Consider the following 167,654-nt stretch of genomic DNA (forward strand, 5'->3'; position numbering starts at 1 on the left):
TCAGCTCCGGCGTGTCGTCGCACGCGTAACCGAACATCAGGCCCTGGTCGCCCGCGCCCTGCCGGTCCAGCTCGTCCTCGACGTCGCCTTCGACCCGGTGCTCGTGCGCGGTGTCCACACCCTGCGCGATGTCCGGCGACTGCGCGCCGATCGACACCGACACACCGCACGAGGCCCCGTCGAAGCCCTTCTTCGACGAGTCGTAGCCGATCTCCAGGATCTTCTCCCGGACCAGCTGCGCGATCGGCGCGTACGCCTTCGTGGTCACCTCGCCGGCGATGTGCACCAGACCCGTGGTGATCAGGGTCTCCACGGCCACGCGCGAGGTCGGGTCGTCCTTCAGGAGGGCGTCCAGGATGGTGTCGCTGATCTGGTCAGCGATCTTGTCGGGGTGTCCCTCGGTCACGGACTCCGAGGTGAACAGGCGGCGAGACACAGCGCTCCCTGGGGTTGCAGCGGCTGCTGACTGAATGCGCTCGGAAGTCCCGAGGCATCCGGAAAGACTTGATTCCTGGAGTGGAGTGTAACGGTCGGCTACCGATCGCGGGGCACTCCTGACGAAGGTCCGTCGTGTCCGGGACACGGATCACACCGGTGGATCTTCGCCGGTCAGGGCGGGTCGCGGCCGAACCGGCGGCTCCGCAAGATCCAACTACCGGGACAACTCGGGGCGTTGCGTCGGTTAACGCTCCGCCTCGGCGCCGTCGCGGGGCAGCCGGGCGGCGACCTGGTCCCAGATCGCGTCCGCCAGGATCTCCTTCGGCCCGTCCGCGATGTGGACTTCCGAGCCGTCCGCGCCGAGCAGCACGGCGCTGTTGGTGTCCTGGCCGAACGCCTTGCCGTCGCCGACCTCGTTGACCACCAGCAGGTCGCAGCCCTTGCGGGCGAGCTTGGCCCGGCCGTTGGCCAGCACGTCGTCGGTCTCGGCGGCGAAGCCGACCACCAGCTGCCCCGGACGGGGGCGGTCGGCGGCGACCTCGGCCAGCACGTCGGGGTTGCGGACCAGCACGATCGGCGCGGGCTCGACCCCGTCCACCTTCTTGATCTTGCCGCTGGCGTACTCGGCGGGTCGGAAGTCGGCCACCGCGGCGGCCATCACCACCGCGTCGGCGTCCCCGGCGGCCTTCAGCACCGCCTCGCGCAACTGCAGCGCGGTGCCGACCCGGACCACGTCCACCCCGGCCGGGTCGGGCAGCGCGGTGTTCGCGGCCACCAGGGTGACCCGGGCCCCGCGGGCCACCGCGGTGGCGGCCAGCGCGTAGCCCTGCTTGCCGGAGGAGCGGTTGCCGAGGAAGCGCACCGGGTCGAGCGGCTCGCGGGTGCCGCCCGCCGAGACCACCACGTGACGGCCGGTCAGGTCGCGCTCCAGCGGGCCGCGCTCCAGCAGCCGGCGGCAGACGGCGAAGATCTCGGCCGGGTCGGGCAGCCGGCCCTTGCCGGTGTCGACGCCGGTGAGCCGGCCCACGGCCGGCTCGATGACGACCGCGCCGCGCCGCCGCAGCGTGGCGACGTTCTCCCGGGTGGCGGGGTGCTCCCACATCTCGGTGTGCATGGCGGGCGCGAACACCACCGGGCAGCGGGCGGTCAGCAGGGTGTTGGTCAGCAGGTCGTCGGCCAGGCCGTGGGCGGCCTTCGCCAGCAGGTCGGCGGTGGCCGGGGCGACCACCACCAGGTCCGCCCGCTGCCCGATCCGCACGTGCGGGACCTCGTGCACCCGCTCCCAGGTCTCGGTCGCCGCCGGCCGCCCGGACAGCGCCGCCCAGGTCGCCTCCCCGACGAAGTGCAGCGCCGCCGCGGTCGGCACCACCGTCACCTCGTGCCCGGACTCGCTGAACCTCCGCAGCAGCTCACAGGCCTTGTAGGCGGCGATCCCGCCGCTCACGCCGAGGACCACACGGGACGCGTTCATGACGGTCGGCTCTCCTTGCTGCGACGCTGCGACGGGCTCGCGCCCACCTTACGGCCCCTCAGCGCGCGGCTGCGACGTGTCACCGCGCACACCCCGCGGGCCCCCGCGGGCCTACGGCCCCACGGCCCCGGGAACGACGGAGGGCCCGCCCGACGCGCGGTGGCGTCGGGCGGGCCCTCCGGGGAGCGCGGGGCTCAGGCGCCCTCGACCGCCTCGGCGGTGAGCAGGCCGGCGTTGATCTCGCGGAGCGCGATCGACAGCGGCTTCTCGTGCACGTGGGTGTCGACCAGCGGGCCGACGTACTCCAGCAGGCCCTCGCCCAGCTGGGAGTAGTACGCGTTGATCTGGCGGGCCCGCTTGGCCGCGTAGATCACCAGGCTGTACTTGGAGTCGGTGGCCTCGAGCAGCTCGTCGATCGGCGGGTTGATGATGCCCTCGGGCGCGGTCATCGAAGAGGACACGCTGAACCTTCCGAAGTGGTTTTGTCAGACCGGCTGGGTGCAGCCGATCCGGTCAGGCTACACCGAGCAAGGCTAGCAGTTCGGCCGCTACCTGCTCGACGGAGGTGTTGACAAGGGTCGTGTCGAACTCCGACTCCGCCGCCAGCTCGACCTTCGCCACCGCGAGCCGCTCGTCGATCACGTCCTGCGGCTCGGTGCCCCGGCCGGTGAGCCGGCGGACCAGCTCCTCCCAGCTCGGCGGGGCCAGGAAGACCAGCTGCGCCTCGGGCATCGACTCCTTGACCTGCCGGGCGCCCTGGAGGTCGATCTCCAGCAGCACCGGCTCGCCCTTGTCGAGCTTGTCGAGCACCGCCTGGCGCGGCGTCCCGTACCGGTTCCCGGCGAAGACCGCCCACTCCAGCAGCTCGCCGTTGGCCACCAGCTTGTCGAACTGCTCGTGGTCGACGAAGTGGTACTGCACGCCGTCGCGCTCACCGGGGCGCGGGTGCCGGGTCGTCGCCGACACCGACAGCCAGACCTCGGGGAACTGCTTCCTCATATGAGCGACGACCGTGCTCTTGCCGACCCCGGAGGGGCCGGAGAGCACGGTCAGCCGCGGACGCTCACTCATGCACCGATTATCCCGGATCGCGGAGGTTCCGCCGACACCGGCCTCCGGTCAGGAGGCGGCACCGCCGAACTCGCGCTCCAGGGAAGCGATCTGGTTCGTACCGAGGCCGCGCACGCGACGGCTCTCGGAGATGCCCAGGCGCTCCATGATCTGCTTGGCGCGCACCTTGCCGACGCCCGGCAGGGACTCCAGCAGGGCGGAGACCTTCATCTTGCCGATGACCTCGTCGTCGGACTTGCCGGCCTTGATGACGTCGTGCAGCGAGGCGCCCGAGTGCTTCAGCCGGTTCTTGACGTCGGCACGCTTCCGGCGAGCCTCGGCGGCCTTGGCGAGCGCGGCGGTGCGCTGTTCGGGAGTAAGGGGCGGAAGAGCCACGCCGTTCACCTCAGGTGTGGATGGAAGGGATGAGCCATGACTTGGTGGTGCCCGGACGCCACAGGCTCTGACCTGCGGAGGTGGCCGTGACCACCGCCAACTGGCGTCCTACCGCCGGACACTACCCAACTTGGGCCGCCGCGTCAGGAAAAGAACACGAAAAGTCCAGGTCAGCAGGGGCCGACCTGGGAGTTTTCCGGTCAAATCAACCGAGTTGGCGGCCGATTGCTCAGGCGTTTGTGACGCCCCTCACATCGTCGACGAACACCTGCGCGGCCTGCCGGAGCGCCGCCACCGACGGTCCGTGCCTGAGCACGTCCCGGCTGACCGAGGGCACCACGTTGCGCACCTGGTCGCCGAAGACCCGCGGCAGGTCGGCCGCGGTGGCGCCCTGCGCGCCCACGCCGGGGGCCAGCAGCGGGCCGTTGATCGCCAGGTCCACGCCGGCGTCCGCGAGGGTCGCGCCGACCACCGCGCCGAACGACCCGAGCGGCTCGGCGCCCGCGTTCTCCGCCGCCAGCCGGTCCAGCACCGCCTGCGCCACGCTCCGCCCGTCCGCGCCGACCGCGCGCTGCACCTCGTGCCCCTCCGGGTTGGAGGTCAGCGCCAGCGCGAACAGGCCGCAGCCGTTGGCGTGCGCCAGGTCCACGGCCGGCTGGAGCGAGCCGAAGCCCAGGTAGGGGCTGACGGTGAGCGCGTCGGAGAACAGCGGGCTGTCCGGCGCCAGGAAGGTCTCGGCGTACGCGGCCATGGTCGAGCCGATGTCGCCGCGCTTGGCGTCCATCAGCACCAGCGCCCCGGCCGCCCGGGCCTCGGCCACCGCGCGCTCCAGCACGGCGGTGCCGCGGCTGCCGAAGCGCTCGAAGAACGCGGACTGCGGCTTGAGCACCGCGACCCGGTCGGCCAGCGCCTCGACCACCGTGCGGGAGAAGGTCTCCAGCCCGGCCAGGTCGTCGTTCAGGCCCCAGGCGGTGAGCAGCGAGGCGTGCGGGTCGATGCCGACGCAGAGCTGGCCCCGGGTGTCGAGGGCGGCGCGCAGGCGGGTGCCGAAGGGCGTGGTGTCAGTCATCGCGGTCTCTCGTCGTCGTGGTCGTGGTGGTGCGGTGGGCGGGGCGGGTCTCAGCGGTTGCCCCGGCCGACCGCCTCGCCGATGGTGGCGTACCCGGCGGCGCGCAGCCGGGCCGACAGGCCCCTGTGCACCTTGCGCATCCAGAACGGGCCCTGGTAGATGAACGCGGAGTAGCCCTGGACCAGGTCGGCGCCGGCCAGGATGCGCTGCCAGGCGTCCTCGGCGGTCTCGATCCCGCCGACCGAGACGAGGGCGAGCCGGCCGTCGGTGCGCTTGCGCAGCCGCTCCAGCACCTCCAGCGAGCGCTCCTTGAGCGGGGCGCCGGAGAGGCCGCCCATGCCGATCTCGGCGACCCGCTCGGCGGGGGTGCGCAGGCCCTCGCGGCCGATGGTGGTGTTGGTGGCGATGATGCCGTCCAGGCCGAGGTGCAGGGCCATGTCGGCGATCTCGTCGATGTCCTCGTCGGCGAGGTCGGGGGCGATCTTCACCAGCAGCGGCACGTGGTGGCGGGTGACCTCGTCGGCGGCCTTGCGGACGTCCCACAGCAGCGGCCCGAGCACCTGGACGGCCTGGAGGTTGCGCAGCCCGGGGGTGTTCGGCGAGGAGACGTTGACGACCAGGTAGTCGGCGTAGGGGGCGAGCGCCCGGGCGCTCTTCAGGTAGTCGGCCGTCGCCTCGTCCTCCGGCACGGCCTTGGTCTTGCCGATGTTGACGCCGATGACGGGGGTGCTGGTGGTGTGCGGGCGGGCGGCGAGGCGGGCGGCGACCCGGGCCGAGCCCTGGTTGTTGAAGCCCATCCGGTTGATCAGCGCCCGGTCCTCGACCAGCCGGAACAGCCGGGGCGCGGGGTTGCCGGGCTGCGGCTCGCCGGTGACGGTGCCGATCTCGACGTAGTCGAAGCCGAGCATGGACAGGCCGTCGATGCCGATGCCGTCCTTGTCGAAGCCCGCGCCGAGGCCGAACGGGCCGGGCAGGTCGAGGCCGAGCGCGGTGGTGCGCAGCCGGGGGTCGCGCGGGGCGAGCAGGGCCCGCACCAGCGTGCGCAGGCCGGGCACCGAGCGGGCCAGCCGGATCCAGAAGAAGGCCAGGTGGTGGGCCTTCTCCGGGTCCATCTTCTTGAACACCAGGTGGAACAGGAGCTTGTACATCGCGGGGGTGACCTCCGTCAGCCGAGCCGGACCGGGACATGGACGTGGGGGGCACCCGGTGACCGGACCGGCGTGCCCCCCACGGGTTCGGCCTAGCTGCGGCCGGAGTTGATCAGGGCGGCGTGCTCCTGCAGCGACATCACGCCGATCTCGCCGCGCCGCAGCTCGGCGATGCCCTGGACGGCCGCGCCCATCGCCTGCACGGTGGTCAGGCAGGGCACGCCCCGGGAGACCGCGGCGGTGCGGATCTCGTAGCCGTCGAGGCGGCCGCCGGTGCCGTACGGGGTGTTGATGATCAGGTCGACCTCGCCCTCGTGGATCAGCTGGACGATGGTCTTCTCGCCGTCCGGGCCCACGCCGTCGGAGTGCTTGCGCACCACGGTGGCGGGGATGCCGCCGCGCTGGAGCACCTCGGCGGTGCCGGTGGTGGCGAGCAGTTCGAAGCCGAGCTCGACCAGCGCGCGGGCCGGGAAGACCAGGTTGCGCTTGTCGCGGTTGGCGACCGAGACGAACACCTTGCCCTTGGTGGGCAGGGCGCCGTACGCGCCGGCCTGGGACTTGGCGTACGCGGTGCCGAAGACCCGGTCGATGCCCATGACCTCGCCGGTGGAGCGCATCTCGGGGCCGAGCACGGTGTCCACGCCGCGGCCGTGCACGTCGCGGAAGCGCGACCACGGCATCACGGCCTCCTTGACCGAGATCGGCGCGTCGGCGGGCAGCGTGCCGCCGTCGCCCTCCCGGGGCAGCAGGCCCTCGGCGCGCAGTTCGGCGACGGTGGCGCCGAGCGAGATCCGGGCGGCGGCCTTGGCCAGCGGGACGGCGGTGGCCTTGGAGGTGAACGGCACGGTGCGGGAGGCGCGCGGGTTGGCCTCCAGCACGTACAGGATGTCGCCGGAGAGCGCGAACTGGATGTTGATCAGGCCGCGCACGCCGACGCCCTCGGCGATGCCCTCGGTGGCCGAGCGCAGCCGCTTGATGTCGTACCCGCCGAGGGTGATCGGGGGCAGCGCGCAGGCGGAGTCGCCGGAGTGGATGCCGGCCTCCTCGATGTGCTCCATGACGCCGCCGAGGTACAGCTCGTGGCCGTCGTAGAGGGCGTCGACGTCGATCTCGACCGCGTCGTCGAGGAAGCGGTCGATCAGCACGGGGTGCTCGGAGATCAGGCCGGCGTGCCGCTCCAGGTAGGAGGCGAGCGAGGGCTCGTCGTAGACGATCTCCATGCCGCGGCCGCCGAGCACGTAGGACGGGCGGGCCAGCACGGGGTAGCCGATCTCGTCGGCGATCGCCTTGGCCTCCTCGAAGGAGAACGCGGTGCCGTGCTTGGGCGCGGGCAGGCCCGCGTCGCGCAGCACCCGGCCGAACGCGCCGCGCTCCTCGGCGAGGTGGATCGCCTCCGGCGGGGTGCCGACGATCGGCACGCCGTTGTCCTTGAGCGCCTGCGCCAGGCCCAGCGGGGTCTGGCCGCCGAGCTGCACGATCACGCCGGCCAGCGGTCCGGCCTGCTGCTCGGCGTGCACGATCTCCAGCACGTCCTCCAGGGTGAGCGGCTCGAAGTAGAGCCGGTCGGAGGTGTCGTAGTCGGTGGAGACGGTCTCCGGGTTGCAGTTGACCATCACGGTCTCGTACCCGGCGTCGGCGAGCGCGAAGGAGGCGTGCACGCAGGAGTAGTCGAACTCGATGCCCTGGCCGATCCGGTTCGGGCCGGAGCCCAGGATGATCACGGCGGGCTTGGTGCGCGGGGCGACCTCGCTCTCCTCGTCGTAGGACGAGTAGAAGTACGGGGTCTTCGCGGCGAACTCGGCGGCGCAGGTGTCGACCGTCTTGAACACCGGGCGGATGCCCAGCGCGTGCCGCACCTCGCGGACCACGTCGGCCCGCAGGCCGCGGATCTCGCCGATCTGCTGGTCGGAGAAGCCGTGCCGCTTGGCGTGCCGCAGCAGCTCCGGGTCGAGCTTGTCGCCCTCGGCGAGCTCGGCGGCGATCTCGTTGACCAGGAAGAGCTGGTCGACGAACCACGGGTCGATCTTCGTGGACTCGAAGACCTCCTCGGGGGTGGCGCCGGCCCGGATCGCCTGCATGACGGTGTTGATCCGGCCGTCGGTCGGGACCTGGGCCTTGACCAGCAGCTCGGCCTTATCACCCGGCTCGCCGACCCAGCTGAACTGGGAGTCCTTCTTCTCCAGCGAGCGCAGCGCCTTGTTCAGCGCCTCGGGGAAGTTGCGGCCCATCGCCATGGCCTCGCCGACCGACTTCATGGTGGTGGTCAGCGTGGCGTCGGCGGACGGGAACTTCTCGAACGCGAAGCGCGGCACCTTGACGACGACGTAGTCGAGGGACGGCTCGAAGGAGGCCGGGGTCTGCTCGGTGATGTCGTTGGGGATCTCGTCCAGCGTGTAGCCGACGGCGAGCTTCGCGGCGATCTTGGCGATCGGGAAGCCGGTCGCCTTGGAGGCCAGCGCGGAGGAGCGCGAGACGCGCGGGTTCATCTCGATGACGATGACCCGGCCGTCGGCGGGGTTGACCGCGAACTGGATGTTGCAGCCGCCGGTGTCGACGCCGACCTCGCGGATCACCGCGATGCCGATGTCGCGCAGGATCTGGTACTCGCGGTCGGTGAGCGTCATCGCCGGGGCGACGGTGATCGAGTCGCCGGTGTGCACGCCCATCGGGTCGAAGTTCTCGATGGAGCAGACCACCACGACGTTGTCGTGCTTGTCGCGCATCAGCTCCAGCTCGTACTCCTTCCAGCCGAGGATGGACTCCTCCAGGAGCACCTCGGTGGTCGGCGAGAGGGTCAGGCCCTGGCCGGCGATCCGGCGCAGGTCCTCCTCGTCGTGCGCGAAGCCGGAGCCGGCGCCGCCCATGGTGAAGGAGGGGCGGACCACGACCGGGTAGCCGCCGAGGGTGTCGACGCCGGCGAGGACGTCCTCCATCGAGTGGCAGATCACCGAGCGGGCGGACTCGCCGTGGCCGATCTTGGCGCGGACGGCCTCGACCACGCCCTTGAACAGCTCGCGGTCCTCGCCCTTGTTGATCGCCTCGACGTCGGCGCCGATCAGCTCGACGTCGTACTTCTCCAGCGTGCCGGCCTTGTGCAGCGAGATCGCGGTGTTCAGCGCGGTCTGGCCGCCCAGGGTCGGCAGCAGCGCGTCGGGGCGCTCCTTGGCGATGATCTTCTCGACGAAGTCCGGGGTGATCGGCTCGACGTAGGTCGCGTCGGCGATCTCCGGGTCGGTCATGATGGTCGCCGGGTTGGAGTTGACCAGGATGACCCGCAGCCCCTCCGCCTTGAGCACCCGGCAGGCCTGCGTACCCGAGTAGTCGAACTCCGCCGCCTGGCCGATGACGATCGGACCGGAGCCGATCACCAGGACGGACTTGATGTCGGTGCGCTTAGGCACGCTGGCCCTCCATAAGGCTCACGAAGCGGTCGAAGAGGTAGGCGGCGTCGTGCGGGCCGGCTGCCGCTTCGGGGTGGTACTGCACGCTGAAGGCGGGGGTGTCGAGTGCCCGGAGGCCCTCGACCACGTCGTCGTTGAGGCAGACGTGGGAGACCTCGACCCGCCCGAAGGGGGTGTCGCTCACCCGGTCCAGCGGCGCGTCCACGGCGAAGCCGTGGTTGTGGGCGGTCACCTCGACCTTGCCGGTGGCGCGGTCCTGCACCGGCTGGTTGATGCCGCGGTGGCCGTACTTGAGCTTGTAGGTGCCGAACCCGAGGGCCCGGCCCAGGAGCTGGTTGCCGAAGCAGATGCCGAAGAACGGGGTCTTCTTGGCCAGCACGCCGCGCAGCACCTCGACCTGCCGGTCGGCGGTGGCCGGGTCGCCGGGGCCGTTGGAGAAGAACACGCCGTCGGGCCGCACGGCGTAGATGTCCTCCACCGAGCTGTTCGCGGGCAGCACGTGCACCTCGATGCCGCGCTCGGCCATCCGCTGCGGGGTCATGCCCTTGATCCCGAGGTCGAGGGCGGCGACGGTGAACTTCTTCTCGCCGATCGCCGGGACGACGTAGGTCTCCTTGGTGGCGACCTCGGCGCACAGGTCGGCGCCCTTCATCTCCGGGGCCTGCTGCACCTTGGCCAGCAGCTCGGCCCGGTCGGCGACGGCCGGGCCGGAGAAGATGCCGACCCGCATCGCGCCGCGCTCGCGCAGGTGGCGGGTGAGCGCGCGGGTGTCGATCCCGCTGATGCCGACGACGCCCTGGCGCTCCAGCTCCTCGTCCAGCGAGCGCTTCGAGCGCCAGTTGGAGGCGACCCGGGCGGGGTCGCGGACCACGTAGCCGGAGACCCAGATCCGCTGCGACTCGTCGTCCTCGTCGTTCCAGCCGGTGTTGCCGATCTGCGGGGCGGTCATCACGACCACCTGGCGGTGGTAGGACGGGTCGGTCAGGGTCTCCTGGTAGCCGGACATGCCGGTGTTGAAGACCGCCTCGCCGAAGGTCTCGCCGACCGCGCCGTACGCCTGGCCGCGGAAGGTCCGGCCGTCCTCCAGGACGAGCACGGCAGGCACGCGCTCCCGCCTGGTGCGCTGCGTGGTGGGGGCAGGTGCGGTCATGTGGCGGCCTCTTCCGTCTTCATCGTCTTCGTACGTGTCACTAGTGCCTGCACGGCCTCGACCCAGTCGTCGTGCGCGGCGGCGGCGTCCAGGCGGAAGCCGCTCTCCAGCTCGCTCCCGCCGAGCCGCCAGCCGACCACCAGCAGTCCGCTCGGCACGACCTTCCCGGCGAGGCCGGAGTCGGTGCGGGCGCCGGTGAGCGCGGCGGCCGGGATCCACAGGTCGTCCTCGCCGGGGCGGCGGGCCAGCAGGCCCCGCTCGGTGAGCGTGAGTTCGGCCAGGCTGCGCTTGCCCAGGCCGTGCGCGACGACCCGGTCCAGCCAGTTCCCGGCGGTGGTGGAGCCGTGGTAGCGGCCGGGCGCCGCCAGCAGCGCCGGGCCGGGGTCCTGCGGTGCGGGCTCCGGCGCGGGCAGGTCGGACTGGAGCGTGCGCCGCCAGTTCCAGCCCTGCCGCATCAGCCAGTACACCAGCGCGATCAGGATCAACAGGCCGACCGTGGCGCCGATGTACCCGGGCCAGTCGGTGACGCGGCCCTTCTCGGTGGCGAGCAGCATCAGCGCTCGACCAGCTCTCCGGCCAGCACGGTCGCCTCACCGCGGAGGAAGGTGGCGTGCACCCGGCCGGGCAGGTCCATCCCCTGGTACGGGCTGTTGCGGGAGCGGGTGGCGAAGGTGTCGGGGTTCACCACTCCACGGTACGCGGGATCGAACAGCACCAGGTTGGCGGGCTCGCCCACCGAGACCGACCGTCCGTGGCCGCTCAGCCGACCGATCCGGGCCGGGCGGTGCGACATCCGGTCCGCGACGCCCTCCCAGTTCAGCAGGCCGGTGTCGACCATGGTCTGCTGCACGACCGACAGCGCGGTCTCCAGGCCGACCATGCCCATCGCGGCGACCGTCCAGGCGCAGTCCTTGTCCGCCGCGGGGTGCGGGGCGTGGTCGGTGGCGACGGCATCGATGGTGCCGTCGGCCAGCGCCTCGCGCAGCGCCTCGACGTCGGCGGCGGTGCGCAGCGGCGGGTTGACCTTGTACACCGGGTCGTTGCTGCGCACCGTCTCGTCGGTGAGCAGCAGGTGGTGCGGGGTGACCTCGGCGGTGACGTCCCAGCCGCGGCCCTTGGCCCAGCGGACGATCTCGACCGACCCGGCGGTGGACAGGTGGCAGATGTGCACCCGGGCGCCGAGGTGCGCGGCGAGCAGCACGTCCCGGGCGATGATCGACTCCTCGGCGACGGCGGGCCAGCCGGGCAGGCCCAACTCGCCGGAGACGGTGCCCTCGTTCATCTGGGCGCCGGCGGTCAGCCGGGGCTCCTGGGCGTGCTGGGCGATCACGCCGTCGACGGTCCTCACGTACTCCAGGGCGCGGCGCATGAGCACCGGGTCGTCCACGCACTTGCCGTCGTCGGAGAACACCCGGACCGCGGCGGCGGAGTCGTGCATCGCGCCGAGTCCGGCGAGCTCCTTGCCCTCCAGGCCGACGGTGACGGCGCCGACCGGCTGCACGTCGCAGTAGCCGGAGGCCCGGCCGAGCCGCCAGACCTGCTCGACCACCTCGGCGCTGTCGGCGACCGGGAAGGTGTTGGCCATCGCGTGCACCGCGGTGTAGCCGCCCATGGCGGCGGCCCGGGTGCCGGTGAGCACGGTCTCGGCGTCCTCCCGGCCGGGCTCGCGCAGGTGGGTGTGCAGGTCGACCAGGCCGGGCAGGGCGACCAGGCCGCGCGCGTCGAGGTCGATGTCGGCCGTGACGTCCAGGTCCTCGCCGATCGCGGCGAAGACGCCGTCGGCGATGTGGATGTCCCGGGGGGCGCCGCCGAGGATCTGGGCGTTGCGGATCAGGTAGGTGGTCACTGGGCGGCCTCCTGGGGGTCGGGGGTGCGGGGAGCGTCGGTGTCGGTCGCCGGGCCGGGGGCGCGGCGCGGGGCGGCCGCGGCGCCGTCGGGGCCGGGGTCGGGGTGGAGCTTCACGCGGCGCTACTGCGCGGGTTCGGGATCGGCGGCGAGGGCCTGGGAGGAGCGGGCCGCGTAGTCGCGGTCGCCCAGCAGGACGGCGTCCAGCCCGTCGGACTCGGCCAGCCGGACCTGCACGGCCTCGCGCAGCGAGGTGGGCAGGTTCTTGCCCACGTAGTCGGCGCGGATGGGCAGTTCGCGGTGGCCGCGGTCGACCAGGACGGCCAGCCGGACGGCGCGCGGGCGGCCGATGTCGTTGAGCGCGTCGAGCGCGGCGCGGATCGTCCGGCCGGAGAACAGCACGTCGTCGACCATGACCACCAGCTTGCCGTCGATGCCGCCGGGCGGGATCTCGGTGTGCTCCTGGGCCCGGGCGGGCTTCAGCCGCAGGTCGTCCCGGTACATGGTGATGTCCAGCGTCCCGAGCGGGATCTCCCGGCCGGTGATCTGGGCCAGCTTGCCCTGGAGCCGACGGGCCAGGTGGACGCCGCGGGTGTGGATGCCGAGCAGCACGACGTCCTCGGCGCCCTTGGCGCGTTCGACGATCTCGTGCGCGATCCGGGTGACGACCCGGGCGATGTCGGTGGCGTCCAGCACCTGGTGCGGGGCGCGGGGGGTGGAACTGGGTGTGGTCATGCCGGAGCGGACCTCCTTCCCCGCCTCACGGGACGGGTCTTAAAGGATGTCTGGAATGGTTTCCGACCGCAGCCGGAGCCTCGCCCATGGTAGCAGCGTGCTGATCGCGGCCCGTTCGCCGCCCGTTCGCACGAGTGCCCCATTCGGCTTGACGCGCCACCCTCACTCTACGTAACCTCACAGTGAGTTACGAAGGTGCGCCGCAGTGGCCCTCGTCGCTCACATTTCAGCGCACGCGAAGCAATCTCGTCCGGGGAGATCCATTGTCCAGCGACTACGCGAAGCAGCTCGGAGCCAAGCTCCGGGCGATCCGCACTCAGCAGGGGCTCTCCCTGCACGGCGTCGAGGAGAAGTCCCAGGGTCGCTGGAAGGCTGTGGTCGTCGGCTCCTACGAGCGCGGTGACCGCGCGGTCACCGTGCAGCGCCTCGCCGAGCTGGCCGAGTTCTACGGCGTGCCGGTGCAGGAGCTGCTGCCCGGCGGCACCCCGGGCGGGGCCGCCGAGCCGCCGCCGCGCCTGGTCCTCGACCTGGAGCGGCTGACCCAGGTCCCGTCCGAGAAGGCCGGCCCGCTGCAGCGCTACGCCGCGACCATCCAGTCGCAGCGCGGCGACTACAACGGCAAGGTGCTCTCGATCCGCCAGGACGACCTGCGCACCCTGGCCGTCATCTACGACCAGTCCCCCTCGATCCTCACCGAGCAGCTGATCAGCTGGGGCGTGCTGAACCCGGACGCGCGCCGCGCGGTCCGCGAGGAGGACGCGAGCTGACCTCGGTCGGCCGCTCGTCCGTTTGAAGAAACGTCACAGCGGGGCGGGACACCGGAAGCAACCGGTCTCCCGCCCCGCTGTCTCGCGCTTCCCCGCCCGCCGTTCCGGGCCCGCCGGGCCGCGCCGGCCGGGCGGCTCAGACCACCGTGCCCAGACTGAACCCGGGGACCGCCGCCACCCCGGCCACCGCCAGCTCGGCCGGCGACCACTCCTGGCCGGTGCTCCGCCAGGCCCAGGCCACCTGCCGGTACTCCCCGCACAGCGCGCCCGAGCCCTGCGTCCCGTGCAGCACCGCGGCGCCCGGCAGTTCGCGGTAGAGCCCGGCGCACAGCACCGCGGTGACCAGGTCCAGGTCCTCGTCGTTGATCCGCACCGCGCCGTCCTCCCAGTGCAGCACCCGGGCCCGGGCCTCCAGCGGCCCGGACGGCGCGTCCACCACCACCCGGAACTCGTACGCCCCGCAGCCCGCCCCGACCAGCACCCGCCGGAACACCTCGGACGCCTGCTGGTACGTCCAGCGCGCCCGCGGCTCGGCCACCGCGCCCGCCGTCCCGCACAGCGCCCCGTCCATCAGCAGGTCCGCGTACCGGAGCGTCAGCCCGCCCTCGCGGGCCCGGACCAGCCGCGGCAGGAAGTCCGGCAGGTCCTCGCCGCGGTACGTCACCAGCTGGGTCTGCAGCGGCGGGTTGACCAGGTAGCCGTCCCGCGCGGCCTGCTCCCGCACGTCCAGCCCGTGCAGCAGGCAGTAGTCGGCGAAGTCCTCCGGGTGGAACATCCGGGCCCGGACGGTGCCGTACTCCTCGACCGCCCCGGCCAGCAGCTCCCCGGCCTCCCGCAGGTACGTGGCGTAGTCCGGCGCGTCCGTCACCTGCCAGGCCCGCACCCGCTCGAAGTCCGCCTCGCCGGTCAGGATGCCCGTCACGAAGACCTCCCCGCCCCGGTGCGAGGGCTCTGCACTGCAACGGCGCGGCCGGCGGCTGTTCCTGGACATCGGTGGCTCCCGGGGTTCTCGGTCGAGCAACTGCTGTCCCACTCCTCCCCTCCCACACCCGCCCCACACACACGGCCTGTCACAAGTCTGCAACCGACCGTCGCCGGAGCGGGTCCGGGCCGGGGGGCTCAGCGCGGCGTCTTCGCCAACTGGCGGGACTGGGCGACCAGTCGGCCGTTCTCGTCCCAGATCTCGCAGTCCTCCTCGAAGTACCCGCCGGCCACGTTGCGGGTGGCGTGGGAGACCCGGAGCCAGCCGTCGGCGGGCAGCGCCCGGACGTGCACGGTGAGTTCGATGGTGGGGGCCCAGCCGGGGCGGCCGAGGTCGAAGGTGACCGGCGGGAGGGCGTCGGCGGCGAGCAGCAGGGAGAGCGGGTCGGCGGGGCGCTTGTCGGCGAGCCGGAACCAGCCCTGGATCCGCCCCCGCTTGGACGGCTGCCCCATCGCCCAGCCGATGGCGGCCGGGTCGAGCCGCAGGTCGAGGCGCTGCAACAGGGCGGCCTGGGCGATGAGTTCGCGCGGGGCGTGCTCGACGCCTATGCACTGCTCGGGCCCGGGCAGCTCCGGCGGCAGCGCGGTGGTGGCGACCTCCGCGTCGAGCCCGGCGAGGTCGGTGAAGGAGGCGGTCAGGCGCAGCCGCTCCTCGCCGCCCTGGGAGAGGACGGCGCTGCCGGTGGCCAGGCTGCGCCCGCGCCGGACGATCTCGGTGCGGACGGTGGCCGGGCCGGGCCGGGAGGCGGAGACGTAGGTGCCGCTGACGGTGAGCGGGTGCGGGTGCGCCGGTCCGGCCTCCCGGGCGAGGGCGTGCGCGGCGAAGGCGAGCAGCAGGCCGCCGTTGACGCCGCCGCCGATCTGCCAGCCGTCGCCGAGTTCGCCGTCGTAGCGGCCGGGTTCGCCGGGGTGCGGGGTGAGCGCGATGCCCTGGTCGAACTCGAAGGCGGGGGTGGTCTCCGGCATGGCTTCGCGGCCCTTCTGCGCGGCGGGCAAGAACATTACTTGCCGGTAGCTTACGCGCGAAGGCCGCCGGACCAACAGGTCCGGCGGCCTTCGGGAGGTGCGGGGCTCAGCGCCGGATGCTCGGCTTGAGCTCCATGAACCGGGCGAGCAGGCCGTTGACGAAGGCCGGCGACTCGTCCGTGGAGAACTCCTTGGCGATCTCCACCGACTCGTCCAGGACCACCGCGTCGGGCGTCCCGTCCTCCCAGATCAGCTCGTACGCACCGAGCCGGAGCACGTTGCGGTCGGCGATCGGCATCCGGTCCAGCGTCCAGCCCACCGCGTAGGTGGAGATCAGGTCGTCGATGGTGCGCGCGTGCTGCGCGTAGCCCTCGACCAGCTGCATGGTGTACTCCGCGACCTGCGGGATGCCCTCGTCCGGACGGGGGTCGCGGGCCCGCGCGATCCAGTCGGCGAGCACCCGTTCGGGGGACACGCCGCGGTGGTCCGCCTCGAACAGGATCTGGAAGGCCCGGGTGCGGGCCTTGCTACGAGCAGCCGCCACGGTTACTTGACCCGGCCGAGGTAGCTGCCGTCGCGGGTGTCGACCTTGACCTTCTCGCCCGTGGTGACGAACAGCGGCACCTGGATCTCGGCGCCGGTCTCCAGGGTGGCGGGCTTGGTGCCGCCGGTGGAGCGGTCGCCCTGGACGCCCGGCTCGGTCTCGGCGATGACCAGCTCGACCGCGGCGGGGAGCTCGACGTACAGCGGGACGCCCTCGTTCTGCGCGACCAGGGCCTCGAAGCCCTCCAGCAGGTACTTGGCGGCGTCGCCGACGGTGGCGGAGTCGACCGGGACCTGGTCGTAGGTGTCCATGTCCATGAAGATGAACGCGTCGCCGTCGCGGTACGAGTACTGCATGGTCCGCTTGTCGACGTTGGCGGTCTCGACCTTGATGCCCGCGTTGAAGGTCTTCTCGACGACCTTGCCGGAGAGGACCTCCTTCAGCTTGGTGCGAACGAAGGCCGGGCCCTTGCCGGGCTTGACGTGCTGGAACTCGACGACGGTCCAGAGCTTGCCGCCGTCCAGCTTGAGGACCATGCCGTTCTTGAGATCGTTCGTGGTAGCCACGGGCGCACTTACTCCTGATATGTCCGCTGTCAAGGAACACCAAGCGGCGCGCCGCCGGGACCGGGCTCGGTCACAGCGCGAGGAGCTCCTTGGTGGTGATGGTGAGCAGCTCGGGCCCGCCCTCCTCGGGAGGCCGCACCACGAGCGTGTCCTCGATCCGGACGCCGCCCCGACCCGGGAGATGGACCCCGGGGCCGACGGTGACCGGCACGCGATTGTCCAGTTTACCCATGTCGGCGGGCCCCAGGCGCGGAGCCTCCCGGATCTCCAGGCCGATGCCGTGCCCCAGGGCGTGCACGGAGCGCTCGGCGTGGCCCGCGGCCTGGAGGATCGAGCGGGCCGCGTCGTCCGGGACGTGCTGCTCGACGCCGGGGCCGAGGGCCTCCCGGCCGGCCCGCTGGGCGTGGAAGACCAGCCGGTGCAGCTCGACCTGCCAGGCGGCGGGGGCGGCGCCGATCACGAAGGTGCGGGCGGTGGAGATGCCGTAGCCGCGGTAGCTGGCGCCGAGCGCGACGGTGAGGAAGTCGCCCTCCTCGACCCGGCGGTCGGTGGGCTGGTGGCGCTCCAGGCCGGAGTGGGTGCCGGTGCCGACCGAGACCGGGAAGGCGGCCCGGTCGGCGCCGTGGTCGATCATCCGGCGCTCCAGCTCCATCGCCAGGTGCCGCTCGGTGCGGCCGACCAGGATGGATTCGAGCAGCTCGCCGAGGGCCTGGTCGGCGATCTCGGCGGCGATCCGCAGGTCGGCGATCTCGTGCTCGTCCTTGACCACCCGCAGCCGCTCGACCGCCCGGTCCAGGTCCAGCAGCCGGTCCGCCTGCGCCAGCCGGGCGACGGCGCGGTGCCGGGCCACCGTGAGGTCGTGCTCCTCGACGGCCAGGTCGCGCACCCGCAGCCGGGCGGCGGCCTCGGCGGCGGCGCACGCCGCGTCGGCCTCGCCGGGCACCGGCAGCCGGGTGACCTCCGGGTCGAGCCGCCGTTCGCCGCCCTCGCCGCCCTCGGCCGGCTCGGCGTCCTCGGGCACCGCGAGCACCGCGCGCTCGCGGGTGAGCAGCAGCGCGGCGCCCAGCGGCGGGCAGCCGGTCAGGTAGCGGACGTTGGCGGCGCGCGTGATCAGCGCGGCGTCGGCCCCGGAGGCGCTGCAGTGCTCGCGGAGGCGTTCGCGTCGTTCGGCGTGCGCGTCGGACATGCTCCGAGCCTACGAACGGGGGCCCCGGGGCGCCTGTCGGGGCGGGCCGTCGGGTGGGGAATGCCCGGCGGGGCGGCCGTGTTGTGACCTGATGAAAACGGCAATCGTTGCCGGGAGAAGGACGGAGAGGAGGCGGGCATGGCACGCAGCGAACTGCGACCGGTGGTCACGCTCCGGTCGACGGCGGGCACCGGGTTCACGTACGCGACGCGGAAGAACCGCCGCAACGACCCGGACCGGATGGTGCTGAGGAAGTTCGATCCGGTGGCCGGGCGGCACGTGGAGTTCCGCGAGGCCCGCTGAGGCACCCGGGGAGCCCGGAGGGCCAGACCGACCGACACACAGCGAGGAGGAGCAGTCATGCAGCAGGGAATTCACCCCGACTACCGTCCGGTGGTGTTCCGCGACAAGACCGGGGGCCTGTCGTTCCTGACCCGTTCCACCGCCGCGAGCGAGCGGACGGTCGAGTGGGCCGACGGGCGGACGTACCCGGTGGTGGACGTCGAGACGTCCTCGGCGAGCCACCCGTTCTACACCGGCAGGGCCCGGCTGATGGACACCGAGGGCCGGGTGGAGCTGTACCGGCGCAGGTACGGCGGCTGACGGCGCACGGCGGGACGCGAAGGGCCCCGGGGCTTCCCCGGGGCCCTTCGCCCGTGTCCGGTCGGCGGTCGGCGGTCGGCGGTCGGCTACGCGCCGGGCGGGGGGACCGAGACCACCATGGTGACCAGGCACGGCGCGTCGCCGTCGTTGCGGTAGCCGTGCGCGGTGCCGGCCTCGTAGGAGGCGGTGGCCCCGGCCGGGACGCGGTGCTCGCGGCCGTCCAGGGTGAGGGTGAGCACGCCCTCGTCGACCCGGGCGATCTCGACGGTGCCGGGCGGGTGCGGGTCGGAGGCGTGCGACTCGCCGGGGTGCAGCCGCCAGGACCACAGCTCCAGCGGCCCGGGGGCCTCGGCGCCGCCGAGCAGGGTGCCGCTGCCGCCCCCGGGGCCGTTCCACAGCCGGACGGCCTGCTCGGCGGGGACGATCCGGACGGCGGAGGTCTCGTCGTAGTCGAGCAGCCGGGCGATCGAGACCCCGAGCGCGTCGGCGAGCCGGACCACGGTGCCCACGCTCGGGTTGGTGCGGGCCTGTTCGATCTGGACGACCATGCCGCGGCTGACCCCGGAGCGGGCGGCCAGGGCGTCCAGGGTGTGGCCGCGTTCGAGCCGCAGACGCTTGAGGTTGCGGGCGAGGGCCTGGGTGACGAGATCGGCGTCCGGCACGGGCAGTCCAATATTCTGGTTGGGTGAGTGCAGCAGGTTGAACTATGCTGCGGCGGCATCGACAGATCCACCGACTGTACTGCGGGGTCCACCATGCTGTCCGCCTGCCGGTTCCTCCGGTGAGCGCCGCGTTCGCGCTGCTCGCCAGCCTGCTCTGGGGCGTCGCCGACTACGGGGGCGGGGCGATCACCCGGCGGGTGCCCGCGCCGACCGTGGTGGTGCTCTCCCAGTCGGCCGCCGCCGCGGTGCTCGCGGCGGCGGTGACCGCCACCGGCGGCTGGCCGGGGGCCTCCCCCGCCCTCTGGTACGCGGTGGCGGCGGGCGTGGTCGGGCCGTTCGCGCTGCTGGCGTTCTACCGGGCGCTGGCGCTCGGGCCGATGGGCGTGGTGTCGCCGCTGGCCACCGTCGGCGTGCTGGTGCCGATCGGCGTCGGCCTGTTCCTCGGCGAACGGCCCGGCGCCGTCCAGGGGTTGGGCATCGCGGTGGCCGTCGCCGGGGTCGCCCTGGCGGGCGGCCCGCAGCGCGGCGGGCCCGCGGTCGGCCGGCGGGTGCTGGTGCTGACGCTGGGCGCGGCGTTCGCCTTCGGGGCGGTGCTGGCCCTGGTCGCGCACGCCGGCGCGGGCGGCGCCCTGCTGCTCACGCTGTGCGTGCAGCGGCTGACCAACGCGGTGGTCGGGGCCGGGATGCTGGCCGCCGCGGCCCGCCGGCGGCCCCTCGGACTTTCGGCGGGCGCCCGGTCGCTGCCCGCGCTGACCGCCGTCGGGGTGGCCGACGTGGCCGCGAACGGCCTGTACGCGGCCGCCTCGCACCTGGGGTCGGTGGCGGTGGCGGCCGTACTGGCCTCGCTCTACCCGGTGGTCACCGCACTGATGGCGCGCGGCCTGCTGAAGGAGCGGCTGCTGCGGGTGCAGGTGGTGGGCGCGGGCCTCGCGGTGGCCGGGACGCTGATCCTGGCCGCCGGCTGACGCGCCGTCAGGACGCGCCCGCCCGCGGGCCGCCGAACGTCCGGGAGCGCTTGGCGATCCGCCAGTAGCCGATCGCGGCGGCCCAGACCACCACGAACAGGCCGACGATCACGAAGCCGACGTTGTCCAGGCCGAGGCCGGCGATCCAGCCGGTGACGGGATCGGTCAGGCCGAACTTGTCGTGCAGCACGGCGACCAGCTCGATGGTGCCGATCACGAAGGCCACCGCGATCGACAGCCCGGTGATGGTCAGGTTGTAGTACACCTTGCGGACCGGGTTCGAGAACGCCCACTGGTAGGCGATGTTCATGAACGTGCCGTCCAGGGTGTCGAACAGGCTCATCCCGGCGGCGAACAGCAGCGGCAGGCAGACCACCGCGTACCAGGGCAGGCCGGAGGCCGCGCCGGAGCCCGCCATCACCATCAGGGTGACCTCGGTGGCGGTGTCGAAGCCCAGGCCGAGCACCATGCCGACCGGGAACATCTGCCCGGGGCGGCTGATCGAGCGGGTGGCCCGGTTCAGCAGCCGGGCCAGGAAGCCCCGGGCGTCCAGGTGCTTCTCCAGCTCGGCCTCGTCGTACTCCCCGGCCCGCATCGCCCGGAACACCCGCCAGATGCCCAGCAGGGCGACCAGGTTGAGCGCCGCGATCAGGTAGAGGAAGGCGCCGGACGCGGTGGTGCCGACGGTGCCCAGCACCTGGTGGGTGGTCGAGTCCTCGTCCATCAGGGTGCCCGCCAGCGCCGCGCCCCCGGCCACCAGGGCGGCCATCAGCACCACCATCGAGGAGTGGCCGAGCGCGAACCAGAAGCCCACCGAGACCGGGCGGCGGCCGTCCGCCATCAGCTTGCGGGTGGTGTTGTCGATCACCGCGATGTGGTCGGCGTCGAAGGCGTGCCGCATCCCCAGGGTGTACGCGGTGACGCCCAGGCCGACGCCGAACACCTGGGTGCCGACCCGGTAGTCGTGCGGCACCACCAGGAACAGCAGCGTCCCGAAGGCCACCGCGTGCAGGGCCAGGATCACCGCCATCAGCCCGGCCGTGCGCAGGGTGTCCTCGCGCCGCCAGCGCAGGGCGGGCAGGACGGCGACCGGGCCGGTCCCGGCCAGGGTCGATTCGGGCGCGGTCATCCGCGGATCACGCTCCAGCACCTCGTGGATCACTTCGTGAGATGCCGTGGCCGGTCTCCTGGCTGACGGGGTGTTGCGCGCCGGCGCCCGGCCTTCCCGGCCGCGGGGGCCAGTGGCACGGGGTGGGAGCCGACGACTCCCCGATCACAGTGGCGAGGGCCGCTCCGGACTCCCGTGCCGCGCACTCGCGTGGCGGACACGGTGCACCGGCTTCCCGAGCACCACGGCCCGCCCACCGTAGGCCCGCCGCGGGTGCCGCGGCAAGGGCGCACCCGGGCCGGGGTGGCGCAGATCACGCCTGGTCAGCGGTGTGCTGACCACCGGTCAGGCCATCCAGAAGAAGACGCAGGTCATCCGCTTCTCCTCCAGCGCCGTCCCGTGGTACTCGGTCGCGGTGTGGATCAGGTTGGCGGTGTAGAGCAGCAGCCGGTTGTAGCGGTGCGGGACGGCCAGGTCCTCGGTGAAGGAGTCCGGCGGGACGAAGCGGGTGCCCAGCGCGTCCACCAGGTTGTTGTGCGGGGCGACCACGCTGTTGCCGCCGAGCCGGCCGCCGGGCAGGCTCTGCCGGTAGAAGCTGGTGCCGCAGCGCTTGGGGACGGCCGGGTTGAGGTACAGCACGGCGGCGTAGCGGCACAGCGAGCGGGAGTCGGTGTGCGGGCGCGGCTCGCACTCCCCGGCGCCCACCACCTGCACGCAGTTGTGGTTGAAGGTGCCGCCCTCGGCCTCGTCCAGCGCCCAGATCCGCGGCGCGCCGGTGGCCTCCCGGACCAGCTCCTCGACCCGCGCCAGCTCCGCCGGCTCCAGGCCGGGCATGGCTCGCAGGCCCGGCCAGGACTCCGGCTTGTGCGGGTAGCCCTCGTCCCAGTCGGTGCGCGCCAGGTGCCGGGCGCGCACCGCGTCCGGGTCCGGGAGGACGTCGTCCAGGACCCAGTAGTCACGGCCGCGGGTGGGCTTGCGGTACGGCAGGACCGGGAGCACCGGGGCGGGGCGCCGGTCCTGGAACGGGAGAGCGGGCATGGACCCGACAATAGGAGCGGCGTTCCGGGGCCTCGCCCAAGATCCGGTCAACCTTGCGTCAAGGCTTGCCCGTGACGCGGCGTCAGGACCGCTGGCAGCGCGGGCACCAGAACAGGTTCCGGGCGGCCAGCTCCTCGGTGCGGACCGGGGTGCCGCAGACCAGGCAGGGCCGGTCGTGCCGCCGGTACACGTACACCTCGCCGCCGTGGTCGTCCACCCGCGGCGGGCGGCCCATCGCCTCCGGGGTGTGCTCGGGGCGGACGGTGTCGATCCGGCCCGCGGCCACGCCGTCGTGCATCAGCGCCACCAGGTCCGTCCAGATCGCGTCCCACTCGGCCCGGGACAGCTCGCGCCCGGGGCGGTGCGGGCTGATCCCGAGCCGGAACAGCACCTCGGCGCGGTACACGTTCCCGACGCCGGCCAGCACCTTCTGGTCCATCAGCAGCGCGGCCACCGTGCTGCCGCTGCGGGAGACCCGCCGCCAGGCCGCCTCCCCCGACTCCCCGGCCCGCAGCGGGTCCGGCCCCAGCCGGCGGTGGACGGCCGCCTTCTCCTCCGGCGTGAGCAGCTCGCAGGCGGTCGGCCCGCGCAGGTCGGCGTACCCGGTGTCGTTGACCATCCGCAGCCGGACCTGCCCGACCGGCTCGGGCGCCTCGCCCGCCCCGAACGCGTACTTCCCGTACAGCCCCAGGTGCACGTGCAGCCAGTGCTCGCCGAAGCCCAGGAACAGGTGCTTGCCGTGCGCCTCCGCCTCGTCCAGCACCCGCCCGTCGATCAGCGCGGCCCCCTCCGCGAAGCGCCCCTGCGGGCTGGAGACCCGCACCGGGCGCCCCCCGAACAGCTCGTCGTTCCGCCTGGCCAGGCGGTGGATCACATGCCCCTCGGGCACCGGCGGTCAACTCCTCGGTCGTGGTGGTCGCGAGGAGTCCATTGTCCCAGGGCGCTCGGACAGGCCGGGCGGCCCGGTTCAGAGGGCGGCGGCGGCCTCGCGCAGGGCGGCGAGTTCGGCCAGGGCGAGGGCGGTGAAGTCCTGGCCGGGGCGGGCCGCCCAGTGGGCGAGGGCGGTGCGCAGGGCGAGCAGGGTGAGTTCGGCGGTGAGGACGGCGGCCGGGTCGGGGACGCCGCGCCCGCGCAGGGCCGCGGTGAGGGCGGTGGCGAGGGCCTCGCGCTTGAGGAGTTCGCGTTCGGTGAGCTCGGGGTTGGCGGCGACCACCTGCTGGCGCTCGCGGACGGCGGGGTGGCGTTCGGCGGTGAAGGCGTGGGCGCCGGCGGCGGCGAGGGCGGCCCCGGCGGCCTCCAGCGGGCCGGCCCCGGGCGGGGCGGCGGCGATCGCGTCGGCGAGCAGGCGCAGCAGCGCGTCGCCGCCGGAGAGCACCTCGCGCTTGTCGGCGAAGTGCCGGAAGAAGGTGCTCTTGGCCAGCCCGGCGCGTTCGGCGATCTCGGCGACGGTGGTGCGGTCGTAGCCCTGGTGGACGAAGAGTTCGAGCGCCGCGCGCTCCAGCCGTTCGCGCGCGTTCGGGTCCCATCTGGCCATGGCACGGAGTCTACGTGACGGGAGATGGTCGCATCACGGGGCTCCGCGCGTTATGGTGACGGGACAAGGTCCCATCACTCGGAGGTCCACCCCCATGCACGTCTTCGTCACCGGAGCCACCGGCCACCTCGGCTCCGCCCTCGTCCCCGAACTGCTCGCCGCCGGCCACCGGGTCACCGGCCTGGCCCGCTCCGACGCCTCCGCCACCGCGCTCACCGCCCTCGGCGCGGACGTCCGCCGCGGCGACCTCGACGACCTGGACGGCCTGCGGGCCGCCGCCTCGGCCGCCGACGGGGTGGTCCACCTCGCCTTCAAGCACGAGGCGATGGCCCAGGGCGACTACGCGGGCGCGATGGCCGACGACCTGAAGGCCGTCCGGGTCCTGGTCGAGGCGCTCGCGGGCACCGGCAAGCCGCTGGTCGGCACCGGCGGGACGGGCGGCGGCAACACGCCCGGCCGGCCCTCCTTGGAGAGCCTGGTCGCCCCCGGCGCCCCGCGCACCGAGGCCGAGCAGGCGATCGTCGACGCCGCGGCGGACGGGGTGCGCTCCAGCGTCGTCCGGCTGCCCCCGGTCGTCCACAGCCCGCTCGACCGGCACGGCTTCGTCCCCACCCTGATCCGGATCGCCCGCGCCACCGGCACCTCCGGCTACCTCGGCGAGGGCACCAACCGCTGGCCCTCCGTCCACACCCTGGACGCCGCCCACCTCTACCGCCTCGCCCTCGAACACGCCCCCGCCGGCACCCGCCTGCACGCCGTCGACGACGAGGGCGTCCCCTTCCGCGAGATCGCCGAACGCATCGGCATCCGCCTCGGCGTCCCCACCGCCCCCGTCCCCGAGGACCGCGCCGCCGAACACTTCGGCTTCCTCGCCCGCCTCGTCCCCCTCGACCTGCCCGCCTCCTCCGAAGCCACCCGCACCCTGCTCGACTGGCAGCCCCGGCACCCGGGCCTGCTCGACGACCTCGACCAGGACCACTACTTCACCGAGAGCTGACCCCCGCACACCCGCGACCGCACGGCCCGGGGCGGCGACCGCCTCCAACCCCCTCCGCCCCTCGCCGCGCAGCGGAACCTCAGCGCGCGTGCAACCGACTCAGGACCGGCGGAACCTCAGCGCGCGTGCAACCGGCTCAGGACCGCGTGGTCCAGGGCCGCCGCGGTCTCCGGGACGCCCCCACCCCCTCGCCGCGCAGCGGAACCTCAACGCGCGTGCAACCGGCTCAGGACCGCGTGGTCCAGGGCCGCCGCGGTCTCCGGGACGCTCAGGTTGGAGTTGTCGATGATCGGCAGGCCGGAGGTGCGCCAGCCGGCCATCCGGCCGTGGATGTGGGCGACTTGGTCGTCGGAGAGGCGGCGGTTGCCGGAGCGTTCGGCGTTGCGGGCGAGGACGCGGTCGAGGCCGGGGAGCAGGACGACGGGGATCATGCCGGGGCCGATGTGGCGTTTCCAGCCGCCGAGGCCGATCGCGGGGCGGTCGGGGAAGACCGCGTCGTCGATGATGCAGGAGATGCCGTTGGCGAGGTAGTTGCGGCAGGCGAAGCCGCAGGTGCGGCGGGCCAGGCGGTACTGGGCCTCGGAGGCGGTGTTCCAGCCGGACTGCGGGTTGGCGAAGCCGGACTGGACCCACTCGCGGACGTCGTCGAGGCTGATGTGCGCGGTGGGGGCGGGCCGGCGTTCGGCCCAGTACCGGGCGACGGTGGTCTTGCCGGCGCCGGCCGGGCCGATCAGCAGGACGGCGATCGGGCCGGGCAGCGGGGCGGGGAACGCGGGCTGCTGCGGTGGCGGGGCGGGCAGTTGGACGGTCCCTCCGGTCGGGAGCAGGAAGTGGCCGGTGCCGCCGGACGCGACCGGGCCGACGGCCTTCAGCGGGACGGTCGGGCGGTCCGGCCGGGGCGCGGTCGGCCCCAGGGTGGGGATCGCCTGGGTGGCGCCGGGCAGGGCCGGTGCGGGGTACGGCGGCTGAGGGCCCGTCGGCTGCGGGGACACCGCAGGTCGTGGTGGCACTTGGCCCCCCGCGTGCTGGTTCTGCGCGTACTGGCTCACCGTCACCTCCCTGCGCCGAATGTACACGTCGGCCCGGTGGCGGGCACAAGTCCGCCACCGGGCCCGGCGTGCGTCAGCGGCCGGTGAGCTGCTCGGCGAGGGCGCGCAGGGCGAGCTCGTAGGAGCCGAGGCCGAAGCCGGCGATGGTGCCGGAGGCGACGGCGGCGATGACCGAGGTGTGCCGGAAGGTCTCGCGGGTGTACGGGTTGGAGATGTGCACCTCGACCAGCGGGGCGGTGCGCTGGGCGGCGGCGTCGCGTATCGCGTACGAGTAGTGGGTGAAGGCGCCCGGGTTGATCACCACGGGGGTCTTCGCGTCCGCCGCCTCGTGCAGCCAACCGACCATCTCCGCCTCGGAGTTGGTCTCCCGGACCTCCACCGACAGGCCCAGTTCGGCGCCGAGCGCGGTGCAGCGCTCGACCAGGCCCGCGTACGAGGTGGAGCCGTACACGTCGGGTTCGCGGGAGCCGAGCCGGCCCAGGTTGGGGCCGTTCAGGACCAGGACGCGGGTGGCGGGCGTGCTCATCCGGAGACCTCCCCGTAGGCGGCGACCAGCACGGACGGGTCCGGGCCCTCCAGGATGGAGGTCCTGGCCAGGCCGTCCAGGACGACGAAGCGCAGCAGGTCGCCGCGCGACTTCTTGTCGATCTTCATGGCGTCCAGCAGCTTCGGCCAGGCGTCCGCGCGGTAGGTCAGCGGCAGGCCGACCGAGGCCAGCACGGTGCGGTGGCGGTCGGCGGTGGCGTCGTCCAACCGCCCGGCCAGGCGGCCGAGTTCGGCGGCGAAGACCATGCCGATGGAGATCGCCGCGCCGTGCCGCCACTTGTAGCGCTCGTTGCGCTCGATGGCGTGGCCCAGGGTGTGGCCGTAGTTGAGGATCTCGCGGCGGCCGGACTCCTTGAGGTCGCCGGAGACCACGTCGGCCTTGACCTGGATGGCCCGGCGGATCAGCTCCAGGGTGTGCGGCCCGGCCGGGGTGGTGGCGGCCTCCGGGTCGGCCTCGACCAGGTCGAGGATGACCGGGTCGGCGATGAAGCCGGCCTTGATCACCTCGGCCAGGCCGGAGACGTAGTCGTGCTTGCCGAGCGTCTCCAGGGTGTCGAGGTCGGCCAGCACGCCCGCGGGCGGGTGGAAGGCGCCGACCATGTTCTTGCCCTCGGCGATGTTGATGCCGGTCTTGCCGCCGACGGCCGCGTCGACCATGCCGAGCAGCGTGGTGGGCACCGAGATCCAGCGCACCCCCCGCAGCCAGGTCGCCGCGACGAAGCCCGCCAGGTCGGTGGTGGCGCCGCCGCCGAGGCCGACCACCACGTCGCTGCGGGTGAAGCCGGTCTGGCCGAGCACCGACCAGCAGTACGCGGCGACCTCGGCGCTCTTGGCGTCCTCGGCGTTCGGCACCTGGAGGGCGATCGCCTCGTAGCCCTGGTCGGCGAGGTCCGCGCGGACCGCCTCGCCGGTGGCCTCCAGGGCCTCCGGGTGGATGACGGCGACCCGCTTGGCCTTCGGGCCGATCAGCGGGGCGAGCTCGCCGAGCAGCTGGTGGCCGATCAGCACCTCGTAGGGGGCGTGGCCGTCGCTGCCCGCGACCTGGATGCGGACGAGGTCCGGGTCAGACATGGGGGTTCTCCAACTCCAGTGCGTCGAGTACGGCGTCGGCGACCTGTTCGGGCGTGCGGTCCCCGGTGTCGGCCACGGTGGTGGCGACCTCCAGGTAGAGCGGGCGGCGGGCCTCCATCAGCTCGCGCCAGCGGGCCCGCGGGTTGACCGCGAGCAGCGGGCGGGGGGCGTCCAGGCCGACCCGCTTGACCGCGTCGGCGAGCGGCACCTCCAGGAACACCACGGGCAGCGGGGCGAGCAGCGCCCGGGTCTCCTCGGCCATGACCGCGCCGCCGCCGAGCGCGAGCACGCCGGGGAAGCCGGTGACGGCGGCCCGGACGGCGGCCCGCTCCAGCTGCCGGAAGTGCGGCTCGCCCTCGTCGAGGAAGATCTCCGGGATGGGCTTGCCGGCGGCCTGCTCGACATCGGTGTCGGTGTCGCGGAACGGCAGGCCGAGGCGGTCGGCGAGGACCCGTCCGACGGTGGACTTGCCGCTGCCGGGCGGGCCGACCAGCACCACCGCGGGTGTGGCCGGTGCGCTCATCGGACGATCAGGTTGTCGAGGTAGGACTGCACGTTGCGGCGGGTCTCGGAGACGTTGTCGCCGCCGAACTTCTCCGCCACCGCGTCCGCCAGCACCAGCGCCACCATCGCCTCGGCGACGATGCCGGCCGCCGGGACGGCGCACACGTCGGAGCGCTGGTGGTGCGCCTTGGCCGGCTCGCCGGTGCGCACGTCCAGGGTCTGCAGGGCCCGCGGGACGGTCGCGATCGGCTTCATCGCGGCCCGCACCCGCAGCAGCTCGCCGGTGGACAGGCCGCCCTCGGTGCCGCCGGAGCGGCCGGAGGTGCGCCTGACGCCGTCCGGCGTCGGGACGATCTCGTCGTGCGCCTGCGAGCCGGGCACCCGGGCCAGCTCGAAGCCGTCGCCGACCTCGACGCCCTTGATCGCCTGGATGCCCATCAGCGCGGCGGCCAGCCGGGCGTCCAGCCGGCGGTCCCAGTGCACGTGCGAGCCGAGGCCGACCGGCACGCCGTAGGCCAGCACCTCGACCACACCGCCGAGGGTGTCGCCGTCCTTGTGGGCCTGGTCGATCTCGGCCACCATCGCCTTCGACGCGTCGGCGTCCAGGCAGCGCACCGGGTCCTCGTCCAGCCGGGCCTCGTCGGCGGGCAGCGGCAGCACCCCGGCCGGGGCCTTGGCGGCGGCCAGCTCCACCACGTGGCTGACGATCTCGATGCCGCAGGTCTCCTTGAGGTAGGAGCGGGCGACCGCGCCGAGCGCGACCCGGGCCGCGGTCTCCCGGGCGCTGGCGCGCTCCAGGATCGGCCGGGCCTCGTCGATCGAGTACTTCTGCATGCCCGCCAGGTCGGCGTGGCCGGGGCGGGGCCGGGTCAGCGCCTCGTTGCGGGCCAGGCCCGCGAGCACCTCGGGGTCGACCGGGTCGGCCGACATGACCTGCTCCCACTTCGGCCACTCGGTGTTGCCGACCATGACCGCCACCGGCGAGCCCATGGTCTCGCCGTGCCGGACTCCGCCGAGGAAGGTCACCTGGTCCTGCTCGAACTTCATCCGCGCGCCGCGGCCGTAACCGAGCCGGCGGCGGGCCAGCGCGTCGGCCACCATCGCGGTGGTGACCGGCACCCCGGCCGGCAGGCCCTCCAGCGTCGCGACCAGAGCGGGGCCGTGCGACTCCCCCGCCGTGAGCCAGCGCAAGCTACCCACCGAAAGCTCCTTCGTCAGCGGCCCGCGCCGTGAACGGCGGCCGGCCCGGCGTCTCGTCCTGCCCGGCCGCAGGAACACGGCGGGCGAACTCCGATCCTTTCACGTCCCGCAGGTCACCGGGGCCACGGTCCGGGTGGCGGACAGCGAACGTCCGGAACCGAACGGGTCCGTCACCCGGCGAGCGCGGTCTCGCCCGCCTTCCGCATCGCCGCCAGCGGGCCGTGCGGCACGCCCGTGAACCGCTCGAACTGGAGCACCGCCTGGTGCACCAGCAGGTCCAGCCCGCCCAGCACGGTGCCGCCGCGCTCCAGGCAGGCCGCGGCCAGCGCGGTCGGCCACGGGTGGTACAGCACGTCGAACAGCACGCCGGGCGCCGCCGTCAGGTGCGCCGCGAAGCAGTCGGTCGCCCCGACCGGCGTGGTGGAGACCGTCAGCGGCCCGGCCAGCGCCCGCGCGGCGTCCGCCCAGTCGGCGGTGCGCACCACCACGCCCAGCCGCTCCCCCAGCTCCCGCATCTCGGCGGCCCGGGCGGCGCTGCGCACGTACGCGGTGACCTCGCCGTCGCAGACCTGGGCCAGCGCGGCCAGCGCCGAGGAGGCGGTGGCCCCGGCGCCCAGCACCGCGGCCGACCCGACCCGCTCGACGCCGTGCTCGCGCAGCGCGTTGACCAGGCCGGGGACGTCGGTGTTGTCGCCGTGCCGCCGCCCGTCGCGGTCGATCACCACGGTGTTGACGGCGTCCACCGCCCGGGCGGTGTCGCTGACGGTGTCCAGCAGCGGCCGGATCGCCCGCTTGAGCGGCATGGTCAGCGACAGGCCGGCCCACTCGGCGGGGTCGAGGCCGGTGACGAACGCCGTCAGCGCCGACTCGTCGACGTCGTACCGGCCGTACTGCCAGTCGGTCAGCCCGAGCGCGGCGTACCCGGCCGCGTGCAGGAGCGGGGAGAGCGAGTGGGCGATCGGCGAGCCGAGCACGGCGGCCCGGTGCGGGGTGGTCACGAAGCGGCCTTTCAGGGAGTGGTGCTGGTGGTACGGGCGGTACGGGTGGTGCGGGCAGTGCGGGCGGGGTCGGCGGCGGGGCGGTGCAGGAAGACGTCGACCGGGTCCTCGGACTCCAGCACGAAGCCGTGCCGCTCGTACAGCCGCCGGGCGGGGCTGCCCCGCAGCACGTTCAGCCGGACGGCCAGGCCGGCGGCGTCGGCCCGCTCCAGCGCGTCGCGCAGCACGGCGGTGCCCAGGCCGCGGCCGTGCAGCGCCGGGTCGAGGTAGAAGTGCTCCAGCAGCAGGGTGCCGGGCCGCTCGTCGGGGGCGAGCGCCAGGCACCCGGCGGGCGACGGGAAGCCGGGCACCTCGACCACCGAGGTGTGCCGCGGCCGGTACGCGTCGCGCAGCCGCTGCCGGACCTTGTGCCCGTCGTAGCGGCCCAGCCGTTCCAGGTCGGGGCGCATCGCCCCGGCCCGCAGCTCGGCCAGCGGCTCCAGGTCGGCGGCGGTGGCGGGGCGCAGCGTCCAGGCGGGCGGGGCGGTGGTCACTCGGTGCCCCGGCGGGTGCGGGCGGACCAGCGGCCCTCGCTGCGGGTGATCCGGATCGGGTGCCGGAAGCACTCGGAGACCAGCCCGGTGGTCAGCACCTCGGTGGCGGGGCCGGCCGCGGTGGTCAGGCCGTCGCGCAGCAGCAGGGCGTGGCTGGTGGTCCCGGGCAGTTCCTCCAGGTGGTGGGTGACCAGCACGGAGGCCAGCTCGGGGTAGCGGGAGCGCAGCTCGTCCAGGCTCTCCAGGAGCTGTTCGCGGGCGGTCAGGTCGAGGCCGGTGGCGGGCTCGTCGAGCAGCAGCAGCCGGGGCTCGGGCATCAGCGCGCGGGCGATCAGGACCCGGCCGCGCTCGCCCTGGGAGAGCGTGGTCCAGGGGCTCTCGGCGCGGTGCGCGACGCCCAGGGTCCGGATCAACTCCTCGGCGTGGTCGAGCTGTTCGGCGGTGGGCTGGTGCCACAGGTCCGGCTCGATGGTCTGCGTGGTGCCGGTCAGCACGACCTGCCGCACCGTCAGCGGGGAGCGCAGCGGGTGCCGCGGGTTGACGTGCCCGAGGTGCGCGCGCAGCTCCCGGACGTCGACCCTGCCGAGCTGCCTGCCCAGTACCTTCACGGTGCCCGCGGTGGGGTGCTCGACCGCGCCCAGCAGCGACAGCAGGGTGCTCTTGCCGGCCCCGTTCGCCCCGAGCACCGCCCAGTGCTCCCCGGCCCGGACGGTCAGCGACACGTCCCGCAACAGGTACTGCCCGCCCCGGACCACGTCGACGGCGGCGGCCTCCAGCAGGGCCGGCTCGGGCAGGTGCGGTGTCTGCGGTGTCTCCATCCGCCTCACGCTACCCGCACCACCCGGCCGTCCCGCAAAGCCATATCGCCCACCGGACGGCCCGTCGTGCTCAGGTCAGGACGCGCAGGTCAGGACGTGCAGGCGACGTGCTTGGAGTCGTACTTCATGCCCTTGGCCAGACACCACTCCTGGGTGTTCTTGGCGTGCTCCGCGCCGGTCGCCGCGAACTTGGTCTCCTGCGGCGAGACGGCCAGCCAGAACACCCAGTCGCCCGGCGTCGGGTTGAGCACGGCGTCGAGCGCCTCCTGCCCCGGGTTGCTGATCGGGGTCGGCGGCAGGCCCGGGTTGATGTACGAGTTGTACTTGTTCGACCCGTCGTTGATCTCCTGCTCGGTGAGCTTGGTGCGGCCCAGCGAGTACTGCAGGGTGGTGTCCACGCCCAGCTTGTGCTGGGTGACGTTGGTGGTCAGGCGGTTGGAGATGGCGCGGGCCATCTTGCCGAAGTCCTCCGAGTTGTTGCCCTCGGCCTGCAGGATGCTGGCCTCGGTCACCACCTCGTACGCGTTCTTCAGCCCGATCTTCTGCGCCGCCTCGTCCAGCTTGAGGTCGCCGTACTTCTGGACGGCGTTGGCCACCATCTGCTTCAGCAACTCCTCGGGCTTCATGCCGTCGGCGACCGAGTAGCGGGTCGGCCAGAGGAAGCCCTCCGGGTTGTTGTTGGCGTAGCCGGGCAGGCCCAGGCTGCCGGCCTGGTCCTTGGCGACGTTCGCCGTGGTGCCCGGGGCGAGCTTCAGCTTGCCGTCGATCTTGGTGTAGATGTCGGCGGCCTTCAGCCCCTCGGGGATGATCAGCGCGTTGCCGCCGTTGGACTCCACCAGCTCCTTGAGCGCCGCGGCGGCGGACATCTGGTGCCTGAGGGTGTAGACGCCCGGCTGGATGCCGCGCCCCTTGGGGTCCTTCTCGTACGCGGCGCTGAACGCCTTGATGCTCTTCACCACGCCGGCGTCCAGCAGGGTCTTGCCGATCGCCTCGCCGGCCGCGCCCTCCTTGACGGTGATGTTCACCGAGCCGGAGCCGTCGCCCTTGAAGTCCGGCGGCGGGCCGAAGTGGTCCTGGTAGAAGCCGTAGCCCCACCAGCCCGCGCCGCCCACGCCGCCGAGCAGCACCAGGGCGACCACCAGGCACGCGCCGCGGTTGCGGCGGCCCGACTTCTTGCCCTTCTCCTTGCGCTTGCGCTCGGCCTCGCGGGAGTCGTCCTGCCCGGAGAAGAACGAGGCGTCCTCGTCCTCCTCGTCCAGGTACCCGTCCTCGGCCCAGTCCCCGTGCTCCTCGTCGGTCCGCTCGTCGGGCGCGGCGGTGCTCCGGCGGCCGGCCGACGGGTCGTCGAGGGCCGCGGCCTCCGCCTCCCAGTCGATGCCGTCCGGCCCGGGGCCGCCGGCCGCCTCCGCCGACCGGGGCTGCGCCGCCCGCGCGGCGGGGCCCTGCTGCGGCTGCGGCTGCTGCCCGCCCTGCTGCTGCGGGTGGCCGGACTGCGGGTGGCCGGGCTGCGGCATGCCCGGCTGCGACTGCTGCTGCACCTGTCGGCCGACCGGGAAACCGTGCGGCGGGGTGCCCTGCTGCGGCATCCCCGGCTGCGGCGGCAGGCCCGTCCGCTGGCCGAACTGCTGCTGCGGCTGCACGCCCTGCTGCTGCACGCCCTGCTGCGGCATGCCCGGCTGCTGCGGGTGGCCGGCCCCCATCGGCATCTGCTGCTGCGGGTAGCCCTGCTGCGCCATGCCCGGCTGCATCCCGGGCTGTTGCTGCTGCTGCACGAACTGCTGCTGCCCGCCGTAGGAGCCACCCTGCTGCTGCGGGTACCCCTGGGGCACGCCCTGCTGCTGCACGAACTGCTGCTGGCCCCCGTAGGAGCCGCCCTGCTGCTGCTGCGGGTAGCCCTGCTGCGGGTACCCCTGCTGCATCCCGGGCTGTTGCTGCTGCACGAACTGCTGCTGCTCGCCGTAGGACCCGTCCGGCTGCTGCGGGTAGCCCTGGGGGTACTGCTGGAGGTAGTCCGGCTGCCCGTACGGGCCCTGGGGCTGTGGCTGTTCGCCGGGGTACCACGGCTGGTCGCCCTGGGAGCCGTAGCGCCCGCTCTGATCAGTCATCGATCCCCTTACAGCGTCCAGGGTGTCCGTCGAACCCGCGTGCTGTCCGCGCAGCCCGTGGTCGGAGACGCTACCGTACCGCAGCGTAGCCAAGGACGGTCACTGCCTGCTGTCGTTCACGGGGAGGGGCTCCCGGCGGCCGGGGGCGAGGCGTGCTGGGCGCGGTAGGCGTTGAACTCGTCGACGTTCTTGCGCTGCTGCTCCTCGCTGTCGGTGAACCTGGTGTCCCCGGGTCGGACGGTCACGAAGTACAGCCAGTCACCGTCGGCGGGGTGCAGGGCGGCCCGCAGCGCGTCCCGGCCGGGGTTGCCGATGGGGGTGGGCGGCAGGCCGGGGTGGGCGTAGGTGTTGAAGGGCGAGTCGAGCCGGGTGTCGTCCTGGGTGGTGGTGAGGGTGGAGCGGCCGAGTGCGTAGTTGATGGTGGAGTCGAGCTGGAGCGGCATCTTCTTGGCGAGCCGGTTGTAGACGACGCGGGCGACCCGGGCCATGTCCTCGGGGTTGTCGGCCTCGGCCTGGGCGAGGCTGGCGACGGCCAGCAGCCCGTACGGGGAGACGCCGTTCGCGCTGGCCGCGTCGGCGACCGCGGGGCCGTCGAGGTTGCCGCCGGCCTCCTTGACCATGTCTTGAAGGAGGGTGAGCGGAGTGCTGTCCCCGGTCACGGCGTAGGTGGCCGGGTAGAGGTAGCCCTCCAGGTGGCCGGCGGCGTCGGCGGGGAGGCCGAGTTCGGCGGCGTGCTGCTCGGCGGCGGCCGCGGTGGTGCCCGGTTCCAGGCCGAGCCGGGTGTCGATCGCGGCGAAGACCTGGGTGGAGCGCCAGCCCTCGGGGATGGTCAGGGCGTTGGCGTTGGACGGGTCGAGCAGCACGTTGAGTGCCGAGACCGCCGACATCTTCTCCTTGAGTGTGTAGGTCCCGGGGTGGATGTTGTCGCCGGCCGGGCTCTTGGCCGCGGCCTCGGTGAAGGCCCGGGTGGAGGCGACCACGTGCTTGGCGGTCAGGGTCTTGCCGATCTGGGTGATGCTGGCGCCCTGCGCGACCGAGACCTGGACCTGCCCGGTGCCGCCGCCGGGGTAGTCGGGGGCGGGCTGCTCGCCCTCGGGCCAGAGCACGAACAGCGCGAGCGCGGCGGCCATCGCCACGCCGAGCAGCCCGGCGACGCTCAGGCAGCACGCGGCGCGGGTGCGCAGCTGGTCCGGGTCGGGCGGTTCGACGCCGTACGGCAGGCCGGGCGGGGCGCCCTCGGGCTCCAGCACGGGGGCGCCGAGGTGGCCGGGGGTGAGTCCGGGCGCGGTGTACGGGTCGGTCACGGCGGGCCTTCCGGCGGCGGGCGGCGTCCTGGCGCCGCGGCCGGGCGGCCTCCGCCCCCGCGCGACGCCAGGGGCCCGTGCGGACGCGCGTCCGCACGGGCCCCTCGACCGGGAAGCTAACCCGTACCGGTCAGACCACCGGCTCGACACTCTCGCCGGGCGCGCGCCCGCTCACCCGTTCGGTCTCAAGGGCCGACTGCAGGATCACCACGGCGGCGGCCTGATCGATCACCGAGCGGCCCTTCTTGGCCGACCGCCCGGAGGCGCGCAGCCCGGCGGCGGCGGTGACGGTGGTCATCCGCTCGTCCACCAGCCGCACCCCGACCGGGTACAGCAGGCCGGCCAGCCGGCCCGCGTACTCGCGGACCTTGGCGGCGGCCGGGCCCTCCTTGCCGTTCAGCGAGCGCGGCAGGCCGACCACCACCTCGATGGCCTCGTACTCCTCCGCGATCGCCCGCAGGCGGGCCTGCGAGCGGCCCCCGGCGGGGACGGTCTCCACCGGGGTGGCGATCAGCCCGTCGGGGTCGCAGACCGCGACCCCGATCCGGGCGTCGCCCACGTCGACGGCGATCCGCCGGCCGCGCCGGAAGACCTTCTCCTCCACGGGGTGTTCCTCGCTCACGCGCGCTCGGCCACCAGCGCCCGCACGGCCGCGACGGCGTCCGCGACGGCGGCCGGGTTCGTGCCGCCGCCCTGCGCCACGTCGTCCTTGCCGCCACCGCCGCCGCCGAGGGTCTTGGCCGCGGCCCGGACCAGCTCGCCGGCCTTGATGCCGCGCGCCCGGGCGTCCTCGTTGGTGGCGATCACGGTCAGCGGGCGGCCGCCCGCGACGGTGAACGCGGCGACCACGGCCGGGCGGTTGCCGAGCCGGGCCCGGACGTCCAGCACCAGCTTGCGCAGCTCGTCCGCGCCGGTGCCGTCACCGACCCGGGCGGCGACCAGGGCCACGCCCCGGACGTCCTCGGCGCCCTCGGCGAGGCCCGCGGCGGCCTGCAGGACCTTCTCCGCGCGGAACTTCTCGATCTCCTTCTCGGCGTCCTTGAGCTTGGTGAGCATCCCGGAGATCTTCTCCGGCAGCTCCTCCGGGCGGCCCTTGACCAGCTCGGTCAGCTGGGAGACCACGGTGTGCTCGCGGGCCAGGAACCGGTACGCGTCGACGCCGACCAGCGCCTCCACCCGGCGCACGCCGGAGCCGATCGAGGACTCGCCGAGCAGCTTCACCAGGCCCAGCTGGGCGGTGTTGCCGACGTGGGTACCGCCGCACAGCTCCTTGGAGAAGTCGCCGATGGTGACCACCCGGACCGAGTCGCCGTACTTCTCGCCGAACATCGCGATGGCGCCCTGCTTGCGGGCCTGGTCCATCGTCATCACCTCGGCGGTGACGTCGAGTTCGCGGACCAGCACCTCGTTGATCTTCTGCTCGACGTCGGTCAGCACCGAGCCGGGGACGGCGGCCGGCGAGCCGAAGTCGAACCGGAAGCGGCCCGGCGCGTTCTCCGAACCGGCCTGGGCGGCGGTCGGGCCGAGCGCGTCGCGCAGCGCCTGGTGGGTCAGGTGGGTGGCCGAGTGGGCGCGCGAGACGGCCCGGCGGCGGTCGGTGTCGATGGTGGCGTACGCGGACGCGCCGAGCACCACCTCGCCGAACAGCACCCCGCCGGAGTGCACGATCACGCCGGGCACCGGCTGCTGCACGTCCCGGACCTCGACCACCGCGCCGGAGTCGAGCCGGATGCGGCCGTGGTCGGCGAGCTGGCCGCCGCCCTCGGCGTAGAACGGGGTGCGGTCGAGGATCAGCTCGACCTCGTCGCCCTCGGTGGCGGCCGGCGACGGGACGCCGTCCACCAGCAGGCCGACCACGGTGGCCTCGCCCTCGGTGCGGCTGTAGCCGGTGAAGACGGACGCGCCCGCCTTGTCGGCGACCTCGCGGTACGCGGCGACGTCGGCGTGGCCCATCTTCTTGGCCTTGGCGTCGGCCTTGGCGCGGTCGCGCTGCTCCTGCATCAGGCGGCGGAAGCCCGCTTCGTCGACCTGGAGGCCCTGCTCCTCGGCCATCTCCAGGGTGAGGTCGATCGGGAAGCCGTAGGTGTCGTGCAGCTTGAACGCCTGCTCGCCGGAGAGCACCGCGCCGCCGGACTGCCTGGTCTCGGTGACCGCGGCGTCCAGCAGGCTGGTGCCGGAGCGCAGGGTCTGCAGGAAGGCGTTCTCCTCGGCCACGACGACCGTCTCGATCCGCTTGCGGTCGCTCTCCAGCTCCGGGTACTGCGGGGCCATCGCCTTGATCGAGACGTCGATCAGCTCCTTGGCGACCGGCTCGGTGGCGCCCAGCAGCCGCATGTTGCGGATCGCCCGGCGCAGGATGCGGCGCAGCACGTAGCCGCGGCCCTCGTTGCCGGGGGTGACGCCGTCGCCGACCAGCATCAGCGCGGTGCGGAAGTGGTCGGTGACCACGCGCAGCGAGACGTCCGACTTGTGGTCGGCGCCGTAGGCGTGGCCGGTGAGCTCGGCGGCGCGGTCGAGGATCATCCGGCTGGTGTCGATCTCGAACAGGTTGTCGACGCCCTGCAGGACGGCGGCGAGGCGCTCCAGGCCGAGGCCGGTGTCGATGTTCTTGCTCGGCAGGTCGCCGAGGATCTCGAAGCCGTCCTTGCCGTCGCCGTGGCCGCGCTCGTACTGCATGAAGACCAGGTTCCAGATCTCCAGGTAGCGCTCGCCGTTGACCGCCGGGCCGCCCTCCTCGCCGTACGCGGGGCCGCGGTCGTAGTTGATCTCCGAGCACGGGCCGCACGGGCCGGGGACGCCCATCGACCAGAAGTTGTCCTTCATGCCCAGGCGCTGGATCCGCTCGGCCGGGACGCCGACGACGTCCCGCCAGATCTGCTCGGCCTCGTCGTCGTCCCGGTAGACGGTGATCCAGAGCTTCTCCGGGTCCAGGCCGTAGCCGCCGTCCGCCACCGAGCTGGTCAGCAGCTCCCAGGCGAACGTGATCGCGCCTTCCTTGAAGTAGTCGCCGAACGAGAAGTTGCCGCACATCTGGAAGAACGAGCCGTGCCGGGTGGTCTTCCCGACCTCCTCGATGTCCAGCGTGCGGACGCACTTCTGCACGCTGGTGGCGCGCGAGAACTGCGGCTTGACCTCGCCCAGGAAGTACGGCTTGAAGGGCACCATGCCGGCGTTGACCAGCAGCAGGGTGGGGTCGTCGGCGACCAGCGAGGCCGACGGTACGACGGTGTGGCCGCGCTCCTCGAAGAAGCGCAGCCAGCGGCGGCGGATCTCTGCCGACTCCATCAGTGGGGGTCCTTCCGATCGGTCGTGCGGCCCGGCAGCTCGCGCTGGCGGGGCTTGGCAACGAGGGTCTGGGGGGTGGTGCGGCGCGGTGCGCGCGACGACGGGGGCAGGGCGGCGGCCGGGGAGCCCGGGGCCGCCGAGATAGCTCGGGCCCCGTCGTCGGCGGCGGCCGACCCGCCCAGCGCCCGGCGGCGGGGCGGCTCGACGACCGCCGTGCCGTCCAGGCCGAGGTCCGCGCGCAGCTCGCGCTCGCGCTCGTCCATGCCGGCCCGGACGTCCCGGGCGAAGCGCTTGGCCGCGTCGCCGAGGTGGAGCGCGCCGCGGGCGGCGGTACCGGACAGCGAGTCCGGGGTGAGGCGGTGCACCGCCTCGTTGGCCTTGTTCATGGCCCAGACGGTGGCGCCCGCGCCGACCGCCATCCAGAAGATCCTGCGCACCATCGCCGTCAGCCCCTCACGGCCCGGCGGACCCGGGCCAGCAGCCCGCCGCGCGGCGCCGTCGCGGCCCGCACCTCGGCCCGGATCAGCCGGGCCAACTCCTCGCGCTCACCCGCCTGCTGCGGCACCGCGCCGGGCCCGGCCTGCTGCCGGGAGACGGCCTTGCGGACGCCGTAGCTGAACGCGGCCACCTTCACCAGCGGCCCGCCCAGCGTGGCGGCCACGGTGGACGACAGCGCCTTGGCGTCGGCCGCCGCGTCCTGCACGTTGGCGGTGATCTCGTCCACCCGCTCCAGCTGCTCCTGCGCGCTGTGCACGGCGCTGCTCGCGTCCCGCAGCAGCGGCACGGCCTGCTCGGTGACGGCGGAGACCAACCCGGTGGCCTCCCGCAGCACCTTGGACAGCCGCACCAGCACCACGGCGAGCAGGGTGACCAGGACCGCCCAGAAGACGGCCACCAGCAGCCCGGCCAGCTCTCCCACGGACACCTTCGCGCGCTCCCTCGGCAGTGATTCCCCACGTGTGCAACTCGTACCGAACCCTACCGTGACAGCGGCTCGTTCCCCGACCGGTATATCCGCCGGCGGGCCCGCCCCGGCCCGGCCGGACCGGCGGATCCGGCGCGTAACCTACCGTCAGGTCACCTCGTTGGGGGTTTGGCTCGCGGAACGCGGGTCGGCGGGTTCCGGGTTTCCTAGCGGCGGGGGCGTCCATGGCGAGCACGGCGGCGGGCCGGCTGCCGGCCGAGGTCACCAGCTTCGTCGGCCGGGCCGCCGAACTCGACGAGCTGTCCGCCCTGCTGGCCCGGGCCCGGCTGGTCACGGTGACCGGCCCGGGCGGCGTCGGCAAGTCCCGCCTCGCGCTGCGCGCCGCCGCCCGGCTGGCCGACGGCTTCCCGGACGGCGCGCACCTCGCCGAGCTCGCCCCCGTGCAGGACCCGCTGCTGCTCGGCCACGCCGTGCTGGAGGCGCTGCACCTGACCGACCACACCGCCCGCCCGCCGCTGGACGTGCTGGTCGAGCAACTCGCCGACCGCCGGGCCCTGTTGGTGCTGGACGGCTGCGAACACCTGGTCGACGCCTGCGCCGAGCTGGCGGACGCCCTGCTGCGCGCCGCGCCCGGCCTGCGGGTGCTCGCCACCTCCCGGCAGTCGCTGCGCACCGCGGGCGAGCACCTGCTGCCGCTGGCCCCGCTGGCGTACGAGGCGGCGGCCGACGGCGGGGCCGGCGGCGGGCCGGACCCGGAGGCGATGCTGCTGTTCGCCGACCGCGCGGCGGCCGTCCGGCCGGGCTTCCGGCTGGAGGCCGGCAACCGGGCCGGGGTGGCCCTGCTCTGCCGCCGGCTGGACGGCATCCCGCTGGCCCTGGAGCTGGCCGCCGGGCGGCTGCGCGCGCTCTCCGTCGAGCAGTTGGCGGCCCGGCTGGACGACCGCTTCCGGGTGCTCACCGGCGGCGCCCGGACGGCCCCGCCCCGGCACCGCACGCTGCGCACCGCGATCGGCTGGAGCCACGAACTCTGCACCATGCAGGAACGTTTACTCTGGGCCCGCCTCTCGGTCTTCGCCGCCGGCTTCGACCTGGACGCCGTCGAGTACGTCTGCGCCGGGCGCGGCCTGGAGCCGGACGACGTGCTCGGGCTGGTCGACTCGCTGGTCGACAAGTCCGTCCTGGAGCGCCTCGACGGCGACGGCGCCGTCCGCTTCCGGATGCTCGACACCCTGCGCGAGTACGGCGCGCACTGGCTGCGGGCCGGCGGCGACGGCCCCCGGCTGCGCCGCCGCCACCGCGACTGGTACCTCGGCGTCGCCACCTGGGGCGAGGTCGAGTGGTTCGGCCCCCGGCAGGCCGAGACCGCCGACCGCACCCGGCTCGCCCACCCCAACCTGCGCGCCGCGCTGGAGTTCTCGCTCGCCGAACCCGGCGAGGAGCAGCTCGCCCTCGTGCTGGCCGGCACGCTCTGGTACTTCTGGGTCGGCACCGGCCACCTCGGCGAGGGCCGGCACTGGCTCGACCGGGCCCTCGCGCTGGCCCCCGAACCCACCGACGCCCGGGCCAAGGCGCTCTGGGTCACCGGCTACCTCGCCACCCTCCAGGGCGACCTGGACCGGGCCCGCCCCGCCCTGGAGGAGTGCCGCCGCCAGGCCCAGGACACCGGCGACGACCGGGCGCTGGCCTACGCCGTCCACCGGCAGGGCTGCGCCGCCCTGATCGGCGACGACCCGGCCCGCGCCGCCGAGCTGTTCGAGGAGGCGCTGTGGCACTACGACACCCTCGGCGAGCTCAACTCCAACGTCCTGATGGCCAGGTTCGAACTCGCCCTCGCCCGGCTGTTCCAGGGCGACGAGGAGGGCGGCCGGGCCGGGATCGAACGGCTCCGGGAGACCTGCGAGGAGCACGGCGAGCAGTGGGCGTACGGCTACTGCCTGTACGCGATGGCCTTCGCCCGGCGGCAGGCCGGCGACCTGCGGACGGCCCGGACCCTGGCCCGCGAGTCGATGCGGCTCAACCACCTGTTCCGCGACCTGCTGGGCATCGTGCTGGCGATGGACCTGCTGGCCCTGCTGGCCACCGAGGGCGCGGACGCCGACCTGCGCGAGGCCCGGGTCCTGCAGGGCGCCGCGCACCGGCTCTGGCGGGCCGTCGGCACCCCGTTCTTCGGCTCCCGCTCCTTCAACGGCCCGCACCTGGAGTGCGAGCGGCGCGCCCGGGCCGGCCTCGGCGGCGAGGAGTACGCGGCGGCCTTCCGGCTCGGCTCCCGGCTCGACCTGGACGCCGCCGTCCGCCGCGCCCTCGACCCGCCCGCGGCGGACGGCCCCGGGGAACGGGAAACGCCCCCGCGGTCCGAGGACCGGGGGGGGCGTTCCGCTCGCGGGTCAGCGCGAGTAGTACTCGACGACGAGCTGCTCGTCGCAGACGACCGGAACCTCGCGGCGCTGCGGCGCGCGGTCCAGGCGGAAGGCCAGGGCCTTCAGGTTGACCTCGAGGTACTTCGGGGTCTGGCCCTCGCCGGCGTTGCCGCCCTCACGAGCCACCTGGAAGGGGACCTTCTCCTTGGACTTCTCCTTCACCGTGACGACGTAGCCCGGCTTCATCTGGAACGACGGCTTGTTGACCTTCGAGCCGTTGACCTCGATGTGACCGTGCACGACCATCTGGCGGGCCTGGTAGATGGTGCGGGCGATGCCCGAACGCAGGACCAGGGAGTCGAGGCGGACCTCCAGCAGGGCGACGAGCGCCTCACCGGTCTTGCCCTCGACCTTCTTGGCGGCCTCGAAGGCACGCGCCATCTGCTTCTCGCTGAGGTCGTACTGCGCGCGCAGACGCTGCTTCTCGGTCAGACGGACCTTGTAGTCAGAGTTCTGCTTGCGGCCGCGGCCGTGCTGGCCGGGCGGGTACGGGCGGGCCTCGAAGTACTTGACGGACTTCGGGGTCAGCGGAACGCCGAGAGCACGGGCGATCTTGACCTTGGGGCGCTTCTGGTTCGCCATGTTTCCTTTTCCTGTTCAGATACGGCTGTCACCAGGTGTTGACGGAGGACGCTTCTCGCGGCCCGGAGAAAAACCGCCCGTTGCCGGACGGTCAGCCGCTCTCCGCGACCGGGCACTATGTGCTTGCACACGGGGCACCCACGACCGGGAAGGGTGGTGGGAGGCCCGCGACACCGAAGGCCGGTGCACGCCGCTCCTGGGGGAACTCCCTCGCGGGAGGCCCCGGTTCGGTGCCCCGCTGGTGCGGCCGGTCGCTCCTCGCGGAACCCCGGGCCCGGGACACACCCCCCTACTATACGGGACGGTCACTCCCCCTTGAGCCGGGCCCTGGTCCACTCCGCGATGTCCGCGTACCGGGCCTCGCCGCCCCGCCTGGTCGGCCGGTAGTACTCCTTGCCGTGCACCTCGTCCGGCGCGTACTGCTGCGCGGCGATGCCCTCCGGCAGGTCGTGCGGGTACTGGTACCCCTTGCCGTGCCCGAGCTTCTTCGCCCCGCCGTAGTGCGCGTCCCGCAGGTGCGCGGGCACCGCGCCGGCCAGGCCCTGCCGGACGTCGGCCAGGGCGGCGTCGATGGCCAGGTACGCGGCGTTCGACTTGGGCGCCAGGGCCAGCGCGATCGCCGCCTGGGAGAGGATGATCCGGGCCTCCGGGAAGCCGATCAGCGCGACCGCCTGGGCGGCGGCCACCGCGGTGGACAGCGCGGTCGGGTCGGCCAGGCCGACGTCCTCGCTGGCGGAGATCATCAGGCGGCGGGCGATGAAGCGCGGGTCCTCCCCGGCCTCGATCATCCGGGCCAGGTAGTGCAGGGTGGCGTCCACGTCGCTGCCGCGGATCGACTTGATCAGCGCGCTCGCCACGTCGTAGTGCTGGTCGCCGTCCCGGTCGTAGCGCACCGCGGCCTGGTTGACCGCCGTCTCGGTCGCCGCCAGGGTCAGCAGCTTCCCGCCCTGCTCCAGCACCGCCCCGGCCGCCGCCTCCAGCGTGGTCAGCGCCCGCCGGGCGTCGCCCCCGGCCAGCCGCACCAGGTGGTCCTCGGCCTCCGCGCTCAGCTCCACGCTGCCGCCCAGGCCCCGCTCGTCGGTGGTGGCGCGGCGCAGCAGGGTGCGGACGTCCTCGTCGGTGAGGGACTCCAGGGTGAGCAGCAGGCTCCGCGACAGCAGCGGGGAGATGACCGAGAAGTACGGGTTCTCGGTGGTCGCGGCGATCAGGGTGACCCAGCGGTTCTCCACGGCGGGCAGCAGCGAGTCCTGCTGGGCCTTGGAGAAGCGGTGGATCTCGTCCAGGAACAGCACCGTCTCCCGGCCGCTCATCCCGACCGCCCGCCGGGCGCCCTCGATCACCGCCCGGACCTCCTTGACGCCGTGCGTGATCGCCGAGAGCTCGACGAACCGGCCCTCCACCGCCTGGCTGATCACGTGCGCCAGCGTGGTCTTGCCGGTGCCGGGCGGCCCCCACAGGATCACCGAGCTGGTGGCCGCCGGGCCGCGCGACCCGGCGACCAGCCGGCGCAGCGGCGAGCCCTCCTTGAGCAGCTGCCGCTGCCCGGCCACCTCGTCCAGCGTCCGCGGCCGCATCCGCACCGCGAGCGGGGCGCGCCCCGGCTCGGCGCTCTGGCGTTCCTCGGCGGCATGGGTGAAAAGGTCGGGCTCGTCCACGCCCCGAGCCTATGCGACCGCTCCGACAGCCCGCCCCGGCCGGGGCCCGGCTCCGGCTCCGGCTCCGGCTCCGGCTCCGGCTACTCGAAGCGCTCCGGGTCCCCGGCCCCGTGGCGGACGATCTCCGGCACCCCGTCGGAGAAGTCGACGACCGTCGTCGGCACCGTCCCGCAGTCGCCGGAGTCGACCACCGCGTCCAGCACGTGGTCGAGGCGCTCCTTGATCTCCCAGCCCTGCGTCATCGGCTCCTCCTCGCCGGGCAGCAGCAGGGTGCTGGAGACCATGGGTTCGCCGAGTTCGGCCAGCAGCGCCTGGGTGACGGCGTGGTCGGGGATGCGGACGCCGACGGTCTTCTTCTTCGGGTGCAGCAGCCGGCGCGGCACCTCCTTGGTGGCGGGGAGGATGAAGGTGTAGCTGCCGGGCGTCGCCGCCTTGACGGCGCGGAAGACGTTGTTGTCGAGCTGGGCGAACTTGCCCAGCTGGGCGAAGTCCTGGCACATCAGGGTGAAGTGGTGGCGGTCGTCGAGCCGCCGGATGGTGCGGATCCGGTCCAGGGCCTCCCGGTTGTCGAGGCGACAGCCGAGGGCGAAACAGGAGTCGGTGGGGTACGCGATGAGGGCGCCGTCCCGGAGGCTCGCCACCACGGTGCCGATGGTGCGCGGCTGGGGCGTCTCGGGGTGCACGTCGAAGTACTTCGCCATTGCTCGACCCTACTTCCCGGCCTGCGCCAGCACCGTCGCGGCGTGGTCGAAGACGTACTTCTGGAGGTCCCGCGGCGGCCGCTGGTAGCCGCGCGTCCCGGGGCGGGGCGGCAGGGCGACGGCGGGCTTGACCACCTCGTGGTACGGGACGGTGGACAGCAGGTGGGCGATCATGTTGATCCGGGCGCGGCGCTTGTCGTCGCTCTCGACCACGTTCCAGGGCGACTCGGGGATGTCGGTGTAGACGAACATCTCGTCCTTGGCCCGCGAGTAGTCCTCCCACCGGGTGATGGACTCGACGTCCATCGGGGAGAGCTTCCACTGCCGCATCGGGTCGTGGAGCCGGTCGCGGAAGCGGCGCTCCTGCTCGACGTCGCTGACCGAGAACCAGTACTTGCGCAGCAGGATGCCGGCCTCGACCAGCATCCGCTCGAAGGTGGGGCACTGGTGCAGGAACTGCCAGTACTCCTCGTCGGTGCAGAAGCCCATCACCTTCTCGACGCCCGCCCGGTTGTACCAGGAGCGGTCGAACAGCACCATCTCGCCGGCCGCCGGGAGCTGTTCGACGTAGCGCTGGAAGTACCACTGGCCGCGCTGGCGCTCGGTGGGGGCGGGCAGGGCGACCACCCGGGCGATCCGGGGGTTGAGGTACTCGGTGACGCGCTTGATCGCGCCGCCCTTGCCGGCCGCGTCCCGGCCCTCGAAGACGACCACCATCCGGACGCCCTCGGTGCGCACCCACTCCTGGAGCATGACCAGTTCGCGCTGGAGGCGGAGCAGTTCGTCCTCGTAGAGCTTCCTGGGCATCCGCTCGGCCCGGCCGGGCTTCTTGCCCGCCTTGCCCGCGCCGCCCGCCTTGCCCGCGCCGCCCGCCTTGCCTGTGCTGCTGCCCGCCCTGCCCGCCTTGCCCGCCTTGCCTGTGCTGGGTGCCGCCACGGGTGTGCCCTCCGCTCACCGGGTCGCCGACGCTGACGATCCCTCAGGCTAAGGGCCGCCGGGCGCCGCCGCAGTTCGGGCGGCCCGCGGGCACCCCTCCCCGGCGGGCACCGGCGGTCCCCCGTGCCGCCGGTGCCGTGCGCGCCGGGGAAGGCCGGACCACTCTGCGGCACCCCCGGGGCCCGGGTCCAATGCCTTGGTCCATAACCTGGGGGCATGGATGTGGACACCCGGATGCTGCGCTACCTGACCGTGGTCGCCGAGGAGGGCCAGCTGACCGCGGCCGCGGCCCGGCTGGGGGTGAGCCAGCCGACGCTGACCAGGCAGGTCAGGGCGCTGGAGCGGCAGCTCGGGGTGGAGCTGTTCCGGCGCTCGCGGACCGGGGTGGCGCCGACCGCGGCGGGCGCGGAGCTGGTGGCGCGGGCCGCGGCGCTGCTGGCGGGCTGGGAGGGGGCGCTGCGGGCGACCAGGCTGGCGGCGGCGGAGGCCGGCGGGGAGCTGCGGGTGGGCTTCGAGGGGCCGACGATCAACCTGCTGGGCCGGGCGGTGGTGAAGGACTTCACCCGCCGGATGCCGGGCTGGCGGGTGCGGCTGCGGCAGAACGACTGGTTCGACGAGTCCTCCGGCCTGGCCTCGGGCGAGCTGGACCTGGCGCTGTGGCACGCCCCGGCGTCGATGGCCGAGCGGTACGCGCACGCGCCGCTGGGCACCGAGGAGCGCTGGGCGGTGCTGGCGGCCGACCACCGGCTGGCGGCCCGGACCGCGCTGGACGCGGCGGAGCTGTGGGACGAGCCGTTCGTGGCGATCCCGGAGCAGGCCGGGGTGTGGCGGGAGTACTGGCTGGGCGCGCCGGAGCGCGGCGGGCGGCCGGTGCGGATCGGGGCGGTGGCGCACAACGCGGACGAGTGGATGGCCGCGGTGGCCTGCGGGCAGGGGGTGGGGTTCGCGCCGCGCGCGGTGGGCCGCTGGGCGAGCCGCCCGGACGTGCGCTGCCTGCCGGTGCGCGGGCTGGGGCCGAGCCTGGTGGGGCTGTTCCGGGCGCCGGGGCGGGCGGAGACGCCGGCCATGGCGGCGTTCGCGGAGTCCTGCCGGCTGCACCTGGAGGTGCAGTTCCGGGCGACCGGTGGCGGCCGGTCGGCCCCGGCGGCGGGTGCTCAGACCTCGACGAACGGCGCGGGGTAGCGGCACACCCCGTGCGGGACGCCGTCGGCGCCGGGCAGCGGCAGGGCCTGGAAGTGCCCGTCGGGGACGTCGAAGGGCCCGGTGATGCGGTGCCCGGAGGCGGGCGCGAAGCCGAACCGGCCGTAGTAGCCCGGGTCGCCGAGCACCACCACGACCCGCTCGCCGGCCTCGGCGGCGGCGGCCAGCGCGGCCCGCACCACGGCGGTGCCGACGCCCTTGCGCTGCCACTCGGGGGCGACCGCGACGGGCGCGAGGGCCAGGCCCCGGCCGTTGCCGATCCGCAGCCGGGTGAGCAGGGCGTGGCCGATGACGACCTCGCGCTCGTCCACCGCGACCAGGGACAGGGCGGGCAGCCAGGCGGCGTCGCGGCGCAGCGCGTCCACCAGGTCCGCCTCTTCGGGGCCTGGGAAGGCCGCCATGTGCACCCGCCGGGTCTCGGCGGTGTCGGTGGGGAGTTCAACTCTGGTGCGTACGGTCATCCTTGATCCCTCGTGCGCCCTGCACCCCGTTGGGCAGCGGTCCGGCCCCGGGCGGTGGCAGCCTACTCCTGGTGGGCGCGCACCGGCCGGGGCCGGGACGAATCGTGATCTCCGTGATGCCCCGTCAGAACTCGGCGGGGCGCCCGGGGGCGGGGGGTCAGGCGGTGGGCTCGGCCTCGCTCCCGGCACCGGCCTTGGCGGCGTCCTTGGCGTTGTCCTTGGCCTTGGGCTGGGCGTCCACCCCGGCCTCGCGGCGCTGGGCCGGAGTGATGGGGGTGGGGGCGCCGGTCAGCGGGTCGCCGCCGGTGGAGGTCTTCGGGAAGGCGATGACGTCCCGGATGGTGTCGTAGCCGCCCAGCAGGGTGACCACGCGGTCCAGGCCGAGCGCGATGCCGCCGTGCGGCGGCGGGCCGTAGTTGAAGGCGTCCAGCAGGAAGCCGAACTGCGCGGCGGCCTCCTCCTCGGACAGGCCGATCGCGTCGAACGCCCGCTTCTGCACGTCCCGCTGGTGGATGCGGATCGAACCGCCGCCCAGCTCCGAGCCGTTGAGCACCAGGTCGTAGGCGTTGGAGAGCGCGCTGCCCGGGTCGGTGTCGAAGGTGGCCAGCGACTCGGCGGTCGGCGCGGTGAAGGGGTGGTGCACGGCGTGCCAGCCCTGGAACTCGCCCTTGTCGTCCTCGATCGGCTCGAACATCGGGAAGTCCACGACCCAGAGGAAGGCCCACTGCGACTCGTCGATCAGCTGGCAGCGGCGGCCGATCTCCAGGCGGGCGGCGCCGAGCAGCTCCTGCGAGGGGGTCTTCTTGCCGGCCGCGAAGAACACCGCGTCGCCGGGCTTGGCGCCCGCGGCGGCGGCCAGGCCGGCCAGGTGCTCCTCGGACAGGTTCTTGGCGACCGGGCCGCGCAGCTCGCCGGTCTCGGCGTCCACCAGGACGTACGCGAGGCCGCGGGCGCCGCGGGCCTTGGCCCAGTCCTGCCAGGCGTCGAGCTGCTTGCGGGGCTGCGAGGCGCCGCCGGGCATCACGACCGCGCCGACGTACGGGGCCTGGAAGACCCGGAACTCGGTGCCCTTGAAGTACGCGGTCAGGTCGGTGAGCTCCTGGCCGAAGCGGACGTCCGGCTTGTCGGAGCCGTAGCGCGCCATCGCGTCGGCGTAGGTCAGGCGGGGCAGCGGGTTCGGGATCTCGTACCCGTGCACCTCCTTCCAGATCCGGCCGACGATCTTCTCGCCGAGGGCCAGCACGTCCTCCTGGTCGACGAAGGACGCCTCGACGTCGAGCTGGGTGAACTCGGGCTGCCGGTCGGCGCGGAAGTCCTCGTCGCGGAAGCAGCGGGCGATCTGGTAGTAGCGCTCCATGCCGGCCACCATCAGCAGCTGCTTGAACAGCTGCGGCGACTGCGGCAGGGCGTACCAGTGGCCCGGCTGGAGGCGGACCGGGACGAGGAAGTCGCGGGCGCCCTCGGGGGTGGAGCGGGTCAGGTACGGGGTCTCGATGTCGAGGTAGTCGTTCTCCTCCATCACCGTGCGGATGATGTGGTTGACCTTCGAGCGCAGCCGCAGCGCGCGGGCCGGGCCCTCGCGGCGCAGGTCGAGGTAGCGGTAGCGCAGCCGCACCTCCTCGTTGACCGAGCCGGGCTCGTACTCGGCGACCTGGAACGGCAGCGGCGCGGCCTCGGACAGCACCTCGATGGACTCCACGACGACCTCGACCGCGCCGGTCGGGATGTCCGGGTTCTCGTTGCCCTCGGGGCGGACCCGGACCTCGCCGGTCACCTTCACGCAGTACTCGGACCGCAGCCCGTGCACCGACTCCAGGTCGCGGACCACGACCTGCACGGTGCCCGAGGCGTCCCGCAGGTCGATGAAGGCCACGCCGCCGTGGTCACGGCGGCGGGCCACCCAGCCGGCCAGGGTGACGGTGGTGCCGGCGTGCTCCGCGCGGAGCGTGCCCGCGTCGTGCGTGCGGATCACAGCTGCTTCTCCTTCAGGGTGGTGACGAGCGCCGCCAGGGCGACGGGGGTCTGCTCGCCGGACTCCATGTCCTTGAGCTGGACCACGCCCTCGGCGAGGTCCCGGTCGCCCGCGATCAGGGCGTAGCGCGCACCCGACCGGTCGGCGGACTTCATGGCGTTCTTGATGCCCTTGACACCGAACGCGAGGTCGGTGGCCACCCCGGCGCGGCGCAGCTCGACCGCGGTGGCGAACAGGACGGTCTTCGCCTCCTCGCTGAGCGCGACGGCGTACACCTCGGTGCCGGCCGGCAGGTCGAGGGCGACGCCCTCGGCCTCCAGCGCCAGGAAGGTGCGGTCCACGCCGAGGGCCCAGCCGACCGAGGGCAGCGCCGGGCCGCCGATCATCTCGGACAGGCCGTCGTACCGGCCGCCGCCGCCGATCGCGGACTGGGCGCCGAGGCCGTTGTGCACGAACTCGAAGGTGGTGCGGGTGTAGTAGTCCAGGCCGCGGACCAGCTTGGGGTCGTCGGTGAACGCGACGCCCGCGCGGGTGAGCAGGTCGCGGACCTTCTCGTCGTACGCCTTGCAGTCCTCGCAGAGGAAGTCCCGCAGCATCGGGGCGTCGGCGAGCTGGGCCTGCACCGCCTCGCGCTTGTCGTCCAGCACCCGCAGCGGGTTGATCTCCGCGCGGCGGCGGGTCTCCTCGTCCAGGTCGAGGCCGGACAGGAACGCGATCAGCGCGGCGCGGTAGACCGGGCGGCACTGCCTGTCACCGAGGCTGTTGAGCAGCAGCGCGTAGTCCGACAGGCCGAGCGAGCGGAAGGCGTCGTCGGCCAGGATGATCAACTCGGCGTCCAGGGCCGGGTCCTCGGCGCCGATCGCCTCCGCGCCGACCTGCGAGAACTGCCGGTAGCGGCCCTTCTGCATCCGCTCGTAGCGGTAGTAGTTGCCGGAGTACCAGAGCTTGACCGGCAGGTTGCCCTGCTTGTGCAGGTTGGCCTGGAGGGCGGCGCGCAGCACCGAGGCGGTGCCCTCGGGGCGCAGCGCGAGCTCGTCGCCGCCCCGGGTGGTCAGGTTGTACATCTCCTTGGTGACGATGTCGGTGGACTCCCCGACACCGCGGGAGAAGAGCTTCACGTCCTCGAAGACCGGGGTCTCGATGTAGCCGTACCCGGCCCGCCGGGCGGGGGCGGCGATCGCCTCGCGGATCGCCAGGAAGGTCGCCGAGGTGGGCGGCAGCAGGTCGTAGGTGCCCTTGGGGGCGGTGAAGGTGCTCAACTTCTCTTCCGTCACATTCCTCGTCGCGGGAAGGCCGGCGCGCCGAACGCACCGCCCGCCTGCTGGAGGTAGGGGTTGGTGGCGCGCTCTCGGCCGATGGTGGTCTGGGAGCCGTGGCCGGAGAGCACCACGGTCGCGTCGTCGAGGGGCAGGCACACCCGGGCCAGCGAGCGCATGATCGCCGCGCTGTCTCCGCCCGGGAGGTCGGTACGCCCGATGGAGCCGGCGAACAGCAGGTCGCCCGAGAAGAGCACCGGCGGGACGTCCGGTGCGGCGGGCGTCCTGAACGTCACCGACCCCCCGGTATGGCCGGGGGCGTGGTCGACGGTGAGGTGGAGCCCGGCGAGTTCCAGCACGCCGCCGTCGGTCAACTCGCGGACGTCGTCCGGCTCCCCGACGGTGATCGAGCCCATCAGCTGCTGCCCGAGCGAGCGCCCGAGCGCCTTCTCCGGGTCCGCCAGCATGTAGCGGTCCTCGGGGTGGATCCAGGCCGGTACGCCCTGCGCGCCGCAGACCGGGACCACCGAGGCGACGTGGTCGATGTGTCCGTGGGTGAGCAGCACCGCGACCGGCTTGAGCCGGTGCTCGCGGATCAACTCCTCGACGCCGTCGGCCGCTTCGTGGCCCGGGTCGACGATCACGCACTCCTCGCCGGCGGCGGGTGCGACCAGGTAGCAGTTGGTGCCCCAGGCCCCGGCGGGGAATCCGGCGACGAACACGCGAGTCCTTCGTTCATGCGGTGGCGGTCTGCTTTTCCCCCGCAGCCTACCGGCGGCACCGGGCCGCGGGCGAACCGGTTGTCCGGTGCGTTCAGGGCTTTCTCATCTCGCGCTGATCCCGTCCTGACGCGCGGGGTCCTTACACTGGGCCGCCGACGGGTGCGATGATCCGTGCACGCCAGCTCGAAGTCCCCCCACTACACATCCCAGGAGACACGTCCGGTGGTCAGCAGCGAACAGCGGCGACGGCAGCTCGCCCGTGAGAAGTACGAGCGCCAGATGCAGGCGCGCGCCGAGGCGTCCGCCAAGCGCAGGAAGCGCAACGCGATCGTCGCCGGGGTGCTGGCCGTCGTGGTGATCGGCGGCGTCTCCAGCGTCGCCGCGGGCGTGTTCGACTCGGACAAGAAGAAGGACGACAAGGCCGCCTCCGCCGCGCCGTCCCCGTCCGCCGGCGGCAAGCAGTGGGCCACCGAGCCCGCGATGTCGATCGACACCGCCGCCGCGTACACCGCGACGATGGACACCTCGGCCGGCAAGGTCACCTTCAGCCTGGACGCGGCGAAGGCCCCGCACACCGTCAACTCCTTCGTCTTCCTGGCCGGTCAGCAGTTCTGGGACGGCACCAAGTGCCACCGCCTGACCACGGAGGGCATCTACGTCCTGCAGTGCGGCGACCCGACCGGCACCGGAACGGGCGGCCCGGGCTACCAGTTCGCGGACGAGAACCTCACCGGCGCGACCTACCCGGCGGGCACCGTCGCGATGGCCAACTCCGGCGCGAACACCAACGGCAGCCAGTTCTTCCTGGTCTACAAGGACACCCAACTGCCCCCCAGCTACACCCCGTTCGGCAAGATCACCGGCGGCCTGGACGTGCTGCAGAAGATCGCCGACGCCGGTGTCCAGGGCGGCGGTGGCGACGGCGCGCCCGCCACTCCGGTCAACATCACCAGCATCACCGCCGCGAAGGGCTGACCCGCCGCGAAAATCGACCGGCGCCGGATGCGGACAGCACCGGCGCTGGTCGCCTATGTTGCTGTTGTATAGGGTGCCCAGACCGTCGGCCGTCACCCTCGGCGCGAGAACAACGGCGGCTCGGGACGGCGGGCTCCATCGGTCCGCCGCACATCAACTGTGGACGACGCTCCCGCCCGTGGGCGTGGCGTCATGTGGAGGAGGCGCTGTGAGCAGCGACCCGTGGGGCCGTGTCGACGAGCAGGGGAACGTCTACGTGAGGACGGCCGACGGCGAACGCCAGGTCGGCTCCTGGCAGGCCGGCTCCCCCGAGGAGGCCCTCGCCTACTTCGAGCGCAAGTTCCAGGGCCTGGAGGCGGAGACCGCCCTCCTGGAGCACCGGGTGCGCAAGACCGACCTGGCCGCCAAGGAGGCGCAGGCCGCGCTGGAGCACCTGCGCGCCCAGGTCGCCGAGGCGCACGCGGTCGGCGACCTGGCCGGGCTCGCCGCCCGCCTGGACACCCTGGCCGGCGAGATCGAGACCCGGCAGAGCGAGCGCAAGGCCGCCCGGGCCAAGGCCCAGGAGGAGACCCGCGCCGCCAAGGAGGCGCTGGTCGCCGAGGCCGAGCAGCTCGCCGAGTCCGACCAGTGGCGGGAGGCCGGGGACCGGCTGCGCGCCCTGGTCGACAACTGGAAGGCGCTGCCGCGGCTGGACCGCAAGAGCGACGACGAGCTGTGGCACCGCTTCTCGCACGCCCGCTCGGTCTTCTCCAAGCACCGCAAGGCGCACTTCGCGGCGCTCGACTCGGAGCGCGAATCGGCCCGTTCGGTCAAGGAGAAGCTGGTCGCCGAGGCCGAGGCGCTGTCCGGCTCCACCGAGTGGGGCCCGACGGCCGCCGCCTACCGCGACCTGATGACCCAGTGGAAGGCCGCCGGCCGCGCCCAGCGGGACGCGGAGGAGGAGCTGTGGGCCCGCTTCCGCGGCGCCCAGGACGTCTTCTTCCAGGCCAGGTCCGCCGCGTTCTCCGAGCGCGACGCCGAGCAGGGCGAGAACCAGAAGGCCAAGGAGGCGCTGCTGGTCGAGGCCGAGGCGATCCTGCCGATCACCGACCTGAAGGCCGCGAAGGCCGCGCTGCGCGAGGTCTCCGAGCGCTGGGAGGCGATCGGCCACGTCCCGCGCGACGCCCGCCCGAAGCTGGACGGCCGGCTCAACGCGGTGGAGCGCGCCGTCCGCGAGGCCGAGGAGGCCGAGTGGCAGCGCTCCAACCCGGAGGCCCGGGCCCGCGCCACCGGCATGACCGCCCTGCTGCAGGCCGCCGTCGACAAGCTCCGCGCCGACCTGGACAAGGCCCGCGCCGCGGGCAACGCGTCCCGGGCCGCCAAGCTGGAGGCCGAGCTGGAGGGCCGCCAGGCGCTGCTCGACCAGGCCCAGAAGTCGCTCCAGGAGTTCACCTCCTGACCCGGCGCCGCCGAGAGGGCCCCCGTCCGCGCCGGACGGGGGCCCTTCGCGTACGGGCCCTTCGCGTACGGGGCCTCCGCGCGCGGGGTCACACCACCGAGGGCGAGGCGGCGGGCGACTCCAGCTGGTCCAGGTCCAGGCTCTGGTCGGGCCCGGGGGTGGCGCTGGGGACGGGGGTGCCGAACTCGCTGAACTCGACCTTCCCGGTGTCCTGCTCCAGCTCCAGCGGCACCGGCGCGCCGGTGGTGGCCACGTACAGGGTGCCGGTGCCGGAGCCGCCGCTCAGCGCGAGGGCGGGGCGGCCCTGCACGGTGGCCGGTTCGCCCCGGGTCACGCCGCTCCCCGCGCTGCCGAGCCGGTCGGCCAGCGCGGTCAGGTCGCACAGCTCGGTGATCTCGGCGAAGTCCGGGTTGTCGCTGGTGGTCCGCAGGTAGCGGTCGCCGACCCGGTCGGACATCGCCGAACCGCCGTGGGTCTGCCAGAACTCCTGGTCGGGTCTCACCCACAGCTGCGGGCCGGCCTTGACCACCTCGAAGCTGCCGACGCCGAGCTGGCCGAGCGTGCCGGTGCAGTCGCCGGCGGCGTTCAGCCGCAGGTCCACCCGGATCCGCGCGCCCTGGGTGCTCAGCGTGCCGGCCGTCCGGACCGCGCCCGCGTCCCGGAGGCCCTGCACCGCCCGCTGGAGGGCCTGGTCGGCCGGGAGCCCGGCCACCCCGTTGTCCCCGGGCGCGGAGGCCGCCGCCGCGGTGGCCGTCACCGCGCTGCCGGTGCCGCTCGCCGCCGGGCCGCCGGAGCCGCCCGAGCCGCTGCCGCAGCCGGCCACCAGCGCCGCGGCCGCCGCCGCGCCGACCGCCGCCGTCCTGAGCCGTACGCCGTGCACGCTGCCTCCCGGAAAGCCGACCGCCCCCACCCGGCCAGTGTCGGCGGGGCGGGGGCGGGCGGCGACCGGAGCGGCCGGGGGGCCGCTGGACCCGCGGCTACCTGTTGCGCGCCGAGGTGACCCGGTAGACGTCGTAGACGCCCTCGACGCCGCGCACCGCCTTGAGCACGTGGCCCAGGTGCTTGGGGTCGCCCATCTCGAAGGTGAACCGGCTCATCGCGACCCGGTCGCGGGAGGTCTGCACGGCCGCCGACAGGATGTTGACGTGCTGGTCGGAGAGCACCCGGGTGACGTCCGAGAGCAGCCGAGAGCGGTCCAGCGCCTCCACCTGGATGGCGACCAGGAACACCGAGGACTGGGTGGCCGCCCACTCGACCTCGATCATCCGCTCGGGCTGCTGCTGGAGGGACTCCACGTTGACGCAGTCCGCGCGGTGCACCGAGACGCCGTTGCCGCGGGTGATGAAGCCGACGATCGGGTCGCCGGGCACCGGGGTGCAGCAGCGCGCCAGCTTCACCCAGACGTCGTCCACGCCCTTGACGATGACGCCCGGGTCGCCCTTGGCCCGGCGGCGCATCGCGCGCGGCTGGTGCGAGGGGGTGGCGGTCTCGGCGAGGTCCTCGACCGCGCCCTCCTCGCCGCCCATCGCCTGGACCAGCTTCTGCACGATCGCCTGCGCGGCGACGTGGCCCTCGCCGATCGCCGCGTACAGCGAGGAGATGTCCGGGTAGCGCATCTCGTGGGCGAGGGTGACCAGCGAGTCCCCGGTGAGGATGCGCTGGATCGGCAGGCCCTGCTTGCGCATCGCCCGGGCGATCGCCTCCTTGCCCTGCTCGATCGCCTCCTCGCGGCGCTCCTTGGAGAACCAGGCGCGGATCTTGTTCCGGGCCCGGGGCGACTTGACGAAGCTCAGCCAGTCCCGGGACGGGCCGGCGTTCTCCGCCTTGGAGGTGAACACCTCCACCGTGTCGCCGTTCTCCAGCGTCGACTCCAGCGGCACCAGCCGGCCGTTGACCCGGGCGCCGATGCACCGGTAGCCGACCTCGGTGTGCACCGCGAACGCGAAGTCCACCGGGGTGGCCTGCGCGGGCAGCGCTATCACGTCGCCCTTCGGGGTGAAGACGAAGACCTCGTTGCTGGACAGGTCGAAGCGCAGCGACTCCAGGAACTCGCTCGGGTCCTCGGTCTCCTTCTGCCAGTCCAGCAGCTGCCGCAGCCAGGCCATCTCGTTGACCGCGTCGGCCTTGTCGTGCTGCCGCCCGTGGGTGGGGGTGTCGGTGCGCACCTTGGAGGCGCCGGCCACCGCGCGCTGCTTGTACTTCCAGTGCGCGGCGATGCCGTACTCGGCGCGGCGGTGCATGTCGAAGGTGCGGATCTGGAGTTCGACGGGCTTGCCGCCGGGGCCGATCACCGTGGTGTGCAGCGACTGGTACATGTTGAACTTGGGCATCGCGATGTAGTCCTTGAACCGCCCCGGCACCGGGTTCCACCGCGCGTGGATGGTGCCCAGCGCCGCGTAGCAGTCGCGGACGGTGTCGACCAGGACCCGGATGCCCACCAGGTCGTAGATCTCGGCGAAGTCCCGGCCCCGGACGATCATCTTCTGGTAGACCGAGTAGTAGTGCTTGGGCCGGCCGGTCACCTGCGCGGTGATCCGGGCCCCGCGCAGGTCGCCCTGCACCTGGTCGATCACGGTGGCCAGGTACTCGTCGCGCTTGGGGGCGCGCTCGGCCACCAGCCGGACGATCTCGTCGTACATCTTGGGGTAGAGGATGGCGAAGGCCAGGTCCTCCAGCTCCCACTTGATGGTGTTCATGCCCAGCCGGTGCGCCAGCGGGGCGTAGATCTCCAGCGTCTCGCGGGCCTTCTTCTCCTGCTTCTCCCGCTTGAGGTAGCGCATCGTGCGCATGTTGTGCAGCCGGTCGGCGAGCTTGATCACCAGCACCCGCGGGTCCTTGGCCATCGCCACGACCATCTTGCGGACGGTCTCCGCCTGGGCGGCCTCGCCGAACTTGACCCGGTCCAGCTTGGTGACGCCGTCGACCAGCAGCGCCACCGAGCCGCCGAAGTCCTGCCGGAGCGTCTCCAGGCCGTAGTCGGTGTCCTCCACCGTGTCGTGCAGCAGGCCGGCCATCAGGGTCGGCGCGTCCATCCCCAGCTCGGCCAGGATGGTGGCCACCGCCAGCGGGTGGGTGATGTACGGGTCGCCGCTCTTGCGCTTCTGCCCGCGGTGCCACTTCTCCGCGACGGCGTACGCCCGCTCGATGTCCTTCAGCAGCCCCGGGTCGGCCTTGGGGTCGTTCGCCCGGATCGTCCGGAACAGCGGCTCCAGCACCGGGTTGACCATCGAACTGCGCTGTCCGCCCAGCCGGGCGAGCCGAGCCCGCATCCCGCCCTGCGAAGAGCGGGAACTGGCGGCAGCGGCCGTGGGCACAACCTCGTCGGGCAAGGACACTCCTACGTCGGATCAACCTTCATCGTACCGACAGTGCGCCCCCCTGCGGCGGCGCGCCCGCCTCGAACGGAGAACCGCCCGGGAACGGTCGTGTTCCCGGGCGGCCCTCGAACAGCGCGGTGTCACACCACGACGAGCGTCTCCAGCGGTGCGCCGTGCAGGTGCGCGGCGAGCTTCGCGCGCCCCGGCAGGAAGGCGAGCTCCATCAGCACCACCACGCCGACCAGTTCCGCCCCGGCCTCCTGGACCAGGTCGAGCGACGCGGCGATCGTCCCGCCGGTGGCCAGCACGTCGTCCACCACCAGCACCCGCTCGCCGGGCTCGAACGCGTCGCACTGCACCTCCAGCGTCGCCGACCCGTACTCCAGGTCGTACGAGCGGGAGAACACCTCGCCGGGCAGCTTGCCCTTCTTGCGGATCGGGACGAACCCGAGGCCCGCGGCGAACGCGGCCGGCGCGGCGAGCACGAACCCCCGCGCCTCCAGCCCGACCACCTTGGTGGCGCCGAGCTCCTTCGCCCGTCCGGCCAGCGCCCGGGTCAGCACGCCGAACGCCTCGGCGTCGGCGAGCAGGGGGGCGATGTCCTTGAACAGGACACCCGGCTTCGGGTAGTCCCGCACGTCCCGGATCCGGCTGTTGAGCAGCTCGGACAGGACGGGGTCGGTGGTGGAGGTCACGGGGGTTCCTTCGCGGGGGGTCAGCGCTTGCCGGACGGCCGGCCCTTGCCTCGGGCGCGGCCGGCCGGCTGGTTACGCTGTCCGACCATACCGGCCGGAACCTCGTCCCCGGTCACCTCCGCGCTGTCGGGGTCCTCACCCCGGGCCTCGGCCTCGGCCGCGGCCTTGGCCTCCGAGGCGCGCCGCTGGGCGACCCGCTTGGCCAGCGCCTTCATGTCCGGGGACTGCTCCTTGAGCTGCGCGAGCAGCGGGGTGGCCACGCAGATGGAGGAGTAGGCACCGGCCGCGAGGCCGATGAACAGGGCCAGCGAGATGTCGTTCAGGGTGCCGGCGCCGAGCAGGCCGCCGCCGATGAAGAGCAGCGCGGAGACCGGCAGCAGGGCCACCACCGTGGTGTTGATCGAGCGCACCAGGGTCTGGTTGAGGCCGTGGTTGGCGGCCTCGCTGTAGGTGCGGCGGGACTGCTTGGTGAGGCCCCGGGTGTTCTCCTTCACGGTGTCGAAGACGACGACCGTGTCGTAGAGCGAGTAGCCGAGGATGGTCAGGAAGCCGATCACGGTGCCCGGGGTGACCTCGAAGCCGACCAGGGCGTAGACGCCGATGGTGATCAGGAGGTCGTGGATCAGGGCGACCAGGGCGGCCACCGCCATCCGCCACTCGAAGGCGATCGCCATGTAGACGGTGACCAGCACCATGAAGACGATCAGGCCGGTCAGCGCCTTCTTGGAGATGTCGGCACCCCAGGAGGGGCCGATCACCTGGGCGTTGACGTCCTTCTCCTGGACGCCGACCGCCTCGGAGAACTCCTTGGTGAAGGTGGTCGCCGGGATCGACTCCTGGGCGCTGACCTGGATCCGGACGTCGCCCTTGTCCGTGGTCTGCACCAGCGCGGTGTGCGAGCCGATGATCCGGTCGGCGGTGTCCTTCGCCTGGGAGGCGCTCAGACCGGGCTTGTGCACGGTGTAGACCGAGCCGCCCTTGAACTCGATGCCCAGGTGCAGGCCCAGGGCCAGGCCGATGCCGGCCACCAGGACGATCACCGCGGAGATCGAGTACCAGATCTTCCGCTTGCCCACGAAGTCGAAGGAGACCTCGCCCTGGTAGAGGCGGTGACCGATGTTGCGGAGCGACATGGGTCAGACCTCCTGGGTCGTGGTGGGACGGCGGCGGGAGCCGCGCAGCGGCGGACGGGCGCCGAGCCGCTTCGGGTCCAGGCCGGACAGCGGGTGGCCGGAGGCGAAGAACTTGGTGCGGGCGAGCAGGCTGATCAGCGGCTTGGTGAACAGGAAGATCACCACGACGTCGAGCAGGGTGGTCAGGCCCAGCGTGAAGGCGAAGCCCTGCACCTTGCCGACCGACACCAGGTACAGCACCGCGGCACACAGGAAGGAGACGAAGTCCGAGACCAGGATGGTGCGCCGGGCCCGCGGCCAGGCGCGCTGCACGGCGGCCCGCAGCTGGGCGCCCTCGCGGACCTCGTCCCGGATGCGCTCGAAGTACACGATGAAGGAGTCCGCGGTGATGCCGATCGCGACGATCGCGCCGCAGACCGCGGGCAGGTTCAGCGCGAAGCCGATGCCCGCGCCCAGCAGGCTCATGATCGACCAGGTCAGGATGCCCGAGACGACCAGGCCGGCGATCGAGATCAGGCCCAGGCCGCGGTAGTAGACCAGCGAGTACGCGACCACCAGCAGCATGCCGATCAGACCGGCGATCAGGCCGGCCTTCAGCTGCTCGGAGCCGAGCTGCGGGGAGACGGTGGTGACGTCGCTCTTCACGAAGTCCAGCGGGAGCGCGCCGTAACTCAGCACGTTCGCCAGCGACTTGGCGTCGTCCGAGGTGAAGCTGCCGTTGATCACGGCGCTGCCGCCGGTGATCGACTCCTGCACGTACGGGTGGGAGACGACCTGGCCGTCCAGCACGATGGCGAACTGGTTGGCCGGGGAGGACTGGGTGGCCAGCTGGCCGGTGGTGGAGGCGAAGGCCTTGGAGCCGGCGTCGTTGAACGACAGGTCGACCATCCAGCCCTTGCCGGTCTGGGTGTCGTACACGGCCTGCGCCTTGGTGACGTCCGAGCCGTTCACCGCGACGCCGCCGAGCACGAACTTGTACCAGAGGCCCTGCTCCGCGTCGTACGAGCAGGCCAGGGCCGGCGCGGTCTGGTCGCTGGTCTGGTAGTTCTTGCGCTGCTCCTTGACCGAGCAGTCCAGCGCGGCGTACTGCTGCTGGAGCGCGGCGGTCGCGGGGTCCGGGGTGGGCGCGGCGGCCGGGTCGGCGGCGGGCGCGGAGGCGGCGGCGCCCGGGTCGGCGGCGGGCGCGGAGGCGCCGGCGCTCGCGGAGGCCGTCGGGTCGGCCTGGAGCGCGCCGGAGAGGGCGCGGCCGGCCTTGCTGGCGGACGCGGAGGCGGACGCCGGGGCGGAGGCCGCGCCGGAGGAGCCCGCGGCGGCGGAGGCACCGGCCGAGGCCGAGGCGCCCGCGCTCGGGGCGGCGGAGGCCGCGGCGTCCGGGGAGGCGGACGGGTCGGCCGGCTGGGTGGCCACGCCGGACGGCTCGGCGGCCAGCACCGGGCGGAAGTAGAGCTTGGCGGTGTCGCCGACCTTGTCGATGGACTGCTGCGTGTTACCACCGTCGGGAATGTTGACGATGATGTTGGCATTGCCCTGGGTCTGCACCTCCGCCTCGGAGACGCCCATGCCGTTGACGCGCTTCTGGATGATGCCGACCGCGGTGTTCAGATTGGTCTTGTTGACCGCGGAGGGGTCGTCCGACTTTGCGGTCAGCGTGACGCTGGTGCCACCGGCGAGGTCGATACCGAGACGGGGCTTGGTGTTGCCCGTCCCGAACATGAGGGCCACAAGGCCGACGGTGACCACCAGGATGAGCGCCAGCGCCCGTCCCGGGTATCCGTCGCGCGACCGCGACTTGGGTGTTGCCACCTTGCTCGTTTCTCCCTGTCCATGCCGCCCGGCGGCCGGCCTCCGGCCCCGCGCTGGCGGGGGCGGAAGGCGGCGGACGCACGACGGCCCAAGAGGTCCTGTTGGGCTTGCGGCGGATGCCGCTGGTCGAGGGTGCCCCCGACCGTACTACTTGCTCTCGGGAGCCTCGGCGTCGGCCTTCGCCTCGTCCTTGGACAGGCTCAGGGGCTTCTCGTCGGCATCCGCGTCGACGGCCTCCTCGGCCTCGTCCTCGACGGGGCGGCCGTTGATGATCGCGTCGTACTCGAGCGGCTCCAGGACGGCCGCGATCGCGCCCTTGGTGTAGTGGGCCACCACACCGGGGGCGACCTCCAGCTCGACCGTCTCGTCGTTGACCGCCTTCACCAGCGCGTACATGCCGCCGATGGTGCGCACTCCCGATCCCGGCTGCAGCGCGGACTGCATGGTCTGCGCCTGGGCCTGTCGCTTCTTCTGCGAGCGGAACATCAGGAAGATCGCGAGGAGCGGGAGGATGAGGATGATCAGGTTCACGGCCAGGGTCCTTTGCGGCCGCTCTCGGCGACCAGTGCGTATACGTCGGCCCGTCGGGTGAGAGGGGCGGTCCGGCGGAGTCTAGGCGACCCGCACTGAACGGACAACGCCAAGCATGCCAGTGTGCCGCCGGAAGTGGCGAGCCTTGGCATGCACATAAACTCCCGATAAGGCGGCCGAGTTATGCCTGGCCGTCGGCCCACAGCCCGTTCTGCTGCCCGCCCCGGCCCGGCCTCGGACCGCCGGGCGCCGGCGGCGGGGTCAGCCCCAGGTGCCGCCAGGCCGCCGCGGTGGCGATCCGCCCGCGCGGGGTGCGCGCCAGCAGGCCCTCCCGGACCAGGAACGGCTCGGCCACCTCCTCGACCGTCTCCGACTCCTCGCCCACCGCCACCGCCAGCGTGGACAGGCCCACCGGACCGCCGCCGAACAGCTTCAGCAGCGCCTCCAGCACCGCCCGGTCCAACCGGTCCAGGCCGCGCGCGTCCACCTCGTAGACCTCCAGCGCCCGCGCGGCGATCTCCCGGGTGACCAGGCCGTCGTGCCGGACCTGCGCGAAATCCCTCACCCGGCGCAACAGCCGGTTGGCGATCCGCGGCGTGCCGCGCGAGCGCCCGGCGATCTCGGCCGCGCCCGCCGGGTCGATCTCCACGTCCAGCAGGCCCGCCGAGCGGTGCACCACCCGTTCCAGCTCGGCCGGGGCGTAGAACTCCATGTGCCCGGTGAAGCCGAACCGGTCGCGCAGCGGCGGCGGCAGCAGCCCGGCCCGGGTGGTCGCGCCGACCAGCGTGAACGGCGGCAGCTCCAGCGGGATCGCGGTGGCGCCCGGGCCCTTGCCGACGATCACGTCGACCCGGAAGTCCTCCATCGCCATGTACAGCATCTCCTCGGCGGGCCGGGACATCCGGTGGATCTCGTCGAGGAACAGCACCTCGCCCTCGGTCAGCGAGGACAGGATCGCCGCCAGGTCGCCCGCGTGCTGGATCGCCGGGCCGGAGGTGATCCGGATCGGGGCGTTCAGCTCCGCCGCGATGATCATCGACAGGGTGGTCTTGCCCAGTCCGGGCGGGCCGCTGAGCAGCACGTGGTCCGGCGCCGCGCCGCGCTTGCGGGCCGCCTGGAGGACCAGCGAGAGCTGCTCGCGCACCCGCTCCTGCCCGATGAACTCCTCCAGCAGCTTGGGCCGCAGCGCCGCCTCCACCGCCTGGTCCTCGCCGTCGGCGGACGCCGCCAGCAGACCGTCAACGGGCTCGGGCTCGTACGGGCTCATCGGAAGACTGCTCCCCATGTCGACTTGGCGACGGATCGCCACATTGCTTTACGGCGGTTCGGCGGGCCCGGCTCAGCGGGCCCGGTTCAGCCCGCGCAGGGCGAGCCGCAGCAGCGCCCCGACGTCCGGCACCGACTGCGCCTCGGCCTCCGGCGTCACCCGGGCCACCGCCTCCTCCGCCTCCCGCGGAGCGTAGCCCAGGCCCACCAGCGCGGAGTGCAGCTGCTCGTGCCAGGGCGCCGGGCCGGAGGCCACCGGCTTCTGCGCCGGGACGGTGCCGTGCGGGGCTCCGAGCTTGTCCTTGTACTCCAGCAGCAGCTTCGCCGCCTTCGCCTTGCCGATGCCGGGCACCGCGATCAGCGCCTTCTCGTCACCGCCCGCCACCGCCACCCGCAGCGCCTCCGGCGAGTGCACCCCGAGGATCGCCTGGGCCAGCTTCGGCCCGACCCCGGGCGCCGCCTGGAGCACCTCGAAGGTCGCCCGCTCGTCGTCGTCCGCGAACCCGAACAGCGTCAGCGAGTCCTCCCGCACCACCAGCGAGGTGGCCAGCCGGGCCACCTCCCCCACCCGCAGCCGGGCCAGCGTGGCCGGCGTGCACTGCACCGCCATCCCCACCCCGCCGACCTCCACCACGGCCACCCCGGCCCCCACCACCGCAACCGGCCCCTGCACAAAGGCGATCATGGTGAAGTCGTTCCTCTCGACGGTTCCGATTGCTTGCCGCGCCCCGCACCCGGCGGGGCGGCGGGCCTACTCGACCTCCGGGCCCCGTCAGGGGCGCGGGGAACTGCGCGAGCGGCCCGGCGCCCTGCCGTACGCCGCCCGGGGGGCGCCCGCCTGCCGCTCGGGCCCGTCCTGCTGCGCGGCGCCGTGCCAGGAGCCGCCGCCCGCGCCGTGCGCCTTGATCGCGGCGGTCAGCCGGTTGGTGGTGCCGCCGCGCCAGATGTGGCAGATCGCCAGCGCCAGGGCGTCCGCCGCGTCGGCGGGCTTGGGCGGGGCGTCCAGCCGCAGGATGCGGGTGACCATCGCGGTGACCTGGGCCTTGTCGGCCCGGCCGGAGCCGGTGACGGCGGCCTTGACCTCGCTGGGGGTGTGCAGCGTGACCGGGATGCCGCGCCTGGTCGCGCAGAGCACGGCGACGGCGGAGGCCTGCGCGGTGCCCATCACGGTGCGGACGTTGTGCTGGGCGAACACCCGCTCCACGGCGACGAGTTCGGGCGAGTACCGGTCGAGCCAGGACTCCAGGCCCTGCTCGATGGCGAGCAGCCGGGGGCCGAGCTCGTCCTCGGCCGGCGTGCGCACCACGCCGACGCCGAGCATCGCCAACTGCCGCCCGGGCAGCCCTTCGACCACCCCGACCCCGCACCTGGTCAGCCCAGGGTCCACACCCAGCACTCGCACGGCCACACCTCTCTCCGACCTGCGCAGGTTACCCCCGGCCGCCGACAACACCCCGGACACGCCGCCGCCCGGCGACCGCGAAGAGCCACCGGGCGGAGGGGGGACGGGGGATCAGGCGTCCAGCTCGGCCATGATCTCGTCGGAGACGTCGAAGTTGGCGAAGACGTTCTGCACGTCGTCGCTGTCCTCCAGCGCGTCGATCAGCTTGAAGATCTTGCGGGCGCCGTCGGCGTCCAGCTCGACCTGCATGCTGGGGACGAAGTTGGCGTCGGCGGAGTCGTAGTCGATGCCCGCGTCGACCAGCGCGGTGCGGACCGCGACCATGTCGGTGGCCTCGGACATCACCTCGAAGGCCTCGCCCAGGTCGTTGACCTCCTCGGCGCCGGCGTCCAGCACCACGTCGAGGATCTTGTCCTCGTCCACGCCGTCGGCCTTGGGGACGATCACCACGCCCTTGCGGTTGAACAGGTACGACACCGAGCCCGGGTCGGCCATGTTGCCGCCGTTGCGGGTCATCGCGACGCGCACGTCGGAGGCGGCGCGGTTGCGGTTGTCGGTGAGGCACTCGATCAGGACGGCCACGCCGTTGGGGCCGTAGCCCTCGTACATGATCGTCGAGTAGTCGGCGCCGCCGGCCTCCGCACCGGAGCCGCGCTTGACGGCCCGGTTGATGTTGTCGATCGGGACGGAGCTCTTCTTGGCCTTCTGGATGGCGTCGTAGAGCGTGGGGTTGCCGGCGGGGTCGCCGCCGCCGGTGCGGGCCGCCACCTCGATGTTCTTGATCATCTTGGCGAAGAGCTTGCCGCGCTTGGCGTCGATCGCGGCCTTCTTGTGCTTGGTGGTAGCCCACTTAGAGTGGCCGGACATCGCCAGCTCCTTTTCGTCGCCAATGGGAAATGAACAGGGGAGATCCTACCGGTGCCGCACCGTCAGGTGGCACACGGTCACCACGCCCGCGCGGGGTCTCAGCGCCCGGCGGCCTCGACCATCCGGACGAAGTACTCGTGGACGCGGTGGTCGCCGGTCAGCTCCGGGTGGAAGGAGGTGGCCAGCAGGTTGCCCTGGCGGACCGCGACGATCCGGGCGTCCGGGCCGTCCGCGGCCGGCACCTCGGCCAGCACCTCGACGCCCGTGCCGACCGCCTCGACCCAGGGGGCGCGGATGAACACGCCGGTGACCGGGTCGCCGGGCAGGCCCGCGAACGGGATGGCGGTCTCGAAGGACTCGTTCTGCCGGCCGAAGGCGTTGCGGCGGACCGTCATGTCGATGCCGCCGACGGTCTCCTGGTCGTCCCGGCCGTCCAGGATCTTGTCGGCCAGCAGGATCATGCCCGCGCAGGTGCCGTACACCGGCATGCCGGCCGCGACCCGCTCGCGCAGCGGCGCCATCAGGCCGAACAGCACCGCCAGCTTGGAGATGGTGGTGGACTCGCCGCCGGGCATCACCAGCGCGTCGACCTCGGCCAGCTCCTCCGGGCGGCGCACCGGCCGGGCCAGCGCGTCGGCGGCGGCCAGCGCGACCAGGTGCTCGCGGACGTCGCCCTGCAGGGCCAGGACGCCGATGGTGGGGGTGCTCACGGTCTCACTACCTCTTCGTTCTCGAACCGATGATCCGGGTCGCCACGCAGCGGCCCGCCGCCCCCGGGGGCGGCGGGCCGGACGCGCGGGGCGTGCGTCGGCCGACTACCAGCCGCGGTTGGCGTAGCGCTCGGTCTCCGGCAGGGTGTCGCAGTTGATGCCGACCATGGCCTCGCCCAGGTTGCGGGAGGCGTCCGCGATGATCTTCGGGTCGTCGAAGAAGGTGGTGGCCTTCACGATGGCGGCGGCGCGCTTGGCCGGGTCGCCCGACTTGAAGATGCCGGAGCCGACGAACACGCCCTCGGCGCCGAGCTGGCGCATCAGCGCGGCGTCGGCCGGGGTGGCCACGCCGCCGGCCGAGAACAGCACGACCGGGAGCTTGCCGAGCTCGGCGACCTCGCGGACCAGCTCGTACGGGGCGCGCAGCTCCTTGGCGGCGGCGTACAGCTCGTTGTTGTCGAAGCCGCGCAGCTTGGCGATCTCGTTCTTGATCTGGCGCAGGTGGCGGACGGCCTCCACCACGTTGCCGGTGCCGGCCTCGCCCTTGGAGCGGATCATGGCCGCGCCCTCGGCGATCCGGCGCAGCGCCTCGCCCAGGTTGGTGGCGCCGCAGACGAAGGGGGTGGTGAAGGCCCACTTGTCGGAGTGGTTGACCTCGTCGGCCGGGGTGAGCACCTCGGACTCGTCGATGTAGTCGACGCCGAGCGACTGCAGGACCTGGGCCTCGACGAAGTGGCCGATCCGGGACTTGGCCATCACCGGGATGGAGACCGCGTCGATGATCTCCTCGATCATGTTCGGGTCGGACATCCGGGCCACGCCGCCGTCCTTGCGGATGTCGGCCGGAACGCGCTCCAGCGCCATGACCGCGACCGCACCGGCGTCCTCGGCGATCTTCGCCTGCTCGGCGTTGACCACGTCCATGATCACGCCGCCCTTGAGCTGCTCGGCCATGCCGCGCTTGACCCGGGCGGTGCCGACCTGGGGCTGCTCAGCGGAAGTGGGGGTGGTGGACACGTAAGACCTCACTCAGGGATGAACCGGTGCTATCGGTCTATCGTAGGCCCGGGGACACCACGACCCATACGCCACATGGTCCAGGGCCGTCCCCGGCATACGACAATCAGGCCAGCGACCCGGTGCGGCAGGAAACGCTGCCAGCCTACGCGGGCGCTCCCTCGGGCGTGAGGGCCACCGGGGGCTCGTCGTCCATCTCGAAGGCCATCGGGAACGGCGCCCGCCCCGCCAGCCGGAAGTAGCGCACCAGCCGGTGCTCGCGCACCGCCCGCGCCGCCCGCACCGCGTCGTTGTGGAAGCGCCGCGCCATCGGCACCCGGCGCACCGCCTCCACCAGGTCGCGCACCGCCTCCTCGCCGCCCGGCGCCTCGCGCACCGCGGCGACCTGCGCCGGCTCGTCCAGCACCGCCCGCAGCGCCAGGCTCAGCTCGCTCTCGGCCACCTCGCGCTGCTCGTCCTCGGCCTGCCGGGCCGCGTGCGCGGCCTCCAGCAGCAGGATCGACGCGGCCGGGTCGAGCAGCGAGGAGGTGGCCAGCTCCACCGCCACCGAGGAACGGCGCAGCAGCTGGGCGTCCAACGAGGCCCGGGCGGCGTCGATCCGGGCGTGCAGCCGGTCGAGCCTGCCCGCCGTCCAGCTCAGGTAGAGGGCGGAGAGTGCGACGGCCGCAACGGCCCAGATCCAGGTAGCCACGGGGCGCTACGGTACCGGCTCAGCCCCCGAGGACGGCCGAGCGGTAGCCGTCCGGGGCGAGCTCGCCGACCCGGACGGTGGCCTGCACCGGCCCGGCCTCCGCCCCCAGGTACCCGGGCAGCGCCGCCAGCACGGCCTCGCCCAGCGCCGCCTTGGCCGCGGCGCTGCGGCCCGGGAAGACCTCGAACCCGACCACGACCAGCGCGAAGGTCTCGGCGTCCGCCCCGACCACCGCCTCCTCGGTCCGGCGGAACCGGGTCGTGCAGCCGGCCGGCCGGGCGTCCAGCAGCTTCACCGCCAGCCGGTTCAGGGCCAGGCCGAAGCCCCGCCGGTCGAAGGCGTCGGCGAGCCGGTCGGTGTAGTCGACGGTGATCAGCGGCATGCGGGACTCCCTCTCCGGGCGGGGCGGTTCACCGGCTCGGACGCGGACGCCGACCGGACGGTTCGACCTCGGCCACCGGGGGCCGCCCGTCGGTGACCGTCTCGTACACCGAGAGCACCTCGGCGCCGACCGTCTCCCAGTCGAAGCGCCGCACGTGCCGGGAGGCGGCCTCGCGCAGCGCCAGCAGCCGCTCCGGGCTGCCCAGCAGCTTGACCGCCGCGGCCGCCAGCGCGTCCGCGTCCTCGACCGGGAACAGCTCGCCGGCCGCGCCGCCGTCCAGCACCTGGCGGAACGCGTCCAGGTCGCTGGCCAGCACCGGGGCGCCCGCCGACATCGCCTCGACCAGGATGATGCCGAAGGACTCGCCGCCGGTGTTCGGCGCCACGTACAGGTCGACGCTGCGCAGCAGCCGGGCCTTGTCCCGGTCCGAGACCATGCCGAGGAACTCCACCCGGGCCCGCACCTCGGGCGCCAGGCCGGCCACCGCCTCCTCCTCGTCGCCCTTGCCGGCCACCAGCAGCCGCACCCCCGGGCGCTCGGCCAGGATCCGCGGCAGCGCGGCCAGCAGCGTCGGCAGGCCCTTGCGCGGCTCGTTGATCCGGCCGATGAAGCCCATGGTGCCGCCGGGCCCGCCCTCGGCCGCGCCGCCCTGCCACGCCGGCTCCGGCTCGGCGTCCGCGAAGAACCGGACGTCCACGCCGTTCGGGATCACCACCGCGTCGCCGCCCAGGTGCTCCACCAGGGTGCGCCGGGCGTACTCGGAGACCGCGATCCGGGCCGACATCTTCTCCAGGCCCGGCTGCAGGATCGGCGAGGCCGCGATCATCGCCCGCGAGCGCGGGTTGGAGGTGTGGAACGTCCCGACCATCGGCCCGGTCGCCGCCCACGCCGCCAGCATCGACAGCGACGGCGAGTTCGGCTCGTGCACGTGCAGGATGTCGAACCGGCCCTCGCGCAGCCAGCGCCGCACCCGGGCCGCCGACAGGATGCCGAAGCTCAGCCGGGCCACCGACCCGTTGTACGGCACCGCCACCGCCCGCCCCGCCGAGACCACGTACGGCGGCAGCGCCTGCTCGTCCTCCGCCGGGGCCAGCACCGACACCTCGTGCCCCCGCCGGATCAGGTGCTCCGCCAGGTCCCGGATGTGGAACTGCACCCCGCCCGGCACGTCCCAGTCGTACGGGCACACCACGCCGATCCTCACGACCGCACCTGCCGCGGGGTCAGGTCGGCCAGCCACAGCTTCTGCAGCATGTGCCAGTCCACCGCGTGCTCGCGGATCGCCTCCGCCCACACGTCCGCCATCGCCTGGGTCATCGCGGCGGCCTGCTCCTGCCGCGACCCCTCCCCGGACGGCCGGACCTCCGGGTGCACCTCGGCCCGCAGCAGCGGCCCGTCGTACCAGAGCGACACCGGGAACAGCGCCGCCCCGGTCCGCTGGGCGAGCGCCGCCGGACCGGCCGGCATCCGGGTCGGCTCGCCGAAGAAGTCCACCTGGACGCCCGCCTCGGAGAGGTCCCGGTCGCCCACCAGGCAGACCAGCTTCCCCTCCCGCAGCCGCCGCGCCAGCGTCCCGACCACCGAGACGTCGGAGCCGGTCAGCGCCAGCACCTCCATCCCCAGGCTCTCCCGGTACGCCACGAACCGGTCGAACAGCGACTCCGGCTTCAGCCGCTCGGCGACCGTGGTGAACGGGAACCCGCCCGCGGACGCGATCCAGGCGCCCGCCAGGTCCCAGTTCGCCATGTGCGGCAGCGCCAGCACCGCGCCGCGGCCCGCCGCCATCGCCTCGTTCAGCTGCTCCAGGCCCTTGACCGTTATGGCACCGGCGATCCGCTCCCGGCTCCAGGTCGGCAGCCGGAACGACTCCCGCCAGTACCGCATGTAGGAGCGCATCCCGGCCCGGGACAGCTCCCGCAGCCGGGCCGCGTCCGCGTCCGGGCGGACCCGCGACAGGTTGGCCTCCAACTGCCGCACCCCCTTGCCCTGCCGCCGCCACGCCACGTCGGCGATGGTGTCGAACAGGCCGCGGGCCACCGGCTCGGGCAGGTGCTTCAACCCCGCCCACCCGGCCGCGTAGGCCGCGGCGACCAACCGTTCCCTCACTTGACCCCCTCGGCGGCGGCCGCCGCCTCCAGCTCCGCCGACTCCCGGCGCACCGTCAGCATCCGCTGCGCCACCGTCACCAGACTGCCCGCCGCGACCGCCCACAGGGCGATCGGCAGCAACCACTCGATGTACGGCACCCCGAACTTGTGCAGGCCCGCGAGCCCGGCCGCGGTCAGGCTGATCACCAGGCGCTCGGCCCGCTCGACCAGCCCCGAGACGTTCACCGGGAAGCCCAGCGCCTCGCCGCGCGCCTTGGTGTACGACACCACCTGGCCGCTGGCCAGGCAGAAGACCGACACCGCGCACAGCAGGTCGTTGTCCCCGCCCCCGGCGTACCACATCGCCAGACCGCCGAAGATCGCCGCGTCGGCGACCCGGTCCAGCGTCGAGTCCAGGAACGCCCCCCACTTGCTGGAGCGGCCCGCCTGGCGGGCCATGTTGCCGTCCACCAGGTCGGAGAAGATGAACAGCGTGACGGTGATCACGCCCCAGAAGAACTCCCCGCGCGGGAAGAACACCAGCGCGCCGGCCACCGAACCGGCCGTACCGATCAGCGTGACCGCGTCCGGACTGACACCCCACCGCAGCAGCATCGCCGCGAACGGGGTGAGGACACGTGTGAAGAAGGCACGCGCGTACTTGTTGAGCATGGCCTTCCGGTCCGCTCCGCTCCTCGGATTGGCACCCGCGGGCCGCATGCCCCGCCGGGCGGCCGCGCGAATGCACCCGCCCGGCCGGACAATGGTATCCACGCTGATCGAGCGGCAGGAGGCCAGCCATGCCGGACCGGACGGCCCACACCCCCGCACCGCCCGCCGACCGACCCGACCGGCTCCGCAACGTGGCCCTGGTCGGGGCCGGCGGAGCCGGGAAGACCACCCTCGCCGAAGCGCTCGCCCGCACCGCCGGCGTCCTGACCAGAGCCGGAACCGTCCCCGACGGCACCACCACCGCCGACTGGGAGGACGTCGAGCACCGGCAGCAGCGCTCCGTCCAGCTCGCGCTCCTCCCGCTCCCCTGGCGCGGCCTCAAGGTCAACCTGCTGGACGCCCCCGGCTACGCCGACTTCGCCGGCGAACTCCAGGCCGCCCTGCGCGCCGCCGAGGCCGCCCTGTTCGTGCACTCCGCCGCCGACCCCGAAGTCCCCCGCCCGGTCCGCGCCCTGTGGCGGCAGTGCGAGGACGCCCGCCTCCCCCGCGCGATCGTCCTCACCCACCTCACCACCGCCCGGGTCCGCCTCGACGACGTGCTGCGGATGCTCCAGGACACCCTCGGCACCCCCGACACCGTCCGCCCGCTGCACCACGTCGACCTGCGCGACGGACACCTGCACGGCGCCACCGACCTGCTCACCGGCCGGGTCCACGGCACCCCCGGGGACGCCCCCGACCTCGCCGCCGAACGCGCCCGCCTGGTCGAGGCCCTGGCCGGCGAGGACGACACCCTGCTGGCCCGCTACCTCGACGGCGAGGGGCTCGACACCGCCGCCCTCACCGCCGGCCTGCGCCGCGAACTGCTGGCCGGCACCCTGCACCCCGTCCTCGCCACCGCCCCCGACGGCACCGGCTGCGACGCCCTGCTCGACCTGGTCGCCGACGCCTTCCCCTCCCCCGCCGACCGCACCGACGGACTCCCCGCCGCCGACCCGGACGCCCCCGTGACCGCCCAGGTCGTGCACACCGGCGAGGACCCCTACCTCGGCCGCCTCAGCCTGCTCAAGGTCTTCGCCGGCACCGTGCGCCCCGACACCACCGTCCGGCTCCCCGACGGCACCGAGGAACGCCTCACCGCCCCGCACAGCCCGCTCGGCCGCCAACTGCGCCCCGTCCCGCAGGCCGCCGCCGGCGACCTCGCCACCGTCACCCGGCTCACCGCCGCCCGCACCGGCGACACCCTCACCGCCGACCGCCCCGGCCGCACCGTGCTCCCGCCCTGGCCGCTGCCCGAGGCCCTGCTCCCCACCGCCGTCCAGGCCCGCTCCAAGGCCGACGAGGACAGGCTCTCCCAGGCCCTCGGCAGGCTCGCCGCCCAGGACCCGGCCCTGCGGGTCGAACAGAACCCCGACACCGGCCAACTCGTCCTGTGGTGCACCGGCGAGGCCCACCTCGCCGTCACCCTCGACCGCCTCACCACCCGCCACGGCGTCCACGTCGACACCGTCCCCTACGAGGTCGCCCTGCGGGAGACCTTCGCCGCCCCCGCCGACGGCCACGGCCGGCACGTCAAGCAGTCCGGCGGCCACGGCCAGTACGCCGTCTGCGACCTCACCGTCGAACCGCTGCCCGGCGGCGGCTTCGAGTTCGTCGACCGCGTCGTCGGCGGCGCCGTCCCCCGCCACTTCGTGCCCTCGGTCGAGAAGGGCGTGCGCGCCCAACTCGCCCGCGGCCTGCGCGGCCACCCGATGACCGACGTCAAGGTCACCCTCACCGACGGCAGGGCGCACTCCGTCGACTCCTCCGACGCCGCCTTCCAGACCGCTGCCGCCCTCGCCCTCAAGGAGGCCGCCGACCACACCGCCGTCAAGGTCCTGGAACCCGTCGACGAGGTGCGCGTCCTGCTCCCCGACGAGTACCAGGGCGCCGTGCTCGCCGACCTCTCCGCCCGGCGCGGACACGTCCTGGGCACCGAGATCGGCGGCGAGGGCCTCAGCCTGGTCCGCGCCGAGGTCCCCGCACTCGAACTCGCCCGCTACCCGCTCGACCTGCGCTCGCTGTCGCACGGAACCGGCCAGTTCACCCGCGCCTACCTGCGGCACGCCCCGATGCCCGCCCACCTCGCCGCGCGGCACACCGGCGGCTGACCGCGCGGCCGGTCAGGAACGCCGCGGCAGCGCGCACGCCGGAGTGCCGCCCGGCATCCGGTCCCGGTTCCTCGCCACCCAGCGGTAGACCGCGTCCGCCACCGGCCGCACCGGCGCCAGCGCCAGCACCCCGCCGGCCCACGCCCACAGCCCGCCCGACCGCATCAGCAGCCGCGCCACCGCCTGCGCCCCGCCGTACACCCGGCGGTCCGGCGTCACCCACAGCACCTCGCGCGCCGCCCGCTCCGCCGTCACCTCCCCGCCGGTGAACTCCTCCAGCGCCGCCAGGTCCGCGAACTGGAACGCCACCGCCTCCCAGCCCGCCGAGGACAGGCTCTGCCGCGGATAGCGCTCCGCCCACCGCACGCAGCTGGAACAGAACGCGCAGTCGCCGTCGAAAACCAGCACCGGGCCCGGTGCGTACGCACTCGTCATGCCGCGATCCTCCACCCCCGCGGCACCGGCCGACAAACCGGGGGCGTCGAACCCGCCCGCACGGGGCACCATGTCCCCGGAACGGCCGCGCGCGGCCGATATGTGACCCAGGATCAGCCGATGATCCGCACAGCCCCGCCGCCGCACGGTAACCTGCCGCAGATCGATCAGGGGAGAAGGAGCTGCACAGGTGACTCAGCTCGACATGACGCCGGGCGCGCAGGTACCGCGGACGGACGTCGGCAACCAGACCGCGGTCACCCAGGCCTTCTCCTCCGCCGCCTACCGCACCGGCGACGTCAGGGAACTCGAGGCGCTGACCGGCGTCACGGTCAAGGACGGCAAGTTCGAGCTGTTCCGCCCCAGCGCCGGCGAGGCGTTCAGCCGCGCCCTGATCGACCGCACCCTCGGCGGCGGCCGCAAACCGCTGGTCCCCTCGCACGGCACCGACGTCCGGATGGTCGTCGAACACTGCCTCGCCGCCCAGGACCTGCGCGAGGCCCGGGACCGCAAGCTCTCCGGCCTCAGCCTGCTGTTCGGCCTGCTGTTCCTGCCCGGCACCCTGGTCTGGCTGGGCGCCTACCAGGTCCGCGCCTGGCTCAGCGGCAAGAAGTCCGCCGGCCTGGACGGCTTCCTCGGCACCCTGGTCATGCTGCTCGTCTTCGGTCTGGCGCTGGTCCTGGCGTTCTGGCCGCCGTTCCACGGCGTCCTCGGCCTCTACTTCCGGATCGTGATGCTCGGCCCGGTCCTCGGCTGGTACCTCGCCAAGCGCACCGTGGTCGACAGCGTCGCCCAGCAGCGCGCCCGCTGGGGCGACCTGGTCGGCGGCAGCCCGGTCGCCGCCATCGTCCCCAAGGCCGTCCCCAAGGACCACCTCGACAAGAAGGCCAACGCCCTCAAGGCCGGCCTGGACCGCCTCAGCGCCGAGCAGAACACCAACATCCAGCACTACGCCGGGCCCAAGGGCATCCTCGGCATCGGCGCCCGCTGGGCCGAGTGGTCCCTGCGCGAGGACCTCCGCCCCGCCGAGGGCCACCCCGACTTCCGGGTCTTCCACGTCGCCGACCTGACCCGCCGGATCGCCGACCGCCTCTCCGGCCTGACCAGCAGCGAGGTCCCCAACGGCGGCCTGCCCAAGCCGATGATCAGCCACTGGGTGGTGCTGGACACCGGCGAGGGCGCCGACGAGATCGGCCGCCCCTCCGGTCCCGACATGGACGGCGACCGGATGCGCGACTTCGCCGTCCAGGAGCTCGCCAGCAAGCAGAGCTTCGGCTCCGACACCCGGCACCGGATCGCCGTCCAGTTCGTCCTGCACAAGGGCCAGTTGGTCTCCACCATCGTGATCAACGTGATGGTCCTGGCGCAGAACCTGCAGATCCACGTCACCCCGCACACCCTCGGCCCGATCAACGGCTACTTCACCGGCAAGCCGAAGACCCCCGAGAAGGACGTCTCCAAGACGCTCCGCTTCTGGGAGACCCGCACCGTGCAGCTCCCGGTCGTCAACGACACCGAGGTGGTCCGCCAGGCCGTCCGCGCCCCGTTCCACAAGAACCCCGGCCTGCTGAAGTGGCTCGGCGGCGGCATCTCCTTCCCCGAACCGCTCTGCCTGCGCCAGGCCTGGGCCGACCCGACCTGGAACAGCCGCTACAAGTCCGACGACACCATCTACCTGCCCAGCCCGGTCCTCGGCATCATCCACGCCGCCGTCATCGAGTTCCTCGACGAGCACGACGTCGCCACCGACCGGATCGCCAACCGCTCCAACATGCTGCGCAGCGAGATCCAGGGCGCCCGCCCGTTCCGCGCCGACAAGTACGACGCCGGCTGACCGGCCCGCGAACGGCCGCAGGGGCGTGCGGGAACCCTCCCGCACGCCCCTGTCCGCGTCCCGGACCGGTCAGGCCGGCCACACCTCGGCCAGCACCTTCCGGGTGTCCGCCAGCAGTTGCGGCAGCACCTTCGTGTGCCCCACCACCGGCATGAAGTTGGTGTCCCCGCCCCAGCGCGGCACCACGTGCTGGTGCAGGTGCGCGGCGATCCCCGCCCCCGCGGCCGCCCCCTGGTTCATCCCGATGTTGAACCCGTGCGCCCCCGAGGCCGCCCGCAGCGCCGTCATCGCCTTCTTGGTGAACTCCCCGAGCTCCGCCGTCTCCGGCCCGTCCAGCTCGGTGTAGTCCGCGACGTGCCGGTACGGCACCACCATCAAGTGCCCGCCGTTGTACGGGTACAGGTTCAGCACCGCGAACACCGACTCGCCCCGCTGCACGATCAGCCCGTCCTCGTCGCTCAGCTTCGGGATCGAGCAGAACGGACAACCGTCGTCGGGAGCCGGCCCGGTGGGCTTGTTCTCGCCCTGGATGTACGCCATCCGATGGGGTGTCCACAGGCGACGGAAGCCGTCCGGCTCCCCCACGCCCCGCTGCAGTTCCGGCTCACTGGTCATGCCCGCCAGCATAAGCGCCGCGGCCCGCGAACAGAGCGGTGCGGGGCGGACTCCCGGAGGAGACCGCCCCGCACCCGCGTCAGTCCCGCAGGGGTCAGACCTGCACCCGGCTGCGCACCGCCTCGACGATCTCCGCGATCGCCTCGGCCTTCGGCACGCCGTTCTTCTGCTCGCCGCTGCGGTAGCGGAACGACACCGCGCCGGCCTCGACGTCGTCGTTGCCCGCGATCAGCATGAACGGGACCTTGGTCTTCTGCGCGTTGCGGATCTTCTTCTGCATCCGGTCGTCCGAGGTGTCGACCTCGACCCGGATGCCGTGCTTCTTCAGCTCGGCCGCCACGTCCAGCAGGTACGGGACGTGCTCGTCGGTGATCGGGATGCCGGTGACGGTGACCGGGGCCAGCCACGGCGGCATCGCGCCCGCGTAGTGCTCCAGCAGCACCGCGAAGAAGCGCTCGATCGAGCCGAACAGCGCCCGGTGGATCATGACCGGCCGCTGCCGCGAGCCGTCCGCCGCGGTGTACTCGAGGTCGAAGCGCTCCGGCAGGTTGAAGTCGAGCTGGACGGTCGACATCTGCCAGGTCCGGCCGATCGCGTCGCGCGCCTGGACGGAGATCTTCGGGCCGTAGAAGGCCGCGCCGCCCGGGTCCGGCACCAGCGGCAGGCCCTGCTTCTCGGCCACGCCGGCGAGGACGGCGGTGGCCTCCTCCCAGTCCTCGTCCGATCCGACGAACTTCTCCGGGTCCTTGGTGGACAGCTCCAGGTAGAAGTCGTTCAGGCCGTAGTCGCGCAGCAGGCCCAGCACGAAGGTCAGCGTGCGGTCCAGCTCCTCGGCCATCTGCTCGCGGGTGCAGTAGATGTGCGCGTCGTCCTGGGTGAAGCCGCGGGCCCGGGTCAGGCCGTGCACCACGCCGGACTTCTCGTACCGGTAGACCGTCCCGAACTCGAACAGGCGCAGCGGCAGTTCGCGGTAGGAGCGGCCGCGCGCGTCGAAGATCAGGTTGTGCATCGGGCAGTTCATCGGCTTGAGGTAGTAGTCGACGCCCTCGTCCAGCTGCATGGGGGGGTACATGCCGTCGGCGTACCAGTCGAGGTGGCCGCTGGTCTCGAACAGCTTCCCCTTGGTGGCGTGCGGGGTGTAGACGAACTCGTAGCCCTCCTCCTCGTGCCGCTTGCGCGAGTAGTCCTCCATGGTGCGGCGGATGATGCCGCCCTTGGGGTGGAAGACGGCGAGGCCGGAGCCGATCTGCTCCGGGATGGAGAACAGGTCGAGCTCGCTGCCGAGCTTGCGGTGGTCGCGCTTGGCGGCCTCCTCCAGGAAGTCGAGGTGCGCCTTGAGTTCGTCCTTGGAGGGCCACGCGGTGCCGTAGAGGCGCTGCAGCATGGGGTTCTTCTCGCTGCCGCGCCAGTACGCGGCGGCGGAGCGCATCAGCTTGAAGGCCGGGATGTGCCGGGTGCTGGGCAGGTGCGGGCCGCGGCAGAGGTCGCCCCAGCAGACCTCGCCGGACTTCGGGTCGACGTTGTCGTAGATGGTGAGCTCGCCGGCCCCGACCTCGACGTCCGCGCCCTCGCCGGCGGTCGCGGCCGAGCCCTTGAGGCCGATCAGCTCCAGCTTGTAGGGCTCCCCGGCGAGCTCCTCGCGGGCGGCCTCGTCGGTGACCACCCGGCGGGAGAACCTCTGCCCCCGCTTGATGATCTCCTGCATCTTCTTCTCGATGGTCTTGAGGTCGTCCGGGTGGAACGGCTTCTCGACGTCGAAGTCGTAGTAGAAGCCGTCCCGGACGGGCGGGCCGATGCCGAGCTTGGCCTCGGGGAAGACCTGCTGGACGGCCTGGGCCATCACGTGGGCGGTGGAGTGCCGCAGGATGTCGAGGCCGTCGGGGCTGGAGATCACGACGGGTTCGACCTCGTCGCCGTCCTGGACGGCGTAGGCGAGGTCCTTGAGCTGGCCGCCGACCCGGGCGGCGATCACGGCGCGGTCGTCGGCGAAGAGCTCGGCGGCCGTCGTGCCCGTGGTCACCACGCGCTCTTCCCGATCGGGTTCGCGGTTGATGATGATCCGGACGTCCGTCACCGGTCTCTCCTGACGTTCTGGCTACCGTGGTGCAGCAGAACCGCTGCACCGTGCATGGTACCGAGCCGGGCCGCGTGCCCGTCGCCAAGGCCCGTTCGCGGACGGCGTGGTCGTTCGGTCACTTTCCGCGACGATCCGGTCGTCGGGACGGTTGACCGCGCGTCAAGTGCGGTATCACTCCTGCACGGCGCTGCCGCTGCACCGGTCCTCGGTGGCAGCGGCCGCCGGGCAAGGACCGTGCGGCGTCTGAGGGGGCGTCATGCAGCAGCTCCGTTCCTGGTACCACGGTCCGCTCGCGTCCTTCGACACCGAGACCACGGGTGTGGACGTCGAGCGGGACAGAATCGTTTCGGCCGCCCTGGTGGTGCAGCCCGCACCGGGCTGGGAGGCCGCCGTCCGCACCTGGCTGGCGAACCCGGGGGTGCCGATCCCGGAGCCGGCCCGCGCGGTGCACGGCATCTCGGACGAACAGGTCCGGGCGCACGGCCGGCCGCCGCGGACGGTCGCGGTGGAGGTGGCGCTGGCCCTGGCCGAGCAGTCCCGGGCGGGCGTGCCGCTGGTGGTGATGAACGCCCCGTACGACCTGACGCTGCTGGACCGGGAGTTGCGCCGGCACGGGGCGGGGTCGCTGCCGGAGGTGCTGGGCGGCGCGGAACTGCTGGTGCTCGATCCGCGGGTGCTGGACAAGCAGCTCGACCGCTACCGCAAGGGGCGGCGCACGCTGACCGACCTGTGCGCGCACTACGGCGTCGAGCTGGTGGGCGCGCACGACGCGGCGGCGGACGCGCGGGCGGCGATGGAGCTGGTGCGCGCGGTGGCCGCCCGGCACGCGGCGCGCCTGGGCGGGCTGTCGCCGGCCGAGCTGCACCTGCGGCAGGCGGTGTGGCACGCGGCGCAGGCGCGCGGCCTGGAGCGGTGGTTCGAGCGCTCGGGCACCCCGGAGCGGGTGGACACGGCCTGGCCGATGCGCCCGGCCCGCTGCCACTGCGGTGCGCGCCTGGAGCCGGGCCACGCCTGCGGGTTGGCGGCCTGACGCACCGTCGGGGGCTGTCGGGTCGGGAAACGCCGCAGGCCCCGACAGCGTGGTCGGGGCCTGCGGTTGGTGCTCGGTGGGCGATACTGGGATCGAACCAGTGACCCCTTCGGTGTGAACGAAGTGCTCTCCCGCTGAGCTAATCGCCCGGGCAACGAGAAGAACTGTAGCACCACTTGGGGCCGGGTCCACAATCCGTTCCGCGGACGGACCCCCAGTTCCCCTTCCGGGAAGGCAGGTTGAATGAACGTCAGAAGTTCGGCCGGGGTATGCGGAAAAGGCGCGGGGCCCCGACCTGATAAACAAGTCGGAGCCCCGCGCCTGTGCATTCCGGTGGGCGATACTGGGATCGAACCAGTGACCCCTTCGGTGTGAACGAAGTGCTCTCCCGCTGAGCTAATCGCCCGGGTGCAGGGAAAACATTACCCCATCCGCGCGGGTGCTCCGAACACCCTCGCCGCCACCGCGCCCGCCCCGCGCCCCGGCCTCCGGGGCGCACCCCCGGTCGTCGCGCCCGACCAGCGGCGTCGGCCGACGGCACCGGTCGGCGGACCGGCCGGCCACGCCGAGTGACGTCCCCGGTCCGGGCGGTCGGCGCGGCCGGTCGGCCGGGGCCGCCGGACGGAGCCGACCGGGGTCCGCGGGGCCGGGTTCGTGGGTTCCTCCAGTCCCGCCGCGGCCCGCCCCGGTGCGACCGCCGGTAATGCCCTGCCGTTACCGGCCCGCCGCCCGGGCGGCGAGTGCGGCCGGGGGATTCCGCAATGCGCCGGAAGGGGTACGACTCGCACCGGAATCGGGACAGACGGGTTTACACCGGGCTTTCAGGTGGGATGGTCCGTTCGCCGACGTGCGATTCCCCGAGCGCACACTGAGCGAAAGGCCCTGGCGCTTATGAACACCACGGTCAGCTGCGAGCTGCACCTGCGCCTCATCGTGTCCAGCGAGTCGTCACTGCCCGTCCCCGCGGGCCTGCGCTACGACACTGCCGACCCCTATGCCGTGCACGCGACGTTCCACACCGGAGCCGACGAGACCGTGGAGTGGGTGTTCGCCCGCGACCTCCTCGCGGAGGGGCTGCACCGACCGACCGGTACCGGCGACGTCCGGGTGTGGCCGTCCCGCAGCCACGGTCAAGGCGTGGTTTGCATCGCCCTGAGCTCTCCGGAAGGAGAGGCCCTGCTGGAGGCCCCGGCCCGGGCGCTTGAGTCCTTTCTCAAGCGGACGGACGCCGCGGTGCCCCCCGGCACCGAACACCGTCACTTCGACCTCGACCGGGAGCTGTCCCACATCCTCGCCGAGAACTGACCCCCGAACGAGTACGGCCCGCCGTCGCGCGGCGGCGGGAACGCCTCGATGCGCACCGTCCTACTCGGGGGCACGGTCGCAGCTCGCAGCCGCCACGGCGGCCTCGGGGTCCGGCCCCGGGCGTCCTCTCCCACCGGAGCGGACGTCCGGGGCTCAGTCACGTCCCGGCCCGGGCCGCACCCGGTCCCGGCCGGCCGTGCCGGGTCCGGCGGCGCCACGTATCGGCCCGGTCACGTACCGCCCGCGTCCCGGTCCGGGGGCGGCCCGGGCCGGTAGAGTCGGCGCGCGATGACCGACGCGCCGGCCCCGGGGCCGGCGCCGCGTGAGGAGCCCCCACGTGCTGATCACCCATGACACCGAGTGCGCGCTGAGCATCCTGGTGGAGCTGCTGAACACGGCGCCGGAGGCGTGCGGCAGCGAACAGCTGCCCGACGTGGCGGCGCTGAGCGCGTTCGTGGTCCGGCAGGAGATCAGCGAGATCGACTCGCTCGGCCCGGCGGACCTGGCCGCCGTGCACGAGCTGCGCGCCCGGCTCGGCGAGGTGTTCTCGGCCGGGTCGGTCGAGCGGGCCGCCGAGCTGGTGAACACCCTGGTCGCGGAGGCCGGCACCACGCCCCGGCTGACCAACCACGACCACCACGGCTGGCACATCCACTACTTCGCCCCGCACGCCGCGATCGGCCGGCACCTGGCCGCCGAACTGGGCATGGCGCTGGCGTTCATCGTGATGGCGGGCGAGCTGGAGCGGCTGCGCCGCTGCGAGGCGCCGAGCTGCGCCCGGGTCTTCGTCGACCTGTCCCGCAACCGTTCGCGCCGCTACTGCGACAGCCGCACCTGCGGCAACCGGCTGCACGTCGCCGCGTACCGGGCCCGGCAGCGCTCGGCGGAGGCGGAGGCCGGGGCGGAGGCCGGGCCGGCCGCCGGGGCGGTGTCGGCCGCGGGCCGCTGAGGCGGCGGGCGGGCGGGGGTCAGCTGGCCGTCCGCGACCTGGGAGACTGGGCGGCATGAGTGATTCCTCGCTGCCCCGTGTCGAGTTCTGGTGCGACCTGCTGTGCCCCGACTGCCGTACCGCGCTGGACGACGTCCGGGCGCTGCGGGAGCGGTTCGGTGACGCGCTGACCGTCGAGCTGCGGCACTTCCCGCTGGAGAAGCACAAGTACGCGTACCCGGCGGCCGAGGCGGCGGCGGAGGCGTTCGAGCAGGGGCGCGGCTGGGAGTTCGCGGAGGCCGTGCTGGCGCGGCTGGAGGACGTCGAGCGCGGCGGGGCCGCGGTGCTGGTGGAGATCGCCGGAACGGTCGGGGTGGACGCGGACGAGGTGGACACCGCGCTGATCGACGGCCGGCACATGCTCTGGGTCGACTCGGACGTGGCCGAGGGGCGGGCGATCGGCGTCAAGGGGACGCCGACGTACGTGGTGGCCGGGAAGCGGCTGGACGGCGGGCAGTCGCAGGACGGGTTGCGGGAGCGGATCGTCGAGCTGCTGAACGGCTGAGGCCGGTCCGTGGGGGCGGGGGCGGTCAGAGCAGGGGTTTGCTGAGCACGTGCCGGGTGGTCCGGTAGCCGAGCGACTCGTAGAGCCCGATCGCCACCGCGTTGTCACGGAACACGTTCAGGCCGAGGTGGCGGACCCCGGCCCGCAGGCACTCGCGTTCGGCGATGCGCATCAGGGCGCGGCCGTGGCCCCGGCCGCGGTGCTCGGCGGCGACCTCGACCAGCATCACCCAGGCGAGCGGGCTGCCGTCGGGCAGCCGGTCCTGGTGGAGGGTGACCCAGATCGTGCCGAGGACGCGGCCGTCGGCGTCCAGCAGGCGGCGCAGCACGGTGCCGACGGTGGAGAGGCCGACCGGGAGGGCCCGGCGGTGGTCGCCCTCGGCGCGGACGGTGGCCTCGTCGGGGTCGAGACCGGCGGAGATCAGGTCCTGGCGGTAGCCGGCGATGGCGGCCTCCTGCCAGACCGGGTACTCCTCGGGGGTCATCGGACGGTCCGTCAACCCGCTTGTCTGCGGCGGGACTTGGTCGAGGTCCTTGCCGAGGTTGCGCATCCGCTCGGTGTAGCCGAGGGCGTGCGCGAGGTGCAGGGCGACGGGGGCCCCGGCCGGGACGATGACCTGGGCCCGGACGCACCCCCAGGACCGGAGCACCTCCTCGGCGGCCAGCACCGCGACGGTCGCCCGCCCGCGGCGGCGGTCCGCCTCGGCGACCTCCAGCTCGCAGACCTCCCCCGGGTACCGCCCGCTGCGGGCCCACGCGTTGGTCCGCAGGCCCCCCGCCCGCCGCCCGTTCACCATGATGTGCCAGCGCCGCGTCCGCCCGCCGCCGACACCCGCCTCCTCGGGCCCGTCGGGCCGCAACGTGGTGGTCATGCCGTCTCCCTTTCCCGCCCCTGCCGCTCTTCTACCCCGCCACCCGCCCTCGGGCCGGCCACTGACTCACACCGGGTCAGTGGCCGGCCCGGCACGCTCCGCGAAGACCTCCATCGCCTTACGGGTCACCGGCCCCACGCCCGGCAGCTCGCGACCGCCGACGCGGACCGACCGCGCTCCCCCACCCCGCCTCGGCCCCGGCGCAGCCGGTCCCCACTCACACCGGGTCGCGGTCCCGCCCCGCGCGCTCCGCGAAGACCTCCATCGCCTTGCGGGTCACCGGCCCCACGCCCGGCAGCTCGCGACCGCCGACGCGGACCGACCGCGCTCCCCCACCCCGCCCAGCCCCGGCGCAGCCGGTCCCCGCTCACACCGGGTCGCGGTCCCGCCCGGCGCGCTCCGCGAAGACCTCCATCGCCTTGCGGGTCACCGGCCCCACGCCCGGCAGCTCGCGGTCGTCGATGCGGGTGACGGCCTGGACGTCGCGGAGGGTGGAGGTCAGGAAGACCTCCTCGGCCCGGGTGAGGGCGTCGAGGGGGACGTCGGCCTCTTCGGCGCCGGTCCAGTCGAGGACGAGCTGGCGGGTGATGCCGGCCAGGCAGCCGGAGGCGAGGGTGGGGGTGAGGAGGCGGCCGTCGAGGACGAGGAAGACGTTGGAGCCGGTGCCTTCGCAGAGCCGGCCGGCGGTGTTGGCGAGGAGGGCCTCGCTGGCGCCGGCGCGGTGGGCGGCGGCGAGGACGATGACGTTCTCGGCGTAGGAGGTGGTCTTGAGTCCGGCGACGGCGGAGTGCTCGTTGCGGCGCCAGGGGACGGTGACGACCGCGGTGGTGTCGGGGCGGGGCGTGGCGCTGCCGAGGGCGACGATCAGGCTGGGGCCCGCGGTGCCGCGTTCGGAGCCGAGCGGCGAGGTGCCGCCGGTGTAGGTGATGCGCAGGCGGCCGAGCGGCAGCGGCTTGGCGGCGAGGACGCCGGCGCAGGCCTCGCGGACCAGGTCGTGGTCGGGGTCGGGCAGGCCGAGGCCGCGGGCGGAGCGGGTGAGGCGGTCGAGGTGCCGGGTGGGGGCGAAGAGTTCGCCGTGCTCGGCCTTGACCGTTTCGAAGACGCCGTCGCCGACGGTGAGTCCGTGGTCGAGGACGGAGAGTGCGGCGTCGTCCTCGGCGGTGAGGTGTCCGTTGACCCAGATCATCGGCGTGGTGCTCCTTGCGGGGATCAGTCGGGGGTGCCGGTGGAGGCTATCGCTACCAGCCGGGCGGCTTTGAGTTCGGTCTCCTGCCACTCGCGGTCGGGGTCGGAGTCCCAGGTGATTCCGGCGCCGGTGCCGAACCGGAGGACGGGGGCGCCGGTCGGGGGGCGTTCGATCCAGAAGGTGCGGATGCCGACGGCGAGTTCGGCTTCGCCGCGGTCGGCGTCGACCCAGCCGACGGCGCCGCAGTAGGGGCCGCGGGGGGCGGTCTCCAGGGCGTGGATGATCCGCAGGGCGCTGCTCTTGGGGGCGCCGGTGACGGAGCCGGGCGGGAAGGTGGCGGCGAACAGCTCGGCCCAGCCGGCGTCGGGGCGCAGGGTGCCCTCGACGGTGGAGACCAGGTGGACCAGGCCGGGGTGCTTCTCGACGGCGCACAGGTCGGGGACGGTGACGGTGCCGGTCTCGCAGACCCGGCCGAGGTCGTTGCGGACCAGGTCGACGATCATCACGTTCTCGGCGTGGTCCTTGTCGAGCAGGTCGGCCTCGGTGCGGCCGGTGCCCTTGATCGGGCCGGAGAGGACGGTGCGGCCGCGGCGGGCGAGGTAGAGCTCGGGCGAGGCGGTGGCGATCTCGACGCCGTGCTCGGGGAGGCGGATCGTTCCGGCGTGGGGGGCGGGGTTGTGGGCGGCGAGGAGGCCGGTGAGGGCGTCGATGTCGGTGCGCGCGGGGTCGGGCAGCGGGGCGCTCAACACCCGGCAGAGGTTGGCCTGGTAGACCTCGCCGGCGGCGATGTGCTCGCGGATGCGGCGGACTCCGGCCCGGTAGGCGTCGGCGTCGAGGGAGCTGCGCCAGGACGCGGGGGCGGGGCCGTGCCAGCGGTCGGTGGCGGGCGGGGCCGGGTCGGGGCGGACGTCGGCGAACCGGGCGCAGGTGAGCCTGCCCTCGAAGTCGTGGACGACGGCCCAGAATCCGCCGCGTTCGAGGGCGGCCGGGTCGTGGGTGACTTCGCGCAGGCCGGTGGCGAGCCGGCCGGCGAAGCGGGCCATCGGCTGCTCGGGGCTGAGGGGTGCGGTGCGGCGGGACACGGTTCTCCTGCGCGGATTTCGGTGCTGCCCGCCGCCGGTGCCGAGGCTGTCGCGGCGCCGGTCCGCGCGGGCGCGGGACAGGTCCCGGGGGATCGCCCCGGTACCGGAAAGTCTAGGTCGGGGGCCCGGGGAGGCGTCGGGGGCGGGCCGGACGGTTCGACGTGCGGCAGCCACCCCCGCGCCACGCTGCGGGAACGGATTTTTCAGCTGGGCCGGGAATCCGCTAGAGTTCAACACGTCGCCAGGGAGCGCCGCCGGGAAAACCGGGGAAGCCCCCGGGCCGACAGGCGGACGTGGCTCAGTTGGTAGAGCATCACCTTGCCAAGGTGAGGGTCGCGAGTTCGAATCTCGTCGTCCGCTCGACGGAGAACGGGTAAGATCGTTCTTCGGGAGTTCAGAAGTTCAGAAGTGTTGCCTGGTGGAGTGGCCGAGAGGCGAGGCAACGGCCTGCAAAGCCGTGTACACGGGTTCAAATCCCGTCTCCACCTCCGAGAGGTGTCGTCCGGTCTCGACCGGGCGCCCTCCCCGCGCGATTAGCTCAGCGGGAGAGCACTACCTTGACACGGTAGGGGTCACTGGTTCAATCCCAGTATCGCGCACTGGTCTTCGGATCCCGGTCCTTCGGATCGACCCGCGCGATTAGCTCAGCGGGAGAGCACTACCTTGACACGGTAGGGGTCACTGGTTCAATCCCAGTATCGCGCACTCAGGCTTCCCAGCAGGGGATTCCTGGCGCACCCGCGCGATTAGCTCAGCGGGAGAGCACTACCTTGACACGGTAGGGGTCACTGGTTCAATCCCAGTATCGCGCACCACGGTTGAGAGCCGCAGTCCGGTCCGGACTGCGGCTCTCGGCGTTTCCGGAACGGGCGGCGGGCGGCGGGCGGCGCACGACGAACGACGGTGGCCGGGAACGGCACGCCCTCACCGACGTGTCGTTCCCGGCCACCGGGTGGGCCGGAGCTTGCAGCCTGTGCCACTCACTGGTCCGTCCACGACCGTGAGGGCGGCTCCGGCCGGCGAAGACCCCTACCCCATGAGGGGGTCAGCGCCCGATCAGGTCGGCGACCGCCCGGGTCTGGGTCGCCAGTTGGTCCCACGCGCCGAACAGGGCCAGCAGCAGGACGGCGCAGGGCAGGACGATGGCGAGGGCGACGGCCGGGTGCCGGGTCTCCGTGGCGGGGAGGTGGCGGCGGCGAAGGGCTCTGCTGAGCGGTGCCATGGTGTGCTGGGCTCCTGCCGGGCTGGGTGCTGCGGGTCGGTTCGGACGGGGCGGTGCGGGTGGTGCGGTCCTGGCAGCGGGGGCGGTTCCTCGGGGGACGAGCGGCCCGCCCTCGCTGTGAACAACCGTATGCGGCAAGGCCGTCGGGGGTCGTCATGCCCGCGCACGGTTCCGATCGCCTCCGCTGGGATGAGGCGCGGCGCGGCGGCGTACTCCTGGAGGCGGAGACCGGGGGTGCGGGTACCCCTAGACCGCCCCGGGGGTGCCCCCTGGGGGGTGGCCCGGCCGGGGCCGGGAGCCGGGTTCCGGCGTGGCCCTGACCGGGTCCTGACGGGGGGTGGGCGGCGGGTGCGGCGGCGGTTCGGGTGCGGTTCGGGTGCGGATCGCCGCCGGTGGCGGGCGGGGCCGGGGCGGGCGGGGATCGCACGCACGCTACCGATCCGACAATCCGACCGGCGGTTCGCGTGTTGCGTGTCGACGCGGGGCCGGTACCTGTCCGTAAGCTGTCCCGAGACAGTTGTCTGACGATGCCCCACATCCGACGGGGCCTCACCCCACAGGCTGACGGAACGGGAACGGGTACGGGCAGATGGCAATGATGCGGTTGAGGCGTGAGGACCCCCGCATCGTCGGCCCGTACCGGCTGCACCGGCGGCTGGGCGCCGGCGGGATGGGCGTGGTGTACCTCGGCTCCGACCGCAAGGGGCAGCGGGTCGCGCTGAAGCTGATCCGCGCCGAGCTGGCCGAGGACGCCGAGTTCCGCACCCGGTTCGCCCGGGAGATCGCCGCCGCCTCGCGGATCCGCGGCGGCTGCACGGCCCGGGTGGTCGGCTCCGACATCGAGACTGAGCGGCCCTGGCTGGCCACCGCGTACGTGCCCGGACCCTCGCTGTACAAGCAGGTCTCCGAGGAGGGGACGCTGGCCTGGCCGGACGCCGCCCGGATCGGCTCGGCGCTGGCCGACGGGCTGGTGAAGGTGCACGAGGCCGGGGTGGTGCACCGCGACCTGAAGCCCTCGAACATCCTGCTCTCCCCCAAGGGCCCGCGGATCATCGACTTCGGCATCGCCTGGTCGCGCGGCGCCTCCACGCTCACCCACGTCGGCACCGCGGTCGGCTCGCCCGGCTTCCTGGCGCCCGAGCAGGTGCGCGGCGCGGCCGTCACCCCCGCCACCGACGTGTTCGCCTTCGGGGCGACGCTGGCGTTCGCGCTGACCGGCGAGTCGCCGTTCGGGTCGGGCGCCTCCTCCGAGGTGATGCTGTACCGGGTGGTGCACGAGGAGCCCGACCTGAGCGGCGTCCCGCCGGTGCTGGCCCCGCTGGTGCGCGCCTGCCTGGCCAAGGAGCCGTCCGAGCGCCCGCCGGCCGCCGCGCTGCACGAGCGCCTCAGCGAGCTCGCGGCGCGCGGCGGCGGCCGGGCCGGACGCGCCGCCGCCCGCCCCGACGAGGTGCGCGCCCCGGCCGCGCCGCCCGCCGACGGCCCCGCGGAGGGCGCTCCCCCGCCCCGCCGGGCGGGTGCCGGCCCGGTGCCGGGGGCGGCCCGGCGGCCGGACGGACGGCCCGAGGGCGCGCGCGGCACGGCGGGCGGACGCGGTACGGCGGGCGGACGCGGTACGGCGGGCGGGCGTCCCGAGGCGGTGCGCGGTACGGCCGGGGGCGGCGGGCGTCCGGTGGCGAAGGCGGACGGCGCGGCCGGGCCCGGCGGGCGGGCGGTGGCCACGCCCGCGATGCCCCGGCAGGACGCGGCCCGTCCGGACGGGCGCGGCCCGGGGGCGCGGCGACCGGTCCGGGACGGCGACACCGTCCGGGAGCGCCGCCCCGCGACCGGCCCCGGCCGCACCCCCGCGCCGGGCCGGGACCGCACTCCCCCGCCCGGGCGCGCCCCGCACACCCTGGGCGGGCGCCCGACGCCGCGTCAACGGCTGCTGCGGCAGCGGCTGGTGGTGTTCGTGACGGTCACCCTGGGCGTGGCGCTGGCCATCGCCGTCGCGCAGGGCTGCCAGAACCGCGAGGCGCAGGGCCTGGGCCCGCAGCCCGCCGGCGTGGTGACCGGGGGGCCGGCCGCGCCGAGCGCCGGGACGACGACGCTGTCCGTGGACGGCGCGAACGCCGGGCACAGCGACACCGGGCTCGCCCCGTCCTTCGGCACCCAGCCGCAGGTCGACTGGCCCAACCTGAGCTACCCGGACCCGTCCGGCGGCCCGGCGATCCGGCTGCACGACGGCCGCTCCACCGAGAACGGCCCGCCGATCTCGCTCTCCGCGGTGCTGCCCGCCCGCTACCGGGACGCCCAGGCCGCGCTGGTGGTGCTGCGCCGGCTGGAGGGCTCGGTGCCGGTCGACCTGGTCCAGCTGTACGGCTTCACCGGCGGCGCCCCCGTGCTGCTGGCCGACCGGGCCTCGGCCGCCAACCCGGAGGCGGGGGCGGTGTGGCGGGTGGAGAACGGCGCACTGATCCGCGAGGAGCGGGTCGACCGGACGGGCGCGGTCTCCTCCACCCGGTACACCGTCCGCCCGGACGGCGGCCTGGAGGAGTCCTGGCCGGGCTCGGGCGTCTCGGGCTCGGCGGACTGACCGGGCCGCCCGGCGGGCGTCACAGCCCGGCGGCGTCCAGCAGGGCGCGCATCTCCGCGACCGGGAGGGCCGGATGGGCGGCGGCGGACGCGGCGACGTACCCGGACGGGTCAGCGAGCAGCGCGCGCAGGGTGGCCGGGTGCAGGCGCGGGTGGCTCGCGGCGGCGTGGCGGACGTCCGGGTCGGGGTCGGCGGCGAGGCGCTCCAGGACGGCGGCGGGCAGGTCGGGGTCGCGGAGGGCGAGCAGGCGCATCCGGGGGACGGGGTCGTCGGCCAGCCGACGCAGCGTCCCGACGGGCAGCGGGTAGGAGTCGGCGGGGCGCCAACGCATCCGCTTGCGGGGGCGGTGTTCGCGGTCGAGGCGTTCGGCGGTGACCGGGTCGATGGGGTCGGGGCTGCTGGCGGCGGCGGCCAGCGCGACCTCGTTGTCGGGGTCGGCGAGCAGCCGGGCGCGGGTCTCGGCGGGCAGGTCGGGTGAGGCGGCGGCGCGGCGGAAGACGGGGTAGGGCGAGTCGAGGTGCGGCAGCGGGTCGGCGGTGACCCAGGGCAGGCGCATCATCCAGAGTTCGGTGCCGACCGCGAAGTGGGCGAACTCGTGCTCGATGGCGGTCTCCTCGTCCTGGCCGGACGGTTCGTACGGTCCGGTGAGCCAGGCGTACAGGGCGGCGCGGTCGGCGTCGGGGGTGTCGGGGCGGGCGAAGACGGCGAGGCGGACCAGGGCGAAGGGGTCGGTGGCGAGGCGGTCGCGGACCGCGGCGGGCAGGTCGGGGTGGGCGGCGAGGGCGTGGCGGACGTCCGGGTCGGGGTCGGCGGCGAGGCGGGCGGGGTCGGCGGCGGCCAGGTCGGCGTGCGGGACGGCCCCCGCCCGGGTGAGCGGGTCGGCGAGCAGGGCGGGGACGAGGTCGGCGGGCGGGACGGGGTGCGGCAGGTGGCGGAAGTACCGGGCGCAGGCGGCGGCGCGGACGCTGTCCTCGGGGTCGGTGAGCAGGGTGCGGCGGACGGGTTCGGGCGCGGTGGTCCAGTACTGGCCGAGGGCGGCGCGGACGTCCGGGTCGGGGTCGTGGGCGAGGCGGGCGCGCAGGTCGGCGGGGGTGCGGTCGGACTCGGCGAGTTTCTGGCGCACCTCGGGTGCAGGGTCGGCGGCGAGCCGTTCGAACAGCTCGCGCTCGTCGGCGGCGGCGGAGACGACCAGGGCGGCCCGGACGTCCGGATCGGGGTGGCCGGCGAGGCGGTGGCGCACGTGCTCCGGCAGGTGCCGGTTGAGGGCGGTGCCGTGCGCGTCCCGTTCGATCAGCGCGTCGAGCTGCGGCTCGGTCAGGTCGGGACGGCGAAAGAGCTGGTGGGGCGGGTACGGGTCGGCGATCAGGCGGTCGAGCAGGTCGGCGGGCAGGGCGGGGTTCTCGGACAGGCCGGTCAGGATCTCGGGCCGGGGGCTGAGCACGTGCGGTGGTCTCCTTCCGGGGGTGTCCGACCCCGCCACCCCGGTGTGCGGGACGGTCGCGGCCCGCCGGGGCGGCGGGGTCGGCATGGCCGGGACGCTACCGGACGGTGGCGGGGCGGGGGCCGGGAGGTGGTGACGGCTTGTCAGTACGGGGCGGCAGCATGTGCCGCATGATGTGGACGACCGACGCGATGCACGTCGCGTACTGCCAGTACTTCCTGTACGGGCCGGAGCTGCCGGACGGCTGGGACGCGCACGCGCTGGACCGGCTGTTCCACGGGAACGGGGTGGCCTCGGGCTGCCCGGACCACCTGACGGTGCTGTGCGGGACGCACACCGGGCTGATCCGGCTGGGGGTGGAGCGCTGCGCGCGGCGGCCGGCGGAGCCGGGGCCGGAGTGGGAGAGCGCGGTGGAGCTGTCGCTGCACAGCAGTGGCGAGCTGCGGCTGCGGGCCTGGGACGGGGTGGACGTCGAGGGTCCGGGGAACCTGGCGCACGCCGGGCCCGGCTGGTACCGGGTGCGGGTGCAGACCCGCGGCCGGGACCGGGGGCGGGAGGCCGACACCGCGGCCCGCCCGGTCGAGGAGCACCGGCTGACGCTGTGGCCCGCTCCCCCGTCGCCGGAGCTGGTCCTGCGGGTCGGCGACCTGACCGGCCGCCGCCACCACGACCCGCGGCGGCCGGCGCCGCAGCCGATCCGTCCGCCGTCGGCGCGCCGGGCGGCGTGACGGGGCGGGGCGAGGCGGCCGGTCGGGGCGGCGGCCACCGGATAATGGTGCCGACCGTGCGCCGGGTCGGCGGCGGGGCGGAGCGAGTCGGGAGAGGTGCGGGAGCGATGGCCCTGGTGGAGGGTGAGCGCGTCAGGCTGCTGGCGGACCTGGCGTTGGGCGGGGCGTCCGCCGGGGAGGACGGCCCGTCGGTCGGTCTCCTGCTGCTGGGCGCGGGTGTCGAGGGGACCGTCGTGCGGGTCACCGGGGAGCTGCCGCCGCCGGAGGAGGTCCGTGAGTACGAGCGGCTGCGAGCCCTGTTCGAGGACTACGGGCACACCGTGCCCGCGGAGAGCCTGCGCCGGCTGGAGGCGCAGCTGGCCGAACTGGAGCCGCACTGGCGGGAGTTCCGGGCGCGGGGCCCGCGCTCGTCGGTCCGGGTGCGGTTCGACAACGGCTTCGTGCTGGAGGACGCGGACGCGGAGGTGTTCGCCGCCTGCTGAGCGCGGGCCCTCCGGTCAGCCGTGGTTGACGGCGTAGAAGGCGATCGCGGCGGCTGCGCCGACGTTCAGCGAGTCGATGCCGTGCGCCATCGGGATCCGCACCCGCTGGTCGGCGGCGGCGAGGGCCTTCGGGGTCAGGCCGTCGCCCTCGGCGCCGAGCATCAGCGCGGCCTTCGGGAGCAGGTGCGGGCGGGCCGCGGTGAAGTCCTCCGCGCCGGAGGGGGTCAGCGCCAGCAGCTCGAACCCGGCCGCCCGGACGGCGTCGAGCGCGGCCGGCCACGGGTCGAGCCGGGCGTAGGGGACGGAGAACACCGCGCCCATCGAGGTCTTGACGGCCCGCCGGTACAGCGGGTCGGCGCAGTCCGGGGAGAGCAGCACCGCGTCCATGCCGAGCGCGGCCGAGGAGCGGAAGATCGCGCCGAGGTTGGTGTGGTCGACCAGCCCCTCCAGGACGGCGACCCGGCGGGCGCCCGCGAGCACCTGCGCGGCGGCGGGCAGCGGCTTGCGCTCCATCGAGGCGAGCGCGCCCCGGTGCACGTGGTAGCCGGTGACCCGCTCGGCGAGCACCGGGTCGACCAGGTGGACGGGGGCGTCCGTCCCCGCGATCACGTCCTGCATGACGCCCAGCCACTTGGCGGTGAGCAGCATCGACCGCATCCGGAACCCGGCGGCCAGCGCCCGGCGGATCACCTTCTCGCCCTCGGCGATGAACAGCCCCTCGGCGGGCTCGCGGCGGCGGCGCAGCTCGACGTCGGTCAGGTCGGTGTAGTCGCTCAGCCGGGGGTCGGCGGCGTCGGTGACGGTCAGTGGCTCGGACACCGGACGATTTTCGCACGTCGCGGGGGTGGGAGAGGTCCGGTGATCCGCGGGTGCGGGGCGGGACGGGACGCCCGCCCCGCGGTGGTCGCGGTGCGGCTCCGGCTCACTCCGGTCCGGGTGCGCCGTCCGCTCGCCGGGCACCGGGCGCGCGGCGCGGCGGCGGGGCGGGGGTGAGCAGGTCGGCGAGCCGGTGGGTGTCCGCGAGGTACCGCTCGTAGGGGAAGCCGGCCGCCAGGAGGGCGGTGCGGAACTCCTCCTCCAGCGGTTTGCCCTCGTCCAGGAAGGCGGCCTGGCCGGCCGGGGTGAGGGTGACCAGGCGGCGGCGCCGGTGGGCGGGATCGACGTCGACCGCGACGTAGCCCGCCGCCTCCAGCGGGCGCAGGGCCCGGCTGACGGCGGGGTCGGAGAGGGCCAGTGCCTCGGCGAGCCGGTGCTGGGTGGCGGGCTGGATCTCCTCCAGGGTGCCCAGCAGCCGCAGTTGGCTGGTCGAGAGGCGCTGGTCGGGGCCGGAGCGGCGGCGGGCCGCGTCGCCCATCAGCATGACCACGCGGTAGAGGAGTTCTGCGAGTCCTTCGTCCATGGGTCCATCCTACCGAACACTTGCAGGGTTAATATTAACCATGCAACACTCGAAGGCATGGACACTCTCCCGTACGCCGTTCGCACCGCGTTCCCGCTCCTCTTCCTGCTGGTGCCCGCCCTCGGGGCGCTGCTGAGCAGCCGCCGGCACCCGGACCGGCCGGCGGCGGAGGTCTGGCAGCGCTGGTGGGCCGTCGGCGCCCTGGGCTTCGGCAGCCTCTGGGTCGCGGTCGCGTTCCTGATCGCCCCGTCGGGCATGGCCGACGCCATCGGGTTCGCGCACTCGCCGTTCCAGTTCGAGATCGCCTGCGCGAACGTCGGCTTCGCCCTGCTGGGCTTCCGCGCCGCGTCCGCCTCCGCCCGCGAGCGACTCACCTGCGGGCTGGCGGCGGCGGCGTTCCTGTGGGGCGCGGCGGCCGGCCACCTCTACCAGTGGTTCGCCCACGGCGACCACGCCGCCGGGAACACCGGCGGCATCCTGGCCAACGACCTCCTGATCCCCGCCGTGATGATCGCCCTGGCCGCCCGGGACCTCCGCCGCGCCGCCCGCACCGCCACCGGCCCGGCCCGCACCGCCCGCCCCGTGCACCGGGCCGCCCGGCTCCGGACGCACGACTGACACGACCGGCCCGACCCGCCCGACCGGCACGACCGGCACGACCGGCACGAGGAAGGGGAGCGGCCGTCCCGTCGGACGGCCGCTCCCCCTTCCTCCCGCTCCCGCCCGGCGGGCTACTCGCCCAGGACGCCGACCACCTCGCCGATCACGATCACCGCCGGGGGCTTGATGCCCTCGGCGGTGACGGTCCCGCCGACGGTGGCGAGGGTGGCGTCGACGCGGCGCTGGCCGGCGGTGGTGCCCTCCTGGACGACGGCGACCGGGGTGTCGGCGGCGCGGCCGTGGGCGAGGAGTTCGGCGGCGATCGCGCCGATCTTGTCGACGGCCATCAGCAGGACCAGGGTGCCGGTCATCCCCGCGACGGCCTCCCAGTTGGTGAGGGAGCGCTCGCCGGGGCCGACGTGGCCGGAGATGACGGTGAACTCGTGGGTGAGGCCGCGGTGGGTGACCGGGATGCCGGCCGCCGCGGGGACGCTGATCGAGGAGGAGATGCCGGGGACGACCGTGACCGGGACGCCCGCCTCGACGCAGGCGAGCAGCTCCTCACCGCCGCGGCCGAAGACGTACGGGTCGCCGCCCTTGAGCCGGACCACGAACTTGCCGGCCTTGGCGTGCTCGATCAGGGTGCGGTTGATCGCCTCCTGGGCCATGTAGCGGCCGTAGGGGATCTTGGAGGCGTCGATCACCTCGACGTGCGGGGGCAGTTCGGCGAGCAGTTCGCGCGGGGCGAGCCGGTCGGCGACGACCACGTCGGCGTCGGCGAGCAGGCGGCGGCCCCGGACGGTGATCAGGTCCGGGTCGCCAGGTCCGCCGCCGACCAGGGCGACGCCCGCGTCCCGGGCGCGGTACTGGCGGGCGGCGAGGGAGCCGTCGCGCAGGCCGGCCACGATGGAGTCGCGCAGGGCCGCGGAGTGCCGGGGGTCGCCGGTGAGGACCGCGACGGTCGCGCCGGAGTCGTGGCCGGAGGCGGGCGTCCAGGCGGTGGCGGCGGAGGCGTCGTCGCTGCGGGAGCAGAACACCCGCAGCCGCTCGGCCTCGGCGGAGACGGCGGTGTTGACGGCCGGGTCGTCGGTGGCGACCAGCGCGTACCAGGTGTCGGCGAGGTCGCCGTCCGCGTACGGGCGCCGGTGCCAGGTCAGCTCGCCGGCGTCGGCCATCGCGGAGACGGCGGGGGTGGTGGCCGGGGATATCAGGTGGATCTCGGCGCCGGCCGCGATCAGCGCGGGCAGCCGGCGCTGGGCGACCTGTCCGCCGCCGACGACCACGACGCGGCGGCCGGTGAGCAGCAGCCCGACGGGGTACGGGGTGAGGCCCCGGGTCGACGGGTGGGGGTGGGGGGTGGGCGCGGTCATGAGGGGGAGCTCCTGGGTGGGCGGCGGTGCTGGGGGGAGCCCCGTGCCGGCGCGCCCTTGAGCCGGTACGGGTTCGGTCCGATCGGTCCTGTCCGGCCGGTCCGGTCGGTCCGGTCGGTCCGGTCGGTCGAAAGGGCCGACCGACGCCGGATGCCGGGCGTCCGGTGCCCGGCGGGGTCGGTCGGACGGGGCCCGGGCGGGGCGGCCGCCCCCTCGCACGGCGGGGGCGGCCGGGGCCGGGCGGGGTCAGGCCTTCTCGGTGACTCCGGCGGAGTCGAAGGTGGCTACATCGTGCATCGCCCGGGCCGCGCTCTGCACCAGCGGGAGGGCCAGCAGGGCACCGGTGCCCTCGCCGAGCCGCAGGTCGAGGTCGATCAGCGGGCGCAGGCCGAGCTTGGCGAGCGCGGTCTGGTGGCCGGGCTCGGCGGAGCGGTGGCCCGCGATGCAAGCGGCCAGCACCTCGGGGGCGATGGCCTTGGCGACCAGGGCGGCCGAACCGGCGATCACGCCGTCCAGGATCACCGGGACGCGCAGCGAGGCCGCGCCGAGCAGGAACCCGGCGATCGCGGCGTGCTCCAGGCCGCCGACGGCCGACAGCACGCCGATCGGGTCGGCCGGGTCCGGCTTGTGCAGGTCGAGGGCCTGCCGGATCACCTCGACCTTGCGGGCGTGGGTCTCGTCGTCGATACCGGTGCCGCGGCCGGTGACCTCGGCCGGGTCGGTCTCGGTGAAGACCGAGATCAGCGCGGCGGAGGCGGTGGTGTTGGCGATGCCCATGTCGCCGGTGATCAGCACCTTGTTGCCGGCCGCGACCAGGTCGCGGGCGGTCTCGATGCCGACCTCGATCGCGCGCAGCGCCTCGTCGCGGCTCATCGCCGGGCCCTGCGTCATGTCGTCGGTGCCGGGCTTGACCTTGCGCGGCAGCAGGCCGGTGGTGCGGCCCTGCTGGATGGCGTCCGGGAGTTCGGCGGCCACGCCGACGTCGACCACGCACACCTCGGTGCCGACCTGCGCGGCGAAGGAGTTGACCACCGCGCCGCCGGCCAGGAAGTTGCCGACCATCTGCGCGGTGACCTCCTGCGGCCACGGGGTGACGCCCTGGGCGTGCACGCCGTGGTCGCCCGCGAAGATCGCCACGCAGCCGGGCTCCGGGACCGGCGGCGGGCACTGCCGGGCCAGGCCGGACAGCTGGGCCGCGATCATCTCCAGCACGCCGAGCGAACCGGCGGGCTTGGTCATCCGCTTCTGCCGGTCCCACGCCTCGCCGAGCGCCTTGGCGTCCAGCGGGCGGATGCCGCGCAGGGTGTCGGACAGCAGGTCGTGCGGCTCCTCGCCGGGCAGCGCGCGGTTGCCATACTGCTCCTCGTGCACCACCCAGGACAGCGGGCGCTTCTTCGCCCAGCCCTGCTGCTGCAGCTCCGGCTCGTCCGGGAAGGCGTCCACGTAGCCGACGCACAGGTAGGCGACGACCTCCAGGTGCTCGGGCAGGCCCAGCTCGCGGACCAGCTCCTCCTCGTCGAAGAAGCTCACCCAGCCGACGCCCAGGCCCTCGGCGCGGGCCGCCAGCCACAGGTTCTCCACGGCCAGCGCGGCCGAGTACGGGGCCATCTGCGGCTGGGTGTGCCGGCCCAGGGTGTGCCGGCCGCCGCGGGTGCGGTCGGCGGTCACCACGATGTTGACCGGCGTCTCCAGGATCGCCTCGATCTTGATTTCCTTGAACTGCTTCGCCCGGCCCTTGGGCAGCGAGTCCGCGTACGCCTCGCGCTGACGCTCCGCCAGCTCGTGCATCTTCCGGCGGGTCTTCGCGGAACGGATCACCACGAAGTCCCACGGCTGCGAGTAGCCGACGCTCGGCGCGGTGTGCGCCGCCTCCAGCACCCGGATCAGCACCTCGTGCGGGATCGCGTCCGACCGGAAGCCGTTGCGCACGTCGCGCCGCTCCCGGATCACCTGGTGCACGGCCTCCCGCCCGGCCTCGTCGTAACCCGGCGCGGCGGGCGGGCGCTCCCCTTCGGCGGCCTCGGGCTCGGACGCGGACTCAGACTCGGACTCGGTGACGGTCTCGACCTCGGCGGCTTCGGCTTCGACGTCGGCTCCGGCGGTCTCTTCGACGGCCGCGGGCTGCGGCTGCTCGGCCTGCTCCGGTTCGGCCTCCGGCCGGGGCGCGGGCTCGGCCTCGGACGCCGCGACCGGCTGGGCCGCCTGCTCGGCCACCGGCTCCACCGGCTGCTCGGCGGCGGCTTCGGCCTCGGGCTGCGGCTGGGTCCCCTCGGCGGGGGCCGCAACGGCGGTCTCGGCGACCGGCTCGGCCACCGGCTGCTCGGCGGTGGGGGTCTCGGTCTGCGCCTGCTCGGGGGCCGTGACGGCTGCGGGAGCCTCGGGGGCCTCGACCGCAGGCTGCTCGGCGACGGCCTCGGGCTGCGGCTCCGCGGCGGCCTGCGCGCCCTCGGGCTCCAGCAGCGGCAGGCCGGCGGGCGCGGCGAGGAAGGCGGAGATCCGCCGGTGCGCACCCCGCCCGGACGACTTGCCCGCCGGAGCGGGGATCGGCTCCGCGGCGGCCTCGCCGCTCACCGTCTGCGCGGTCGCGGCCTCGACGGGCCGCGCGGCCTCGGGCTCCGCGGCGGGGGCCTGCGCGGGCTGCTCCGCCGCGACGGCCTCCGGCTGCTCGGCCGACGGCGCGTCGACCGCCGCAACGGCGGGCGGCTCAACGGCGGGCGGCTCGGCGGCCATCTCCGGCTGCGGCTCGGACGGCGCGGGGGCCGCCTCGGCCACCACCGCCGCAGGTTCGACGGACTCGACGGGCTCGACGGTCTCGGCGGCGGGCACGGCGGCCGGCGGCTCGACCTGCTGGGCCGGTTCCACGAACACCGGTGCCAGGTTCGCGGCGGGCCCGGCCACGGGAGCCACGGGGCCCTCGACGGCCACCGGTTGCTCCACAACGGGTTCGGCGGCGGGCGCGGGAGCCTCGACGGCGACCGGCACCTCGGCCACCGGCTCGACCGCCACGGGCGGCTCGACGACCGGCGGGGCCACGGCCACCGGCTCGGCGACGACCGCCGCCGCGGCGGCCTCCACCACCTGCGGCTGCACCGGCGCGGGCACCTGCACGGCCGGCGCGGGCTGCGGCTGCGGCTGTGCCTGCGGCGGCACCGGGGCCTGCGTCTGCACGGCGGCCTGCTGCTGCACCGTTTCGGCGGTCAGCACCGGCACCCCGTACGCGGGCGTGCCGCCGGGGAAGGACGGGCCGCGGTCGGCGAGCGAGCGCACCGGGACGTGACCGGTCATCAGGGACGGGTCGGGGATCGGCGGCCCGGCGTGCAGCGGGCGGCGCGGCTGCGGCGGCGCCGGCTGCTGGACGGCGGCGGCCGGAGCCGGAGCCGGGGCCACGGGCTGGGCCTGGGCCTGCGGGGCACCGAGGTGCAGGGTGCCGCTGCCGACTCCCTCCGCGCCGGGCGCGGCCGGTGCGGCGGACGGCCCGGCGGACGGCCCGGCGGCCGGTTCGACGGGCGGGGTGGCGGTGAGGACCGGGGGTTCGAGCGGCGGCCAGGACGGCGCGACGGGGGTGCCGGGCGGCTGCTCACCCGCGACGAGCGGCTCGCCGAGCGGCGCGACGAGCGGCTCGGCCACCGGCTCCGCGGCCGGTTCGGCGGACTCGGCGGTGCCGTGCACGGCGTCGCCCCAGGCGGTCTGCGGGCCGGGCATCAGCAGGACGTCGTCCTCCTCGTCGCCGTCGGGCTGGTCGAGGAAGGTGTACGCGGGCCGCTGGTCGCCGTGCCAGGGCCCGGCGGGCGCGGCGGGCTGGAGGGGCGCGCCGAGGTGGTGCTCCGGGACGGGTCCGCCGGGCCCGGGTTCGGGCGCGAGGGGACCGGTACTGGGGGCGTGGCCGCCGTCGGTCATGTCAATGCTCCTTCCAGGCCGCTTGCGCGTCCTCGGCGGCTCCCCGAAGGCCCCGCCACTTCGCCGGGGCGGGGCCGCACCGACCCGTCCCTTACTCCACCGGCCGTCACCCGCACGGGTGGCGTGCCATCAGAAACAACGACGGCCCCGGGCAACCGGCACGACGGCGCGGCCGCTCCGGACCCTCACGGCATTCTTCCGGGCGGGTGCGCACCGCGTCGAATGCCCGCGAAGCGGGCCGTTCGGGTTGCAACGCGTCAAATCGGCGGTAACCGTGCCGGATCGGACACGGGACTGCCTCGACGGGTTGGTCCCCCGGGGAAACCCTACCGGCCGCGGCCGGGCCGATCTCGAAACCCTGTCCGGATGCGACGGGGATCACCGTACCGCCGGGGACGGACGCTCCGCGGGGGCGTCGGCGGAGGTCAGTCGTATGGTTCGCCCCAGATCAGCAGGGTGTAGTCGCCGCGTCCGAAGGAGGGTCCGCCGCCGGTGTCGGGTTCGGCGCGCAGGGGGGCGGACTGGAGCAGCAGGCCGTCGACGCGGTAGCCGGCGGTGTCCAGGATCTGGCGGGTCTCGGCGGCTTCGGCGAGGGTGCGGGCGACGGCGACCACCCGTTCGGGTTTGCGGGCGGCGACGGCGCGGACCATGGCGGGGCCGCCGTGTTCGACGGCGACGGCGTCGGGTTCGGGGAGGGCGCCGAGCACGTCGGGGCCGGAACCGGCGGCGGTCTCGACCTCGACGCCGGCCTTGCGGGCGTTGGCGGAGATCCGGGCGCAGTCGCCGGGTTCGGCCTCGACGGCGACCACGGCGGCGCCGAACCGGGCGGCCTCGACGGCGAGCGCGCCGTCCCCGGCGCCGACGGTCCACAGCAGGTCGCCGGGTGCGGGGGCGAGCCGGGCCAGGGCCAGCGCGCGGACGTGCGGCGGGAGTGCGCGGGGGCGCCGGGCGTCGGCGTCCGCTCCGGCGTACGCCCGGCTGGGGAGCGCCCAGCCGCGCTGCGGGCCGGGGTGGTCGAGCGGTCGGCCGGCCAGCCAGCCGGAGGCGGCCTCGGCGGGCGGGACGTTGCCGATGACCAGGACGACGGAGGGGTCGCGCCAGTCGTGGTCGGGGACGCGTTCGGAGGTGAGGACGGTGACGTCCTCCTCGGCGGTGCCGAGCGCCTCGCAGACCACGAAGGTGCGGGGGACGCCGCGGAGCATCAGGGCGAGTTCGCTGGGCCCGGCGCCGCCGGTGGTGAGGACGGCGACCTTGGGGTGGGCGCGGCAGACGTTGGCGGCGCGGCGCAGCCGTCCGCCGTGGGCGGAGACCACCTGGGCGTCCTCCCAGGCCATTCCGGCCCGGGCGAAGGCGGTGGCCACCGAGGAGACGGCGGGCAGGACTTCGAGTTCGAGGCCGTACTCGGGGCGGCGCAGGGTGCGCACGACGCCGAAGAAGCCGGGGTCGCCCTCGGCGACGACGACGGCGGCGCCGCGGTGGTCGGCGATCTTCCGGGCGGCGGCCCGCAGGTCGGCGAGGCCGATGCGTTCGGCGCGTTCGGGGACGGGGAGGGCGGCGAGCTGGTAGCCCGCTCCGGCGACCAGGGTGGCTCCGGCGAGTGCGTCGGCGGCGCTCTGGGTCAAGGGGGTGCCGTCCCACCCGATGACCGTGATCCGGTCAGCCATCTGCGGCCGTTCTCCCTCGTGCCGTGTGTCCGCCCCTGGTGGGGTGCGCCGCGGGCGCTCCCTGCGCAGAGGCTACCGCCTGGCCGGGGTGGTGCGGAGCCGTGGCGCGCGCCGGGGGCGTGAACAACCGGAGCACGGCCGGGAACGCGGCCGGGAACGCGGTCAGGGGCGGCCCGGGGGCCGGTGGTGGGTGCGTGCGGCCGGGTCTCAGCGGCGCAGGGCGTGGTGGCGGTCGTCGGGGTGGACGGGTTCGGGCGGGTCGAGGTCCTCGGGGAGCAGGCTCCACACGATCAGGTCGGTGTGCTCCTCGGGGCCCGGGCCCCACTCCCCGCCGCGGACTATCGCCGCGTTGCGCAGCACGCCCTCGCTGATCGCGCCGGTCTTCTGGGCCACCTGCTGGGCGGCGGTGTTGCCGGCGGCGGTGCGCAGTTCGAGGCGCTGGAAGCCGCGGTCCTCGAACAGCCACTGGGCGGTGCCGAGGACGGCCTCGGGCGCGTAGCCCTCGCCGCGGGCCCAGGGGGCGGTGACGAAGCGGACCTCGGTGGCGCGCAGGTGCCAGTCGGTGCGGTCGAGTTCGAGCAGGCCGACCAGCCGCTGGGTGAGGTGCTCGGTGACGGCGAAAACGATTCCGCGCCCCCGGGCGCGCCGTTCGGGGGCCTGACGGGCGATCAGCTCGTGCGCGTCGGACTCCCGGTAGGGGCGGGGGTGTCCGGTCCAGGTCTGGACGAGTTCGTCGTCGAGCATGGCGGCCAGTGCGGGGGCGTCCTGGTCCTCAAGGGCGCGCAGCAGCAGCCGTTCGGTGCTGATGGCTGTCTCGGGGAAGTTCGCAACCATGCCGTCTCTCCTCGCCGGGTCGTGGACACACCGTACGCCCCGCCCCTTCGTCGGGCGTGCCAGCGTACCCGCTCCGCACCTCACGGCTCGTCAGCACGGTGCCCCCGGCGGGGAGGCCGGGGGCACCGCGGGGAGGTCCGGCGGGGCCGGGCGGGGTCGGACGGGGGGTCAGAACGCCGGGATGACGGCGCCCTGGAAGTTGTCGTCGATGTACTTCTTCACCTCGTCGGAGTGCAGCAGCTCGGCGAGCTTCTGGACCCGCGGGTCGCTCTCGTGGCCCTTCTTGACGGCGAGGATGTTGGCGTAGGGGTTGGCCTCGGCCTTCTCCAGCACCAGCGCGTCGGTGGCGGGCTTGAGGTTGGCGCCCAGCGCGTAGTTGCCGTTGATGACGGCGGCGTCGACGTCGTCGAGGGAGCGCGGCAGCTGGGCCGCCTCCAGCTCCTTGAACTTGAGGTTCTTCGGGTTGCCGGTGACGTCCTGGACGGTGGCGGTGGTGCCGGCGCCGTCCTTGAGGGTGATGACGTTGTTGTCGGCGAGCAGCTTGAGCGCCCGGCCCTCGTTGGTGGCGTCGCTGGGGACGGCGACCTGGGCGCCGTCCTTGAGCTCGGTGATGCTCTTGACCTTCTTGGAGTAGACGCCGAGCGGCTCCAGGTGGACGGTCTCGACCGACACGACGTCCGTGCCGTTCTTCTTGTTGAAGTCGTCGAGGTAGGGCTGGTGCTGGAAGTAGTTCGCGTCCGCGGAGCCGTCCTGGACCGAGGTGTTGGGGGTCACGTAGTCGCTGACCTCCTTGATGTCCAGCTTGAGGCCGGCCTTGGCCGCCAGGTTGTCCTGCACGAACTTGAGGATCTGCGCGTGCGGGGTGGGGCTGGCGGCGACCACCAGGGGCTTGTTCGGGTCGGCGGAGGCGCCGGAGCCGGAGGAGTCCGAGGAGCAGGCGGCCAGGGTGAGCGCGAGGCCGGCGGCGGTGGCGGTCAGAGCGGTGGTCTTCAGGACGTTACGCACGAAAAGTGCCTTTCTGCGGGATGCGAACGGCCCTGGTGGGGCCGGGAACCCGTCCCTCGGCTTTGGCGAGGGCGGGAAGTCAGTGCGAGGAGAGCAGGTCTTCCTCGGTGTCCTTCGGCTCGGCACTGGCGGAGCGGAAGAAGCCGAGCGGGCTGCGGTAGTCGCCGCGGTGCGAGAGCCGGCGGGCGGCGAGGTCGCCGAGCAGCTGGATCACGGTGACGATGACCACGAGTTCGGCGACGATGACCCACATGAAGGTGGTCTCGAAGCGCTGGTAGCCGTAGCGGATGGCGAGGTCGCCGAGTCCGCCGCCGCCGACCGCGCCGGCCATCGCGGAGTAGCCGATCAGCGCGATCACCGTGGTGGTGGCGGAGGCGACCAGCGCGGGCAGCGCCTCGGGCAGCAGGGTCTTGCGGACGATGGAGCCGGTGCCGGCGCCCATCGACTTGAGCGCCTCGACCAGCCCGCCGTCCACCTCGCGGACGGAGGTCTCCACCAGCCGGGCGAAGAACGGGACGGCGCCGATCGCGAGCGGGACGCTGGCGGCCTGCCAGCCGAGCGTGGTGCCCGCGATCGCCCGGGTGAGCGGGATCACCGCGACGATCAGGATGACGAACGGGATGGAGCGCCCGACGTTGACGACCGCGCCGAGCACCCGGCTGACGGCCAGGTTCTGCAGCAGGCCGCCCTTGTCGGTGAGCACCAGCAGCAGCCCGATCGGCAGGCCGATCAGCAGGCTGGCGAGCCCGGCGATGCCGACCATGCCGAAGGTCTCCCAGGTGGCGGGCCACATCAGTTCCTGCATCTGGTCCCAGGTCATGCCGCCGCTCCGTTCGACAGGTCGAGGACGTCCACCTGGAGTCCCTGTTGGCGCAGGTAGCCGATCGGCACCACGTTGTCGGTGTGGCTGCCGGGCAGTTCGACCCGCATCCGGCCGACCAGGCGGCCGGCGATGGTCTCGACGGCCGCGCCGAGGATGTTGATGTCGATCTGGTAGGTGCGGGCCAGCTGGGAGACGAACGGCTGGGCGGGCGCGTCGCCCTGGAAGGTGATCTCCAGGACGGTGCGCTCCGGGTCCCGGGTGCCGAAGTCGCCGAGCGGGAAGAGGTCCCGGGCGATCCGGGAGCGGCCGTCGGCGAGCAGGTCGGTGAGCCGGCCGCTCTCGACGACCCTGCCGCCGCGCATCAGGGCGGCGGAGTCGCAGACCGACTTGATGACGTCCATCTCGTGGGTGATCAGCAGGACGGTCAGGCCGAGCTGCTGGTTGAGCTCGCGCAGCAGCTTGAGGATCGAGCGGGTGGTCTCCGGGTCGAGGGCGCTGGTGGCCTCGTCGGAGAGCAGCACCTTGGGGTCGCCGGCCAGGGCGCGGGCGATGCCGACGCGCTGCTTCTGGCCGCCGGAGAGCTGGGCGGGGTACTGGCGGGCCTTGTCGGCGAGGCCGACCAGGTCGAGCAGTTCGGCGGCCTTGCGGCGGCGCTCGCGCCGGTCCAGGCCGATGATCTCCAGCGGGAGTTCGACGTTCTGCTGGACGGTGCGCGAGGAGAGCAGGTTGAAGTGCTGGAAGACCATGCCGATCCGCTGCCGGGCCTCCCGCAGCTCGCGCCCGGCGCGCTCCCGGCCGCCGGAGAGCGCGGTCAGCTCCACGCCGTCGACGGTGACGGTGCCGGAGCTGGGCCGCTCCAGCAGGTTGACGCACCGGATCAGGGTGGACTTGCCGGCGCCGCTGGTGCCGACGACGCCGAACACCTCGCCCTGCCGCACGTGCAGGTCGACGTCGTCCAGTGCCCGGACCTCGCGGCCGCCGGAGCGGTAGACCTTGGTCAGGCCCTTGGTGGTGATCACAGCTGCTTCCGTTGTTCGTCGGCGGACGGTCGGCGGACGGCCGCGGGGGCGTCCGCGCCGATGGCGGGATGGGCACGCGGGTGCCCGGGAAGAGTGGGCTGCCGGCTTCGTTCCGATCATGTCCGCCGGTCGGGCGGGCCGCCCGTGGGCGTGGCCCTAACGAGTCATCAGCGGACGGGGTGTCAGCGGGCGCCGGGCGGTGGCCCTCAGCGGCGACACATTCGACGGCCGCACATGCGCGACTCACCTGCCGGCGTCGCGCCGGTGGGGATGCATGTCGTCGTCGTGGTCATGGAACCCAGTAAATCAGACATATGGTCCGTGTCCCAGTTTTCAGGACCAGCTGTCCGCATTGCGGACACGACCCTTGCGGCACAAGCACTGCGGCGCCCGACCCCTCGTTCGGGTCGGGCGCCGCGCCGGGTCGGGCCCGGGTGCCGCGCGGTTCAGGCGGCCGGTGTCGCCTGGTTCAGGCGGCCAGGCTGGTCGCCACCGGCTTGGCCAGCGTCACGATCGACAGCCGGCGGGACACCTCGCGGACCTCGGTCTCGCGGTAGCCGAGCCGGCGGTACAGCCGCAGGTTGCCCAGGCTGCGGTGGCCGGTGAACAGCTCGAAGCCGCCGGTCGCGCCGTCCGCGGCCAGCTGCGCCTCCAGCCCCTCCAGCAGGCGGCGGCCCAGGCCGTGCCGCTGCATCCGCGGGTGCACCACCAGCCGGCCGATCTGGCCGACGCCCTTGGCGTCCACCCAGCCGCGGACGCTGCCCACCACCTCGTCGCCGAGCCGGGCCACCAGCACCCGGTGCTCGGACATCTCGGCCTGGAGGCTCTCCAGGGTCTGGGTCAGCGGCTCCAGCGTCCAGTCGCTGTACAGCTCCGCCTCGCTCTGGTAACCGAGGTACTGGAGCTTGAGGATCTGCTCCGCCTCCTCCGGTCGTGCCGCTGCGATGATCACACTCATGCCCATGTGCGGGGGCCTCCATCGTTAAGTGCCCGGCGCGTGCGAGTGAGGGTCTGGCACCGGTTCCTGTCCGAGGTGTGCCCGGACGGGGATCTGCCCGGCCCGGGAGAAGCGCGACGCGCCCCGCCGGACGGCGGCCCGGACAGCCGGAACTGACACGCTCACGCTCAGTATCCGGGGAGTCGGGCGACCGTCAAGAGAGACGTTCGCCACCGCTCTACCCAGCCGACCCCTGCTCTCAACCTTCCCGACGCCCGACGTGGCGAGCGTCACGCCCGCCCGGGCGCCCCCGCGTCACCCGTTCGGCCGGATGTTCCGATTGACCCGGAACAGGTTCGCCGGGTCGTACCGCTCCTTCAGCGCCACCAGCCGCTCGTACTTCGCCAGCCCGTACGCCTCCACCACCCGGCCCTGCCCCTCGGCGCCCATCAGGTTCACGTACGCGCCGCCCGAGGAGAACGGCCGCATCGCCTCCCAGCACCGCCGCACCCACGCCGCGTGCGGCTCCGCCGGGCCGTCGGTCCAGCGCGCCACCGCGCTCAGCAGGTACGGCGCCGTCCGGTAGGTGTACGCGGTGTCCTCCGGCCCCACCCGGGCCACCGCGCCGCCCAGGAACGCCAGCTGCACCCGGGCCAGCGGGCCCGGCGCCGCGTCGACCTGCTCGGCCAGCCGGTCGATCGCCGCCGCGTCCAGCACCGACAGGAACTCCGAGCGCCCCGCGTTGCCCGCCCCCGGGCCCAGGCCGGCGTCCAGCATCCGCTGCCACAGCGGGTACGGCCTGGTCTGCACGGTGTCCGCGACCACCCCCGGCAGGGCGCGCAGCGGCGCCACCGCCTCCCGTCCCCGGTCGGCCCGGCCCGACCAGCACAGGCCGATCCGCAGCACCGTCCGGTCCGGCAGCTGCGGCATCCCGCGCGGGCGCCCGAACTCCACCATCACGGTCAGGCCGTCCGGGGCGTCCGCCATGAAGTCCCGCACCGCGGCGAGGGTCGGCGCCAGCAGCTCCACCGGCACGTACACCGCCCCGCACAGCAGGTGCGGCCCCACCCGGTGCAGCCGGTACGTGAACGAGGTCACCACCCCGAAGTTCCCGCCGCCCCCGCGCAGCCCCGCGAACAGCTCCGGGTGCGCCGCCGCGCTCGCCGTCAGCAGCCGCCCCTCGGCGGTCACCACGTCCGCCTCCACCAGGTTGTCGCAGGTCAGCCCGTACGACCGGGCCAGCCAGCCGACTCCCCCGCCGAGCGTCGTCCCCGCGATGCCCGCCGCCGAGTACGGCGCACCCGTGGTCGCCAGGTCGAACGCCTGCGTCTCGTGGTCGAACGCCCCCCAGGTCACCCCCGGCTGCGCCCGGGCGAGCCGCCGGGCCGGGTCCACCCGGACGCCGGTCAGCCGGGACAGGTCGATCAGCATGCCGCCGTCGCAGGTGCCCAGGCCCGCCAGGCTGTGCCCGGCGCCCCGCACGGCGGCGGGCAGGCCGTGCTCCCGAGCCACCGCGACGGCCTGGAGCACGTCCGCGACGCCGCTGCACCGGGCGATCAGCTCGGGCCGCCGGTCCACCGCCGCGTTCCACACCGCCCGCGCCGCGTCGTACCCGGCGTCCCCGGGCACCACGATCTCGCCCCGGAACCCCTCGGCGAGCGCCATGGCTGCTGTGGCCATGGCTCCAGCGTAGGCCGGGAGACGGCCGGGGGCCCGGGGAACGGCGGGCCCGGAGCCGTTCCGCCGTCCCCCGGGCCCCCGGGCCGGTGCCTGCCGGAGACCGCTCAGCCCAGCCAGGACTGCTGGGCGGCGAGGTCCTCCTTGATCTCGGCGAGCTGGACGGCGACGGCCGACGGGGCGGTGCCGCCGCGGCCGTTGCGGGAGGCGATCGCGCCGTGGACCGAGAGGACGGTGCGGACCTCGGGGGTGAGGTGCGGGGAGATCGCGGCGAACTGGGCGTCCGTCAGGTCGGAGAGCTCGATGCCCTCGGCCTCGCAGACCTTGACGCAGGCGCCGGCCACCTCGTGCGCGACCCGGAACGGGACGCCCTGCCTGACCAGCCACTCGGCGATGTCGGTGGCGAGCGAGAAGCCGGCCGGGGCCAGCTCCTCCAGCCGCTCGCGGTGCACCGTCAGGGTGGCGATCATGCCGGTGAAGGCGGGCAGCAGGACCTCCAGGGTGTCGCAGGAGTCGAAGACCGGCTCCTTGTCCTCCTGGAGGTCGCGGTTGTAGGCGAGCGGCAGCGCCTTGAGGGTGGCCAGCAGGCCGGTCAGGTTGCCGATCAGGCGGCCGGACTTGCCGCGGGCGAGCTCGGCGATGTCGGGGTTCTTCTTCTGCGGCATGATCGACGACCCGGTGGAGAAGGCGTCGTGCAGCGTGATGAAGCCGAACTCCTTGGTGTTCCAGATGATGATCTCCTCCGCGATCCGCGAGAGGTTGATGCCGATCATCGCGGTGACGAAGGCGAACTCGGCGACGAAGTCGCGCGAGGCGGTGCCGTCGATCGAGTTGCCCACCGAGCCGCGCTCGAAGCCGAGTTCGGCGGCGACGGCCTCCGGGTCGAGGCCGAGCGAGGAGCCGGCCAGCGCGCCGGAGCCGTACGGCGAGACGGCGGTGCGGGTGTCCCACTGGCGCAGCCGCTCGGCGTCCCGGCCGAGGGCCTGGACGTGGGCGAGGACGTGGTGGGCGAACAGCACCGGCTGGGCGTGCTGGAGGTGGGTGCGGCCGGGCATCGCGGTGGTGGGGTGGGCCTCGGCGAGGCCGACCAGGGCGTGCTGGAGGTCGAGGACCAGCGCGCCGATGACCTTGCCGTGGTCGCGCAGGTACATCCGGAACAGGGTGGCGATCTGGTCGTTGCGCGAGCGCCCGGCGCGCAGCTTGCCGCCGAGGTCGGGGCCGAGGCGCTCCAGCAGGCCGCGCTCCAGGGCGGTGTGGACGTCCTCGTCGGCGACGGTGCCCACGAACGCGCCGGACTCGACGTCGGCCAGCAGCTGGTCCAACCCGGCCAGCATGGCGTCGAGTTCGGCCGCGCTGAGCAGCCCGGCCCCGTGCAGGACCCGGGCGTGCGCCTTGGAGCCGGCGATGTCGTAGGGGGCGAGCCGCCAGTCGAAGTGGACGGAGGCGGAGAGCTTGGCCAGGGCCTCGGAGGGGCCGTCGGCGAAGCGCGCGCCCCAGAGGCGGACGTCTGCGGGCTGGTCGGCGGTCATCGCGTGGGCTCCTTCGGGTGTGGCACAGCAGGTCTGGGTGTGGCACCGCCCCGGCCGCCACGGGCGGTCGGGGCGGGTACCGGTGGTGGATCAGGCCAGGTCGCGGCGGGCGGCGATCTTCGAGGACATGCCGAAGATCTCGATGAAGCCCTTGGACATGGACTGGTCGAAGGTGTCGCCGGTGTCGTAGGTGGCGAGGTTGAAGTCGTACAGCGACCGGTCCGACTTGCGGCCGTTGACCACGGCGCGGCCGCCGTGCAGGACCATCCGGATCTCGCCGGAGACGTGCTGGTTGGCCTCGTTGACGAAGCCGTCCAGGGCGCGCTTGAGCGGGGAGAACCAGAGGCCGTCGTAGACCAGCTCGGCCCAGCGCTGCTCGACCTGCCGCTTGTAGCGGGCCAGTTCGCGCTCGACGGTGACGTTCTCCAGGGCCTGGTGGGCGGTGATCAGGGCGATCGCGCCGGGGGCCTCGTAGATCTCGCGGGACTTGATGCCGACCAGACGGTCCTCGACCATGTCGAGGCGGCCGATGCCCTGGGCGCCGGCCCGCTTGTTGAGCTCCTCGATGGCCTGGAGCACGGTGACCTTGCGGCCGTCGACCGCGACCGGCACGCCGGCCTCGAAGGTGATGACGACCTCGTCGGCCTCGCGCGGGGCGGCCGGGTCCTGGGTGTACTCGTAGACGTCCTCGATCGGGGCGTTCCAGATGTCTTCCAGGAAGCCGGTCTCGACGGCGCGGCCGAAGACGTTCTGGTCGATCGAGTACGGGTTCTTCTTGGTGGTGACGATCGGGAGGTTCTTGGCCTCGGCGAAGGCGATCGCCTTATCGCGGGTCATCGCGTAGTCGCGGACCGGGGCGATGCACTTCAGGCTCGGGGCCAGCGACTGGATGCCGACCTCGAAGCGGACCTGGTCGTTGCCCTTGCCGGTGCAGCCGTGGGCGACGGTGGTGGCGCCGTGCTTCTGCGCGGCGGCGACCAGGTGCTTGACGATCACCGGGCGGGAGAGCGCGGAGACCAGCGGGTACTGGCCCTGGTACAGGGCGTTGGCCTTGAGGGCCGGCAGGCAGTACTCGTCGGCGAACTCGTCGCGGGCGTCGGCGACCTCGGCCTCGACGGCGCCGCAGTCGAGCGCGCGCTGGCGGATGACCTCCAGGTCCTCGCCGCCCTGGCCGACGTCGACGGCGACGGCGATGACCTCGGCGCCGGTCTCCTCGGCGATCCAGCCGATGCAGACGGACGTGTCCAGACCGCCCGAGTAGGCGAGTACGACGCGATCGGTCACGGCTATCTCCATTCACAACACAGGTTCCATGCGGCGTTAGGCATAAGTATGCACCACCGCGTATGAGTTCACAAACCAGTACCGCACAGCGTGTTTGAAACGCCTCGGAGCTACTGCGACTTGGCCTGGGCGAGTTGCATCAGGTGGTCGGCGAGCGCCTGCCCGCCGGCCGCGTCGCGGCTGATCAGCAGCACGGTGTCGTCCCCGGCGATGGTGCCGAGGATCTCGAACACCTCCGCGGTGTCGATCGCGGAGGCCAGGAACTGGGCCGCGCCCGGCGGGGTGCGCAGCACCACCAGGTTGCCGGAGGCGGTGGCGGAGACCATCAGCTCGCCCGCCAGCCGGGCCATCCGGGCCTCGCTGGCGGACTCGCCCATCGGGGCGCGCGGGGTGCGGTCCCCGCCCTCGGCCGGGACGGCGTAGATGAGCGCGCCGTCCCGGTTGCGGATCTTCACCGCGCCGAGCTCGTCCAGGTCCCGGGAGAGGGTGGCCTGGGTGACCACGAGTCCGTCGTCGGCGAGCAGCTTGGCGAGCTGGCTCTGCGAGCGGACGGGCTGACGGGTCAGCAGGTCCACGATCCGCCGGTGGCGCGCCGTGCGGGTCTGCGGGACCTGCGGCGTGGGGCCGGTGGCGGGGGTCGTGTGCTCGGAGCGGGGTTCGGTCATAACTGATGATTCTCCTGAAAGACGCTCAGCTGTTCGCGTCGGGGGCGGCTTCGCGGACCGTCCGGAGGATCTCGGGCAGCGCGGCGAGGAAGGTGTCGGCCTGCTCCTCGGTGAGCACCAGCGGCGGGACCAGCCGGACGGCGTCCGCGGTGGCGGCGTTGACCAGGAAGCCCGCCTCCTGGGCGGCGGCCTGGACCTTCCCGGCCACCGGCGCGGTCAGCACGATGCCCAGCAGCAGGCCCTTGCCCCGGACGTGGTCGACCAGCGGGTCGCCGATCGCCTCGATCCCGGTGCGCAGCCGCTCGCCGAGCTTGGCGGCGTGCTCCAGCAGGCCCTGCCGCTCGATGGTGTCCAGCACGGCGAGGCCGGCCGCGGCGACCACCGGGTTGCCGCCGAAGGTGGTGCCGTGGTGGCCGGGACCGAGCAGGTCGGCGGCCGGGCCGAAGGCGAGCACGGCGCCGATCGGCAGGCCGCCGCCGAGGCCCTTGGCGAGGGTGACGAGGTCGGGGTCGACGCCCTCGGTCGCCTGGTGGGCGTACCAGTGGCCGGTGCGGCCGATGCCGGTCTGGATCTCGTCCAGGACCAGCAGGGTGCCGGTGGCGCGGGTGATCTCGCGGGCCGCCTTCAGGTAGCCCTCGGGGAGCGGGATCGCGCCGTTCTCGCCCTGGATCGGCTCCAGGAAGACCGCGGCGGTGTCGGTGGTGACGGCCGCGCGCAGGGCCTCGACGTCGCCGAGCGGGACGTGGGTGACGTCGCCGGGCAGCGGCCGGAACGGGTCCTGCTTGCCGGGCTGGGCGGTGAGCGCGAGGGCGCCCATGGTGCGGCCGTGGAAGGCGCCCCGGAGCGAGACCAGGTGGGTGCGGCCGGTCAGCCGGGAGATCTTGAAGGCGGCCTCGTTGGCCTCGGTGCCGGAGTTGCAGAAGAACACCCGGCCCGGGCGGCCGTCCAGCTCGATCAGCTTCTCGGCCAGCCGGATGGTCGGCTCGGCCGTGAACAGGTTGGAGACGTGGCCCAGGGTGGTGATCTGCCCGGTCACCGCCTCGACGACCGCCGGGTGGGCGGTGCCCAGCGCGTTGACGGCGATGCCGCCGACCAGGTCGAGGTAGCGCTTGCCGTCGGCGTCCCACAGCAGCGGGCCCTCGCCGCGCACCAGCGGGATGCGCGGGGTGCCGTAGTTGTTCATCAGCGCGTGCCGGTAGCGCTCGATGATGGCGTCGTTGCTGCTCATGCCAGTCCCCCCAGTACGGTGCTCTCGTCGTCCGGCACGACCATGGTGCCGATGCCCTCGTCGGTGAAGATCTCCAGCAGCAGGCTGTGCTGGACGCGGCCGTCCAGGACGCGGGCGGTGCCCACGCCGGAGCGGACGGCGCGCAGGCAGCCCTCCATCTTGGGGAGCATGCCGGTGGCCAGGGTGGGGAGCATCTCCTCCAGCTCGCTGGCGCTCAGCTGGCTGATCACGTCGTCGGAGTCGGGCCAGTCCTTGTACAGGCCCTCGACGTCGGTGAGCACGACCAGCATCTCGGCGCCGAGCGCGACCGCCATGGCGGCGGCGGCGGTGTCGGCGTTGATGTTGTAGACGTGGCCGTCGGCGCCGCGGGCGATCGAGGAGATCACCGGGATGCGGCCGTCGGCGATCAGCGCCTTCACCGCGCCGGCCTCGATGTTGACGATGTCGCCGACCAGGCCGATGTCGACCTGCTCGCCGTCGACCACGGCGTAGCGCTTGGCGGCGGTCATGGTGTGGGCGTCCTCGCCGGTCATGCCGACGGCGAACGGGCCGTGCGTGTTGAGCAGGCCGACCAGTTCGCGCTGGACCTGCCCGGCGAGCACCATCCGGACCACGTCCATGGTCTCGGGGGTGGTGACGCGCAGGCCGGCGGTGAAGGAGGACTCCAGGCCGAGCTTCTCCAGCTGGGCGCTGATCTGCGGGCCGCCGCCGTGCACGACGACGGGGTGCAGTCCGGCGAACCGGAGGAAGACGACGTCCTGGGCGAACGCGGCCTTGAGGTCCTCGTCGACCATGGCGTTGCCGCCGAACTTGATGACCACGGTCTTGCCGTGGAAGCGCTCCAGCCAGGGCAGCGCCTCGATCAGGGTGCGGGCCTTGGGCAGGGCGGCGTTGCTGCGGGCCTGTTCGCCCTTGGGTGCGATCTGCATGGCGGTTGTCGGCCCCCGTGGGTCAGCTGGAGTAGGCGCTGTTCTCGTGCACGTACTCGGCGGTCAGGTCGTTGGTCCAGATGCTGGCCGAGGCCCGACCGGCCTTGAGGTCGGCGGTGATGACGACCTCGCGGTCCTTCATCGAGACCAGGTCGCGGTCCTCGCCGACGCCGCCGTCCCGGCAGACCCAGACGCCGTTGATGGCGACGTCCAGCCGGTCGGGGTCGAAGGCGGCGGAGGTGGTGCCGATCGCGGACAGCACCCGGCCCCAGTTGGGGTCCTCGCCGTGGATGGCGCACTTGAGCAGGTTGCTGCGGGAGACGGTGCGGGCGACGTCGACGGCCTCCTCCTCGGTGGCGGCGTTGACCACGTCGATCCGGATGTCCTTGGAGGCGCCCTCGGCGTCGCCGATCAGCTGGCGGGCCAGGTCGGCGCAGACGGTGCGCACGGCCTCGGCGAACTCGGCCTGCTCGGGGGCGACCGCGCAGGCGCCGGAGGCGAGCAGCAGCACGGTGTCGTTGGTGGACATGCAGCCGTCGGAGTCGACCCGGTCGAAGGTGGTGCGGGTGGCGTCGCGCAGCGCGGCGTCCAGTGCGGCGGAGTCGACCTCGGCGTCGGTGGTGAGCACGACCAGCATGGTGGCCAGGCCGGGGGCGAGCATGCCCGCGCCCTTGGCCATGCCGCCGACCGTCCAGCCGGCCGGGGCGGTGACCTGGGCGGTCTTGTGCACGGTGTCGGTGGTCTTGATGGCGATCGCGGCGCTCTCGCCGCCGGTCTCCGACAGGGCGGCGACGGCGAGTTCGACGCCGGGCAGCAGCTTGTCCATCGGCAGCCGGACGCCGATCAGGCCGGTCGAGCAGACCGCGACCTCGATCGCGCCGATCCCGAGTTCGGCGGCGACCTTCTCGGCGGTGGCGTGGGTGTCCTGGAAGCCTTCGGGGCCGGTGCAGGCGTTGGCGCCGCCGGAGTTGAGGACCACGGCCGCCAGCTCGCCGTCGTTCAGCACCTGGCGCGACCACTTGACCGGGGCGGCGTGCACCCGGTTGGAGGTGAACACGCCGGCGGCGGTGTGCCGCGGGCCGTCGTTGACGACCAGCGCGAGGTCCGGGGTGCCGGACGCCTTGATGCCCGCGGTGACGCCCGCCGCGCGGAAGCCCTTGGCCGCGGTGACGCCGGTGTTGCCGCCGGGCTGGCTCTGGGTGGTCACGGTGCGACTCCGTTCAGCGGGAGGCCGAGCTCCTCGGGGAGGCCGAGGGCGATGTTCATGCTCTGCACCGCGCCGCCCGCGGTGCCCTTCACCAGGTTGTCGATCGCGCTGATCGCGATGATCCGCCCGGCGTGCTCGTCCAGCACCACCTGCAGCACCGCCGCGTTCGACCCGTACACGGACGAGGTGTGCGGCCACTGGCCCTCGGGCAGCAGGTGGACGAACGGCTCGTCGCCGTACGCCTTCTCGTACGCGGCGCGCAGCTCGGCGCCGGTGGTGCCGGGCCTGGCCTTGGCCGAGCAGGTGGCGAGGATGCCGCGCGGCATCGGCGCCAGGGTGGGCGTGAAGGAGACGGTGACCGGCTCGCCCGCGAGCGGGGCCAGGTTCTGCGCCATCTCCGGGGTGTGCCGGTGGCCGCCGCCGACGCCGTACGGGCTCATCGAGCCCATCACCTCACTGCCCAGCAGGTGCGTCTTGGCGGCCTTGCCCGCGCCGGAGGTGCCGGACGCGGCGGTGATCACCGCCTCCGGCTCGGCCAGGCCCGCGGCGAACATCGGGTACATCGCCAGCGTGACGGCGGTCGGGTAGCAGCCCGGCACGGCGATCCGCCGGCTGCCGCGCAGCGCCTCGCGGTGGCCGGGCAGCTCGGGCAGGCCGTACGGCCACGTCCCGGCGTGCGGGGAGCCGTAGAACTGCTCCCAGTCGGCCGCCGACTTCAACCGGTGGTCGGCGCCCAGGTCGACCACCAGGACGTCCTCGCCGAGCTGGGCGGCGATCTCCGCGGACTGCCCGTGCGGCAGGCCGAGGAACACGATGTCGTGCCCGCCCAGCGTCTGGACGTCGGTCGGCTCCAGCACCCGGTCGGCCAGGCCGATCAGGTGCGGCTGCAGCGCGCCGAGCCGCCGGCCCGCGTTGGAACCGCCGGTCAGCGCCCCGATCTCCACCTCCGGGTGCGCCTGCAGCAGTCGCAGCACCTCACCGCCCGCGTACCCGCTCGCTCCGGCTACGGCTACTCGCAATACCATGGCATTCCCTCCTGAAACCCGGCATGAATATACGCAACCCAGCAAAATCATGCAAGGATGCGGCGGGCCCGAACCCTGTCGCACCCGCCCCCTGGGGTGCGCCCATGACCGATCTCGCCGTCGTGGCACGCCTGTTGGACGAAGACGACCTCCCGGTGCAGCGGCTGACCTGCCACCCCCGCCTCCCGCTGGCCGCCGGGACCGGCGCCGACGGCCGGTCGATCCGGGTATGGGACTGCTCGGGCGGGCGGCTGCGCACCCTCGCGTCGTTCCAGGTCGCGGCCGTCACCACCCCCCGGGGCGGCCCCGTCCCGCCCCCGGTCGCCTGGCACCCGCACGAGCCGCTGCTGGTGGTCGGCGACGGCGGCGCGCTGCGGCGCTGGACGCCCGACGGCCCGGCCGCCCCGCTGCCCGCCCGCACCGGCTACCGGCACCTGGCGTTCAGCCCCGACGGCCGCAGCCTGTGGGCCGCACCCTCCGGCGGCGGCGCGGAGACCTCGGACGTCCTCGACCCCGCCACCGGCGCCCCCGCCACCCGCTCCGCCCACTGGTGGGACACCGGTGTCGGCGTCCACCCCTCCGGCGGGCTCGTCGCCACCCTGGTCAGCGAGCAGGGCGGCACCCTCTGCCTGTTCGCCCGCTCCGGCGACGGCCCCGGCGGCGGGCCCGCCGCGATGCGACCGGTGCGGCGCGCCCTGGTCCTCGACGCCGACGGCTACGGCGCCCCGCTGTTCAGCGCCGACGGACGGCACGTCGCCCTCCGGGGCAACGCCTACGTCGACTCGCTGGACGTCTTCGCCTTCCCCTCGCTGCGCAGGGTCCTGCACGCGGTGCTCGGCACGGACGAGCAGTGGCACCGCCACGCCCTCGCCTTCGGCCCCCGCCCCGGCGCGCTGTGGATCGGCACCCCCGGCGGCACCCTGATCGAGCTGGACGCGGAGGCCCGGACGGCCGTCGAGCACCCCGGCCCGGGCGGTGCGGCCGTCACCGCGCTGGCCGCCACCGCGGCCGGCGAACTGCTGGCCGCCCGGGCCGACGGCGGACTCGCCCTCCTCTCGGCGGGCCCCGCGCCGACCGGCGCCGCCCCGGACGGAAGCCTCGCGGCCTTCCTCGCGGGCACCGAGGAGATCCCGGCGGACGGCGCGCCGGAGCCCCACCTCGTCCTCACCGACGGCCGCGGCACCTGGGACGCCGACAGCCTGGAGACGGTCACCGACGCCTCCCCCGCCGACCCCGGCTGGCTCCGGATCCAGGCCCACGTCAACCGGGCGAAGGCCCGGGAGAGCTGACACCCGGCCCGGTCGGTCGCGTGCGGGCCGGGCGGGGCGGGAGGATGAGTGAACTCCCCTCCGCAGTAAGTGATTTGACGATCGGTCAGCCGTGCGCGTCCGCGTCGGTGGAGGCGCGGACGACGAGTTGCGGGGGGAAGCGCTCGACGTTCTCGGCACGGTCGGCCGCCGGCCCCTGGAGGAGGGTGAGGGCGCGTTCGGCCATGTCGGCGAGCGGGTGGCGGATGGAGGTGATCGGGGGGTCGAGGAGTTCGAGCAGTTCGGTGTCGTCGAAGCCGGTGACGGCGATCTCGCCGGGGACGGAGACCGCCGAGCGCTGGAGGGTGCTGACCAGGCCGACGGCGAGGACGTCCGCGCCGCAGACGACGGCGTCGATCTCGGCGCGGCGTTCGGCGACGCGGCGCCCGGCGGTGCGGCCGGCGTCGGTGGTGAAGCTGGGCAGCAGGACGGTGGTGGCGTCGGCGCCGCGGGCGGCGGTGAAGGCGGCGAGGCGTTCCGCGCCGGAGGAGGACGCCTGGTCGGCGGCGACCAGGGCGATCCGGCGGCGTCCGAGGGCGTCGAGGTGGTCGAGGAGCAGGCGCATCGCGGCGGCGTTGTCGAGCGTGACGGCGACGGTGCCGGAGTCGTGCGCCCAGCGGTCGAACAGGACCACCGGGGCGCGCCCGGCGGCGGCCCGGACGGCGGCCCCGGAGGCGGCGGCGGAGACCGGGACGACCAGCAGCCCGTCCACCCGTCCGCTCAGCAGGGTCTCGATCTGCTCGGCCTCGATGGCCGGCGAGTTCGCCGCGTCGGAGACCACCAGCTGCCCGCCGGCCGCCCGGACCTGCTGGGCGATGGCGTCGGCGAGCTGGACGAAGTACGGGTTGGCGAGCGAGGGGACGACCACGCCGACGGTGCCGGTGGTGCCGGTGCGCAGCGCCCGCGCGGAGTGGTTGGTGCGGTAGCCGAGCCGCCGGGCGGCCTCCTCCACGCGGCGGGCGAGGTCGGGGTCGACGTTGCGCGGGGTGCCGGCCAGGACGCGCGAGGCGGTGGCGCGGGAGACGCCGGCGGCGGCGGCCACGTCGAGGAGTCGGGGCGCTGTCACGTGGGGGTCCTCCCCGGTCGGAGCGGTCGGAGCGGTTGAACGGCTGAGCGGTCGGAGCGGTCTTCGGCGGCGGCGCCGGTCCCGGAACGGTGCCCGCCGGACCTCGGAACGGCGGGTGGCGCCCCGGTGGACCCGAGTCGGCGCAATGCGCAGCACGAGGGTACTTGACGGCCCGTGAGCGCTGGTCCAGAGTGTGGGAGATCGATCTCCCGAGGAGTCCAGATGCCGTCCATCACCGTCGTCGGTTCGGTCAACCGCGACCTCGTCCTGACCGTCGAGGACCTGCCGCGGCCCGGCGAGACCGTGCTCGCGCGGGGCTTCGTCGAGGGCGTCGGCGGCAAGGGCGCCAACCAGGCCGTCGCGGCGGCCCGGCTCGGCTCGCAGGTGCGCCTGGTGGCCCGGGTCGGGGCGGACGCGGCGCCGATCCGGCGGGTGCTGGCCGCCGAGGGCGTGGACCTCGACGCGGTGCTCACCGCGCCGGACGCCGGCACCGGGATCGCCTCGGTGGTGGTCGACCGCGCGGGCGAGAACACCATCGTGGTCAACCCGGGCGCGAACGCCGTGCTCTCGGTCGAGGACCTGCCGCAGTGGCTGGCCCGCACGCCCGGCGAGGTGCTCCTGGTCCAGCACGAGGTGGCCGCCGAGGTGGTGGCCGCCGCCGTGCTGCGGGCCCGCGAGCAGGGCGGCACGGTCGTGCTCAACCCGGCCCCGGCCCGTCCGGTCGCCCCCGAGGTGCTGGCCGCCGTCGACGTCCTGGTCCCCAACCTGGGCGAGCTGGCCGCCCTGCTCGGCGCCGAGCCCGTCTCCGGACTGCCCGCCGCGCGCGAGCTGCTGGAGCGCGCCGCGCTGCCCTGCGGGGCGGTGGTGGTCACGCTCGGCGCGGACGGGGCGCTGATCAAGCGGCCGGGCCACCCCGGCAGCGTCCACCTGCCCGCCCCGGTGGTGGACGCCGTCGACACCGTCGGCGCCGGCGACACCTTCTGCGGCGCCCTCGCCGACGCGCTCGCCCGCGGCGCCGACCTGCCCACCGCCGCGGCCCGCGCCGTCCGGGCGGCCTCGCTGGCCGTCACCGGGCTCGGCGCCCAGTCCTCGATGCCCCGCGCGGCGCAGCTCGACTCCCCCGGGCCCGCCGCGTCCTGAACCGCCCGTGACGTCCCCGCGTCCCGAACCGCCCGCGACGTCCAGGCGTCCCGACCACCCCGCCGTACCGCTTCCCCCGCACCGCCTGTTCAACGGAGAACACCCATGCGCAGCCTCAAGCTCGGCCTGTTCGAGAACGCCCAGACCAACGCCAGCGGCACCGCCACCTGGCGGCACCCCGACAGCCGCCGCCACCTGTTCGACACCCTCGGCTACTGGCGCGAGGTCGCGCGGCTGTGCGAGGACGCCAAGCTGGACTTCCTGTTCCTGGCCGACGCCTGGGGCTGGTCGGAGATCGGCGGGGTGCGCCCGCCGATCGCCACCGAGGAGACGCTCGACCTGCCGCGGCTGGACCCGTTCGTGATCGCCTCGGCGCTGCTGGCCTCCACCACCGACCTGGGCCTGGTGGTGACCGGCTCGGTGCTGGTCGAGCCGCCGTACGCGTTCGCCCGCCGGCTGGCCACCCTGGACCAGCTCTCCGGCGGCCGACTGGGCTGGAACGTGGTGACCACCGGCACCGCCGACACCGCCGTGAAGGCGTTCGGGATGGACATGGTCGCGCACGACGACCGGTACGCGATGGCCGAGGACTTCCTCGACCTGGTCTACAAGTACTGGGAGGGCGCCTGGGAGCCGGACGCCCTGGAGAAGGACAAGGCCGGCCGGTTCGCCGACCCGGCGAAGGTGCACCAGGTCGCGCACGAGGGCCCGTACTTCCGCTCGCACGGCTACGGCAACACCGCCCGCTCCCCGCAGGGCACCCCGGTGCTGTTCCAGGCCGGCGCGTCCCCGGCGGGCCGCCGGGTCGGCGGGCGGCACGGCGAGTGCATGTTCGTCGGCAGCGGCAGCGTCGAGCAGTTGGCCGGCCACACCGAGGCGATCCGCGCGGAGGCCGTGCGGGCCGGGCGCGGGGCCGACGGGGTCAAGGTGATGTCGGCGTTCTCCTGCGTGGTCGGCGCGACCACCTCGGACGCCGAGCGCCGCTGGCAGCGCGTGCTGGACGCCCAGCGCCCGGAGGTCACCGTCGCCTCGTACGCGATGTTCACCGGCCTGGACCTGTCCTCGTACGCGCCGGACACCCCGATGACCGAGCTGTCCACCGAGATGTCGCAGACCCAGGTCGCCCGGTTCGCGGGGAAGACGGTCGGCGACGTGCTCGCCGACTGGCACACCCACGGCGTGGGCGCCCGCCCGGTGGTCGGCACCGCCGAGGAGATCGCCGACGAGCTCTGCGCCCTGGCGGAGGGCGCCGACCTGGACGGCTTCCTGCTCTCGCCGACCGTCCAGCCGGCCTCCACGGTCGAGTTCGTCGAGTCGGTGCTGCCGATCCTGCGCGAGCGCGGCGCGTTCCGCGGCGAGTACGCGGACGGCGAGTCGCTGCGCGAGCGCCTGACCGGCTCCGGCGACCGGGCGCTGCCCGCCAGTCACCCGGCCGCGCGGCACCGCCACTGACCCGCTTCCCCTCCTCCCCCTCCTCCTTTCCCCTCCCCCGCACCGCTTCAGGCCGCACGGGCACGACGCACCAGGCATGACGAGAGGACGGCGACGGTCATGGCCACCACCGACCGAAACCCCAGCATTTCTTCCGAGTTGGACGCGGGCGCGCTGCGGCGGGCGTTCGGGGCGTACCCGACCGGCGTGGTCGCGGTCGGTGCGCTGCGCGGCGGCGGGCCGGTCGGGTTCGCGGCCAGCTCCTTCGTGTCGATCTCGCTGGAGCCGCCGATGGTGGCGATCAGCGTGGCCCGCACCTCCACCACCTGGCCCCGGCTGGCCGGGGCCCCGGTGCTCGGCCTGAGCGTGCTCAGCCGCGGCCAGGGCGCGCTGTGCCGCAGGCTCGCCTCCCGGGCGGGCGACCGGTTCGACGGCACGCCCTGGCAGGCGACGGCCGACGGCGCGGTGCTGATCCACGACGCCGCGCTGTGGCTGACCGCCCGGGTCGGCCCGGCGTACGACGGCGGGGACCACGAGATCGTCCTGCTGGAACTGCTGAGCGCCGAACTGTTCCCGGGCGTGGAGCCGTTGGTCTTCCACACCAGCCAGTTCCGCGAGCTCACCCCGCATGCCTGAGCGGCGGCCGGCATCCCTGTCCGGCACCGTCGTCCACGGCGCCGGCCGGGGGCGGGGCCTGGGCCTCCCCACCGCGAACCTCTCCCCCGCGCCCGGCGCGGTCGTCCCGCCGCCCGCGATCTACAGCGGCTGGCTGACCCGCCCGTCGACCGGGGACGTGCACCGGGCGACGATCAGCATCGGCACCAACCCGACCTTCAGCGACTCGTCCGAGGTCCACGTCGAGGTGCACTGCCACGACGCCCCGGACGGCCTCGACCTGTACGGCGAACGGGTCGAGCTGTGGTTCGTCGCCCGGCTGCGCGACACCGAGAGGTTCGCCACCGTCGAGGACCTGCTGCGCGCCGCCCACGAGGACGTCCGCCGCTCGGCGGCCCTGCTCGCCACCGCACCCGCCCCCACCGCGGGTCCCCGCACCGCCACCCCCTGAACCCGGTCGGCCCCGCCGCTCCCCCGCTTCCCGGCGGGGCCGACCGTCCCCACCCCCTTCCGGCACGCACCCCCTCCCCCCACCACCTCGCTCCGAACGAACAAAGGTGTGAGTCATGAGCGCGTTCCACTGGCTGAACGAGCAGTTCGGCTTCTTCGGCCTCCCCGTCTACTGGTCCGACTTCCTGGGCAACATCCTGGCGCTCGCCACCGTCTGGCTGGCCCTGCGCCGGTCGCTGGTGGCCTGGCCGGTGCAGATCCTCGGCTCGGTGTTCCTGCTGATCGCCAGCCTGAACGTGCACCTCGGCGGCAACGCCGCCCGGCAGGTCGTGATCATCGTCTCGGCGTCCTGGGGCTGGGCGACCTGGAAGCGCAGCCGCGCGCAGGAGGGCACCATCAACGTCCGCTGGGCGAACTGGACCGAGCGCGCGGTGCTGGCCGCCGCGATGGTGCTCGGCACGCTCGCGTTCGGCGCGGTGCTCAACTGGCAGGACGCCTCGTTCTACCCGGGCGCGCCGCTGTGGATGGTGATGGCGGACGCGTGGATCTTCGTCGGCTCGATCATCGCGATGTACAGCCAGGCCCGCCGCTACGTGGAGTTCTGGTTCGTCTGGCTGGCGGTCGACCTGGTCGGCGTGCCGCTGGCGGTCCACTCGGAGCTGTACTTCTCCGGCATCGTCTACGCGATCTTCTTCGTCATGGTGGTGCTCGGCATCCGCGACTGGGCCTCCCGCAGCCGCCCGCAGGAGATCGCCTCCCCGCTGGAGCCCGCCGTCCTGATCGAAAGCCGCGAGGACACCCCCCGCTGACCCCGCCCCACCCCCACCCGGGCCGCCCCTCCCCCTCGAGGGCCGGCCCGGGTCGGCGCGTACGGGCAGGACGGGTGGTCCGGACGGCGGTTCCCCCACCCGCGCGTCCGCCCGCCCCTCCTCAGCCGCCGCCGAACGGCCCCTGCTGGCGTGCGATGGCCCGGACGAAGACCACTCCGTCGACCAGGCCCAGCGTCTCCGGGTCCAGCCCGAAGTAGGTGTGGTCGGCCGGGACTCGGGCCTTCACCGGTCCCGACTCGCGCAGGGCCGCCGTGAGGAGGGTCGGGTCGAGGACGGTGCGCGGGGCCGGGAGGGTGGTGAGGCGGCCTTCGAGGGTGTCGGGGGCGGGGTGGTCGTCGGGGGCGCGGTGGCCGAAGGTGGTGGCGAGGAAGGCGTAGCCGTCGCCGAGGCGGGATTCGAGGAGTGATCCGGCGCTCCACCAGCGGAGTTGGTGGTCGCCGAGCGGGATGCGGGCGGCCTCGCGCTGGAGGTGCCGGTTGTGGGCGAAGGCGAGGGTCGGTCCGCGGCGGGCCTCGCGGCGGAGGATCGCCTCGAGGTTGTCGGCGATCATCAGGCCGCGTTGCCGCATCAGGGAGTTGAGCCGGTCGGGCCCGCCCCCGGCGGTCGCGGCGTGGTAGCGGAGCAGGCCGGTCGCGGTGCGGGCGTCGAGTTCGGCCTGCCAGCGCGCGTCCTCGTCATCGTCGAACTGCGGGCGGTGCGCGGCCAGCAGGACGTTCAACTCGTCGGCGAGCAGGCGCAGTCGGACGGCGTCCTCGGTGCGGCCCACCGAGCGGGTCGGGTCGAGCGCGGCGGCGGGTTCGGTCCAGCGGTCGTCCGGCCCGCAGCGGCGCTGCAACTCCGCGCGGTCGGGCAGGAGTTCGCCGGGCAGTCGCGCGGCCAGGAAGTCGTGCAGCCGGAGGAGCGAAGGGCCGGGCGCGGCGGCCCCGGTGATCTCCAGCGGGCCGTCCGCCCCGTAGAACCTCAGCCGTTCGCCCTCCTCCGCCCCTTCGTTGAACTCCCGCATCCAGCGCACGAGTTCGCGGTTCCCGGCGAACTCACCGAACCCGTGGCCGAACCCCTCCCGCACCACGGTGTCCCAGTCGCCCGCCGCGCCGCCGACGTACGCGTCGACGGCGCGGGCGGCCAGGCAGTCGCTCTCGACCGCGATCGAGCGGTAGCCGTGGTCGGTGGCCAGGTGGCGGAAGAGTTCGTTGCGCAGGCCGAGGAACTCCTCGGCGCCGTGGGTGGGTTCGCCGAGGGCGAGCAGCCGGGTGCCGGCGGGGACGAGGGCGGCGAGGGAAGCGGCGGAGAAGGGGCGGGCGGCGTCCCCGAGCGAGACAGTCATGACTTCCACCGTATCGTTGAAGCCACGGTGTAGACTTTTCCGCTCTCAGCCCGGGAATCGAGCAGAAAACCCTCAACCACCATGCCGCTGCGCCCGATCGATCTCGCCCGCGAGCACGGCCTGTCCACCCAGGCGGTGCGCAACTACGAGGAGGCGGGCGTCCTGCCGCCCGCCGACCGCTCCGCGCACGGGTACCGGCGCTACGGCGAACGCCACGCGGCGGCGCTGCGCGCCTTCCTCGCCCTGCTCCCGGGGCACGGCCACCCGACCGCCACCGCGATCATGCGCGCCGCCAACGCGGGCGACCTGCCCGAGGCGCTGCGCCTGATCGACGGCAGCCACGCCCTGCTCGCCGAGGACCGCCGCACCCTGGACGCCGTCCGCACCGCCCTCGACCACCTGCCGCCCGAACCCGACGCTCCCGGCCAGCCGCCCGCCGCCGCGACCCGCATCGGACCGCTCGCCCACCGCCTCGGCCTGCGCCCGGCCACCCTCCGCGCCTGGGAGCGCGCGGGCCTGGTCACCCCGTCCCGGGACGCCCGCACCGGCTACCGCGTCTACCCGCCCGCGCAGGTCCGCGAACTGCTCCTCGCCGAACAACTCCGCCGCGGCGGCCACAGCCTGGCCCGCACCGCCGACCTCCTGCACCGCCTGCGCACGGCCGGCTCCCCGGACGCCGTCCGGCCCACCCTGACCGCCTGGCAGGACCGCCTCACCACCCGCGGCCGCGCCCTCCTCACCGGCGCGGCCGCCCTGCACGCCTACCTCGGGTCCCCGCCCTGACCCGGACCGGGGCGCCACCGGACCAGCGCACCGCCGGACCGCAGATCGCTCGAACTCGGCTACGCCCCGCCCCGGTTGGTCACCACGCCGTTCGACATGGTGAGCGGTACCGCCGAGCGGGCGAAGGCGTCCGGGTCGGCGGTGAGCGGGTCGAGGGCGAAGGCGGTGAGGTCGGCGCGCAGGCCGGGGGCGATGCGGCCGGTGTGGTCGGGTTCGCCGGCGGCGCGGGCCGCGTGGGTGGTGTAGCCCTCCAGGGCCATCAGCGGGGTGAGGGCCTGGCCGGGGTTGACGGGCGCGGTGTCGGTGCCGGCGTGGCGGCGCAGCCTGGCGTAGGCGAGGACGCCGCGCGGGTCGTGGTGGGCGATCGGCCAGTCGGAGCCGAGGGCGAGGGTGGCGCCGGTGTCGCGCAGGGTGCGGCAGATCCAGGCGCGGTCGGCGCGGTCGGGGCCGAGGCGGGTGGACCAGGCGTCGGTGTGGTCGGCCCGGGTGTACGCGGAGTGGGTGGGCTGCATGGAGGCGGGGACGCCCAACCGGGCGAAGCGGCGGGCCTGTTCGTCGCCGAGTGTCTCGATGTGCTCGATCCGGTGCCGGCCGCGGCCGTGCCCGGGCAGCGCGGCGACGGTGTCCAGGACGTGCCGCACGCCCGCGTCGCCGATCGCGTGCGTCGCGGTGCGCACCCCGTACGCGTCCAACTGCCGCACCACGTCGGTGTATTCGGCGGGGTCGAGCCACAGCCCGGCGGTGCCCTCGCCGTGGCAGTCGGGGCGCTCCAGCCAGGCCGAGCCGCCCTCCACCGTGCCGTCCACGAAGAGTTTGACGCCGCCGACCAGCCAGTTGCGTCCGGACTCGCCCTGGAGGGAGGCGAGTTCGCGCAGTCCCTCGGCGCCGGTGCCGGGCATGCACCAGGGGGCGATGCGCAGCCGCAGCGGCAGGTGGCGGGTGTCCTCGATGGCGCGGACGAGTTCCAGGATGTCGCCGCCGGCGTCCATCACGTGCGCCCCGGCGAGGCCGCCGGCGGCCATCGTCAGCAGCAGGTCGTGGAGGGCGTCGCGCCGCCGGTCCAGCGGGAGGCGGGGCAGGACGGCGGTGACCAGGTCCATCGCGGCGTGCTCGATCAGGTGGCCGGTGGGGGTGCCGTCGGGGTCGCAGACCACGGTGGCGCGCTGGGCGAAGGCGCGCGCTCCGGTGATGCCGGCGGCGCGCAGGGCGGCGCCGGTGGCGAGGGCGGAGTGGCCGTCGTAGAGCCGGACGAAGGCGGGGGTGTCGGGGCCGAGCACGTCCTCGATCACGGAGCGGTGGACGGGGTGGCCGCCGAAGGCGTTGTGGTCGAGGTTCCAGGCCAGCACCCAGCCGTCCAGGCGTTCGGCCCGGGCCAGTGCGGCGCGCAGGCCGTCCAGGTCGCGGACGGCGGACAGGTCGGCGCCGGTGGCGAGTTCGAGCCCGAACGCGGGGTGGCTGTGGCCGTCGACCAGCCCGGGGACGAGGACGGCGTCGCCGAGGTCGATCACCTCGGTGCCGGGGCCGCGCCAGTCGCGGGCGTCGGCGGCGGTGCCGACGGCGGCGATCAGCCCGTCCCGGACGGCGACGGCGCCCACCGGGGCGGCGGGGTCGGCGGCGCGGTGGCCGTCGTCGAGGGTGTGGACGGTGCGGGCGAGGACGATGGTGTCGGGCGACACGGTGAGCTCCTGGAACGAGGGGTCGGCGAGGGGTCGGCGAGAGGTCGGCGAGAACCGGTGAGGGGGTCTCGACAGCCGAGTGTGGGTCAGGCCGCGCCGCGCGCCGGGGAGTCGGCGGGCGACGGCGCGTCCCCGGCCGGTTCGGCGGCGAACGCGGCGTACACCCCGGGCCGGCGGGCCCGGGTGCGCAGCGCGTACAGGACGCCCGCGGCGAAGACGGCGGGGACGATCAGGATCAGGACGCGGTTGACGGTGTCGGACGCGCCGGTCAGCAGCCCGATGTGGTCGACCACCAGCCAGAGCGCGCCGGTCAGCAGCACGGCGGCGACGGCGGGCGCGACGACGGTGCGCAGCGCGCCCTCGCCGTGGCCGGGGCGGCGGCGGAACCAGCAGGGCACGGCGACGGCGGCGAGCAGTTGCAGCGCGACCAGGGCGAGCATGCCGGGGGTGTTCACCCACAGCAGCAGCTGGGTGTACGGGTCGGCCCCGGCGGCGGCGAACACCGCCACCACGACCAGGCCGAGCAGGCTCTGGGCGAGCCCGGAGACGTACGGGGAGCGGTGCCGGGGGTGGATCCGGCCGAGCGCGCGGGGCAGCAGGCCCTCCTCGGCGAGGGCGAGGCCGTAGCGGCTGGTGGCGTTGTGGAAGGCCAGCAGCGAGGCCAGGATGCTGGTGACGATCAGCACGTGCATCAGGTCGGCGGCCCAGGCCCCGACGTACCGGTCGATGGCGGTGAAGAACAGGCCGCCCGGGTCCTGGGCGGCGGCGGCGACCACCTCGGTGTCGCCGTACGCCTGGATGACGGTCCACACCACGAAGGCGTAGAACAGGCCGAGGAAGGCGACGGCCAGGTAGGTGGCGCGCGGGACGGTGCGGTCGGGGTCGCGGGCCTCGCGGCGGTAGATGACGGTGGACTCGAAGCCGGTGAACGCGGCGAAGGCCATCGCCAGGACGCCGGGCATGCCGCCGGTGAGCACGTGGCCGGGCGCGAAGGAGTGCAGGCTCAGCCCGTGCGCGCCGCCCTTGAGCAGCACGGCGGCGGCGAGCAGCACCAGGATGCCGGTCTCGGCGAGCAGCAGGACGCCGAGCAGCCGGGCGCCGAAGTCGACGGAGCGGAAACCGCCGTACCAGATCACGGCCAGGCCGATCAGGGCGGGCAGCAGCCAGGGGACGCGGTGCCCGGTGAGCGCCTGGACGGTGTCCCGGGTGGCGGAGCCGAGCAGGCCGAACACGCCGATGTTCATGCCGAGGTAGCCGAGCAGGGCGAGCAGCGCGGCGCCGAAGCCGGCGGGGCGGCCGAGGCCCCGGGTGATGTACGCGTAGAAGCCGCCGGCGTTGCGGACGTGCCGGCTCATGGTGGTGAAGCCGACCGCGAAGACGGCCAGCGTGACGCCCGCGGCGAGGTAGCCGGCCGGGGCGCCGGTGCCGCCGATCAGCAGGGCGAGCGGGGCGACGCCGGCCATCACGGTGAGCGGGGCGGCGGCGGAGACCACGAAGAAGGCGATGTCGGCGGTGCCGAGGCTGCCGCGGCGCAGCGTGGGCGCGTCACCGGGGGCGGTGGCGGTGCCCGGGGCGGTGGCGGCGCCCGGAACGGCGTGGGGGGTTTCGGTCATGGGGAGCCCTTCTGGCGGCCGGGTGGGGAGTCCGGCTGGTGGTCCCGACTGCGGACGACCATAAACCTAAAGGTTGATGGTTTCCGCACCCTAGCCCCGCGCACTACCCTCTGGGAAGACCCGGAATCCGAGGTCACGGCAGTGCGCGAGGACCAGGCGACGGAGGGGCGGCACCGGTGGGACGGCCCAGCAAGGCCCTGCTCGACCGCGAGCGGATCGGCGCGACGGCCCTCGCCCTGGTCGACGAGAGCGGCGATTTCAGCGTCCCGCAGATCGCCCGCCGGCTCGGCGTGCAGACCGCCTCCGTCTACCACCACGTGGACGGCCGGGCCGGGATCGTCGAACTGCTGCGCGTGCAGGTCTCCGCCGCGATCGACCTCTCCACCCTCGACCTGCGACCGTGGGACGCCGCGCTGGAGGCGTGGGCCCGCTCCTACCGCGCCGCGTTCGCCGCCCACCCGCGCACCGTCCTGCTGCTGACCACCAGCCAGGTGGCCGCCCCCGAGGTGCTCGACCAGTACGAGCGCGCCGTCGCCCTGCTGGTCGACAGCGGCTTCCCGCCGCCCGTCGTGATGCCGCTGCTGACCGCCGTGGAGAACGTGGTGCTCGGCTCCGTGCTCGACCTGGCCGCCCCCGAGACGGTCTGGGACCCGAACGCCGACACCCCCCGCCTCGCCGAGGCCCTGCGGGCCGCCGGCCCGGGGCGCACCGACGCCGCCTTCGACCTGGCCCTCACCGCCCTGCTGACCCGGGCCCGCACCCTGCTGCCGTGACATTCCGTCAGCACCACTTGTCACGACCCTACAAACTCACCGCATGCGACTCGGTCGCGCCCGGCAGCCGAACTTCCGCATCTCCCTTGGCAGAGTAGGCGGCATCGGATCACCCGGCCGACCGCCGGAGAACCCGATCATTGTGCTGCCATCACAACGGGAGTATCGCCATGCGCACCGCACACGACACCGTCGTGGTCTCCGGCCTCGGGGCCACCACCCCGCTCGGCGGAACCGCCCCGGCCACCTGGCAGGCCATGTGCGAGGGGCGCAACGGCATCCGCGCCCTCGACCGCCCCTGGGCCGCCGACCTGCCGATCCGGATCGCCGGGCAACTCGCCGTCGAGCCCGCCGCGGTCCTCGACCGGATCGAGGCCCGCCGCCTGGACCGCAGCGAGCAGCTCGCCCTGATCGCCGCCCGCGAGGCGTGGGCCGACGCCGGACGCCCCGCCGTCGACGGCGAGCGGCTCGCCGTGGTCATCGGCACCGGCACCGGCGGCGCGGTCACCATGCTCGACCAGGACGACGTCCTCGAACGCTCAGGCGTCCGCAAGGTCTCCCCGCACACCGTCCCCATGCTGATGGCCAACGGCCCCGCCGCCTGGGTCTCCATCGACCTGGGCGCCCGGGCCGGCGCCCACACCCCCGTCAGCGCGTGCGCCTCCGGCGCGGAGGCCGTCGCCCTCGGGCTCGACCTGATCCGCCTCGGCCGCGCCGACGTCGTCGTCGCCGGCGGCACCGAAGCCTGCCTGCACCCCCTCCCGCTGGCCGGCTTCGCCCAGGCCCGCGCCCACTCCCTGCGCAACGACGACCCCGAACGCGCCTCCCGCCCCTTCGACACCGGCCGCGACGGCTTCGTCATCGCCGAGGGCGCCGCGGTGCTCGTCCTCGAACGCGCCACCCTGCGCCCGGACGCCCGCCGCTACGCCGTCCTCGCCGGGGCCGCCGTCACCTCCGACGCCCACCACATCACCGCCGGCCACCCCGACGGCCAGACCCGCGCCGTCCGCCGCGCCCTCGCCGACGCCGGCCTGCCGCCCGAGGCCGTCGGCCTGGTGCACGCCCACGCCACCTCCACCCCCAAGGGCGACCTCACCGAGGCCGAGACGCTCGGCCGGGTCTTCGGCCCGCACCGCCCCGCCGTCACCGCCACCAAGTCCATGACCGGCCACCTGTTCGGCGCCGCCGGGGCCCTCGCCGCCCTCGCCGCCGCCTACGCCCTGCACCACCAGTACGCCCCCGCCGTCCGCAACCTCACCACCCCCGACCCGGGCCTGCCCCTGCGGCTGCTCACCACCCCCGGCCCGCTCCCGCACACCGCCGCCCTCACCAACGCCTTCGGCTTCGGCGGCCACAACGCGAGCCTGGTCCTCACCACCCCCTGACCCGCCCGCCCGCGACCTCCCCCCGGCCGCCCGCGTCCAGGGCCACCGCCAGCGCCGCCAGCTCCCCCGCCCGCAGCACCCGCCCGGTCGGGGGCAGCGGCACGTGCAGCGGCCCCAGCCAGGCGTCCGGGATCGCGTCCGCCCCGTACACCGCCCCCGCCAGCCCGCCGGTGACGGCCGCCGTGGTGTCGGTGTCGCCGCCGAGGTCGATCACCGCCCGCAGCGCGTCCGGGAAGCCGCCGGTCACCCGCAGCGCCCAGAGCGCCGAGCCCAGGCAGGCCCACACCGCCCCGTTGCTCTCGGTGGCCAGCTCCGGCCGCCAGTCCGGCGCGAGGACCCGCGCCCAGCGCTCCCGGTGCTCGGCCCGCACCGCCGCGAGCGTCCGCGGCACGGCCGCCAGCGGATCGCCGCCGTCCAGGGCGACCCGCAGCAGTTCGTGCAGGATCGCGGTGCCCTCCCAGGCCGCGCCGTCCCCGTGGGTGAGGGCGGTGATCCGGCGGGCCGCGGCCATCGTCGCCGCCCGCCCCTGCGGGGCGAACCACACCGCCCCGGTGACGGCCCGCATCAGCGCGCCGTTCCCGGCGGCCCGCCCCTCGGTCTGGAAGTGGACGGCGGCGGCGAGGTCCCAGGGCAGGCCGCCGCCGAGCACGATCTCGGTCTGGATGCCGATGTCCTTGGGGCCGCCCGCCGCCCACCCCCGGAACCGTTCGAACATGTCGGGCAGGTCGAGTCCCCCGGCCGCCAGCAGCGACTCGCCCAGGTGGACGGCCAGCTGGGTGTCGTCGGTGGCCTCGCCCGCGTCCCACCCGCCGCCGCCGCACATGGTGGCCGCGCCGGGGAAGCGCGCCCCGAACATCCCGGCCGGCCCGAACTCGAAGGGCGCGCCGAGCGCGTCCCCGACCGCCGAGCCGAGGACCGCCCCGACCACCCGTTCCCGCCGCTGCCGCACGTCCGCCCCACTCTCCGTCACCGGCCGGTGACCTGCTCGCCCTCCGCTAGCCTGGGGGCACGATGAACTGTTTCACCACCGCCTGGGGCGAGTTCGAGCTGGCCCGCTTCCCCGAGGACCCGCGCGAGCAGCTGCGCGCCTGGGACGCCGCCGACGAGTACCTGCTGCGCGACCTGGACGAGCGGGCGGTGCCGCTGGACGGGGCCGTCACCGTGCTCGGCGACCGCTGGGGCGCGCTCTGCACCGCGCTGGCCGCGAAGGGCGCCGCCGTCACCGCCGTCACGGACTCCCACCTCGCCTCCCGGGCGGTCGCCGCGAACCTGGCCCGCAACGGCCTCGACCCGGCCGCCGTCGAGGTCCGCAGCACCCAGGACGCCCCGCCGGAGCGGATCGACCTGCTGCTGGTGCGCGTCCCGAAGAGCCTCGCGCTGCTGGAGGACCAGCTGCACCGCCTCGCCCCGGCCGTGCACCCGGACACCCCGGTGCTGGGCACCGGCATGGTCACCGAGATCCACACCTCCACCCTGACCCTGTTCGAGCGGATCCTCGGCCCGACCCGCACCTCGCTCGCCGTCCGCAAGGCCCGCCTGATCCGCACCACCCCGGACCCCGCCCTCGCCCGCCCCGCCAACCCGTGGCCGCTGCGCTACCGGCTGCCGGACGGCATCGGCGTGCTCTCGGGGCGCCAGGTCGCCAACCAGTCGGGCGTGTTCTGCGCCGACCGCCTCGACATCGGCACCCGGTTCCTCCTCCAGCACCTGCCCGCCCCGGCCGGCGCCCCGCGCCGGGTCGTCGACCTGGGCTGCGGCAACGGCGTCCTGGGCACCGCCGCCGCCCTCGCCGACCCGGACGCCGAACTCCTCTTCGTCGACGAGTCGTTCCAGGCCGTGGCCTCCGCCGAGGAGACCTTCCGCACCAACCTCGGCCCGGAGCGCCGCGCCGACTTCCTGGTCGCCGACGCCCTCGCCGACCTCCCGGACGCCTCCGCCGACCTGGTCCTGCTGAACCCGCCGTTCCACTCCCACCAGGCCACCACCGACGCCGTCGCCCGCCGGATGTTCACCGGCGCCCGCCGCGTCCTGCGCCCGGGCGGCGAACTGCGCGTGGTCGGCAACCGCCACCTGGGCTACCACGTCACGCTGCGCCGCCTGTTCGGCAACTGCCGCACCGTGGCGGGCAGTCCGAAGTTCGTCGTGCTGAGCACCGTCCGCCGCTGAGCCCGGCCCCCGCCGCCCCGGCCCTCCCCTGCCGGACGCGCCGTCCGCGCCGTGCTCTAGGGTGAGCGCCGTTTCGCCGTGGGACATCGCCGTGGACGCCCCGCGGCCGAGCACCACCGGCCAGGGGAGGCCACACCATGGACACCGCACACCCCGCCCCGGGAGCCGACGCTCCCGAGGCGGCGTCACCGACCTGCTTCCGGCACGCCGGACGGGAGTCGTACGTCCGCTGCACCCGCTGCGACCGGCACGTCTGCCCGGACTGCCGGCGCGAGGCCGCGGTCGGTTACCAGTGCGTGGAGTGCGTCAAGTCCGGCCACCAGGGCGTCCGCCGGGCCCGGACGGCGTTCGGCGGGCGGATCACCACCCGCCCGTACGCGACGCTCGTGCTGATCGCGCTGAACGTGGCCGCGTACCTGGTGGAGCTGGTCCGGCCGGAGACGGTCGACCGGTTCGCGATGCTCGGCTCCGGCGTGCTGGCGCCGTCCGCGGGCACCGACCCGGCCACGTACGTGCCGCACCTGTCGGGCGTGGCGCACGGCGAGTGGTACCGGCTGATCACCCACGCGTTCCTGCACCTGGAGCCGACCGCGTGGCCGATGGGCGTGCTGCACATCGTGTTCAACATGTACTGGCTGTGGACGCTGGGCCGGGTGGTCGAGGAGCGCCTCGGCGTGCTGCGCTTCCTCGCGCTCTACCTGCTGTCCGCGCTGGGCAGCGCCGCGCTGGAGTACCTGTTCGCGCCGCACACCCTGACCCTGGGCGCGTCCGGCGCGGTCTTCGGCCTGGCCGGCGGCTACTGGGTGCTCAGCCGCCGCCAGGGCTACGACCCGCTCGGCGGCAGCCAGTTGCTGGTGACCTTCGTGGTGTGGATGGTGCTGTCGGCGGGCTTCTCGTCCTGGCAGGGCCACCTGGGCGGCCTGCTCGCCGGCCTGGCCGCCGGGGCCGGCCTCGGCTACGCGCCGCGGGAGCAGCGCGGGTTGGTCCAGACGATCAACCTGAGCGCGGTGCTCTCCCTGGTGGTGGTCGTGACGGTGATCGCCACCGACCGACTGGTCCACCTTTTCTGACGGACCGTCACCGGCTTCTCTCCCCGCCCGATCTGACGATCCGTCAGCTCACCTCCCGATGGGCCTGTCCGAGCAGCTCCGCCGCCTCGCGCAGCCGCTGCTCGGGCAGGACCGCGTAGCCGAGCGCGAGGGCCGGCCCGCCGGGGGCGAGCCGCCCGGGCCCGACGGCCGCGACCCGCACCCCGCGGCGCAGCGCCGCCGCGGCCAGCGCCGCCTCGTCCGCACCCGGCGGCAGGTCGGCGTACAGGTGCAGCCCGGCGGCGACGCCGCGCAGTCCGGCCCGCGGCAGGTGCGCGCGCAGCGCGTCCACCAGGGCGTCGCGCCGGGCCCGGTAGCGGGGGCGGACGGTGCGCAGGTGGCGGTCGTAGCCGCCGCTCTCCAGCAGCGCGGCGAAGGCGAGTTGGTCGATCGCCCCGGTGCCGAGGTCGGCGTACCGCTTGGCCTGCCGGAAGTCCTCGGCCAGCCAGCCGGGCAGCACCGCCCAGCCCAGCCGCAGGCCGGGCGCCAGGGTCTTGCTGAGCGAGCCCAGGTAGACCGTCCGCTCCGGCGCCAACCCCTGGACGGCGCCCAGCGGTTCGCGGTCGTAGCGGAACTCGGCGTCGTAGTCGTCCTCCAGCACCAGCCCGCCCGCCCGGGCCCAGCGGGCGAGTTCGGTCCGGCGCCGGGCCGACAGCGCGACCCCGGTCGGGTACTGGTGGGCCGGGGTGACCAGCACCGCGTCCGCCCCGCCGGCCGCCAACTCCCTTACCACCAGGCCCTCCTGGTCGACCGGGACGCCGACCGGCTCGACCCCGTGGGCGCGCAGCAGGGCCAGCGTGCCGGGCGAGCCGGGGTCCTCCACCGCGATCCGCCGCAGCCCGTGCCCGGCCAGCACCGGCACCAGCAGCGCCAGCCCCTGCCCGACCCCGCTGACCACCGCGACCTGCTCCGGCCCCGCCGCCACCGCCCGCACCCGGCCCAGGTACGCGGCCAACTCCCGCCGCAGCCCAGGCAGTCCGGCCGGGTCCCCGTACCCGAGGTCCCGGTTGGCCGCCCCCTGGAGGGCCCGCCGCACCGCCCCCGCCCAGGCCGTCCGGGGGAACGCCCCGAGGTCGGGCGAGCCCGGCTTCAGGTCGTAGCGCGGCTCGGCCGCCGGCGCCCGCACCGCTGCCCCGGCCCGCTCCACCGCCACCCCCGGCGCGACCCGGGTGCCCGATCCCCGCCGCCCCACCAGGTAGCCCTCGGCGGCGAGCCGCTCGTACGCCTCGACCACCACCCCGCGCGAGACGCCCAGCTCCGCCGCCAGCGCCCGGCTGGCCGGCAGCCGCACCCCGCCCGCCAGCCGCCCCTCCCGCACCGCCGCCCGCAGCGCCCGGGTCAGCCGCCCGGTCAGGTCCCCGCCGCCCGGCTCCCAGCTGATCAGCAACTCCCGCACCCCGACCGTCCCTCCGCCGCACCAGACCGGCCGCCCGGCCGACCGGCGGACCGGCCGAGGCCCGCCCCGGGCCCGGACGAGCCCCCAGGCTAGGCCCTGTCCGGCCGGTCTTGTCGGATCAGCGCGCGGCGTCGGGCGCCCGGCTGGGAGTGCCGGCGCAACGCCCTCGTACCGGGTGTACTCGGGTGTTTCGCCGGTGCTTCCAGCCGGGATGATCCGGCGTCGCGCGCCCGGCAAGACCGGCCGGACAGGGCCTAGCGGCCCGCACTCCGGATTGGTCCTCCATCGAGCCCCCCGAGTGGCCCTGGGAACCGGACCACCGTACTCCTAGCGTGGCAGCCATGCCCGACACCACCACCGCCGGCACCACCACCGCCGCCGTCACCGCCCCCGCCCGGCCGCCCGGCTCGCTGCGCGCGGCCGGCGCGATGACCCTGCTGGGCGCCTCCACCGGGGTGAGCGCCGCGTTCTCCGCCTACCCGCTGGCCGGCGGCCAGGCCCTGCGCTACACCCTGGCGGCCGCGATCCTGCTGCCGCTGGCCCGCCGCCGGCCGCGGCTCGCCCACCGGCTGACGCTCCGTGAACTCGCCCTGCTGCTGGCCCTGTCCGGCACCGGCCTGTTCGGGTTCAACCTGCTGCTGGTCGCCGCGCTGCGGCACACCGACCCGGCGGTGGTCGGCAGCGTGGTCGGCTGCACCCCGCTGCTGCTCGGCGTGGCCGGCCCGCTGCTGTCCCGGCGCCGCCCGGCCGTCCGGCTGCTCGCGGCGGCGGCCCTGGTGGTGTGCGGCGCGGCGCTCACCCAGGGCTTCGGCCACGGCGACGCGCTCGGCCTGCTGTACGCGGCCGGGACGCTGCTGTGCGAGGCGTCGTTCTCGCTGCTGGCCGTGCCGCTGCTGCCGCGGCTCGGCCCGGTCCGGGTCTCCGCGTACACCACCCTGCTCGCGGTGCCGCTGTTCGCCGCGGCGGCGGCGCTCTCGCCGTCCGCGCTGCGGGTGCCCACCGGCGGCGAGCTGCTCGCGCTGCTCTACCTGGGCCCGGTGCTGACCTGCGGGGCGTTCCTGCTCTGGTACTCGGCGCTGACGGTGCTGCCGGCCGACCGGGCGGGCCTGTTCGGCGGGCTGATCCCGCTCACCGCGACCCTCTCCGGCGCGGTCCTCACCGCCACCGTCCCGGCCCCGCTCCAGCTGCTGGGCGCCGCCCTGGTGACCGGCGCCCTGCTGTTCGGCGCGGCGACCTGACCCACCCCGCCCCGCCCGGCCGATCCCGCCGCAGCCCGGTGCCCGGGCCGGGCCGCTCACGCCCCGTCACCTTCCGGCCGGGCGGCCACTCGTCCGGGCGGCTGCCGTTTGCCGCCCCCGCGGAACCTCGGCTTAGCTGGGCCGCGATGACAGTCGACCGCCGCAGTGTTCTGCGTTCCGCTTCCCGCCTGGCCGCGCTGAGCGCCGCCGGCGGCCTGGTCGCCGCGTGCGGCGGCCCCTCCGACGTGCACGGCCCGGACGGCCCCTCGGTGGCGGCCCGTCCGCAGCCCGCGCACCTGACCGAGTCGCCGGCCGCGGGCCCGAGCGGGTCCCCGTCGCCGTCGCCCTCGCCGTCCCCGAGCGCCACCCCGTTCGCGCTGCCCCCGCTGGCCGCGGACACCCCGCAGGAGGTGGTGACCGGCCCGCGCACCAGGCCGCAGCTGGCGCTGACCTTCCACGGGCAGGGCGACCCGGCGATCGCCACCGCGCTGCTGACCACCGCCGAGCAGCGCGGCGCCCGGCTGACCGTGCTGGCGGTGGGCAGCTGGCTGGACGAGCAGCCGCGGATCGCCGAGCGCATCCTGTCCGGCGGGCACGAGCTGGGCAACCACACCCAGAACCACCTGGACATCTGCGCGCTGAGCGCCGAGCAGGCGCACGAGGAGATAGCCCAGTGCGCGCAGCGGCTGGAGCGGCTGACCGGGTCGATCGGCCGCTGGTTCCGGCCGTCCGCGGCGCAGTACGCGAACGCGATGGTGAAGGAGCAGGCCCAGCGGGTCGGCTACCCGCACGTGCTGTCCTTCGACGTCGACCCGCGCGACTACGCGGACCCGGGCGCGGAGACCGTGACCCGCCGGGTGCTGCGGGCGGCGGCGGCCGGCTCGGTGGTCGCCCTGCACATGGACCACCCGGGCACGGTGACGGCGCTGCCGGCCATCCTGGACGGCCTCGCCGGGCAGGGCCTGCACGCGGTGACGGCCTCCGAGCTCTGCGCCTGACCCGGCGTCACCCCCGGCCCCGGCCGTGCGATGCTCGACCCATGCGCTACCTCATCCTGGGCGCCGGCGCGGTCGGCGGCACCATCGGCGGACGTCTCCACCAGAGCGGGCGCGAGGTGCTGCTGGTCGCCCGCGGCCCCCACCTGGCGGCGCTGCGCGCCGACGGCCTGCGCCTGACCGTCCCGGACGGCACCCACCGGCTGGCGGTCCCGGCGGTCGGCGGCCCCGAGGAGGTCGGGCTGACCCCGGACGACGTGCTGGTGCTGGCGGTGAAGACCCAGCACTCGGCGGCCCTGCTCGACCGGTGGGCGCCGCGCCCGGTCGCGGGCGGCGGGACGGCGGGCGAGCGGCTGCCGCTGGTGTGCGCGCAGAACGGCGTGGAGAACGAGCGGCTGGCGCTGCGCCGCTTCGCCCGGGTGTACGGGATGTGCGTGTGGCTGCCGTCCTCGCACCTGGAGCCGGGCCGGGTCGCGGCGGCGGGCTCGCCGCGCTCGGGCGTGCTGCACTTGGGCCGCTACCCGCACGGCACGGACGAGCTGGCCGGGCGGATCGCCGCCGACCTGGCCGACTCGCACTTCGACGCGCCCCTCGCCGCGGACGTGATGGCCTGGAAGTACGCCAAGCTGCTGAGCAACCTGGGCAACGCGCTGGAGGCGGTGGCCGGTCCGATCGACGGCGAGCTTCGGCTGCGGGTGTGGCGGCGGCTGCGGGCGGAGGGGGAGGCGGTGCTGGCGGCCGCCGGGATCGCGCACCCGTCCGAGGAGGAGCAGCGGGCCCGGCGCGGCGACCGGGTGGCGCAGGTGCCGCTGGCGGGCGGGCCGCGGGCCGGGGGTTCGTCCTGGCAGTCGCTGGCGCGCGGCACCGGCGACATCGAGGCGGACTGGCTGAACGGCGAGGTGGTGCTGCTGGGCCGGCTGCACGGGGTGCCGGTGCCGCTCAACGCGGCCCTGCAGCGGCTGGCCGCCGCGTTCGCCCGCGAGGGGCACCCGGCGGGCTCGCTGCCGGAGGCCGAGCTGTCCGCCCTGCTGGAGCTCTGACCCGGCGGGGGGAGCGCCGGCCGGCGAGGGGGGCTCAGGCCAGCGGGTCGTCCGGTCCGTACGGGCGCAGTCGCAGGGTGCGGGCGTCGGTGGAGCGGATCGCGGGTGCGGCGGCGACCAGGGTCTCCAGGTTGTCGCGCCCGGCGTGCAGGAAGCGTCCGTGCAGTCCGTCGAAGCGGCCGCGGGCGGCGTCCACGGTGACGGCGACCATGTACGGGAGGGAGCCCCAGGCCCTGGTGTCCCGGAACACCGGCATGCCGGCGGTCATCTCGGTGGCGACCGTGCCGGGGCTGACGTCGAGCACGACGACGCCGTGCCGGCCGACCGAGTCGGCGATGTTGTCGGAGAGCCGGAGCAGCGCGCCCTTGGAGGTGGCGTACGCGGTGTAGTGGCCGTCGGGGCGCAGCGCGAAGTCGCTGTTGAGGTTGACGACCCGGCCGCGGCGGCGCTGCACCATGCCGGGCAGGACGTGGCGCAGCAGGTGGTAGGGGCCGCGCAGGTTGGTCTCGACGACCTGCCACCACTGGGCGGGGTCGGTCTCCCAGAGCGGCACCTCGGCGCGGTCGACCTGTCCGGCGTTGTTGACCAGCAGGTCGAGGGGGCCGAGGTCGCGCTCGATCGAGCGGACGGCCTCCCGGACGGCGCCCGGCCGGGTGACGTCGGCGGTGACGGCGACGCCGCGGGCGCCGTGCCGGACGCACTCCTTGAGGGTGGCGATCAGCGTCTCCTGGGTGCGGCCGAGCAGTCCGACGGCCATGCCCTCGGCGGCGAGCCCGATGGCGATCTCGCGGCCGATGCCGCGGCCGGCCCCGGTGACCAGTCCGACCTGCCCGGTGAGTGATCCCGTCCCCATCCGCCTGCTCCCTCCTCCGGCTGGACCTCCGCATTGTGGTCCCGCCCGAGGGGGCGCACGGGGAGCGCGCGCGGCGCACTGCCGACGCCCACCCGTTCGGCCCAGGGCCCGGCACGGGGGCCGTCGGCACGCACCGATGTGAACGGGCGTTAAGGCAGGTAGTACCGTCGTCCGGGCGGACCGCCCGGCCCCCACCGGGCCGCGGCGTCCGCGACACCACCGCCGGGTGATCCCCGGCTCCTTCCGAAGGGCATCTGAGTTGAGTGACATCGCACGCGTCGGAGTAGTCGGCTGCGGCCTCATGGGGTCGGGCATCGCCGAGGTGTTCGCCCGTTCCGGTCTGGACGTGCTGGTCTCGGAAGCCGGTGGCGAGGCCCTGGAACTGGGCCGGACCCGGCTGACCAACTCGCTGGAGACCGCGGTGCGGCGCGGCAAGCTGTCGGAGGAGGACCGGGACGCGGCGCTGGCCCGGCTGTCGTTCACCACCGAGCTGGCCGACTTCCACGACCGGGACCTGGTGGTCGAGGCGGTCGCCGAGCGCGAGGACGTCAAGGTCGCGATCTTCCGCACCCTGGACCAGGTGGTGACCCGCCGGGACGCGATCCTGGCCTCCAACACCTCCTCCATCCCGATCGTGAAGCTCGCCGCCGCGACCACCCGGGCCGAGCAGGTGATCGGCCTGCACTTCTTCAACCCGGCGCCGGTGCAGAAGCTGGTCGAGGTCATCCCGACCCTGACCACCTCCGCCGAGACCACCACCCGCGCCGAGCAGTTCGCCGTCGAGGCCCTGGGCAAGGAGCCGATCCGGGCCCGCGACCGGGCCGGTTTCGTGGTCAACGCCCTGCTGGTGCCGTACCTGCTCTCCGCGGTCCGGATGTTCGAGTCGGGCGTGGCCACTGCCGCCGACATCGACAAGGGCATGGAGGCCGGCTGCGCCCACCCGATGGGCCCGCTGCGGCTGTGCGACCTGATCGGCCTGGACACCATCGTCTCGATCGCCGAGTCGATGTACGACGAGTACAAGGAGCCGCTGTACGCGGCCCCGCCGCTGCTGTCCCGGATGGTCGACGCGGGCCTGCTGGGCCGCAAGTCCGGCCGCGGCTTCTACGACTACACCGCCGCCTGACGGACCGCGTCCTGACGCACCGACACCCGGCGCCCCGACACCCGGCGCCACGCCGCCGGGCCGCTCCGACTTCGTGGGGGACGCGGCCCGGCGGCGGGGGCCGTCAGGGGGTGGCGTAGCGGACGATGTCGGCGACCCGGCAGCTGACCGGGCCGTGCGGGTCGGCGGTGCCCTGGGCCTGTTCGACCGCGTCCTGGCCGGGCGGGAGCGAGCCGGCGGCGGCGACGCCCTCGGTGACCTGCCGGCCGCTGCCGTCCTCGAAGGCGATCTGCACCACGTAGTTGCTGGTGGTCGCGGTGTGGTTGGTGATCCGGACGGTGGCGGCGGGCCACTGCAGCGCGTCGTCCACCCCGCAGGCGGTGACCTCGACGTCGCCGAACGCGGCCCGTCCGGCGTCCTGCGCGAGCTGCGCCCCGGTGCCGCCGGTCCGCCCGCAGCCCGCCACGGCCAGGGCCGCCGCGGCGGCCAGGCAGGCGGTGGCGGCGATCGCTCGGATGCGCATGGTCTCCCCTCGGGACGGACACGGGTCAGGGCCGACGCTACGAGCCGCCGGGGCCACCCGTCCGGGATGTGTCCGATCCGTAATAACCGTGCGCAGCAAGTGTGTTGACGGTACGTCAGCGAATCGTCCGGCACACGGCGAACGGCCCGGCGCGCACGGGCGCCGGGCCGTTCGGACCGCTCGGGCTACTTCCGGCCGTTTCGGGCCGTCTCCGACCCGGGGGGTCAGGAGTTGATCTGGTACGGGTCGCCGTAGACCTTCCACTTGAGCGGCGGGTTGAGGTCGAAGTTCTTGGCGTTCAGGAACACCAGCTGCTCGGTGTCGACCCGGCTGGTGTCGGCGTGCGCCTCCTCCTGCTTCATGATCACCTTCCGGGCGTCCAGGAAGGCCTTCAGGTAGGTGGTCTCGTCGCCGCCCTGGGCCGGGGTCTTGGCCTTCTTCATGGCGGCGGCGCGGATGCCGCCGAAGCTGTCGGAGCTGTTGCCGGGGCCGTGCATCACGATGGCGTCGTAGTAGATGAACTGGCCGAGCGCGCGCAGCCCGTCCGCCTTGGCCTGCTGGACCGAGGGGTTGAAGTAGACCCGGTCGCGCTCGTCGTTCTGGGCCTGCTGGAAGACGGTGTCCTTGGCGGCGGTCTTCCAGTCGTTGACGAAGGCGGTGCCGAGGCCGGAGTGCGAGTCGCTGCCGTTGACCTTCTTCAGCGCGGGCAGGTACTTGGCCAGCACGTTGCCGGACTTGAGGTCGGTGTAGTGCTGCACCAGTTCGAGCATGTCGCCGGTGCCGGAACAGAAGCCGATGATGCCCGCGGTGTAGCCGCGGCCATCGCCGATGTCCTCGATGTACTTGTACTGGGCCTTCCAGTCGAGCGAGGAGTTCTCCGCCGAGGAGACCAGCTCCATGGCGATCTCCTTCTTCGCCGGGTCGTCCAGTCCGACGGCGGCCACCGCCACGGCGCTCGCGGGGCTCGCCGCGGGGGTGGCGGCGTGGCCGGTGCCGGCCGCGGCCAGGGTCAGCGGGAGGGCGCCGACCAGGATCGCGAGGGCGGCCCGGGTGGTGCGGGCGGTGCGGTGCTTGCTGGGGTGCATTCTGACGCTCCGTCTGCCGGCTGCGGGCATGGGGGTGCCCGCAGCAGAGGGTTAGGAAACTTTCCTAACGAAGATTGAAGCGTCCGCCTCACGCTCCCGCAAGACGTCCGGCCGCATCCGGTTCAACTCGTCCGCCCGGACCGCCCGACGGGCCGTCACCCCGCGCCCCGCCCGCCCCGGCCGCCGCCACCCGGACACCGCCGGAAAACCGCTGGCCGGACGGGGCGCCGGCGGCCATGCTGGGCCGGATGGAGATCCGCGAAGCCACCGCCGGGGACTGGGACGCCGTCTGGCCGTTCTTCCACCGCGTCGTCGCCGCCGGCGAGACGTTCACCTACCCCACCGACCTGACGTCCGACACCGCCCGCGGCTGGTGGATGCTGCCCGCCCCGAACCGCACCGTGGTCGCCGTCGACGAGACCACCGGCGCCGTCCTGGGCACCGCCAAGATGAACAACAACCAGGCGGGCAACGGCGCGCACGTCGCCAGCGCCAGCTTCCTGGTCGACCCGGACCACGCCGGGCGCGGCACCGGCCGCGCCCTGGGCGAAGAGGCCCTGCGCTGGGCCCGCGCCCGGGGCTTCCGCGCCATGCAGTTCAACGCCGTCGTCGCCACCAACGCCCCGGCCGTCGGCCTCTACCGCTCGCTGGGCTTCGAGATCGTCGGCACCGTCCCCGAGGGCTTCCACCACCCCCGCCTCGGCTACGTCGGACTGCACGTCATGCACCGCCCGCTGTAGCCGCCTCCGCGCCCACCCCGGCCCCTGCCCCTGCCCCCGGCCGCCCCGCCGCCCCCTCGCGCCGCACCGCCGGGCGCGAGAGCACCGTCACCAGCAGCGACACCCCGGCCAGCGCGCCGATCGCCCAGCGCACCTCCACCAACTGCGCCAACCCGCCCGCCAGCGCCGCACCGACCCCCTGCCAGGCGATCCGGCCCGCCGACTCCACACCCTGCACCTGCCCCTGCGCGGCGGTCGGCGTCAGCGCCAGCAGCCGCTCCTGGAGCGGCAGCGTCGCCGCGAACCCGACCCCCGCCGCGCCCACCGCCGCTGCCGCCGCCCACACCGGCGGCCCGGCCGCCAGCAGCAGGAACGGCCCCGCCAGCAGCAGCCGCAGCCCGTACGCCAGCCGGGCCCGCCGCGCCGCGTCCAGCAGCCGCCCCACCAGCAGGTCACCCGCCAGCATCCCGGCCGCGCCCGCCGCCAGCAGCGTCCCGGCCGCCGACGGCGCGTACGGCAGCAGCAGCGCCTCGCAGCCCACCACCAGCCCGTTGGGCACCCACAGGTTCAGCAGCAGCGCCCGCCGCCCGGGCCGCCCCAGCAGCTCGGCGTTGCCCCGCCAGGTCTCCCGCAGGCCCGGCCGGCGCGGCGGCCGCACCGACCGCTCCCGCACCGTCACCGCCACCACCGCCGTGGCCAGCGCCGTCAGACCGCCCGCCGCGCCCAGCACCTGGTACGGCGTCAGCACCGCCAGCAGCGCCCCGCCCAGCGCGAACCCCAGCACCGCCGCCCCGCCCGCCGTGACGTTCATCAGCGACCGGGCCCGCGCGTACCCGCCCGGCGGCACGATCTCCGCCAGCAGGCCCATCCGCGTTCCCGTCCCCAGCGACTGGAAGAACCCGACCAGCAGTAGCAGCCCGAACCGCGCCGCCAGCGGCAGCCCCGGCACCGCCTGCCCCAACGTCGCGGCCAGCGCCAGCAGGTGCAGCGCCACCAGCGTCCGGCGCGGCCGCGCCCCGTCCGCGACCGACATCAGCGTCAACGCGCCCAGCACCGCCGCGAACGACGACCCGTACATGCTCACCGCCGTCAGGAACGGCGACCCCGTGCGCGCCTGCACCAGCGTGCCCAGCGCGAACCCCGACAGCGTCCCGGCCCCCGCCAACAGCGTGAAACCTGCGTACAGCCCCGCGAACTCCCGCTGCCGCAGCAGCGCCAGATACCCGTGATCAGTCATGAAAAAAGCCTCCGACGCTGCCGCGGGGGCGCGTTCGAAGGCCGACCACGAGAACCTAGCAGCCCCGTCCCGAACCGCGCAAAACCCGGAACCCGCACGGGTGCTCGCCACCCGCGCCGTCCTGCGCCCGCCCACCCCGCCCTCGGCCAAGGACCCCGACGGGCGCGCCCGCAGCACGGCGGACCACACCGCCCTCGGCACCGGCCACCCGGACCACACCGCCCTCGGCACCGGCCACCCGGACCAGGCCGATGTCGGCCGGCTCCTGTCCGCGCTGCGGGACACCACCTGCGTCTGACCCCGGACACGGCGGAGCCCCGCCGCTCCCCCACCCGGGGGACGCGACGGGGCTCCGACGGGCCGTCAGGCCCCGCGCAGCACCGCGCCGGTGCGCTCGGCGGCCACCGCGACCGCCGACGCGCGGGCCGCCGACGCCTCGTCGGCCGTCAGCGTCCGGTCGGCGGCCCGGAAGCGCAGCGTGTACGCCAGCGACTTCTTGCCCGCGCCCGCCTGCTCGCCGGTGAACACGTCGAACAGCCGCAGCGACTCCAGCAGTTCGCCCGCGCCCTCGCGCAGCGCCGCCTCCACGTCCGCGGCGTGCACGCCCGCGTCCACGATCAGCGCCACGTCCTGGGTCGCCACCGGGTAGGCGGAGACCGGCGGGCCGGAGACCCGGCGGCCGTCCTCGAACAGCAGGTCCAGGTCGAGCTCCATCGCGCTGGTGCGCTCCGGCAGGTGCAGCGCCTTGACGACGCGCGGGTGCAGCTCGCCGGCGTGGCCGACGACCTCCTCGCCGACCAGCAGCTCGGCGCAGCGCCCCGGGTGCCACGGCGCGTACTGCGCCTGGCGGACCGTCAGCTCCACGCCCGCGGCGGCGGCGACCACCCGGGCCGCCTCGACCGCGTCCGCCCAGCCGGACGGCGCGCCCTTGCCCCACCAGCCGGACGGCAGCCGCTCGCCGGTCAGCGCGACGGCGACCCGGCGCGGCTGGTCCGGGAGGGCGGCGTCCAGCTCGGCGAGCTGCTCCTCGGTCGGGCGGCGGTCCACCGGCAGCCGCGGCGCGACCTTCGGCTCGGCCTTGGGCAGGAACACCGTGCCGGTCTCGAAGATCGCCAGGTCGGTGTTGCCGCGCCCGACGTTGCGCCGCAGCGCGCCCAGCAGGCCCGGCAGCAGGGTGGTGCGCAGCGCCGGCTCGGCGTCGTTCAGCGGGTTGACCAGCTTGACGGTGCGGCGGCGCGCGTCGTCCGCGTCCAGCCCGAGGCCGTCGAAGGAGGCGTCGCCGACGAACGGGTACGCGTTGATCTCCACGTAGCCCGCGCCGGCCAGCGCCACGCCGACCCGGCGGTGGAAGCGCTGCGCCTCGGACAGGCCGCGCCCGGGCGGGGTGACCGGCATCCGGGCCGGGACGTTGTCGTAGCCCTCCAGCCGGATGACCTCCTCGGCGAGGTCGTACGGGTCGGTCAGGTCGGGCCGCCAGGACGGCGGGGTGACCTCCAGGACGTCCGCCCCGACGACGGTGCAGCCGACCTCCTGCAGGCGGCGGGTGACCGTCTCGCGGCCGTACTCGGCGCCGGCGACGCGGTCGGGCAGGTCGGCGTCGATCGGGATGGTGCGCACCGGGTGCGGGGCGGCGATGTCGGTGACCCCGGCCTCGGCGGTGCCGCCGGCGATCAGCACCAGCAGGTCGACGGCGCGCTGCGCGGCGGCCCGGGCGGCCTCCGGGTCGACGCCGCGCTCGAAGCGCCTGGACGCCTCGGAGGGCAGCTTGTGGCGCTTGGCGGTGCGGGCGATGGCGACCGGCTCGAAGTGCGCGGCCTCGATGATGATCTCGGTGGTGCCGCTGGCCAGCCCGGTCTCCGGGTCGACGACCGGGTCGAGGATCTCGGTGCTGGCGCCGCCCATCACGCCGGCCAGGCCGATCGGGCCGGAGTTGTCGCAGATCAGCAGGTCCTCGGCGGACAGCTCGCGCTTGACGCCGTCCAGCGTGGTGAGCTGCTCGCCCGCCACCGCCCGGCGGACCTGGATCGGCCCGTCGACGCGGTTGCGGTCGTAGGCGTGCAGCGGCTGGCCGACCTCCAGCATCACGTAGTTGGTGATGTCGACGGCCAGCGAGACCGGGCGGACGCCGGACTTCTGCAGGCGGCGCTGCAGCCAGATCGGCGACTTCGCGCCCGGGTCGACGCCGGTCACGGTGCGCGCCACGAAGCGGTCGCAGCCCACCGGGTCGGCGACCTTCACCAGGTAGCCGTACGCGTTGGCCGGCGGCACGTCCAGCAGCGCCGGGTCGGCCAGCGGCAGGCCGTACGCGGCGGCGGCCTCGCGGGCCACGCCGCGCATCGACAGGCAGTAGCCGCGGTCGGGGGTGACCGCGATGTCGAGCACCTCGTCGACCAGCTGGAGCAGCTCGATCGCGTCGGTGCCGGGCTCGTACTCGGGCGGCAGCACGATGATGCCGTGGTGGTCGTCGCCCATGCCCAGCTCGCGGGCGGAGCAGATCATGCCGGCCGAGGTGTGGCCGTAGGTCTGCCGGGCGGAGATCGGGAACGGGCCGGGCAGCACGCCGCCGGGCAGGATCACCACGACCTTGTCGCCGACCTGGAAGTTGGTGGCGCCGCAGACGATCTCCTGCGGCTCGCCGGTGCCGTTGGCGCCGCCGACGTTGACGAAGCAGTGCCGGATCGGCTTCTTGAAGCCGCTCAGCTCCTCGATCGAGAGCACCTCGCCGACCACCAGCGGGCCCTTGACGTCGGTGCCGAGCTGCTCGACGGTCTCCACCTCGAGACCCGCGCGGACCAGCCGGGCCGCGACGTCGCGGCCGGTCTCGCCCGCCGGCAGGTCGACGTACTCGCGCAGCCAGGAAAGCGGGACGCGCATCAGATCTCCATCCCGAACGGGAGGGTGAAGCGGACGTCACCCTCGACCATGTCGCGCATGTCGGCGACGTTGTGACGGTTCATCAGGATCCGCTCCAGGCCCAGGCCGAACGCGAACCCGCTGTAGCGGTTCGGGTCGATGCCCGCGGCGACCAGCACCCGCGGGTTGACCACGCCGCAGCCGCCCAGCTCGATCCAGCCCTCCGAGGAGCAGGTCCGGCACGGGCGGTCGGGGTTGCCCACCGAGGCGCCGCGGCAGACGAAGCACTGGAGGTCGATCTCGGCGCTGGGCTCGGTGAACGGGAAGTACGAGGGCCGCCAGCGCAGCTCCAGGCCACCGCCGATCAGCTTCTCCACCAGCACCTCGATGGTGCCCTTGAGGTGGCCGAAGGTGAGGCCCTCGTCCACCGCGATCGCCTCGACCTGGCGGAACACCGGGGTGTGGGTGGCGTCCAGCTCGTCGGTGCGGTAGACCCGGCCGGGGCTGACCGCGTACAGCGGCGGCTCGCCGGCCAGCATCGCCCGGATCTGCACCGGCGAGGTCTGGGTGCGCAGCACCATGCCGGAGTCGGCGGTGCCGTCGGGGGCCTCGACGAAGAAGGTGTCCTGCATCGAGCGGGCCGGGTGGTCGGCGTGCAGGTTCAGGGCGTCGAAGTTCAGCCACTCCGCCTCGACCTCGGGGCCGGACGCCACCTGGTAGCCCATCGCGACGAAGGTGTCCTCGATGCGCTCGGCGAGCGTGGTCAGCGGGTGCCTGGCACCGCGCGGCACCCGGCCGTACGGCAGGGTGACGTCCACCGCCTCCTCGACCAGCACCCGGGCGTCGCGCTCCGCCTCCAGCTCGACCTGGCGCTCGGCCAGGGCCCGGTTGACGGCGCCGCGGGCCTGGCCGATCAGCTTGCCCGCGGCGGCCTTGGCCTGCGGGGGCAGGGCGCCGATCTCGCGGTTGGCGAGCGACAGCGGGGAGCGGTCGCCGGTGTGCGCGACCTTCGCCTGCTTGAGCTCGTCGAGGTCGGCGGCGGCGGCGAAGGCGGCGAGCGCCTCGTCCCGGGCCTGTTCCACCACCTCGGGCTTGAGGGCCTCGACCTCGACCGGGTCGTACGACTTATTGGGTGCCGACATCTCTATCTTTCCCGTGCTCCTGCTCGTGATCAGGTCTGCTGCGTCGCCGGGCGTCCAGGAACGCCAGGGGTCGAGTGTAGTCGCAGGCCGCGACCCCCCACGGCGGCGGACCGCGCCGCGGTCCGGGTCAGAGCATGAAGTCGGGGACGCCCGCGGGCAGCACGAACCGGAACCTGGCGCCGCCGCCGTCGGCCCGGCTGATCCGGATCACCCCGCCGTGCGCCTCCACGATGCCCTTGACGATGTACAGGCCCAGGCCGGTGCCGCCCCGCCTGGAGCCCCGCCAGAACCGGGTGAACACCCGCGGCATCGCCTCCTCCGGGATGCCGGCGCCCTGGTCGCTGACGATGACGGCGGTGCCCTCGATCGTCCGGGGCGGCGTCCCGGCCCGCTCCACCAGCTCCTTGGCCGGCCCGACCTCGATGGTCACGGTGCCCTCGCCGTGCCGGACCGCGTTCTCCAGCAGGTTGGCCAGCACCTGGTCGAGCTTGTCCGGGTCGCCCCACTGCTCGGCCGGCGGCCCGGCCACCCGGATGTCGAAGCGCTCGGCGGGGATGCCCGCCGCGACCTTCCCGGCCACGTGCCGGCGGACCGCCGCCGCCAGGTCGATCCGCTGCTTGCGGATCTCCAGCCGGCCGGCGTCGATCCGGGAGATGTCCAGCAGTTCGGCGATCAGCCGCACCACCCGGTCGGCGTCCGCGTCGACGGTCTCCAGCATGACCCGCTTCTGGCCGTCGTTGAAGCGCTCCCACTTGGCCAGCAGCGTCGCCGTGAAGCCCTTCACGCTGGTCAGCGGCGAGCGCAGCTCGTGCGCGACGGTGGCGATCAGCTCGGCGTGCGAGCGCTCGGTGCGCCGCCGCGCCTCGGTGCCGCGCAGCGTCACCACCACCTGCCGCACCGGCCCGGCCGCCCGCTCGCGCACGTACCTGGCGCACACCAGCACCTCGCGCCCGTCCAGCAGCAGGTTCCGCTCGGGCTGCCCGGTGCGCACCGCGAGCCCGCCGTACGGGTCGGTGAGCGGCCACCAGCGGCGGCCGTCCAGGTCCTCCAGCGGCAGCGCCCGCTCCAGCGGCACGCCGATCGCGCGGTGCGCGGAGCGGCCGGTGATGCGTTCCGCGGCCCGGTTGAAGACCACCACCCGGCCCTGCCCGTCCGCGACCACCAGTCCGTCCGGCAGGTCGTCAGGTTCGACCGCTGCCCAGTTGACGCCGCCCATGGGTGTCCTCCCCCGCCCGCCCCCTCGCCGGCCCAGGGACCGACCCTAGCGCGCCCGGCCCTCGGCGCGACACCCGTCGTGGGAGCGCTGGGCGCGCGCGGAGGCGTACAGGCACACGGCGGCCGCCGTGGCGAGGTTCAGGCTCTCCGCGTGCCCGTGGATGGGCACCCGCACCACCTCGTCCGCCAGCGCGCGGGTCTCCTCCGGCAGGCCCCAGGCCTCGTTGCCGAACACCCAGGCGCACGGGCCCTCCAGGGTGCCCTCGTCCAGCTCCTGGTCGAGGTCGCGCCGCCCGGCCCCGTCCGCGGCCAGCACCCGCACCCCGGCCGCCCGCAGCCGGGCCACCGCCTCCTCGACCGGCACCCCGGTCGCCACCGGCAGGTGGAACAGGCTCCCGACGGACGCCCGGACCGCCTTCGGGTTGTACGGGTCCACCGAGGCGTCGGTGAGCACCACCGCGTCCGCCCCGGCCGCGTCCGCGGTGCGCAGCACGGTGCCCGCGTTCCCGGGGTCGCGCACGTGCGCGAGCACCGCGACCAGCTTCGGGCGGGCGGCCAGCACCTGCTCGAACGGGGTGTCGATGAACCGGCACAGCGCCACGATGCCCTGCGGGGTGACGGTGTCGCAGATGTCCGCGACGACCTCCTCGGTGGCGGTCAGCACCGGCCGGCCGGCGTCCCGCGCGGCGGCCACGATCTCCGGGTGCCGCTCGGCCGCCTCCGCCGTCACGTACACCTCGACCACGGCGTGCTCGCCGTCCGGCAGCCGCCCGAACGCCACCGCCTCCCGGACCGCCTGCGGGCCCTCGGCCAGGAAGCGCCGCTCCTTGCCGCGCTGGTTGCGCTTGGCCAGCCGGCGGGCGGCGACGACGCGCGGGGAGCGCAGGGAGGTCAGCAGGGGGGTCTCGGTGCTCATGCTCACGATCTTCGTCACGGGCGGGCGGGGGCGCGGTACGCGACGGACCCGCAGGCCGGGCGGCCTGCGGGTCCGGGGCAACGCTTCGGGGCGACGGCCTGGATCAGGCGGCGACCTTGGGGGCGTTGACGTCCTCCGGCAGCGCCTTCTGGGCGACCTCGACCAGGGCGCGGAACGCCACCGAGTCGTTCACCGCGAGGTCGGCCAGCATCTTGCGGTCGATCTCGACGCCCGCGGCCTTGAGGCCCTGGACGAAGCGGTTGTAGGTGATGCCGTTGGCACGGGCAGCGGCGTTGATGCGCTGGATCCAGAGCTGGCGGAAGTCGCCCTTGCGCTTCTTGCGGTCGTTGAAGTTGTAGACGAGCGAGTGGGTGACCTGCTCCTTGGCCTTGCGGTACAGGCGCGAGCGCTGACCGCGGTAGCCGGAGGCCCGCTCGAGGATGACCCGGCGCTTCTTGTGGGCGTTCACTGCCCGCTTGACGCGTGCCACTTCATTACTCCTTGGTTCCGGACCTCGGATCGTGCCGGCGGTCCGTTATTCGATTCGGTCGGTAAGGATCAGCGGGTGCCCGCGGCGGCGCCGCGGGCGGGCGATCACTTGCCGAGAAGCTTCTTGATCTTCTTCGCGTCGCCCGGGGCCATCTCGGCGTTGCCGGCCAGCTTGCGGGTCAGCGTCGAGGGCTTGTGCTCGAGCAGGTGGCGACGGCCGGCACGCTCGCGCAGCACCTTCCCGGAGCCAGTGATCTTGAAGCGCTTGCTGGCGCCGCTGTGCGTCTTCTGCTTCGGCATGTCGCCGTATCTCCTCGTCGGTCCGTTCCGGCCCGCGCCGTGCGGCGCGGGCCGGAACTGGATGGATCTCGTCTCCAGGGCGGGACGCCCCGGAACCGGGTGCCTCGGCCTCCCGGCTCCCGAACCCGAAGGCTCAGGCGTCCTGGGCGGCCTCGGCGGGCTGCTCGACCTCGGCGGCCTCGGCGTCGTCGTCCGCGGTCTCGGCGGCCTCGGTCTCCTCGACCTCGTCCACCTCGCCGTCCACGTCGTCCGCCTGGTCCGCAGCCGGTCCGCGACCCTGCCGCTCCGCCTTGCGGGCGTCAGCGGCGGCGCGGGCCTCGGCCATGGCCTCGGTCTTCTTCTTGTGCGGGCCGAGAACCATGATCATGTTTCGGCCGTCCTGCTTCGGAGCGGACTCCACGAAGCCCAGGTCCTGGACGTCGTCCGCGAGCCGCTGCAGCAGTCGGAAGCCCAGCTCGGGGCGGGACTGCTCACGACCGCGGAACATGATCGTGATCTTGACCTTGTCACCCTGCTTGAGGAACCGGACGACGTGACCCTTCTTGGTGTCGTAGTCGTGCGGGTCGATCTTCGGCCGGAGCTTCATCTCCTTGATGACCGTGTGCGCCTGGTTCTTGCGCGCCTCACGGGCCTTCATGGCCGACTCGTACTTGAACTTGCCGTAGTCCATGAGCTTGCACACCGGCGGTCGCGCCGTGGCGGCGACCTCGACCAGATCCAGGTCGTACTCCTGGGCAAGCTCCAGCGCCTTCGCGAGCGGGACGATGCCGACCTGCTCGCCGCTGGGACCGACGAGTCGCACCTCGGGGACGCGAATCCGGTCGTTGATGCGGGGCTCGGTGCTGATGGGGCCTCCTCGGTTGCACCTTTTCCGATGCGGCCGTCGGGCGGCGGTCGCACGTAGTGGTTTCGACCACTGGGCGGGGCTTCATTCATGCTTCGCTGCCGCTGCCCTCTGGCAGGAGCACCGAACGCACGAAAAAAGCCCCGCACGGTACAGGCGGGGCTCCACACGTTCCGGGATGTCCTGACGGACACCACTGGCAGCGGGCAATCCTCGCGGCGCCCACCACGGACCGGACCCGCCGGCCCTTCGGCCGATCAGGTGGGAGACTTTCGCGGTTGCCCTCTCGGGCCTCCTGGAGTGGAGCCTCCACTTGCTGGCCGGGCAACCCGAAGGCTCGCCTGGCCGGTCAGTCTCGAATCATACCAGCGTTCCGGGGCCGACCGGTATTCCGACCCCCCGCCACCCGCCTTGTACGCTCCATCCGTACCCCGCTTTCGCACCAGCACTCCGGAGTGACGCCTTGACCAGCCAGCCCGACCACGCGCCCGAGTCCGACCAGGCCCTCGGCTTCGACGACCTGACCCGTGACATCGCCGAGGTCCCCGCCGTCGAGGTGATCACCACCGTCGCCGTCCACCTGATGAGCGCCGCCGCCGTCAAGTGCGGCCTCGCCGAGGGCGGCGAGGCCGACAAGGACCTCGACGAGGCCCGCAAGCTGATCACCGCCCTGGCCGGCCTGGTCACCGCCGGAGCCCCCGAGATCTCCAACTTCCACGCCGCCCCCCTCCGCGACGGCCTCCGCTCCCTCCAGCTCGCCTTCCGCGAGGCCTCCCTCGTCCCCGACGCCCCCGGCACCGGCCCCGGCGAGAAGTTCACCGGCCCCGTCTACTCCTGACACCCCCGGGCCCCGGGGCCCCACGCCGAAGCCGCCCGACCGGGGGAACTCCCCCGGCCGGGCGGCTTCCGCGCTCACGCGTCGTACTCGTCCAGCGGCGGGCACGAGCAGACCAGGTTCCGGTCGCCGTACGCGCCGTCGATCCGCCGCACCGCCGGCCAGTACTTGTCCGCCGGGTTGACGCCCGCCGGGAAGACCGCCTCCTCGCGGGTGTACGGGTGCGCCCACTCGCCGGCCAGCATCGCCGCGGTGTGCGGGGCGTTGCGCAGCGGGTTGTCGTCCGCCGCCCACTCGCCCGCGCCGACCTTCTCGATCTCGCCGCGGATGGCGATCATCGCCTCGCAGAACCGGTCGATCTCGTGCAGGTCCTCGGACTCGGTCGGCTCGATCATCAGCGTCCCGGCGACCGGGAACGACATGGTCGGCGCGTGGAAGCCGTAGTCGATCAGCCGCTTGGCGATGTCGTCGACGCTGACGCCGGTCTCCTTGCTGAGCGGCCGCAGGTCGATGATGCACTCGTGCGCGACCAGCCCGCCGGGGCCGGTGTAGAGCACGGGGTAGTGCGGGGCGAGCCGCTTGGCGATGTAGTTGGCGTTCAGCACGGCCACCTGGGTGGCGCGCTTGAGTCCCTCGCCGCCCATCAGGCGGACGTACGACCAGGAGATCGGCAGGATCGCCGCCGAGCCCCAGGGCGCGGCCGAGATCGGGCCGACGCCGGTCGCGGGGCCGGCCTCGGCCTGGAGCGGGTGGTTGGGCAGGTACGGCGCGAGGTGCGCGCGCACCGCGACCGGGCCGACGCCGGGGCCGCCGCCGCCGTGCGGGATGCAGAAGGTCTTGTGCAGGTTGAGGTGCGAGACGTCCGCGCCGAACTTGCCGGGCTTGGCCAGGCCGACCAGCGCGTTGAGGTTGGCGCCGTCGACGTACACCTGGCCGCCGGCCTCGTGGACGAGCTCGCAGATCCGGGTGATCTCGGTCTCGAACACGCCGTGGGTGGACGGGTAGGTGACCATCAGCACGGCCAGCTGCTCGCCGTGCTGGGCGATCTTCGCCTTCAGGTCCTCGACGTCCACGTCGCCGTCGGCCAGCGTCTTGACGACCACGACCCGCATGCCGGCCATCGCCGCCGAGGCGGCGTTGGTGCCGTGCGCGGAGGACGGGATCAGGCAGACGTCGCGCTGGGTGTCGCCGTTCGCCCGGTGGTAGGCCCGGACGGCCAGCAGCCCGGCCAGCTCGCCCTGCGAACCGGCGTTGGGCTGGATCGAGACGGCGTCGTAGCCCGTCACCTCCACCAGCTGCTGCTCCAGCTCCCGGATCAGCGTGAGGTATCCGGCCGCCTGGTCGACCGGCGCGAACGGGTGCAGCTGCCCGAACTCGGGCCAGGTGACCGGCTCCATCTCGGTGGTCGCGTTGAGCTTCATGGTGCAGGAGCCCAGCGGGATCATGCCGCGGTCGAGCGCGTAGTCGCGGTCGGAGAGCCGGCGCAGGTAGCGCAGCATGGCGGTCTCGGAGCGGTGGCTGTGGAAGACCGGGTGGGTGAGGTACTCGTCCTCGCGCAGCAGCCCGGCGGGCAGCGCGTCGGCGTCCTCGGCGATCTCGGCGCCCTCGACCCCGAACGCGGCGAACACGGCCGCCAGGTGCGCGCGGGTGGTGGTCTCGTCGCAGGACACCGACACCCGGTCGCCGTCGACCCGGTGCACGTTGACGCCGCCGGCCAGCGCCGCGGCGACGACCTGGTCGGCCCGGCCGGGCACCACGGCGGTGACGGTGTCGAAGAACGCGTCGTGGGCGAGCTCGACGCCGCCCGCGCGCAGGCCGGCGGCGAGCGCGGCGGCGTAGCGGTGGGTGCGGCGGGCGATGTCGGCGAGGCCGTCGGGGCCGTGGTAGACGGCGTACATGGAGGCCATCACGGCGAGCAGCACCTGCGCGGTGCAGATGTTGGAGGTGGCCTTCTCGCGGCGGATGTGCTGCTCGCGGGTCTGCAGGGCGAGCCGGTAGGCGCGGTTGCCGTCGGCGTCGACGGAGACGCCGACCAGGCGGCCGGGCAGGTTGCGGGCGTACTCGGCGCGCACGGCCAGGTAGCCGGCGTGCGGGCCGCCGAAGCCCATCGGGACGCCGAAGCGCTGCGAGGTGCCGCAGGCGATGTCGGCGCCGAGCTCGCCGGGCGAGCGCAGCAGGGTGAGGGCGAGCAGGTCGGCGGCGACGGCGACCACCGCGCCGAGCCCGTGCGCCTGCTCGATGACGGCCTTCGGGTCCCGGACCGCGCCGGACGCGCCGGGGTACTGGAGCAGCACGCCGAACACGCCGCGCTCGGCGATCTCGGCGGGGATGCCGTCGGACAGGTCCGCGGTGACGACCTCGACGCCGGTCGGCTCGGCGCGGGTCTCGATCACGGCGAGGGTCTGCGGCAGGGTGTCGGCGTCGACCAGGAAGACGCCGGCCTTGTTCTTGGTGACGCGCCGGGCCAGCGCCATCGCCTCGGCGGCGGCGGTGCCCTCGTCGAGCAGCGAGGAGCCGGAGGTGTCCAGGCCGGTCAGGTCGGCGACCACGGTCTGGAAGTTGAGCAGCGCCTCCAGGCGGCCCTGCGAGATCTCCGGCTGGTACGGGGTGTAGGCGGTGTACCAGGCCGGGTTCTCCAGCACGTTGCGCAGGATGACCGGCGGGGTGAAGGTGCCGTAGTAGCCGAGGCCGATCATCGAGGTGAGGACCTGGTTGCGGCCGGCCAGCTCGCGCAGTTCGGCGAGCACCTGGGCCTCGCTGCGGCCGGCGGGCAGGCCGAGCGCGGTGAGGCTGCGGATGGCGTCGGGGACGGCGGCGTCGGACAGCTCGTCCAGGGAGGCGTAGCCGACCTGGGCCAGCATCTTCTGCTGGGCGTCGCTGTCGGGGCCGATGTGGCGGTGCTCGAAGGGGCTGGCCTGCTCAAGGTCGCTGAGCGTCGGCTGGGCGTTCATGGGGGTCGGGCCTCCTGGTCGCGGACCGGCGGTGGTACGCACGCGGTCGGCGGCCGTGGGAGCGCCTGGGCGTACGAACCCGTCAGCCTCCCCCTCTGTCATCGGTACCTGAGAGCTTCGCACGTCCGGACCGCGCGGGCCCGCCCGGCTTGCACCGTCGGCGAGGGCCGGGTCGGCCGGCTCCGGTGCCGACCGTCCTGCCCTGCTTTCCAGAGTGACCTGGCCCGTTCGGTACGGATGCCTGAGAGATTCCGGGGAGGGGTTGCTCCTTCGGCGCCCCGCACCCCGCCGTTCGGGCGGTTCCGGGACTCTCCCGAGCGGGCTCGGCGGTCGCCTCCGAGGTTACCAGCGCGGGCCTCCCGTATCACCGGTGCGGCCCTGTGATCTGCCCCGGACGGCGGTGTCCGGGGTGCCGCCGTCCGTGACGTGCCGTTTGGTGTGAAGTGGCGGCCCGGCACGCTCCTCCGGCCGCCTCCGGACGGATCTTCCCAGGAGCAGCAGGACTGGAGGACAGCGTGCAGACCGATATCGATCCGCGCGACCTGATCGGACACAAGGCGGTCGACCGGAACGGTGACAAGATCGGCACGGTCGACGAGGTGTACCTGGACGACGCCACCGGCGAACCGGAGTGGGCGGCCGTCCGCACGGGGATCTTCGGCCGGGACGCCTTCGTCCCGCTGACCACCAGCGAGTTCGCGGGCGACGAGCTGCGCGTCCCGTACGACAAGTCGCTGATCAAGGAGTCGCCGGACTTCGGCGTGGGCCAGCACCTCTCGCCGGCCCAGGAGCTGCAGCTGTACCGCTACTACGGGCTGGACACGGGCGGCGACGCCGGTTCGGGCCGGGCGGCGGTGGACGGCACGGCAGCGGCGACCGGGACGGCAGCGGCGGCCGGGACCGCCGGGGCGGCGGCGACCGCGAAGGAGCACCCGCGCGAGGAGCCCGCGGCGCCCGCCGCGGACCGCGACTTCGGCACCGTCGCCTCCTCCCCCACCCCGGCGCCCGCCCCCGGCGCCGCCGCCGCGGCCCCGGCCGCCCACGCCGCGGGCAGGCACCAGCAGGCCCAGCCGCAACCGCGGTCGCAGCAGCAGCCGTCCGCCCGGTCGGCTGCGGCGGAGCCGACCGCGCCGGTGGAGATCACCTGCCGCGAGGAGCGGATCGACATCAGCACCGAGTGGCACGAGGTGGGCACCACCCGGCTGCGCAAGTACGTGACCACCGAGCAGGTGGAGCGCCGGGTGCCGGTGGTGCGCGAGCGGGTGCGGGTGGAGCGGATCCCGGTGTCGGACGCGGAGCGGGCGGCGCTGAGCGAGCAGGAGATCGCCGAGGCGGTCGAGGAGGTCACGCTGCGCGAGGAGCGCCCGGTGGTGCACAAGTACCTGGCGCCGATCGAGCGGGTGCGGCTGGTGGTGGAGCGGTACACCGAGGAGGAGGTGGTCCGCGAGGAGCTGCGCCGCGAGCAGGTGGAGGTGCACGACGCGACCACCGGCGAGGGGGACGGCGAGGGGCCGCGGCAGCGCCAACCGTGGAACGCGCAGCCGCAGTCGCCGGCGGCCCGGCCGCAGTCGGCCGCGAACGGCAGCGCGGAGCACGCCCGCCCGGAGCCGCTGCGCTCCTGACGGCCCGTCGGCCGTCCGGCCCCGGCCCGCTCCGGCGGGCCGGGGCCGGCGCTTTGCCAAAGCTTCACCGATCGATATTTGACAGAGTGAAGCATCTCCCGACATCGTTACTTCAGTCCCTGCACTATCGCCTTTCTGAAGCAACCTGTCGGAGGAGTCCCCGTGAGTGAGGCACCACAGCCCACCCCCACGGCCGCCAAGCCCACCAGCGCCCGGGTCCTGCCCGCCCTGATCCTGGCCATGCTGGCCTTCAGCGTGGTGCAGACCGCGGTCGTCCCGATCCTGCCGGGCCTGGCCCGCGAGCTGAACGTCTCGGGCTCCAACATCACCTGGCTGATGACCGCCAACCTGCTCTCCGCGGCGGTGCTCACCCCGCTGCTGGGCCGCTTCGGCGACCTGCGCGGACGCAAGCCCATGCTGCTGGTCTCGCTGGCCGGCCTGGTGCTCGGCTCCGGCCTCGCGGTGGCCACCCACTCCTTCACCTGGCTGGTGGTCGCCCGGGTGCTGCAGGGCGCGGGCGGCGGCGTGCTGCCGCTGGCGATCAGCATCGTCCGCGACGAGCTGCCCCGGCACAAGGTGACCGGCGGCGTCGCCGCGATCTCCGCCTCGATGGGCGTCGGCTCCGGCCTCGGCCTGGTCGCCACCGGCCTGCTGCTGGAGCACTGGAGCTACAAGTCGATCTTCTGGATGGGCCTGGTCTTCGGCCTGATCGCGGTCCTGCTGGTGGTCCTGCGGGTCCCCGCCGACCCGGTCACCGACAAGGAGGGCGGCGCCGACCCGCTCGGCGCGCTCACCCTGGCCGGCTGGCTCTCCGCCCTGCTGGTCGCCGTCAGCCAGGGCAACCACTGGGGCTGGACGTCCACCCGCACCCTCGGCCTGTTCGCCGTCGCCGCCGTGGTCGCCCTGGTCTGGCTCCTGGTCGAGTCCAAGGTCGCCCACCCGCTGGTCGACCTGTCGATGATGGCCCGCCCCGCCGTCGCCTTCACCAACATCTCCGGCCTGCTGATCGGCTTCGGCATGTACGGCTCGTTCATGGTGATCAGCAACTTCGCGCAGACCCCGGAGAAGCTCACCCACTACGGCTTCACCGCCACCGTCCTGCACGCCGGCGTCATGCTGCTGCCCTCCGCGATCGGCTCGATGGTCGCCGCCCCGCTCGGCGCCCTGCTGATCGCCCGCCGCGGCCCCCGCCTCCCGCTGGTGCTCGGCGGCTTCCTCGGCGCCGTCTCGATGGCCTACCTGGCGCTGCGCCACGGCGCCGAGTTCGACATCTACTTCTCCTCCGCGGTCTTCGGCCTCGGCGTCGGCCTCGCCTACGCCGCGATGCCCGCCTACATCAACGGCGCCGTCCCCGCCGAGCAGTCCGGCATCGCCAACGGCATGAACGCCGTGCTGCGCACCGTCGGCGGCGCGGTCGGCACCGCGGTGATGAGCGCGATCCTCACCGGCGACATCCTCAAGCTCCCGGTGCCGATCCAGCTCCCCACCGAGAACGCCTACCGGAACGCCTTCTGGGTGGCCGGCGCGATGTGCCTGGTGGCCGCCGCCGTCCCGTTCGCCATCCGGGCCGTCAAGTCCGCCCCGGCCCCCGCCGAGCAGGCCGCCCCGGCCCTCACCAAGACCGACGCCTGACGGCGTCCCCCTCGCGTACTGGACACACGCGAGCAGCAGGAGCACCCCCCGCCACGGGCATCGGCGGGGGGTGCTCCTGCTCCCTCCGCCCCCGCACGCCCTTCACCCCGCCGGGGGCCGCAGCGGCAGCGCGCCCGAAGCCTCCAGCTCCTCGTCCCCGACCGCGAACGTCCGCACCCGGCCCACCCCCGAGTACGGCGTCTCGAAGCGCACCGTCACCCGGCCGACCCCGCTGCCCTGCACCCAGCCGGGGCCGAACTCGCGGTGCGTCACGTCCTGCCCGGGCCACCAGCGCCGGGCCGCCGGATCGGCCGCCACCGGCTCCGCCACCGCCTCCTCGACCACCGCCGCCGTCCCCGACTCCCGCTCCTCCCGCTCCAGTTGGGCGAACAGGTCCTCCTGGGTGTAGTCCGCGAGCTGCGCGACGCCCACGCCCAGCAGCCGCACCCCGCCGGTGACGTCGACCTGGAGGGCCAGCCGGCGCGCCGTCGCCGCGATCACCTCCTCGTCGTCCGTCGGCCCGCGCAGCGTCTCGGAGCGGGTCAGCGTCGAGAAGTCGAAGCGGCGGACCTTGAGCACCACCGTCCGCCCGGAGCGCCCGGCCGCCCGCAGGCGGCGCACGCACCGCGCGGCGAGCTGCTCGATCTCGCGCAGGATGCGGTCCCGGTCGGCCAGGTCGACCTCGAAGGTGTCCTCCACCGACACCGACTTGGCGTCTCGGTCCGGCACCACCGGCCGCTCGTCCCAGCCGATCGCCATCTGGAACACGCCCGCCCCGTGCGCCTTGCCGAGCAGCCCGACCAGCTCCCCGAACCCGGCCTCCGCCAGGTCCGCCACCGTGGTCAACCCGGCCCGGCGCAGCGCCTGTTCGGTGGCCGGGCCGATCCCGGGCAGCGCCCGCACCGGCATCGGGGCCAGCACCGCCCGCTCGGTGCCGGGCTCGACCAGCACCAGCCCGTCCGGCTTGGCCCGCTCGGAGGCGATCTTCGCCATCAGCTTGGAGGCCGCGGCGCCGACCGAGGCGGTCAGCCCGGTGCGCTCCAGGATGTCGGCCCGCAGGTCCTCGGCCAGCGCCAGCACCAGCTGGGCGCCCGCCGCGGGCGTGGACGCGGCGGCCAGCGCGGGCCCGTACGGCCCGGCCTCCAGGTCGACGAACGCCTCGTCCAGGCTGAGCGGCTCGACCAGCGGGGAGCGCTCCCGCAGCAGGCCCATCACGATCTCGCTGTTGGCCCGGTACGCCTCGAACCGGCCGGTCAGGAACGCCGCGTTCGGGCAGAGCCGGCGGGCCTGCGCCATCGGCATCGCCGAGTGCACGCCGAACTTCCGGGCCTCGTAGGAGGCGGTGGAGACCACGCCGCGCCCGCCGAGGCCGCCGACGACGACCGGCTTGCCGCGCAGGCTCGGCTTGGACGCCTGCTCCACCGCGGCGAAGAAGGCGTCCATGTCGAGGTGGATGATGCTCGGCACGGTCCGCACCGCCCGATCATCCCGCGCCCCACCGACAATCCCCCGGCGCTCCCCCGGCGCGGCCCCGGCTCAGCCGGTCCCGCCCGCCCCCGCCGCGTCCGCGTCCGCGAGCGCCCGCGCCACCCCGTCCTCGCGCGGCCCCAGCAGCGTCGGGTCCGGCCGCAGCAGCACGTTCACCGCCGCCTTCAGCGCGCCGCCGACCTCCCGCGCCTCGCCGTACTCCCAGGTGACGTCGTGCCACTCCTCCACCCTGACCCCGTACGCGTCGATCCCGGCCGCCGCGCACAGCGCCAGCGCCCGCCGGACGTGGAAGGTCTGACTGACCAGCAGCGCCCGGTCGACGCCGAAGATCCGGTGCGCCCGGCTGCACGAGTCCCAGGTGTCGAAGCCCGCGTAGTCGCCGACCACCCGCACCGCGGGCACCCCGCGGTCGATCAGGTAGCCGCGCATCGCGTCGGTCTCGTCGTACCGGACGGTGCCGTTGTCGCCGGTCACCAGGATCGCCCGCACCTTGTGCGCCCGGTACAGCTCCAGCGCCGCGTCCAGCCGGTGCGCCAGGTACGGGGAGGGCGCGCCGTCCATCAGCCCGGCGCCGAACACCACCGCGACCGGCGCCTCGGGCGCGTCGGCCACCGTGCCGACCCGCCCGGACTGGGTGAGGTGCAGCCAGGCGTCCGGCGCCAGCCCCAGCGCGGAGCAGAGCACCACCGCCTGGAACCAGCGGCGCTGCCGCCGCCGGTCCACCGGGCGCACCGCGCGCCACACCGCCCGGGCCCGCCGCCCCGCACACCTCAAGATCGTCGACACACGGACCAGGACGGCCCGGACCGGCCCGCCGGTTCCCCGACCCGGCCGGACGGCCGCCGCGCCGTCAGCCCGCGCGGTTGCGGCGCTGCGCCAGCTCGTCGCCCGGGTCGTTGCCGAGCAGCGTCTCGCCGGTGTCGGTGCGCTCGCCGTGCAGCCGCCCCAGGGTGGCCTCCAGCTCCTGCCGGACCGCGCCGACCGCGATGCCGAACACGCCCTGGCCGCCGTTCAGCAGGTCGACCACCTGCTGCGGCGAGGTGCACTCGTAGACCGTCGCCCCGTCGCACATCAGGGTCAGCCCGGTCAGGTCGGCCGGGTCGGCGGACTGCAGGTGGGTGACGGCCACCCGGATGTTCTGCAGCGACACGCCGGCGTCCAGCAGCCGCTTGACGATTTTCAGCAGCAGAATGTCCCGGAAGCTGTACAGCCGCTGCGCGCCCGCCGGGTACGCGGAGCGCACCGAGGGCTCCAGCAGCCCGGTGCGCGCCCAGTAGTCGAGCTGCCGGTAGGTGATGCCGGCCGCGGCGCAGGCCGTCGGGCCGCGGTAGCCGACCAGTGCGGAGGTCGGGGCGAGCCGCTCGATCGCGGGCTGCCCGGGCTGGACGGCCGGGAAGCGGCCGAGCCGCGGCAGCTCCTCCGCCTCGGGTTCGGGCCGCCAGGGCCGCCCGATCAGAGCCCGGCCGGCGCGCGGCAGGTGCACCGCGCACAGCGCTCCGGAACGCGTCTCGTCGCCGGTGCCGCTCATCGCCAACCTCCGTCCATTCCGCCCAAGGCCCCACGGGACCCGCAGGAGCCCTGCCGGGCCCCGGGCTGCGGGTGGCCCGTCCGGCGGGCCATCACCTGACGGTAGGCAGTCGCCAAAGCACCGTCAACGATCGCCACGCCGGGGGCTTCCAGAAACTTCACCCCATCGAGTGGTTATTCGTGCCCCATGCGCGGGTAGCGGAATGGTTTTCCGGTCGAGCCGAGTTGCGGCGCACCGCCGACCGGGCTAGCGGAACGGGGGGCCCGGGGCCTACTGCGGGCCGCCCCCGAAGTCCTCCGGCGAGACCTGGTCCAGGAACTCCCGGAACTTCTCGACCTCGTCCTCCTGCTCGTCCGGGATCGAAATGCCGGCCTCCGCCAGCACCTCCTCGCTCCCGTAGATCGGCGTACCGGTGCGCAGCGCCAGCGCTATCGCGTCCGAGGGGCGCGCGCTCACCTCGACACCACCGGCGAACACCAGCTCCGCGTAGAACACCCCGTCCCGCAGATCGTTGATCCGCACCTCGGTCAGCTGCTGCCCCAGCGCGCCGAGCACGTCCTTGAACAGGTCGTGCGTCAGCGGCCGCACCGGGGTCATGCCCTGCTGGGCGAAGGCGATCGCGGTGGCCTCCCCCGGCCCGATCCAGATCGGCAGGTAGCGGTCACCGCCGACCTCCCGGAGCAGCACGATCGGCTGGTTGGAGGGCATCTCCACCCGGACACCCACGACGTCGAGCTCATTCACACCAGCAACCCTATGGCGCGCGCCCCCGATAGGAAAGCGCAGCAGGCAGCGGCCACCGCGATCAGGACCGCCGCCCGCCCCCGCGCCACCGGCCGTTCAGCCCCGGGAGCGCAGCCCCGCCTGCACCATCGCCGCGTGCAGCCGCACCGACAGGGTGGCCAGTTCCCGCGCCGTCGCCTCCGCGTGCGCGCGGGTCTGCGGGTTGCGGTGCCGCCGCAGCGGCGCCACCACCTGCTCCACCAGCGCCACCTCGCGCTCCGCCGCCGCCTTCATCGCCCGCAGGTGCCGCGGCTCCAGGCCGAACCGGCCCAGCTCCGCCACCAGCCGCGCGATCTGCAGCGCCTCCCCGTCGTACCCGCCGTCCGGCCCCGGCTGCACCAGGCCGTACGACTCCCACTCGACGAGTTCGCGCTCCTGCGCCTCGGCCGCCGCGATCAGCTCGGCCCGGCCCAGCCGCACCCCGCTCGGCCCGGCGGCCGCGGCCGCCAGCTCCCGGTCCGCCTCCTCCAGCGGCCCCGGACGGGACTCCGCCCCCGGCAGCGCCGGCGGCTGCTCGCCGCGCTCGATCGCGTCCAGGTGCTCGCGGATCACCCGCAGCGGCAGGTAGTGGTCGCGCTGCATCCGCAGCACGTACGCCAGCCGCTCCACGTCCGCCGCCGAGAACTTCCGGTAGCCGGACGGGGTGCGCTGCGGCTCGACCAGGCCCTCCGCCTCCAGGAAGCGGATCTTGGAGATCGTCACCTCCGGGAAGTCGTCCCGCAGGAAGGCCAGCACCGCGCCGATCGACAGCAGCTCGTCACCCCGCCGGCGCGCCTCGCCCGTGCGGCGCGAGGCCGGCACGGGCGAGGACCCGAGGGACGGGGTAGGAATCTGTGGGGTCACTCGGGCTCCAAACGGAGAAGTGGTCAGTACCCCCGGTGGTGGCTGGCGAAGAACACCAGCCGGTACTTCCCGATCTGCACCTCGTCGCCGTTGCCGAGCAGCACCTCGTCGATCCGCTCCCGGTTCACGTAGGTGCCGTTCAGGCTGCCCACGTCCGCGACCGAGAAGCCGCCGTCGGGCTGCCGACGGAACTCCACGTGCCGACGCGACACCGTCACGTCGTCCAGGAAGATGTCGCCCTGCGGGTGCCGCCCCGCCGTGGTCACGTCCGAGTCCAGCAGGAACCGGCTGCCCGAGTTCGGGCCGCGCTGCACGATCAGCAGCGCCGATCCCGGCGGCAGCGCGTCGATCGCCGCCATCACCTCGGCCGACAGCGCCGGCGTGGCACCCGTCGAGGTCGCCGTCGGGTCGTACGACTCGATGCCGGAGATCGAGATGGTCGAGGTGGTCTCGGCCGCGCCCTCCGGGAACCCGCCGCCACGCAGCTGAGTACCGCAGTTCGAGCAGAACCGGGCCTGGGCCGGGTTCCGGTTCCCGCACCGCGGGCACGGGCTGGTGCCAGCCATGTTCACAGCCTCCTGGCGCGGCACACCCGACTGGACGTGCCCGGCATAGGGGTCCGGGGCAAACCCTCCACCGGAGGTTGAGGGTCCTGCCGGGAAACCTATGCGCGGCCCGCCCGGGGAATCAACCGACGCGCCGTAGGCCCCGTCGAACTGCCCGGTCGGGATGCCCGCGCCCTGGGTCACGTCGTCCCGGTACATCGGGCGCTGCCCCTCCGGCGCCGGACGCATCGGGGGCACCCCGGCGTCCTCCTGCCGGTAACGCGCGGTCGGCGCCTCGGCGGCCTTCTTGTTGCGGCCGAAAAGCTTCGAGAGAAAACTCACGGGCGAATCCCCTTGCGTGTGACAGAACCGCCCGCGGGGCAGGGTTCAAGGCTCGGTGTGGCGGTGGGCCCGGCATCCGGCCGGGGACTGACGAACGGTAAGACCCAGTGTCGCCGACCCGCCGCGGAAACCCACCACCGGGGGCTGCCCGCAGCTGACGAACCGTACGGAGCGCGCCCCGTCACTTCGCCGCCGGCTTGCCGTACTGCAACGGCTTCGGGGTGGCCAACGCGTCCACCAGCACCTTCTGCTGCTGGACGATGGTCGCCCGCGCCTGGTGGTTCTCCAGGCTGCGCACCACACCACCGGGAATGTTGAGCGCCGGAGCCAGGTCCTGCGGGTTGCCCACGACGGTGAAGCGGAACGGCTGCGAGACGCTCTTCCCGTCGATCTGCACGCCGCCGCCCGACGAGTTGTCGGTGAAGTACGTACCGGCCACCACGCGCACGTCGTTGATCTGAATCGCCTCCGCCCCCGCCGCTCGGAGTTCCTGCAGGGTGTCCAGCAGCATATCCGCCTTCACCTGCCCTTGGGGATCATCGATCGTCAGCACGATCCCCGGGCCGGTCGCCTTCTCCGTCCCCGCCAGCACGCCCAGTTCGGCCGCCTTCTTGCGGGTCTGCTCCTGGGCCTCCTTGGCCTGGTTGGACGAGTTCTCCAACTGCGCCAGGGACTGCTCCAGCTGCGTCCGCTCCGACTGCAGGCGCTGCTGCTTCCCGTCCAGCTCGTCCAGGATGCGCACCAGGTCCTCCTGCCGGGCCCCGCGCAGCTCGCTGTGGTCGTTGGTCGACCGCACCTGGATCGCCAGCGCCAGCCCCAGCGCGAACAGCAGCAGCGCCACCACCAGTTGCCCCCGCGACACCCGCGGCGGCCACACCGCCGCCCTCAGCCGGGTCCGCCCGTCCGCGGGCGGCTCCACCGGCTCCGACCCCGCGGACGCCACCACCGGCGGCTCCCCGGACGCCTCCCGCGCCGCCGCCGCGGACCGCGCGCCGGGCGTGTCCCCCGCCTCCGGCACCACCGGCACCTCCGGCTCCGGCCGTCCCGCGTCCCGCTCCCGCGGCTCCCGCTCCTCGCTCACAGCCGCTCCCTACGCCCTGAACACGTGCCGGCGGATCGCCGCCGCGTTCGAGAAGATCCGGATGCCCAGCACCACCACCACGCCGGTGGACAGCTGCGACCCCACGCCCAGCTGGTCGCCCAGGAAGACGATCAGCGCCGCCACCACGACGTTCGACAGGAACGACACCACGAAGACCTTGTCGTCGAAGATCCCGTCCAGCATCGCCCGCACGCCGCCGAACACCGCGTCCAGCGCCGCCACCACCGCGATCGGCAGGTACGGCACCACCGCGTTCGGCACCTCCGGCTGCACGAACACGCCGACGATCACGCCGATCACCAGACCCAGTACGGCAATCACGGTGTAGCAGCTCCTGTTCCAGTGGAAGTGGACTTCGTCGCGGTCGACCGCGCGGACTTCGACGGCGCCGCACCCGGCGACCCCGAGGGCGCACCGGACGGCGACGGTGAAACGGACGGGGACGACGAGGGGGAGGACGACGGCTCGGCCGGGGACTCCGGGGACGGGGACGCCTCCGGCCCGGCCACCCGGAGCGTCACGCCCAGCGCGGCCGGCAGCGTCAGCGACTTCTGCGCCGACACCGTCGACCGGATGCCGTAGCTGTCCTGGATGATCTTCAGGTAGCGGCCGCCCTCGTTGTCCTGGAACGCCTGCGCCAGCCGCGGCCCGTCCCCGATCGCCAGCACCGTGTACGGCGGCACCAGCGGCCGGTTGTCCACCAGGATCGCGTCGCCGGCCGCCCGGATCGCCGACAGCGCGGTCAGCCGCTGCCCGTTCACGGACACCGCCTCCGCGCCGGCCAGCCACAGCCCGTTCACCGCGTACTGCAGGTCGTGGTCCTTGACCCGGCCGTCCTTGCCGTAGCCGCCGGTGTTCCGCGGATCGCTGACGTTGCCGCCCGAACCGCTCCCGGACGCGTCGTCGATCACCAGCTTGACGCCCGGCCCGGTGATCTCCCCGGTCCCGGTGCGCGCCGCCAGCTGCGCCGCCGCGCTGTCGTCGCCGGTCTGCAGCGCCGCCTCCTGGGCCTTCTCGACCCTGTCGCGGTCCGCCTCGACCTGCCGCTGCAACTCGTCCGCCGCCTTGTTGGCGTCGTTCACCCGGGTCACCAGGGCGTCCCGCTCCTGGGCCAGGACGGGCGCCGCGGCGTGCGTGTTCACCGCCCCGACCGTCACCACGACCGCGGCCAGCGCCAGCCCCAGGGCCAGCACCAGCCGCCCCCTGGCCGTCGACGGCATCCGGGAGCTGCCCTCCGCCCCGCGCGCCCGGGCCGCCGCCGCGTACCCGTCGTCGAGCGAGTGCTCCATGACCGTGGTCAGCAGGGACATCGAGGCGTCCGGGCGGCGGAAGCGCCCCTCCGGGTCACTCGGCGTCGGCGTTGCTGGCATGCGCCACATCGTTTCACGACCACGAGGTGCCCCACGACCAGCCCCGGGCCCCGCAGGAGGGTTTCGGCACAGGATCGTGACAAACGCCGGTGGGGGCGGACCCGCGGGCCCGCCCCCACCGGGATTTCTCCGCACTACCTCCCGGCGCCGTCCACGACCGCGGCCCACTCGTCGAGCAGCCGCTCGGTCGCCTCGTCGTCCGGGCCCTCCGCCCACAGGTGGGTGACGGCCTCCGCCGGGTCCGGCAGGACCAGCGTCCACCGGCCGTCCGGCTCGACCACCCGCACGCCGTCCGTGGTGTCCAGCTTCCGGTTCCCGGCCGCCTCCACCACCGAGCGCATCACCATGCCCTTGGCGGCCCACGGCGTCGCGATGTCCCGCTTCTGGATGTGCGCCTGCGGGATGCGCGCGTCGATCTGGCTCAGCGTCAGCTGCGTCCGCGCCACCAGGCCGACCAGCCGCACGAACGCCGCCGCCCCGTCCAGCACCCCGGAGAACTCGGGCACCACGAAGCCGCCGCGCCCGTCGCCGCCGAAGATCGTGCCGTCCGCCGCCGCGGCCTTCGCCAGGTCGTCCGGCGAGGTCGTCGTCCAGATCACCTGGGTGCCGTGGTACGCCGCCACCTGCTCGGCGATCCGGGTCGTCGTCACCGGCAGCGCCACCTGCCCGGAACGGCGCTCGGCCGCCACCAGGTCCAGCAGCACCAGCAGCGCCCGGTCGTCCTGGATCACCCGACCGAGCTCGTCCACGAAGGACACCCGCTCACCCACCGGGTCGAACCGCACGCCGAACGCGGCCTGCGAGGAGGCCACCAGCCCGCCCAGCCTGGCCAGCGCCGCCTTCCGCTCCTCGGCGCCCTCGGTCGGCTTGGACTCGTCCAGACCGCCGGCCACCGTCAGCGCCTCCACCCCGAGCCGCCCCAGGATGCTCGGCAGCACCAGCCCGGCACTGCCGTGCGCCGCGTCCACCACGACCTTCAGCCCGGCCTCCCGCACCCCCGAGGTGTCCACCGACCGCAACAGGTTCGTCGCGTACGAGTCGAACACGCTCGCCGGGTGCAGCAGGTCGCCGATCTCGCCCGGGAACGCCCGCCGGAACTCCTGCCGCGCGTACACCCGGTCCAGCTTCCGCTGCCCGGCCTGCGACAGGTCAGCCCCGCGCTCGTCGAAGAACAGGATGTCCAGCGAGTCCGGCACCCCCGGCGTGGTACGCAGGAAGATCCCGCCCGCGCTCCCCCGCGCCGTCGCCTGCCGGGCCACCGGCATCGGCACGTTCTCCAGGTCCCGGACGTCGATCGCGCTGGTCTGCAGCGCCGAGATCATCGCCCGCTTCAACGCCCGCGCACCACGCGAGTGGTCACGCGCGATGGTGACCGTCGCGCCCTTCTTCAACGTGGTCGCGTACGCCCCCGCCAGCCGCACGGCCAGCTCGGGCGTGATCTCCACGTTCAGGATGCCCGACACGCCGCGCACCCCGAACAGGTGCTCCTGGCCGCGGGACTCCCAGATCACCGAGGTGTTGACGAACGCGCCGGCCTCGATCGTCTTGAACGGGTAGACCTTGACGTTGCCCGCGACGATCGACTCCTCGCCGATCAGGCACTCGTCACCGATCACCGCCCCCTCGTCGATCCGGGCGGCCCGCATCACGTCGGTGTTCTTCCCGACCACGCAGCCGCGCAGGTTGCTCTGCGGCCCCACGTACACGTTGTCGTGCACCACGGCCTTGTGCAGGAACGCCCCGCGCTTGACGACCACGTTCGACCCCAGCACGGTGTGCTCGCGCAGCTCCACGCCGGCCTCGACCTTGGCGTAGTCGCCGATGTACAGCGGCCCCCGCAGCACGGCCTCCGGGTCCACCTCCGCACCCTCGGCCACCCACACGCCCGGCGAGATCTCGAACCCGTCCAGCTCGACCTGGACCTTGCCCTCCAGGACGTCCGCCTGGGCCTTCAGGTAGCTCTCGTGCGTGCCCACGTCCTCCCAGTAGCCCTCGGCGACGTAGCCGAAGACCGGCTTGCCCTCCTTGAGCAACTGCGGGAACACGTCGCTCGACCAGTCGACCGACTCGCCGGCCGCCACGTAGTCGAAGACCTCCGGCTCCATCACGTAGATACCGGTGTTCACGGTGTCCGAGAACACCTGCCCCCAGGTCGGCTTCTCCAGGAAGCGCTCGACCTTCCCCTCCTCGTCCGTGATGGTGATACCGAATTCCAGTGGGTTCGGCACCCGGGTCAGGCACACCGTCACCAGCGCGCCCTTCTCCCGGTGAAAGGCAATCAGATCGGAGAGGTCGAAGTCCGTCAGTGCGTCGCCGGAGATCACCAGAAAGGAATCGTCCCGCAGGGCGTCCTCGGCGTTCTTCACGCTGCCGGCCGTGCCCAGCGGGGTTTCCTCGTTGGCGTAGGTGAGGTGCATGCCCAGTTCTTCGCCGTCACCGAAGTAGTTCTTGACCAACGAGGCCAGGAACTGCACGGTCACCACGGTGTCATTGAGGCCGTGTCGCCTCAGCAGCCGCAGCACGTGCTCCATGATCGGCCGATTGGCCACCGGCAGCAGCGGCTTGGGCATGCTGGAAGTCATGGGGCGGAGTCGGGTGCCCTCTCCGCCCGCCATCACAACGGCTTTCATTACGGGTGCGTCCTCCTTCGCGGTGGTGAACCCCTGCGGGTCCATCAAACCGGTCCGACGCATCCCTACCCGGAAGCAAACGTCCGACTCACCGCGGAGGGCGTGTAAAACGTCTCAGGCTGATCTCAAACGGCAGCAGCGTGCTCCGCCTGGAGGATCTGCCGGGCCTGCACCGCATACAGCGCACCGGCCCACCAGTACAGCGTCGTCCCCCACCAGATGAACGCCCAACTCACCACTCCCGCAACCTGGTGCACCCACCCTGTGCCCACCCCCAGCAGCAGAAGCGGAAACGCGTACATCAGATTGAACGTAGCCGCCTTCCCGAGGAAACTCACGTTCAACGGCCCGTAACCCGCCCGGTTGAGCCGCAACAGCACCACCCCGACGAACGCCTCCCGCGCCACCAGCAGCGCCGTCAGCCACCAGGGCAGAATCTCCCGCCAGGTCAGACCCACCAGCGTCGACACGATGTACAACCGGTCCGCGGCCGGGTCCAGCAACTGCCCCAGCCGGCTGATCTGCCCCCACCGCCGGGCCAGCTTCCCGTCCAGGTAGTCACTGACCCCGCTCAACATCAGAACGACAATCGCCCACCCGTCGTTCTTCGGCCCCCCGAAGACCGGCCACAGCACCAACCACAGGAAGATCGGCACGCCCACCAGCCGAGCCATGCTCAGCAGGTTCGGGATCGTGAGGACCCGGTCGGTCTGAACGCGCGTCTCCTGGACCTCCACTGTGCGGAGCCTCCTGTTTTCACCACCGACAACTGTGCGGGACCGACCCTACAACAAGAAAGCCCCCTGACATCCCGTCAGGGGGCTTTCCCACAAAGATTGTTCGGCGGCGTCCTACTCTCCCACAGGGTCCCCCCTGCAGTACCATCGGCGCTGTGAGGCTTAGCTTCCGGGTTCGGAATGTAACC

153 protein-coding genes, 7 tRNA genes, 1 rRNA gene, 2 pseudogenes and 2 riboswitches (1 of these 165 cut by a window edge) are annotated in these 167,654 nt (G+C 74.1%); of the genes and pseudogenes, 44 read left to right on the plus strand and 119 right to left on the minus strand.

Going from position 1 to position 167,654, the window contains the following annotated elements:
- The 12 genes from metK to pyrR form a co-directional block, all read right to left on the minus strand.
- Positions 1–436, minus strand: the start of a protein-coding gene (gene metK / locus ACIP60_RS28440) for a methionine adenosyltransferase (RefSeq protein WP_400689423.1). The gene continues 776 nt to the left of window position 1, outside the view; the window shows 436 of its 1,212 coding nt (coding positions 1–436); its start codon is at positions 434–436; the stop codon falls past the left edge of the window.
- 246 nt (positions 437–682) lie between these two features.
- Positions 683–1,909: a bifunctional phosphopantothenoylcysteine decarboxylase/phosphopantothenate--cysteine ligase CoaBC gene (gene coaBC, locus ACIP60_RS28445; protein WP_400689426.1), complete on the minus strand. Its 1,227-nt coding sequence runs from the start codon at positions 1,907–1,909 to the stop codon at positions 683–685.
- A 194-nt stretch (positions 1,910–2,103) separates the two neighbouring features.
- Positions 2,104–2,370, minus strand: coding sequence for a DNA-directed RNA polymerase subunit omega (gene rpoZ, locus ACIP60_RS28450; RefSeq protein ID WP_030459184.1), 267 nt, complete (start codon positions 2,368–2,370; stop codon positions 2,104–2,106).
- Positions 2,371–2,422: 52 nt separating this feature from the next.
- A complete protein-coding gene (gene gmk / locus ACIP60_RS28455; protein WP_400689430.1) occupies positions 2,423–2,980 on the minus strand; it encodes a guanylate kinase in 558 nt (185 codons plus the stop codon).
- Positions 2,981–3,028: 48 nt separating this feature from the next.
- Complete coding sequence (gene mihF, locus ACIP60_RS28460; RefSeq protein ID WP_030459182.1) at positions 3,029–3,355, minus strand: integration host factor, actinobacterial type; 327 nt, start codon at positions 3,353–3,355, stop codon at positions 3,029–3,031.
- 229 nt (positions 3,356–3,584) lie between these two features.
- Positions 3,585–4,424, minus strand: a complete 840-nt coding sequence (pyrF, locus tag ACIP60_RS28465) for an orotidine-5'-phosphate decarboxylase (RefSeq protein WP_400689434.1) — start codon at positions 4,422–4,424, stop codon at positions 3,585–3,587.
- Positions 4,425–4,474: 50 nt separating this feature from the next.
- The gene (locus ACIP60_RS28470; protein ID WP_400689437.1) at positions 4,475–5,572 is read right to left on the minus strand and encodes a quinone-dependent dihydroorotate dehydrogenase; all 1,098 of its coding nucleotides are present in this window, start codon (positions 5,570–5,572) and stop codon (positions 4,475–4,477) included.
- Between the two features lie 92 nt (positions 5,573–5,664).
- Positions 5,665–8,973, minus strand: coding sequence for a carbamoyl-phosphate synthase large subunit (gene carB / locus ACIP60_RS28475; protein WP_400689440.1), 3,309 nt, complete (start codon positions 8,971–8,973; stop codon positions 5,665–5,667).
- Complete coding sequence (gene carA / locus ACIP60_RS28480; RefSeq protein ID WP_400689443.1) at positions 8,966–10,123, minus strand: glutamine-hydrolyzing carbamoyl-phosphate synthase small subunit; 1,158 nt, start codon at positions 10,121–10,123, stop codon at positions 8,966–8,968. The genes carB and carA overlap by 8 nt, the downstream gene beginning before the upstream one ends.
- Entirely contained in the window at positions 10,120–10,677 is a 558-nt protein-coding gene (locus ACIP60_RS28485; RefSeq protein WP_100835248.1) for a hypothetical protein, read from the minus strand. Before ACIP60_RS28485 ends, carA begins: the two co-directional genes overlap by 4 nt.
- A complete protein-coding gene (locus tag ACIP60_RS28490) occupies positions 10,677–11,969 on the minus strand; it encodes a dihydroorotase (RefSeq protein WP_400689447.1) in 1,293 nt (430 codons plus the stop codon). The genes ACIP60_RS28485 and ACIP60_RS28490 overlap by 1 nt, the downstream gene beginning before the upstream one ends.
- A 122-nt stretch (positions 11,970–12,091) precedes the next feature.
- Positions 12,092–12,703, minus strand: a complete 612-nt coding sequence (gene pyrR, locus ACIP60_RS28495) for a bifunctional pyr operon transcriptional regulator/uracil phosphoribosyltransferase PyrR (RefSeq protein ID WP_111555853.1) — start codon at positions 12,701–12,703, stop codon at positions 12,092–12,094.
- Positions 12,704–12,966: 263 nt separating this feature from the next.
- Here pyrR and ACIP60_RS28500 point away from each other — a divergent pair, with 263 nt between their 5' ends.
- Positions 12,967–13,470, plus strand: coding sequence for a transcriptional regulator (locus tag ACIP60_RS28500; protein ID WP_030459171.1), 504 nt, complete (start codon positions 12,967–12,969; stop codon positions 13,468–13,470).
- 136 nt (positions 13,471–13,606) lie between these two features.
- On the opposite strand, the gene ACIP60_RS28505 is transcribed toward ACIP60_RS28500, so the two are convergent.
- The 5 genes from ACIP60_RS28505 to ACIP60_RS28525 form a co-directional block, all read right to left on the minus strand.
- Positions 13,607–14,392: a hypothetical protein gene (locus ACIP60_RS28505; protein WP_400689451.1), complete on the minus strand. Its 786-nt coding sequence runs from the start codon at positions 14,390–14,392 to the stop codon at positions 13,607–13,609.
- 197 nt (positions 14,393–14,589) lie between these two features.
- A complete protein-coding gene (locus tag ACIP60_RS28510) occupies positions 14,590–15,453 on the minus strand; it encodes a thioesterase family protein (RefSeq protein ID WP_400689454.1) in 864 nt (287 codons plus the stop codon).
- A 70-nt stretch (positions 15,454–15,523) separates the two neighbouring features.
- Positions 15,524–15,961 carry a transcription antitermination factor NusB gene (gene nusB / locus ACIP60_RS28515; protein ID WP_099897939.1) on the minus strand — a complete coding sequence of 146 codons (438 nt, stop codon included), beginning with the start codon at positions 15,959–15,961 and terminating at the stop codon, positions 15,524–15,526.
- A 2-nt stretch (positions 15,962–15,963) separates the two neighbouring features.
- The gene (gene efp / locus ACIP60_RS28520; RefSeq protein ID WP_033211640.1) at positions 15,964–16,527 is read right to left on the minus strand and encodes an elongation factor P; all 564 of its coding nucleotides are present in this window, start codon (positions 16,525–16,527) and stop codon (positions 15,964–15,966) included.
- Between the two features lie 70 nt (positions 16,528–16,597).
- Positions 16,598–17,713: an aminopeptidase P family protein gene (locus tag ACIP60_RS28525; RefSeq protein WP_400689458.1), complete on the minus strand. Its 1,116-nt coding sequence runs from the start codon at positions 17,711–17,713 to the stop codon at positions 16,598–16,600.
- 138 nt (positions 17,714–17,851) lie between these two features.
- Here ACIP60_RS28525 and rpmG point away from each other — a divergent pair, with 138 nt between their 5' ends.
- The gene (rpmG, locus tag ACIP60_RS28530; protein ID WP_100835254.1) at positions 17,852–18,016 is read left to right on the plus strand and encodes a 50S ribosomal protein L33; all 165 of its coding nucleotides are present in this window, start codon (positions 17,852–17,854) and stop codon (positions 18,014–18,016) included.
- Between the two features lie 57 nt (positions 18,017–18,073).
- Positions 18,074–18,316, plus strand: a complete 243-nt coding sequence (locus tag ACIP60_RS28535) for a type B 50S ribosomal protein L31 (protein WP_400689461.1) — start codon at positions 18,074–18,076, stop codon at positions 18,314–18,316.
- Positions 18,317–18,402: 86 nt separating this feature from the next.
- On the opposite strand, the gene ACIP60_RS28540 is transcribed toward ACIP60_RS28535, so the two are convergent.
- Positions 18,403–18,978: a helix-turn-helix domain-containing protein gene (locus ACIP60_RS28540; protein WP_100835256.1), complete on the minus strand. Its 576-nt coding sequence runs from the start codon at positions 18,976–18,978 to the stop codon at positions 18,403–18,405.
- A gap of 119 nt (positions 18,979–19,097) precedes the next feature.
- On the opposite strand from ACIP60_RS28540, the gene ACIP60_RS28545 reads away from it, so the two are divergent.
- Positions 19,098–19,943, plus strand: coding sequence for an EamA family transporter (locus ACIP60_RS28545; protein ID WP_400689466.1), 846 nt, complete (start codon positions 19,098–19,100; stop codon positions 19,941–19,943).
- 7 nt (positions 19,944–19,950) lie between these two features.
- Here the strand turns inward: ACIP60_RS28545 and ACIP60_RS28550 are convergent, their stop codons facing one another.
- From ACIP60_RS28550 to ACIP60_RS28565, 4 genes are all read right to left on the minus strand, one after another.
- Positions 19,951–21,072 carry a HoxN/HupN/NixA family nickel/cobalt transporter gene (locus ACIP60_RS28550; RefSeq protein WP_400689468.1) on the minus strand — a complete coding sequence of 374 codons (1,122 nt, stop codon included), beginning with the start codon at positions 21,070–21,072 and terminating at the stop codon, positions 19,951–19,953.
- A 30-nt stretch (positions 21,073–21,102) separates the two neighbouring features.
- A riboswitch (cobalamin riboswitch) is annotated at positions 21,103–21,313 on the minus strand.
- A gap of 83 nt (positions 21,314–21,396) precedes the next feature.
- Complete coding sequence (locus tag ACIP60_RS28555; RefSeq protein ID WP_400689474.1) at positions 21,397–22,089, minus strand: DUF6445 family protein; 693 nt, start codon at positions 22,087–22,089, stop codon at positions 21,397–21,399.
- Positions 22,090–22,171: 82 nt separating this feature from the next.
- Positions 22,172–22,978, minus strand: coding sequence for an Fpg/Nei family DNA glycosylase (locus ACIP60_RS28560; protein ID WP_400689477.1), 807 nt, complete (start codon positions 22,976–22,978; stop codon positions 22,172–22,174).
- A gap of 78 nt (positions 22,979–23,056) precedes the next feature.
- On the minus strand, positions 23,057–23,623 hold the full coding sequence (locus ACIP60_RS28565) for a helix-turn-helix domain-containing protein (RefSeq protein WP_400689480.1): 567 nt from the start codon (positions 23,621–23,623) through the stop codon (positions 23,057–23,059).
- Positions 23,624–23,717: 94 nt separating this feature from the next.
- Between ACIP60_RS28565 and ACIP60_RS28570 the strand changes: the two genes are divergently transcribed.
- A complete protein-coding gene (locus tag ACIP60_RS28570) occupies positions 23,718–24,620 on the plus strand; it encodes an SDR family oxidoreductase (protein ID WP_400689483.1) in 903 nt (300 codons plus the stop codon).
- Positions 24,621–24,826: 206 nt separating this feature from the next.
- On the opposite strand, the gene ACIP60_RS28575 is transcribed toward ACIP60_RS28570, so the two are convergent.
- From ACIP60_RS28575 to ACIP60_RS28640, 14 genes are all read right to left on the minus strand, one after another.
- On the minus strand, positions 24,827–25,675 hold the full coding sequence (locus ACIP60_RS28575) for an AAA family ATPase (RefSeq protein WP_400689486.1): 849 nt from the start codon (positions 25,673–25,675) through the stop codon (positions 24,827–24,829).
- 67 nt (positions 25,676–25,742) lie between these two features.
- Positions 25,743–26,195 (minus strand): type II 3-dehydroquinate dehydratase, encoded by a 453-nt coding sequence (gene aroQ, locus ACIP60_RS28580; RefSeq protein ID WP_400689488.1) that lies wholly within the window; start codon positions 26,193–26,195, stop codon positions 25,743–25,745.
- Positions 26,192–27,286: a 3-dehydroquinate synthase gene (aroB, locus tag ACIP60_RS28585; protein WP_400689491.1), complete on the minus strand. Its 1,095-nt coding sequence runs from the start codon at positions 27,284–27,286 to the stop codon at positions 26,192–26,194. The genes aroQ and aroB overlap by 4 nt, the downstream gene beginning before the upstream one ends.
- Positions 27,279–27,809 (minus strand): shikimate kinase, encoded by a 531-nt coding sequence (locus tag ACIP60_RS28590; protein WP_400689494.1) that lies wholly within the window; start codon positions 27,807–27,809, stop codon positions 27,279–27,281. Before ACIP60_RS28590 ends, aroB begins: the two co-directional genes overlap by 8 nt.
- Positions 27,806–28,990, minus strand: a complete 1,185-nt coding sequence (aroC, locus tag ACIP60_RS28595; protein WP_400689497.1) for a chorismate synthase — start codon at positions 28,988–28,990, stop codon at positions 27,806–27,808. The genes ACIP60_RS28590 and aroC overlap by 4 nt, the downstream gene beginning before the upstream one ends.
- A 170-nt stretch (positions 28,991–29,160) precedes the next feature.
- Entirely contained in the window at positions 29,161–29,988 is an 828-nt protein-coding gene (locus ACIP60_RS28600) for a shikimate dehydrogenase (protein ID WP_400689500.1), read from the minus strand.
- An 11-nt stretch (positions 29,989–29,999) separates the two neighbouring features.
- The gene (locus ACIP60_RS28605; RefSeq protein WP_400689787.1) at positions 30,000–30,494 is read right to left on the minus strand and encodes a GNAT family N-acetyltransferase; all 495 of its coding nucleotides are present in this window, start codon (positions 30,492–30,494) and stop codon (positions 30,000–30,002) included.
- A 23-nt stretch (positions 30,495–30,517) separates the two neighbouring features.
- Entirely contained in the window at positions 30,518–31,339 is an 822-nt protein-coding gene (locus ACIP60_RS28610; RefSeq protein WP_400689503.1) for an ABC transporter ATP-binding protein, read from the minus strand.
- 89 nt (positions 31,340–31,428) lie between these two features.
- Entirely contained in the window at positions 31,429–33,444 is a 2,016-nt protein-coding gene (gene mltG / locus ACIP60_RS28615) for an endolytic transglycosylase MltG (protein ID WP_400689506.1), read from the minus strand.
- A gap of 116 nt (positions 33,445–33,560) precedes the next feature.
- Positions 33,561–34,748, minus strand: coding sequence for an endolytic transglycosylase MltG (gene mltG / locus ACIP60_RS28620; RefSeq protein WP_400689509.1), 1,188 nt, complete (start codon positions 34,746–34,748; stop codon positions 33,561–33,563).
- Positions 34,749–34,878: 130 nt separating this feature from the next.
- Entirely contained in the window at positions 34,879–35,370 is a 492-nt protein-coding gene (ruvX, locus tag ACIP60_RS28625; protein ID WP_400689511.1) for a Holliday junction resolvase RuvX, read from the minus strand.
- Complete coding sequence (gene alaS / locus ACIP60_RS28630) at positions 35,367–38,033, minus strand: alanine--tRNA ligase (protein ID WP_400689514.1); 2,667 nt, start codon at positions 38,031–38,033, stop codon at positions 35,367–35,369. Before alaS ends, ruvX begins: the two co-directional genes overlap by 4 nt.
- Positions 38,033–38,473 carry a DUF6167 family protein gene (locus ACIP60_RS28635; protein ID WP_400689516.1) on the minus strand — a complete coding sequence of 147 codons (441 nt, stop codon included), beginning with the start codon at positions 38,471–38,473 and terminating at the stop codon, positions 38,033–38,035. Before ACIP60_RS28635 ends, alaS begins: the two co-directional genes overlap by 1 nt.
- Positions 38,474–38,478: 5 nt before the next feature.
- The gene (locus ACIP60_RS28640) at positions 38,479–38,958 is read right to left on the minus strand and encodes a DUF948 domain-containing protein (protein WP_100835270.1); all 480 of its coding nucleotides are present in this window, start codon (positions 38,956–38,958) and stop codon (positions 38,479–38,481) included.
- Between the two features lie 224 nt (positions 38,959–39,182).
- On the opposite strand from ACIP60_RS28640, the pseudogene ACIP60_RS28645 reads away from it, so the two are divergent.
- Positions 39,183–39,560, plus strand: a pseudogene (locus tag ACIP60_RS28645) (AAA family ATPase); the annotation flags it as partial.
- Positions 39,561–41,342: 1,782 nt separating this feature from the next.
- Here the strand turns inward: ACIP60_RS28645 and rpsD are convergent.
- From rpsD to ppk2, 4 genes are all read right to left on the minus strand, one after another.
- On the minus strand, positions 41,343–41,957 hold the full coding sequence (gene rpsD, locus ACIP60_RS28650; RefSeq protein WP_033211599.1) for a 30S ribosomal protein S4: 615 nt from the start codon (positions 41,955–41,957) through the stop codon (positions 41,343–41,345).
- Between the two features lie 305 nt (positions 41,958–42,262).
- Positions 42,263–43,612, minus strand: a complete 1,350-nt coding sequence (locus ACIP60_RS28655; RefSeq protein ID WP_400689519.1) for a replication-associated recombination protein A — start codon at positions 43,610–43,612, stop codon at positions 42,263–42,265.
- A gap of 80 nt (positions 43,613–43,692) precedes the next feature.
- On the minus strand, positions 43,693–44,313 hold the full coding sequence (locus tag ACIP60_RS28660) for an L-threonylcarbamoyladenylate synthase (protein ID WP_400689522.1): 621 nt from the start codon (positions 44,311–44,313) through the stop codon (positions 43,693–43,695).
- Between the two features lie 9 nt (positions 44,314–44,322).
- Positions 44,323–45,120, minus strand: coding sequence for a polyphosphate kinase 2 (gene ppk2 / locus ACIP60_RS28665; RefSeq protein ID WP_400689791.1), 798 nt, complete (start codon positions 45,118–45,120; stop codon positions 44,323–44,325).
- Positions 45,121–45,465: 345 nt separating this feature from the next.
- Here ppk2 and ACIP60_RS28670 point away from each other — a divergent pair, with 345 nt between their 5' ends.
- The gene (locus tag ACIP60_RS28670) at positions 45,466–46,431 is read left to right on the plus strand and encodes a LysR family transcriptional regulator (protein WP_400689525.1); all 966 of its coding nucleotides are present in this window, start codon (positions 45,466–45,468) and stop codon (positions 46,429–46,431) included.
- Here the strand turns inward: ACIP60_RS28670 and ACIP60_RS28675 are convergent.
- The 4 genes from ACIP60_RS28675 to ACIP60_RS28690 form a co-directional block, all read right to left on the minus strand.
- Complete coding sequence (locus ACIP60_RS28675) at positions 46,404–46,910, minus strand: GNAT family N-acetyltransferase (protein WP_400689528.1); 507 nt, start codon at positions 46,908–46,910, stop codon at positions 46,404–46,406. The genes ACIP60_RS28670 and ACIP60_RS28675 overlap by 28 nt on opposite strands.
- A gap of 157 nt (positions 46,911–47,067) precedes the next feature.
- Entirely contained in the window at positions 47,068–48,882 is a 1,815-nt protein-coding gene (aspS, locus tag ACIP60_RS28680) for an aspartate--tRNA ligase (RefSeq protein WP_400689530.1), read from the minus strand.
- Positions 48,879–50,141: a histidine--tRNA ligase gene (gene hisS, locus ACIP60_RS28685; RefSeq protein ID WP_400689533.1), complete on the minus strand. Its 1,263-nt coding sequence runs from the start codon at positions 50,139–50,141 to the stop codon at positions 48,879–48,881. Before hisS ends, aspS begins: the two co-directional genes overlap by 4 nt.
- An 11-nt stretch (positions 50,142–50,152) precedes the next feature.
- On the minus strand, positions 50,153–50,860 hold the full coding sequence (locus ACIP60_RS28690; RefSeq protein ID WP_400689535.1) for an MBL fold metallo-hydrolase: 708 nt from the start codon (positions 50,858–50,860) through the stop codon (positions 50,153–50,155).
- A 222-nt stretch (positions 50,861–51,082) separates the two neighbouring features.
- On the opposite strand from ACIP60_RS28690, the gene ACIP60_RS28695 reads away from it, so the two are divergent.
- Together ACIP60_RS28695 and ACIP60_RS28700 are read left to right on the plus strand one after the other, a co-directional pair.
- Entirely contained in the window at positions 51,083–51,835 is a 753-nt protein-coding gene (locus ACIP60_RS28695) for a peptidylprolyl isomerase (protein WP_400689538.1), read from the plus strand.
- A 208-nt stretch (positions 51,836–52,043) separates the two neighbouring features.
- Positions 52,044–53,273 carry a DUF349 domain-containing protein gene (locus tag ACIP60_RS28700; protein WP_400689541.1) on the plus strand — a complete coding sequence of 410 codons (1,230 nt, stop codon included), beginning with the start codon at positions 52,044–52,046 and terminating at the stop codon, positions 53,271–53,273.
- Between the two features lie 88 nt (positions 53,274–53,361).
- On the opposite strand, the gene ACIP60_RS28705 is transcribed toward ACIP60_RS28700, so the two are convergent.
- The 17 genes and pseudogenes from ACIP60_RS28705 to pgsA form a co-directional block, all read right to left on the minus strand.
- A complete protein-coding gene (locus tag ACIP60_RS28705; RefSeq protein ID WP_400689544.1) occupies positions 53,362–54,153 on the minus strand; it encodes a hypothetical protein in 792 nt (263 codons plus the stop codon).
- Between the two features lie 97 nt (positions 54,154–54,250).
- Positions 54,251–56,545: pseudogene (locus tag ACIP60_RS28710) on the minus strand (RelA/SpoT family protein); the annotation flags it as partial.
- A 185-nt stretch (positions 56,546–56,730) separates the two neighbouring features.
- Positions 56,731–57,285, minus strand: a complete 555-nt coding sequence (locus tag ACIP60_RS28715) for an adenine phosphoribosyltransferase (RefSeq protein ID WP_400689547.1) — start codon at positions 57,283–57,285, stop codon at positions 56,731–56,733.
- 20 nt (positions 57,286–57,305) lie between these two features.
- Positions 57,306–58,418, minus strand: coding sequence for a protein translocase subunit SecF (gene secF / locus ACIP60_RS28720; RefSeq protein WP_111555886.1), 1,113 nt, complete (start codon positions 58,416–58,418; stop codon positions 57,306–57,308).
- 3 nt (positions 58,419–58,421) lie between these two features.
- A complete protein-coding gene (secD, locus tag ACIP60_RS28725) occupies positions 58,422–60,221 on the minus strand; it encodes a protein translocase subunit SecD (protein WP_400689551.1) in 1,800 nt (599 codons plus the stop codon).
- A gap of 147 nt (positions 60,222–60,368) precedes the next feature.
- Positions 60,369–60,752, minus strand: coding sequence for a preprotein translocase subunit YajC (gene yajC, locus ACIP60_RS28730; protein WP_233533830.1), 384 nt, complete (start codon positions 60,750–60,752; stop codon positions 60,369–60,371).
- Positions 60,753–60,933: 181 nt separating this feature from the next.
- Complete coding sequence (gene ruvB / locus ACIP60_RS28735) at positions 60,934–62,019, minus strand: Holliday junction branch migration DNA helicase RuvB (protein ID WP_282205078.1); 1,086 nt, start codon at positions 62,017–62,019, stop codon at positions 60,934–60,936.
- A 72-nt stretch (positions 62,020–62,091) separates the two neighbouring features.
- Positions 62,092–62,703: a Holliday junction branch migration protein RuvA gene (ruvA, locus tag ACIP60_RS28740; protein WP_100835289.1), complete on the minus strand. Its 612-nt coding sequence runs from the start codon at positions 62,701–62,703 to the stop codon at positions 62,092–62,094.
- Positions 62,704–62,790: 87 nt separating this feature from the next.
- Entirely contained in the window at positions 62,791–63,420 is a 630-nt protein-coding gene (ruvC, locus tag ACIP60_RS28745) for a crossover junction endodeoxyribonuclease RuvC (RefSeq protein WP_400689556.1), read from the minus strand.
- Positions 63,421–63,531: 111 nt separating this feature from the next.
- Positions 63,532–64,287, minus strand: a complete 756-nt coding sequence (locus tag ACIP60_RS28750; RefSeq protein ID WP_014134592.1) for a YebC/PmpR family DNA-binding transcriptional regulator — start codon at positions 64,285–64,287, stop codon at positions 63,532–63,534.
- A gap of 98 nt (positions 64,288–64,385) precedes the next feature.
- On the minus strand, positions 64,386–64,997 hold the full coding sequence (gene pdxT, locus ACIP60_RS28755) for a pyridoxal 5'-phosphate synthase glutaminase subunit PdxT (protein ID WP_100835290.1): 612 nt from the start codon (positions 64,995–64,997) through the stop codon (positions 64,386–64,388).
- Positions 64,998–65,102: 105 nt separating this feature from the next.
- On the minus strand, positions 65,103–66,014 hold the full coding sequence (gene pdxS / locus ACIP60_RS28760; protein ID WP_033211561.1) for a pyridoxal 5'-phosphate synthase lyase subunit PdxS: 912 nt from the start codon (positions 66,012–66,014) through the stop codon (positions 65,103–65,105).
- Positions 66,015–66,159: 145 nt separating this feature from the next.
- On the minus strand, positions 66,160–66,705 hold the full coding sequence (locus ACIP60_RS28765; protein ID WP_100835292.1) for a hypothetical protein: 546 nt from the start codon (positions 66,703–66,705) through the stop codon (positions 66,160–66,162).
- A gap of 19 nt (positions 66,706–66,724) precedes the next feature.
- Positions 66,725–67,087, minus strand: coding sequence for an isomerase (locus ACIP60_RS28770; RefSeq protein ID WP_400689562.1), 363 nt, complete (start codon positions 67,085–67,087; stop codon positions 66,725–66,727).
- Positions 67,088–67,115: 28 nt separating this feature from the next.
- Positions 67,116–68,291, minus strand: a complete 1,176-nt coding sequence (locus ACIP60_RS28775; RefSeq protein WP_400689565.1) for a glycosyltransferase family 4 protein — start codon at positions 68,289–68,291, stop codon at positions 67,116–67,118.
- Entirely contained in the window at positions 68,288–69,193 is a 906-nt protein-coding gene (locus tag ACIP60_RS28780) for a phosphatidylinositol mannoside acyltransferase (protein WP_400689568.1), read from the minus strand. Before ACIP60_RS28780 ends, ACIP60_RS28775 begins: the two co-directional genes overlap by 4 nt.
- Positions 69,190–69,846, minus strand: a complete 657-nt coding sequence (gene pgsA, locus ACIP60_RS28785; RefSeq protein WP_400689571.1) for a phosphatidylinositol phosphate synthase — start codon at positions 69,844–69,846, stop codon at positions 69,190–69,192. Before pgsA ends, ACIP60_RS28780 begins: the two co-directional genes overlap by 4 nt.
- Positions 69,847–69,974: 128 nt before the next feature.
- Between pgsA and ACIP60_RS28790 the strand changes: the two genes are divergently transcribed.
- On the plus strand, positions 69,975–71,996 hold the full coding sequence (locus ACIP60_RS28790) for an elongation factor G (RefSeq protein WP_400689574.1): 2,022 nt from the start codon (positions 69,975–69,977) through the stop codon (positions 71,994–71,996).
- 12 nt (positions 71,997–72,008) lie between these two features.
- Here ACIP60_RS28790 and ACIP60_RS28795 read toward each other — a convergent pair whose 3' ends face one another.
- On the minus strand, positions 72,009–72,431 hold the full coding sequence (locus ACIP60_RS28795; RefSeq protein WP_400689577.1) for a thiol-disulfide oxidoreductase DCC family protein: 423 nt from the start codon (positions 72,429–72,431) through the stop codon (positions 72,009–72,011).
- 190 nt (positions 72,432–72,621) lie between these two features.
- Between ACIP60_RS28795 and ACIP60_RS28800 the strand changes: the two genes are divergently transcribed.
- Entirely contained in the window at positions 72,622–74,265 is a 1,644-nt protein-coding gene (locus ACIP60_RS28800; protein ID WP_400689579.1) for a hypothetical protein, read from the plus strand.
- A 69-nt stretch (positions 74,266–74,334) separates the two neighbouring features.
- Here ACIP60_RS28800 and ACIP60_RS28805 read toward each other — a convergent pair whose 3' ends face one another.
- On the minus strand, positions 74,335–74,892 hold the full coding sequence (locus ACIP60_RS28805) for an HIT domain-containing protein (protein WP_035860128.1): 558 nt from the start codon (positions 74,890–74,892) through the stop codon (positions 74,335–74,337).
- Between the two features lie 82 nt (positions 74,893–74,974).
- A complete protein-coding gene (thrS, locus tag ACIP60_RS28810) occupies positions 74,975–76,954 on the minus strand; it encodes a threonine--tRNA ligase (protein WP_400689582.1) in 1,980 nt (659 codons plus the stop codon).
- 259 nt (positions 76,955–77,213) lie between these two features.
- On the opposite strand from thrS, the gene ACIP60_RS28815 reads away from it, so the two are divergent.
- On the plus strand, positions 77,214–77,987 hold the full coding sequence (locus tag ACIP60_RS28815; protein WP_400689585.1) for an exonuclease domain-containing protein: 774 nt from the start codon (positions 77,214–77,216) through the stop codon (positions 77,985–77,987).
- Between the two features lie 77 nt (positions 77,988–78,064).
- Here the strand turns inward: ACIP60_RS28815 and ACIP60_RS28820 are convergent.
- Both ACIP60_RS28820 and ACIP60_RS28825 read right to left on the minus strand, forming a co-directional pair.
- Positions 78,065–78,136, minus strand: a tRNA-Val gene (locus tag ACIP60_RS28820).
- Between the two features lie 185 nt (positions 78,137–78,321).
- Positions 78,322–78,393, minus strand: a tRNA-Val gene (locus tag ACIP60_RS28825).
- 485 nt (positions 78,394–78,878) lie between these two features.
- On the opposite strand from ACIP60_RS28825, the gene ACIP60_RS28830 reads away from it, so the two are divergent.
- The 3 genes from ACIP60_RS28830 (at position 78,879) to ACIP60_RS28840 (ending at position 80,785) form a co-directional block, all read left to right on the plus strand.
- The gene (locus ACIP60_RS28830) at positions 78,879–79,292 is read left to right on the plus strand and encodes an SsgA family sporulation/cell division regulator (protein ID WP_030459107.1); all 414 of its coding nucleotides are present in this window, start codon (positions 78,879–78,881) and stop codon (positions 79,290–79,292) included.
- Positions 79,293–79,629: 337 nt separating this feature from the next.
- Positions 79,630–80,241: a CGNR zinc finger domain-containing protein gene (locus ACIP60_RS28835; RefSeq protein WP_400689589.1), complete on the plus strand. Its 612-nt coding sequence runs from the start codon at positions 79,630–79,632 to the stop codon at positions 80,239–80,241.
- A 55-nt stretch (positions 80,242–80,296) separates the two neighbouring features.
- On the plus strand, positions 80,297–80,785 hold the full coding sequence (locus tag ACIP60_RS28840) for a DsbA family protein (RefSeq protein ID WP_400689592.1): 489 nt from the start codon (positions 80,297–80,299) through the stop codon (positions 80,783–80,785).
- Between the two features lie 25 nt (positions 80,786–80,810).
- Here ACIP60_RS28840 and ACIP60_RS28845 read toward each other — a convergent pair whose 3' ends face one another.
- From ACIP60_RS28845 to ACIP60_RS28855, 3 genes are all read right to left on the minus strand, one after another.
- Positions 80,811–81,656: a GNAT family N-acetyltransferase gene (locus ACIP60_RS28845; RefSeq protein WP_400689594.1), complete on the minus strand. Its 846-nt coding sequence runs from the start codon at positions 81,654–81,656 to the stop codon at positions 80,811–80,813.
- Positions 81,657–82,023: 367 nt separating this feature from the next.
- On the minus strand, positions 82,024–82,842 hold the full coding sequence (locus tag ACIP60_RS28850; protein WP_400689597.1) for an aminotransferase class IV: 819 nt from the start codon (positions 82,840–82,842) through the stop codon (positions 82,024–82,026).
- Between the two features lie 23 nt (positions 82,843–82,865).
- Complete coding sequence (locus ACIP60_RS28855; RefSeq protein ID WP_400689600.1) at positions 82,866–83,924, minus strand: chorismate-binding protein; 1,059 nt, start codon at positions 83,922–83,924, stop codon at positions 82,866–82,868.
- A 287-nt stretch (positions 83,925–84,211) separates the two neighbouring features.
- On the opposite strand from ACIP60_RS28855, the gene ACIP60_RS28860 reads away from it, so the two are divergent.
- The 5 genes from ACIP60_RS28860 to ACIP60_RS28880 all read left to right on the plus strand — a co-directional run bounded on the left by ACIP60_RS28860 (position 84,212) and on the right by ACIP60_RS28880 (position 84,739).
- Positions 84,212–84,284, plus strand: a tRNA-Gly gene (locus ACIP60_RS28860).
- A 57-nt stretch (positions 84,285–84,341) separates the two neighbouring features.
- A tRNA-Cys gene (locus tag ACIP60_RS28865) sits at positions 84,342–84,412 on the plus strand.
- Between the two features lie 39 nt (positions 84,413–84,451).
- A tRNA-Val gene (locus ACIP60_RS28870) sits at positions 84,452–84,523 on the plus strand.
- A 34-nt stretch (positions 84,524–84,557) separates the two neighbouring features.
- A tRNA-Val gene (locus tag ACIP60_RS28875) sits at positions 84,558–84,629 on the plus strand.
- A gap of 35 nt (positions 84,630–84,664) precedes the next feature.
- Positions 84,665–84,739, plus strand: a tRNA-Val gene (locus tag ACIP60_RS28880).
- Between the two features lie 230 nt (positions 84,740–84,969).
- On the opposite strand, the gene ACIP60_RS28885 is transcribed toward ACIP60_RS28880, so the two are convergent.
- Positions 84,970–85,146 (minus strand): hypothetical protein, encoded by a 177-nt coding sequence (locus ACIP60_RS28885; protein WP_159073016.1) that lies wholly within the window; start codon positions 85,144–85,146, stop codon positions 84,970–84,972.
- A 604-nt stretch (positions 85,147–85,750) separates the two neighbouring features.
- Here ACIP60_RS28885 and ACIP60_RS28890 point away from each other — a divergent pair.
- Entirely contained in the window at positions 85,751–87,718 is a 1,968-nt protein-coding gene (locus ACIP60_RS28890) for a protein kinase (RefSeq protein WP_400689604.1), read from the plus strand.
- A gap of 19 nt (positions 87,719–87,737) precedes the next feature.
- Here ACIP60_RS28890 and ACIP60_RS28895 read toward each other — a convergent pair whose 3' ends face one another.
- Positions 87,738–89,159 carry a hypothetical protein gene (locus ACIP60_RS28895; protein WP_400689607.1) on the minus strand — a complete coding sequence of 474 codons (1,422 nt, stop codon included), beginning with the start codon at positions 89,157–89,159 and terminating at the stop codon, positions 87,738–87,740.
- Positions 89,160–89,329: 170 nt separating this feature from the next.
- Between ACIP60_RS28895 and ACIP60_RS28900 the strand changes: the two genes are divergently transcribed.
- Entirely contained in the window at positions 89,330–89,887 is a 558-nt protein-coding gene (locus tag ACIP60_RS28900; RefSeq protein ID WP_400689610.1) for a hypothetical protein, read from the plus strand.
- A gap of 107 nt (positions 89,888–89,994) precedes the next feature.
- Positions 89,995–90,369 carry a hypothetical protein gene (locus tag ACIP60_RS28905; RefSeq protein WP_282205093.1) on the plus strand — a complete coding sequence of 125 codons (375 nt, stop codon included), beginning with the start codon at positions 89,995–89,997 and terminating at the stop codon, positions 90,367–90,369.
- 15 nt (positions 90,370–90,384) lie between these two features.
- Here ACIP60_RS28905 and ACIP60_RS28910 read toward each other — a convergent pair whose 3' ends face one another.
- A complete protein-coding gene (locus tag ACIP60_RS28910) occupies positions 90,385–91,188 on the minus strand; it encodes an RNA methyltransferase (RefSeq protein ID WP_111556491.1) in 804 nt (267 codons plus the stop codon).
- A gap of 103 nt (positions 91,189–91,291) precedes the next feature.
- Positions 91,292–91,768, minus strand: coding sequence for a MarR family winged helix-turn-helix transcriptional regulator (locus ACIP60_RS28915; protein WP_400689615.1), 477 nt, complete (start codon positions 91,766–91,768; stop codon positions 91,292–91,294).
- Between the two features lie 57 nt (positions 91,769–91,825).
- Between ACIP60_RS28915 and ACIP60_RS28920 the strand changes: the two genes are divergently transcribed.
- Entirely contained in the window at positions 91,826–92,386 is a 561-nt protein-coding gene (locus ACIP60_RS28920) for a DUF6790 family protein (protein WP_400689618.1), read from the plus strand.
- Positions 92,387–92,499: 113 nt separating this feature from the next.
- On the opposite strand, the gene cobA is transcribed toward ACIP60_RS28920, so the two are convergent.
- The 16 genes from cobA to argC all read right to left on the minus strand — a co-directional run bounded on the left by cobA (position 92,500) and on the right by argC (position 113,461).
- Positions 92,500–93,738, minus strand: coding sequence for a uroporphyrinogen-III C-methyltransferase (cobA, locus tag ACIP60_RS28925; RefSeq protein WP_400689620.1), 1,239 nt, complete (start codon positions 93,736–93,738; stop codon positions 92,500–92,502).
- Positions 93,739–93,984: 246 nt separating this feature from the next.
- Positions 93,985–97,635: a nicotinate-nucleotide--dimethylbenzimidazole phosphoribosyltransferase gene (gene cobT / locus ACIP60_RS28930; protein WP_400689622.1), complete on the minus strand. Its 3,651-nt coding sequence runs from the start codon at positions 97,633–97,635 to the stop codon at positions 93,985–93,987.
- Between the two features lie 425 nt (positions 97,636–98,060).
- Positions 98,061–99,299, minus strand: a complete 1,239-nt coding sequence (cbiE, locus tag ACIP60_RS28935) for a precorrin-6y C5,15-methyltransferase (decarboxylating) subunit CbiE (RefSeq protein WP_400689625.1) — start codon at positions 99,297–99,299, stop codon at positions 98,061–98,063.
- 207 nt (positions 99,300–99,506) lie between these two features.
- Positions 99,507–100,133 (minus strand): GNAT family N-acetyltransferase, encoded by a 627-nt coding sequence (locus ACIP60_RS28940; RefSeq protein ID WP_400689628.1) that lies wholly within the window; start codon positions 100,131–100,133, stop codon positions 99,507–99,509.
- A gap of 168 nt (positions 100,134–100,301) precedes the next feature.
- Positions 100,302–101,138 carry a MetQ/NlpA family ABC transporter substrate-binding protein gene (locus ACIP60_RS28945; protein WP_400689631.1) on the minus strand — a complete coding sequence of 279 codons (837 nt, stop codon included), beginning with the start codon at positions 101,136–101,138 and terminating at the stop codon, positions 100,302–100,304.
- Positions 101,139–101,217: 79 nt separating this feature from the next.
- Entirely contained in the window at positions 101,218–101,958 is a 741-nt protein-coding gene (locus ACIP60_RS28950) for a methionine ABC transporter permease (RefSeq protein ID WP_400689634.1), read from the minus strand.
- Positions 101,955–102,980 (minus strand): methionine ABC transporter ATP-binding protein, encoded by a 1,026-nt coding sequence (locus ACIP60_RS28955; RefSeq protein WP_400689637.1) that lies wholly within the window; start codon positions 102,978–102,980, stop codon positions 101,955–101,957. The genes ACIP60_RS28950 and ACIP60_RS28955 overlap by 4 nt, the downstream gene beginning before the upstream one ends.
- Positions 102,981–103,449: 469 nt before the next feature.
- Complete coding sequence (locus ACIP60_RS28960) at positions 103,450–103,944, minus strand: GNAT family N-acetyltransferase (protein ID WP_400689640.1); 495 nt, start codon at positions 103,942–103,944, stop codon at positions 103,450–103,452.
- A 288-nt stretch (positions 103,945–104,232) separates the two neighbouring features.
- Entirely contained in the window at positions 104,233–105,597 is a 1,365-nt protein-coding gene (locus ACIP60_RS28965) for an FAD-binding oxidoreductase (protein WP_400689643.1), read from the minus strand.
- A 104-nt stretch (positions 105,598–105,701) separates the two neighbouring features.
- Positions 105,702–107,123, minus strand: a complete 1,422-nt coding sequence (gene argH, locus ACIP60_RS28970) for an argininosuccinate lyase (RefSeq protein WP_400689646.1) — start codon at positions 107,121–107,123, stop codon at positions 105,702–105,704.
- A gap of 90 nt (positions 107,124–107,213) precedes the next feature.
- The gene (locus ACIP60_RS28975; RefSeq protein WP_033253685.1) at positions 107,214–108,407 is read right to left on the minus strand and encodes an argininosuccinate synthase; all 1,194 of its coding nucleotides are present in this window, start codon (positions 108,405–108,407) and stop codon (positions 107,214–107,216) included.
- 110 nt (positions 108,408–108,517) lie between these two features.
- The gene (locus ACIP60_RS28980; protein ID WP_400689650.1) at positions 108,518–109,072 is read right to left on the minus strand and encodes an arginine repressor; all 555 of its coding nucleotides are present in this window, start codon (positions 109,070–109,072) and stop codon (positions 108,518–108,520) included.
- A gap of 25 nt (positions 109,073–109,097) precedes the next feature.
- The gene (locus ACIP60_RS28985; RefSeq protein ID WP_400689653.1) at positions 109,098–110,300 is read right to left on the minus strand and encodes an acetylornithine transaminase; all 1,203 of its coding nucleotides are present in this window, start codon (positions 110,298–110,300) and stop codon (positions 109,098–109,100) included.
- A complete protein-coding gene (gene argB, locus ACIP60_RS28990; protein WP_400689656.1) occupies positions 110,297–111,229 on the minus strand; it encodes an acetylglutamate kinase in 933 nt (310 codons plus the stop codon). The genes ACIP60_RS28985 and argB overlap by 4 nt, the downstream gene beginning before the upstream one ends.
- 22 nt (positions 111,230–111,251) lie before the next feature.
- Positions 111,252–112,436, minus strand: a complete 1,185-nt coding sequence (argJ, locus tag ACIP60_RS28995; protein ID WP_400689659.1) for a bifunctional glutamate N-acetyltransferase/amino-acid acetyltransferase ArgJ — start codon at positions 112,434–112,436, stop codon at positions 111,252–111,254.
- Positions 112,433–113,461 carry an N-acetyl-gamma-glutamyl-phosphate reductase gene (gene argC / locus ACIP60_RS29000; RefSeq protein WP_400689662.1) on the minus strand — a complete coding sequence of 343 codons (1,029 nt, stop codon included), beginning with the start codon at positions 113,459–113,461 and terminating at the stop codon, positions 112,433–112,435. The genes argJ and argC overlap by 4 nt, the downstream gene beginning before the upstream one ends.
- A gap of 104 nt (positions 113,462–113,565) precedes the next feature.
- Between argC and ACIP60_RS29005 the strand changes: the two genes are divergently transcribed.
- On the plus strand, positions 113,566–114,750 hold the full coding sequence (locus ACIP60_RS29005) for a hypothetical protein (RefSeq protein ID WP_400689665.1): 1,185 nt from the start codon (positions 113,566–113,568) through the stop codon (positions 114,748–114,750).
- Positions 114,751–114,835: 85 nt separating this feature from the next.
- On the opposite strand, the gene ACIP60_RS29010 is transcribed toward ACIP60_RS29005, so the two are convergent.
- Complete coding sequence (locus tag ACIP60_RS29010; protein WP_400689668.1) at positions 114,836–115,834, minus strand: LacI family DNA-binding transcriptional regulator; 999 nt, start codon at positions 115,832–115,834, stop codon at positions 114,836–114,838.
- A gap of 222 nt (positions 115,835–116,056) precedes the next feature.
- Between ACIP60_RS29010 and ACIP60_RS29015 the strand changes: the two genes are divergently transcribed.
- The 5 genes from ACIP60_RS29015 to ACIP60_RS29035 all read left to right on the plus strand — a co-directional run bounded on the left by ACIP60_RS29015 (position 116,057) and on the right by ACIP60_RS29035 (position 120,279).
- Complete coding sequence (locus ACIP60_RS29015; RefSeq protein ID WP_400689671.1) at positions 116,057–116,974, plus strand: ribokinase; 918 nt, start codon at positions 116,057–116,059, stop codon at positions 116,972–116,974.
- 105 nt (positions 116,975–117,079) lie between these two features.
- Entirely contained in the window at positions 117,080–118,426 is a 1,347-nt protein-coding gene (locus tag ACIP60_RS29020) for an NtaA/DmoA family FMN-dependent monooxygenase (protein WP_400689674.1), read from the plus strand.
- A gap of 99 nt (positions 118,427–118,525) precedes the next feature.
- Positions 118,526–119,041, plus strand: coding sequence for a flavin reductase family protein (locus ACIP60_RS29025; RefSeq protein ID WP_400689677.1), 516 nt, complete (start codon positions 118,526–118,528; stop codon positions 119,039–119,041).
- Positions 119,034–119,471 (plus strand): riboflavin kinase, encoded by a 438-nt coding sequence (locus tag ACIP60_RS29030; protein WP_400689680.1) that lies wholly within the window; start codon positions 119,034–119,036, stop codon positions 119,469–119,471. The genes ACIP60_RS29025 and ACIP60_RS29030 overlap by 8 nt, the downstream gene beginning before the upstream one ends.
- Before the next feature lie 115 nt (positions 119,472–119,586).
- On the plus strand, positions 119,587–120,279 hold the full coding sequence (locus tag ACIP60_RS29035) for a nicotinamide riboside transporter PnuC (RefSeq protein ID WP_400689683.1): 693 nt from the start codon (positions 119,587–119,589) through the stop codon (positions 120,277–120,279).
- Positions 120,280–120,400: 121 nt separating this feature from the next.
- On the opposite strand, the gene ACIP60_RS29040 is transcribed toward ACIP60_RS29035, so the two are convergent.
- Complete coding sequence (locus ACIP60_RS29040; protein WP_400689686.1) at positions 120,401–121,624, minus strand: erythromycin esterase family protein; 1,224 nt, start codon at positions 121,622–121,624, stop codon at positions 120,401–120,403.
- A gap of 81 nt (positions 121,625–121,705) precedes the next feature.
- Here ACIP60_RS29040 and ACIP60_RS29045 point away from each other — a divergent pair, with 81 nt between their 5' ends.
- A complete protein-coding gene (locus tag ACIP60_RS29045) occupies positions 121,706–122,407 on the plus strand; it encodes a MerR family transcriptional regulator (RefSeq protein WP_400689689.1) in 702 nt (233 codons plus the stop codon).
- Positions 122,408–122,466: 59 nt separating this feature from the next.
- On the opposite strand, the gene ACIP60_RS29050 is transcribed toward ACIP60_RS29045, so the two are convergent.
- Positions 122,467–124,083, minus strand: coding sequence for an amidohydrolase (locus ACIP60_RS29050; protein ID WP_400689692.1), 1,617 nt, complete (start codon positions 124,081–124,083; stop codon positions 122,467–122,469).
- Between the two features lie 86 nt (positions 124,084–124,169).
- Positions 124,170–125,696, minus strand: coding sequence for an APC family permease (locus tag ACIP60_RS29055; protein ID WP_400689694.1), 1,527 nt, complete (start codon positions 125,694–125,696; stop codon positions 124,170–124,172).
- 176 nt (positions 125,697–125,872) lie between these two features.
- On the opposite strand from ACIP60_RS29055, the gene ACIP60_RS29060 reads away from it, so the two are divergent.
- A complete protein-coding gene (locus ACIP60_RS29060) occupies positions 125,873–126,469 on the plus strand; it encodes a TetR/AcrR family transcriptional regulator (protein ID WP_400689696.1) in 597 nt (198 codons plus the stop codon).
- Between the two features lie 170 nt (positions 126,470–126,639).
- The gene (locus tag ACIP60_RS29065; protein WP_400689699.1) at positions 126,640–127,854 is read left to right on the plus strand and encodes a beta-ketoacyl-[acyl-carrier-protein] synthase family protein; all 1,215 of its coding nucleotides are present in this window, start codon (positions 126,640–126,642) and stop codon (positions 127,852–127,854) included.
- On the opposite strand, the gene ACIP60_RS29070 is transcribed toward ACIP60_RS29065, so the two are convergent.
- Positions 127,841–128,824, minus strand: coding sequence for an ADP-ribosylglycohydrolase family protein (locus ACIP60_RS29070; RefSeq protein WP_400689702.1), 984 nt, complete (start codon positions 128,822–128,824; stop codon positions 127,841–127,843). The two genes, ACIP60_RS29065 and ACIP60_RS29070, sit on opposite strands and share 14 nt — an antisense overlap.
- A gap of 41 nt (positions 128,825–128,865) precedes the next feature.
- On the opposite strand from ACIP60_RS29070, the gene ACIP60_RS29075 reads away from it, so the two are divergent.
- Both ACIP60_RS29075 and ACIP60_RS29080 read left to right on the plus strand, forming a co-directional pair.
- On the plus strand, positions 128,866–130,020 hold the full coding sequence (locus ACIP60_RS29075; RefSeq protein ID WP_400689705.1) for a methyltransferase: 1,155 nt from the start codon (positions 128,866–128,868) through the stop codon (positions 130,018–130,020).
- Positions 130,021–130,157: 137 nt separating this feature from the next.
- Positions 130,158–131,090, plus strand: a complete 933-nt coding sequence (locus ACIP60_RS29080) for a rhomboid family intramembrane serine protease (RefSeq protein ID WP_400689708.1) — start codon at positions 130,158–130,160, stop codon at positions 131,088–131,090.
- A 43-nt stretch (positions 131,091–131,133) separates the two neighbouring features.
- On the opposite strand, the gene ACIP60_RS29085 is transcribed toward ACIP60_RS29080, so the two are convergent.
- On the minus strand, positions 131,134–132,504 hold the full coding sequence (locus ACIP60_RS29085) for a PLP-dependent aminotransferase family protein (RefSeq protein WP_400689711.1): 1,371 nt from the start codon (positions 132,502–132,504) through the stop codon (positions 131,134–131,136).
- Positions 132,505–132,845: 341 nt separating this feature from the next.
- Here ACIP60_RS29085 and ACIP60_RS29090 point away from each other — a divergent pair, with 341 nt between their 5' ends.
- The 3 genes from ACIP60_RS29090 (at position 132,846) to ACIP60_RS29100 (ending at position 135,777) form a co-directional block, all read left to right on the plus strand.
- The gene (locus ACIP60_RS29090; protein WP_400689715.1) at positions 132,846–133,742 is read left to right on the plus strand and encodes a DMT family transporter; all 897 of its coding nucleotides are present in this window, start codon (positions 132,846–132,848) and stop codon (positions 133,740–133,742) included.
- A 146-nt stretch (positions 133,743–133,888) separates the two neighbouring features.
- Positions 133,889–134,740: a polysaccharide deacetylase family protein gene (locus ACIP60_RS29095; protein WP_111556468.1), complete on the plus strand. Its 852-nt coding sequence runs from the start codon at positions 133,889–133,891 to the stop codon at positions 134,738–134,740.
- Between the two features lie 41 nt (positions 134,741–134,781).
- The gene (locus ACIP60_RS29100) at positions 134,782–135,777 is read left to right on the plus strand and encodes a ketopantoate reductase family protein (RefSeq protein WP_400689718.1); all 996 of its coding nucleotides are present in this window, start codon (positions 134,782–134,784) and stop codon (positions 135,775–135,777) included.
- 34 nt (positions 135,778–135,811) lie between these two features.
- On the opposite strand, the gene ACIP60_RS29105 is transcribed toward ACIP60_RS29100, so the two are convergent.
- Positions 135,812–136,630, minus strand: a complete 819-nt coding sequence (locus tag ACIP60_RS29105; RefSeq protein WP_400689721.1) for an SDR family NAD(P)-dependent oxidoreductase — start codon at positions 136,628–136,630, stop codon at positions 135,812–135,814.
- Between the two features lie 259 nt (positions 136,631–136,889).
- On the opposite strand from ACIP60_RS29105, the gene ACIP60_RS29110 reads away from it, so the two are divergent.
- The gene (locus ACIP60_RS29110; protein ID WP_400689724.1) at positions 136,890–137,756 is read left to right on the plus strand and encodes a 3-hydroxybutyryl-CoA dehydrogenase; all 867 of its coding nucleotides are present in this window, start codon (positions 136,890–136,892) and stop codon (positions 137,754–137,756) included.
- A gap of 103 nt (positions 137,757–137,859) precedes the next feature.
- Here ACIP60_RS29110 and ACIP60_RS29115 read toward each other — a convergent pair whose 3' ends face one another.
- Together ACIP60_RS29115 and ACIP60_RS29120 are read right to left on the minus strand one after the other, a co-directional pair.
- On the minus strand, positions 137,860–138,258 hold the full coding sequence (locus ACIP60_RS29115) for a hypothetical protein (protein ID WP_100835348.1): 399 nt from the start codon (positions 138,256–138,258) through the stop codon (positions 137,860–137,862).
- Positions 138,259–138,482: 224 nt separating this feature from the next.
- A complete protein-coding gene (locus tag ACIP60_RS29120) occupies positions 138,483–139,343 on the minus strand; it encodes a chitosanase (protein ID WP_400689728.1) in 861 nt (286 codons plus the stop codon).
- A 248-nt stretch (positions 139,344–139,591) separates the two neighbouring features.
- On the opposite strand from ACIP60_RS29120, the gene ACIP60_RS29125 reads away from it, so the two are divergent.
- The gene (locus ACIP60_RS29125; protein ID WP_400689731.1) at positions 139,592–140,083 is read left to right on the plus strand and encodes a GNAT family N-acetyltransferase; all 492 of its coding nucleotides are present in this window, start codon (positions 139,592–139,594) and stop codon (positions 140,081–140,083) included.
- Here the strand turns inward: ACIP60_RS29125 and ACIP60_RS29130 are convergent.
- Entirely contained in the window at positions 140,064–141,299 is a 1,236-nt protein-coding gene (locus ACIP60_RS29130) for an MFS transporter (RefSeq protein ID WP_400689734.1), read from the minus strand. The two genes, ACIP60_RS29125 and ACIP60_RS29130, sit on opposite strands and share 20 nt — an antisense overlap.
- A gap of 100 nt (positions 141,300–141,399) precedes the next feature.
- On the opposite strand from ACIP60_RS29130, the gene ACIP60_RS29135 reads away from it, so the two are divergent.
- Positions 141,400–141,597 carry a hypothetical protein gene (locus tag ACIP60_RS29135; protein WP_400689737.1) on the plus strand — a complete coding sequence of 66 codons (198 nt, stop codon included), beginning with the start codon at positions 141,400–141,402 and terminating at the stop codon, positions 141,595–141,597.
- Positions 141,598–141,662: 65 nt separating this feature from the next.
- Here the strand turns inward: ACIP60_RS29135 and pheT are convergent, their stop codons facing one another.
- From pheT to infC, 7 genes are all read right to left on the minus strand, one after another.
- Positions 141,663–144,173, minus strand: coding sequence for a phenylalanine--tRNA ligase subunit beta (gene pheT, locus ACIP60_RS29140; RefSeq protein ID WP_400689740.1), 2,511 nt, complete (start codon positions 144,171–144,173; stop codon positions 141,663–141,665).
- Positions 144,173–145,294 (minus strand): phenylalanine--tRNA ligase subunit alpha, encoded by a 1,122-nt coding sequence (gene pheS, locus ACIP60_RS29145; RefSeq protein WP_400689742.1) that lies wholly within the window; start codon positions 145,292–145,294, stop codon positions 144,173–144,175. Before pheS ends, pheT begins: the two co-directional genes overlap by 1 nt.
- Positions 145,295–145,421: 127 nt before the next feature.
- Positions 145,422–146,510: an ATP-binding protein gene (locus ACIP60_RS29150; RefSeq protein WP_400689745.1), complete on the minus strand. Its 1,089-nt coding sequence runs from the start codon at positions 146,508–146,510 to the stop codon at positions 145,422–145,424.
- A 45-nt stretch (positions 146,511–146,555) separates the two neighbouring features.
- Positions 146,556–147,425: a TrmH family RNA methyltransferase gene (locus ACIP60_RS29155; RefSeq protein ID WP_400689748.1), complete on the minus strand. Its 870-nt coding sequence runs from the start codon at positions 147,423–147,425 to the stop codon at positions 146,556–146,558.
- A 103-nt stretch (positions 147,426–147,528) separates the two neighbouring features.
- Complete coding sequence (gene rplT / locus ACIP60_RS29160; RefSeq protein WP_100835355.1) at positions 147,529–147,915, minus strand: 50S ribosomal protein L20; 387 nt, start codon at positions 147,913–147,915, stop codon at positions 147,529–147,531.
- Positions 147,916–148,019: 104 nt separating this feature from the next.
- Complete coding sequence (gene rpmI, locus ACIP60_RS29165; RefSeq protein WP_030268653.1) at positions 148,020–148,214, minus strand: 50S ribosomal protein L35; 195 nt, start codon at positions 148,212–148,214, stop codon at positions 148,020–148,022.
- A gap of 133 nt (positions 148,215–148,347) precedes the next feature.
- Positions 148,348–149,061 (minus strand): translation initiation factor IF-3, encoded by a 714-nt coding sequence (infC, locus tag ACIP60_RS29170; protein ID WP_100835356.1) that lies wholly within the window; start codon positions 149,059–149,061, stop codon positions 148,348–148,350.
- A gap of 460 nt (positions 149,062–149,521) precedes the next feature.
- Here infC and ACIP60_RS29175 point away from each other — a divergent pair, with 460 nt between their 5' ends.
- Positions 149,522–149,896 (plus strand): DUF1844 domain-containing protein, encoded by a 375-nt coding sequence (locus tag ACIP60_RS29175; RefSeq protein WP_400689752.1) that lies wholly within the window; start codon positions 149,522–149,524, stop codon positions 149,894–149,896.
- Positions 149,897–149,970: 74 nt separating this feature from the next.
- On the opposite strand, the gene gcvP is transcribed toward ACIP60_RS29175, so the two are convergent.
- A complete protein-coding gene (gene gcvP, locus ACIP60_RS29180) occupies positions 149,971–152,844 on the minus strand; it encodes an aminomethyl-transferring glycine dehydrogenase (RefSeq protein WP_400689755.1) in 2,874 nt (957 codons plus the stop codon).
- A 219-nt stretch (positions 152,845–153,063) separates the two neighbouring features.
- A riboswitch (glycine riboswitch) is annotated at positions 153,064–153,170 on the minus strand.
- A gap of 189 nt (positions 153,171–153,359) precedes the next feature.
- Here gcvP and ACIP60_RS29185 point away from each other — a divergent pair.
- Both ACIP60_RS29185 and ACIP60_RS29190 read left to right on the plus strand, forming a co-directional pair.
- Positions 153,360–154,466 carry a PRC and DUF2382 domain-containing protein gene (locus ACIP60_RS29185; protein ID WP_400689758.1) on the plus strand — a complete coding sequence of 369 codons (1,107 nt, stop codon included), beginning with the start codon at positions 153,360–153,362 and terminating at the stop codon, positions 154,464–154,466.
- Between the two features lie 162 nt (positions 154,467–154,628).
- Positions 154,629–156,098, plus strand: a complete 1,470-nt coding sequence (locus ACIP60_RS29190) for an MFS transporter (protein ID WP_400689761.1) — start codon at positions 154,629–154,631, stop codon at positions 156,096–156,098.
- A 102-nt stretch (positions 156,099–156,200) separates the two neighbouring features.
- Here the strand turns inward: ACIP60_RS29190 and ACIP60_RS29195 are convergent, their stop codons facing one another.
- The 12 genes from ACIP60_RS29195 to rrf all read right to left on the minus strand — a co-directional run.
- A complete protein-coding gene (locus ACIP60_RS29195) occupies positions 156,201–157,574 on the minus strand; it encodes a DNA polymerase IV (RefSeq protein WP_400689764.1) in 1,374 nt (457 codons plus the stop codon).
- A gap of 60 nt (positions 157,575–157,634) precedes the next feature.
- The gene (locus ACIP60_RS29200) at positions 157,635–158,372 is read right to left on the minus strand and encodes a vancomycin high temperature exclusion protein (protein ID WP_400689766.1); all 738 of its coding nucleotides are present in this window, start codon (positions 158,370–158,372) and stop codon (positions 157,635–157,637) included.
- 64 nt (positions 158,373–158,436) lie between these two features.
- Positions 158,437–159,114, minus strand: coding sequence for a MerR family transcriptional regulator (locus tag ACIP60_RS29205; protein ID WP_400689769.1), 678 nt, complete (start codon positions 159,112–159,114; stop codon positions 158,437–158,439).
- Between the two features lie 270 nt (positions 159,115–159,384).
- Positions 159,385–159,858, minus strand: coding sequence for a bifunctional nuclease family protein (locus tag ACIP60_RS29210; RefSeq protein WP_030463664.1), 474 nt, complete (start codon positions 159,856–159,858; stop codon positions 159,385–159,387).
- A 96-nt stretch (positions 159,859–159,954) separates the two neighbouring features.
- Positions 159,955–160,698 carry a MerR family transcriptional regulator gene (locus ACIP60_RS29215; RefSeq protein WP_400689794.1) on the minus strand — a complete coding sequence of 248 codons (744 nt, stop codon included), beginning with the start codon at positions 160,696–160,698 and terminating at the stop codon, positions 159,955–159,957.
- A 65-nt stretch (positions 160,699–160,763) separates the two neighbouring features.
- Positions 160,764–161,306 carry an FHA domain-containing protein gene (locus ACIP60_RS29220; RefSeq protein ID WP_318552205.1) on the minus strand — a complete coding sequence of 181 codons (543 nt, stop codon included), beginning with the start codon at positions 161,304–161,306 and terminating at the stop codon, positions 160,764–160,766.
- A 502-nt stretch (positions 161,307–161,808) separates the two neighbouring features.
- Positions 161,809–162,708: a DUF881 domain-containing protein gene (locus ACIP60_RS29225; RefSeq protein ID WP_400689773.1), complete on the minus strand. Its 900-nt coding sequence runs from the start codon at positions 162,706–162,708 to the stop codon at positions 161,809–161,811.
- A 9-nt stretch (positions 162,709–162,717) separates the two neighbouring features.
- Positions 162,718–163,050: a small basic family protein gene (locus ACIP60_RS29230; protein ID WP_030463668.1), complete on the minus strand. Its 333-nt coding sequence runs from the start codon at positions 163,048–163,050 to the stop codon at positions 162,718–162,720.
- Positions 163,047–164,108, minus strand: a complete 1,062-nt coding sequence (locus tag ACIP60_RS29235) for a DUF881 domain-containing protein (RefSeq protein ID WP_400689776.1) — start codon at positions 164,106–164,108, stop codon at positions 163,047–163,049. The genes ACIP60_RS29230 and ACIP60_RS29235 overlap by 4 nt, the downstream gene beginning before the upstream one ends.
- 125 nt (positions 164,109–164,233) lie before the next feature.
- On the minus strand, positions 164,234–166,729 hold the full coding sequence (locus ACIP60_RS29240; protein ID WP_400689779.1) for a sugar phosphate nucleotidyltransferase: 2,496 nt from the start codon (positions 166,727–166,729) through the stop codon (positions 164,234–164,236).
- Positions 166,730–166,854: 125 nt separating this feature from the next.
- A complete protein-coding gene (locus ACIP60_RS29245; protein WP_400689782.1) occupies positions 166,855–167,466 on the minus strand; it encodes a CDP-alcohol phosphatidyltransferase family protein in 612 nt (203 codons plus the stop codon).
- 101 nt (positions 167,467–167,567) lie between these two features.
- Positions 167,568–167,654, minus strand: a 5S ribosomal RNA gene (rrf, locus tag ACIP60_RS29250); the annotation flags it as partial.

Source organism: Kitasatospora sp. NPDC088783, from assembly GCF_044750705.1.
In the GTDB taxonomy this organism is placed as follows: Bacteria; Actinomycetota; Actinomycetes; order Streptomycetales; family Streptomycetaceae; genus Kitasatospora; species Kitasatospora fiedleri.

Excerpts from the sequence above, each read along its gene's own strand:
- ACIP60_RS28950 (WP_400689634.1), bottom strand. The coding sequence starts at position 101,958 with ATGACCTGGGACCAGATGCAGGAACTGATGTGGCCCGCCACCTGGGAG.
- ACIP60_RS28805 (WP_035860128.1), bottom strand. The coding sequence starts at position 74,892 with ATGCTGGCGGGCATGACCAGTGAGCCGGAACTGCAGCGGGGCGTGGGG.
- pheS (WP_400689742.1), bottom strand. The coding sequence starts at position 145,294 with ATGTCGGCACCCAATAAGTCGTACGACCCGGTCGAGGTCGAGGCCCTC.
- ACIP60_RS28960 (WP_400689640.1), bottom strand. The coding sequence starts at position 103,944 with ATGGGCATGAGTGTGATCATCGCAGCGGCACGACCGGAGGAGGCGGAG.
- ACIP60_RS28750 (WP_014134592.1), bottom strand. The coding sequence starts at position 64,287 with ATGTCCGGCCACTCTAAGTGGGCTACCACCAAGCACAAGAAGGCCGCG.
- ACIP60_RS29235 (WP_400689776.1), bottom strand. The coding sequence starts at position 164,108 with ATGTGGCGCATGCCAGCAACGCCGACGCCGAGTGACCCGGAGGGGCGC.
- alaS (WP_400689514.1), bottom strand. The coding sequence starts at position 38,033 with ATGGAGTCGGCAGAGATCCGCCGCCGCTGGCTGCGCTTCTTCGAGGAG.
- ACIP60_RS29100 (WP_400689718.1), top strand. The coding sequence starts at position 134,782 with ATGCGCTACCTCATCCTGGGCGCCGGCGCGGTCGGCGGCACCATCGGC.
- ACIP60_RS29035 (WP_400689683.1), top strand. The coding sequence starts at position 119,587 with ATGAGCGCGTTCCACTGGCTGAACGAGCAGTTCGGCTTCTTCGGCCTC.
- rpmI (WP_030268653.1), bottom strand. The coding sequence starts at position 148,214 with ATGCCGAAGCAGAAGACGCACAGCGGCGCCAGCAAGCGCTTCAAGATC.
- argC (WP_400689662.1), bottom strand. The coding sequence starts at position 113,461 with ATGGTATTGCGAGTAGCCGTAGCCGGAGCGAGCGGGTACGCGGGCGGT.
- rpsD (WP_033211599.1), bottom strand. The coding sequence starts at position 41,957 with ATGGCGAACCAGAAGCGCCCCAAGGTCAAGATCGCCCGTGCTCTCGGC.
- ACIP60_RS28965 (WP_400689643.1), bottom strand. The coding sequence starts at position 105,597 with ATGGCCACAGCAGCCATGGCGCTCGCCGAGGGGTTCCGGGGCGAGATC.
- ACIP60_RS28850 (WP_400689597.1), bottom strand. The coding sequence starts at position 82,842 with ATGATCTGGGTCAACGGACACCTCACCGCCGAGGACGACGCCGCACTC.
- ACIP60_RS29220 (WP_318552205.1), bottom strand. The coding sequence starts at position 161,306 with ATGGCTGGCACCAGCCCGTGCCCGCGGTGCGGGAACCGGAACCCGGCC.
- cbiE (WP_400689625.1), bottom strand. The coding sequence starts at position 99,299 with ATGGCTGACCGGATCACGGTCATCGGGTGGGACGGCACCCCCTTGACC.
- ACIP60_RS28795 (WP_400689577.1), bottom strand. The coding sequence starts at position 72,431 with ATGACGAGTGCGTACGCACCGGGCCCGGTGCTGGTTTTCGACGGCGAC.
- ACIP60_RS29020 (WP_400689674.1), top strand. The coding sequence starts at position 117,080 with ATGCGCAGCCTCAAGCTCGGCCTGTTCGAGAACGCCCAGACCAACGCC.
- ACIP60_RS28905 (WP_282205093.1), top strand. The coding sequence starts at position 89,995 with ATGGCCCTGGTGGAGGGTGAGCGCGTCAGGCTGCTGGCGGACCTGGCG.
- ACIP60_RS29130 (WP_400689734.1), bottom strand. The coding sequence starts at position 141,299 with ATGACTGATCACGGGTATCTGGCGCTGCTGCGGCAGCGGGAGTTCGCG.
- ACIP60_RS28555 (WP_400689474.1), bottom strand. The coding sequence starts at position 22,089 with ATGCCCGCTCTCCCGTTCCAGGACCGGCGCCCCGCCCCGGTGCTCCCG.
- ACIP60_RS29040 (WP_400689686.1), bottom strand. The coding sequence starts at position 121,624 with ATGACTGTCTCGCTCGGGGACGCCGCCCGCCCCTTCTCCGCCGCTTCC.
- ACIP60_RS29045 (WP_400689689.1), top strand. The coding sequence starts at position 121,706 with ATGCCGCTGCGCCCGATCGATCTCGCCCGCGAGCACGGCCTGTCCACC.
- ACIP60_RS28940 (WP_400689628.1), bottom strand. The coding sequence starts at position 100,133 with ATGGTTGCGAACTTCCCCGAGACAGCCATCAGCACCGAACGGCTGCTG.
- aroQ (WP_400689488.1), bottom strand. The coding sequence starts at position 26,195 with ATGAGCACGCCCGCCACCCGCGTCCTGGTCCTGAACGGCCCCAACCTG.
- ACIP60_RS28670 (WP_400689525.1), top strand. The coding sequence starts at position 45,466 with ATGGATGTGGACACCCGGATGCTGCGCTACCTGACCGTGGTCGCCGAG.
- ACIP60_RS28550 (WP_400689468.1), bottom strand. The coding sequence starts at position 21,072 with ATGACCGCGCCCGAATCGACCCTGGCCGGGACCGGCCCGGTCGCCGTC.
- aroB (WP_400689491.1), bottom strand. The coding sequence starts at position 27,286 with ATGTCTGACCCGGACCTCGTCCGCATCCAGGTCGCGGGCAGCGACGGC.
- ACIP60_RS28840 (WP_400689592.1), top strand. The coding sequence starts at position 80,297 with ATGAGTGATTCCTCGCTGCCCCGTGTCGAGTTCTGGTGCGACCTGCTG.
- ACIP60_RS28470 (WP_400689437.1), bottom strand. The coding sequence starts at position 5,572 with ATGTACAAGCTCCTGTTCCACCTGGTGTTCAAGAAGATGGACCCGGAG.
- argH (WP_400689646.1), bottom strand. The coding sequence starts at position 107,123 with ATGACCGCCGACCAGCCCGCAGACGTCCGCCTCTGGGGCGCGCGCTTC.
- ruvB (WP_282205078.1), bottom strand. The coding sequence starts at position 62,019 with ATGAGCCCGTACGAGCCCGAGCCCGTTGACGGTCTGCTGGCGGCGTCC.
- pyrF (WP_400689434.1), bottom strand. The coding sequence starts at position 4,424 with ATGACTGACACCACGCCCTTCGGCACCCGCCTGCGCGCCGCCCTCGAC.
- ACIP60_RS29115 (WP_100835348.1), bottom strand. The coding sequence starts at position 138,258 with ATGCGCATCCGAGCGATCGCCGCCACCGCCTGCCTGGCCGCCGCGGCG.
- ACIP60_RS28660 (WP_400689522.1), bottom strand. The coding sequence starts at position 44,313 with ATGGCGAAGTACTTCGACGTGCACCCCGAGACGCCCCAGCCGCGCACC.
- ACIP60_RS28510 (WP_400689454.1), bottom strand. The coding sequence starts at position 15,453 with ATGTTCTTGCCCGCCGCGCAGAAGGGCCGCGAAGCCATGCCGGAGACC.
- ACIP60_RS28535 (WP_400689461.1), top strand. The coding sequence starts at position 18,074 with ATGCAGCAGGGAATTCACCCCGACTACCGTCCGGTGGTGTTCCGCGAC.
- ACIP60_RS28525 (WP_400689458.1), bottom strand. The coding sequence starts at position 17,713 with ATGTCCGACGCGCACGCCGAACGACGCGAACGCCTCCGCGAGCACTGC.
- ACIP60_RS28790 (WP_400689574.1), top strand. The coding sequence starts at position 69,975 with ATGCCGGACCGGACGGCCCACACCCCCGCACCGCCCGCCGACCGACCC.
- ACIP60_RS28485 (WP_100835248.1), bottom strand. The coding sequence starts at position 10,677 with ATGCTGCTCGCCACCGAGAAGGGCCGCGTCACCGACTGGCCCGGGTAC.
- ppk2 (WP_400689791.1), bottom strand. The coding sequence starts at position 45,120 with ATGCCCAGGAAGCTCTACGAGGACGAACTGCTCCGCCTCCAGCGCGAA.
- ACIP60_RS29030 (WP_400689680.1), top strand. The coding sequence starts at position 119,034 with ATGCCTGAGCGGCGGCCGGCATCCCTGTCCGGCACCGTCGTCCACGGC.
- mltG (WP_400689506.1), bottom strand. The coding sequence starts at position 33,444 with ATGACTGATCAGAGCGGGCGCTACGGCTCCCAGGGCGACCAGCCGTGG.
- pyrR (WP_111555853.1), bottom strand. The coding sequence starts at position 12,703 with ATGACCACACCCAGTTCCACCCCCCGCGCCCCGCACCAGGTGCTGGAC.
- ACIP60_RS28900 (WP_400689610.1), top strand. The coding sequence starts at position 89,330 with ATGATGTGGACGACCGACGCGATGCACGTCGCGTACTGCCAGTACTTC.
- rpmG (WP_100835254.1), top strand. The coding sequence starts at position 17,852 with ATGGCACGCAGCGAACTGCGACCGGTGGTCACGCTCCGGTCGACGGCG.
- ACIP60_RS28635 (WP_400689516.1), bottom strand. The coding sequence starts at position 38,473 with ATGGTGCGCAGGATCTTCTGGATGGCGGTCGGCGCGGGCGCCACCGTC.
- ruvA (WP_100835289.1), bottom strand. The coding sequence starts at position 62,703 with ATGATCGCCTTTGTGCAGGGGCCGGTTGCGGTGGTGGGGGCCGGGGTG.
- ACIP60_RS29150 (WP_400689745.1), bottom strand. The coding sequence starts at position 146,510 with ATGGGCGGCGTCAACTGGGCAGCGGTCGAACCTGACGACCTGCCGGAC.
- ACIP60_RS29055 (WP_400689694.1), bottom strand. The coding sequence starts at position 125,696 with ATGACCGAAACCCCCCACGCCGTTCCGGGCGCCGCCACCGCCCCGGGC.
- carA (WP_400689443.1), bottom strand. The coding sequence starts at position 10,123 with ATGACCGCACCTGCCCCCACCACGCAGCGCACCAGGCGGGAGCGCGTG.
- ACIP60_RS28590 (WP_400689494.1), bottom strand. The coding sequence starts at position 27,809 with ATGAGCGCACCGGCCACACCCGCGGTGGTGCTGGTCGGCCCGCCCGGC.
- pheT (WP_400689740.1), bottom strand. The coding sequence starts at position 144,173 with ATGCGCGTCCCGCTTTCCTGGCTGCGCGAGTACGTCGACCTGCCGGCG.
- ACIP60_RS28985 (WP_400689653.1), bottom strand. The coding sequence starts at position 110,300 with ATGAGCAGCAACGACGCCATCATCGAGCGCTACCGGCACGCGCTGATG.
- gmk (WP_400689430.1), bottom strand. The coding sequence starts at position 2,980 with ATGAGTGAGCGTCCGCGGCTGACCGTGCTCTCCGGCCCCTCCGGGGTC.
- ACIP60_RS28980 (WP_400689650.1), bottom strand. The coding sequence starts at position 109,072 with ATGACCGAACCCCGCTCCGAGCACACGACCCCCGCCACCGGCCCCACG.
- ACIP60_RS28815 (WP_400689585.1), top strand. The coding sequence starts at position 77,214 with ATGCAGCAGCTCCGTTCCTGGTACCACGGTCCGCTCGCGTCCTTCGAC.
- cobA (WP_400689620.1), bottom strand. The coding sequence starts at position 93,738 with ATGACCGCGCCCACCCCCCACCCCCACCCGTCGACCCGGGGCCTCACC.
- gcvP (WP_400689755.1), bottom strand. The coding sequence starts at position 152,844 with ATGAACGCCCAGCCGACGCTCAGCGACCTTGAGCAGGCCAGCCCCTTC.
- ACIP60_RS28885 (WP_159073016.1), bottom strand. The coding sequence starts at position 85,146 with ATGGCACCGCTCAGCAGAGCCCTTCGCCGCCGCCACCTCCCCGCCACG.
- ACIP60_RS29005 (WP_400689665.1), top strand. The coding sequence starts at position 113,566 with ATGACCGATCTCGCCGTCGTGGCACGCCTGTTGGACGAAGACGACCTC.
- ACIP60_RS28830 (WP_030459107.1), top strand. The coding sequence starts at position 78,879 with ATGAACACCACGGTCAGCTGCGAGCTGCACCTGCGCCTCATCGTGTCC.
- ACIP60_RS29015 (WP_400689671.1), top strand. The coding sequence starts at position 116,057 with ATGCCGTCCATCACCGTCGTCGGTTCGGTCAACCGCGACCTCGTCCTG.
- ACIP60_RS29090 (WP_400689715.1), top strand. The coding sequence starts at position 132,846 with ATGCCCGACACCACCACCGCCGGCACCACCACCGCCGCCGTCACCGCC.
- ACIP60_RS29025 (WP_400689677.1), top strand. The coding sequence starts at position 118,526 with ATGGCCACCACCGACCGAAACCCCAGCATTTCTTCCGAGTTGGACGCG.
- ACIP60_RS28610 (WP_400689503.1), bottom strand. The coding sequence starts at position 31,339 with ATGGAGACACCGCAGACACCGCACCTGCCCGAGCCGGCCCTGCTGGAG.
- ACIP60_RS29120 (WP_400689728.1), bottom strand. The coding sequence starts at position 139,343 with ATGCACCCCAGCAAGCACCGCACCGCCCGCACCACCCGGGCCGCCCTC.
- ACIP60_RS28675 (WP_400689528.1), bottom strand. The coding sequence starts at position 46,910 with ATGACCGTACGCACCAGAGTTGAACTCCCCACCGACACCGCCGAGACC.
- ACIP60_RS28770 (WP_400689562.1), bottom strand. The coding sequence starts at position 67,087 with ATGCCGCTGATCACCGTCGACTACACCGACCGGCTCGCCGACGCCTTC.
- ACIP60_RS28845 (WP_400689594.1), bottom strand. The coding sequence starts at position 81,656 with ATGACCACCACGTTGCGGCCCGACGGGCCCGAGGAGGCGGGTGTCGGC.
- secF (WP_111555886.1), bottom strand. The coding sequence starts at position 58,418 with ATGTCGCTCCGCAACATCGGTCACCGCCTCTACCAGGGCGAGGTCTCC.
- ACIP60_RS29205 (WP_400689769.1), bottom strand. The coding sequence starts at position 159,114 with ATGAGCGGCACCGGCGACGAGACGCGTTCCGGAGCGCTGTGCGCGGTG.
- ACIP60_RS29075 (WP_400689705.1), top strand. The coding sequence starts at position 128,866 with ATGAACTGTTTCACCACCGCCTGGGGCGAGTTCGAGCTGGCCCGCTTC.
- ACIP60_RS29125 (WP_400689731.1), top strand. The coding sequence starts at position 139,592 with ATGGAGATCCGCGAAGCCACCGCCGGGGACTGGGACGCCGTCTGGCCG.
- argB (WP_400689656.1), bottom strand. The coding sequence starts at position 111,229 with ATGCAGATCGCACCCAAGGGCGAACAGGCCCGCAGCAACGCCGCCCTG.
- ACIP60_RS29105 (WP_400689721.1), bottom strand. The coding sequence starts at position 136,630 with ATGGGGACGGGATCACTCACCGGGCAGGTCGGACTGGTCACCGGGGCC.
- pgsA (WP_400689571.1), bottom strand. The coding sequence starts at position 69,846 with ATGCTCAACAAGTACGCGCGTGCCTTCTTCACACGTGTCCTCACCCCG.
- ACIP60_RS29065 (WP_400689699.1), top strand. The coding sequence starts at position 126,640 with ATGCGCACCGCACACGACACCGTCGTGGTCTCCGGCCTCGGGGCCACC.
- ACIP60_RS28565 (WP_400689480.1), bottom strand. The coding sequence starts at position 23,623 with ATGGCCAGATGGGACCCGAACGCGCGCGAACGGCTGGAGCGCGCGGCG.
- ACIP60_RS29240 (WP_400689779.1), bottom strand. The coding sequence starts at position 166,729 with ATGAAAGCCGTTGTGATGGCGGGCGGAGAGGGCACCCGACTCCGCCCC.
- ACIP60_RS28920 (WP_400689618.1), top strand. The coding sequence starts at position 91,826 with ATGGACACTCTCCCGTACGCCGTTCGCACCGCGTTCCCGCTCCTCTTC.
- ACIP60_RS28570 (WP_400689483.1), top strand. The coding sequence starts at position 23,718 with ATGCACGTCTTCGTCACCGGAGCCACCGGCCACCTCGGCTCCGCCCTC.
- ACIP60_RS29155 (WP_400689748.1), bottom strand. The coding sequence starts at position 147,425 with ATGAGCACCGAGACCCCCCTGCTGACCTCCCTGCGCTCCCCGCGCGTC.
- ACIP60_RS29095 (WP_111556468.1), top strand. The coding sequence starts at position 133,889 with ATGACAGTCGACCGCCGCAGTGTTCTGCGTTCCGCTTCCCGCCTGGCC.
- coaBC (WP_400689426.1), bottom strand. The coding sequence starts at position 1,909 with ATGAACGCGTCCCGTGTGGTCCTCGGCGTGAGCGGCGGGATCGCCGCC.
- ACIP60_RS29080 (WP_400689708.1), top strand. The coding sequence starts at position 130,158 with ATGGACACCGCACACCCCGCCCCGGGAGCCGACGCTCCCGAGGCGGCG.
- cobT (WP_400689622.1), bottom strand. The coding sequence starts at position 97,635 with ATGACCGACGGCGGCCACGCCCCCAGTACCGGTCCCCTCGCGCCCGAA.
- ACIP60_RS28915 (WP_400689615.1), bottom strand. The coding sequence starts at position 91,768 with ATGGACGAAGGACTCGCAGAACTCCTCTACCGCGTGGTCATGCTGATG.